This window comes from Sphingobacteriaceae bacterium GW460-11-11-14-LB5 (assembly GCA_002151545.1).
Taxonomy (GTDB): Bacteria; Bacteroidota; Bacteroidia; order Sphingobacteriales; family Sphingobacteriaceae; genus Pedobacter.
The window spans coordinates 1,211,100-1,441,785 of record CP021237.1; the positions used below are offsets into that span (position 1 = coordinate 1,211,100).

The following is a 230,686-nucleotide window of genomic DNA, read 5'->3' on the forward strand; positions in this document are numbered from 1 at the left end:
TTAGGATCAACCGCCGGACCGCTTAACGAAAGGGAAACCGAAGTTGCACCTGCACTGGCATGTAAAACAGCACCGGTTGAATTGCCCACCGCCGTTGGACTGAATTTTACATACACCGTTTGGTTGGTGGCCAAATCTGCCACACTATAACTTAATGTGGTAGAAAAGGTTACGTTATCTTTCGAGATAGCATAAGGTGCCGCTGTGGTTAAGGTAGTGGCATTGGTTAAGTTACCGGCAGATAAGACATAAGTTTTAGCTGCTGAAGTGGTGTTGATGGCCTGATTGCTGAAGGCTAAAGTTTTTGGCGTGACCACCAAATAAGGACCAGACATTGAAGCGGGTTCGGTTACCGAAGTGTTTTGCGGATTTGGAGCCCTCAATACAAAATCCAACGAATTCTCATCGCTATCATATCCATTACCGGCAAACTCTTCTGTACCGCCAATGCCCATAGTGGTGGCATCAGAGGTTGAACTCGCTTTCCTTTCTATTGATGAAGTATTGGTTGTAGCGGGGGCAGGGGCAGTACCCTCAAAACCATTTGCTGTTCCGAAACCAACTTTATCAATAATATTTGCACTAACCGGGTTAGCGCCGGTTTGAGGGGTAACCGAATTGCTTAACAATACTTTTCCTGCTGTACCCGATAAATTAAGTGTACCAATCTTATCAGGCGTTGGTAAATCCAATGTACCACCTGTACCTGCAGACTGTTGGATGAGGTAAAAACCTTTTGGCGCAATAGAACCTGATAAGGTGGTGGCTGTCCAGCTGCCAGTACCTGTAGCACTTGCATATTGCACGCTCCAGCCTGTTAAATCGACAGCACTAAGTGTTGGGTTGTATAATTCGATAAAGTCGTTTTTATAGGTAGCGCCGGTATTACCACCACCGCCATAAACTTCAGAAATGACCACATGGTTGGCACCAGTTGGTTCTTTTACGGTACTGTTTTGAGGATTTGGGGCAGTAACTACAAAATCGTTAAGGTTGTTATCGGTATCGTAACCGTTTCCATTAAACTCTTCTGCACCACCCAGGGCTAAAGTAGCCGCGGTTGAAGTTGCACTGGCTTTACGTTCGATTGAAGTGGTATTGGAAATTACCGGTGTAGGTGCGGTTTCAAAACCTGTGGCCGTTGGACCAAAGCCTACTTTATCGATAACCACAGCCGTGGCCGGGTTAGCGCCGGTTAAAAGCACATTTGAGCTGCTCAAAATTACTTTTCCGGTGGTACCCGAAAGGGCTAAAATTCCGGTGGCATCAGGTGTAGGTAAATTAACCGTTCCGCCTGCTCCAACAGCTTCCTGAACCAGATAGAAACTTTTAGCCGGTATACTGCCGGTTAAATCTGTTTTGGCCCAGGCTCCGGTTCCGGCAGCATTTAAATACTGTACACTCCAGCCGGTTAAATCAACCGCTGTGTTACCCGGGTTATATAATTCGATAAAGTCGTTTTTGTAAGTTGCCCCCGTGTTTCCGCCACCGCCATATACTTCTGATATGACAATATGCGTTGGCGCTGCAGGTGGTGTTGTACCTACACCTGCGGTAGTGATGTTCTGTGTGGCTGCACCAGTGCTCGAGATACTGATATTACCCGATACTGGTGAAGCTGTTGTTGGGCTAAATCGTACCGAAACCGTTTTGCTTGTGGCCAGCTCAGCCGCCGTATACACTAAGGAAATATTATAGGTAACATTATCTTTCGAAAGATAAAAAGGTGCTGTTGTGGTAATATTCACCACATCGGTTAAGCCTGTTGCGGATAGGGTAAAGCTTTGTGCTGTAGAATTGGTGCCTGTATTTTGCGAGCCAAAATCGAAAGCCGTTTGGTTTAGTGTTAAAATGGTTGATAAGCCGTTTCCACTTACCGCAACATTAACAGGGGTAGCGCCAGTGCTGCTATGGGTAACATTACCGCTGGCATTGCCGGCAGCTGTTGGACTGAAACGCACATATACCAATGGTGATGTGGCAACTTCGCCTGTAGTATAGCTGATGGAACTGCTGAAGGTAGTATTGTCTTTTGAAACAAAGAAAGGTGCTGTCGCATTTACTGAAACACCTGCCGTTAAATTGGCTCCACCCAAGGTGTAACTTTGTGCGGTAGAATTTGAATTGATGTTCTGATCGCCAAAAACCAATGTTGTATTTGACGCTGATATCACTGGTGTAGCGCTAACACTGCCTTTTGGCGTGATACTAAAATCGTCGATCGTGTAAATACCATCGCTTCCTAAATCGTCAGTATCTGTCCAGCGGATATAAAGCGTGGCTCCATTTGCCCAGCTAATTGCAGTGATGCTTGCTGAAATAGCGGTTTGATTTGCTGCTAAGTTGCCGTCAATGCCAGCTGCGGCGGTAGTTGTGGTTAACTTTTCGTTAAGGTCCATGCCGCTAAGCGGTAGCCAGGTGGCTGCTGCATCGGCAATACTGGTGGCATTAAAACTGTATTCGAAATTTAGTTTTTCGTTAACGGTGGCGGTTGAACCGGTTCTCCACTGTTCCATCACACCCGATAAATCGATTGAAGTTACGGTTGCACCAGTATTATTCTGGAATCCGGCACCAAATCTTGGTACCAGGGCACCAGAGGCCAGGCTTCCTAAAGAACGGTCGGCCGCTCCAGCTGTTCCTGCGTTGTAGGCAGCGCCAGCATTCGATGAAGTGCTGTAAACGGCTAAGGTTAAGGCCGAACCAACGGCAGCAGCGCTTGTGCCACTGGCTTTAACGGCGCTCCACCCGGCAACTAATGAAGTCCCGGTTGCGGTCATGCCGTCAAAATTCTCTGATTTAGCCGTATTGATTGCCGTTAATGAAACCTGGGCAAATAAATAATTAGAGAAAACCAGAAAAAATAAAATGAGAAGTAAAGGTCTTTTCATATAATAAGTTTTGTTTACAACAAATGTATATGCAAATGCCTAATTATCAGATTAACTTAATGTTAATTCGGTGAAATGTGGAAAAATAAATATAATATAAGGTAATTTTTCGTTTATGCAGACGTTACTGTGCTTTTTTGGGAAAGTTTTTTGCAGAAAAAGGAGTTGATGTGATGAATTTTAGCAACGAGTTCGTCATTGCGAGAAGGCTTTTTCAGCCGACGAAGCAATCTTGTAAATGGCGTTAATGCTTGGTCTAGGTTTAGCCCTAATCTAGGGCTTGCCCCAGGCTCGGGCTTGCCCCAGGCTCGGGCTTGCCTCGGTTACCGATGTAAAATCGGTACAGGTCCACCGCCGCCGAAGGGGCTCTTTCTTTATCCTTGATGATAAAGAAACAAACAATCAAGGCTTGCATCCTTTCTTGAACTAAGCTATCGAAATTCTTATTGCGGCAATATGGAGGCCCCGATGAAGAATCGGGACTGTATATTGCCTTGGGCTGTGGGGTGTTGAGGGGTTTATGCAAGAATTTCAATGCTTATTTCTGCAAAAATCTGCCAGGCCGGATAGCAAGGTGCATATTGCAGGGTGCAGTAATTTGTCTTTTAGTCCTTTCCCTTTCAGGGGAAAGGTGCCGAAGGCGGATAGGGGGATAAGACGCTCGCTATAATACGGTCGTCATTCCCGCGCAGGCGGGAACCTTAAAGCTATGGGTGGGAGCTCCCCTCCTTATTTTCAAGGAGGGGCTGGGGGTGGTTATAAGCTACAGCACGGTCGTCATTCCCGCGCAGGTGAGAACCACAAAGTGCTCAGCGAAGCTAATCTTATGCATTTGCTATTCTTTGCCCCAGGCTCGGGCTTGCCTCGGCTACCGATGAAAAATCGGTACAGGTCCACCGCCGCCGAAGGGGCTCTTTCTTTATCCTTGATGATAAAGAAACAAACAATCAAGGCCGGGATCTGATGTAGGATAAATTCGTCAAAGCTTTATTGGTCGCCAGCACAAGTTCCGACGAAGGGTCGGAAAGGGCGTGCTGCCTCGGGGCAGTAGTATGTTGAAAGGAGGTGCAAAAGCTTTAACGTTTTCTCCTTCCATCATATCCGAGGCCGGATGGCAGGGTGCAGATAGCGTGGAGCATAAACCCGCATGAGTAGAATTTAGGGGCAGTTATAATACCATCGTCATTCCCGCGCAGGCGGCAACCTTAAAGCTATGGGTGGGAGCTCCCCTCCTTATTTTCAAGGAGGGGCTGGGGGTGGTTATAAGCTACAACAACACGGTCGTCATTCCCGCGCAGGTGAGAACCACGAAGTGCTCAGAGAAGCTAATCTTATGCATTTGCTATTCTTTGCCCCAGGCTCGGGCTTGCCTCGGCTCACCGCCGCCGAAGGGGCTCTTACTTTTGGCTTGGCCCAAAAGTAACAAAAGCCCAAGGCTTGCATCCTTTCTTGAACTAAGCTATCAAAATTCTTATTGCGGCAATATGGAGGCCCCGATGAAAAATCGGGACTGTATATTGCCTTGGGCTATGGGGTGTTGAAAGTTTTATGCAGGAATTTCAATGCTTATTTCTGCGAAAATCTGCCAGGCCGGATAGCAGGGTGCAGATAGCGTGGCGTATAGACCAGGCATCAATAGAATTTAGGGGGCAGGGGGTAGTGATAATATGGTCGTCATTCCCTCGTTTGATAAAACACCCTTTGTTACTAAGCCTGATTGAAACGGAAAGCCCGCATCTCGATTTTTATCGGGGAGGACTTGAAGTGTAAAGGAGGGCTGGAGGCCGCCACAGGGAACTGAAACCGTCACTTCCAAAAAAAAATCAATCTAACAATCCTCGTAAAATAGGCGGTCTGGCTTATACGACAAGAGCTTACAAATACTCCTCAATATTCCCCTTACCCTCACGGATTACTTCGAACTCGCCCGTGGTGCAATCAATCACGGTAGAGGCTTCGTTATCGCCGTAACCACCGTCGATTACCAGGTCGACCAGGTCTTCGTATTTTTCATGAATCAACTCGGGATCGGTTGAATATTCAATTACATCATCATCATCCTTTATGGAAGTAGATAGGATAGGATTGCCCAGTTCTTTTACAATACAGCGTGCAATATTGTTGTCGGGCACACGGATACCGACCGTTTTTTTGTTGGAACTGAGTAACTTGGGTACATTATTATTGGCGTTAAAGATAAAGGTAAATGGCCCGGGTAAAGCTTTTTTTAACACCCTGAAGGTGGTATTGTCAATTGGCTTGATATAATCGGAAATGTGCTTTAAATCGTGACAGATGAAAGAAAAGTTGGCCTTTTCGGGTTTGATGCCACGTAAACGGCAGATTTTTTCGATCGCTTTCGGATTGGTGATATCGCAGCCCAAACCGTAAATGGTATCGGTTGGATAGATAATTAAACCACCTTTCTTCAACACTTCAACAACTTGTTCAATGGCTCTTTCGTTCGGGTTCTCTGGATATATCTTAATAAGCATAGCGTAAAAATAACAAATTAATGGTGTCAGTTGTTTAATAATCCTAATCTTTGTACTAACAAAACATACGCTAATCTATTATTATGAGAAAAGCTTTCGTCGCGATTGCCGCATTTTTAATCGCCCTAACCATTATGCTGGGCTTGTATCATCCCTTTTTATGGTGGACATTCATTTTTACTGGTCCTTTTGTTATTCTGGGTATTTACGATTTATACCAGCCCAAGCATAGTATTGTCAGGAACTATCCGGTTTTTGGCCGTTTGAGGTATTTTATGGAAGAACTGCGGCCGAAAGTGTATCAATATTTTGTAGAGAGCGATACCAACGGTACACCTTACAGCAGGTTAAACCGCTCGCTCATTTATCAGCGTGCTAAAAAAGATAACGATACCATTCCATTCGGTACGCAGTTAAATGTTTACGATAATGGTTACGAATGGTTAAGTCATAGCATTGCTGCGATTTCTCACCACGAATTAAATTTAGATCCACGTGTTATTGTTGGCGGACCAGATTGTAAAAAACCTTACTCTGCCAGTATTTATAATATTTCGGCCATGAGCTTTGGCTCATTAAGTCAGAATGCTATTCTGGCTTTAAATGGTGGTGCTAAAATGGGCAACTTTGCACATAACACGGGAGAAGGTGGAATCAGCGATTATCACCGTCAGCCAGGTGGCGATTTAATCTGGCAGATTGGTACCGGTTATTTCGGTTGCCGTAATGCCGATGGCACCTTTAATTACGATGCTTATGCTGAGCGGGCCAAAACCGATCAGGTGAAAATGATCGAGATTAAACTCTCTCAAGGGGCTAAACCAGGTCATGGTGGTATGTTACCCGCTAAAAAGGTTACACCAGAAGTGGCCAGGATCCGTTTAGTGCCCGAAGGTAAAGATGTATTGTCGCCGCCTGCACACTCGGCTTTTAATACCCCTATTGGTTTATTGGAGTTTGTGAAGAAACTCCGCGATTTATCGGATGGTAAACCCGTAGGCTTTAAACTTTGTATCGGTCGTAAAAGTGAATTTTATGCCATTTGTAAAGCCATGGTCGAAACTGGTATTTATCCTGATTTTATTACCGTTGATGGTGGCGAAGGTGGAACAGGTGCGGCACCTCAGGAGTTTTCGAATTCGGTAGGGATGCCGCTGCGCGAAGGTGTAGCTTTTGTATATGATGTTTTAAATGGTTTCGACCTGAAAAAACACATTAAAATTATTGCTTCGGGTAAAGTGGCAACGGGCTTCGATCTGGTAAAAAATATAGCCCTTGGTGCCGATATGTGTAATGCTGCCCGCGGAATGATGTTCGCTTTAGGCTGTATCCAGGCTTTGGAGTGTAATAGCAATACTTGTCCGACTGGAGTGGCTACACAGGATCAGAGTTTAATGAAAGGCCTTGTGGTAGAAGATAAAACCGTTCGGGTAAAAAACTTCCATAACCTAACCGTAGCCAGCGCGGTAGAATTATTAGGTGCTGCGGGTTTAAGGGAAACGCATCAGTTAAGCAGGGCATACATCAACAGGCGCGTAAGTCCGAGTGTAATGCAGAGTTATTTAGAGAGTTTTCCATACATCCCGGCAGGTAGTTTGTTAAAAACCCCTTATCCAACGCGTTACGAATTGGGCATGGCACTCAGTACTTCGGCTAGTTTTGCACCTACAGATTATAAGGTTTCGGCGGTAGATTATGCACATGCTAATCCGTACGGGGATAGTATGCATGATGATGGGCGATAAGGATGAATCCGAAGTGTAAAAGGGGCTAAGCGTAGGCAGAACTTCGGAAGTCTAGCGTATGGCAACCCATTGGTTTTTTGGAAAGGTAGGGCAGTAATGCTTGGGTTTGTTCAGTCCTGCTTTTTGCTTCTGCCGATGAAAAATCGGCATCCGCGTCAATCAGGTTTAGGTGGCCAGAGCAGAAGAAATATTAAGGGTTTAATCACCAAACGTTCCTAACGGAACGAAAACACCAATTGGCAATTGGCGTTTCTACCCATGAGGCGTCCCCATGGGACGATGTAATTAATTTAAATCTAAATAACGATGTTCCTAAACCGTGATTTATGATTTTAAATCATTTCCACTCTCGTCTGGGAACGTTCGGAATAAAAAAAATATAATGTTTTAGATTAATCAGTTAAAATGAAAATTGAGCATTTAAAGCCTTTTAACGGACAACATTGCGAAACCACGGCAACGGGAACCTTATTGCTGCAACTGGGGATTGAACTTTCCGAACCCATGCTTTTTGGACTTGGTGAAGGGCTTGGGTTTATCTATTGGAATATGAAAATAATGGATTTTCCATTTATAGGAGGGAGAATAAAAACCGATCTGCTGACACAAAATATTGCTGAAAATTTAAATCTCGAATTAACTGTTGAGGAAACTTCTTCAAAACAAAAAGCCTGGGATAACGTAAAGCAGCTTCTCGATAATGGGCAGGTTGTAGGACTGAAATTGGATTGCTACCATTTAGAATATTTTTCGAACCCATTTCATTTTGCAGGCCACTATGCTGCAATTTATGGCTATGACCATGAAAATGCTTTTTTAGTAGATACAATACAGCAAGGCGGGGAGGTAAAAACTTCTTTAGAAAGTTTAACCTTGGCGAGGGCTGAAAAAGGACCTATGGCTTCGAAAAACCTGTTTTATACGCTCAAACAGACTAGCAAAAGGAGTAATCCAGATCTAAAAAAGATCATACCGATAGCGATTAAAAATAATGCCATCGAATACCTGAACCCACCCATTACGAATATTGCCTATAAAGGGATTTTGAAAACAAGTGCTGAAATTGTGAAATGGTTTAAAAAGAGTAAAAACATTGAGCATGAATTTAAACTATCTGCCATGATTATGGAAAAAGCAGGAACAGGTGGCGCATTATTCAGGAATTTGTATCGTGATTTCTTAAAAGAAAGTTATGAATTGCTGGAGCTTGATAAGCTAAAAACCGGATGGGAGGCATTTACAGAAATTGCAACACTTTGGACGACTGTGTCACAGCTGTTCGAAAAGGTAAGTGAAACAAAAGAGTTTAAATACATTGAACAAGCATCCAATATCCTGAAAACTATCTCGGAAAAAGAAAAAAAGACAATGGAGGTGTTGGCCACCATATAGTTATGCAGCTAACAACAGATTAAATATGCCAAAAAACAAATCTCAAACTTTAATGCAGAAATTTTTAAGCAAAAAAGAAGTTAAGTTTCATTTAAAAGCTTGACTTCTTTGGTTTTGAGTTATTTTTTGGAAAGGTAGGGCAGTAGTGCTTAGGTTTGTTCAGTCCTGCTTTTTGCTTCTGCCGTTCAAAAATCGACATCCGCGTCAATCAGGTTTAGGTGGACAGAGCTGAAGAAATATTAAAGGGTTTAATCACCAAACGTTCCTAACGAAACGAAAACACCAATTGGCAATTGGTGTTTCTATCCATGAGGCGTCCCCATGGGACGATGTAAAAAAAATCGATTGATGCGTACTCATTGGATCGTCATCCAGAGTTTAGCTCAGGATCTTTATAGCAAGATAGATACTGACCTGTAGCAAAGCGGAAAGCTACGCAGTAAAACAAGTTCAGTATGACGTAAAAAAAGAAGTCAAGTTTTCAAAACTTGACTTCTTTGATAAAAGATTTGTTTTCCCTAAACCCTAAACCCTAAACCCTAAACCTTCCTAAAACTCTGCGTTTTTCGGGAATCTTGGGAAAGCGATTACATCACGAATGTTGGTCATTCCGGTTACGAACAATACTAAACGTTCAAAACCTAAACCAAAACCCGAGTGTGGGGCCGATCCAAAACGGCGGGTATCTAAATACCACCAAAGTTCGTCTTGCGGAATATTTAAATCTTCCATGCGTTTAGTTAAGCGGTCTAAACGTTCTTCACGTTGCGATCCGCCAATCATTTCGCCAATACCCGGGAATAAGATATCCATCGCAGCAACCGTTTGTCTGCCTTCAGCATCCGGCTCATTCTGGCGCATGTAGAACGATTTAATATCAGCAGGATAATCCGTTAAGATTACAGGTTTTTTAAAGTGTTTTTCTACCAGGTAACGTTCGTGCTCACTTTGTAAATCGGCACCCCATTCGTCAATTAGGTATTTAAACTGTTTCTTCTGGTTGGGTTTAGAAGATTTTAAAATCCTGATCGCCTCTGTATAGGTTAAGCGCTCAAATTCGTTGGCTAAACAGAAATCCAATTTCTCTAACAAGCTAAATTCGCTGCGTTCGTTCTGTGGTTTTTGTTTATCTTCTTCCGCTAAACGGGTATTTAAGAATTCTAATTCATCTTTGCAGTGGTCTAAAGCATATTTAATCACATACTTCATCATGTCTTCTGCCAGCTGCATGTTATCTTCTAAATCTGCAAAGGCCACTTCTGGTTCAATCATCCAGAATTCGGCCAGGTGGCGTGTGGTATTCGAGTTTTCTGCCCTAAAGGTAGGACCGAAAGTATAAATTTGTCCGAAAGCCATTGCTGCTAACTCACCTTCCAACTGTCCCGATACGGTTAAGTTGGTTGCGCGGGCGAAGAAATCCTGTGAGAAATCTACTTTACCATCTTCACTGCGTGGGGTATTGTCGAAATCTAAAGTGGTTACTTTAAACATCTCACCGGCACCTTCTGCATCACTTGCGGTAATTACAGGCGTGTGCATGTACACAAAACCACGTTCGTTATAGAATTGGTGAATGGCAAAAGCCAAAGCATGACGCACTTTAAAAACGGCATTAAAGGTATTGGTACGGAAACGCAAATGCGCGATCTCGCGTAAAAACTCCAAACTGTGTTTTTTGGGTTGCAACGGAAACTTTTCCGGATCACTGTCACCTAAAATTTCTACACTTGTGGCTTTAATTTCAACAGATTGACCTTTACCAAGCGATTCGATTAATTTACCAGTTGCAGAAATGGCCGCACCAGTTGTTATTCTTTTTAACAGCTCATCAGGTAAATTATTAAAATCGATCACAACCTGGATATTGCTCATGCAAGACCCGTCATTTAATGCAATAAACTGATTATTACGGAAAGTTCTTACCCATCCCATAACCGTTACTTCTGTGTCAAATGCTGTCGACTTTAATAAATCTTTAATTTGCTGTCTCTTAATCATATTGTTATTTGTAAAAGGCGCAAATTTAGAAAAAAAAACTTTATCAGTTGACAGTTTTCGGCTTTCAGTTGACAGTTTTTTAGCAAAATCATATCAGTAACCAATATTACAAGGGAGAAATGCCAACTGATAATTGATAACTGCCTACTGCCTACTGCCAACTACCAACTACCAACTGCAAATTGAAGGCTGGAAATTGCCTACTGCTGTTGTTGCTGTTGTTGCTGAATGGCTTCCATATATTGTTGATAGCTGTTTTTCGATCTGGCGGTGCTTATCGTTCCTGAAGGTTTGGGGTAGTTTACTTCTTTTGGCTGGAAGTAGGTTTCGTTATCGTTAAAATCTTCATCGTTATAACCTACAGATACGTTAACTTCCATGATATGCTCGAAACCACCTTTGTAAACACCTTTTACCGGCGAACAATCGGTAAAGTTACGGCCTACGGCCAGTCGCACATGGTTTTCGTTGGCAATACAGTTATTGGTCGGATCTAAACCCAGCCAGCCGTACTCGGGTAAATAGGCTTCGGCCCAGGCGTGCGTTGCACCTTCGCCGCGCATACCATCTCGGTTGGGGCAAATGTAACCGCTTACATATCTCGCCGGGATGCCGGTTAAGCGTAACATGGCCGTTAATATATGCGCGAAATCCTGGCAAACTCCTGCTTTAAGGTTTAAAATTTCATCAATAGTGGTATCAACCGCCGTTACGCCTTTAATGTATTCGAAATTATTGAACACATGGGCACAATATTTTATCGCGGTTTGATAGGGGGTGTCTTCGGTATTCCTGATCGTCAAAGCCGTTTCCTTTAACTGGGTAATGCCCTCAAAACTTTCCTGCCTTAAATAATCGATATAGGGCACTTCAAATTTTAAGGCGTTTAAACTGTTCCATTGCTCACTACTAAACATATCATCCTGCGGTAAGGGTTTTGCAAAGGTTTCTACACTTACCTTGGAGAAGATTTTCAATTGTGTATGGGGCTCAGTTTGAGTAAAAGTACCAATCTCATTGCCGTAATAATCGATAAAAATTTCAATTTCAGGACTTCCGGAGATATTCAGGTCGTGTTTAACCACTTTCTGGAAATCATCTTTAATCGGAAATAAAATAATCTGATTCGCACTATCGCGAACCGGCAATTCATATTTGTAGTTGGTGATATGTTTGATTTTGAAAATGGGCATAAGGCTTTTTATATGTTACTGCAGATTTAAAAATTAATTAAAGGATCGTCTCTGTCTTTATCGGTGGTTAAAAAAATACTTTTTATGAATTTGCGAAATAATATTCATTTAACAGGTTTCCAATCCCGAAAAGTTCGGCCCTGATCTCTGTAAGGTAAAGATGTAATTGCTCTTCGTTCATGGTGTTAACCGAACTATAGGTAATCATGCTTTTTAAACGCCCTATTTTAAAAGAGAGGTTGTTGTAATGTTCGATATTACTTTCGCTTTTTAACCGGTTAAAATACCGTTCAATATTATTCATGGCATACAGTGCCGACCTTGGAAAATCATTGTTCAGCATGGCTAGCTCGATGATGTTTTTGGCGTCGAAACCCTGCCGGTAGGTTTTTAAATAGAGCTCATAACCGCCTAAGGATAATAGTAAATGTTTCCAGTAGGATATATCGGTCAGCAAATCTGGATTGCTGCTGATCGAGCTGAATTTAATATCGAGAATATCAACCGATTGTATACTTCTCTCGAGGTGTTTGCCAATATTCATGAAACTTCTGCTTTCTCCGCGTTCCATTACACTGTCGGCGGTTCCGTTATATAACATCACCTGTTTAATCAAAACGTCTAAAGCAGTAACCGGATCATCTTTTTGTACATACCACAGTAATTTTTCGTCCTTAACGGTGTGGTAATATTCGTTTAAACATTGCCATAAATCTTTAGGGATGTGTTCCTGAACGCTCCGTGCATTTTCTCGCGCCAGCGTAACGATGTTTAAAATCGAATTTGGATTTTCACGGTTTAACAAGAGGTATTCGATCACTGCCCGGCTATCGTGCTGGATATTCAGTAATTCATTTTCATCATCTGAAGAAAAAATCCTGATTACAGGCTTCCAGGTGAATTCCTGTATGGTATCTTGTGAGGAAGCGTAATTTATTTTTAACATGCGCAGCATACCGTCGCTGCGCTCAACATATCTGCTTAGCCAATATAAGCTTGATGCAACTCTACTTAACATATTCTGTATTCTAAGAAGTTAAAACCCATGTATCTTTACTGCCACCACCCTGCGAGCTGTTTACGACCAGCGAACCTTCTTTTAAGGCTACCCTGGTTAAACCACCTGGCACAATTGAAATGCCGTCTGGTCCGTTTAAGGCGAATGGGCGAAGATCGATTCTGCGTGGCGCCAGTTTTCCATTAATAAAACACGGGGCAGAAGACAAGCTGATGGTGGGTTGGGCGATAAAGTTGCGTGGATCTTTCAGGATCTCAATTTTGTATGCTTCAGTTTCCTGTTCGCCGGCAGCGTGTCCCATTAACATCCCGTATCCACCACTTCCGTTGGTTTTTTTAATCACCATGGTATTAATGTTTGCAAAAACATAATCGAGCTCATCTTTATTGCTGAGCTGGTAGGTGGGTACATTTTTTAATATAGGTTCTTCATTCAGGTAGTACCTGATCATATCCGGTACATAGGTGTAAACCGCCTTGTCGTCGGCTACGCCATTGCCTACTGCATTAATAATGGCTACATTTCCTTTGCGATAGGCACCCATCAGGCCTGCTACGCCGAGTACGCTGTTTGGGTTAAAAACCAGCGGATCCAGATAGTCGTCGTCTACACGGCGATAAATCACATCCACCTGTTGCAGGCCTGTAGTGGTTTTCATAAATACCTTATGGTCTTTAACCACCAAATCTCGTCCTTCTACCAATTCTACGCCCATTAGACGGGCCAGGGTAGTATGTTCGTAATAGGCAGAGTTATACATGCCCGGGCTTAACAGTACAATGGTTGGATTCGAAACGGCCCTCGGAGAGAGGCTCATTAAATTTTTATATAATATGGCCGGGTATTCGGTTACACTTCTTACACCACATTGGGGAATAAGGTCGGGGAATAGTCTTTTGGTAATTTCCCTGTTTTCGAGCATATAGCTTACGCCTGATGGTGTCCGAAGATTATCTTCCAGTACATAAAATGTTCCGTCGTGATCTCTGATCAGGTCTATGCCGGCGATATGGATATAGATATCGTGTAATACATTTACATTGTGCATCTCTCTTAAAAAATGCGGACAAGAATAAATTACATTTATAGGAACAATCTGGTCTTTTAAAATAAATTGATTGCTGTAAATGTCTTTCAAGAAAAGATTCAGCGCTTTTAGCCGTTGTTTTATCCCTTTTTCTATAAAAGACCACTCTGTTGAAGTGATAATTCTCGGGATAATATCAAAAGGAAAGATTTTTTCGATGCCCTCGCCGCTATCATACACGGTAAAGGTAATACCTTGACTCATAAATAGCGTTTTGGCGAGTTCTTCCTTTTTGTTTAGGTTTTCGAGCGACTCTTTAGAGAAATTGCTGATGAAATTTGCATAGTGATTTCTGTAATTGTCACCATTTAGGAACATTTCATCGTAAGTTTTGGGATGATTAAAGTAATTTTTTATAAAATCTTTTATCATTTTGCTTAAATATTTCCTTAAATTATGATTTTGTAAGTAAAAAACTAATGTTTTTATATAAAAATTTAATTTTAATATGATTTTTATCTATTTGTGATTGTTTTTTTAATCTGAATTTTAGTGTTTTATGTGTTTTTTGTTAAAAATTTTAATTTTTTTAATAAAAATACTTGCTAATACGGATAAAGTTTGTACTTTTGTAATGCTCGTTAATTATTATTATATATTTGGTTTAAAAAAAGCGCTGGTAACGGCGCTTTTTTTATAAAAATTTCAAGACTTATTCATAATCAACATAAACCAAACACCCTAAACCAAGAAAGCTCCGGTAAACCCGGAGCTTTTCTTTTTATAGGCGGTTTAATGCGTTGCATTTTGCTGGCATCGGCAAATTCCAAAGAAGAGTCGTCATTGCTGTGACGACTCCTTGCGGGCTTGAAGTACCGGAAAATGAAAATCAGTGAATAAAAAAAAAGCTACCCAGATTTTAATCAGGATAGCTTTCAATATATGTTTTGTTGTTGTTATTCTTCTGAATAGGTGATTTTATTCACGTGTTTATCAATTTCCCATCTTCCTGTACCTTCTTCGCCAATCACTTCGAATAATTCTAATGCTCTGCGTGCTTTGTATTCTTCTTCGCGTTGCTCTTTCAGGAACCAGTTTAAAAATTCCATGGTTACAAAATCCTGTTCTTTATGGCATTTAGAAGCCAGATTTTTAAAACTTTGGGTAATGGCAATTTCTGCTTCTAAAGCATCTTCGAAAACTTCTCTAAATCCGGCGAAGTCGGTTTTGATGCCTGAAACTTCCGGAGATATTGCGTTTCCACCCATATCCAAAACGTATTTGAACAATTTTAACTGGTGTACTCTTTCTTCTTCAGATTGCTTTAAGAAATAATCTGCTGAAAAATCGAATCCATTTTGGTCACACCATGATGACATTGATAAATATAGTGATGAAGAGTGAGCTTCTTTTTTGATCTGCTGATTTAATAATGTTTCGATATCCTGTGATATTAAACATTTAATGCGCATTAAGTCTTTCATAATTTTCTTTGCTTAACTAATGATACAAAGATAACATCAAATTAAGCAGATTGTGTGATTTATTTGCTATATGAAATTAGTCTAAATTGCTGATAATTAGTTATTTGTAATCAGTTTAAATAAGGCGGGATGATATAATAAGTATGATAGAAAATGGCAGTATAACGCGAAACGGATACTGGCTGAGACTCAGCAGGATAATGCTCAGTTTTCAGGTGACGATTTTCAGTTTGCAGTTACTACATGAATCAGTCTGGCGTTTGGAGTAGGGCGTTTGACAGTAATTAACCGGTTTAACAGTTAACCATTTATTCTGATCATTAAGAAGTTAAACGCATTAAGGTTTGGGAATTGCTATAAATAATATAGCTATAAATATGAAATGTTAAGTAATTAATCGTTTGTTGTCGGTTAACCAATTTGAACAGTTAACCATTAACCCATACCACGATCATTAAGAAGTTAAGGGCATTAAGGTTTGGGAATTGATATAAATAATATGGCTATAACTATGAAATGTTAAATAATTAATCGTTCGTTGTCAGTTAACCGATTTGAACAGTTAACCGATTAACCCCAAATGACCAGTTGCAATTGAGAATGAACTCTTTTTTACCATTAAGGAGTTAAGATCATTAAGGTTTTAGTAGCTTTTAAAACAATCTAGGTGTCACATCTTCCATCTTACATCAAACATTTTCCGTCATTAATAAACCAATCTGTATAGACAGTCGCTAATAATGTGGTTAAGTTTGAACATGGTAAAGGTACCTTGCAGTAAATCTTTTAAAGCAATGATTTCTAAAGCACTTAATAGGTAAATGTGTTCGCAGCCATTAAAGGTAACCAATTCGAAATCGGCTTTGTGGGTATTTAAAAGCAAAGCTTCGATATCGATCTGTTCTACAACCGCTTTTAATTTTTGAAGAGACAGGCAGTTATAGCGCGCAAATTTACCGCCAAAATCTACATAAAAGCAGTTTAATTTATCTGATTGATAAACAGAACCATGGGTATTTGAGAATACGTTAACCAGTTCATTAATATCGATACACGCTTTTTCCATCGGTTACAAAAATTGGCATTATTTAGATTAAATACAAATAAAAACGAAAATAAATTTGAGAAGCGTTTAGTAAGGGAGCGTATGACGTTGTAAAGCTATAGCAGTGAGAGGTAATTATTTGATCTTAAAAACCATATGGTGATACCATCCACCCATAAATTGTTTTTCGTTTTGAATAACGAAGCCCATTTTCTCGTAAAGCTTTAATGCATTGTCGTTATTTTGTTCTACCAATAAAGCAATAGTATGGTGACCGAGTTTTTTAGCCCAATCAATACCAGCCCTGATCAATTGTTTGCCAATTCCTTTTCCCTGTACCTTCGAATTAACGCTGATACTGTCAAGATAAAACTCACCGCTTTCAGTTTCGTTATCCTGGTTGTTGTGATTAACCCGGTGATGTTTGGCCCGGTAGGTTAGAAATGGCTGGCGAAGTTCGAAGAGTTTACTGCCGTCGTAAGCATTTATAGCGCCCAGCACTTTGCCTTCATCTTCAAAAACTAAAGTGTTTTCATAACTGTATTGATTACCCTGCTGCTGAAAGAAGTGTTTAAAAATCTCGTTAATAATTGCTATATCATTGGTATGGGTTAATTTATTCGCCAGCTTACCCATGGCCTGAATAATCAGCGGTACAACTTCTTCCACATCGGTGGGCAGGGCTGGTCTGATCATTTAGATGTCGCTGAGCTTAAAAGTTTCTGCAACGCGTATTCCTTTTTCTGTTCGCTGTAAAGTGCAGCATTCGTTAATTGGATCGTGCTCCAGGTATAATATATAGTTGTTGTTTACGGCTTCTTCCAAAAAGGCCTGTTTTTCTGTCAAGGTTTTTAAGGGGAACATATCATAGGCCATGACGTAGGGTAGGGGAAGATGACCTACTGAAGGTAAAAGATCGGCCATGTACACAATAGTCCTGCCTTTGTAGCTGATTTTAGGCAACATCATGGCATCGGTGTGGCCATAAGCAAAACTGATGTTGATATTTTTCTGCCATTCGATATTTTCTTTTTCTTCTATAAACTTTAGCTGTCCGCTTTCCTGAATCGGAAGGATATTTTCTTTTAAGAAAGAAGCTTTTTCCCTTGCATTGGGTTCTACTGCCCATTGCCAGTGTTTTTCGTTGCTCCAATAGTGTGCGTTTTTAAAAGCAGGAATCAGTTTGTCATTTTCCCTAACGATTGCTCCACCCACGTGGTCGAAATGCAGGTGCGTGAGAAATACATCGGTAATATCAGTTGTGCTGAAACCCAAATGTGCCAGCGATTTCTCCATCGAATCGTTGCCATGCAGGTAATAATGGCTGAAAAACTTTTCATCCTGTTTATTTCCTATCCCGGTATCAACCAAAATCAACTGGTTTCCTTCTTCAATTAAAAGGCAGCGCATCGCCCAGGTACAAAGATTGTTCGCATCGGCCGGGTTGGTTTTTTGCCAGATGGCTTTGGGCACAACGCCAAACATGGCACCGCCATCGAGTTTAAAGAAGCCTGTATTTATGGTGTGGAGTTTCATTTGATGTAAAATGTAAAACGGATGATGTAAATGCTAAAAATAAGAAAACCCTTTAGCATTAACTAAAGGGTTTTTGTAATAATATTGGTTTTACTGATGGGGTTGACCTTTAGCCTTCCACCTTTAAAACTTCTACCTTATAAGTGTATCACTTCTCCGTAGGCATCAGCGGCAGCTTCCATAATAGCTTCGCTCATGGTTGGGTGAGGGTGAACAGATTTGATCATTTCATGACCGGTTGTTTCCAGTTTACGGGCCACTACAATTTCGGCGATCATTTCAGTAACGTTGGCACCGATCATATGTGCGCCTAATAATTCTCCGTATTTAGCATCGAAAATTAATTTTACGAAACCATCTTTAGCACCGGCAGCACTTGCTTTACCTGATGCAGAGAACGGGAATTTACCAATTTTTAATTCGTAACCTGCTGCTTTTGCTGCTTTTTCGGTATAACCTACTGAAGCAATTTCTGGTGTGCAATAAGTACATCCCGGGATATTGTTGTAATCTAATGGCTCAGCATGCTGACCAGCAATTTTTTCTACACAGATAATACCTTCTGCAGAAGCCACGTGTGCTAAAGCCTGACCACCCACAACATCACCAATGGCATAATAACCTTTAACCGAAGTGTTGTAGAATTCGTCAGTAACAATTTTACCTTTTTCAGTTTTGATACCGGTTTCTTCTAAACCAATGTTTTCAATGTTTGCTACGATACCTGCTGCCGAAAGCACGATGTCTGCCTCGATAGTTTGCATACCTGAAGCCGTTTTAACCGAAACTTTACAGCCTGCACCGCTGGTATCAACAGACTCAACGCTTGCTGATGTCATGACATCGATACCTACTTTTTTCAGGCTGCGTAACAATTGTTTAGATACATCTTCGTCTTCTACTGGGACAACGTTATCCATAAATTCTACAATGGTTACTTTTGTGCCCATGGTAGCATAGAAATAAGCGAACTCTACACCAATAGCACCAGAACCCACTACGACCATGCTTTTTGGTAATTCAGGAAGTACCATTGCCTGGCGGTAGCCGATAATTTTTTTGCCATCTTGTTTCAGGTTAGGTAATTCTCTTGAACGTGCACCTGTAGCAATGATGATATTTTTTGCACTTAGTTCTTGTTGAGAACCATCAGCACCTTTAACTTCTAATTTGTTTCCTGGTTTTACTTTACCAGTACCCATGATTACGTCAATTTTATTTTTTTTCATTAAAAACTGAACGCCTTTGCTCATGCCATCGGCAACGCCACGGCTGCGTTTTACTACAGCAGCAAAATCAGCAGTTGCACCTGCAGTAGTAATTCCGTAATCAGCAGCATGATTGATATATTCGAAAACCTGAGCACTTTTTAAAAGTGCTTTAGTAGGGATACAGCCCCAGTTTAAACAAATACCACCTAATGATTCACGCTCAACAATTGCAACTTTTAGTCCCAATTGAGAAGCTCTGATTGCAGCTACGTAACCACCTGGGCCGCTGCCTAAAACAATAACGTCGTAATTCATCTGTTTTTTAATCTATTTTAAAGAGATTTGTTTTAATTGCTTTGTATATCTGTAATCTTCTCCATCGTCCCTTAATATGGGTTGCCTGTATCCGCATTACAAAAAGTTAAAGGATCTTCATCCTGGAACAATCGCTCAAAACTAAAAAAAAAATGTCAATTGACTAGATCAATATTGAGATAACCTTTAAAATTTACACTGATTGAATATTGTTGAGGTAAATTTACGGTGCGATGTTGATCTGGCCTTTAGGATTTTGCTGATGAATGGTAAATATTTAAGCGATAGGTTAAAATATGATGCTGTTTTTACTTAAAAAGTTATTGTTAATAGGTGTTATTGGAAAAATACCAACATTACAGTGTCTTTTCTGCGTAAATTATAATCAACTGTAAGTTTCGTTATTAATAATCTAGTTATACGATCAAAGTGTTGATAAACTGAAAGTTATAAAGGCTTCAATATGTGTTAAATGTTGAAAAGTTTTGCCCGACTTAATAATTATTTAACATTGGATGTTAAAATGTGTTAAATTTTATTGGGTACATTTGCAGCATAATATCCCTATTAGATTTATTATTCAACAACAAAAAACATTTAAAAAACAAAGTATGAAGAAATCTTTACTTTTAAGATTAGTACTGGTTATTGTTGCATTCGTTGGTATTACTTATGGTGCAAATGCACAGGTGACCACATCATCAATAACAGGAACAATTAAGGATGCCAAAGGCGCCCTACCTGGTGCAAGTGTTAAAGCGACACATACACCTTCTGGAAGTGTTTATACAGCATCTACCAACAATGATGGACGTTATACAATTGCGAATGCTCGTGTTGGTGGGCCATACACTATTGAAATTTCTTTTGTTGGTTATAAACCAGAAAAATTGACTGATGTTTATCTGAAGTTAGGTGATGCTACTGTCCTCAACATCGTGCTAAATGACAATTCACAATTGTTGAGCGATGTTGTGGTTAGAGGTACTGCCTCAGCAAGTAAATCAAAAACTGGCATGGCAACAGCGATTTCTAGAAAACAGATTGAGGAATTGCCAGCTATCTCAAGAAGCATAACAGATTTAACGAGATTGACTCCTCAATCGAGTTCTGCTGGAAATGGATTTTCATTTGCTGGTAGAAATGCATTATTCAATTCATTAACACTTGACGGTGCCCAAATGAATAATGTTTTTGGCCTTTCATCTCTACCTGGAGGACAAACAAATGCTCAACCATTTACACTTGATGCATTAGAAGAATTGCAAATAAACTTAGCTCCTTATGATGTTAAGCAAAGCGGCTTTACTGGGGCGGGAGTTAATGCTGTGACTAAATCTGGAACTAATAAATTTTCTGGATCTATTTATTCATACTACAAGAATCAAAACCTTCAAGGATATAAAGTTGGTGATACTCAATTGCCAAAAAGTAGCGGCGATGCTTTTTCTAATAAACAATTAGGATTTAGACTAGGTGGGCCAATAGTGAAAAATAAGTTATTCTTTTTTGTAAATGGTGAAATTAGTAGAAGGACAGCGCCATCTTCAACTCTTCAAGTAAATAGAGGAACAACAGGGGCTAATATTTCAAGAGTAACATATAATGATATGTTAACTGTTAAAGATTTGGTTCAATCTAAGTTTGGGTATGATGCTGGTGATATCGATGGTTATAGCAATTTAACAGAGGCTAATAACCTAACCGCAAGATTAGATTGGAATATCAGTAATTCTCAAAGATTAACGGTTAGGTATAATTACTTAAACTCGTTTGATGATAAGGCTCCAAGTGGGTCAGGATCACGTAATGGTAGAGGGCCAAGTTTGCAATCAATGATCTTTTCAAATCTTAGATATAAACAGTATAATAATTTAAATTCTGTAACAGCTGAATTAAACTCTAGATTTGGTAACAAGTTTGCAAATAATTTACAGTTAATATATTCAAGCTTTAGAGATTATAGAGAACAAAATGGAGGTGCTTTCCCGTTAGTTGATATCGAAGACGGAAATGGAAATAACTATATCTCTTTAGGTTCTGAGCCATTTAGTGGTTTAAATCGGTTAAACCAAGACATTTATACGTTAAATGAGAATTTTAATATTTTCGCAGGAAATCATACGATTACTTTGGGAGGTACTGTTGGGTATCAGAAGTTCGCAAATGCATTTGCTCAATTCTATAGTGGTCAATTCAGATATAAAAGTCTAGCTGATTTTGTTGCTGCAGCAAACGGGAACAATTCAATTGTACCATTGCAATATCAGTTAACTTATTCTGCCGATGCATCAAATCCTCAGCCATACGCAATATTTAGTCAAATGCCTGTTGCTTTTTATGCGCAGGACGAGTGGTATGTAAAACCTAATTTTAAACTATCATATGGTTTAAGATTAGATCTTCCAATTTACACAGCTGATATTCAGTCTAACCCTAAGGTAACTGATGCTTCCTTTAGGAATGGTGAAAAACTGGATGTTGGTCAGCTTCCAAAAACGCAAATACTTTTTTCTCCAAGATTAGGATTTAACTGGGATGTGCTGAAAGATTCTCGATTAATCATTAGGGGAGGTTCTGGTATATTCACAGGAGCATCTACAGGTGTATGGTTAACTAACCAAGCTGGTAATACTGGTCTTATGTTTGGTTCAGATCTTTTAACTAATCCAACAAATCGCCCTTTTAATGCTAATCCATCTGCTTATATTCCTGCTAACGTAAATATTCCGTCTACTTTTGCTATTAATTTAACCTCACCTAACTTCAAATTACCTCAGATTTGGAGATCTAGTTTAGCGTTTGATTACAAGTTACCTGGTGGTATACTAGCTACAATTGAAGGAATGTATACTAAATCTATTAATGAAATTTATCATAGAAATGCTAACTTGGTAAACGCAGCAGGTTCATATTCTGGAACTGGTGATACTAGACCTTATTTTCCAGGTGTTACAGCTACTTCAAATGCAAGTGCTGGTCCAAATAGAGTTAATTCGTTCATTACTAATGCTATTGTGCTTGATAATACTAATCAAGGTTACGCTTGGAATGTTACAGCACAGTTGCAAAAAAGATTTGGTGCCATTGCTGATGTAATGGTAGCTTATACAAGAAGTGATGCTAGAGATATAACCTCTAATCCAGGTTCACAAGCTAACTCTGCCTATTCAGGTAACCCAATTGTAGGTGATCCGAATGTACCAACATTAGCATATAGTAGTTTTGTAGTTAAGAATCGCATTATAGCATCAGTGAACTTTAATTTTAAAATAATTCCTCACTCTACTACATCATTAGGATTTATTTATGAAGGATCACCTTATGGAGATACTTTTGGAAATACAAGATTCTCATACCAAGCAGGTGATATAAATGGTGATGGTAATGCCAATGACTTAATGTACGTTCCTAAAGATGCTAATGATATACAGTTACAAGCGATAACAGGTGCTAATGCTGAGAGTGTTACTTCTCAGTGGACAAGACTTAACCAATATATCGATCAGGATAAATATTTAAGTACCAGAAGAGGTCAGTACTCGGAAAGAAATGGAGCAGAATATCCATGGGCCAACCGTGTAGATGTAAGGATCATGCAAGAAATCCGTACTTTATTTGGTAAGGAAAATGGAAATAGATTTAATCTTAGTTTAGATATTGTTAATTTCGGTAACTTATTAAATAAGAACTGGGGTTTAACAAAAATTCCTAACCTTACTACTCCACTGGTATTTCAAGGAAGAGATGCTGCAACAGGTAAACCTAAATATACTGTTAATCAGAACTTAGGAGCTACAACTTTTAGAGATAACACTGGGTTTGCATCAAGATACCAAATTCAAGTAGGTGCAAGATATAGCTTTAACTAGTAATTTATCATGATTTTTATTAAAAGCCCCGATTATTTGATCGGGGCTTTTTTGTTATAAGCTGAATGGAGGAGAAATTTATGATTTCAAAACATTCGGATTATTATCCTACCTCTTTTTTAACCCTTGCCGGTACGCCAGCCACCATTACATGGGGCGGAACATCTTTTGTCACACAGGCGCCGGCAGCAACATAAGCTCCTTTTCCGATGCTTATACCCGGAATGACGGTTGCACCTGAACCGATAAAAACACCTTCATGAATATGTACATTGCCCGCAATGGTTACACCAGGGGAAATGGTTACATAATTTTCTAAAATACAATCGTGGCTGATGTTGCAGTTTGAATTCACAATGCAATGGTTGCCGATACGCACGTTTGCATTAATTACGCAACCTGGGGCAATGCAGTTTCCTTCGCCAATTTTAATCGAAGAACTGATGTAATTATGGTGGTGGATGATATTGATAAATGGGTAACCTTTGTTTTCTAAAGGCTCAATGATAGATTTTCTTTCATAATTGCCTATTGCCCCAATTAATGCAATATTTAAAGTCGTGGGATGTTTTTCTAAAAAAGAGGGCAGCGAAATAATAGGCTTCGTTAGGTTTGGATGATTTACCGCATCTTCTAAATTGATGATGTATCCGGTTAAAAGATACTCATCCGAACCATTGAAATACTCGCTTAGTTCAGCGGCATGTTTACCTGCACCTAGTAGATATACATTGATCATTGTTTTTATTCCTGTTAGGAGTAATTTGTTAAATCCAATATACACTTATATCAGCAAAAATAAATGTTGTGCCAATAAAATTTAAGAATGTATCGATAAAGATATAAAGGTAAGGGGGTGGCGGTTTTTTAATGAATGTATGACTAGTTATTGTGTTTCATGTAATAAAACAACTACTTGATGTAAAAAAATAACTATATTGATAGTCAGTGGCTATTTTTGTGACAGAAGACAAAAAACAACTTTTATAAAAACGCGCTCTCTGGAAATTATACCTCTTCCTCGTATTAGAATATTAATCTTTTGCCTGTGTAGGCACCTCCCTATGATTTCTAATCAAAATTCATCCCAAATTTATGCGCTTTTATAGCAGATGTGTGTTTGTTTACGCAATAATTAAATAAGAATTAAAATGCTAAAACATCTAACATGAAAAAAATCTATTACATTTTTGCCCTACTCATCATTTTTACGAGTGCGTGTAAAAAAGAAGGCTCAATTAAAGGAGAGCAGCCACAAGCTCCTGGAAAAACCATAACCTATCATTTAAAAAATGGTGGACAAGTAACCGTTGCAATTAACAATAAAGGGGAATATGTTGTTGGTGGTGATGTTATTTTATCAAAAGATCAGATTGCTTATTTGGAATATAATAAGATTGGGAATGGTAAAGAAACTACACCAAGAAGCACTTTTACAGCAGAATATCAAAAGTTATGGCCTGGTGGAATTATTTATTATGTGATTAATGATGCCACTCATAGCTCAGACATTTTAAGTGCGATTAACGCTTGGGAATCTAGCACACCAATTCGTTTTGTACAACGGACTAATCAAGCTAATTATATCAATTTTGCAGGGCTGCCAGAAAATGGAGCTGGAGATTCTAAATTAGGTATGATTGGGGGTGAGCAAGCTATTAGGTTAGCCGCCAGTGCCGATGAGTCTACCGTCATCCACGAAATAGGACATGCTGTGGGGCTGATGCACGAACAAACCAGGGCCGATCGTGATCAATATATTAATATTGATTTTTCAAATATCAATGCTGATTGGACAGATCAATATAAAACTTACGATGTGTTAGGAAGATCTGGTTTTCAAATCGGAACTTTTGATTTTAATTCGATAATGTTATATCGTTCTAATGTTGCCGAAGCCAGGGTAGGTTCAAATACATCACCACAAATGACTAGAAAAGACGGTACTACATGGGGAGACAGCGATCATCTTTCACAAGGTGATATTGATGGGGTGAATTATTTATATAGACCAATCTATGTTAAATTGGTTTCTGTTTATAACGAAGATGGCTCGTATTATAATAGTAGCATTACAAATGAAGATGCTAGGTTTGAATACTTTATATCCTTAGAGTTCTTTAGCGACGCAAATTTTAATACTCCAATTGATTTAGTTAACCCTGTTAGGATAAGGTATATTAATAGTTTCGGTAGTCTTCAAGGTAGTGGCGCAGATATAGGTGAACTAACGGCTCCAGTAGGAAGTCATTCTGTATATTTAGGGACGGCTTTAACCGAATATAGCTCAGAATATGGAAATTATAGATATTATAGTTCATCTTCATTTGCCCTTACATCTGGGATAGGTTATAGATATTAAATCCAACTTTGAAGTAGAGAAAAGTTATAATAAATATATAACTTGAGGATATGAAGCTAGTTTCATATTTGTATCAAATTTGCGATGAAGTATTTTCTAAATAGAGAACTAATTTGAAATTTTTAAATAGCTATAAATTTTATTCTGTGACGAGCGAATTGATGATTTAAGCCAAGAAGAATAAAAAAATCAGAAAATGAAACTCCGAACAAAACCAAAAGGCTGCTGAGATTTAATTCACTAGCCTTTTTGGTTTTGTATCTTATTCCTTATTGATAAACAAAAGTTCCTTTTTCGCTTTCGATGGTTACCTGTTTCTGTTCGCCTTTTTCTACGCGACCAATAATCTGCGCATCGATATTGAAACTTTTTGAAATTTCAATGATATCTTCAGCAATCTCCTGAGGCACATAAAGCTCCATGCGGTGCCCCATGTTAAATACTTTATACATTTCTTTCCAATCGGTACCCGATTGCTCCTGAATCAGTTTAAATAGGGTAGGGATTGGGAATAAGTTATTTTTGATGACATGGATATCATCGTTGATGAAATGCAATACCTTGGTTTGCGCACCACCACTGCAATGTACAATGCCATTAATCTGACTGCGGTAGTTTTCTAAAATCTTTTTAATTACAGGTGCATAAGTGCGGGTTGGCGATAACACCAGTTTTCCTACCGTCGTTTTGCAAAATCCTTCAATATCGATCTCTTCTGTTAATTGTTTCCTTCCAGAGAAAACCAGATCGAATGGAACAGCCGGATCGAAACTTTCAGGGTAATTGTTGGCTACTGCTTTATCAAAAACATCATGACGCGCAGAGGTTAATCCGTTCGAACCCATACCGCCATTGTATTCTGTTTCGTAAGTAGCTTGTCCGGAAGAGGCTAGCGCCACAATTACGTCGCCAGGTTTAATATTATCGTTGCTGATGATGTCTTCGCGCTTTAAGCGGCAAGTTACCGTAGAATCAACGATAATCGTTCTTACCAGGTCGCCAACATCGGCAGTTTCGCCACCGGTTGAATAGATCGAGATACCCTGTTCGCGTAAATCGGCTAAAATTTCTTCTGTTCCGTTAATTACAGCAGCAATTACTTCACCCGGGATGAGGTTTTTATTTCTGCCAATGGTTGATGATAAGAGAATATTATCGGTAGCACCCACGCAGATTAAATCGTCGATATTCATGATGATGGCATCTTGTGCAATCCCTTTCCAAACCGAGATATCTCCGGTTTCTTTCCAGTATACGTAAGCTAAAGAAGATTTGGTACCCGCGCCATCTGCATGCATGATATTACAGTATTCCTCATCGCCACCTAAAATATCGGGGATGATTTTGCAGAATGCTTTTGGGAAAATTCCTTTATCGATGTTTTTGATGGCATTGTGCACATCTTCTTTTGAGGCGGAAACGCCGCGTTGATTGTACCTGTTATCACTCATGTTGGCGCAAAGATAGCGATTAGAGGTAAAAGGTGGAAGGTAAAAGGTAAAAGGTTTTAAATTGTTGTGCTAAAGATAAGTTTGGCGTGTGGCGTTTGGCGTTTTGCGGTGGGCCACCAGCTTTTATCAAATACCGATAATCAATGATTAATAAGGGCTGTTTTAAAGTTTATCTTTCTCCGTGAGTTGTCATTCTGTTAGCAATGAAGTATCTTTTTAAATAGAAATATATGAAATAGATCTCTCCGTTCCGCTACGCTCCAGTCGAGATGACGCCCTGGCTAAGGTGGGAAATATTGGAAATGGATTTCTCCATTGCGTTACACCTCAATCGAAAGGACGACGGTGGTGAGGATGACGGTCTAGGGAGGTGCAAAGGAGGATCTTTTTAGCAGGGAAGACCCTGAAATAAATCCGATAGCTATCGGATAGGTTGACGACACGCTGGAATTACAGTTAACCAATGAACCGGTTAACCATTTGGCGGTACCAATAAACCAAATTAGCAGTTACTAATGAACGAATGGCAAATGAACTACTGAACTAAATAAAAAAAAGGGCGTAAAGTTAAACCTTACGCCCTATACTTAAACCTTACGGCTTAAAATCTATTTCATGAATAATAATTCTCTGAATTTTGGTAAAGGCCAAACGCTATCGTCAACAATTTGCTCTAATTTATCAGCGTGGTAACGGATGGTATCGAAGTAAGATTTAACTTTCTCATCGTAAGCAATCGCTTTCTCGCGGGTATCTTCGATTTTGTTGGTTAATTTACGTTCTTCTAACATCGCATCGATATTGGTTTTCACAATATCTAAGTGCTCTGATAATTTTTTAACGATATCTAATGATGATTTGCTGTCAACACCAAGTTCTTTTAATCCTTTAACATTTTCAATTAAAGAATTTTGGTAAGCAATTGCTGCAGGGATAATAGCCGTGTTTGCTACTTCGCCCATTACACGTGCTTCGATCTGTAGTTTTTTATAGAAGTTTTCTAACATGATTTCATGACGGGCATGAATCTCACGTGCACTATAAATACCAGTTGAAGCAAATAACTCAGCAGATTTTTCAGTTAAATAAGCATCTAGAGCTTTTGGTGTAGTTTTGATGTTTGATAAACCGCGTGTTGCAGCTTCATCTTCCCACTCCTGGCTATAACCATTTCCTTCGAAACGGATATTTTTAGATTCTTTGATGTATTTTTTGATCACAGTTAATAAAGCGATGTCTTTTTTATCACCTTTTTTGATCAGTTTATCAACCTCAACTTTAAATTTAACCAATTGCTCTGCCATAATTGCGTTTAAGATCGTCATTGGAGCAGAAGAGTTTGCTGATGATCCAACAGCTCTCAACTCAAATTTGTTACCTGTAAATGCGAAAGGAGAAGTACGGTTACGGTCGGTATTGTCTAATAAAATCTGAGGGATTTTAGGGATACCTAACCAAAGTGCGTTATCTTCTTTGATTTTTTTGCTGATACGTGAGTGCTCAATCTCGTCTAATACATCGTTCAGTTGAGAACCTAAGAAGATCGAGATAATTGCAGGTGGCGCTTCGTTAGCACCTAAACGGTGATCGTTGCTTACTGATGCAATACTTGCACGTAATAAATCGGCATGCTCGCTAACGGCTTTAATTGTGTTTACAAAGAAAGCAAGGAACATTAAGTTATTTTTAGGTGTTTTACCTGGTGCCAATAAGTTTTTACCAGTATCGGTAATTAACGACCAGTTGTTGTGTTTACCTGATCCGTTGATACCTGCATATGGTTTTTCGTGTAATAATACACGGAAGTGGTGACGACGGGCAACTTTCTCCATCAAATCCATCAATAACTGATTGTGATCGATCGCTAAGTTGATTTCTTCATAAATTGGCGCACACTCAAATTGAGAAGGTGCCACCTCATTGTGACGGGTTTTTAAAGGAATACCTAATTTTAAAGCTTCGTTTTCGAAATCTACCATGTAGCTGAATACGCGCTCAGGGATAGAACCGAAATAGTGATCTTCTAATTGCTGGCCTTTAGCAGACATGTGTCCGAATAAAGCACGGCCGGTTAATAATAAATCTGGACGGGCATTAAACAACGACTCGTCAACTAAGAAATATTCTTGCTCGATACCTAAAGATGCATTTACTTTAGTAATGCTTTTATCGAAATATTGACAAACATCAACAGCCGCTTTATCAAGCGAAGCTAATGCTTTTAATAATGGTGCTTTATAATCCAGGGCCTCACCGGTATAGGATACAAATACGGTAGGGATACAAAGTGTTTTACCTGCTTTGCTTTCCATAATAAATGCTGGAGAAGAAGGATCCCATGCTGTATAACCACGAGCCTCGAATGTGTTACGGATACCGCCGTTAGGGAAACTAGATGCATCTGGTTCTTGTTGAACTAAAGCGCTGCCGGCAAATTTTTCAATTGCACCTTCGCCGCTTGGCTCAAAAAATGAATCATGTTTTTCGGCAGTTGTGCCAGTTAATGGTTGGAACCAGTGTGTGTAGTGTGTTGCACCAGCTGCCATAGCCCAAGATTTCATTGCCGTCGCAATCTGATTAGCGTCTTCTGCGTTGATTAACTCACCCTGGTTGATGGATGATATTAATTTTTCATATACGTCCTTAGATAAGAAATCTCTCATTTTTCTCTTATCAAATACATTAGCGCCAAAAAAGTCAGAAATTTTTGCTGATGGTGATTTAACTTCTGGTGAAATTCTGTTTTGAGCCTCTTTTAATGCGATGGTTCTTAAGCTTTTCATTAATTTGTTATGTTTTTTGTCAAAAATAGTATATTTTATTAATTTTCGTAAAAGAATCGTATTATTTTTATGAATTTTATTGAAAATGAAATAAAAAAATGTTTTTCAGATGAAAAATTTCATTTTTTGTAAAGAAAATAGATTTTTCGAATGTTTTATGGAATTGAAGATTTAGCTGCATCATGCTATAAAAATAAAAGCTATGTTCAACTCTTCAATTAACGTATACAAAACCGAGTGGCTCGATCTTGTATTTGCAAACCGCAACAAAAATTATGGCGCTTATGATTTAAGATCTAAATCTTCGTCGATTATGACGAGGGCGCTTTTTGTATCCGGAAGCTTATTTATCCTCCTGTGTTTCTCTCCTTTAATTTATGCAAAGTTGTTTCCGAAGGAAGAGGTAACTGTAGAAATTGCAAGGCCTGTCGATTTAACAGATGTGATCCATCAGATGAAACCTAAAACCCCTGAACCAGAGAAAAAGATAGAACCTGCAAAAGCAGATCCGGTAAAGGTTAAAACGATAGCGCTTCCATCGCAGGTCGTAGTGGTTAATAAAGTAGATCTGCCTGATCCACCAACGATTAAAGAAATACAGGATGCAGTGATTAGTGATAAAACCCAGGATGGAGTAGTTGCGCCTAATGCAGTTTTAACCGATAATAAGGGGAATGGGGATGGTTCAGGTGTAGCAAAGGATGGTGCAGGAACCGGCGATCCGAATGCAGTTATAGATCTGGGTGGAGTTGATGAGTACCCTGAATTTAATGGTGGCGCCAAGGCCTGGTCTAAATATATGGAACGTAATTTAAGATATCCATATCAGGCCCAGGAAGAAAATGTTCAAGGGAAAGTATTTGTGAGTTTCGTGGTAGAGAAAGATGGTTCTGTTACCGATGTTAAGGTGTTAAGGGGGCTTGGTTTCGGCTGCGATGAAGAAGCCATTAAAGTGATTAAAAAATCGCCGCTATGGAAACCCGGTAAAAATAGAGGTGTACCAGTGCGGGTAAAGTATAATATGGCGATTAACTTTACCATTTCTAATTAAAATCTTCAAAAATGAAAAAGTCCTTTTTAATATTACTGTTTCTTTGCTTTGCAACGCTTCATTTAAATGCTAAAGTGATAAATCATGTAGATACTGCTAAAATATACAGCATTAAACTGGCCAATACCGATTTAAAGAACGGAAAAATTAAATTTCTAATCCGTGGAGGTATTGTATCTACATATGTTAAAGGACAGGAAATATTTGAAAAGAAGTATGGTGTAGATTATTATGATTTTGGGTGTGTAATGCCTTCAGGCCTTTCCATTGAAGATTATAATAAAGTAGTAGCTTCTTTTATGGATCGTAAATATGGAAGGGGGTGGCGCAAAGAGGTGAGGAAAGATGTGCAGGGGATTTGAAATGGAAGAGGGAGGTAAACCCGTCGCCCTGAAATTGTTTCAGTGGCTAACCCGAAGGAAGATGCTGAAACAAGTTCAGCATGACGACTAAATAACTTTTCTATTAATGCTCTTTTAGAAAAAAATGTGAGGTTGGGTAAATTGAAACGGTTTGGGCGAAAGCTCAGGCCGTTTTTGTTGTGTTAGCGGAATGTTACTCTTTCCCCACTTTTAATCAATAGCGGTACGGAAATCTATTTATAAAGCTGCTGCTACGGGTAAATATTTATTTTTTAATTTTGGAAAGCAAAAACAGCACCTTTTTGTCATTACCGTCCCGCGCTTTGTTTCAAATCCTCGCCCTCGTACCTCAGGCTGTGGGTTTTCCACTTCGGTCGGGTTTAGGTAGCAAGACTGGTGGTACGATGAAAGGTTTATTGCAAGCGCAGAAACAGGCCGTATGCTGAAGAGCAGGCTTTTGTTCAACAAACCCGACAGAGCGGTTAGCCCGCAGTGAAGCGCAGCGGAACGAGGACTATAAGCGATGGCGGGTGTACAGCAGCTATGGAAGGCGGAACGCTCATTTCATCATAAAAATTATTTAGAAGAATAGAATTAAACCGTCATTTCGACTGAAGCTTGCAGGTTTCACCGGTAGCGAAATGCCTGCCCGTACAGGCGGGGAGAAATTTATCTCGACAGATCTCTCGACTGCGTTGCATTTCGCTCGAGATGACGGCACGGTGTAGACATTTCGTTTGAGATAGAGGTCTGTAAACTAAAAATGGACGATGGTTTTAATTCCATCATCCATTTTACATCTTCCATCAGTTCCTTATCCTTTATTTTCAATCCACTTGCGTGCATTTACAAAGGCTTCCATCCAGGGCGAAACTTCATCTTTACGGCCTTGCGGGTAATTTGCCCAGTGCCATTGGAACAATGAACGTTCGATGTGCGGCATCATTACCAGGTGGCGACCACTTTCATCGCATAACATTGCGGTGTTGTAATCTGATCCATTCGGACTGGCCGGGTAAGTTTCGTAAGCATATTTCGCTACGATTTTATATTTATCTTCTGCATATGGTAATGAGAATCTGCCTTCACCGTGTGATACCCAAACGCCTAAAGTGCTTCCGGCCAGGGTAGATAACATCACCGAATTATTTTCCTGTAAGGTTAAGGAAGTGAAAATACTTTCGTGTTTACCGCTTTTGTTGTGCAGCATTTTTGGTTTTTCTTCGTGGTCTTTATTAATTAAGCCCAGCTCTACAAACAACTGGCAACCATTACAAACACCAACCGATAAAGTATCAGGACGGGCAAAGAATTTCTCTAAAGCTACCCTTGCTTTTTCGTTGTATAAAAATGCACCTGCCCAACCTTTGGCTGATCCTAAAACATCAGAGTTAGAGAAACCACCTACTGCACCGATAAACTGAATATCTTCTAAAGTTTCTCTTCCGGTAATTAAATCGGTCATGTGAACATCTTTCACATCAAAACCTGCCAGGTACATGGCATTGGCCAGTTCGCGTTCAGAGTTACTTCCTTTTTCGCGGATAATGGCTGCCTTTGGACGCGGTTTAGTTGCGTCAATTACAGGTTTCTTTCCATCAAATTGTAATGGGAAAGTGTAATTTAAAACATGGTTTTTATAATTATCGTAACGTTCTTTTGCCAGGCCATTACCGGTTTGTTTGTTATCTAACAGGTACGAAGTTTTAAACCAAACATCACGTAAGTGATCAATGTCGAAACTATAGTGATCTGCGGCGTTTTTAACGTCCAGTTTAGCTGAAGCATTTACTTCTCCAATTTTGTGGAAAGCAATGCCAGCCTGTGCAAAAGTATCTTCAACCGAAGCATCAGCCTGGAAAACGATACCAATGTTCTCTGCAAAGAATACTTTAATGCTATCAGCCTCTGCTAATGAAGACAAATCGATCGAAGCGCCTAAATCGCGGTCAGCAAAACACATTTCCAGTAAGGTGGTAATTAAACCACCACTGCCAATATCGTGACCGGCCTGGATTTTATCCGCTTTAATTAATTGTTGTAGTGTATTGAAAGCTGTTTTAAATTGATCAGCTTCTTTTACATCAGGGGTTTCCGTACCGATTTTGTTTAAAATCTGCGCGAAAGATGAACCGCCTAATTTATAAGTATCGTTTGATAGGTTAATGTAATAAATCGAACCGCCATTTTTTTGAAGGACAGGCTCAACTACTTTGGTAATATCATCGCAATTTGCTCCTGCAGAAATAATCACCGTTCCAGGTGCAATCACATCACCATCTTTGTATTTCTGTTTCATCGATAACGAATCCTTTCCGGTTGGGATATTGATTCCTAAATCGATGGCAAAATCAGAACAGGCTTTTACTGCTGCATATAAACGGGCATCTTCACCTTCGTTTTTACAAGCCCACATCCAGTTGGCAGAAAGTGAAACACTTTTTAAACCATCTTTTAAAGGAGCCCAAACAATATTCGATAGCGATTCGGCAATGGCATTGCGGCTACCAGCAGCAGGATCAATCAGCGCCGAAAGTGGTGCATGGCCAACTGAAGTGGCAATACCTTCTTTACCCTGAAAATCTAAAGCCATTACACCACAGTTATTTAATGGCAATTGTAACGGACCTGCACATTGCTGTTTGGCTACACGGCCACCCACACAACGATCTACTTTATTGGTTAACCAATCTTTCGATGCCACTGCTTCTAATTGAAGCACTTGCTCTAAATAGGTATTTAATTCAGCTTTATTATATTCAATAGCTTCGTATTTGCGATCGATGGTTTGATCGTCCATTACAATTTTTGGTGAGCTGCCAAACATGGCGGCCAACTCAAAATCCATTGGTTTTACACCTGTTGTTGCAGATTTAAAGGTAAAACGGTGATCGCCGGTTACTTTACCTACGGTATACATTGGTGAACGTTCGCGGTCGGCTATTTTTTGTAAGGTTTCGATATGATCGTTTCCGATTACCAATCCCATTCTTTCCTGCGATTCGTTACCGATAATTTCTTTGGCCGAAAGGGTAGGGTCGCCAACTGGCAGTTTATCTAAGTCGATTAAACCACCGGTTTCTTCAACCAGTTCTGATAAACAGTTTAAGTGTCCGCCTGCACCATGATCGTGGATCGAGATAATCGAATTGTGATCGCTTTCTACCATACCACGTACTGCATTGGCTGCACGTTTTTGCATTTCGGGATTTGATCGCTGAATCGCGTTTAATTCAATTCCGCTTCCGTGCTGACCGGTATCTGCAGACGAAACTGCTGCACCGCCCATCCCGATTCTATAATTTTCGCCACCGAGGATAACGATATTATCGCCTTCTTTTGGTTTAAGTTTTTGTGCCTGGCTGGCTTTACCGTAACCGATACCACCTGCAAGCATAATTACCTTATCGAAACCTAATTTTCTGCTGTCTTCTTCATGTTCGAATGTTAAAACCGAACCGGTAATCAGTGGTTGCCCGAATTTATTTCCAAAATCTGTAGCGCCATTTGATGCTTTGATCAGGATATCCATTGGGGTTTGGTATAACCATTGTCTTTCTTCTACACCTTTTTCCCATGGGCGGTTATCTTCCAAACGCGAAAGCGCAGTCATATAAACGGCAGTTCCGGCTAAAGGCAATGAACCTTGTCCGCCTGCTAAACGGTCTCTGATTTCACCTCCCGAACCTGTTGCTGCACCGTTAAAAGGTTCAACTGTGGTAGGGAAATTATGGGTTTCGGCTTTTAAGGAGATGACTGATTCGAAATCGCTTGTCGTGTAATAATCAGGTTCATCCGCACGTTTAGGTGCAAATTGCTGCACTTTAGGGCCTTTAATAAAAGCTACGTTATCTTTATAGGCCGAAACAATATCGTTAGGGTTTTCTTCTGATGTCTTGCGGATCAGCTTAAATAAAGAAGTAGGCTGTTCTACGCCATCGATTACAAATTTGCCATTAAAAATTTTATGACGGCAGTGTTCCGAATTTACCTGAGAGAAACCAAAAACTTCAGAGTCGGTTAAAGGTCTTTCTAATTTTTGCGCTAAAGTATTTAAATACTCCACTTCTTCATCACTTAAAGAAAGCCCTTCCTGTTTATTGTAAGCTGCAATATCGGTGATTTCTAAAATCGGCTCAGGCTTGATATTGATGGTATATACCTCTTGATCAAGCTTGTTGTATTTTTGAGAAAGCATCGGGTCAAAATCAGCAAAGTTTTCGTCAACCTGCTTAAATTCTTCAATCCTGATGATCCCCTGCATGTCCATGTTCTGGGTAATCTCTACGGCATTGGTACTCCATGGAGTAATCATTGCTGCTCTTGGTCCAACGAAAAAGCCTGTTAAAGCTGTTTCTTGCGAGATTTTGGCACCGCCAAATAACCATTCAAGTTTAGTAATATCAGTGGTAGAAAGCGCTTTGTCTGTTTGTAAAACAAAAATCGCCTGCGATTGACTAAGGAAGAAATGAATCATGCTTTTTTTTTGAAGTTGCAAAAATAGCGTTTAAAATTTAAAAAGCTTATTGAAGCGCACAATATAATTGCGCTTTTATTACTTTTGACGTTAATGTTGCTCGCCGATCGTCATTTCGGGCGGATTGCAAGGCAGTCGAGAAATCTGTCAAGGTAGATCTCTCCACTTCGCGATGCTTCGGTCGAGATGACGACTTTATTTAGATGAAATCTTATGGAATTGAAGCTGCAAATGTATTTCTTATTAAAATCAAATTTATGTTCAATAAAATTCATCATATCGCTATTATCTGTTCAGATTACGAAAAATCAAAAGATTTTTATGTGAATAAATTAGGTTTTACCGTTTTGGCAGAAGTTTACCGGGCTGAAAGAAAGTCGTATAAATTGGATCTTGCAGTAAATGGTGTATATCAGATCGAGCTTTTTTCTTTTGAAAATCCTCCTGCACGCCCCTCACGTCCGGAGGCGCAGGGTTTGCGTCATTTAGCTTTCGAAGTTGAGGATATAGAAAAAGAGATTTTGCGTTTAAATAATCAGGGCATCATTACCGAACCTATTCGTATTGATGAGTTTACCGATAAACGTTTTACCTTTTTTGCCGATCCTGATGGCCTACCTCTAGAACTCTACGAAAATTAGAATTTACATAATTAAAATTAACACTCAAAATGAAAAGAACGCTGTTGTGCTGTACATTAATTTATGTCTCGCTAAATCTTCATGCCCAATCTCAAATTAAGTACACAGGTAAAATCGAAACAGGGTATCACCTTTTTCTTGCAAGGCCGTTAAAGATAGATATTGGTGAAGGCTGGATGGGTTATCAGCTTGGGGGGACACCTAATGGTGTAGATTTAAGTTTGATCAACGGTGTAAGCTATAAAGAAAACCTTCGGTTAGGTTTAGGTATTTCCTATGTCAATTACAGAGGAATTAATGGTTATTCGGTTTTTGGTGACCTGGAGTATGTAACGGTAAAGGCAAGGATTGCTCCGGTATTTAATCTGAAGATAGGAAGTAGTCATATAAATAATCAATATGCTAATGGTTCTACCGGAACAGTTGTTGATTTTAGTGGGGGAGTTGAGCATAAGGTAGGAAAAAAGCTAAGTTTGCAATACAAAGCTGGATTCAGGTTTGTTCATCAATCAATTTTTTTACCAATAAGGATAGGGGTAAGGTTTTAACATTTATATGAGTATTTTCAAATTCAAACAATTTGAAGTCGACCAAAAGGGTTGTGCCATGAGGATTAATACCGATGGTGTTTTAATTGCCGCGATGGCCAATCAGGAAGAACCTAAAAACATCCTGGATATTGGAACAGGTACTGGTGTAATTGCATTGATGCTGGCTCAGCGTTTTCCAGACGCAAATATACATGCTGTAGAAATTGATGAACAGGCTGCAGGAACTGCTAAACGGAATTTCCAGTCGTCAGTTTTCAGTGACCGGTTAAGTATTAGCAACGTAGCTATCGAACAGTTTAGCCATTCAGCGAAATTTGATCTGATCGTTTCTAATCCGCCCTTTTTTGTGAATGATTTAAAAAGTGAAGAATCCAGGAAGGGGATAGCAAGGCATGCTGATGAAGATTTTTTTAGGTTATTAATTGAAAAATCAAACTCCCTTTTAGCTGACGGAGGATTGATCTGGCTTATTCTCCCAATAAAACAGGCAAATGAGGTTATTAGTAGCGCTGCTGACTATGGTTTGTTCCTTGCAGAGCGGATCCATATTCATTCTGATCAAAGCAAACCAACCTTTAGACAGGTAATTTGTTTGAAAAGGGGTGAAATTGTTTCAAAAGAAAGAGACTTTAATATTTATGAATCTTTAAAACAGCATACCATAGTTTATAAAGAATTGCTTAAAGATTTTTTCCTGGCATTCTAACCAGTTTCTAAAAGAAATTTGCTTGTTGAAGCTTGCGTGATGATGGTAATATTGTACAATCATAATTGTATCTTTTTTAGCATTCAGCCGCCGTTTCTTAAGTTTTTTTTAGGCCTTGAAGGATTTATTTTAGTGAAAAGCGATCTAAAGATTTTGCTAATCCTGTAAATTACGGGGCACAATTAAGTATACATAATGAAAAAAATAGGATTAATTTCTGATACCCATGGTTTTTTAGATGATGCGGTTTTTAAACACTTTGATGGTGTAGATGAAATTTGGCATGCCGGGGATTTTGGACCTCATGTGGCCGAGCCCCTGGCGGCGTTTAAGCCACTGCGTGGTGTGTTTGGAAATATTGATGATGCTGCAATTAGAGCGGAATTCCCAGAGCAAAATCGATTTAGCTGTGAGGGGGTTGATGTTTGGATGACCCATATTGGTGGATACCCGGGGAGGTACTCGTCTTCAATTAAGGCAGAAATATACACTAACCCTCCTAAATTATTTATTACCGGGCACTCGCATATTTTAAAAGTAATGTTCGACGAAAAAATAAAATGTTTGCATATAAACCCCGGAGCAGCTGGAAAACACGGTTGGCACAAAGTGAGAACCCTTATTAGATTTTGTATAACTGATGAAAATATTCATACCTTAGAGGTTATAGAGTTATCGGGTAGATAATGTAAAATATACACTAAGTATGGTTTGTGGCGTTAAAACATTAGGACAATTTATTATAGAAAAACAAGCAGATTTCCCATATGCTAAAGGAGAACTTTCGAGGTTGTTAAGGGATATTGGTATTGCCGCTAAAATTGTAAACCGCGAAATTAATAAAGCGGGTTTAGTTGATATTTTGGGCGATATGGGAACCACCAATATTCAGGGTGAGGAACAAAAAAAGTTAGATGTTTATGCAGATGAACAATTTATTGCTGCATTAACCAGTGGTGGCGAATGCTGTATTGTTGCTACCGAAGAAGAAGACGAAATCATCCACATCGAATCGCCGGTTTCGCAAAATGCTAAATATATTGTGTGTATTGATCCTTTAGATGGCTCTTCGAATACAGATGTAAACGTAGCTGTAGGGACTATTTTCTCTATTTATCGCAGAAAATCCGTTGATGGTAGGGCGAGCATAACTGATGTATTGCAAAAAGGCACTGAACAGGTGGCTGCCGGTTACATTATATATGGCTCATCTACCATGTTGGTTTATACCACAGGGAAGGGGGTTAACGGTTTTACATTAGATCCGTCAATTGGTGAGTTCTGTTTATCGCACCCCCAGATGAAAATACCCGAAACAGGTTATCTATACTCGGTAAACGAAGGTAATTATGTTCACTTCCCTGATGGCGTTAAAAAGTACATCAAATACTGCCAGGTAGAGGATGAAGCGACTAAACGCCCATACACTTCGCGTTATATTGGTTCGATGGTTGGCGATATCCACCGGAATTTAATTAAAGGCGGTATTTATATTTACCCAACTACTTCGCGCTCGCCTAACGGCAAGTTAAGGTTGTTATACGAATGTAATCCAATGGCTTTTATTATTGAGCAGGCTGGGGGCAAAGCCAGTACAGGTTTTGACCGTATACTCGAAATTGAGCCAACAGAACTGCATCAAAGGGTTCCGATTTTTATCGGATCAAAACATATGGTAGAAAAGGCCGAAGAAATGATGTTATTGTATACTGCAAAATCAATTTCAATTGAGCCAACAGTAGAAGCCAAACTGGAAAATTTAAATGTAATCGGTGGAATTGATTAACATTAACTAAATTTTGCTTCTTTCTACTTCAAAAAAAGTATCTACAGCCAGGTTTTGCTTGTCTTGCGAGGCAAAAACAGCTAAACGGTCGCAACGTTCATTTTCCGGGTGATCGTTGTGGCCTTTAATCCAGATAAATTTCACTTTGTGAAGTTTATACAGTTCCAGAAACCTTAACCATAGGTCTTTGTTTTTCTTATCCTTGAAATTTTTGGTTACCCAGCCGAAGACCCATTTCTTCTCCACCGCATCTACTACATATTTCGAATCAGAATAAACTGTTACCTGCTGATTTAAGCTTTTTAATGCTTCTAATCCTTTTATTACAGCCAATAGTTCCATGCGGTTATTTGTGGTCATCCTAAAGCCACCACTTAATTCTTTATAGTGTTGTCCTGCCCTTAAAATTGTTCCCCAACCACCTGGTCCCGGGTTTCCGCTAGCTGCTCCGTCTGTGTAAATTTCGATCATAAACGCCGTAAAGTTATGTTTTTAGGTTCAAAATAGCTTGTTTTATCTGCTTTTGAATTTTTTTTTCGATTTCAAATAATTGAATGTTAAGGAATTAAAAATTTGTTGTAAAAACTTTGAAAAAAATATTTGCATGGAATATTAAAAGTCGTACTTTTGTGACATCAAAAAACACGGTGGCTGTAGCTCAGTTGGTTAGAGTATTGGTTTGTGGTGCCGAGGGTCGTGGGTTCGAGCCCCATCAGCCACCCTTCACAGGGCAAAGGATTTTTAAAGATCTTTTGCCCTCTTTTTTTGCCTTCTAATCCCTTGTTTATCAGGTAAATACGATTAAACGTTTCCGTCATTTCAGCGGTTTGATGTTGTACATCCTGAAAAATGAATAATTGGTAGTGTTGAGAAATAAATAAGCCATTAGCAGAAATATAGCTAAGCAACTTGCAGAAATTTTATGCATGCCATTTTAATGTTAGTTTAGAGCTGTGTGTAGTGCTGCGAAATATTGAAGTGAAATTTATCTTCTGCATTGCTAATGCGTATCGCACCTGTCTTCAGATTTTAAATCCCGATTCTTTTTCGTGATATTGAGTGCCAGATATACCTTTCAGATGTGATACGCGGGAAGGTTTTTGCATTTGCCTAAACCTGCCATTGTTTTTGCTTCACAACTCTGTATTCCTAAGATGGTTTACCATTAGCTGAAATTAAAAAATGTACATATTTATGCTTTTAATATTTCCGGATCATTTTAGAACCCTCAAAAAATAACGTTCGAAAGGTTCTCAACCTGTTAAGCCGTTGAGCAATCATTTATCAATCAGTTTCTCAATCTCATCCAGCAACACATTAAGATCGAAAGGTTTGGGGACATAGGCGTCGGCTCCGCAGCTTTCAGCAATATTTTTGCCATCAGTGCTCGCAGAGTACATTAATACCGGAATTAAGGCAATTTTGCTGTTCTGTCTTAATGACCTCAGGATCTGGTCACCTGATATCTTAGGCATCCAAATGTCAAGAAGAATAAGATGCGGCGACTCCCGTTCGATTGTTTTAAGCGCATTAATACTGTTAGGCTCAATTAGCACCTGGTAGCCTTCATCTTCCAAAAACAGTTCCAGCATTTCCAGTATGCCTAAATCATCATCACAAATCAGAATCTTTTTATCTTTCATATTTTGATCGGACTGCTAATACATCGGTAAGGTAAAGTTGAAGGTAGATCCAACGTTTTTCTGGCTTTCGGCCCATATGGTGCCGCCATGGTTGGTAATAATCTGCTGGCAAAGATAAAGTCCAATTCCCATTCCCGGATAATGTTTGTGTACCTCTCCGACGCGGTAGAAGCGGTCAAAAACCTTAGCTAGTTCATCCTCATTAATGCCCATGCCTTCATCAATTACAGATACCTTGATAAAATCGCTAATGGATGAAACCTGGACCTGGATTTCCGTGTGATCAGCAGAATATTTGATCGCATTGCTCAACAAATTTGAAACAACCTGAATGAGATGGGATTCATCCCCGTTAAAATTTCTGCCAATTTTTCCCGTAAGGGAAATTTTTCTTGATGGCGTTGCTGCTCTCATACTCTCAACAGTATCAGCCACCATTTTATCAAAGTCGAAATCCTCACGGTGAAGGGTGATGTTGCCGGTCTGGATCCTGGATACATCCAGAAGTTCGGACAATAGTTGATTTAGGCGCTGGATATACTTTCCTGTTTTTTCTACCACAGCTTTAAACTTATCACTCGCATTATCAGGCATCAGCTTGTTCATAAGCTGCATATATCCAACAATGGTAGTTAGCGGTGTTTTAAGCTCGTGGCTGGCAATGGAAAGAAAATCATCCTTACGCTGCTGTAGTGCCCGCTGATCTGTAATATCCTCAATTGCAAGCAATATCCAATCCTTATATCTGCCTTCAAGCTCAATGCGGTGGGCATTAAGAAGCATCAGTTTTTTGCCGATATGCGGAAATTCATGTTCAACTTCATAGTCCAGTACCGGATTGTTGGTAGGAAGGATTTCTTCCATCATCTTTTTTAGCTCCGGAATATTCCATTGACCATTACCAAGATCGTAAAGCAACTTTCCCTTTGTTTCATTTATAGAAACCTTGAAAGTATTGAGGAAATGCTTGTTGGCGCTTAGCACCCTATAGTGTTTGTCCATCACAACAAGGCTCTCCCGAATGGTTTCAACGATGCTGCTTAAATATTCCTGGCTCTCCCGGTACATTCTGGTTCGTTCTTCAACTTTCCGTTCTGTCTCTTGTTGCACCAGTTCGAGTTCCTGTTGGGACCTCCGCCTGGAAGACACGTCATTCTGTATGCCAATAAAATGTGTGATGTTACCATTTTCTTCTTTAACTGGCGATATATACAGTTCATTATAGAACAATTTGCCCTTTTTGGTGTAATTTCTAATCTCAACCCTGCAACTCTCTCCGCTGGCAAGTGCAGTCGAAATTGCCTGGCGCTCAGGCTGCTGGCGATCCCTGCCCTGGAGGAACCTACAGTTATGGCCAATGATCTCGTTTCTTTTATATCCCGTAATTTCTTCGAAAGCAGGGTTGCAGTAGATTATCGGATTGTCTGGCAACAGATTATCGGTGATAACAATTCCGGTTACTGACGCATCCAAAACCTTGTAAAGAACTTCAAGATCTAAGGGTGCATTTATTTTTTTTGTATTGATGTGATTTTCCTTGCCCAAACTGATAAAATTTATTTTTGATAAACGGCAGAAGGCCCGATTTGGTTTTTAAAGATTTAAAGTTTTTGATAACTAAAGTGGCAGCTAGTTAGGGGGGCAGTTGTTTGATTTTTTTTTAAAAAAACTGCTTTGCCAATAATCTGGTTGAAATTAGCTTCATGACTGATGAATTATTTTTGTCATCGTATCAAGCTTCTAGCCATGTCACTTACTTCATTAACCATATGAAAAACCAGTCTTAATTGTAATACAAATTCATATTAATTTAATAAATGCTATTTTTTTAATACACCCAGAATGAATTATCAAACGTTTGTGCGATATAGATATCCGTTTGCAATTAACTAAACAATAAGGTATAAGGAATCTCTGTCTTTTGGAATCAAAATAGATTAAATAACCGTTCAATATATAATTTTAAAACAAACGTTTGCGCTCATTTAATTTTATAAGCTATAATTACTTGTTTGTAACTTAAGGTAGTTCGCATTTCAGTTAAATAGTGAGCTGAACTTTGGATAGTACAGAAGCAGGAAAAGGGGAGTGTTGAGGATTGTTTTGCAATCGGGTAATTGCCTGCGAACATCAGGTTAAATAGGGCACTAAAATTAATGGCAATATTTTTCAAACCTAAACTCAAAACATCTAATGCAAAAACAACCTACTTTTTGTATGTCTTGTTTCCGCCTGGCAGTGCAGCCATATTAAGTAAACCAGTATTTACCAATTCTCATAGATTATAATATCATGATTTTAACCAAATATTAATATAGCAATTATGAAAACCAATTTTCTTACTATCCTCCTTTGCTGCTTCATCTTAATGAGCTGCAAAAAGGACAACACACCCACCACTGCAAATAGTACTATTGCATTACCTTCCACAATGCTAAAGGCCAGCACCTCCGCGAGCTCAACGCTTAGTTTAAAAGTATTGCAGCTGAATGTGTGGCAGGAGGGGACAAAGGTATCAGGAGGTTTTAATGGTATCATTGATGCCATTGTACAATCCGGCGCAGATTTAATCACCTTAAGTGAAGTGCGCAATTATAATAATACGAATTTCAGCGCCAGGGTTCTAGCGGCATTAAGTGCGAAAAACTTAACCTTTTATTCTTTTAAAGACAATAATGTAGGAATCATATCCAGATATCCTATCGTATCATTTAAAACAGGGATATATGGAAATGCATTTGATAAGGCGGTTATCAATCTTGATCTCAATACCCAGGTTGCTATCTATTCAGCACATTTAGACTATTTAAATTATGCCTGTTACCTACCCAGGGGCTACGATGGCAATAGTTTTCAAAAAATGAGTCAGCCAGTTACCGACGTAAATGCTATTTTGGCCTCAAATCTGCAATCCAGTAGAGATGAAGAAATCGCAGCTTTTGTGAATGATGCAAAACTGGAAAGGGATAGTGGTAGGATTGTAATATTGGGTGGAGATTTTAACGAACCATCTCATCTGGATTGGGTGAACGAACAAAAGAATCTTTTTGACCACCGCGGAACTATTGTTCCCTGGCAGAACAGTGTTACTTTATATGCTAGAGGATTTAAGGACTCTTATAGGGTAAGGAATTCCAACCCGGTCACCGCACCCGGCTTTACCTGGGCCGCATTTAATACCAGTGCCAGCCTCTCCTCACTTGTCTGGGCGCCCGATGCAGATGAAAGGGACCGGATTGATTACATTTATTATGCCGATAATAGTAACAGGGTCAATGTAAGTGAATCTATTGTATTTGGGCCTTCAGGATCAATTGTGCGGGGACAAGGATATGAAGATCCAACCTATACCAATCCTTTCCTGATTCCAACAGGAACATGGCCATCCGATCATAAAGGATTAATTACCACTTTTTCGATTACAAGCATAAAGCCGACAATAAGTTTGAATAAAACAAATTACGCCAATGGCGAAACGATTACAGTAAATTTTGCAAATGGCTCAACTAATGCGAAAGCCTGGGTAGGGATTTATCAAAGTAACAAAGTACCCGGTACCAATTATGCTAATAGCTGGAAGTATACCAATGGAATGTCAAGTGGAAGTGTCGCACTGAGCCTGCCAGCCAATAGTCCTGCAGGAAGCTACTATGTTGCTTATTTTAAAGATGATGGCTATACAGAAATTGCAACAAGGGTTTCTTTTAATTATACTGGTGGCTAGGTAAGTGCCAAAAGTAACTGCATCAATTTATTATTTTCAGAACATATCGATAGAGCCTGATCATTTTTTATTAAATAATCAGGCTCTTTTTTAGCTTTTCCAACCAGTATCCACTCATTACCTTGCCAAAACAAGATTTTATCTTTAATATACCTCTAAAAACTGAAATTAACTTTGTAATTTATTCGGCATGATTTTCAATGGGTTGCAATTTATCGATTGTGATTGTTTTCATCTGCTATTATATTTGCCGGCATAACTTTTAATCGGGATGTAGCGTAGCCAGGTATCGCGCCAGCATGGGGTGCTGGAGGTCGGAAGTTCGAATCTTCTCATCCCGACAAAAAACAAATGTAATTACTCTCCCGGCTAATCTTATTTCACTTAGGATAAGATAATAGCTGTAATTTTTGCATTAGGGTGTAGCATCATAACCCGTTCACTTTTTGTCTGCCAGCCATTTTAATCCCTCTTCAGCATAAGTAAAAAAAACAATCTCAGCCTGTTTATCGTCGTTTTCGACGCTCTTTTTTGCAGAAAGCTGGCTAAAAGCACTTTCTGACAGTATCCATGCGAAAAATTTTAAGCCGGCCAGTTCCATTAGGGGCAACCAGATATTTGCAGCCCAATCTGAGGCTTCTGACCAGGTTCCGGGAACAAGCCTGTTGTCGTTAAACACTTTGCTCCGCTGATTTGCCCTTAAGTATTCGATCATTAAAGTGCCGCCGTGTTTGACAGAATGCATATCCTGGTGTCCTGTCCATTCTACGTGCATCGTATCACTGTCAGCTGGGCAGGATATGGTAATATGTTTATCCTTATAATGGCTCTTAGTGTGTATTTCCGGGCTTACCAGGTAGTTTGAGATCAATGGCAGCTTGAAAGAAAAAACAGATCCTTTACCCAAAGTACTTTCTATCCAGAAACTTCCGCCATGGCGTTTGATAATATCTGCAGAGATATACAGCCCCAGGCCAAGCCCATCAAATCGGGTTGAGGAATTATCTACGCGGTAATACCGTTCAAATAGCTGCTCTAAATCACTCGACTTGATACCAATTCCATAATCAGTTACTGAAACGATAATGTTCCCGTCAGCTATTTTTGCATTGATTTCTACTGTTTTTGAATCCGGGGAGTATTTGACGGCATTGGAAACAAAGTTATGGATTACCTGTTCGAGCCTGAATCGATCTCCATTGAAGGCAGTTTCATCCTGAATCGCTAATTTCAGTTCATGTTTAGGGTACATCTGCCGCATTTCTACTACCACTTCTTTGAGCATGCTGGAAAAATCAAACAGTTCTGAATTCAGAAGCATTTTGCCTGCATTTATTTTGCTCACATCCAGCAGATCGCCTATGAGTTTTTCCAATCTGTTGAGTTGTCCTGATGAACGCTCGAGATAACTTTTTACCTTGCCCTCTTCAGCTATTCTCAAAAGGAGCTGATGAAACCCTTTAATGGTGGTTAATGGGGTTTTGAGTTCATGGCTCGCGATAGAAATAAATTCATCCTTTCTGGCCTCATTCATTTTTTGGGTGTGGATATTGGTATTGGTTCCCACCCAGATATCGGGTTTCCCTTTCTGTTTCACCAGTCTTGCGATAACAAGGTGCCAGTAGTAAAGGCCGTCGGAGAAAAGTAACCTAAATTCGTTTGTATATTCTTTTCCGCTCTCTAGTGATGCCTTCCAGCGCTGAATACTTGAAAGCAGGTCATCCTGATGTACAAAGGAGGTCCAGCCCTGCGCTAAGATTGTTTTTGGACTATGGCCAAAATCCCTGCAAATAACATCGTTTACATAATTGATTTCTCCAGCGCTATTCGCTGTCCATACCTGCTGGGGAATGGCGTTGAGCAGTAATGCAGATGATGGCTCTTCCAGGTCAATATCTTTTTCCTCATTAAGGTCTTTCTCAAAATCATCATTAATACCAAGGCTGCTTTCTGAAATCATGTTCAAATCTATAAAATTGATAAAGAAACTTCGCTCTTAATTTATGCTCAAGTTGTAAACTGATTATATCTTAGCTTTATGCGAATATCAAGTTTCTAAAAACGCTTTTTTTTAAAATATTAAGTATTCAGTTTTAGCCTGCAGTATTAAGAGGAGAAAACCTTCAATAGGTAATGAACAGGAGATGGCCTGAAAGGTTTTCTTGTTTTAAATTTATAGCGTATTGAATTCAACCCTCGAACCAATTGATTTTCAAGTTGAGGATTTCAGCAATCCTCATTCCTACAAAACCAATATTGGATTTTATCCCTTTAAAAGAATTTTTGAAAATCGGCCTAGTTCGATTAATTCATCCACAAATTGATTTTTATTAAGAACTGCGATTGGACCCTTCACAGAGCAAAGGATTTTTAAAGATCTTTTGCCCTTTTTTTTACTCCCTATTTTTTTTGTTTATCAGGTAAATACGATTAAACGTTTCCGTCATTTCAGCGGTTCGATGAAAACTGAATTTTTCCTTGAACAACCATAAATATCCTTTGGCACCGCAATCTGTTGGTTCAGATATTAAAGACAAGTTGCCCAAACTGCTTAAAAACCGTTCAAAGATCGGAAGGTTTGGCGGAGCGGTTATAAATGCGCTGATAAAGGATGCTTCTTTGACACATGAGCAGATAGCTGAGCAATTGATGCTGCCGGTTAATACAGTAATACGGACGCGTGAAAACCTAGGGATATAATACTTTAAAATATCATCATGGTTATATAAATCAACATTAGAGGCTAGAGCTCCGTTAGTTTTCGGTAATTACAAGGCCCAAAATTTCCAGAAAATTAACTGCTCGAGTTTTTTGTGCAACGGCATTTTGTAAATCATCAAGTTTTTGGCTGGTATTTAAGCAACCCAAAAATACATGCGCGGTTCCAACATCAGCTTAAGGAACGTTTATGATAAAGAATTTTAGGACGAAGCCAATGACAGCTTTGCGTTACTTGGAATATACCTATCTCTTAATTTAAGAATCGGGTATTCTATTAACTTACTAATTACAATTCCTCCAATAAATATGCCTGCAAATCGAATGATAACGAACATAAGGCCATAGTTATGGATAAAAGGATACTTTACGCTTAAGAAAAATATATGAAACAAGTAGATGGAGTAGGAGTATTTTCCAATATATGCCATAGGTTTTAACAAACTAAGTATCCAGCTATTTTTCATGGTGATTAGATTGACCAGAATGAAAGCAAAGCAGATAGGATTTGTTGTAAAACATAATGTAGAAACTATTATATCCTCATCTAAGTTCCAAATGAAATTAATAAGCAGAAAAGCTACAGATAACAACAGTAATGCTGAATTTAAAATTCTATTATCAATTACTGCAGCAATTGCATTGGGTTTATAAATATTAAAATATGCTAAAGCTGCACCTGCAAAAAGCCCATGTATTCGCAAATGAGTTGGTATGTAATCCCTATAAAAATCATAGTTTTGAAATTCAATGTAATTAAACATCCGGATGCAGAATCCCAGGAGCAATGTGAAAACATAAATCTTCAGGATAATTTTAGGATGAAAAGCTTTATGCGTTTGGAAGAAATAGGCAAACATGCAAATGATCAGATAAAAATGTTCCTCAACACATATCGACCAAAGAAATAGATTATTTAATGCTGTATAATTAGCGATGAAAGTTGCTTCATAAAGAAGATTTATGGAAGACTGAGGCTTTCCAAGGTAAGCGCTGTAACAAAATTGGAAGACCAGAAAAAAGTAGAATAAAGGATATATTTTTATGCCTCTCCGGATCAAAAATTTTTTAACGTCAAATTTGCCAGATGCTTTATATTCGTTCAGGACCAGTGAGGTAATTAAAAATCCACTTAAAACGAAAAACAAATCTACTCCAATCCATCCTCCACGCGCTATAGTATTGTAAATCTGGTTTATTATATTGGAATTTGTAAAACCACCTGAATGAAGCATGATAACGAGTGTTATGGCCAAAAACCTTAGGAAATCAATTTGAATATTTCGAAGCATCAACATAAAATAAATGTAATGTTAATAAAAAAGCCTCATTTACATAATGCTCATTCGTGATTTATTTAAAAAAGCTCTAAAATATCTAGGGCGAAAATGATTCTCTTAATATGCTAATCCAGCTGATTAATTGGCCTATGGTGCAGAATAATGAAATGAAATAAGGCGCTAAATTTAGTTATTACTAACCAAAATAATAACCTTATGAGAACTTTTAAACCAGTAATTCTGGCGCTTGCCTGCGCCACCGTATTGCAGTATGGCTGCAAAAAACAATCAACAGCCGAAACGCCGGGAGAAAAAATTGGCAAAGCTGAACAGCAGCAAAACACTACATCAGGAGGGGTACAGATCATGTCTGTGCTCTTTAATGGTGATGCCTCCAACGGATCGGCTAACGTATGGAAAGACATTAATATTGAAGGTACAGGAACGGTAACTACCGTAAATGATGAAACGGGTACCCTAACCTGGAAATTTCTGAAGCCAGCATCAAGCCACAGGACAGAGGGCCATGGTGCCAAAAATTACGAAGCCCAGGATGGAGATGAAATATATATAGGATGGACCAGTAAGATTTACATGCCAACTACATTAAAAACAGAGGCCATATTCCAATGGAAATCCTATCCAACTGCCGGGTCACTACAAAATCATCCCCTGATGCTCAGAACCAAATCGGGGAACCTTGAATTACAGCATTTCGACGACAACCATGTAGCCACGGTTCCATGGTCTACCACACTGGCGGTAAACACCTGGCTTAAATTCGTTATCCGGATGAAAGTATCCAGAGATCCTGCAGTGGGCTATATTGAATTCTGGTATAATGGCGTTAAACAGACACTGGCAAATGGTAGTCAGCGCTTGTATTGCAGAACTTTAGATGTCGATTACTGTGATCCGAAGTGGGGCGTATATGGAGGTGATTCTTCACAGGCAACCCATTTTGTTAAAAAAATAAGAATTGGTACATCTTATGCCGATGTAGCACAATAAAATCAACATCAGAAAAGACAAACCGAACAGTTTGTCTTTTCATATTTATTTTATCTCATTCAATCCTGTCAGTTTTTCGGTAATGATTTCTCCTGTAGGTATCTGGCCCGATAGGATTGAAGTATTTCGGATAATCCCTGTCCGTTCATCCTCTAGGGTTAGGAAATAAGTTTTACTTATTGTGTGGCTAAGCCCTGGACTGATGGATATTCCTTCCTTTTGTGGCTCTTCACCTTCTTTATTGATACAGATATTAGTAATGATGGAATCACTAATATTTTCGATTCGGAAATCATATCTTAGCTGATCTCCCTTTTTGAGCTTTCGGCCACTTGGCATGGTAGTAAAACTAGTAACACGGATTAAATTCAGCATTTTAGTCATTATTGATAATCTATTAATGAATAGTGGTTTGGCTTGCGTGGGCTTCTATGAGAAGGTTTAAAAAAAGCAATCGGTTTATAAATGGTTCATACAAATTAATCTTAAATAGAATTCCATTTGTCAATCATATTTGCAGAATACTAAACATAATTGGCCTGCTTTAAGCGTAAGCTTGCTGATTGATGTCAATTTTGTTGACTAAATGGATAATTCGGAAGAGTAAAACCTAATGTATTATTACGTAGTTGCAGATTAAATATAAAAGCGGTTTATTTTAAATTTATAATCAGGATTAACAGACCAGGGTATTCTGTTTAAAATCATGGTTTAGCAGATGCCAGCTTTTGTTAAGCTTCGGCAAAATAAACCTACTATAACCAAATATTTATGATATCTCATATGAAGACTCTTAGTCAGAAAAGAATTGTTTTAATCTTTCAGTTAATCATATGTTTTATAGGTCTTGATACTGCAAAGGTTAATGCTCAAAAAACAACTGCCAGGCCCCTAAAGTTGTGGTACGTTCAGCCTGCCAGGGTTTGGGAGGAGGCACTGCCCTTAGGTAATGGGAAAATGGGTGCCATGGTATTCGGCAACGTGCATCGGGAAAGGTTACAGTTAAATGAAAGCACCTTATGGTCTGGTTATCCAGCCCCGGGGAACAATCCGGAAGGACCAAACCTGCTTCCACAAGTTAGGAAAGCATTGTTTGAAGGAGATTACCTGAAAGGAACAGCGCTCTGGAGTAAAATGCAGGGGCCATATTCGGCAAGGTACCTTCCAATGGGCGATTTATTTCTGGAATTTGACCATAAAAATGCCACTTTTACGAACTACCATCGCGAACTTAATCTTGCTAATGCAGTCTCTCTGCTAAGGTATACCGTAGATGGAATAAAATATACCAGACAAAGCTATATGAGCTACCCCGATCAGGTTTTGGTATTGAAACTAACGGCTAGCAAAGCAAATTCGATCAGTTTCAAGCTTGATTTAACAAGCAAATTAAAATATGTGGTGGCAAGCTCAGGTCAGCAACAACTGATTTTGAATGGTAAAGCACCAAAGTATGTGGCCGCAAGGGAGTATGATCCTCAACAGGTGGTCTACGATGAAAAAGAGGGAATGAATTTTCAGATCAGGGTGAAAGTGGCCAATGTTGGCGGAACCGTAAAAAATACCTCTTCAAATTTAACGGTAAGCAAGGCAACAGAAGTTGTCATCTACTTAACAGCTGCAACAAGTTTCAATGGTTTTAATAAGTCGGCAGGTTTAGCAGGTAAAAATCCTTCGGTACAGACCATGACTTACATGAAAAAGGTCATTAGAAAAGGCAATTCGCAGATCTTTAAGGATCATTTGAGCGATTACCAAAAGCTTTTTAATCGGGTAAATTTTGAACTTGGGGATCAGGATTTTAAATTGGATCAACTGCCAACCAATGAACGGTTGTTGCGTTTTAAGAACAATGAGGTTCCTGATCAAAATCTGATGGCACTCTATTATCAGTATGGAAGATACCTGCTGATATCAAGTTCCAGAAAAGGAGGTCAGGCTACAAATCTTCAAGGACTTTGGAATGATCTGGTGCAGCCACCCTGGGGCAGTAACTATACGACCAATATAAATACACAGATGAATTACTGGCTGGCAGAAAATACCAATCTTACCGAGTGTAATGCGCCATTATTTAACCTGATCAAAAACCTTTCAGTTAACGGGGCAGTAACAGCCAGGGTGAATTATAATATCAATAAAGGATGGGTTGCCCATCACAATTCGGATATCTGGGCCAAAACCTCACCGGTAGGTGCTTTTGATAAGGATGAGCGGGAAATGCCCAGAAAAACCGCCTGGCCAATGGCTGGAGCCTGGCTGAGTACACACCTTTTTGAACATTACCTGTATACCAATGATACCTTGTTTTTGAAGAAAACGGGATACCCCTTAATGAAAGGTGCGGCTGAATTTATGTTGGAATGGCTAATAGAGGATCCTAAAAGCGGTTACCTGGTTACCAATCCCTCCACCTCTCCCGAAAATACAGTCAAAATAAAAGGCAAAGAATATCAATTGAGCATTGCCTCTACGATGGATATGTCAATTATCAGAGAACTTTTCGAACAGTGCATACTGGCGTCGAAAGTTTTGAAGACCGACAGCACATTTACAAAAAGACTCGAACAGGCCAAAGCCAGGCTATATCCTTATCAGATCGGGCAATATGGACAGCTACAGGAATGGTTTCAGGATTGGGATGACCCTAAAGATCAGCATAGGCACATTTCTCAACTCTATGGACTTTACCCTGCAAATCAGATCAATGTTTACGGGAACCCCGAACTTTCATCGGCAGCCAGACAGTCTTTATTTCACCGTGGTGATGTTAGTACAGGTTGGTCTATGGCCTGGAAAACGAACTGGTGGGCGAGGTTGCAGGATGGAAATCATGCGTATCAGGTGTTGCGCTCGGCATTAAATTATATTGACCCACTTTCACCAAAAGGACAGATGAGCGGTGGTGGAGCATATCCAAATCTTTTTGATGCACATCCTCCGTTTCAGATCGATGGTAATTTCGGGGCTACCGCCGGGATGACAGAGATGTTGCTGCAGAGCCATTATGATGAACTGGTTTTGCTCCCTGCACTGCCGGATGCATGGCCGTCGGGTAAAATCGAAGGGATTAAAGCAAGGGGAGGTTATAACATCGGGATACAATGGGCGAATGGGGAGCTTAAATCGGCATCCCTTAAAGCAAATAGAACCGGAAAATGCAGCATCAGGACGTTTACCAAAATTAAGATCAAGCATTTGAATGCAGGCTTACGGATGGGTGATCTTAAACATATGGAGGAAACAAAATACCTTAACCATAGCCAAACAGCGCTGCAGCCGCTTAACTTAAAGCAAACTTATCTTTATGAACTTGGCGTTCGGAAAGGTGAGACTTATCTGATTACGTCTGATGATCATTAAAATTCTTGATTAGGATATTGAATCGGGCTATAGTTTTTTTGTTTTTTAATTTTTAAGCTGATTGCTTATGCTAAGAAATAACATCTGCGCAGAGACCTTATGCCTATAACTGCTGAATTGTATTCTGTCAAATGGTTGATTATTATGCTATTAAATTGCGTAGCATGCTATTATTGATACCGGGTCCGTTTAAAAGCTATTTTGACATCATTATCGTAAACAGATTTTAAATTTTTATTCCCATTCCCAGCTCTATTGCTTTTCTAAACATAGGTGTCGGGTAATAATTATAGGCATTTCGATCAGAAAGCTATTTTCAAAATGTAGAGGAGCTATTGCCAAAATAGTTGATTAGTTCGCCAATTCTTGCATCAACTATTTCTTGTTTTATCCTTTAATTGCATTAACCAAATATAAAACTAAATCGTATGAGTAACAGAAATTACCCAGGGTTTGAGAACCATTGGCGTTACATCAATAACTTGTTGTGCGCCACCCATCGGGCCAATCAGCCCGTCTATCCAGTCGACTTTCTACTAACTTTTAATTCAGGGATATGAAAGGAAGATTTACACGATTTTTTCCCGCTGATCTGACTTTGCTGAAGGTAGCGGTATTTGCATGTATGCTAACTTTGACGAGTATTTTTAATGTTTCTGCTCAGGGGCAAACAAAAGTATCTGGAACTGTTAAAGACCGTAGCGGGGCAGGCCTCCCGGGCGTAACGGTAAGGGTGAAAGACCAGACTGGCGGAGTATCTACTGATAACGACGGTAAATTTACCATTTCAGTAGCCCCAAATGCCATTCTGCAATTTAACATGATCGGTTATAACACTGTTGAAAGGAAAGTTGGCGGCGGAGCAATCAATATTGTACTGGAAGATGCTTCAAATGCGCTAGATGAGGTGGTTGTAATCGGTTTTGGCGGCAAGGTTAAAAGAAGCGACCTTAGTTCAGCAGTTTCTTCTGTTTCCGCCAAAGATATACAGGAGCGCCAACCTGTAGACTTATTGAATGCCTTACAGGGGAAAGCCTCAGGCGTAACTGTAACCACCGATGGTGGTCCTGGAGGCGAAGGAACCGTTCAGATTAGAGGGGTAACTACCTTAAACGGTGGCGCAGGTCCGCTTTATGTGGTTGATGGCGTAATTACAGACAATGGTAGAAACATCAATCCATTGGATATTGCAGGCATTGAAATCCTGAAGGATGCAGCTTCTGCGTCTATTTATGGTGCACAAGCCGCTAATGGTGTGATTTTGATTACGACAAAAAAAGGGATTGAGGGCAAGCCCAGGGTAGATGTACAGTATACACACCTGTTTGGCAAACTGGCACATAAACTCCCGCAGAGTAATTCTGAGGAGGTTAGGGCTTTTAGAAGGTTACAGAACGGAGGATTGATCACGGCAGGCTCGAATACAGATTCATTGAACGTTTCTTTTAATTCAGATAATGATCTTCAGGATTTGTTGCTGGGTAATACCGGTCAGCGAAACCAGGTCAATGCAAGTTTGGCAGGAGCCTCAAAAACTTTTAACTATTATTCGAGCGTAAATTATATCGACGATAAATCTATTGTGATCAACAGTTTTGCGAAATCACTTCAAACCAGATTGAACATCTCTTACCAGGCATTGCCTAAGCTTAAATACACCTCGAATTTTTCGCTTTACTATCAGACCAAAAATGAAATACCCATTGCAAGAACGGTAAATGTTATTTTCGACAGGCCTGCAAACTCGCTGATCTATTATCCGGATGGGGCATTAACGAGTTATATCGCTTCGAAGCGGAATCCTGTGGCCAATGCGATGTATGAGATCAATAAAACCGAAACCTATTCGGCACAGATCAATAACCAATTGGATTTTGATCTCACCAAGCATATCAAATGGACCACACTTTTTAACCTGGCCTATGAGAATCCACAGTATACTTTTTTTGCACCACGGTATGTGAGTCCAAACCGGAATACAAACAATGGTATAAATGAACTGACCAAAAATTTCAGGTATGAAGCGCAGACCTATTTTAACTATAACCAAAAATTTAAAGACCATACCTTAAGCGCAACATTGGGGGCAAATGCCATCCGGAGAACGCAGAGTGTATTTCATTTGGAGTACCTGAATTCAGCAAGTGAGGAAATTATAGTTACCCTTCCTGCTTACCTGACGGGCTCCAAAACTTATACCACTGGTACAGCCAACACCAATCAGGCTATTTTTGCCAGGGTAAACTATGATTATAAAAGCCGGTATTTTGCCAGTGCAGTATACCGCAATGATGGTTCGTCGCGTTTTGGCCCCGAGAACAAACGCGGATCCTTTTATTCGGGATCAATGGCCTGGCGTTTTTCTGCAGAAAAGTTTATGGATTGGTCCAAGTCATTTCTTGATGATGCCAAAATCCGCGCAAGTTATGGAAGGGTTGGTAACGATCAGATCGAGGATTATGGTGCCATTACCAAAGTACAGTTTGAGGGAAATTACAATGGGATAGGTGGGGCAGCCTATAATACCACGATAGGCAACAGCCTGATTAAATGGGAAACCGGCATCCAGAAAAACCTGGGATTGGATCTTACCTTTTTGAAAGGAAGATTGAACTTCACCGGCGAACTTTATGAGAAGGAATCAAAGGACTTGTTATATCAGCGCCAGCTGGTTAAAGAAACAGGTTTTTCAACAGTTATTGTTAACCTTGGTTCTATTGTTAATAAAGGTATTGAATTCACCGTTTCCGGTACGCCAATATCCAAAAAGAATTTTTCATGGAACATAGATGCGAACATTTATTTCGAAAGGGGTACCATTAAGGAACTTGCAGGCGGCGTTCCGTTTATTGCAGGCAACAAATGGTATGTTCAGGAAGGTGGAAAAATTGGAGACTTTTATGGATGGAAAAACTTAGGGGTTTACCAATGGAACGAATCTAATGCCTATAACGATAGCTGGGATAAACTGACGGTGGTATTGGGCGCTGATAACAAACCTTTGTATGTGAACGGAAAACCACAGTACACTTTCAACGGACAGCCTTATAACGGAACCGTTCATAACCTATACGATCCTTCCGGTAAACTTGTTGGAGGAGATACCGAATGGGCAAATATCAAAAGGGATAGCCTGATTGATGATGGTGACCGTCATGTGATCGGCAATGCCCAACCCAAGTTCAATATTGGTTTTGGCAACACATTTAACTATAAGAGATTTTCACTGAATGTATTGTTCAATGCATCTATAGGTGGAGACATTTATAATACCTTGTTGTATAATGCAAACAATCCATCTAATACAGGTCCTGGTAACCCGGATGTGCTGTACAATTCCTGGCAAAAACCTGGAGATATCGCAAAGTACCCTTATTATCCAAACAGACCTTCCAGGGGGAATTTAAAAGCTAATGGCAATAGTGCCTACCTGGAAAGCCGTTCTTTTATCAGGCTTGCCAGTATGAGGTTTGCCTATAGTATGGATCCGGCCCTTGCAAAACGGTTGTATCTCAAAGGAGTAACAGCATTTATATATGGCACGAATTTATTAACGTGGACCAACTATAAGGGTTATGATCCTGAATTTAGCACTTCTAACCCCTTAACCCCCGGCGATGATACAGGGAAATATCCCAAAAGAAGAGAACTTGGATTTGGTTTAAACATCAGTTTATAATAAGCAACATGAAAACAATAAAATATACCTGTATTTTTATGCTATTGCTCACTATGGGCAGTTGCAAAAAGTTTCTTACAGAAGCTCCTGTTTCGCAGGTGTCGAGCGATAAATTCTACAAATCAAAATATGATATTGATGCCGCAATGGCGGGCATGTATTCTGCTTTTCAGCTCACTATGGTGGGCGAATCGCAGTTTAACGACCGCTACCACTATTGGGGCGAATTCAGGTCAGATAATTTCGACCGTTTTCTTTCTTATACCACTACCTACACAACAGAGATTGCACTTAATGCCCTTACCACAGATAATCCCTATGCCGATTGGTCAAGGCTTTATACCGTGATTGCCAGGGCAAACAGCAACATTAAATATATACCAGGGGTGCCAGCTTTAGATAATAATGTTACCCAGGCAATTGTTAATGCAAACCTGGCGCAGTCTTATGCCATTAGGGCAATTTCTTATTTTTACCTGGTGAGGGTTTGGGGCGATGCGCCAGTTTGGTTAGAACCCTACGAGGATAGTCAGGTTGCAGCCGAGCGGGAACGGACTAAGGCAGCGCAGATTTTAGACGAAGTGATCATCAAGGATTTAAAAACAGCATACGATCTCACCGTTAAAAATCAGAATGCATCGGTCTACTATATGAATGAAGGTGCTATTTGTGCAGCCCTGGCAGATGCGTATATGTGGAAAAAAGATTATACCAATGCTATCCTCTGGATCAATAACCTGTTTAAAGCCAGAAACCCTAAAGGCGCACTTTACACGGGTACATCTGATGCCAACCTGGAGCCAACAGCCAGCTGGAAAAGTATATTTACGGCCCCTGCAGCGAGCGTAGAAACCATATGGTCTATCCACTGGGATTTTGCCACAAACAGTTGTGCCTGCATGCAGATATCTTTTTCTCCTAATAACAGACAGATGCAACTTGATCCGCTTTTATACGCAAGTTACTTTTTGCCTCAAACCCAGCCTGTTCATACCAACGATATCAGGCCTAAACAAACATTAGATGTGTATGCAGTTGCAAATCCTAGCCTTAACAACCGTGATCGTTTCCTGAAATTCTATCCAAGTCCTTCAAACCCGGTTGGTGCAATACCCACTACAGAATTAAACCTGTATTACAATCAGAATACAGCTGTTTACCTGCCAATGTACAGGTTATCTGATATTTATCTGCTCTACGCAGAAGCACTTAACGGAAACAATGATCTGCCAAATGCACTTAAATATTTAAATTTTGTGCGGAAAAGGGCCAATGTAGATCAGTATCTGGCAACCGATGTTAAGGTAAATGCTAAAGCTGCAATGGAAAATACAATTTTGGAGGAGCGTCAATATGAGCTCATCGGCGAAGGCAAACGCTGGTTTGATCTGGTAAGAACAAACAAAGTGAAAGAAATTATGGATCCCGTGTTAAAAGACCGTCAGCTTCGAAATGGTAATACTGACATAGTCGGTTTTACAGATGTGCGACGTTCTTACTGGCCATTAAGCAGGGCTGTAATGAATTCCAATAAAAAACTGGTGCAGAACCCTGGTTACGGTGAGTAATGATTAATTTTTTAAAATTACGCCTGACTAACGTTGCAGGCTTTTAATGATATGAAAATGAAAGTTTTTAAAAATAGAATATTGCCATCAATCTTATTGATTTTGATGGCGATTAGCCAAAGCGGCTGCGGAAAAATGTTTGGTTTGGACCGTCAGAAGGATTATGATTACGTGAAGAAAACGCTTGATCCCAACATCGGGGTATCGGCCCGTAAGTTTTTGGAAGACAGGGCAACTGGTACTGGTATGGCAACCGATGCAAATGATACCGTTTTTAAGTATATGAAACTCGGCCTGGAATATGCAGGCATAGACCTTGCAGAATATGAAAAAAGTGATCGTACCTTCCTTTTCTTGCATAACCTTGGGGTAAGGGTATTACCTACAAAAGTAACCAATGGCGTAACAGTAACAACCAGTAACATACCAACAGCAGGTTTATGGTTCGATTTTCCTATTGTTACCGGCATTAATCCTACTACAGGCCTGCCAATAACGAAACCAGCTACCAAATGGAGTGATTACCCCAAAGAAGATGTCAAAAATTATTTCTTATACCTGATTGGACAGGGCAAGTATAATTTCGATAATCTCAATGCCAATAATGTGCCTGTAAAATCAATTCTGCCGGCAAATGCGGTATTATCCAAATCATCCATGTTGGGTTATGCCAACAACGGTAAGGGCTTTGACGAAAACGGGATCTTTTATCTAAAAATATTGAATAACAGCGACCAGGCGCCAATTGTGCATAACAACAGGACTAATGATCGAAGTGCAGGTTATGTAACCACCAATGGTATTGTCCACGTTTTTGGCGCATCGCTGGCCCCCTCATTGTAATTTTATCTAACAAACCGGGTATATATCAACTATGCCGGTTTGTTGTATTTTTACCTTAATCTTTAAAAGAATGTAGCCCCAGTTGAGTTCTAATTATTTGTATTTGCCCACAAAATCCTTATGAAATTATTCAGATTGCCATTTTTTGCCTTGCTTCTTCTTCACCTGCATTTTGGTTTGAAAGCCCAGGAAATAGCTTGGACGCAAATAGAGCCCGGAGTGTGGAAAGGCGTATTTGGTGCTCCGGAAGCTTATGATCTTTTAAAAGTTTCGGGCGCTAAACCCAATCACGAATCATTAAGCAAATTAGGTCAGGCAACATTTCCTTTCTCTGAGCAGGCAATCAAAGCCCAGCTTAATGATGGCAAAACCTATTTAAGAATCCCGCTTGATAAAACTGAGCAGTTATATGGTTTTGGATTGAATTTTCAAACCATACATCAGCGGGGGAAGATTTTGGAACTGCACGTAGATCATTACGGTGGAAAGGATAATGGCAGAACACATGCCCCGGTTCCTTTTTATGTTTCATCTAAGGGGTATGGTGTCTTTATCAATTCGGCAAGGTACCTTAAAGTATGGGCCGGAACAGGTATGAGGAAAGACAGTAAAGATTTTCCGGTACCAAAAGATAGAAATGCTGACAAAAGCTGGTCATCCCGCAACAATGGAGATGAAGTGGAGATTTTAGTTCCAGCGGCAGGCGTAGAAATTTACGTCTTTGCAGGGCCTAAACCGTTGGATGCCGTTAAAAGATACAATTTATTTAACGGCGGTGGTTATTTGCCGCCACGGTGGGGCCTTGGTTTTACACAAAGGGTAATGACACGTTCAACTGCTGCGGATGTAGAAAAAGAAGTCAATAGCTTTGAAGAAAAGGGATATCCATTAGATTTTGTAGGCCTTGAACCTGGCTGGCAAAGTAAAGCTTACCCAGGAACTTTTTCGTGGGATAAAAATAGGTTCGCCGAACCTGCTGGTTTTGTAAAAAACATGCTGGACAAAGGGATCAGGTTAAATCTTTGGATTAACCCTTACGTTTCGCCAGATGCACCGTTTTATAAAGAAATCAGGCCCTTAACCGCTTCACATACCGTTTGGTTGGGTGCTGTGCCAGATTTTAACTTGCCAAAAGCACGACAGCTTTTCTTTGGTCAATTGCAAAAAGACCAGGTAGCGATTGGAGTAAGTGGATATAAAATTGATGAGGTCGACGGATATGATTATTATTTATGGCCAGATGTTGCCACTTTTCCTTCGGGTATCAGTGCTGAGCAAATGCGCCAAACTTACGGGCTGCTAATGCAGCGCTACTCTGCTGATATCTTCAAAAACAGTAACAAACGCACCTATGGTTTGGTTAGGGCATCTAACGGCGGTGGAACTTCTTTTCCTTATGTAATTTATAACGATTATTATAACCATGAAGACTTTGTTACCGCCATTATTAATAGTGGTTATGCCGGCGTACTGTGGACACCGGAGGTGAGGGCTTCTAAAACAGGAGAGGAGTGGTTGAGGAGGTTTCAATCCAATGTTTTCTCGCCTATGGCTATGATCAACGCCTGGGCAAGTGGTACCAAACCCTGGACTTATCCTGATGTAGAAAAACAGGTGAAGGAGTATGCTTTATTAAGGATGAGGATGATGCCTTATTGGTATAGCGAATCTGCAAAATACCATTTTGAAGGTATACCGCCTTTTAGGGGAATGAATTTAGAAGAAGGTTTTACACAGGAAGCAAAAATGGAAAAAAAAGCGAATGTTGATTTAGAAGAAAACCCCTATGCAGAAGCTACTTCCAGGGAGATTAAGGATCAGTACATGGCAGGTGAATATTTACTTGTTGCACCAATGTTTACAGGTCAGACTGAGCGAAAAGTAATTTTACCAAAAGGCAGGTGGTATGATTTTTATACTGGTGTTTTTGTCGGCGATGGACAGGTTATCACCGTAACCCCAGGTTTAGATAAAATACCTGTTTATGTCAAAGATGGTGGAATAATCCCATTGATGCCGGCCTTACTCCACTCACCCAAATTAGGCGCGAAAGTAGATCTCGAAATTCGCCACTACGGCCAAAAAGCCAGTGAATATCATTTATATGATGATGATGGAGAAACTTTTGAATTTGAAAGAGGCGCGTTTACCTGGAGGAAAATTAAGGTAGAGCGACTTAAAAACGGCCAGTTAAAAGGAAGTATCTCTATGGCAGAGAAAGGAAAGCCAAATACCATTGGTAAAGTAAGTTTCACCTTTATGACCAGGTAATATGAAATTGATAATCGAAATTTTCATTGCTTCCGGATCATATTTTAAAAGCGGGTTGATGAAACTCCCGGAAGTTCAATTAATCCCTATAAACCCATGATGATGATCAAAATTAGATACCTTATTCCAGCAATTATTTTATTGTTCCTGCAAACCGCTGCTTTTGCGCAGGATATAAATGTTAAAAAAGCCTTTCAACAGGCTGCTGTCCAAACCCAATTGATGTTGCTGGAAATAAAAAAATCGAACGACCCAACTAAACCGGAACTAATTTCTCCACGAACATTAGATCATGGGGTACTTAAACTCGTTGCCAGCAGAGATTGGACAAGCGGGTTTTTTCCGGGTGTATTATGGTATCTGGATGAATATTATAAAACCGATCAATGGAAAACCCAAGCAAGAGCGTTTACTACACCTATAGAAAACGAAAAGAATAACGCTACTACCCACGATATGGGTTTTAAAGTTTTTTGTAGCGTAGGCAATGCATTCCGTTTAACGGGAAATGCACACGATAAAGAGGTTATTATTGCAGCGGCAAAGACCTTGTCAACCCGATTTAACAATAAAACAGGGGTGATCCTATCCTGGGACCATAGCCGGGATAAATGGGTAAACCCGGTAATTATCGATAACATGATGAACCTGGAACTGTTATTCGAAGCCACTAAATTAACAGGCGATTCATCCTTCCATAAAATTGCAGTAAGCCATGCCAATACTACCATGAAAAATCATTTTCGTGAAGATTTTAGCTCCTATCACGTGGTCGATTATGATCCTAAAACTGGCGGCGTAATTAAGAAAACTACTCATCAGGGCTATCGTAATTCATCTGCCTGGGCCCGCGGGCAGGCATGGGGCTTGTACGGTTATACCTTATGTTACCGGTACACTAAAAATCCCGCTTATCTAAAACAGGCAGAAAATATTGCAAAGTTTATCTTCACTCATCCGAATATGCCAAAAGATCTGGTGCCTTATTGGGATTTTGACGCGCCCCACATTCCAAATGAACCAAGAGACGCATCAGCTGCAGCTGTTATTGCTTCCGGTTTGTATGAATTAAGCAGGTACAGCAAGAACAAAACGGATTATTATCAAAAGGCAAACCAGATTTTGAAAAGTTTAAGTACAACTTATGCTGCGCCAGCAGGAACTGCTAAAGGCTTTATTTTATTGCATAGTACAGGTTCAAAACCATCAGATAGTGAGGTTGATGTACCACTGAGTTATGCCGATTATTATTATTTAGAGGCGCTGCTGCGGTATAAAAACTATAAAAAGCAGTAGGACGCTGATTTACAGCATATAAATAACCAAATATATGAGACTGAATTTTTATTTAACAGGAATCCTGATAGTTTGTTCGATCTATGGATCTGCAAAAGATTATAAAATAAGCGCTGCAGCTGAGTTGACTGCTTTAAACCTGTTGCCAGGAGATAACGTCATTCTTAAAAATGGCGAATGGAAAAATCAACAACTGGTATTTAAAGGTAATGGTACACGCTCAAAGCCCATCACTTTTGTAGCAGAGACGGGCGGAAACGTGGTCTTTACAGGGACAGCTTCACTAAGAATTGAGGGAACCTGGTTAATTGCAGATGGAATGTCGTTTAAGGATGGTTTTACAAAAGGTGAAGATGTGATCACATTTTCCGAAAAATCTGCTAATTGCCGTTTAACAAATTCGTCGGTTATAGGTTATAATCCGCCTGATCAGGCTACGGAATATACATTTACCTCACTCTATGGCGATCACAACAGGGTAGATCATTGTTATTTTGAAGGTAAAACCAATCAGGCGCCCACCTTAGTCGTATGGCTTTCAGACCAGCCTAACTACCATCAGATAGACCATAATTATTTTGGTCCACGACCAGATATCGGCGGAAATGGGGGCGAAACCATCCGGATTGGCACAAGCACCTGGTCTATGTATGATTCATTCACAAAAGTTGATGCGAACATTTTCGCGCACTGCAATGGTGAGACTGAGATTGTTTCTGTTAAATCATGCAGGAATACCATATCTAATAATTTATTTTTCGAAAGCGTGGGTACTTTGACCTTGCGCCATGGCAATTACAATGAAGTGTCCGGGAATATTTTCATCGGAAACAAAATTGAAAATACTGGTGGTATCCGCGTAATCGGCGAACATCACAAAGTATACAATAATTATCTGCAAGGTTTAACCGGTACCGGTTTGCGAGCTGCAATATCGGTAATGGATGGACTGCCGAATCCGATTTTGGTAAGCCATTGGCAGGTGAAATATGCAGATATTACGTCCAATACAATTGTAGACTGCAAAGAGGCTTTTTCACTTGGTGCAGGCAAAAATGCTGACCGGATATTGCCTCCACAGAAAGTGGTGGTTACCAATAATCTGGTAAAAGCAGATACTCATCCGGTAAGCTGGGTTGATAAAAATGCTGATGTGATTTTTAACGGAAATGTGTTGGTTGCCACTTCAACTCCACTAAATCTTGATAAAGGTTTTAGTGTTAGCGATGCAAAATTCGAAAAACAGGAAGGTGTCTGGAACATAAAACAGCAAAAAGCCGGAGCAAGGGTAAATCATGACCAGCTTTCAATACTAAAGGCAAAAAATATTGGCCCTAATTGGTTTAAACCAATACAAACAATGGTAGTTAAATAAACTAAATAATAATCAATTTTGGTGATCGTATGCTTAAAAAACAAAGGGTTATAATTTCAATTTCTTAATAAAATAATATGATGAAGAAACTTAGTTGTCTGCTTTTGATATTTACTTTTTCAGTTGCTATTGTAAAATCTCAACAGCAGGTATCGCAAAACGACAAAATGGAATGGTGGCGGGAAGCCCGTTTTGGTATGTTCATCCATTTTGGGGTATATGCCCAGCTGGCAGGCGAATATAACGGACACCAACAGGCCAGAGGTGGTGCAGAATGGATTATGAACAGGATGAAAGTACCGGTAGCAGAATATAAAGCAATAGCAGAAAAATTTAATCCTGTAAAATTCGATGCCGATTTATGGGTTAAAATGGCCAAAGATGCTGGAATGAAGTATCTGATCATTACGGCCAAACACCACGATGGCTTTGCGCTGTTTGATTCGAAAGCAAGCGATTGGGACATTGTTGATGCCACACCCTACAAAAAGGATTTGTTAAAACCTCTTGCCGCTGCCTGTAAAAAATATGGCATCAGATTAGGTTTTTATTACTCTCAGGCACAAGACTGGGGTAATGCTGGCGGTTCGGTAGCCAGAAAGTTAATGGCCGAAGGCTGGCCGAATCCCGATAGCACTAAAATTAACCGTTATACCCAGGAACATAAAGGACACTGGGATCCGGCGCAGGAAACATCGTCTTTTGCGCAATATATCGATCGGGTTGCTGTGCCTCAGGTAAAAGAGCTGATGACCAATTATGGTGATATTGCGGTATTGTGGTGGGATACCCCAACCAACATGACAGATGAGGCTGCCTTAAAGTTACAGGAGCAGTTAAAATTACAGCCCAACATCATTACAAACGATAGGTTAAAACGACCAAACTTCCCGGGAGATACCAAAACACCTGAACAGAAAATCCCAAATTTAAGCGAGCTGGACGGTAAAGACTGGGAAACCTGTATGACCATGAACGGTACATGGGGATTCAGGAATTCGGATACCAACTGGAAATCATCGGCTACTTTGATTCGTAATTTGGTAGATATTGCTTCAAAAGGCGGGAACTATCTATTAAATGTCGGGCCAAAACCAGATGGGTCTTTCCCAGAGGCAAGTGTAGAACGGTTAAAAGACCTGGGCGCCTGGATGAAGATATACAGTGAGGCAATATATGCTACACAAGCCAGTCCTATCCAGTCGCAAACCTGGGGTAGGGTAACCAGAAAGGATCTGGCTAACGGAAATACCACCTTGTATTTTTCTGTTTTCGAGTGGCCGGCAAACGGAGAACTGATGGTGAAAGGTATATCACGCGAGTTGATATCAGCCCGGTTACTGAACAATGGAGGTAAAGTAACCTGGAAAAAAGAAGCAGATCAGGTAACGCTAAAATTACCACCCGGTGCACCCAATCAGGTAGCCAGTGTGATCAAAGTAGAAGTAAAAGGCAAAATGCAGACCTGGCTTGAAGGATCTGGCAAGGAGAAAATGAAAACAGGAGCCATAGATTAGGCAGGCTTTATAAGTCGTTTAGATTGGTTTACTAATCAAATTGAACATGCATATGAAAAAAAATATTATCGTAATCCTGGGATTATTATTTGCTTTTCCCACCATCAGTTTACCGCAGTCAGCAGATTTAAAAAAATGGCCTAAAGGTGTTTCACCAGAAGAAGTAGGTAGTAGAGTTGCGGTCAGGTTTGTAGCTACTCCGCATACCAATTTTAATAAACCAACCCCACCCAGGGTAATTACTTACGCAGAAAGCTGTGCCTGGTACGGTGCACTAAAATTTGCCAAAGCATCGGCAAACAGTAGCCTGAAAAATGAGCTGATCAAAAGATTTGAACCCATGTTCGCTCAGGAAGCCAGTATGATTCCCCCGGTAACAAATGTAGATTATGCCGTTTTTGGAGCTGTGCCCCTTCAGCTCTTTATACAAACAGGTGATAAAAAATATCAGGAAATGGGGCAAGCTATTGCCGATAAACAATGGGCAGCACCAGATTCAGGTGTGAAGGTTAACCCGGACCAGCTGGCCGCTTTTAAAAGTGGCTATACATGGCATACACGGATGTGGATAGACGATATGTTTATGATAACCGCTTTACAGGCCCAGGCCTATAGGGTGACCAAAGATGACAAATATATCAATAGGGCAGCAAAGGAAATGGTATTGTACCTGGATTCACTTCAGCGGCCAAACGGCCTGTTTTATCATGCACCAGATGTTCCTTTCTTTTGGGCAAGAGGCAATGGATGGATGGCAGCCGGCATGGCCGAAATATTAACCTCCCTGCCCGCTAACAACCCCGATCGATCACGGATTTTGAAAGGTTATCAAATAATGATGGCTTCTTTGTTAAAATACCAGGCACCTTCTGGTTTGTGGCGGCAATTGATAGATGAACCCCTATCCTGGGAGGAAAGTTCATCAACAGGTATGTTTGCCTATGCCATGGTGGTAGGAGTGAAAAAAGGTTGGTTGGCTAAAGAAAAATATGCTCCGGCGGCAAGAAAAGCCTGGATAGGGCTGGTATCTTATCTCGATGAAAATGCCAATGTGAAAGAAGTATGTGAGGGTACTAATAAGAAAAACGATAAACAATATTACCTGGACAGAAAAAGGGTAACCGGTGATCTGCATGGACAGGCACCCATTTTATGGACAGCTGCAGCATTAATAGAACCATAGTTTTTAATTTTAACCATTCAGTTATCGCCAGTGCAAATTGGTCAATTTGTACCTTGTGAAATAAATTCTCGCTGATAGCTTAGTGGGCTTTTTCCTGTAGTAATTTTGAAATATTTATGGAAACTGGCCATGTTGTTAAATCCGCTTTCATAACACAATTGTTTGATATTGAGTTTGTTCTCTATCAATAGCCGGCAGGCATGGCCAACCTTTATTTCGGTTAAAAACCGTGAATATGTTTTGCCCGTTTTAGATTTAAAGTACCTGCAAAATGAATTTGGACTGATGACGGCTACACTTGCAATTTCTTCCAGATGTATTTTCCGCCTGAAATTTTCTAGCGTGAAATTGTATATCGCATTAATTTTTATATTGGAGGTTTCATCATAATCCTGCTTAAAACCGATGGAAGAAAGTTTAACAGTTTGATTGCAGTTGGCAATCAGGTTGAGCGCTTCCATTAATAATATGATGCGGGAAGCCCCGTCTGATTCCAGCATCCTTTCAAGCAGGCCGGCTACTTTTACCTTGATTTTACCATTCACTTGCAAGCCCCTTCTGCTGTTTTCCAATAAAGACTTAATGGCCTTGTTTTCGGGCAGGTTCAGGAATTGATCTCCCCAAAAGTTTTCGCTAAAATGTGCCACCCTAACATCAGCCTGTACGTTAGATTGATCTTTGAAATAACAATCATCAAATCTCCAGTAATGGGCAAGATGAGGGCCAACCAGTACAATATCCCCTGATCTAAAGCTTTTGATATTGTCGCCAATAAATTGTGTACCTACGCCTTTTTTTAGATGGATGAGTTCAATCTCCGGATGATAATGCCATTTGTTGTTCATGTAAGGAACCAGGTCTCTCCTCACGCTAAAAGACTGCGTAGGTGTAGTTGAAACTTTTAGTAATTGCGGTTTCATATCTGATTAGGTCTATATTCGGTCTATTAATATACCACAGAATTAGATATCGTTTTGTGGTTATGCCAATATTGTTGAGTCATTGGGTAATATTTTCCTGTTAGAAGATCTTATTCTTTTCGTTGTAAGAATAAAGGACTCAATCTCATCAGGAAATCACATTTATCCATTATGGCCCATTAAATAATTTTTCGGCCAGATAGGGGCTGAAATCCTTAATTCTGCTCGTTTCCATATCCTGTCGCGGCCATACTTTTATGCCGCTAACCGTTCCCTTTTGTGCCCAAACCAATAGCGGGCAGGCTGCAGATAGTATGTAAAATAATAAACCAATTAGCTGCTTTTTCATAATGGAATGATGTTAAAACACAAACATTTAGGGCAATGCTAATCAAAAAAAGAATAAATAAAATAAGGAAAAATAACACAATCGATTGCGGCATACGGAACAATCGATTGTGCTATTTTTAGGGCCTTCCAGGCCATATTCCGCTTAGCTTTTTACTATTTATTTTATTTAGTTTCGGTCTTTTTGAAATTGAAAACCGAATAATTTTATGCGAAAATTTACCTGTTTACTTTTATTTTTAGTCCCTTTAAATCTTTTGGCGCAGCCGTTTAAGTCGGTACAGGAGCTGATCAAGCGGCGTACACCATGGTTGACAAACCAAGTGGTTTTTAAACAGCTGCAAAGTGGTCAGAAAGATGTGTTTGAGTTGAAGAGTATCGGGAAGAAACTAATGATTAGTGCTTCCGGCGCCAATGCTGCCGCAGTTGGATTGAACTGGTATCTAAAATACTATTGTAATCGCTCCATGTCGCACATGGGTGATAACCTTTCGGCAGTATATCCAATTCCACAGGTACAGAAGAAAGTTCGCGTTGAAGCTCCTGCCAAATACCGTTATGCTTTAAACTATTGTACGTATAACTATACCATGAGCTTTTACGACTGGAAAGATTGGGAGCATGAGCTGGACTGGATGGCTTTAAATGGCGTTAACCTGATGCTCACCGTAAATGGCATGGAAGCCGTATGGCAGAATACACTGAAGCAGATCGGCTATTCTGATCAGGAGATTAACGATTTTTTAGTTGGACCGGCTTATACCGCCTGGTGGCTGATGGGAAACATTCAGGGGTGGGGAGGCCCGATGCCTCAAAGTCAGATCGATGGTCGTAAAGCTTTACAGCAAAAAATGATGGCCAGGATGAAAGAACTGGGCATAGCGCCAGTATTACAAGGGTTTTATGGAATGGTTCCTGCATCTTTGAAAGATAAGGGTAAAGCGCAAATTATTGACCAAAAAACCTGGGGTGCATTTAAACGACCAGATATTTTAGTTCCTGATCGGGCTGACTTCACCAGAATAGCAGGTATATATTATGCTGAACTTCGGAAAGCATATGGAAAAGACATCCGCTTTTTTGCAGGTGATCCTTTTCATGAAGGTGGAATCACCGAGGGCATAGACTTGAAGGCAGCAGGCAAATCTATTCAAATGGAGATGCAAAAGAGTTTTCCCGGATCAATATGGGTTCTTCAAGGCTGGCAGGATAATCCCAAACAGCAAATGCTTGATGGCCTTGATAAGTCACATGTGCTGGTACAGGAGCTGTTTGGCGAATTCACCAACAACTGGGAGAAAAGGAAGGGTTACGACGCTACGCCATTTATTTGGAGTGTGGTAAACAATTTTGGCGAAAGACCAGGGCTGTACGGGAAACTGCAACGCTTTGCAGACGAAGTAGACAGGATCAGAAAAGGCCCGTACAAGGATGTTTTAAGCGGAGTAGGGATTATGCCGGAGGGGCTCAATAATAATCCGCCGGTATACGACCTGATGTTGGAGCTGGGCTGGAGAAATGACCATGTGGAGGTTAAAGACTGGTTGAGCAGTTATACTAAATACCGCTATGGAAACTCAAACCCTCATATTGATAAAGCCTGGCAGGGTTTTCTCGAAACCATTTATCAAAGCATTCCGGGTTATCAGGAAGGGGCTAGTGAATCGGTTTTTTGCATCCGTCCGGCACTTGATACGAAGGCTGTTTCTCATTGGGGCACCCGGGTGAGAACCTATGATCTTATAAAATTTAAAGAGGCGGCGCTGGAATTCGCAAAAGCAGCACCAGAATTTAAAAATTCTGATACTTACCAGATTGATCTGATCAATATTTTAAGACAGGTATTGGCCAATGATGGTGAGCAGGTTTTTCAGGCGATGATTAAGGCTTACCAGGAGAAAAACACGGAGCAGTTTACCAAAGTATCCGCTCAGTTTCTTGACATGATCCGTTTAACCGACGATCTGTTATCTGCACACCCTTATTACCGGTTGAATACTTACAAAACCCAGGCTTTAAGTTTGGGAAAAACAAAGGAAGAGAAAAAGCTGAACCTCCAAAACGCGATGATGCTGATCACTTATTGGGGCGAAAACAACCCGGCAGAAGATAACCTGCATGATTATGCCTATAAGGAATGGGGAGGCTTAATGAAGGATTATTACCTGGTTAGGTGGAAGATGTATATCGAATATTTACAGCAAGAGCTCCAGGGCAAGAACATGCAAGCTCCCAAATTTTTTGATTGGGAGCGTGCATGGGTAACGCAAAATATGGAACTCAAAGCAGAGAGGAAGGTTAAGCCTCTATCTGAGGTAGTTGCTGAAGTTCTAAAATTGAAAACAGTTGCTCAATAACCTGATGAGGCTGATCACTAATGATATTCCTGTTGTCTAAAATAACAACAGGAATATTGTACCTTTTTAACTGTTCAATCTGCTTTAAAGGTGTTCTGGGTTTGCTCAGGGCAATCAGAATACCGTCAACCCTCACATTCATCATGTTTTCGAGGATTTGTCTTTCCTGCTCGGGTTTTTTAAATGACTGACCAAATATCACATTGTAATTTTTGTTATGGGAAAAGCGCTCAATTTTACTCAGGATAGAACAGTAAAAAGGTTCAGCAATATCCGGAAGCACAACACCTACGGTAAAGGTTTTTCCCTGTTTCAGGAATATGGCATTCTGATTAGGATGATAGTTTAACTCCTCGGCAATTTTATTGACCCTCATAGTAGTAACAAGTCCGATGCTTGGATGCCCTCTGAGGGCTCTGGATACTGTTGAAGGATTTATCTTTAGCCTTCTGGCTATATCTTTGATGGTAGGGATCTTTTCCATTTTTTTAATAGGTTAGCGTAAAACTTTGAACTGACGATTTTTAAGGTAGAATTGGCATCCTGACCGCTTGATTTTTTCCAGACCTGGAAATCTGTGATTGGACTACCATTGGTACTGTTCCAGATCCATTGCGATTTTTCCATGCTAAAATAGCGGTTATGGTCAATGAGGTTATCACTTCCGCTTGAGGTATACTTATGCACAAGAACATCTGCAGGTCCTGCATAAACACGGTTGTATTTGATCACATTACTATCGCAGTGTTCTGTCAGTCTGATTTCTCCTTCTATTTCTCCGAATGCACCTAACACGCGGTTGTTCTGAAATAGAGAATTGTTCATTATGCTGCAGTTTTTGGTGCCCGAGATGGTGTAATTTAAATAATCACCCAGATAAATACCGGCACGGTAACAGTTGTAAACCAGGTTGTTCCTTACGGTAGTGGTCCTTGTCGGATAGATATTGCTTTCGCTAACCAGGCCGATTCCTCTATCACTTTCGTAAACAATGTTCCTTTCAATCAGGGTATTGGCGCCTCCGCAAACATAGATGGAGATGGCACCATATCGATCAGCTCCCCATGTTTCAGGGGTTTTAGTCATGCTGTTGTGGTGAAAAATATTGTCGCTGATGACCCCGTTTCGGGCATAATTGGTGGCTATAGCTCCCTTCGGATTGAGGCCGTCGCCACCGGCAACAATAACACCAATGTTCTCGGTATCATACACTTTATTATTCCTGAAAATGAAGCCATCTATATTTCCTGCGAGGGTTACATTTTCGCTGGTTCCGGTTTGCGTATCATGAACGGTGCAACCGGTAATCGACAGGTTTGAAATGGGGGTATCACTGCTCCCAATCACGAGTATGGCATGTCCACTTCTGCCCTGAGCAAGGGTAGTGGTATTTTTAATGTTGTAAATGTTGCAGTTTTTAACAGCAATATGCTGCCCGCTGCCGTAAATGGCAATGCCCTGGGGATCTGTATTAACCATAGCACTATGCAGGTTGCAAATGTCAAAACCATCAATGCTTACCCAGCTCATGTTGCTAAGCGTAACTAACGCCTGCCATCCGGTAACTTCGATTTTGCTGCCATCAATCACAGGTTTTTCTTTCGGGTAATTTTGAAGGCTGATGGTTTTGCCTGGCTTGCCTGATTTGGGGAATTTTACCTGCTGATGGTAAGTTCCACCCCGCACCACTACCTGATCTCCTGGCTCAGCTTTACGTAGTGCTGCATTAATGGTTTGAAATGGCGCGCTGATGCTTCCTACATTCGTATCCGAGCCGTTAACGGATACGTAATATTTGTGCGCGTTATTTTTAATTTGAAATGTAGCCGCAAATGTTTTACCAGCACAGACCAGGGCCTGTGCTAGTAAAAATAGGTCTAAAAAACAGTAAAATTTCATGTATTATTGAAATTAGGACTTGATTAAATTATTCTGAAACGATCTTTCTGATCCTGTTGTTGTTTTTGTCGATTACATAGACCGTCCCGTTTTTGTCTACAGCAACTCCGCCAGGTGCACTGAAGGAAGCCTGTTGTCCAAATCCGTCTGTGGAGCCTGCCACGTTGCTTCCTGCAAATGTGCTCACCTGGTAGGTATTTGCCTGGATTAAGCGGATACTTTGATCAGGATTGCTGGTGCTTCCACCACCGGTTCCGTTACCTGCCACATAAATATTATCGTTGCTATCTATGGCAATGCCCCATGGGTAAGCAAATTGCGCCGATTTGCCATCGCCGTTTAAATAACCTACTTTGTCTTGCTGCCCCGCAACAATGCTTCCCTGCCAGCTACCGGCATTAAATTTTCTAATCACCTGATCGCCATGCGCAGATACGAATAAATTACCTGCATGGTCAAATTTAATTCCGGCAGGATAATTAAGGCCCGAAATGGTTTCCTTGGTGCTACCCTGGGCATCGATCTGATAAACGCTTCCCGGGCTCGAACAGCTCGCATAGTAGACTTTGCCACTGCTTTTGTCAAAAGCAACGCTCCATGGTGCCTGACTGCCAAAACCCCATGTCTTGGCCTGTCCATCAGGGGTGATCATTCTGATGTCCCAGTTGCCAGGGTCTACACAATATAGGTTGCCACTGCCATCAATCGCAAGGTCATAAGGCAAAGAAAAATTTGCAGCAGTGCCTTTACCATCTGCATAACCAGCAACTGCAGGATTACCTGCCAGGGTACTCACGTTTCCTTCGGGATCGATTTTACGGATACAATGGTTACCTGGATCTGCTACATAGATATTGAGTTGATCGTCTACCACAATGCCGGAACTTCTGTACCAATTTTGCCCTGAAAAGTTGAAAGAGGCATCTGTTCCTTTGCCATTGGCAAATCCTGCGTTACCAGAACCTGCAAGGGTTGTAACTGTTCGTGTATATTCATAATTAAAAATGGCCACACTTGAAGTTTCTTTATTTTCTATCTTCACTTTTATCGGACCTGATTTCGATTTTTTCGGCACCACTACCATGATCTGCGTCGCGCTGGCCCCAATTACTTTAAGCGACAGGTCATTTAAAGTCACAGCGATTTTGGAGAGATCAGAAGTGAAGTTAGTTCCGGTAATGAGTACCTCTGTGCCACCGCCACCTTTTTTGGGAATAAAATCTGAAATAGCGATTGGAGAAGACGGATTATAACCGTCGGTTTTATCTTTTTTGCAGCCTGCAATAAGGAGCAGGAAGCAGATCGTATAGCTTAACAAGCGCGAACGCTCTGCCGTTATATTGATGAATCTTTTCATGTAATTCTGATTTAAATACATTATGATGCTTTAATTACCAACCTGGGTTTTGTACCAGCGCCCTGTCACGGTCGAGCTGGTATTGAGAAATAGGGAAGAGGTACATCTTGTTCTCCCAGGCTCTTTTTTGGAATAACGTGCGCTTGTAAAAACCGGTAAAACCAAATCCCAGTCCCCCGTCATCTTCATTCACATTCATGGTATAGATATTTTGATTTTCGGGAGCACCCAATTGTAGTCTTCTGATCAGCGTATAATACCTGTCGCCTTCGAAGCATAATTCTACCTGTCTTTCTTTAAGAATGTACTTTCTCATGAGTTCCTTATTTCCAACAGCATTAGGATATACAGTTTCAATTCCCGGGAGGCCAGCCCTGGTTCTAACCAGGTTTAGCGTTTGCACAATCTCAGGATTCGAAGGATCATACTCATTTAAAGCTTCGGCATAATTGAGCAGAATCTCCGCATAGCGCATAATGATGAAGGGCCTGTAGTTGGTAGCATCCTGCCTGATGTTATCAGCCGGGCTGATGTTTTTTAGAAAATTATAACCCGTGATGTTATTGGTAATTCCGGTGGCTTTGGCGCCAGCTTTACCCGAATAATAAAATTCTACGCGACCGGTACCATCTACATTGCCGGCTGAAGAATAATAATTTTTGTCATCAACAGTAGGCGCAGGCAATACCGGACGGCCATTGTATTGGATATATGCATAAAAACGGGCTTCCCTGTTGGCATACATATTCCACTGTCCTTTTTTATGCCCCCAGCTCTGATCGCTGTTGTTTTCTGCAAAGCCGGTTTCGGTATATTGCGATAAAGGATCATCAATAGCGCGTCCATTGTTCATGTAAAAGGCATCCACTACATTTTGAGTGGCATTGTACAGATTGATTCCCCCCGGATTAGGTGAAGATGCTTTGGTGTATCCCCAATAGTTCCATGAATTTCTGGAGAACAGGATCTCGCTGTTCCAATTGGTGAGGAAAAGATCCCTTACTGAAAAATAAGGATCAAACCTGGTACCACCGTTATCCAGATTGGTGAATAATTTAAAAGCATTGAGGTTTATCACGGCTTTCGCAGCATCTGCGGCAATTTTCCATTTATTTGGATCAAATGATGTGGGAGCAAGTGCCTTTCCATCCTGATTTTTTAGCGAGCTGAATGCCGGGTTTCCGTTCCATAGTGGACTGGCTGCCCAAAGTGCAAGTTGTGATTTTACTGCCAGGCAGGTTCCCTTTGAAGGTCGGCCATAGTTACTGGAAGAAGCCCAGTTTACCGGCAGATCAACGGCTGCTTCATCCATTAATTGATTTACGTAGTCTTTGCATTCATCAAAAGTATTCCTGGGATATTTGTTGAAATCCTCATCAAGGGCAAGGGAACCCGTTAATTTTACCACCGGTCCGTATTGTTTGATCAATTGCCAGTAAAACCAGCCCCTTAAGAATTTTGATTCTGCTTTGTATTGCGTTTTTAAAGCTGAACTCAGCTGCGACTCAGGTACTCTTCCTACATTGGCTTCAAAAATAAAAGTTGACCGGATGCCGGTGTAATAAAGGTCCCAATGGTCATAATAGGCGTTTACAGGGCTCCAGTTCCCGGCAACCATTTGCCTGATATTTGTACCCGGGATAGAAACAGATGCTTCATCGCTAATGCCGATATGTGCAAAGTCGATTTCGAGCACGGCACCATAAATGTTATAGAGGTAGGATTCTGCATTTGCCCGGTTGCTCCAAAGGATATCTGAAGTAAGAAGGTTATCTGGCTTTTCGTCCAGGTGTTTACAGGCCGATAGGATACTTGTTAAAAACAATGTCCCTGCTGCTATCATGATTAAATATTTACTTTTCATCAGAATATTTTTTAATGCTTATAATTGATCAATATGTCTTTTAAAGGGATGCTTTCAGTCCCAGCGCAAATGTTCTCAAAGGCGGATAGCCTGCCGCGTTGGCGCCAAGTTCCGGATCCCATAATTTAAATTTTGAGAAAGTGAGTAGGTTCTGACCCGAGAGATATAGATACACTGACTTGATTGATATCCTGGTTAGAAAAGCATCCGAAAATTTATAACCTAAAGTGGCTTGTTTTAAGCGTACGAAGCTGCCATCTTTAGACCACCAGGTGCTAGGCTGATAATTATTGCTGTTCTGATTCGAAATCCCCAGTCTGGGATAATAGGCATCTTGCCTTGGATTTTCAACAGTCCACCTGTTTTCCAGAATAGCCAGCATACCAGAAGGGTACTGACCCATGCCTGTAAAAGGCACTATACCTGCTCCACTTGCTCCATCACCAGTTACTGCAGCACCATTGGCCATAAATGATACATCAGAAATACCCTGGAAGAAAAGAGAAAGGTCTACACCTTTATAGCCTACAGTAAATCCTGCTCCATAAAGTTTGGTTGGAACGTCTGATTTTCCGGTATACACCCTGTCGAAACTGTTGATCACCCCATCACCGTTCATGTCTTTGTACTTGATGTCTCCTGGTTTTAAATTTGTACCAAACTGGGTCGGACTTGCGGCAATCTGTTCGGCAGAAGTGAATAATCCCTCAGCAATGTACATCAGGTTGTCTCCTAATTTCTGCCCGGTTGCCTGCTGATAGGCATATAGCTGCCTGGGTTCATCCCTTTCGACGATCTTATTGTTGTTATAGGTGAAATTACCATAAAGGCGAAGCGATACCTTTCCAATCTGCTCGTTGTATTCCAAGTTGGCATCTACCCCTTGATTATTCATCTCTCCTAAATTGGCGAATACGGTTCCGGTTACCCCCAGGATTCCCGAGAGTGAGCTGCGGGCAATGAGGATATTTTTTCTTCTTTCTTTATACAGGTCTACTGTGATATTCAGTTTATTGAATAAACCAATTTCTGTACCGATATTGTCTTTGATCGCTTTTTCCCAGGTTAGGTTTTCTACACCGAACACACTTTCTGTAACACCATTTACGATAGCGCCATTAAAACCTAAACCTATAGAGCGACCTGGGCCATATTGACTCAGATAAGGAAACCTCTTCAATCCATTATAAATTCCAATCTGATCATTTCCTACAATTCCATGCGATCCTCTAATTTTTAGCAGGTTCACAGCAGCCGATAGATTTTTGAAAAAGGGTTCTTTTGAAATCACCCAGCCCGCCGAAACAGAAGGGAAAAATCCAAATCTTTTACCGGGTTCAAAGTTTTCCGAACCGGTATAACCTGCGTCAAATTCAAGCAAATAACGGTCTGCATAATCGTAAGTAGCCCTTACCGCCATGCCTTGGTTTTTGTAGGGGATTGAAGAAATCACATCTCCTGCGGAGCTAACCACCCTGGTGCGCATATTGTATAAAAATAAACCACCAAAATGATGATTGCCAAACCTGCGGTCGTAAGTGACATTGGTTTCCAGGTACATCTTTTTCTCCGCACTTGATGATTGTGAATAACCCAAAAACTGTTCTCCAATCCGCGATTGGTTAAGGATCAGGTTACCATCCGCATCTCTTGCACTGGCCAGGAAAAGGTTGTTCCTTCCAGTTCGCCTGTTGTCGTTTTCACTGTAAGAATCAAAGGAGAACCTGGCCATTGCGCTCAAGCCGGGTATAAAACGGTCTAATTTCTGATTGATGGAGAAAATGGATTGTATGGTGGGACGAAACTCTGTTGCGTAACCCGAATTTTGGATTTCATTGAGCGGATTACTGCCTCCATTGTTAAACGGCCCGGCCCATGAGCCGTCCGGGTACTGGATCGGGAAAGCAATAGGCGGGGTTAAATAGGCGTTATACCAGATTCTGCCAGCTGATAAACCTGGGTACCTGCTGCTCACCAGCATGGCGTCCAGATTCATTGACAAAAGCGTTGTCGGGCTGAGGTCGATGTCGAGATTGGTCCTGAAATCATATCTTTTAAAATTTAAATTTGGGTTATAACCATTTTGTTCGGTCACTTTATAACTGCCATCCTGATTATAAAAAGAGGCAGAAACATAGTACCTCACGCTTGGAGAACCACCGCTTACATTTAAATTGGTGTTGAAACCAGGAGCCCAGTCCTTATAGGTTGATTTGATCCAGTTTACATTAGGATAGAGATAAGGATCCAAGCCACTTGCAGTTTTCTGGATAATTTCTTCTGAATATACGGGTTGATTGCCATCGTTAATATTGGCTTCATTATAGAGTCTCATCCACGAAACACCATCCAGCATATTTGGTGTTTTAGTAAGGCCAGACATGGAGGCTTCAGTTTTTATTGAAATGAGCGGTTTACCGGCAGTACCCCGTTTGGTGTTGATGATTAAAACACCATTGGCACCTCTGGCGCCATATACGGCAGTGGCTGACGCATCTTTAAGTAAGGAAATGCTTTGTATGTCTTCCGGGTCGATGTTGTTGTAAGAGCCTCCGAAAGAGCTGTTTACATCATCCCGTTGTACACCGTCAATAATAATCAGTGGTTCTGTATTGCCGGTAAAAGTTCCTATGCCCCTGATGGTAAAGGAGGCATTGTCGTATCCTGGTTCACCACTTCTTTGCATGGAGATAATACCAGCTACTTTACCGGCCAACGAATTTGAAAGAGAACGGTTAGGAGTCTGCATATCCGACATATTGATGGTGCTAACGGCACCGGTAATGGTCACCTTCTTTTGTTTTCCATAACCTACAACGACTACATCCTCAAGGGATTTGTCTTCTTCTGTCAGGTTGATGCTGATTTCAGTCTGTTCGCCCAGAAGTATTTCTTTGGTGATGAAACCCACGATCTGAATCACCAGTGTTTCATTTTTATCTGCCTGGATTTTAAAGTTTCCATAAGCATCTGTAGAAGTTGCTTTTTTAGTGCCTTTGACGGACACCGTTGCCCCCGGAATAGGATTTCCTTTTAAATCGGTTACTTTACCCCGTATTTCCTGACTACTGAACATGCTGCTCAGTTTGTCAACAGCCTTGTCCAGAAGTGAAGTTTCTTTTGCTTTGATCAGAATGGTATTTCCATCAATTACGTAGGTTAAGGGGAGGTTACCCAGAATTTTTTTTACTGCAGTTTCCAATTCTTCATTTTCGATAGAAATGGTAATGGGGGTGATCCCGTTGATGACTTTTCTATCGAACAGAAAATTATATCCACTTTGATTATGGATCTTTTCTAATGCATTTTTTAATGATATCCGACGTTCATTAAGGGTAATGCGTTGCCCGAAGCTTGCCGCACTTACCTGCATTAGCGTTAAAAGAAGTATGATGGTGGTTAGGCGCATAATCATCCATATTTTACGGACATAACGGTTCGTTATACCCGATTTGCTGGCATAAAATCTATACATTTTGTTATATTTGGTTGTGCAGTGGCCGATCAGGTCAATTTGTTGGCAACTGCAGGTTTCGGTTGATAATTTTTATTAACTGGATGCCAGTAATTATCGGGGGTGTTTCCAGCACCCCTGGTGATTTGGCATAGTGGAGAAGTACTTATTTCATCACGGTTACCCTCCTTCCTTCTATTTTGAAACGGACTTCACCAACAGTTTCTATCCATTTCAGTACTTCCGACAACTTACTTTTTCTCGACACTAATCCATCCAGAATAGGTGTTGAATTAGCTTTTACATCAGGTTCATAAACGACATCAATATTGTACCATCTGGCGATTTTCCGCATGGCCGAATTCAAATCCTCTCCATCGAAGATGAAGTTGTCATTTTTCCAGCCTAATGTTTCTGCAGTATTTACCATTCGTAAGCTAATTGCTCCTACAGCATCAATAGAAGCTTGCTGACTAGGTTTTAACAGAATGGGGTTTTTATCCTGAGCATTTTTTAAACTTCGAACTTGCATACTTCCTTCTACCAGTGTAGTCTTGCTGAGTGGTTCATCGGCATAGTTATTAATGTTAAAGGAAGTTCCAAGGTCTTCGGCGAGCTGGCCAGCACTCATTACACGGAACGGCTGCTTCGCATCATGATTTACCTGGAAATAAGCTTCTCCGGTTAATTCTACCCGACGCTCTTTCTGCCCGGCGAAGCTGGAAAGGAATTTTAATGATGAGGCCGCATTTAACCATACTTTGGTTCCATCAGAGAGTGTGATTTGGTACTGGCCGCCCTTAGGGGTAGATAATACCAGTTGCTGTGCTGCTCCTTTGGCTGAGCCGATTTCGCTGATAGCTGTTCCGTCGTTATATTCCAGTCCGGATTTGTCAACCACTACTCCGCCTTCTAAATTCTTTAAATCAAACCTTTGTCCGTTTGCCAGGGTAACCGTTGCTTTATTACCACCAGGTTGAATATCGTGTAGCGCTAAATTATAATCAATGCGCTGGTTATGCAGGTAAAAATAAAGGCCGATGCTCATAATCACCAGCAGTGATGCTGCAATCGCAAGGCTTCGGCTTGATATTTTGAAATGTCTTTCTGCAGGTAGCGTACTGGTCATCTTCTTGATTATGAGCAGGTCTTCAAATAGTTCTTCTTCGGTTAAACCCAGGGGAAGATCTTTATTCCATTGTGCATACCAGCTCTCTAAAAAGGCGATTTCTTCAGGTGTACAGTTACCAGCCTGTTTTTTTTGTAAAAGCTTGCTAATTTCCTCTTTTTGCATGATTCTTATCGAGGGAAGGAGCGTACCTTCCGCATTCAGAAGTTAAAGACGAAGCAAAGTAGCCTTGGGGGTAAAGAAATTTTAAAAAAAATCAGAGCGACAGGAACATCATTGATCCAAGCCTGGTACGTAACACCCTTAATGCATTGTTTATTGTAGTTTTTACAGTTTGTTCGGAAAGGTTAAGCACTTTGGCGATTTCCTGATGACTGAGGAAATTCTTTCTGCTTAGTTCAAATATTTGACGGGTTCGCGTAGGGAGGTTGGCAATTTCCTGATCTATAATGGCTTTTAGCTGGTTTTGTCTGACCAGGTAATCGGTAGTGACGAAACCGGTTTCTGCAAAATCCTGAATGGACTGAGTGTATGATTTTTTTAACTTCTGCTTTGCCAGCAGATCGAATATTTTGTTTCTAACTGAAGTATAAAGATACCCGGAAAGGGTCGTTTTAAAAGTAATTTCCTCACGTTTAATCCATAAGGTGGTAAAGAGTTCATGCACCAGATCCCTGCATTCTTCTCTTAATTGAAGCCGTTTAAATGCGTGAATGTATAAAGCAGCATGATAGCGGTGATAAATTTCAGCGTAGGCCAGCTGGTCGCCTGACTTGAGTAAGTCTGCTAGTTCCTGGTCATTATGGTGTTTATAGGGCATTCTGTTTGGGATGCACTAACATACATAATTAATGCATATAGTCAAAAACTTAATGCTGTCCGTTTTTGCAGAGAAATGAGCTTACACTAGTTCTGCAATTCTTAGCTATCAAATGCTGACCTTTACAACAGGTATGCGTTAGTTATTTTTTGCTATGTTCCTTCCAACATTTATTCTTTTGATGTGTTTTGTTTATTTTTACTTTCAAATCAACCCTAATTATGAAAAAAATCTATCTATCGCTGCTATGCATGATAATTGCGCTCAGCAGTTTTTCGCAGTCCGCTGTTTCACAGCGGGTTGATGTGATCAAAAAGAGTAATGGTGAAGAACTAAAAGGAAAGATTATCAAAGTCACCGATGCTGAGGTTTCTTTTGTTTATTCCGGAGAAACCGCTGAATACATTATTAAAAAATCGGATATCTCCCAGATTACCCACTCCAGTGGCAGAGTAGAGATCATCTCGCAACAGGTATCTCCTTCAGAGACTAGAGGTAAGGATCCGGTTGCGATGACTGCGACTCCGGTTGACCATCACAATAAAATTGCAATCATCCCTTTTACCTTTTTGATGGATAACCAACCTGGTGCTGATGTTATTGGAATGAAGGCCCAGCAGGACGCTTTTGCTTTGCTTAGCCAGCATTCGGCCGGATATACGATATTGGATCCACGCTCAACCAATGCCGCCTTGATCCAGGCAGGTGCTACGCAGGATAAGCTGATCGGGTTTACGATGAAAAACCTATGCGATATCCTGGGCGTTGAATATATTATTCAGGGAACTGTTACCCAGAATAAGGGATATCAGACCAGTTTTAGCTCATCGAGTGATGATACCAAAATAAAACGGGGTGATGGTGACAAGGTAAAAGGGGTATCAAGTTATGGATCTACCAATAGTAATGCAGTACAGCGATATGATGTTAGTGTGAGTCTTCAGATCTACATGGACAATAATGCGAGTATCTATAATGAAAGTCACAAAGCCTTCCTGAGCAATACTGATGGATCCTACAGTGGTCCGCTCGAATATTTGTTAAAAAGATGCCCTTTATACCGTAAATAATTCATTTAAGGTGCATGCTGAAATAAAAAAACCGCAATTTTGCGGTTTTTTTATTGTTACCATCCGGGAGATTGTGCCAGATTTTTATTTAACACCAGTTCCTGAGTAGGGACGGGTTCGTAATAAAATTTATTAAGCCAGCCTGGTGGCGTACCGAAAAATTCGACATATCCAGAAGCTCCACCACCAGAAATACTTAATTTATTACCATAGTCAGCATTATTGACCCAAACACCCAGTTGCTGTTTATTTACGTAAGTTCCCTTTTTCCAGCGTTTCAGGTCGTTAAACCTAAAACCGTCTCCAAAAAGTTCAACACGTCGCTCTCTCCTAATTTCCCACAATAGGGGTGTTACATCAGGATCACGCTTGGGATCGAAAGATGCATTGATATCAGCAACGGTCATTTTTGGCAGACCAGCGCGGGGCCTTAATTTATTTATGGTCTGATCGGCTACTGCCTGCGTAAATAAGCCCAGTTCTGCCATAACTTCTGCATAATTTAACCAGATCTCTTCGATGCGAAAAAGAGGGCAATCGGTTGTGGCATAACTGCTTTTTGCATCAAGAGGCAATCGGTTGTAGCTTTTCCAGTAATAATAGCCTAGCTCACCCACCACTTGAGGTTGCCCAGAATTTGATTTTCTGAAATGTGGCGATTCGCTGATGATGGTTCCCGTTTGCATGGTTTGACTCCATTGGGCAATAGGCAGCGATTTTTTAATTGTATTCTCTGATTGAAATGTGGTAAACAGATCAATGTATTCTGCATCAGCAGCATTAGCATTTTTTTTCCAGGTATAGTTAGGATTGCCGATTACAACCTTATAGGGCGGAACAACCGTATACAGCAATCGTCTATCGCGGTTACGAAATTCGTTGTACATCGTCTTGTCGCCTGCATATACCGCACTGCTTCCAATTGGTCGTCCATCGGTACATAAATAACTTTCTACTGCATCCTTTGCCACATCAATATAACTGTTGGCACTTCCTTGCAACCTTACTCCCGAAAAGTGGGTGGTAAGGTTTGCCGCGTATTGCTTAAAAAGGATAATCCCTGGTTTTTTACTTAAATCTTCCAGGTTATAAAGATCATCATAGTTGGCCATGCAGGTGCTAAAGTTATTCATCAACTTTTCTGAAGCCGTTTTGCTGGCTTGCAAGTACACATCGGCATTGCCTAATGCATGGTATTTGCGCCAGGTTCCTTCAAAAAGGCCAAAACGCGATATTAAGTACCTTACACAATGTATATTGATTGTATTATCTCCATCACCGTCTGCTTTAATGTGTGTTTCAGCGAAGTTAAGATTATCCAGTATGTTTTTGGCCACCACATCGCGAGGGGTCCTTTTGCCAAAAAGTTCTACAGTGGAGGTGTCGCTTAGTTTATGTTCAATCCAGGGCACATCGCCGTAAGCCGCAATTAAATCGTAATACCGTAAAGCCCTGAAGAAGTAGCCTACGCTGCGCCAATGGTCCTTATCGGCCTGTTTCATTGCAGATTTATCGATATTATCAATCATCACATTTACCTGGCGCACATAATCGAAATTCCAACCCGAAGTGCTTAACGATCGGGTGCGACCGCCATCGCCGGGTATTATTTTGGTTTGATAGGCGTACTCTGATTGGCTACCCGCTAATGTTCTGGCCAGGTTATCAGAATTGGCATCACTGCTCAAAAGTGCCGCTGGATAACCATCGCCATTAACTCCGTATCCATCAAAATAATCGTACATTCCCCATGCGTAGGTTTTGAAATTGTCGTAGTTGATAAAAGCTGTTTCCTCGGTGAGTTCAATAACAGGAGTTTTATTTAAAAAGTCCTTTTTGCATGCTGCCAAAAGTAAGGGAGCAACAAAAAATAGGTATTTTATATTTTTCATGATTAAAATCTTTATCTTTTATTAAAATGTAGTATTTATACCGAAAGAGGTTTTTCTTAAAAAAGGATAACCCATGCCAGAACCGAGGTTAGTTAATGAGGGGTCTAAACCCTTGGGTAAATGGTTAAAGTTGAAAGGATTTTCTACACTGCAAAACAACCTGAAAGTATTGATGTGCAATTTGCTCAGTAACGATTTTGGCAGGTTGTAGCCCAATGCTAAATTGGCCATCTGCAAATAAGCGCCATTTAACAGATAACGACTTTGTATGGTGTTTTGATTGTAGCTTTGGTTACCAGTGGCTTTATCGTAAAGTCTGGCGTAATGAGCATTAAGGTTATTGGGCGTCCAATAATCGAGCGTATTGGCCACAACAGTAGAAAAACCACCATAATTTGGTGCGGTAAGCGTAGTGGCCATAAAGTATTGACGTTTGCCCACGCCACGTAGTACGAAGCTGAAATCGAAATTTTTATAGCTTAATCCACCGTTTATGCCAAACTGGTAGCGTAAGGTATTATTGCCAATGATGGTACGGTCACCCGGATCGCTGGTCGTTCTTAAGCCTTCAAAAACTTTACCATCACCATTCAGGTCTTTTAAAAGTACGTCGCCTGGATTTGGCAAGATCCCCTGATAGGTAGGGACACCGGGTTTTAAGGCGCCGCCAGTTAGATCTGCTTTTAAGCTTCCAGGTACAAAATCATCAACGGTGTAAAGCCTGTCGGTTGTATAGCCCCAGATTTCGCCTAATTGCTGGCCAACGTAATAGTAGCTAAGGAAATTATTGTCGTTTCCGCCAAATTTGGTAATCTTCGAGGTAAAATCGTAGAGGTTAGCACCAATGTAATAGCTCAAATCTTTACCGATTTTATCCTGCCATGAAACATTAACTTCATAACCTTTTGAGCGTAGACTTGCGGTATTTTGTAGCGGCGCACCCGTGCCCAGCACAGCAGGTAAAGAAATGGCACCTTCGGCAAGGATATTTTTGGTATCTCTGGTGAACCAGTCAAAACTTCCGCTTAACCTGTTGTTTAAAAAGCCAAAATCTATACCGAGGTTTAGGGTGCGTACAGTTTCCCAGGTAAAATCAGAGCTGATTAAATTAAGTTCGCCTAAGGAGGTTAAATATGACCCTGCTCCATTTAACCAATGAGGCTGAGAGGAGGTAAATGTTGGGATAAATTTATATGCGCCAATATTCTGATTCCCCACCTCACCAAGCGAAGCTCTTAATTTGAAGTTAGACAGCCATTTAGCATGTTGCTTTAAAAAATCTTCTTCAGATACTACCCAACCGATTGAAGCGGAGGGGAAAATACCAAAGCGATGATTTTCTGGAAATTTTGAAGAACCATCATACCGTTGATTTAATTGAAGCAGATATTTGTTTTTGTAATCGTAGTTTAATCTCCAGAAAAGACCTGTTAAGGAGAATGCTGAATAGCTATTTGAGGTATTTATTGGGCCAGTTGCGTTTACCAGCGATGGAAATTCGCTCGAAATCATGCCATTTCTTGATACATCTGTAGCCTGATAAATGCTTTCTTCTTTATTAAAGCCAGCTAGCAGCGAAAAATTGTGATGACCAAATGATTTTGTGTAGTTACCAAAAATATTTAATGCATTATATATGGTTCCTCCATTAAATAACTGATAAGTGCCGTTTCCACTGGTTTGTTCCTGAAAATTATACGGACTCACTGTTTGAAAGGCTTTATTGTAATTGGTCACATTATTGTTCAGCTTATCGTAAGTGTACTCGCCAGTAATCGTAAGTCCGCTGATGGGTTTGAGGATCGCACGGCCAGTAAGTCTGATATCATCACTTTTATTGAGGTTGGGTGAACCATTTAATACAATATATCTGGGTATGCCGTTTATGCCGACTACACCGTTAGAGGCTGGTATGGTTGCATCTGGCGATATTAATGGTAAAGAGATGCCAAAGGGCATATTCGATGGGGTAGAGGTAATCGAATTAAAATATTGCGCATCTAACTGGGTACTTAACCATTTGTTTATATCGGCATTAATGAACGATTTAATATTATAACGTTTATAGTAATCCTGTTTTGCTTCTGGAACCACAACTCCCTTTTCATTTGCACTGCCGTAAGCCAAACGATAAGTAATTTTATCAGTTCCGCCGGTTACTGAAAAATTATGCTGAAATTGGGGTACGTTTTTAGCCAGGTAGCCATCAATTAGGCTTCCCGCCCGAACGGGATAAACTGTTGTACCCACGTTTGCGAGTCCGTTTGGATATTTATCGGGGTTGGCTTTCGCTTCGTTGTAAACCTGTATCCAGGTATCAACGTTTTGTAACGACCAGTAGCCCACGGTTCCCATGTCTTTTAAAGATTGTAAGAACTGCTCTGGCGTAGCCTGATCTGGGAGGTTGGTTGGACTAGCCAAAATAATGTTGTTGCTATAATTAAACTGGGGTTTTTGATTAATTTTCCCCTTTTTTGTGGTCACCAATATTACCCCGAATGCCGAGCGGCCTCCGTAAATGGCAGCAGATCCTGCATCTTTTAATACTGTTACGCTTTCGATGTCCTGAGGATCGAGCTGACTTAAATCGCCATTAAGCGGTACATTGTCTACTAATACCAATGGCCCGGAAAGATTAATGCTGTTTCCGCTCGTATTCAAACTGGTAGCGCCACGCAAATTGATGGAACCAACTGTACCCGGTTTGCCGCTGCCTACACTCACCTGCAGTCCAGGCACTGTTCCCTGCAGCAATTGGGTTGTACTGCTCACCGGCCTGTCGCGTAAAACATCATCCATCTTTACTGTGGCAATAGCACCTGTTACTTTTGCATTACTTTGGGTACCATAACCAACAACAACCACATCATTGAGTGTTGCATTATCTGGTTGCAGGCTAATGTTTAGGTTAGAAATATCACCAACCAACCGGCTAAGGGTTTTATAGCCCACAAATGCGATACTTATGCTATCCTGAGCATTGGCCTGCAGGCTAAATTTTCCTTGTGTATCTGTACTTGTAGCCTTGTTAGTCCCTTTGATTTTGATTACGGCGCCGATTAAGGGTAACTGTTTTTCGTCTAAAACCTGGCCGTTTAAAATCTTTCGCTGTGCATTGGCAAAAAGACTGAGGCACACTAAAAAGATTAAGGTTGTGATGGTTTTACCTGGACTGAAAAAATGATGTCTCAGGTCGTTGATAATAATTATTGGGTATTTTTTTTGCATAATGAGTGGAAAGGGAAATTTTCCCTGATAAAGTTTATCGTTAACTGTACTGGTTATTTATTTAATCAGTATTTGACTAAATGATGTTTACGAGGTGGGAGTAGGAGATCAATCAGCATGAATAATTTAATTTGCTGAGGTAACAAAGGCGTGAAGGAATAATCATCTTTATTAAGTATATAAAATCTATAGAATTAATAGTCGAAAATATGATAAAACATCGGTTTCTCTTGCCAGTGAAGACCAACTTGTTAAAAAGCGGGTCATTTGGATTAAAATATGCTAACTTTTGTTATTTAGATGGGTAAAATATTAGTTTGGAATATACAGGATCTCTTGGTAAGAACGATAGTCGTTTTAAGTTGTAACGTGGGAAATACCGTAGGCCGGACTGGAGATTGGCCGAAGATTTTTGTTTAAAGGAAATGCAGACCATTCGTTACCTTTATGTGATCAGACATAGTGTGTATGCTATTTTTACGCTGGGTGGGAGGAAGGAAAGGTGAGGTTAAATATGATCAGGCGATGAAAGGAAGATAAAAAAAAGGCTACATGGCAACTGTTTTTGCTGGCACACTCCAGGAACAATATCAAAAAATAACTTGAACTATGGACAGAAAAGACTTTATTAAAAATAGTTTTTTAGCCGCGGGGGCAGTTTTACTTCCCAATGCAGTTTGGGCTTTTGACAAGAACTCCGCGGGCAGCGCTGCAGATGCGAATAAATTTGTGTCCATAGCTAATTTAAGAAGATTTAAACGTGCGGAGAATGGGTTAAGGTTTTTCGAAACAGAATTGAATATTTCTAAACCTAAAACCTTCTTAAAGCTACACAGGAAATATTTCATTTCAGAAAACACGGCAGGAATCTGTACGCCTGCTTTGCTGGAGACCTGGAACAAGGAAAATCTGGTTTTTATCCCCGAACTCTATAGAGATAAAAAATACAATGGTTTTATCATAAAGGTCTGTGAAAATGGATTGTGCGAAGAAACCATGATATTTTCACACGAGAATCAGGGTTATTATGCTTTTTGGGGCAAGGAATACCTAGGTGGCCCGACATTGTACCACTATGATATGGAAACATTTCACCTGATGCGTATGCACAGCGAAAATGGGCAATGGATAAATCACAAGGTTATGCCGATGTATCCGGACGAAATTGCCGTACTCTACCGGCAGCAGTTACAGCAGTTAGGGCAGGGACAGCTTTCTCAGCAGTTCGGTCATGATTTTGAAATACGTAAAGATGGTTTTTATCAATTGATGGCCTTAAAACGCAGTTGGGAGCAAAACATCGTCACCAAAGAAAAAGAAGTTTATGAAAAAGAAAATCCGGCACCGATCTATTTAAATTCAATAACTACAGAACCTGAAAATGTTAGATTTGATGGCTATACAAATCCGTTTGCACCAATTTATTGTGAGGGGGATAACCTGAGTTACGCAATCTTAAAGCCAGCAATTATTTACCAGGAGGTGGCAGGTACAAAAATAGAAATAGCCAACATGCCTGCTTACAAAACTCAGGATGATATTGGAGATTGTAAGGCTTTTAGTTTAGCTGCAATATTGCAGCACTACACTTGCCAAAAATGGAAAAGTGATATCCCTGATTGTAAAAATCCTCCTGCTGATATGGCCATATCCTATTTTGGGTTGATGGCTTATACAAATCAGGCCGCAGATGAGGATTATACCTTTCAGCCCAATCAAAAAAGCGGAAGAGGGATGAATGATGTTATCAATGATCTGGGCGTGAAGTACTACAATAGTTTAATATTGGAGAGTTGTAATCCTTTTGAAAACCTGACAAAAGAATTTAGCTTAAATGGTAGGAACGGACTAATCAAAAGAGATGAATTCTTTAATTATCTGAAAAATATTTTTGGGAAGTTAAAAGATGGCGACCTGGTAAAAATAAAAGACTGTAGCGATGAAGTTGAAAAACTTAATGCTTACGTAAATTTGAATTTTAATCAAAAAACGCTTAAAACAGCTCTGACTAAAAAAGATTTTGACCATTTTTTATTTACATTATTTTTTAGCGATTGTAAAAGAGAATTATTTCCACCGGGTTTTAGTGCTGCTGCATTTCCTTTAGATTCAATGAATGTCTCACCCGATGATGTCAAAAAGCAGATCTTAAAAGGATTAAAACTTGGAAAACCAGTCCTTTTCCCATCACTATGTATTTCACAGGATAAAGGCGAAGGATGCAGTATGTCACATTCGCTAGTTGTCTCTGGCTTTAAGCAGGTTAAAAATGGAAATACTAAAAAAGATGTGTTTAAATTACACAATTCCTGGGGGCCAGAGTGGCAACAAAAAAATAATGATGGATGGGTAGATGCAGATATTTTATGCCAAAATACTGTAAGAACGAATTCAGGCAAGGGATATCGCATCGACTCAGGAAGCGTAATTTGGTTAGATCCTTAAAAGGAGTGTAATCAGCTAGTGAACGCTGGATGTTTTTTTGGCATGCCTATAGCGAGTCGCGTCTTTCGCTGTATCTTCCTGCGGGAGGATGTCGCTGCACCCACTCACGCATTTTCGATTGAAGTAATAACAACACAGAGAAACGTGATGTCTTGATCGTTAGTATGCTGTTGTCCCTTGAAGAGTTTCGCAACCCGTGGTATTTTATTTTCCAAAAGCATGTCGCTTCTTTCTCTGAGAGGGAAATATTCCCAGAATTAAGGCCGTCATATTTTTCTCCCTTTTACATTGTTAGGTAATTAATCATGTAGATTCACTTTGGATTTTTTAGTTTTGCGCTGCAAACCTACTGGTCTGCACTTTTATCTAAAATAGCGCTTTCAGGATTGAAGCACTTTTTTTTTGTGAATTGACTTGTATTATGACAAGTGGGATCTAAACCTCCGATTAATTGATTTTTGGCCTTGTCAATGCATTTTCCTTGATGTGTAAAAAGCCCTGCTACAAATTCTTTTTTAGGTGGCTAAATATTGTACCACAAATCGAAAATGCAGTGCAGGCACTGAGCGCCTTGTATGTATTGGAAGGCTCGATCATGGGCGGAAGCATCATTGTAAAAATGCTCGAAAAAGGAGGGGTTACCAAAGGCGTTTCTTTCTTCTCGGGCTATGGTGAAGCCACTGGCATTAGGCACCGTTAATAATTCGGTACCTTTTTAACCAGTTTGATTTTCGATCCCCTTTTTGTAAAAGTCAAATTACGGGTTAAGGTTGTTTATATCTACGCCAGTCCACTTTTTAGGTGCGCCCCAATCTGGCTTATCTAAATCGCAGAAGTCATTTAGTTGTTTCATGGTCAAACTAAGCGCTGCGGTCATTTCAACTACTCTCTGTTTATATCCTGCGTTTTCCGCCAGATTTTGCATTTCTAATGGGTCTGTTTTTAAATTAAAAAGCTGCACCGGATGCTGGCCTTTTACATTGTAAAGAATAAGTTTAAAATTGTTTTTTACATAGGCACGTTGGAGGTTACGATAAGCAAAAAAAGCAAAATCGTGACCCTGAAAACCAGTATCACTAAAGGCTTTAGCCAAAGACTGACCTCCCACAGTTTTAGGGATATCGATATTGGTGAGTTCGCAAAGCGTTGGGTAAATATCATTCAAATACACAATAGCATTTTCTCTTTTGTTTGCTGGAATGCCAGGACCGCTAAATATCAATGGTACCCTTATCGATGATTCATAAGGGTTCTGTTTTCCCAACAATCCCTGTTGACCGACTGATAATCCATTATCCCCGGCCAGTACAATAATGGTGTTTTTATCTTTACCTGCAATTTTCAAGGCATCCATAACACGGCCGATCTGATAATCTACCTCGCTCACCATTGCATAATATTTGGCAATTTCTGTTTTTACAGCTTCTTTAGTCCGGGGAAAGGGCAAAAGTGTTTCATCCCTGATCCGAAGTTCTCCATTATCGAAAGGATGCTCAGGGAGATAATTGGCAGGTAGAGATACATCTTTGGCTGAATAGCTATGTCCATACCAGGTTGGTGGCGTACGTGGGTCGTGGGGAGAGGTAAATGCCAGGTACATTAAAAACGGCTGGGTAGAGGTTTTCTGTTTGTCAATAAAATCAATTGCAGCATCCGCAAAATGGATGGAGGAATAATTATCGCCCCAAAAAGGCTTGTCATATTTGCCGGTCGTATCGTAATGAAATAATTCCGGCCGGTATTGCCCACCATTATCAGGAGGGTTCATGCCGCCTATGTGAATATTTTCGCCTGCGGCAAAAGAACGGTTTAATGATTTTGTATCCTGATGCCATTTACCTGTTTGAAAAGTGAGGTACCCATTTTCTTTAAACAATTGCGGAAAAGTAATGTCCGATTCAGGAATATAAGCGCCGTCTTTTCGGATATGAAAAAGTGTTTTACCGCATAGGATCATGGCCCGGCTCGGTTGGCATACCGCTCCATTAAGTGCACCCATGATGTGTGCGTTGGTAAAGGAAGTTCCATTTTTTACCAATTTATCCATAGTAGGTGTCACAATTTCTTTATTTCCAAGAGCATGGATAGTTTGATAGGTCTGGTCGTCAGTAATAATAACCAATACATTTTTTTTCTGTTGTGCAAGGGAAACTGTAACTGTACAAAGGAATATAATTAAGGAAAAAAACTTTCGTAACATCATTTATTTTGAAATTGTAATTATTGTTTTTATGAATTATTTAATGCCGTAGTTTTTGTTGATCAAATTTCACAGTTAGACCTATGCAAAATATTAAGATTTTATTTTTGATGGGATCCAGATAGTTCCCGTTGTCTAAATTGTATTTGCAGGTCTTTAAAAGCGAATGTTTTAAGGTATGGGCTTTGGCTTTATGTTTTTATCAGATTGTTTCGCTCCTGGTGATCAGAAGGCAATTAATATAACTGAAATGCATCTTTCGGCTTATCATGGCGTAGTTTCACTCCTCGTTACTCCCGATATGTGGCTCCATGAAAGAAGCATTGGTTACATATTGATGTGGCAACGTTTTATTGTTAACTTTTCTTTAGCAAAAATTGATTATAAAAGCCCGATTCTTATTACGAATCGGGCTTTACCTTATTTAATCTTTTTTAAAATGTACTAAATTTGAATTTTTGATTGTTGGCACCACCATAACCCCAAAGGCCAGGCAGGGTTCCGTTTGCGGTTGCACTACCCGGAATATCAATATTTTTGGATGGTACATTGCGTGGAGAAATGATATAATAACCACCCTCAACCGGGAAGATATTAAACTGCTGAGAGGTTGTACCTGTGTTTGTTCTAATTTCAAGTTTAGTACCATTCGCGATACCACCACCCACTACGGTAAGTACCTTTCCTGGTGCATTTAACGGCGATAATATATAATAACCACTGGCATTTTTGGTCACATTCCACCTTCCGTTACTGGTGTTTACATCTGTCCATAAAATGACCTGCGTACCATCTGCCGTGTAATTCCCGGATACGTTCAGCACCTTGGTAATATCCAATGCTGTAGAAATTTCATAATTAGTATTTGCAGGTAAGCCAACATATGTAAAACCGGTATACATGTGGTTGATGCCTGCAATATCTGCAGGGCTCATGTTTGGTGAAGGAAAGCAGGTCTCATAACGAGATCCATCTAATTTCGTTATCTTTTGGGGACTTCCGATTGGATCTGCGGCGTACATCAGAATTGATTCGATATCTAATGGAGTACCAATAGTTGTATAACTTGTTGCCGAAACCTTATTATAGTTGTATGCACCACTTGGATCAATGTTGTCATAATTCACAATGATATAATCATCTCGGTCTGGGCGGCACATTTCATGATTTGCGCCCAATGAATGGAATATTTCGTGGATAATGATGCCGATAGTATTATAATTTACCAAATTCACGGTCTGTGCCCCACCGATCATTCCTATTGGCGAAGTATTACCAGTGGACTTCATGAAATTAATGTAATTGGCCTGAGTAGTTCTTTGCACAAATGTTACCGGAGAAACCCTGCTAATATATGCCATCGCCTTTAGAGAAGCAGCTGTATCGGCACCCAGACCCGATAAGTTATAATAAACTATACCACCTGGCCAGCGCTTAGCTAAAGCATTTATTACCAGTGCCCGCTCTGAGGTAGATACGTTTTTGTTGCTGTTAATTTTTATTAGATTAAACTGTTCTTTACTAAGTGTGATATCATCGGCGAGATAATATACTCCGTTGTCTTCTTTGATCTGAATGTTATTGCCGTCGAAATTAAAGGTATGCATTTTTGCAGATCTGTTTGCATCAACCACTTCGTTAGTCACGGCATTTTGCTTTTTACAGCTTAGGGCTGAAACAGACAAGAGTGCTGCCATAAAAAAGTTTAAATAGTTTTTTTTCATTGCTTTTTTAATTAAGGTTTAGTTTATAGATTAATTTATAATTGCGATAGAATTTTTTTTGCTTAATGATATGCAAGCATCCCAATCCACTTTTCATTTGACAACCTATAGAAGTTTCTTATTGACTAAGGTTGTCTGCTGTTTAAATCCATTTCCCCTTTTTTCACCTTAATGAAAACACAAAATAGCCTCAGCTTTCTATTTTTACTAAACGAAGTTAATAAATACTAAACTTATAACTGGCTGAATATTAACATGTAATTACCACAAATTGACAATTATACAACTTCAATGAGCATTGAAAATGGCTTCTGATGTAATTGGTTTTATTATAGGGTGGATGAAATAGCTAAAACCTATAACCGATAGATGCCGCTACAGAGAGGGCTTCAAACTCTACTTCATTAAGACGGGTTGTACTGCTGGTATTATTGTTGAACAACAATACATCTGTGCCTTTTTTGGCAATACCATAGCGGTAACTTGTTCCAATCCCAATATCCCACTTCTCATTGTAAATGTATTTCATTTCCACATCTGTGTTGAGAATATATCCCTTTGCCTGGTGTAGATAACTTTTTGGTTTTGCCAGGTTTTCCCTGAGGTTCCAGTTGCCATATCCTTTGTTTTTGACGTAATAGCCGGCTAAATTGTAACTAACCTCAAATGCTTTAAAGGGGATTAACTTAAAAGATATTGTTGGCCCGAAGCCATTCCAATTGGTTCTGTAATAGGAGTTCAGGTTTTCTATATATACCGAAGGGTCTGATGTTAGTCCAGTCTCCTTAGCATTCAAAATATAATTTTTCTGGAACTGGCCCAGGTAGCCAGCCTTTGCTGTTATGCTAAAAGTTTCGCCCTTGAAAATTTGATAACCTAAACTTGCGGTGATGTTTCGGTTGAAACCTGCTGTAACGCCATAATAGCTAGAAAATATATCCGTGCGGTTGTCAGATGCATAATCGATATCGGATAAGGTACCTGATTTTATAAAAAGACTATTAAACTGAAAATCAGCGATATTTTTTTTAAAAAATATTGTTTGCAGATTAAATCCATATCCTTTTTGAACTACATTCTGCCATTTTAACTCAGAAAAAACATTAGGGCCACTACCTGCTGGTGTTCCCGCAATCGAAAAATTAAGATCGGATACTTGATAGATACCCTGTACAGACAACTTTGCTTGCGCAAAAACAACATTAGTCGCTAACAAGATTAATATAACAGTTAACCATTTTCTTTTCATCTTAATTTTTTCTACTTAATCATCTGCATTAATGTGTCGTTATTCTCTAATGCCTGTTGGTTTTATTGATTAACATTATTCTGATGATAGAGAAGCGGTAATGACGCTGAGCCAGAAAATCTGGCGATTAACTATTTCTATCATTAAAGGCCTTAGCCATGTTCATTTCCGGATAAAATTGCGCCATTGTAGTCATTATTGATATCTTCCCCTACATATGTTTTAATGGTAAAAGCTGTACTGGTTTCAGCTTTAAACAAAATTAATAGTTGCTAAACAACTGGTTGGCTCGATTTTACCTTATATAAACAGCATATTAACTGTGGCTTACTTAAACACGGCTAAATGCTATATCATTTTTTATCCTGGATTTTCCACTTAACATTTTTTGAATCTGGATCGTAATTTTGATATTTCAATGAAACTGGTCAATCCTTTTTTGGCTATAAATACCGGTAATTAAAAAGTTTCACCAGTGTTCAGATCCCTTAGCGAGATGTCTCTTAATTCTCCAATGCCTCCGAATGTAAAATTCAATCCAGAAACTTTTCCAATTGTGTTTTTATAGGCGGTGGTAAACAGCTGTTTACCATTTAAGAAAAATTTCACTCTTTTGTGTCGGACTAATAATCGTATATCGCCTCCTGATCTCAAATCTCTACCCAATGTGCTCAAGTCATATTTACTTCCTTCTCTGCTGCTTTCAGAGAAAGAGCCGTAAGCCCAGGCCGTGCACCCAGGTCTGAGTATCAATATATCATGTCGTGCCTGGATAGCCTTGGGCTGATAGCCCTTTTAGTGATGGGGTGCTATGGCTTTTCATACATTAGAAAAAAATTATAAACCAGCGGTTGGCATAGGCAACAAAAATTTTAATGAGATATTGATGTTTCGCCTTGATGACTTTCAGCAAATCAGCAATGAATTTATTGCTGATTTGAACTTTTGCTCCGTTGGGCCTTTAATAGATCTTAAAGTACTTTCTGTTTTTAGACTATTTTCAAACCATTGAATAAAAGCGATGGAGACCCGTTTGGGTTTCGAGCTCCATATTGGCACTTAGGATGCAAAAATAGTTTCTTATTAATCTATTTCTTGATTCGATGCTGGTCATCTATATCCTTTAGAAAAGGAAACCCATAATTTCTCATTATTGCAATACTAGGTTCTATTCGGATTGTGATCAGCTATCAAATGCTGACCTTTACAGCAAGTAAATTTGGACCTTATAACAAGCTTTTTGACTTTTTTATCGTTGAACTTTGTCTTATCAAAACTTCAAAAATGGAAAATAAAGAAACAGTTTTAGTTACAGGTGGATCGGGTTTTATAGCTTCTTATTGCATGATTACCTTATTGAAGAATGGTTTCAAGGTAAGAGCAACGCTGCGTTCCCTTCACAAATCAGAGTTGGTCAAACAAATGCTGAAAGAAGGGGGTATCAACTCTTTTGAAAACTTAGCTTTTGTGGAAGCCGATTTGCAAAATGAGCGCAGTTGGAAGAAAGCCGTCGAAGGATGCCAGTATGTTATCCACGTGGCTTCACCCACACCAAATACCGATGCAAAAACAGAAGATGATTTTGTGGTTCCTGCAAAAAATGGTGTGCTGTTTGTACTACGTGCTGCTAAAAAAGCAGGTGTAAAAAGAGTGGTACTTACATCTGCTTTCGGTGCTGTAGGTATGGGAACAACAAAAACAACACCTTACACCGAGGAAGATTGGACGGTCATCAACGAGACTGTTGCACCTTACCAGCGTTCTAAGACCATTTCGGAGCAAGCGGCCTGGGATTTCATCAAAAATGAAGGAGCGGGCATGGAACTTTCCGTGGTCAACCCGACTGGTGTTCTGGGGCCTGTGCTGGCTGATGATTATTCCCATTCCATCCAAACCATTAAACAGATGCTCAATGGCGAAGTAAGCGGATGCCCTAAAATGAGTTTTGGTTATGTAGATGTACGCGATGTAGCTGACTGCATTTTAAGGCAATGACGATGCCACAGGCTCTTGGTCAGCGTTTTATTGCCGTAGCCGGAGAAAGCATTTCAGTATTGGACATCGCTAAAATTCTTAGAAAAAACTTAGGCGATATGGCAAGTAAAGTACCAACCAAAGAATGGCCTAATTGGTTGGTAAAGTTATTGTCGGTTTTCATTCCAAAACTTAAAATGATAGTGCCCCATTTAGGGCTAATAAAAGAAGCCAGCAACGAAAAGGCAAAAACATTGTTGGGATGGAAGCCAAAAAGCAATGAAGAAGCTATATTAGCTACTGCAAATAGTCTCATCGATTTAAAAATTGTAAACGTATGAAAGTAATCATAACAGGTGCCACCGGAATGGTGGGCGAAGGCGTACTTTTCGAATGCTTAGATCATCCTGTGGTAAGCGAAGTGCTTATCATTGGAAGAAAACACTATGATAAAAGCCATCCAAAACTGAAAGAATTGATTTTAAAAGATTTTTCGGAAATCAATAATCATTCGGATTTATTGAAAACTTACGACGGATGTTTCTTTTGCGCGGGCGTAAGTTCTGTTGGCGAGAATGAGGAAAGCTTTACTAAAAAGACCTATGATTTTGTAGTTCCATTTGCCGCAACAATTTCAGATATTAATCCTGGAATGACTTTTATTTATGTATCGGGGAACCGCACTGATAGTACAGAAAAAGGAAAAGTAATGTGGGCAAGGGTAAAAGGAAGGACCGAAAATGCATTGATGAAACTGCCGTTCAAGGGGCAGTATAATTTTCGTCCGGCAATAATGACAGGAAGCAAAGGACAGAAAAATGTAAAGACAATTTATAAAATTTTGGGCCCGCTGATCTCGCCATTTTTTCCGGCAAAAACATTGAAACTTTCTGAAGTAGGGAAAGCGATGATTAATGCGGTGTCAAAAGGTTATCCAACACAAATTTTGGAAGCAGACGATATTTTTAAATTGTCGAAATGAAAATAACCGAAATAAAATCCTGCATCGTAGGTCCGGCACTTTCGGCAGAACAATTCATCGCCGAGCATTTCTTTGTATTTCTGGCAAAAGGAAAGATGAATGGCTATGATGGCAACAAACATTATGTGTTGAAGCCGGGCGAAAGTTGCCTTGTCCGGAAAAATCATTTGGCCAGATACAATAAAGTACGGGACAATAACGAGTTCGAGAAAGTGATCATTTTTTTTGATGAAGTGTTTTTAAAAGCATTTCAAAAAAAACACTCCATTGTATTCAAAAAGTTTATTTCAAAGGATGCATTTGTTAAACTGAAAAAAAATGATTTAATCAATAGCTTCTTGTTGTCGTTAGAACCGTACTATAACAATTCGGGAAATATCAGCCCAACTTTCTCAGCCATTAAAAGAGAAGAATTATTGCTCATTCTATTGCAATTACATCCAGAGTTGGCAGACATTCTTTTTGATTTTGGCGTTCCTGGAAGATTGGACCTGGAAAAATTTATGCAACAAAATTACAAGTTCAATGTGAGTATGGAAAGGTTTGCATTTCTAACGGGACGTAGTTTATCTGCATTTAAAAGAGATTTTAAAACTATATTCGAGGAAACACCCAATCGTTGGCTGTTAAAAAGACGTTTGGAAGAAGCCCGTTTTCTCATTGAAGAAAAAAAGCAAAAACCGACCGACATTTATCTTGATTTAGGCTTTGAAGATATAACCCATTTTTATTTTGTGTTTAAAAAGGAATTTGGCATCACGCCGAGTGAAATTAATGGTCCTAAAAGAGATTAATACATTTCTTATTATTCCTCCAGAATTTTTGAATAACCGCCTAATTCAATCAATTCGTCCGCAAAGTGGTTCGAATTACGCACTATCGCTGATCACTTATGGGCAAGGTACCAGCACCGCAATGTGATGATTGGATAATTCAATCAGCAATCATATCTCCGCCATTCATTTCATCATCCACTAGCTTTTATAAGGCTAGCATTACTCATTTAAATTGAATTTACATTCTTTACAATTCTTTTTACAATATTACTGGTGATGGAATGCGCTGGCCAAATTAGATTTGTCAGACTAATTGTGTTCCTATGAAAACAAAAACTATTTTATTATTTCGGGCGATGATGTTTCCCCTATCGGGTTTTGCCCGGCAAAAGGAAAGTTCGGTAGGCAAGCCTGTTGCCGGGTGGCCTAAAATTGCGCTGATTAACCAGCCCATAAAAAATAAATATGTAGTGGTTTTGGCGATACTGTTCTGCCTGATCAATACAACTATGGCGAGGCAGCAGCCAGCTGGCAAGCCGATTGTTTACAAATTAGATTTGAACATGAGCAAGCTCTTTTGGAAGGCTACTAAGGTTAATGGTGGACATAATGGCTTTCTTTTGTTCAATTCGGGCGTATTATATGCCGATGCAAAAGGGAAATTTCGTAATGGCAATTTTGTGATGAATATGACTTCCATCACTGCGGTGGACAAGTTGCTGCCACGCGAAAACAGGGAATCTGAACAGGTAGTCAAGGCGGGTAATTTCTTTGCAACTACCCAATATCCTACAGCTAACATCAATGTGAAGTCTATTGTAGCAACGGGTAAGGTAAATCAATATCAGGTAACTGGTGACCTGACCATAAAAGGGGTGACCAAACCGCTGGTATTTGTGGCTACAATTAGCCCTAATGGAAGTGGTTTAAAAGCTGAGGCTGAAATGGATATTGACCGAACAAAATGGGGCATTACCTACAAATCAGGTAATTTCTTTTCCGATTTAAAGGATGAACTGATTTCTGACATGATCCATATTTCGTTGAATTTGGTATTTTACAAAGGATAATCGTAATAAAATAAATATCAAAGAATATCCAATTTATCCGCGCTGACAAAAGCAAGGAATTTCACCCTTAATCAGAAAGTGCCTTAGGAAACTCCTATGGCACTTTCTTTTTTTAGCTCACAATCTTTTTTGTTAAACCTTTAGCATTTGGCGGTTAGTGTAGTTTATCGCTAAACCCCTAACGCTCTCCGCTAAATCCTAAAATAAAAAAATCAATCTCCCCATTCCTCACCTCATTCATTTCGGCTTTAAAAATTAAAGTAAGTTAATATAGTGTTTACATAGGTCGAGTAGCTTTGCCAGCATTCTAAGGGACCCAGAATATAAACTAAAACGGTTTAGAACCGATTACTAATTTTTAATTAACATGAAAAAACCTTTACTGCTTAAGCGGAAGTTTTTGCTATGCGTATCATTGGCAAGTCTATTATCCGGTGTAATCTCAGTACCTGCAAACGCTGCGATTTATTGGGATCATGCAGTACATGCTATAAAAAAGCAAGGCACAGGAACCATCAGTGGTAAGATCGTTGATGAAAAGGGCGACCCACTTCCGGGTGCAAGCATACTGATCAAGGAATTAAACAAAGTTGTACAAAGCAAACCTGATGGTAGCTTTAGCATAAATGTTCCGGACGGAACCTACAATATTCAGGTAAGTTTCATCTCTTACACGGCTGTAACCTTAAATAAAGTTGTAGCGAAAAGCAACGAAACAATCACCCTAAATGTAACCCTTAAAGGAGAGACCGGAAGTTTAAACGAGGTGATTGTTGTAGGATATGGCACCCAGAAGAGAGAAAATGCAACCGGGGCGGTTGATCAGATTACCTCTAAGAGCATTGAGAACAGACCGATTACCAACCTTACACAAGGGCTTCAGGGACTTCTTCCAAATCTAAATCTGAAAATGATGGATGGTAAGCCCACCCAGTCACCCAGCTATAATATCAGGGGTACAACTTCCATCGGTCAGGGTGGGAGTGCGCTGATCCTGATCGATGGTTTTGAGGGAGACCCGAGTCTGCTTAATCCCAACGATGTTGAGAGTGTCTCCATCTTAAAGGATGCTGCCTCTGCAGCCATTTATGGTGCACGGGGTGTTTTTGGTGTTGTGCTGATCACCACTAAAAAAGCTGAAAAAGGGCGCACAAGTGTTGCATATTCATCCAATTACTCAATAAAAAGCCCATTGCAGGTTCCAGATTATGTAACTGATGGTTACACCTGGGCAAAAATGTTTGCTGAAGCTTTTGTAAATGGCGATGGTGCTTTTCCTCAAAATGCGAACAAAACCCAGAAATTCTCGCAGGCATATCTTGATGAGTTTAAGAAAAGAGCAGAATCTGGTCAGCCTTACAATCAGATCGAGGTTAATCCAACTACAGGAGAATATACTTATTATGGCAGCACCGATTATTATGCCGAGCTGTATAAAAAGAATACTGCTGCCTTTGAAAATAACCTGTCGGTAAGTGGTGGTGGTGATAAAGCTTCATTTCTGGTTTCAGGACGTTTCTTAAATCAGGGCGGTTTGTTTAGATACAACAGCGATGATTATGATATGAAAAATATCCGTGCAAGAGGTGCTGTTCAGGTTTTTCCATGGCTGAGTATCGAAAACAATGCCGATTACTCCGTGATGAATTATCACAATCCAATTAACGTTGGTGAAGGTGGCGGTATATGGCGGAACATTGCCGACGAAGGAAAGCCAACAATGCCTTTGTTTAATCCTGATGGATCATTAACTTTCGCCTCTGCATATACCGTTGGCGATTTTATCTACGGCAAAAACGGGATTGATACCCGACGTCAGGTTTTTAGGAATATTACAGGCTTACGAAGCAGTTTTTTAAACAATAAATTAAGGGTAAATGCTGATTTTACCTTTCGCAATACCAATAACGATATCGACCAGAAAAGGGTGCAGGTGCCTTATAGCAATGTACGCGGCGTAACGGCCTACGTAGGGACAACCACTAACGATCTGTTGTTTGATAAACGGGAAACGAATTACCTGGCCACTAATATTTATGCCGAGTTCGAAAACCGTTTCGGGGCTGATCATTATTTAAAAGTAATGGCAGGTTACAATTATGAGCAATCTACTTATAACCGCGTTGCCATTCAGCGAAATGGAATTATTTTTGAAGACGCCACAGACCTCAACCTCGCTTTGGGCCAATCAATCAACACAGGTGGAGGATATGAGCAGTGGGCTATTTTGGGTGGTTTCTCCAGGTTAAACTACGCTTTTAAAGATCGTTATCTGGTAGAGGTAAATGCACGTTATGATGGATCATCAAAATTCCCTTCAAATCAGCGTTATGGATTTTTTCCTTCAGTTTCAGCAGGATGGAGGATCAATAAAGAGCCTTTCTGGAAAGTATCTGATAAATTTATTTCCGATTTAAAATTAAGGGCTTCTTACGGATCTCTTGGAAACGGTAATATTGCTTCCTACGCATTTCAGGAGATCTTCAATATCAGCCAATCCAATGTTATTCTGAATGGTGTTAAACCACAAACAACCAAAATTCCGGCAGTATTGCCAGATGGCTTAACCTGGGAAACCTCTACCACGACCAACTTTGGTTTAGATCTGACCATGCTTTCAGGCCGTTTGACATTCACAGGAGATGCTTATGTCCGTAAAACTACTGATATGTTTACTTTCGGGCTTACGCCACCCGCAGTGTTTGGGGCCGATGTTCCCAAAGGGAACTATGCAGACTTAACAACCCGTGGCTGGGAAGTTTCGGTAGGCTGGAATGACCGGATCGGAAGATCGGATAAGCCCTTCAGGTATAATGTGAGGCTAACCCTTTCTGATAACAAAACCAAGATCGATAAATACAATAATCCGGATAAGTTATTGAGCGATTATTACGAAGGACAAACTTTGGGAGAAATTTGGGGCTATGAAACCGAAGGTTTCTTTATTGATGATGCCGATATAGCAGCTCATGCCAAACAGGATCCACAGATGAGGGCATCTCCAACAGGTAAATGGTTCCCTGGCGATATCAAACTTAAAGACCTGAATGGAGATGGTTTTATCAACGTAGGCGAGAATAAAGTGGGCAAATCCGGAGATAGAAAAATCATCGGTAATTCGGCACCAAGATATCTTTATGGTATTAATCTGGGTGCAGACTGGCATAATATCTCATTTTCTGTATTCTTCCAGGGGGTAGGCAAACAACAATGGTACCCAAGCACCGAAACAGAAATGTTCTGGGGGCAGTATAACAGGCCATATAACAATATCCCAACTTTTCATTTGGGCAATATGTGGACACCACAGAACACCGATGCCTACTTCCCAAGAACAATGTCGAGGGCGGCATCGAGTAATACCAACCGTACACTTGGCGTGGCGCAAACAAAATACCTGCAAAATGTGGCTTACCTGAGAATGAAAAACCTTCAGGTGGGATATAACCTGCCAGCCAAATGGATAAACAAGATTGGTGCACGCAGTGCGAAGGTGTTTTTCTCGGGTGAAAACCTATTTACCTACTCGCCGATGTACAAAATTGTAAAACATACCATCGATGTAGAAAATGCCGTGCCTTCAGATCAGGACCTGAATCCAAACAGTACAAATGGTGATGGTTATAACTATCCTTTAATGAAATCTTACTCCTTTGGATTAAACATTGGTTTTTAAGCTGTGGATTACTAAATAATAGAAATGATGAAAAAACAATATATCTGGATTCTTTTGGCCTGCCTGAGTTTGGCCGCCTGCAAAAAGTTAGATCAGCAACCAGAATCAACAGCCTCTAAAAAAGCTGTTTTCGGTACAGAGAACGGACTAAAATTATATACCAACTCCTTTTATGGCATGGATTTTCTTCCCAAGAATTCTACCAGCCAGGATGCAATGTCCGATTATCTGGCCGTGAAGTCCGTTCCTGATTTTATCCGCGAGGGTGGTTTTGCCGCCAATAACAGCTCTGGCTGGACCTGGAGAGATTTAAGGAACATTAATTATTTTATCGAAAACTGTAACGATCCCGCCGTGTCAGCTACAGTTCGCAATAACTACCTGGGTATAGCACGTTATTTCCGTGCTTATTTTTATATGGAAAAGGTAAAGCGTTTTGGCGATGTACCCTGGATTAACAAGCCTTTAGATATTGACGACCCGGCATTAAATGCAGGCAGAAATAAAAGAGAACTGGTTATGGATTCAGTACTGGCCGATATCAATTTTGCCTGCGCCAATATTCTGGCCACCAACGATGCCAGCAGAACCACAATTACCAAATGGGTAGCCTATGCCTACAAATCCCGGATCTGTCTTTTTGAAGGCACGTACAGGAAATATCATACCGAGTTAAGTTTGGGTGCAACGGCAAACAAATGGCTGGAAGATGCTGCCTCAGCTGCCGACGAGATTATCAAAAAGGGTGGTTATTCACTTAATACAGCTGGAGGTGCGGGGGTATCTTATCGTCAGGTATTTACAAGCAATACACCGTTGGCAAATGAAGTGCTTCAGGCAGCTGTTGCTGATGTTAACCTTGGCGTATTAAATGAGGCCAATTGGTGGTGGACCAGTGGTACCTACGGTGCTAAAGCAAGTTTTACCCGCACCTTTATTAATACTTTCCTGAAACTGGATGGTACACCATATACCAACGATCCGGCTTATAGTACAATGCTTTTTAAAGATGAGGTGAAAAATCGTGATTTAAGATTGAAGCAAACCATCCGTTTAGGCGACTATAAAAGAATAAGCAGTGGGCAGCAAGTGCCTGCGCCGCCAGTTTTCTCTTATACCTTTACAGGTTACCAGCCGATCAAATACACACTTGATGATACTTACTTTGATGCAGGTGCCCTGAATACCAATGCAATAGCCTTATTTCGCTATGCAGAAGTATTGCTGAATTATGCTGAGGCAAAAGCCGAACTGGGTACTTTAACTGACGCGGAGTGGGCTTTGACCATCGGTGCACTACGATCGAGGGCTGGAATTACCGGAGGCTTAAGTATCAAGCCAACCTTTGCTGATCCTTATTTAACTACCAATTACTTTCCAGGAATTACTGATGCCACCTTACTGGAGATCAGGAGAGAACGTGGTATTGAGCTGAGCCTGGAAGGACTGCGTTATGCTGATTTATTGAGATGGAAAAGAGGCCCTTTGATGGAGCAAGAATGGAACGGTTTCTACGTGCCAGCTTTAAATACTCCTATGGATTTAAATGAGGATGGTATTCTGGATGTTGCATTTTATCAGGGAACACGCCCAACACCTGGAGTAGCAGGTGTAACTTATGTGGATGTTTCTGCAACCATTGGTGGTGCGGCCAATTCACAATTGTTGAAGAACGGTAGTTCTGGCGAACTTACCTGGATGAAAGAAATTCCACGAAAATGGAATGAGCGAAATTATTATTATCCAATTCCTTTAAGCGATCTTCAACGAAATCCTAACCTGAAACAAAACCCAGGCTGGGAATAATTACTGATTTAACAGATAAATAAAAATGAAAATAAAATTATTGTTGACTGCACTATTATTATCCTTAACTACATTGGTGGTGAAGGCGCAGCAGATTACCATTGGTACCTTTAATATCCGTTATGATAACCCTGCTGATTCAGGTAATTTATGGATAAACAGGGCGCCTGTTGTTGCTAACCTTATCCGCTTTCATAAGTTCGATGTACTTGGAATTCAGGAAGGTTTAAAAAACCAGTTGGATGATATTTCTAATGCCCTGCCAGAATACGCGCGGTATGGCAAGGGAAGAGATGACGGTAAAGATGGAGGGGAACATTCTGCTGTTTTTTATCGTAAAGATCGTTTTAAACTGCTTAAAAGTGGTGACTTCTGGTTATCTGAAAGCCCTGATCAGCCAGGGAAAGGATGGGACGCCACCTGCTGCAATAGAATTTGCTCATGGGTTTTCCTTGAAGATGTGCAAAGCAAAAAGAAGTTTTATGCCTTTAATGTACACTATGATCATCAGGGGGTTGTTGCCCGTAAAGAAAGCAGTAAACTAATCTTAAAAAAGATAGCTGAAATTGCCGGTGATGCACCAGCCTTGTTAACCGGCGATTTAAATGGGGGCAGAGACAGCGAATGGTATCAAAGAATCGCAACTTCAGGTGTTTTATCAGATACACATACAAAAGTTAAGTTTCCGTATGCCAATAATTCATCTTCAAATGGGTTCCGCACGCCACGTGGGCAAACCGTAATTGATCATATCTTTATAAGCAAACAATTTACAGCAACCAGGTGGGGCATTTTGACGGATACCTATTTTGGTAAATTTCCTTCAGATCATTTTCCGGTATTGGCCGAAGTTGAACTGAAATAGTCAAACTTCCTTAAAATTCCGGTACGGACTAATCATAAAAAAGGATCTTTTGAATAATCGTTCAAGAGATCCTTTTTTATGTATTAGATTCTGGCAAAAATTTAACCGCTTTCCTTTATCTTTGCCGCGAATTTAATATTCCCAATCGTGATTAATGTAAATAACATCTCCGTTTCATTTGGCGGAACCACCCTTTTTAGCGACGTAACCTTTTCGATAAATGAAAATGATAAAATCGCCCTAATGGGTAAAAATGGTGCAGGCAAGTCGACCATTCTAAAAATTATTGCTGATGTAGCTAAACCTACTTCTGGCAGTGTAACTGGTCCGAAAGAAGCCGTAATTGCCTATTTGCCACAGCACTTGCTTACGCATGATAACGTTACTGTTTTTGAGGAAACCATGAAAGCTTTTGCAGAGGTGAATCAAATGCAAAAAGAGCTTGATGAGCTGAACGAGCAGCTTACAATTCGTACCGATTACGAAAGCGACGATTATATGAAGCTGATCGAACGGGTATCAGAACTGAGCGAGAAATTTTATTCGATTGAAGAAACCAATTACGATGCAGAGGTAGAGAAAGTATTAAAAGGCCTGGGTTTCGAACGTAAGGACTTTACCCGCCAAACCGCTGAGTTTTCGGGTGGATGGCGCATGCGTATTGAGTTAGCCAAAATTTTATTAAAGAAACCGGATCTGATTTTACTGGATGAGCCGACCAACCACATGGATATCGAAAGTATTCAATGGCTGGAAGATTTCCTGATCAATTCGGCAAAGGCGGTGATGGTCATCTCACACGACCGTACCTTTGTAGATAACATTACCAATCGTACCATCGAGGTAACCATGGGTAGGATATACGATTACAAAGCCAAATACACCCATTACCTGCAATTGCGCGCCGAGCGTCGTGTACACCAATTAAAAGCTTACGAAGAACAGCAACGTTTTATTGCCGATAACCAGGAATTTATCGATCGTTTTAGGGGAACCTATTCTAAAACTTTACAGGTGCAATCGCGTGTAAAAATGCTGGAGAAACTTGAAGTCATTGAAATTGATGAAGTGGATACCTCGGCATTAAGATTGAAGTTTCCTCCCTCACCACGTTCAGGTCAGTATCCGGTAATGGTAGAAGAGCTGACCAAAACTTACGGCGATCATGTAGTTTTCGAAAAAGCATCAATGGTGATCGAGCGGGGAGAAAAAGTGGCTTTTGTGGGTAAAAATGGTGAAGGAAAATCGACCATGATTAAAGCCATTATGAACGAGATTGATTTTGAAGGTGGTTTAAAGGTAGGGCACAATGCTAAAATTGGCTATTTTGCTCAAAATCAGGCGGCTTTACTTGATGAGAACCTAACGGTATTCGAAACCATTGATCAGATTCCGTTAAGCGATGGCTCAATAAAAATCAAAGACCTTTTAGGCGCTTTTATGTTCAGTGGCGATGATACCACCAAAAAGGTGAAGGTACTTTCAGGTGGAGAGAAAACCCGTTTGGCCATGATCAAGCTGTTGTTAGAACCCGTAAATGTATTAATCCTCGATGAGCCAACCAACCATTTGGATATGAAAACCAAAGACATTATTAAAGATGCGTTGAAAGATTTTGATGGTACTTTGATTTTGGTATCACACGACCGCGATTTCTTAGATGGATTGGTACAAAAAGTATTTGAATTTGGCAATAAACGTGTTCGTGAACATTTTGAAGATATCAAAGGTTTCTTAGCCTATAAAAAAATGAATAGCCTGAAGGAAATTGAGCAAAGCTAAATCAGATTTCCAATAAAAATTTTGAAAGCAGTTCTGAAAAGGACTGCTTTTTTGTTTGAAGCGGATTTTTGAGTTTGTCAGTATATACCAGATTACCAGGTCAACTCACCAGCTTTTTCATTATAGTATTGGCAATTCTGTATTTTTTTAGGCCATTCTTTTTGCAAAATCCTTAATGTATCATGCTGATTATTTAATATTTATAATAAATCTACTATATCCATAGATAATATAGATATATTTATATATTTGCACTGTCAATGTTACACATAACGATATGAACCATCTTTACATTAACAAATCTACTCGACCTGATTTTAAGTTGAATGTTGTTTTAAGCCATGCTGAAACCTGTTGTAGAATAGATGCAGATTGTTGTATGTGCAGCTAACAACCAAGCGCTCGTCACAAACATTATTTAGTATATCCTTATTATCCCTTTTATGAATCTCCTTTTCAGGAAACTGGTAATCAGCTCTTTGGTTATTTTTCTGGCATGCCCTTTTTTGAACTTCAGGCAGGCATACCCGGTGGTTAAATCTCATCCGGTGGCTGATGCTGTTTTATCTTGCTGTTCAGCTAAGCTTCCAAACAGGTATGGAGTGAAGTTTACAACATTAAACCAGTCTAAAGAAAATACACCCGGTGTTGCGGTAAAGACCATCAGTGGAATGGTTTGGATAAAGGGCGGAAGTTATTTAATGGGGGGCGACGATAAGCAGGCACAGGCCGATGAATATCCGAAGCACCGGGTAAGTGTTAAAGGTTTTTATATTGATGTGACCGAAGTAACCAATGCCCAGTTTAAAAAGTTCGTCGATGCAACACATTATAAAACTACTGCTGAGCGCACGCCCGACTGGGAGGTGATCAAAAAACAGCTTCCGCCTAATACGCCTAAACCTGACCCCAGTTTACTCGTAAAAGCTTCGCTGGTTTTTAAGCCAAGTGTCAATAAGGTCGATTTAAATGATTATTCTCAATGGTGGGTATGGACCAAAAATGCGGATTGGAAACATCCCCATGGGCCAAAGAGCGATATTAAAAATAAAGATAATTACCCTGTGGTCCACATCTCTTTTGAAGATGCAATAGCTTATTGTAAATGGGCGGGAAAACGTTTACCAACCGAAGCGGAATGGGAGTGGGCAGCGAGGGGTGGACTCGAAAATAAAATCTATCCCTGGGGTAATGAAGCCCTCAACGCAGGCAAAGTGAAAGCAAACACCTGGGAAGGAGAATTTCCTAATCAAAACGCGAAGAAAGATGGCTACTATTATGCCGCACCGGTAAAGTCTTATCAGCCCAATAACTATGGGCTGTACGATATGGCGGGTAATGTATGGGAGTGGTGCTCAGATTATTACGATAGCCGGTATTATGCAAGTGCCAAAGTTTTCGATAACCCCAGAGGTCCGGCTAAATCTTTTGATCCTGACGATACTTTTGCCATAAAAAGATTGATCAGAGGTGGTTCCTTTTTATGTAATGCCAGCTATTGCTCCGGATATCGGGTTGCAAGGCGAATGAAAACATCAGAAGACAGCAGTCTGGAGCACCTTGGCTTCAGATGTGTAAAAGATAAATAACCAGATTCTTAACTATAAACCAAAACAAATGAAAATGAACTGCAGAAAATAAAAAAAGGGAAAAATTTTCATTTCTCCCTCCAAACTAAATAAATCTTCGAACCAGGTTCTCAATTGGCGTTGGCCCTGATTCAAATGGTAACTTAATTCTAAACAAAATTATGCAAAATTTCTATGAAGTACGTGCCCGGCGCACGCTTACTTCAAAATTTCCTACACAATACTTTAGGAAGCTATTCTCTGTTTCTTTCATCGGAAGAAAAAAAATAACCTTCAGCTTCCTGATTTTATTCTTGCTGCTTGTACTTTCAAAAAATGGGCATGCGCAAACCACTCCGCTTATTAATTCAACTTTAACCGGAACGGTTAGAGATGCCAGAACGGGTGAAACCTTACCAGGCGTAAATGTGGGCATAAATGGCACTACCCATACGGCACTAACAGATAATAATGGTATTTTTCGTTTCGTAACTGGACAAAAATTCCCCTATACGCTTACCATTAGTTTTGTAGGCTATAAAACATTGCAGGTAGTAGCCAACGGCTCGCCGCTTGAAGTAAAACTTGAGGAACAGGTAAATACACTGAACAATGTAGTGGTAGTGGGTTACGGAACGCAGAAAAAAAGCGACTTTACAGGTTCACTTTCCTCCGTTCCCACTGAACTGAAAGGCGTTCCGGTGGCCTCACCAGACCGGCTTATCCAGGGTGCAATTTCTGGTGCCCAGGTTACCCAATCCAGCGGACAGCCTGGTGGTGGCGTTTCGATCCGGGTGCGTGGTGGAACATCTATTAATGCGGGGAACGAACCCCTTTATGTAATTGATGGTTTCCCGGTTTACAATGGCGATGCATCAGTTGATGCCGGTATCACCAACGGACCGGCCATCAATCCACTTTCTGCAATTAATCCAGCCGATATCGAATCGATAGATGTACTTAAGGATGCTTCTGCAACTGCAATTTACGGCTCTCGTGGTGCAAATGGTGTAATTCTGATTACCACTAAAAGAGGCAGCAAAAACAGTTTTTCCATTAACTACAGCGGTTATTACGGTACACAAAAAGTGAGTAAGAATATAGGTGTATTGAATGCCAGGGAATGGGGAGCGCTAAAAAACGATGCCCTTACCGATGCGGGTAAAGCGCCCTTTTATACCCAGGCGCAGTTAGACCAGCTTGGAGAAGGAACCGACTGGCAAAGCGAGGCTTTCAGAACAGCACCCGTGCAGAATCACAGCCTTTCGATTTCGTCGGGCAATGAAAAAACACGTTTATTACTTTCTGGAAATTACTTCAAACAAGAAGGGGTAATTTTAAATACAGGTTTTGACCGGTATTCGGCAAAGCTAAATATTGATCATGAAGTAAACGCTAAATTCAAATTGGGGGCTTATCTGAACGGAAGTATAACCCATGCCGATGTGGCACCAAGCGGGATTGTGGCCAATATTCTTTCTATGGTACCCGTTGTTCCGGTAAAAGATGCTAATGGGAATTTTACGGCAAACAGTAGTTTTGGGGCAACGGTTGCAAACCCGATAGCTACTTTAAGCTTGCAGACCAACGAAACAAAAACCACCAGGTTTTTGGCCAACAGTTTTGGAGAATATACCATTATCGATGGATTAACAGCCAGGGTTTCTTTAGGTGCAGATATCATCAATAACAAACAGAACAGATACCTGCCATCTGCACTTTACGAAAGTCTGCCAGGTGGAAATGCATCAATAGGCGCTTTATCAACATTAAACTGGCTAAATGAAAATACAATTAACTACAAAAAAACAGTTAATGGAAAACATAGCTTCGATATCCTTTTAGGTAATACACAACAAAAATCGGTTACCGAGGTTTTTACCGCAGGTACTTCAAATTTTGTTAGCGATGCATTTAAATACAATAATCTGGCTTCCGGAACGGTGCTGGCAACCCCAACATCATTAAAAACAGAGTGGGCACTGCAATCCTTCCTTGCCCGTATCAATTATGCCTACGATAATAAATACCTTTTAACCTTAACGGCCCGCGCCGATGGATCTTCAAGGTTCGGTATCAATAACAAATGGGGAACTTTCCCTTCGGCAGCAATTGCCTGGAATGCCTCGAATGAGGGATTTCTTCAAGGCATAAAAGCCATTAGTTCGTTGAAATTCCGTTTTAGTGCGGGTGTAACCGGTAACCAGGAGATCGATCCATACCGATCACTTTCGCGCTTGTCGAGTTATCAATACACTTTTGCCAATACCCTGGTTAATGGTTTAGCCATAGCCAGTTTTGCAAACCCTGATTTAACATGGGAAAAAACAGCTCAATATAACTTTGGTATCGACCTGGAACTGTTTTCGGGCAGAATCCAGTTAACAACTGATGTGTATTATAAAAGAACTTCAGATTTATTGCTTGAAGTTCCGGTGCCCTATTCTTCAAGTTTGACCAGTGCATTTCAGAATTTAGGTGTAGTCAGGAACAAAGGGGTAGAGTTAGGACTGAAAACCATAAACTTCCAGGGCGATTTTAACTGGACAACCAACCTGATATTTTCTGCAAACAGAAATAAAATTATTACGCTTGGTGGCGCGCCTTATTTCTTTGTTACAGATCCGGCCAGTCCCACCACTTTACCAACCCAGATTATTAAAGTTGGCGAATCGGTCGGTGCATTTTACATGTACGAAACTGATGGTGTAAATCCTGCTACGGGCTTACAAAAGTACAAAGACCTGAATGGTGATGGTGCGATAACGCAGGATGCCGATCGCAAGATTGTGGGTAGTTCTCAACCAAAATTTTTGGCAAGCATAACCAATACTTTTAGGTGCAAAAATTTCGATTTGTCGGTTTTTTTCAATGCCTCGTATGGGAACAAAATCTTCAACTGGACGCGCGCCAACCTGGAGTTAGGAACTGGTTATACCGGTGCTGTAGCGACATTACTTGACCGCTGGACACCGACCAACCGGAATACTGATGTACACAAAGCCATCGAAAACCCGGCAGTAACTATTTCTGACCGCTTTGTGGAGGATGGCGCTTTCATCAGACTTAAAAATGTTTCTATTGGTTATAGCATTCCAGGCCGCTTACTCTCCAAATTGAAATTAAGTGCACTAAGGGTGTATGTCTCAGGTTCTAACCTTTACACGTGGACGAAGTATACTGGCTACGATCCGGAGGTAAGCACCAATGGACAGAACTCGATAAGCACGGGGATGGATAGGGCAGCTTATCCGAATGCAAAATCAATTCAGGGTGGCATCAGCCTAACGCTTTAATTTTTTCAAAATCTAATTTTTATTACGATGAAAATAAAATATTTACTGCTGGCAATTGCTGTTGCCAGTCTTTCAGCCTGCGTAAAACTGGATGAAAACCCAAAATCATTCATCTCGCCAGAGCAATTTTACAAAACAGCTGGCGATGCTGTTTCTGCTGTTAATGCCATATATTATCCAATGGTTGACAATAGCACAGGTGCTCAGCCGATATATAACCGGCTGTTTTATACAGGATTGGATTTCCTGACGGATGATCTGGATGCTGGTCCGGGCTCTCCCAATGCAGAAGTAAGGGCACTGGCCAAGTTAACCCATGCTTCTACAAATTTACGCATCCAACAAATCTGGACGGAACATTACGAGGGCATTAATAAAGCTAATATTGCCCTGGAAAGAATTCCTGCGATAGAAATGGATGGCAAACTTAAAAACCGCTTACTTGGTGAAGCCAAATTTTTGAGGGCCTTTTATTATTTCAATTTAGTCAGGCTTTATGGCGATGTTCCATTGCTGTTAAAAGACCAGACACAGTTGAGCATTGCTGAACTGCAGGTACCACGAACACCGAAAGAACAGGTTTATCTGCAGATTATCAATGATCTGGAAACCGCGGCCTCTTTATTCAAAGCGGGCTCAGGCGGTGAAGCAGGTCGTGCTACCGAAGGTGCTGCGGTGGCCTTGTTATCCAAAGTGTATTTAACCAGAAGAGATTGGGCCAATGCCGTGAAATATGCCGAAGCCGTAATTACAGGCAGTTATGGTTACGCATTATTTGATGATTATGCACAGGTTTTTCTTCCGGCATATAAAAATGGAAAAGAGCACATTTTTTCTGCACAGATAAAAGGAAGTACAATCAGCACCGGTCATTTAATTACCTCAAGTGATATCCGCTCCGGTGTTCCCGGATTAAAAGGATCCTACGGAAATCAATTGGCTTTTTATACCGTTGGAAGCGATAATTTTTTCAGTCTGTACAAACTTTATTCGGGAAAGGATAAAAGAAAGCGTGTATCATTTGTCACTTATTATACCAGTCCGACAGATGGTAAAAAGTATGCCACGATCAATGCACCAGGGGATTCTGTTCCTTTCATCAATAAAAACTGGGACCCTAATTATGCCAGCACCGGAAACTCTGATGCCAATATGAACATCTTACGTTTTGCAGAAGTGATTTTGATAGACGCTGAAGCTGAAAATGAACTTAACGGGCCAACAAGCAAAGCTTATACTTCAATTAACAAAATCAGGAAAAGGGCTGGCCTGGCCGATTTAACAACAGGATTAACCAAAGATCAGTTCAGGGATTCGGTTTATCTGGATCGCCGCCTCGAACTGGTAGGCGAATGCCACAGGTATTTCGATCTGATCCGTCAAACGGGAACCGAAGTTACAGGCGTTGGTCCTGAAGGGAAAGGGATTTTACTTAAAAACCTGAAGCTGGTTGGAAAAACGAATGTAGCTGCGCGACATTATTTATATGCCATCCCACAGGGTGAAATTGATAGAAACCCAAAACTTACCCAAAACCCAGGCTGGTAAGAAACAAATTTTTAGAAAACCATAAACTTTAAATGATACGTATTATGAAAAGGATACATTATAAGATTGCGGGAGCAGCTATTTTAATATCATCGATATTTCAAGCGGCATCTGCACAAACATCAAACCCATTAACATCCGATCAGGGTTTTAAAGGCAAAATTGGCAGAACAGCAGCCGAATCTCAGGAATATTTTCCCGAAAAGAAAAAAGCACCTGCTGGTGCACCAAATGTAATTGTATTTTTAATTGATGATGCCGGTTATGGCACATCGAGTGCTTTTGGAGGTTTAATGCAAACACCGGTGTTGGATAGTTTGGCCAATAATGGGTTACGTTATACTAATTTCCACTCTACAGGAGTTTGTTCCCCAACACGTGCTGCGCTGCTCACTGGCCGTAACCACCATTCGGTACATATGGGTACCTTAAATTACAGTTCGAGTGGTTTCCCGGGTTATGATGCAATTATGCCAGCCGATAAGGGAACAATTGCCGAAGTGCTGCACGAAAATAACTATAGCACCTTTGCTGTAGGAAAATATCATGTTGCGCCGATCAATGAAATTACAGCAATTGGCCCCTACGATAGATGGGCTGTTGGCCGGGGTTTCGATCACTTTTATGGATTTCAGCTGGGGCATACCGATCAGTATCATCCAAATCTTTACGAAGACACTAAAGTTGTTGATCCGGAACCAAATGGGAAACACCTGACCACGCTATTAGCTGACAAAGCGATCAACTATATTTCTAATCAAAAATCCATTGCACATGATAAACCTTTCTTCCTCTATTTTGCAACCGGTGCAATTCATTCTCCGCATCAGGTAGATAAAAAATGGAGCGATTTGTATAAAGGCAAATTTGATAAAGGCTGGGATTGGTACAGAGAAGAAGTTTTTGCCCGTCAGAAAAAACTGGGAGTAATCCCTGCCAATGCGGTGCTGCCCGATCGCGATCCTACGGTTAAAGCCTGGAATAGCTTATCGCCAGAGCAAAAGAAAGTATATGCCCGTTTTATGGAAATTTATGCGGGTTTCTTAACGCATGCGGATTACGAGTTTGGCCGCATTGTTAACTATGTAAAAGAAATCGGACAGGCAGACAATACGGTGATCCTGGTGAGTATTGGCGATAACGGATCAAGTCACAGCCCGGAGCATGGTAGTTTAAATGGTTATATCAGCTCACTGGATGAAGATAAACAAGTTGCAGCGTTATATAAAAACATTGATAAACTGGGTACAGAACACTCTTTTGAAGATGCACCCTCAGGCTGGACCCAGGCAACCAATACACCGTTCAGGTTATGGAAAGCAGACCCGAACAGTGAGGGCGGTACGCACCAGCCGCTTATTGTGTATTATCCGAATGGCCAGTTAAAAAAGGGCGATATCCGCGGTCAATACGGGCATGTAATTGATATTGCACCAACCATATATGAGTTAACAGGAGCAAAGGTTCCTGAAGTTATTAAAGGAAGTGTACAGAAACCGATTGAAGGGACAAGTTTGGTTTATTCATTTAAAGATGCCAATGCCGAAAACAGGCACAAAATTCAGTACTATGAGTTATTTGGAAAGCGGGCCATTGTGAAGGACGGCTGGAAAGCTTCTGTTTTTCATAAATCCGGAAGTGATTTTAATCAAGATGTATGGGAGCTTTATAACCTGAATGACGATTTTAACGAACGTATTAACCTAGCTGCAAAATACCCTGAAAAAGTAAAAGATTTACAGGCACTTTTTGAGCAGGAGGCCATTAAGTATAATGTATTTCCATTAAATGATAATGCACTCGGCCACAGCGTCGGCGGAAGAGCCCGCAGTCCTTTTGGTCTTGATAAAAAGGTGGTGCTTTACCCGGGTATTGAGCAGTTTTTAACCCTTAGCGGACCACAGTTCCAGAACGATGCATTTTCAATTACTGCAGATGTTGATATCAAATCGGCAGGAGCACAAGGAGTTTTATTTGCTACCGGCTCTGAATTTGAAGGTTTAAGTTTATTTATTAAAGATGGCAAATTTGTAGTGGCACATAACACAGGCAGCATTGTTAAGTATCTGGAATCGAATGTTCCGGTTTCAGTTGGCAAATCAAAACTGAAGTTCGAATTTAATTTCACTGCGCCGGCTCACGAAAGTAAAGATAAAAATGCACCTGCAGGTACTGAGGCGATTTATATCAATGATAAAAAGGTAGGCGAGCGCAATGTTGTTGCTGCAGAAGGTAGAATTGCAATATATAAAGATGGGATCGACGTAGGTGCAGACAGAAATTCGACTGTAACCGATCGTTACAAAGCACCCTTTAACTTTACGGGAAAGTTAAACAACATCACTATTGAATATAAATAAGACGATAAATAACAGGCTGCCATCTTTTGGTAGCCTGTTTTGTTTTACTACAATTTCTCAAATCGATATCAAATGAAAATAATACTCAGAATTTTTATGCTCGCTGTTTTGGCAAAAAGCACATGGGCACAAGATAAAGCCGGTGATCCTATTTTTAATGGCAATAAATTGTTCGCCGATGTAAAGCAATACGTTGACTTTGGGATTCACAGAACTGCGACAGATGGCGATAACCAAACATCGGCATGGCTGAAAAATAAACTGGATAAATTAGGGTATAAAACCGAATACCTTTATTTTCCGGTGAAGCAGTATTTTTTGGAAAGCGCTTCACTACAAGTAAAAAATAAAGTATTAAATGTATTTCCGCTTTGGCCTGTTGCCCAGGCCAATGTGTCTTTAAATGCGGTTTTAGTTGATGCAGATAAGAACAAACAGTCAGTTTCGGGAAAAATTGCCATCATCAGATTAAAAAAAGAAGACCGTCAATACATTGACCGTTTAGAAAAACTCGATCGCTTTAATGATTTGATTGCCCGGCATGCCAGTGCTATAATTTTGATTGTGGATAATGAAGCAGGCCAAATAGCTGCTTTAAATACCCAACCAAATGCATCGTGGAAAATTCCTGTGGTCAGATTGCACCAAAAGATACCGCACAGTTAATCAGCGGTGCCACAGCTTCCCTTCAGATTAAAGGCAGTTTAAAAGATGTACAGGCACGTAACGTAATCGCCAAAATTGGATCTGGCAAAAAAGAAGTCATTGTTTCTACTCCAATTAGCGGCTGGTTTACCTGCGGTGGAGAGCGCGGACCTGGAATTGCAATTTTTAATGCCATCGCCGAATGGGTAAGCGTTACCAAACCACCGTATACCTTTGTTTTTATCGCAAATTCATCTCACGAACTGGAAGATCATAGGGGAACTCATGTATTTATTGATAAAAGGGCACCAAAACCAGAAAATGTCAGGCTGTGGGTGCATTTTGGTGCGAGTTTTGCCATAAACGCATATCAAAAAACAACTGACGGAATAAAGAAACTTGATGCTGTTGATCCTAAGAGGAGGGTTTATTATAGCTCAAATATGGAGAATACAATCCATAAAGCCTTTGATAACAGACCGATCGCTCAGCTGAAGGATGTTGCCTTAGGAGAGCTTAGTGTAGCCAAAAAATACGGGTACGCTTCTTATTTCGGTTTTGTTGGGGCCGATTTTAATCCTTATTTTCATACCCCAGTTGATGATGAGACCGCAACATCGCCAAAAATATTAGAAGAAACGGCTTTACTGATCAGGAATGCAATTGAATTAGAATTGGCAAATCACTTGTAATGAAATTTAGATGATTTATGGAAAATAAGATAGATGAAATGCTAACAAAATATAACCTGAATACGGAAGATAGCATTTTATCTATTTTGGAAGATTTTAGAGATGAAAATGAGGTTCGCGAATATTGTATGAGGGTTTTACAGGCCTATCCTGACCTGAAAAAAGAAGACTGGATAATCGGAATGGAAGGGGGGGACTACATTTACAGTTTTGAGGGCAATTTTATTTTTATCACCGATGATATCTGGAGTTTTAATTTAGTGGCCAAAAAGCCTGTATTGGAATTATTGGCAGAGAAAATGAGATTGTTGAGGCAATCAACGCTTTGAAAGAAGAGGAAAGATAAAACAGTTTAATTTTATGGTGTTTTGCCTTACTTTATCTGGTGGTAATTAAGAAATCAAACACTCCATCATTCCATAGGCTAGCATATCCTTTACCAATTCGGTATTAGCAAGCGAAAATTTATATTTGCCGATATGAAGAAGCCCGTTTTTTTAGTTTTCTTATTTATACTCGGCTCAACTTTTTTTAGCCATACAAAAGCGCAATCCGTATTCCAAACCATATTACAAAGGGTTCATCAGGAGCAAATTGATGACGTAAAGGATATAAAAAGCCTGGACAAACGGGTGGAAGATAATCTGGCAGGTTTAAATCTAAAGAGTGGAAAATGGGAATCTATAAATTATGCAGATTATAAACGCATCAAGCCAGGTTGGTTACCTGTATTGGAAAGGATAAGGACCATGACATTAGCTTATTCATTTCCTAAAAGTAGTTATTATAAGAATAAACAGATTTTTGAAGCCATACATAAAAGCCTGAGTTATTTCATTAATCATAAACCTTTGCCTTATTGCGATAATTGGTATCAGCAGGGTATTACGCGTCCACAAACTTTAGCTTTAAGCCTTGTCAATATGAGGTTTGGCGAGTCGCCCCTAGATGGTGAGTTGGAAAAAAATACGCTGGCTGTAATTTGCAAAGATACTTCCGTTACCAGTATCGGACGGAATAACCCTATGCACAGGTTTAATTTTGGAGCCAATAAAGCCCAGATTGCGATGGGCTGGATATTTATAAGTGCTTTGCTAGCGAATGAAAAAATGTTAGAAGTGGGGGTGAAAGAGGCTTACTTGCCCATTCAATACACCACTGGAGAAGGAATTCAATATGATCTTTCTTACGATATGCACTATGGGTATCTGTACAATGGTGGATATGGAGTGGAGTTTATGACAAGTGTGGTTAAATCTGCTGCTTATACTTTTGGAACCAAGTATGCGCTGAAAGGTGAGAAACTGGATCTATTTCGAAAATTTATATTGGAATCAATATTTGGCGTTATCCGTGGGAAGTGGATGGATTGGAATGTGATGGGTAGGGGTATTTCGCGTATTGGTGCAATACAAAAAGACTACTCTTCATATCTCGAAAAGTTGGAGCAGATTGATCCACAGGGAAAGGAACAATATAGTGCTATTAGAAAAAGGATGAAAGGTGAAGAACCTGTTTTCTTCAAAGTGGAACCCTTCCACCGTCATTATTGGAATACTGATTATACGGTGCACACCCGGCCTTCATACTTGATGTCGATACATGCTGTTTCAAACAGAAAGTACTCACAAGAGATTGGCAATCTGGAGAATCAGAAAGGATTTTGGGGTTCAGAAGGAACCATGAACCTTCAATTGAAAGGGAATGAATATTACAATATATTTCCACTATGGAATTGGACCAAACTACCTGGCACTACACTGCCAGATACTTTGCCTACCATTAAAGATAAGGCGCCAGGTGTAGGAGATAGGAGAGGAACACATTCCTTTTCAGGAGGAGTGTCTGATTCAAGCTACGGAGCTACCGCTTATGTAATGGATAATGATCTATATACCTCAGCAAAAAAATCCTGGTTTATGTTTGATGATGAAATTGTATGCTTAGGAGCAGGTATCAAGTCAACCCTGCCTTATCCGGTTGCCACTACTTTAAATCAGGTAATGCTTTCTGGAAATGGACTAACCATATGCGCTGGTAGTCGTGTTACCCGATATCAAAAAGGCATCAACCTAACTTTTAAAAATCAGGTAGAATGGGTATTGCATGATCATGTAGGATATGTGTTTCCTCAAGGGGGCAATGCACATCTATCTGCTGAAAACAGGATTAGTGATTGGGCAGGGGTGAGTATGACTGGTGAAGAAGCTAATAAAAAGATAGAGCAGAAATCTGTTTTTCAGTTAAGCTTACAGCATGGTATTCGTCCTGAAAATGAGAAATACGCCTATATCCTAGTGCCGGCTATCAAAAATTCTATTGAAATGAAACATTACCTTGAAAGGAAAAATGTTACAATCAAGTTCAATAACGAAAAGCTCCAGGCGGTATATCATAATAAATTGAAGATATGGCAGATGGTATTTTATGCGGGAAATATGTCTTTTAAGGATGATGAAATTAATTTATCAACAGATATTCCATCAATTTTAATGCTTAAAAAAATAGAGAAAGGAAAATATCAACTTTATGTTGCAGATCCTTCCCATCTTTATGAAAAAATGAAGGTTAGCCTTAAGATAAGCGGGGGCGATACGCAGACGTTTGACTTAGATCTGCCGCTGAAGCAATATGCTGGTCAGACTGTATCGATTGTTGTAAATTCCGAACATCTTTAATATTTTCTATATCTGAAATAATAATATTAGGTTATCAGATAGCACTACTGGAATCCATTAGGCCTTCCAGTAGTGATCGTCAACTGTTTTCTAAATTAATTAATCCAGTTTTTTTAATCAAGCTAAAGAACCAACGCAGCAATTTCTTCCCCGGTTCCCACCTGGGTGACCTCCGTTTGGACGGCAGCAAAACGATCGATGGTTAAATTTGGTGCTTTACCCATCACGAGTGTATGGCGATTGGTGTTGCCTTTGAGTTTTAAAGTACTATTGTCGAGAATTTCAGTATATAAGCCTTCACTACTGCTGTCGATATCGGCAAAGGCATTTCCCTTAAGAATAATCTGGAGATATTTAGTACTAAGCTTTGCTTCTGTTCTCACTACAGCGTTTTGATCAGCCTCAATGCGGTAGATGTCATTTACATAAATAATAAGTTTACACGTTTCTTTATTGAGGCCGGTAATGCGTAACACTTCGCCCTGCTGCATAACTTTCACACTTCCAGCGTTATCATCTGCAAAGAATATTCCGATGGCGCGCCGCTGCACCAGCATCACTTCTACATTGCCCTTGATCACAATCCTCCTGAAGTTTTGAATCTTATTGAGCACTGTTTCTGTTTTTTCTGTAGCCCTTGAGTGGTTTGGAAAGCTAACTGTTAAGGTAAGTATGGCAGATGCCATGGCGATTAGCGTTTTAATTGAGGTTTTCATGGTGTTTTTTATTTAAATGTTAAAATTTGTTGAGCTTATGATGGCGTGCTAATAAAAATCAGCTTTACCGGCATTTCAGTTTCAGGGTTAACCAAGCGGATGCCAAAAAGAAAATGTCTGCTTAAGCGCGCTATAATGCGTTTTTTTTATTTAATGCTGATTGCGGCATGTTCATTTTCGAACAGTGCTTGTGCGGGAGCGAACAGTTTTGATGTACAGGCACCTGAATGAAGCTGGGATCTTTTTATGGGTATTATTCAATCGTTAAGCACAGCCATATCAGATTATATTCATTATTTTAGTAGAACCTTAGGGTATATTGAATCAGTTGTTTTGAATAAAAATCACGATGTCAGTAAAAATCAATCGCCAGACACAGCAGAAACTTCAACAATTATTCATCATTATCCTGGCCTGGATGATGACTGGGGTTGTAATTGCGGTTTTTGAAGATCTTGTGCTGCATACCCGAAATTCTTTAGGACCCGTTCCAGGTTATACCTTAGTTTCTTCTATTTTACTCAATGCAGTTATTGGCCTTTTTGGCGCGCTGTTAGGAGGGAGTTTGCTTGTGTTTTTTGTAAATGTAAAATATAACGATAAGCCTTACGGTTATACCCTTCTTATTGTAGCCGGATCATTTTTATGCGTGATTTTGATTGTAAACGAGTTACTGAGCCTCTATGAATTGGGCGATTCGAAAAGATTTTTGAAAAACGGATTGGTGTGGGCCATTGTGGTTTCCATTACGCAGTTGCTGCTTCAGATAAACAGTAAATTTGGACAAGGGATTTTCTGGGATATCATCAGGGGAAAGTACAATACACCTAAGGAAGAATCACGGATTTTTATGTTTCTCGACTTAAACTCATCCACCTCCATTGCCGAAAGTCTCGGCGATAAAAAATACCATGAATTACTAAAAGATATCTTCATCGATATTACCAATCCTATTTTAGAAAACAGGGGAGAAATATACCAATATGTAGGCGACGAGGTGGTAATAGCCTGGCGTTATGATGAAGGATTAAGGAACAATAAATGCATCAATTGTTTTTTTGATATTAAAGCGCATCTGTTACTGCTCAGGAATAAATACCATGAAAAATATGGTTTATTGCCAGCTTTTAAAGCCGGTATTCACTGTGGCAAAGTGATAGCGGGAGAAGTTGGAATTATAAAGCGTGATATTACCTATTCGGGCGATGTGCTGAATACCACTTCAAGAATCCAGAATATGTGTAAGGAGTTTAACCAGGAAATGCTCGTATCCATCGCGCTGGCTGAAGAACTCCAGTTAACAGACCATTATACTACCCAGCTATTAGGTGCAATTAAACTCCGTGGAAAGGAAAAAGAAATGCAGTTAGTGGCTGTTCAGCCTGTTTAATATGCCCTGGAGCATAAATATAACCCTTTCAAATAGGTTTCTTGATTATTGTCAAACAGATTATAATTTGCAATGAACGAATTTAACGGGATTGTATTATTTTTGTTGCAGCATGAATTAATTGTCTATCCATTCATGTAGGTAGGATTTGTTTAATTTGTGATGACTTTAAACAAAGGAGAGGGTGAGCATGAAGAATGTTTACCCTTTTTTATTTTAATCCGTAACTAAAACCCTGCTAATTTCAGACGTATCCTTAAGACACAACGTTTTTTCTTTGATTTCCTATGCATTTTGCTAGCTACTTGAATAAACCACAGGTTTTACCGAAGCACGCGGTCAATCCCAAGTGGCAGAAAAATCAAAAAAACAGCTGCAGAATAGAACAAATAGCACCATCAAACCTTAAACGCAGTGGTTTTGTGTTCAATAATCATAATCCTCAGCTTTTCAAAGGTATTGAACACAAAACGAAGTGCCGCTGTTTTTTTGATGAGACTGGGGCAGTGAGAAGCCACCTTGCTGGATTGACAAAGCGCTTTGGGTACTTTGGCGCTCCAAAGTACCATGCCCCGCGGCAAAGAGCGGGAAAAAAAATCAACATTTGTGCGTAACGTAATAATTTCTTTACGGAAGAAGCAGGACAGAGCAGGTCGCTTCTTTTTTTAAATTATTATAGATTGGCTTGATTAACCATTTATAAACCCATATATGTTTTGTTCCCGTTTGGGAATAATGATATAGTTTAAGCCATCCACTATGTTTGTTTTTACCCATCTGATTAAACCTCCAGGATTTAAAATATTATTCCTTGCTACTGCCGTATGCACTGCTGTGCCTGCTTTTGCACAATATGTTGAACATAAAGGTAATGATGTTACCGCGCCGCTACATTTACTGAAACCGGCTTATGTTACACCTTATGGCGAGACAAAAATGGCAGATATTAAAGTATCGCTTGATCGGGTTTATAACTATCTGGATAAAACTACTCCTTTCGAACTGATCGATAAGGTTTCGGGAAAGGTGATTTCGGATTTAAAGAAAGCCGATTCCAGTTCGATATTTAAGCCTGGAGACTACCGTTTAACGAGTTACGAGTGGGGCGTTACCTATACGGGTATGTTAGAGGCTGCTGCCGCCACCGGAGATCGGAAATTTAAGGATTATACGGTTGAGCGCGTCAATTTTTTGGCAGCCGTTGTTTCCGCTTATCAAAAGTATTTAAAAACAAATAAAGGGGCTGTAACGCCCGTTCGTTCGGTAATAGATCCGCATGCATTGGACGATGCAGGTTCTATTGCGGCTGCAATGATCAAAGCGCAACGAACAGGTGAGGTAAATGCGGATCTCCGTCCGGTTATTGATCATTATTTAAATTATATCATGACCAAAGAGTTCCGTTTGAAAGACGGCACACTGGCCAGAAACAGGCCACAACCCAATACCTTATGGCTTGATGATCTCTACATGAGCCTGCCGGCTATTGCCCAGATGGGCGTGTTAACTGGTGAAGCTAAATATTTTGATGAGGCGGTGAAACAATACAGATTGTTTGCAGAACGGATGTTTAACCCCGAAAAAGGATTGTATATGCATGGCTGGGTTCAGGATATGGATCCTCATCCCCAGTTTCACTGGGGGAGGGCCAATGGCTGGGCACTTATGACCAAAATAGAATTGCTGGATGCTTTACCTGCAAACCATCCCGACAGACCTTACCTTTTGAAAATGTTAAAAGCACATGTAAAAGGTTTGGCGGCTTTACAGAATGGAACAGGCTTTTGGCATCAGCTTTTAGATCGTAACGATTCTTATTTGGAAACTTCAGCTACTGCTATTTATAGCTATTGCATTGCCCGTGCGGTAAACAAAGGCTGGCTTGATGTTAAGGCTTATGGCCCCATGGCACTGCTGGCCTGGAATGCGGTGAGTACTAAAATAAATGCAAATGGCCAGGTAGAAGGTACTTGTGTGGGCACGGGCATGGGCTTCGATCCAGCGTTTTATTATTACAGGCCTGTAAATGTTTTTGCTGCGCATAGTTATGGCCCGGTGCTTTTGGCAGGAGCAGAAACTTATCGTTTGCTACAGCAGCACCCTTTTGTCATCAACGATAGTTCAGTACAGATGTATAAATAAGAAAGACCGCTTTTAATCAAAATAACGATGAAATATACCTCCTGTTCCTTTCTCCTAACCGTTTTTACCTGCATGTTTGTATTTAATTACTCCCCTGGTTACGCACAGATGGGTAAACGTTTTCCTTCGGAAAGAAAAGTGCTTAAAGATCCCGTTACAGGTGTTGTACTGACTTTTCTAACCAGTACGCCTGCCGGAGATTCGAAAATTTATCAAACGCATAACCAGTGGACTGCTGACGGGCAATGGCTCATTTTTCGGTCGGGCAGGGTTAAAGGCGAGGCAATGGCTGTAAATGAGCAAACAGGAGACCTGGTTCAGGTGACCGAAGGTGGTTATACCGGAATGTTGAATGTGGCCAGAAAATCGATGAAGCTCTATTTTATGCGGAATGTGGATTCGAATAAACGCGCAGGCGGCGCAGTGAAAATTGTAGAGGTAGATCTGGCGAAGGTATTTGCAGATAGTAAATCTGGCAAAATGAAATCCTTATCCACTTACGAGCGCATTTGTGGAACTACGCCCGAAGAAATTGCTGCAGGTGGCGATATGGCGCTTGATGGCGACGAAAACTGGGCTTATTTCAGGGTGGGTAAAGAAGAAGCGGCTAAACATCTTGTAGCAGGAACTAAACTGGAACCGAACTTCGGACCACGGAAAATGGGCGCTGGTCCTGCGGGTATTGCAGGGATGAATATATATACCGGCGAAATCAAATATGTAGTTTCCGTTCCTTTTCAGGTAGGGCATATACAAACCAATCCCTGGCTTGCCGGCGAAATTGTTTTTTGTTGGGAAACCGGAGGGAAATCGCCGCAACGAACCTGGACGGTAATGGCTGATGGAACGGGATTACGGCCGCTATATCCGGAGGCTGATTATGAATGGGTTACCCACGAGGCCGTAATTTCGCGCGATGAGGTAGCCATGGCCATTATGGGGCACAGGCCTATACCTGGAACGGGTGCTGTATCTGCTCCGCAAACCGGGGTAAATGGCGCTAATCCGGGGCAGGAAAATGGCTGGGGACCATCAGGTACCCGAGAAAAACCCACCGGGCTGGCGATTGTAAATTTAAGGACAAGGGAAATGAGAATTGAAGGGCAAACGCCAACAGGTAGCGGGCTTTGGCATGTTAGCGGTTCGCCAGACGGTAAATGGGCGGTTGGCGACGATTTTTCGAGGAGCATTTATCTCATTAACAGGAAAACGCATGAAATGAAATTGCTCTCGGCAGGACATAAACAAAGCGCTGCAGATCATCCGCATCCTACCATGAGTCCGGATGGTAAAAAAATCGAAATTCAGTCTGCGATGTTGTCGAAAGACAACCGATCGATGAATATCTGTGTGATTGCCATACCAGAAGCATGGATGAATACCAAATAGCTTTAAAACCCAGCAGTATTTCATTAGATAATACTTCACAGCCCATTGGATAATAACCTTGTATTTTGTCTTATTTCTTGTACTCTTCATATTTTTTTTGACCATTAATACTGTTGTTTATTTTTTTTTAAAGGCACTCAGCCTTACTTAAAACGATTTATGTGTAGTGTAGGTGGATATAATCTTTTTATGATAATATTTTATAGTAAAAAGACAGGATAGTACAGGATGGGAGTTTTAATCGACCTTTTTATATTTAAGAAATAATTCACTAACCAAATAACTTTTTAACCAACTATTTAATTAACGAACGTTAATACGATTCTATGCAGTAAAAATCTACTCACCCCTTTAAGTCAGTTTTTGCATTTTTTAATTTCTAATTGATTTAGATCCATAGCTTTTTATTGCCCAGTATTTAATGGCCGTTTATCCAATGAAATTGCTATGAGTAAAATTTTACAAAAATTTTTAATCGTTAATTTGACGATTATATTCATTCTCAGCGCTTGCCGGAAAAAAGAATTTGATGAGTTCTATGGCCGTCCTGAAACATTAGCCGATCCAATTTATCAACAACTCCAGGCCAAAGGAAATTTTACCAGATTTTTAGATTGTATAGATAAATCGGGCTACAAAGAAACCTTGAGTACGGCGGGTTCGTGGACGGTTTTTGCACCAACAGATGCGGCTTTTACCACCTACATGTCTGAAAATAACTTAACCGAAATCAATGCAACACTGGCTTCGGCAATTGTACGTTATTCGATGACTTACGATGGAGAGAAGGTAGAACGTTTAAGCGATAACTTAACATCAAAAGGTTTCGTTAAAAATGTTGGTTTCAGGCGACGTACCGTTTATTACGATTTTGTTTACGATGGCGTAGATAACGATGGTAAAGCGATAAAGGTAATTGCGGGAAACCGTAACGGAACTTATTTATCAACCGATTTCAATAATAAAAACCTGCCCTTTTTTCTAACACCCTTCGTCACTTTTGCAGGCATTAGTGCGCTAGACTATAACTATTTTTATCCCAATACAAGCTTTACCGGAAAAAATGTTGGCCCTGGGAAAATTATCGAACAGGATATTGTGGCCGAAAATGGCGTAATCCATATCGTAGATAAGGTACTTACCCCACCACAAAGCATCGATCAGTATATCGGCACTAAGGCACAATATGGTGCTTTCAAATCCCTTTTAGATAAATACGTAAGCTATAATTTAAATACTGATATTACCCATCGCTACCAGGTGTTAACCGGAAAAAGCGATAACGTTTACGCTAAAAACTATAGCATACTGCTTGGTTTTTCGCCCAACAACGAAAATTATCTGAAAGAAGACGCCAACGATGCACAGATAGGTATGTATACCATTTTTGCACCAACTGATGAGGCGGTAGAAGCTTATGCAAAGGTGCTGTTAAAATATTATGCAAAAAACAGGTTACAACCCGGAAATTATAAAGCACAGCTGAACGAACTGTTTTCTTTACGGTCAGACATCATCAGGGATTTTATCAACTCCCATTTATACAGAACGACCGTATGGCCAAGCAAGTTTAATACGGTTAACAGCTTTTTAGGCGAGGCCACTAAACTTACGCCTGCAAATGTGGTAGACAAACAGTTTTTAAGTAACGGATTGTTTTACGGCGTAAATGCGGCCCAAAATGCCAACGTATTTTCAACCGTTTACGGAAAAGTAAATTTAGATCCTACCTATTACATTATGAAACAGGCGCTTGATGTATTGGGTTATGCCATTCCGATTAAAACAGCTTCTTTAAAATATATTGTTATCCCCATTCCTGATGCCACATTGGTTAGTTTAGGATTCTCATACGATCCCTTTTATCCTTCATCACCCATCAGGGGCGATCTGAATGTTTTAAGGCGATTGTTGCAAACACATATTATCCCGCTGGGCGATCGTGCCGTACCAAATTTTGCCACCACAGCTGGCATTTTAGAAACTTCGGGTGGCGAATACATTAAGTACAATAATGGTTTTTTCTCTTCAGCAGGTACAGAAGATTTGCCAGCGGTTGCCGATAAAAGTATTAAGATCGATTCGGTTGCTACAGCAGTTAACGGCGCTGATGCTTATGCAGCCAAAGTACTGATGTATACCGTACTTCCGGTAAGCAAGCATATCGAAAAATACGGAACTTTAACAACCGATCCTTATTATTCCTTCTTTCAATATCTTAAAAATAACCTAACCCTTTACACTGCGGCAACAGGTGCTATCCAGGGGGTTACAGATGGAACTTCTTACACCGTTTTTATTCCAACAAATGCGGCTATACAAGCTGCGGTAACCGCTGGGTTATTACCGAAATTAGCCAACGGAACGCCAAACTATGCGCCAACAGATGCCGCAGACATTAGCCGGGTAGCCAAATTTATCCAATACCACATTATTAAAGGTACGGTAGCCAGTGATGGACAGAAAACGGGCTCTTTTGAAAGTTTGCTTAAAAACGATTCGGGTGATGCAGCCAAGGTTACGGTATCCACCAATACCACTAATACACTCACACTAAGAGATGTAACCAATACTTCTGTGAATGTTTTGCTCGGTACAACCGATAGAAGCAACGTATTATCTAACAGAACGGTTATCCACCAAATCAATTCTTATTTAAAATATCAATTCTAAACCGAGATGACTAAAAGATATAATTATAGTTTTTTTATTTTACTATGCTGTTTGTTGGTATCATCCCTAAGCTACGCACAACAAATTAACTATGTAAAGGGAAAGGTTATTGATAAAAAAGATAAACAGCCTATTATTGGTGCATCTGTTGTAATTGTTGATAAGGACAAAAGGGTAATTAAAGGTGTTTCGACAGATATTGATGGAAATTACACTTTACCGGTAGCAGATAAGACCTATAGAATTTCGGTTTCTTACATCGGTTATAAGTCTTCGGCACCGGTTAATATCGATAAAGCCGTGATCAATTTTCAGTTGGAAGCATCTGATAATCAAATGGATGAAGTTCAGATTGTTTCGAGGGCTAAAACGAGCAACGGAAGTGGAATGACGATCGATAAACGCGACCAGACTTCGGCTACGGTTACCATCGATGCCAAAGATCTTGAAGACCTCCAGTCGGCATCAATCGATCAGGCTTTGCAAGGTCGTATGGCAGGTGTTGATATTACCGCCAGTACAGGCGATCCGGGCGCACCGATGCAGATCCGCATCCGTGGTACATCTTCCATCAATGGTGCTACCGATCCCTTAATCGTATTGGATGGGATGCCTTACGATATTACCATTCCTTCTGATTTTAACTTTGCCACCTCCGATGAGAACAATTATGGTCAGTTATTAAATATTGCCCCATCTGATATTAAAGAAATTAGTGTGCTAAAAGATGCTGCGGCTACAGCCGTTTGGGGATCGAGGGCAGCAAACGGTGTATTAATCATTACCACAAAAAGAGGTTCGATTGGTCCGCCGGCTATTTCCTATAACTTTAAAGGTTCGTATTCTAAACAGCCAAGTCCCATCCCCATGTTGGATGGTAACCAGTATTCTTCGCTTATTTTGGAAGAATATTATAACGCAGGCCGCCAGTTCTCTACCTCAGAATATGCAAAAGAATTTCAATACGATCCGAATGATCCCTACAATTATTATAACTACAGCAACAATACCGATTGGCTATCGGCCATTACCAGGGTAGGTTACCTGCAGGACCATAACCTTTCTATTTCAGGAGGTGGTGAAAAAGCCCGGTACCGTGCTTCGGTAAATTATTTTAACCAAACGGGTACAACCATTGGCACCGATTTAAACCGTGTTTCGGCAAGGGTAAACTTAGATTATATGGTGTCGAATAAAATCAGGTTTAGTTCGGATATTTCTTATACCCATATCGATCAGAACGGACTTTTTAATACCCGCGTTCGAGATGTTGCTTATACCAAAATGCCTAACCAAAGTATTTATGAGTACGATGAATATGGCAATTTAACTTCAAACTTTTTCAGCCCTGCTGCAACCGCACAAGGTGCTTATGCCGGTACTTTTAATCCATTGGCCATGGCATCGGCAGGTAGTAATCACCAATTGGGCGAGCGTATTACACCAAAATTTAGTTTGCAGTACGAAATTTTGCCAAGTGTGTTACGCCTGAACGGAAGTTTTATGGTGAATATTAACAATACCAAGGTAAAAACCTTCCTGCCTCAAATTGCAACAGGCCGTCCTTATACCGAATCGGTGGTGAATACGGCTTCAGATGCTGATGGCGATTCTTTTACCATGAATACCAGTATGACTTTGGCTTACACGCCCAAACTGAACGATAAACACGACATTATTGGCTTTTTACGTTTTGATAGTGAAGATAGCCGTCGTACAGGCCAGTACCTGTTTGCAACCAATACGGCATCATCTTATTTAACCGATCCTTCGGTTGATAGCCGTACCAATTATACCGGTTCTGCAACCTCATCTTTAGGTCAAACCCGGTCGGTAGGTTTATTGGCTAACGTTCAATACAAATTTTTAGACCGTTATATCATCAATGGGAGTATCAGGGGCGATGGTAATTCCAGGTTCGGTGCGGCTAACCGATATGGTCTTTTCCCTTCAGTTTCTGGTCGCTGGCGGATATCCGGCGAACCTTTTATGAAAAAGGCGAATAAATATGTCGACGATTTTAGTTTAAGGGCCAGTTATGGTAAAAGTGGAAACGTTCCGCGTAACGATTATTCTTACTTTAATATTTATCAGAATTACGGTTTCAGTTACCTGGATAACGCCGGGGTGTATTCTACCAATATGGAATTAACCGATTTAAGGTGGGAAACCGTTACCCAATCCAATCTGGGTATTACCTTAAATCTCTTTAAAAACTTAAATATCGATTTCGATTTATACCGTAAACGCACTACCGATCTGTTTTATCCGGGTTTACAGGTAGCGAGTTATAACGGTTATGGCGGTGTTGATATGAACGTGGGTACCATGGATAACCAGGGCTGGGAAGTAAACCTGAATGCTACGGTGATCAAAAAGAAAAAAATAAGATTAGATCTCTCTTTCAATATTGCACATAACGAAAACGTCATCCGCGAGGTTTCGCCTTTATACCCAAGAGAGAATAAGGCTAAAGTAACCAGTAACAACGTGTACAAGGTATTTGTGCAGGAAAATAATCCTTTCGGTTCGTTTTATGGTTTCAAGTTTAAAGGGGTATATCCTGATAAAAACGCAACAGTTGCATTGGATGAAAATGGAAACCAGATTGTTGGACCGAATGGCGATAAAATTTACATGCGTTTTGCTTATCCATCTATCGATTATGTTTTCCAGCCGGGTGATGCCATGTATGAAGACATTAACCACGACGGGAATATCGATTATAAAGATATTGTGTACCTGGGTAATGGTAACCCGAAACTAACAGGAGGATTTGGATCTAACCTCACCATCAACGGAAACCTTCGTTTAGGTTTTAACTTCACTTTCCGCACCGGTTACGACATTATTAACGGTACTAAAATTAATACCACCAATATGTACGGCTTTAATAACCAAAGTACAGCCGTATTGCGCCGGTGGAAAAAAGAGGGAGATGTTACCGACATGCCAAGGGCCATGTATGCTACGGGTTATAACTTTTTAGGTTCTGACCGGTACATTGAAGATGGCTCATTTTTAAGGTTGAGCTCGGTAGTATTAAGATACGATTTTGCCAAAACCTTTATGAAGAGATTGGGGATGAAATCACTTACCACCAACCTTACCGTGCAGAATATTTTAACATTTACCAAGTATACGGGGCAGGATCCTGAGGTGCCAATTAAGTTAAATGGGTCGAACACGGTGATCGATAATTCTACCACACCGCCAATTAAGACAATCACTTTCGGTTTAACTGCTAACTTTTAATTCAAAACTGATGAAAAATATTATATATAGCACTTGTTTATTATTGATGCTGGTGATGAGCAGCTCCTGTAACAAATGGCTCGATCTTCAACCTAGAGATGGGATTACCAGACAGGAGTTCTGGAAAACGAAAGAAGATGTATTAGCAGCAGTTTCTGGCTGTTATGCCTCTTTGCTGGCGCCGCCTCCGGGTATTTCTGATAAATCTTTATTGGAATACATGTTTATGTATGGTGAGCTTAGAGCAGATATGATTGCGGGCGGGCCCAGCATTACAACCGAAGAAACGGATATTATCAATGTAAATATTACCCAGGATAATACCACTGCAAAATGGGCAGCATTTTACCGTACCATTAATTATTGCAATACTGTACTAGATTTTGCTCCTGGTGTTAAAGGTACCGACCCCACTTTTACCGATGCAGCATTAAACGGTTACGTGGCAGAAGCACTTACCTTAAGAAGCTTAATGTATTTTTACCTGTTGCGTACTTTTAGGGATGTACCATTAAAATTAACCGCTACCGTAAAAGATACCGATTTACAGGATCTGCCAAAAACCAAACAGGCTGATATTTTAAAACAAATTGTTGCCGACTTAAAAAAAGCAGAACAAGGCGCGGTTACCACTTATGGCAGCACAAGGTTAGATAAGGGCAGGGTAACCAAATTTACCGTAAATGCTTTGTTAGCCGATGTGTACCTGTGGATGGAAGATTATCCAAATTGTATTACCGAGTGTAATAAAATCATCAGCTCGCAACGGTTTGCCCTGGTTGGTGCAGCTGGCTGGTACAATAATGTGTTTTTTAAAGGTTCATCCATCGAAACCATATTTGAATTTGATCAGGCGATTGAAAATCCGTTTTATAATTTATTGGTAAATACCCGACGACGTTTTATCGGCTCTCCGTTTTTGAGCACCGAAATCTTTATTGCAGATGATGTTGATCCGGATAATAACTATGATATCAGAGCGGCTTCTTACTACAATTCGGCTTTTACCATCCAAAAATATGGTACCGAAAATCCATCTTATGTAAAATGGCAGGCTTACCGTTATTCGGATATTATGATGATTAAAGCCGAAGCTTTGGCTTTAACCGGGGGTGGTGCAGAAGCTTTGGCGCTGGTTGATGAACTGAGGTTAAGACGGAATGCCGTTAATGCCACAAAGGCTACTGTAGATCCTTCAGAACCTGAAGCTTTGTGCGATTATATTTTGGCCGAACGTGCCAGAGAATTTGCTTTTGAAGGTAAAAGATGGTTCGATCTTTTACGCCATGCCAAACGCAATAACTACAGCCGCATTGATATCCTGTTAGATATTGCTGCAAAAACCGTATCGCCTACGCTTCAGCAATCGGCCATTACCAAATTTAGAGATCCCAATAGCCATTACCTGCCGATTTATCAGAGCGAGTTATTTACCGATCCTAATCTTGTACAAAATCCATTTTACACTAAATAGAATAAGTGATATGAAAGTGAAATTAGACCTCCGCAAAATTACCTATTTGGTTATACTCAGTGCATTTGTAATCTTTGTGATTAATGCCTGTAAAAGAGAAAGTTTAACATTAACCACCACCGATGATGTTAATATTACCGGGTTTCTGGAGAAAAATCCTGATAAATTTTCTTTGTTTACCCAAATCTTAGAAAGATCTGGTACAAAGGGTTATTTGGCGGCATATGGTAAATACACCATGTTTACCCCCGATAATAATGCAGTGAACAATTGGTTAAAAAGTTTGAATAAAACGGCAGTCGATCAATTAACAGCTGCAGAACTGAAAGATGTTGTTCGTTTCCACGTTTTGCCAGATACCGTGGCCACAGGTAAATTTACCGATGGTAAGTTAACGCAGATTACCCTTTATGGTCAGTACCTGCAAACGGGCGTTACTTTTAAAGATGGTATAAGTAGCTTTATTATCAACAAACAGGCCCTGATTACCCAGTCGAACGTTCGGGTTGGGAATGGCATTATCCATGTTATCGATCATGTGTTAATCCCTTCAACTAAAACACTGGCTGCTACCATTGAAGGTAATAACAGATACAGCATTTTTACCCAGGCCTTAAAAGAAACCGGTTTTTACGACTCGTTAAACTATGTACAAGCTGTAATTCCTGATACTACACGCCGTTTTCAGACCGTAATTCTCGAATCCGATTCGGCATTACAAGCCGCAGGTTTTAACAATTATGCCGCTTTAAAAGCCAAACTTTCTAAAACAGGTAATCCGAAAAGCCATGCCGATAGTTTGTGGATGTATGTGGCTTATCATATTTCAACAGGCGCAAGTTATACCCCTGATATTGTTTCGTCGCCTTCATTGGCAACATTGGTGCCGAGTGAAATCATAACCACCAAATTACTGGGAACGAAAGTTTTATTAAATGATGATGAATTTAATGGGGTGATTGAACCAGGAGTAGAAGTTAACAGAACGTTTAGTAATGTGACTACCTCAAATGGGGTTTTACACGAATCGAAAGGTTTTTACAAAATTAAACCAAGGGTACCTACAGGCGTTTTCTTCGATATTGGCGATCAGCCGGAATTAAAATTACTGGCAGCCTGGCGTGCACCCGGACAAACCATCCAGCTCTTGCAAAATGGAAAATTAATTACCGCGGGCATCAGGCTAGATGCTTACCGGTCGGGCACAATCGGCCCTGTTTATGCCGTGTCGTCAACCCCGATAGGTGCATCTGATGGGCGGAGTTATGCCAATAGAGATGTTATTCAATTTAACCCAACCACCAGTAATACGGCACGTTCCATCTGGATGGAAATCAGAACCCCTATGCTGGTAAAAGGCAAATACAAAGTTTGGATCTGTTATACCTACAATGGCTCTGGACCACTTACACAGGTTGGGGTAGATGTGGGTACACCTCAAGAGCAGTTACTACCCAATCTGGTCGATTTCGCACAAACATTAACCAGTTCCGGGGTGCCTACCGCCAATGCGGCTTTGCCTTCTGCAGATGGATTAATGTTAACCAATGGCTTTAAACGCTATATGGCTACAACTGCTGAAGTAAGCAATGGCGTAAATGGTTTACAGCCCATCTCACAAAATAACTTATGGTCGGTTATGGTCGGGAAACTGGCTGGTGTGGTTGATATTAAAACAACTGATAAACACTGGGTAAGGTTTACAACACTGCGCGGTAATGGAAGCGGAATTATGAATATGGATATGATTCACTTTATTCCAATTGATGATGACCAGAACTATCCAAGATTTAGTCCGTCGGGCCTGATTTACAAACGCCCTTAACGAATTGAGCCATAGAACTAAAAATATAAATAATGACTAGAAAATATATCATATACGTTGCCCTGCTCAGCATCACTACAGTTTTATATTCCTGTAAAGATAACCTGGAACTGCATAACAAGCTTACCAATGTAGATAACAGCTTAGATCTTGCGCAAAAGCTTGATGCTCAGGCCAACGTAAGCATTTTTAACGGTTATGTTAAAACAACCGGTTATGATAAAGTGCTTGCCAGTGCGCAAAATTATACGGTTTGGGCCCCAACCAATCAGGCTTTAGCCAATTTAGATGCTGCAATTGTTTCTGATCCCGCAAAATTGAAAGATTTTGTAGCCAACCACATTGCATTATCTACTTATCCGTTAAATAAAATAGGCGATACCACCAGGTTAAAATTACTGAATAATAAGTTTGGTGTTTTTACCAGCACGAAATTTGAAGAAGGTACTGTTGCCGGCGCTGGCCAGTTTGTGAAAAATGGGGTATTGTATACCGTAGATCAGGCAGTTCCGGCCAAACAGAATATTTGGGATTATATGCTCTCTAGCACGGATGGTGCTTTGCAAAAAAATTACATCAATAATCTATCCGTTACCGTTATCGATACCGCAAACGCTACTGTAATTGGTTATAATGTATTGGGTAATCCAATTTTTGCACCAAATCCGCCCATGGTATCTAGAAATACGTACTGGGTCAATGTGGCCGATCTGAGAGACGAAAGTCAGCAGTACACTTATTTCATATTACAGGATGCCGCCTTTACAGCCGAATCAGCAAAACTTTCTAGCTATTATCCAAGTATCAATCCGAATTTAAATGCTTCTTTCTTTCTGGTTAAAGATTTAACCATAAAAGGCGTGTACCCAATTGAAAAATTGCCAGATACGCTTATCTCATTAAAAGGGGTAAAAGTGCCAATCAATAAGGCCAATATTGTCCGTTCTTACCGTGCCAGCAATGGAATCGTGCATGTGGTTAATGCACTGCCTTTCCGTTTGAAGGATAAAGTACAGGAATTTAAAATCGAAGGGGAAAAACCGCTGTCTGTTAGTGCTGCACGAACGATTTTATACCGTACTAAACTCGATAATTTAGGGAAAACCTTTAACGATATTGAGGTTTACGACCATAAGTATGCCGAATTTGGGGTGTTTTATACCAAAGCCAATTTGCCGGTGGTCAAATATAAAGTGTATGCCAGGGCCATTTCTGGTTTACCCGGCGATCCGCAGGTGGCGGCATTTACGCAGCGTTACTTTTTTTATAATCCAACCACCTTAAGTTATACTTTATTTTATACGCATTTGGTAAATCCCTTAACCTATGGCGAAACCTATTTAGGAGAATATACGCCTGCAGACTTTGGTAATTTTCAGGTGAGGTTAACCGCTGCAAACAGTACGAATGTAAATGTAAGTACACTCATACTGGATTATCTCCGCTTCGAACCAGTTTTACCTTAATTATGAATCTTGCTTTCAAAAAAAATACTATGTATAATTTTACAACGATAAAAAAAGTTTGGGGCATGTTACTTTGCTTACTGGTGTTTGGCTTAGCGGCACAGGCACAGGAAGTAGATTCGATGAAAACCGAAACAGATACCACTACCGTAAAAATAAAAGCCCGCGCCGTTAAGGGCGAAAAAATAAGGGGAGTTGTGCTCGATGGAAATACCAATAAACCTTTAGTGGGTATCAATATTACCGTTACTGGTTTTAATGCCGCCATTACTGATGAAAAAGGCAGGTTTACTGTAGTTGTACCCGATTATAAAGCCAGTATTATTATTTCAGGTAATGGTTTCCAAACCAAGGTGCTACCCGTTTACAAAGACAAAGAAATTAGAACCAAACTTTACCCTTTGTCATTTACCTCTGTTTACAACGAGGTGCTAACCCCATTAGGTACGGTTTCTCAGGCAAGGGCAATCCCTGCCATCAGTAATGTGAGTTTGCAAGGCAACTGGGCCAGCAATTCTGAAAGTGTAATGAGTTACATTCAGGGCAGGGCAGCAGGTGTTAAAGTGACCAGGCGTTCAGGAACACCTGGGGTAGGTGCCGATGTGCTCATCAGAGGGTTTAACTCTTTGTACGCCACCAATCAGCCTTTATATGTGGTGGATGGAATGATTTTCGACGCCAATAACTATGGTACTTCGCTAATTAAAGGTCATGTTAATAACCCGCTCCAGTTTATCGATGTTAGGGATATTGAAAACATCAGTATAATTAAAGATGCAGCTTCGGCAGCAACTTATGGGGTGAAAGCGGCAAATGGAGTGGTATTAATAACCACCAACCGTGCTCACGATCTGGCCACGAATATCGATTTCTCCGGATATGCTGGTTTTAATTTCAAACCTAAAAACCTGCCTGTAATGGGGGCTGCTGATTATAGGTTATACCTTTCAGATATCTTAAAAAGTCAGGGATTGAGCAATAGTGCTATCGCCGCAAAACCATATATGAACGATAGCCCGGCGAATACCGATTATTTTAAATACCACAACGAAACCAATTGGCAGAATGAAGTATTAAAAAGCAGTTTCGATCAGAATTATTTTTTAAAGGTTACCGGGGGTGATAATATTGCCAAGTACGCACTTTCTGCTGCTTATGCCAGAGACAGGGGCGTGATTGATAGTACCGATAACTTAAAATACAGCACGCGCTTTAACAGCGATTTAAACCTGACTAAAAAATTGCAGGGAAGCACCAGTTTATCATTTACTTATACCGAGCAGCGTTTAAAAGACCAGGGCATTGCTCCGGTAACCAATCCGCTGTTTTTAGCTTTGGTTAAATCGCCTTTTATGGCCAGAAATGAAGTAAATTCGGCCGGAGCCGTTTCACCTAATTTAGCCGATTACGATACTTTACAAGTGAGTAATCCAAGAGCCTTGATCGAAAAAGGACAAAATTTGAAAAAGGCTTATCGGTTTTATGGTAACATTAATTTCGATTTTACTTTCAACAAAAACTTTAAATTATCTAACCTAAGTGGGGTAACTTACGATAAAACACAGGAAACACTGTTTATTCCAAGAAAAGGGGTAACCAACGATACACTTTCCAATTATGTGGGCGATAGCCGTTTAGGTACACAGGTAGGAAGGTTTTTTAATGTGTTTAACGATCTACGTTTAACTTACGATCAGTCTTTCGGTTTATACAGCAAGTTACATGCAATTGTAGGTACGCGTTACTCACAGAGCGAAAGTGAGCAGGATTATGCTTTAGGTTTTAACTCTGCAACAGACGAATTAATTAGCATTGGGAACAGTAATGCCGCTTTTAGAACATTTGGTGGTGATATTGGGAAATGGCGTACGCTGAACAATTACCTGTCTGCCAATTATAGTTACGCTGATAAATACCTGGTTAACTTTTCGATGGCTGTTGATGGTTCTTCACGTTTTGGCGCAAAGGCCGGTCAGGGTTTCTTAAACTTCGACGATGGTTTTCGGATTAATGGAAGCCGTTATGCTGTTTTGCCCGCCATTGGTGCTGCCTGGGTGATCTCTTCGGAGCAATTTATGCGCAATTTACACCGTGTTGACCTTTTGAAATTAAGAATGAGTTACGGTTTAGTTGGAAATGATGATGTGGGGAATTATACCGCCAGAAAATATTATACTTCTCAGAATGTATTGGGCATTAGGGGGATTGTAACCGGCAATTTCGCCAATCCGAACCTGCAATGGGAAACCGTACGCAAGTTTAATGCGGGTATAGATGGTTCCTTTTTTAGTGAACGCTTAAACATCAGTTTAGATTATTGGCGAAACAGCACCAAAAATATGTTAAGCTATCAATTGCTGAGTGTGGTTACCGGTACAGCTTCGTTTATCAGCAATAATGGCGGCATGCAAACAAATGGTTTAGACTTAGCCCTGAACGGCCGGATTCTGAATGAAAAATTAAAATGGGATGCGGGTTTAACCATTGGTACATCGAGCAATAAAATGACCAGTTTGCCGGATGGAAATTCAGTTATAACCAGTTATGCAGGTGGTGCTTATATCAGTCAGGTTGGTCAGTCGGCCAATCAGTTTTATGGTTACAAAACCAATGGCGTATATGCAACCAATGCAGAGGCTGCGGCCTCGGGTTTATCTAGCCGCAACAGTTCAGGAGCGCTGGTGCCTTTTACCGGTGGCGATGTTAGGTTTGTCGATAGTAATGGCGATAAGATCATTGATGATGCCGACCGCGCCGTTATTGGTAACCCAAATCCAGGTTTGTTCGGAAGTTTGAATAATACCTTCACTTACAAAAACTGGAGTTTAGATGCCTTGATCACTTTTGTTAGTGGTAATGATGTTTATAATTATACCAGGTCACAGTTAGAATCCGGAAGTACTTATTACAACCAGACTCCAAATATCAACAACAGGTGGAAAGGTGATGGACAAATTACAACAATACCCAAAGCGACTTATGGCGATCCGGTTGGGAATGCCCGTTTTTCTGATCGCTGGATAGAAGATGGTTCTTATTTACGTTTGAGAACGGTTAATGTAACCTATAATGTGCCTTTAAAACTGAAAGCCATTAAGTACGCAAAAATTTATGCTACGGCTAATAACTTGTTTACCGTAACCAATTATTTAGGCTATGATCCAGAATTTAGCAACTCCGGAAGTTTATTTAGTCAGGGCGTAGATACCACGCTTGAGCCACAGTTCAGGTCTTTTCAGCTAGGTGTTAGAGTTGGATTATAATTAAGAAAGATATACTCATGAAAATGAACTTAAATAAAAAAATTGCATCCCTTTTGTTATTGGGTATTTTATCGGCAGGTTCCTGGTCTTGCAAAAAAATGCTCGATGTACCAACAGAAGATAAACTGGATAGTGTAAATGCATTTAAAACGGTATCTGATGCAGATGCTGCGGTTATAGGTATTTATGGCCAGTTTTTGGGACTGGAAAAACTCTACATCCTTCAGAACGAGCTCCGGGGTGATTTAATGGATGTTACTTCGAAATCAAGTACCGATCTGCAGGAGCTATCAGCACATACCGAAACAAAAAACAATCAATATGTTGACCCAAGACCATATTATCAGGTAATTGTGAATTGTAACGATGTGCTCAAAAACTTTAAAATGATGGTTGATGATCGTCGGATGAGTGTGGACGATTACAACAAACGTTACTCTGATATTGCTACATTAAGAAGCTGGATTTATCTGCATTTAGGTATCCAGTACGGTAGCATACCTTATATTACCGATGCGATCGAAACGGTAGATGATTTAAAAAACCTGGCCAATTACCCGAAAACACCATTCGACCAGCTATTGGATAAATTAATTGCCTTTAACGAAAGCCTGCCTTATAAGGAAGCTTATGCTTACCCAACAGGAACATCGCTGCTGGTTACCATTGATGCTAACAGTACTCAAAAGTTATTTGCTTCAAAAGCCTTTTTATTAGGTGATCTTTATTTGTGGAAAGGAAATTACATCAAGGCAGCAGAAAATTATGCGAAGCTGATGAATGCCGAAAACAATAACGGGAATGATAACTTTAGGTTTAATTTTTATAAGATCAATAACTCCGGAGATCCGGCTTATGCCAATTTAGCCATCTTATTTAGCAGAAGCGGACAAGATCCGACCAGTTTAATCAATAGTTTAGATGCAGGCTGGAGGGCTATTTTTGGCTTACCAACCACATCAAGTGCGTGGAGTTCAGAATGGTTTTGGTCTATGCCTTACAATACGGCATTTAAACCTGTAAATCCGATGATTGACTTATGTTCGCCGCTTAAAAGCTATCAGATTAAGCCATCACAAGCCATAAAAGACCTTTGGAATAGCCAGATGACCTACGGTGGTGTTCCCTTCGATCCAAGAAGCAAATTATCGTTCAATGCTTCTGCCATGGGTGATGAAATTACCAAACTTACTGATAACGGCGGGAAATGGGGCATTTACAGGGCACCTTTGTTGCATCTTCGTTTTTCGGAGGCGGCCAACAGAGACGGACAAACCAAATTAGGCTGGGCATTGTTAAACACAGGAATCAGAAATACTTATTATGTAGGTACATTTACCGCTGGGGCACAGGCACCTGTTTCGGTAGCGGAGTTAAATACCATGATTACGCCTTATCCGCAAAGCTCGCCTTATTATTTCGATGCCAGAAAAAATAACGATGTTTCAGGTACCTGGTACCGTAACTGTGGCATTAGGGGCAGGGCAGTAGTAACCGCAATTGATGTCAGTTACCAGACGGATATGGTTGGCTTGGAAGGTAAATTAATCGATGAGGCTGCACTGGAACTCGCTTTTGAAGGTAACCGCTGGCCAGATCTGGTTCGGATTGCCCGCAGGCAGAACAACCCGGCTTTTTTAGCAGATCGCATTTATCAAAAACTCTTAAAAGCAGGTAATCCTAATGCCAGCCTTACCAGACAGAAATTAATGGATCCGGCCAATTGGGTACTCCCATTTGACTGGAAATAGAAAATAAATAAGAAGTTGTATCATAATGACGATTTCACCTCAAATGCTGTCATGTTGAGCCTGTCGAAACCCCTCAAAGCGTAATAACAGGTCCTTCGACAGGCTCAGGATGACAAAATTATATTGACGTATACAACTTCTTTTTGCTATTCAACAGCTTCAAGGCCCAAAATCTGTGCCTTGTATGCTGCTGGTAGAATCAGGTTTCTTAAAGGTTTATTTACCTTCAGTTTCCGGCTTATTTTGTATAAAGTAAGCACTGGTGTAATTGCTTTTCCATTTCCGAGCTTAAGTAATTCATTCACTTTTAATGGAACGATCAGTGCTTGTATTTTTCGCATTAATGAATATCTTAGAAAACCAAGGTGTTTTTTATACTGATCATAAAGATCATGCGAAAAGCAACTGTGAATTAAATTCTCCTGTAGCTGTTGCTCATGCATCATTTGCCACGCTGCAAAATTACTCGGAAGTCCGTTTATTTCCATGCGGTGCCCAACTTTATAGAAAGTAGAAAATATTTCTTCTTTTTCTATTAAGGTGAGTTTTCTTTCCAGCACTTCAAAAGCGCTGATGGAATAGCTAATCAGCATAAAAAGAACATCTCTATAGGCCCAATCCGGAATTTTAGCGTTTCTTCCGGCTTCAACATGCTGATGGATTTTGGTAATCTGATCTATTGCAGCAGTTGCTTCGGTTACAGAAGAAAATACGATTTTTTGAGCATAGGCTACTGTCGAAAATAATCTTCCCAACGGATCTTTAGGCAGTTTTCCCGTAAAATACAACCAATCAACAGCTTTATTCAGGCTAAATTCTGCTGCAGCACCGGCGAAAATAAAAAGAATAACATCTGTATTACCCCATATTTTCCTTACGATAGAATGTTTGTCTACAAAGTCCATAATCCGTAATGTTCTGCTAATATTTCAATTTTTTTAATATTAATGCGGCATAATATTAACGGGACAATTCCGAAAATACCAAAAGAACAGTCTATCAATTGCCAAAATAGAGGGATCTGACGGATGTTTCCGGCAATTAATGCCAATGGAATAATCGCGATACAGCAGATCATACCAAAGTCGATTACCCATTTGTTTTTTACAGGATCTTTTAATGGCCCGATAAAAAGTATGGCCAGCATGATATGGGCAAATGCCAGCCAATCGGTGCCATAACTTAAAAAAGGATACTGCAGATTGGTCGCTTTAAGGGCTTGATAAACGGCTCCAAGCCAGGTTTGAAGACTCACCGGTAAAATTTCAATATACTTAACCAGATAAGCCATTTCGGTTTCTAACGGAAATGCAGTTAATCCGCTGATGGCCAGTCCAATAATGATGATGCTGACGTATGTTTTTGAATGTAACCTTAATTTTTGCTGTTCGGTATTCATCATTTCTGATTTATAATGGTGATTTGCAAGTTATGATAAGCCTTATGAATAAATTGCTTCATATTTCTATGTTTTGTAAAGTGCTTTGTATTTCAAAGTAAATACTAAAAATTGAATATTCCAAAAAAAATGATGCGGATTTTTCAGCATGATGAATTTTATCTTGCTGTAAGAAGATTGGAAATGGAAGACCAGCGCTTAAAGATTATTCGATTTGGGAGGTTTTTATCACAGATTTCACCGGATAATGGTAGGATATCTAAAAAGCAAAAGCGCCGGCATCGCGCTGGCGCTCTTGGTATCATTAACTAAACTAAATCAACGCACTGCTTCTCGCAGTTGTTTCATTCGTTAAACAAATATCTGTCGCATTGACAATTAAAACGAAGGTGGCTGGTAAATACGGAAAATGTCCTGTTGAATAACTTTTTGCGGAATTTAATTCTGTTGGTAGTTTTAATTATACTTTTTGCCAAAATTTTGTTCTTTTTTTGTGCTCCGCTTAAGGGTTTAACAGAGAGTATTTATATATTTGGATATTCATTATAAACTAAGCCTAGAAAAGAGATAAATAGACTAACCACTATAATGGAATTATACACCCCTGACCAAACAGACAGAGATATTTTAACACTATTACAAAAAGATGCAAGGCTAACCTATAAGGAACTGGCTGCGATGCTGCATTTGTCAAAATCGCCCATTCAGGAACGTGTAAAACGCTTAGAACGTTTAGGATTCATTTCTTCGGTAGTGGCATTAATCGATCCGAATAAATTTGAGAACTGCATGATATCCTATTTGCAGGTTCAGCTTACCAACCATTCTGTTAATACCTTCAGGTTATTTCAGCAGGAGGTAAGTAAACTCGATGAAGTACTGGAATGTTACCATACTACAGGAGGGTTTGATTTTATGCTAAAGGTTGTGGCAAGAAATATGATCGCTTATAACGATTTTTTAATTAATAAGTTTGGTCGTTTGGATAATATAGGTACACTTAACAGCTCGCTTGTAATTACGCAGGCAAAACGCGAAACCGCTTTACCTGTATAGCAAGAGCATTAAATTTATAAATTAAAAAAGCACCGTGGATTTAAATCCATGGTGCTTTTCTGCTTTATTTTGTAGGTTATATCGCTACATTGATCTGTACATTGATATTGCCACGGGTAGCTTTAGAGTATGGACAGGTTTGGTGCGCAGCTTCAACTACTGTTTTGGCTTCTTCGTAAGTAAGTCCGGGTAAAATTACATTTAATCTTGCCTGAAGGCTAAAGCCGCTGTCGGCCAAAGCCAGATCAACTTCTGCATCAATTGCCGCATCTGCTGGAAGGGCAATTTTAAGTTGAGGTGCATTATGTTTCATTGCGCCAATAAAACATGCAGCCCAGCCTGCAGCAAATAACTGCTCAGGATTTGTTCCTTTTCCTGCACTGCCAGGAGATGACAATGCGGTATCAAGCAAACCATCGCTACTTTTGGCAAAGCCCTCACGGCCACCGCTTACATGAACTTTTCCGGTATAAAGTACTTTGTTGATAACTACATTTAAAGTATTTGTCGATTCAATTGCATTTTGATTTTCCATTTTTTTGAAATTTTATTGTGAATATTTGAATTTTTAAGATGATTAGTTTTTATCAGGCCATCATAGCTGCCTGTATAATGGCGTCTGCGAATGCCTGGGGTGCTTCCTGAGGAAGATTATGTCCAATGCCGCCATCGAGATTGTGGTGTGCATATTTGCCCGTAAACTTAGCTGCATAATTAGCAGGATTACCATGTGGGGCACCATTGGCATCACCTTCGAGCGTAATGGTCGGAACGGTTATAACTGGAAATGTGGCTAGTATTTTTTCGTATTTATCATATTGTGCTTCCCCTTCTGCAAGCCCCAATCTCCACCGGTAATTATGGATGACAATGGCAACATGATCTGGATTATCGAGTTCAACTGCTGATTTTTCGAAAATGGCATCGGTAAATTTCCATTCCGGAGAAGCGCTTTGCCAGATCAGTTTGGCGAAATCTTTTCGGTTAGCTTCATAGCCTAAACGGCCGCGTTCGGTTGCAAAATAGAATTGATACCACCATGATAATTCTGCTTTGGGCGACAATGGTTTTTGGTTTACCTCCTGGCTTCCAATAAGGTATCCGCTTACCGAAACCATTGCTTTACAACGCTCAGGCCATAATGCAGCCATAATATTGGCCGTTCTTGCGCCCCAATCAAAGCCACCAATTATGGCTTTATCTATTTTTAGGGCATCCATGAAGGCAATAATATCTGCTGCAATGGCCGATTGTTGTCCATTTCTTGGCGTTTTAGCCGAAAGAAACTGTGTATTGCCATGGCCGCGAAGGTGTGGAACAATTACCCGGTAGCCTTTAGCAGAAAGCAAAGCTGCTACATCTGCATAACTATGAATGGTATAAGGCCATCCGTGTAACAGTATAACGGGTTCACCATCTGCTGGTCCGCTTTCTGCATAAGCCATGTTTAATACGCCGGCCTGAATCTGCTTTATGGCATCGAAAGATGCATTGCTGTGCGATGTAGGGTTGCCGGATGTCTTCTTTACATTTTCCTGCGCATTTAAAAGGTTTAATCCTCCAAGTTCTGCAACGGCAACAGTTAGTGCGGCTACACTTAAAAAGCGCCTGCGGCTGTAATTATTTTGATTTTCCATCGTGCTAAAATTTGTTGACAATTAAGGTTTTACCTGCTTTGGTATGTCAAAATTAATGCGATTAGCAGGAGGTGATTAGCCGTTTCGGGATGAAATAGACAAATTAGGTTTTGACTTATACATTGTTGAGCCTGAGCAGGACAGGAGTAATCGGCTCAGCTAAGGTTATGAAGTTAAAGGTTAAGTATGGGCGTGAAAACATTGTCCTTCGACAGGCTATCATTGAAAGATTCCAATAAGGCGGTCGTCTTTCCCGCGCATGCTGGAATCTTAAAGCGTATTGTATGATGATTATTGAACACTAAGTGATTCCCAATCGAGTTGGACATAACGATATTCTGAGCGCTATCATCTACTTAAAATCGCTCAGTCAATATTATAAACCAAAAATCAGCTGCATAATTACTTTCTTGCGCGCTAACATTAATGCATTAAAATCCTGAACGGTAATTTGGAACAATTGCTGGTATAATGGGGCCATCATCAATGGATAGGAAAGGAGCGAAAAAAGATTCATTAAAAAATGTGCAGGATCGGTTTTTACGATCGTACCCTTTTCCATTTCCTGCTGTACTTCTTTTAAAAATTGCTTAACCGGATTTGTTTGGATATTGCCCATAAGTTCTTTACCCAAAGTATTAATTTCAGTTACCAAAAATGTTTCCTGATAGGGGAAAGCGATCATGTCTTCTAAAAAAACCGTTATCAGGTGTTCAACTTTCTGCTTAAAAGGTTTTTCAGATTCCATACTTTCGTTAAGGCGTTTGCTTAGTCCCTGCATGGTTTCCTGAAATACAGCTGCAATTAACAGGTCTCGGGAACGAAAATAATAGTGAAGCGCCGTTCTGTTTACACCAGCGGCATCAGCTATTTCCTGCGTGGTCGCATGAAGCTTGCCTTCGGCAAACAAAATCTTTTTAGCAGTGTCTTTTATCAGTTGTTCTGTACCTGTATTTTTAAGTGGCATTTTTTATAGATGAAGGCTGTTTTTAGTGAGACTGATCTGGCTGGTTACGCCAATTTCTTTTATAAAATGCTGATCATGCGAAATAACCAATAACGTACCTGTAAAGTTTTTTACGGCTGAAGTTAAGATCTCCAAACTCTGAACATCGAGGTTGTTAGTGGGTTCATCGAGGATAAGCATATCAGGCGCTTGTTTACTTATTGCCAGGCAACATAAAGCCAGTTTCATTTTTTCACCGCCACTTAATCCTATGCATTTTCTATCAAACATCTCCTGACTAAATTGTGAATAAATAAGCAACGATTTTAGTTCATGTTCCTGTAATCCATCATGATTATATTTTTGCACCTGTTCGTAAAGACTGAGGTCGGGCTTTATCATGGTATAATCCTGATCGAGATAAAGATATGAAAAATCCGGGCTCATGTATTGACCTTCTGTAGGTTCTATGGCTCCTGTAATCATCTTAAGCAAGGTGGTTTTTCCTGCACCATTATCGCCCTCAATATGCAAACGGTCTCCGGATCTTACCTGAAAGCTTAGCGCTTCCCATAAAGTGTTGCCATGATAACCATAGTTAACGTTATTCGCATCAATCAGAATCTTACCATGATGAAGATGAGAAGCCGCTATATTAATGTGCAGTGCCTGGTATTGCTGTATTTGCGATCGGGTTTCCCTGATATGCTCAGCGAGGCCAGATATTTTCTCGTGATGAGCATCCAATACCTTAGCTGTACTTTGCTCTGCTTTACTTTTAAGTCTGCCCGCAACAATACGGGGTAACGAATTGCTTTGTCCCGCACTTTTGCCTTTTGCCTCCTTTTTTTGACGTTGCTCAGCCATATCGCGGGCCTTTTGCTGGCTCTGTTTCAACGTTTTGGTTTGTTCTTCGAGTTTGGCTTGCAGAGCATTAACTTTTTCTTGTCTTTGCTCCAGATAAAAGTCGAAATTGCCACCAAAAACCTCTATTCCTGTTTGGCTAAGGGCGAAAGTTTTGTGAAGGAGATTTAATAGCGTTATGTCATGGCTAACGGTCAAAATTGTTGCCTGATGTTGTGTAACCAAATCATATAACATCTTGCGGCTGTTTGTATCCAGGTGGTTAGTGGGTTCATCAAGAAGAATAATCCTGGGTTGATGAATTTCAATACCGGCAAGAAATACTTTTGTTTTTTGGCCACCGCTTAAACTTCCCATGAATTGATGAGCACTAAAATGTCCAAGGCCCCATTTCGTCAGGGCCATTTCTGCTTTTTCTTCAATTTCCCAGTCATCATCCAGATCAGTAAAGTAAACCGGATCGATACTTCCGTTAAGGATGGCTTGCATTGCATTTAACTTTACATCTATTTTTAAAGCCTCAGCAATAGATAGATGATCGTATTGTCCAAGATGTTGAGGCACGTACCAGCAACTTTCAGAAAGCATAATTTCTCCGGACGTAGGCAAAATGGTGCCTGCCATAAGCTGTAGCAAGGTCGATTTTCCCATGCCATTAAGCCCAACCAGGGCTGCCTTTTCACCTTTGCCAAGCGTTAAATTTAATTCGTGGAAAAGCTTTTCTCCATCAGGATGGGTATAACTAAGCGATCTGATGATTAAACTCATGTCTTTTATTATTGAATGCTAAACAATTCGTTTGCAAATATAAATATTTTAATATTTTTGTTTAACAAAATTGTTAAAATAAAAAAATAGCTTTTCTGTTAATCTAAACCTGATATTGTCTATTTCAATACCGAATCTGTCTGGTTCAGGTTCGAAATGGTTTAACTATAAGATTGGGGTGGTTACTTTAGGTGAAAAATGAAGAGAATGATGTGGCTTAGCTTAAAACGAAGTCGTCATATTCTTTAAATTTAAGTGTAATAAATTATTATTTTTGATTATCCCAACCCACCTTAATTGGCCTGGCTAAAAACGAACATGACTAAAAGCCCTTTAAAGATTTCGCCTGTTATTATCTGGGTAAGTTCCATTTTTCTTGGACTTTTATCTTCTGTTCCTCAAATAGCAGAGCATCATTTTAATGCCGCCGAAGCTGCGGTAAATGCGGGCATTACTTCGGTATTTGCCTTGTTGATGTGGTATTTGAATATTTATATGCTGTCGCGAAAGCGCAGCCGGCCGGGCAAACAAGGCATTTCCTACTCCAGGTTATTTAAAAGTCTTTTAATTGGTATTGGGGTGATGCTTTGCCTGGCATGGATTCAGCAATTGATTCTTTCGCACATTAATTTCGGTCCGGTGATGTTGATGGTGGAGGTAAGGGGGATATTGATCAATTTAATTTTTTATATGTTCCTCCATCTGTTACAGCAAAATTACGAAAATCAGCAGGTGAACATGGAACTGGAGAAAATTAAAAGTGACAGTTTGGGTGCGCAGTATGAATTGCTAAAGCAGCAGGTTAATCCACACTTTCTTTTTAATAGCCTCAATACCCTAAAAGCCATGGTAGAAATTGGCGATGAAGAGGCGGTTGATTTTATCCTCAAACTGTCTAATTTTTATCGCTATACCCTCGAGAGCCGTAAATTAGACCTGATTCACGTGTCGGAAGAAATGGAAATACTGAATGCTTATCTGTTTTTACAAAAAGCACGGTTTGATGGTGGTTTCATCTTTACCTCTACTTTAAATGAAGCAGTATTACAGACCTTAATTCCTCCTTTTACGCTGCAGCTGTTAATCGAAAACTGTATTAAACATAATGTTGTTTCATTGGATAAACCTTTGCAGATCAGTTTGTACGCTATCGATGGGCAAATTGTTTTGGAAAATCCTATCCGTTTAAAAATAGCCGGTAACAACTCATTAGGGGTGGGGCTAAAAAATATCACACTACGCTACCAGCATCTTCTCGAAAAACCAATTGAGATTAGTAATGATGGCCAGATTTTTAAAATTAAACTCCCATTAATTCATGAACATCATCATCATTGAGGATGAGCTGAAAACAGCTAAATCACTCGAAAATATAATCCTGAGCCTGAGGCCCGATGTTAAAATAATAGGGCAGTACCAGAGTATTGAGGGATCGGTAAAAGCATTGACAGAACAGCCGCAACCCGATTTGATATTTATGGATATTCAATTGGCAGATGGATTATGTTTTGAAATATTTAAACAGGTTAAAGTTAATTGTCCCGTTGTGTTCTGTACCGCCTTTGATGAATATTCCCTGGAGGCTTTTAAACGAAACGGCGTAGATTATGTGTTAAAACCATTTTCTAAAACAGATATTCAGGAAGCCTTTCAAAAAGTAGATGGCCTTCAGAATTTTTTTCAGCAGAAGGTAATCCCCGATTTAAGCAATTTATTAACCAAATTGAATAGTCCGGCTGGAAAAGAGAGCTTTTTAGTGTTTAAAAACCAGAAATATACCACTGTTCAAACCGAAAACATTGCTTTCTTTTACATCAGAAATGATGCTTCAACCATTATGTGTTTCGATAAGCAGGAGTTTGCCCTAAGTCAATCGCTTGATCAGATTACAGCACTGATATCTTCTAAACAGTTCTTCCGGGTTAACCGCCAATATCTGGTAAATTTTAAAGCCATTAAAGAAATTGAACATTATTTCTTAAGAAAGTTATTTGTAAAACTGGTGATTGAAACCCCTGATAAATTATTGATTAACAAGGAAAAAACACCTGCTTTTCTTTCGTGGATGGAAGATAGGTGAGGATACCATATCCCTGATACGGTGTTGAAAAGGCTTGAAGCAGGTATCTGTTTTCAAGCCTTTTTAATTTCAGGCTGCTGCGCCTTTGTCTTGTTTATCTGTTCCCTGTCCAGCTCTTCCATTAATTTGTCCGGTTCAGCTATTTCCAGCTCATTTCAGCGATGCTACGCGCTTATTTTTGATAAAAAAAGAATAGAAATTATGAAAACACTAAAAAGAATAGCGATCGTAAATGTGGTTATTGTAGGGATAATAGCGCTCAGTGCATTTATTTGGGTAGGATCAGCCCGTGAAAAAAAAGCGGAACAGCCTGTTAATGGAAAAGGTTTTGCCGTTCTGGAGTTATTTACTTCTGAAGGATGCTCAAGCTGCCCGCCAGCAGAAGATTTACTGGCCCAAATAGAAAAAGAATCGAAAGGAAAAGCGGTGTACGTGCTTGGATATCATGTCGATTATTTTGATAACCTAGGCTGGAAAGACGTTTTTGCTAGTCCTGAAAATACAAAAAGGCAAAAAAAATATAGTGCCTGGTTAAATGCACAGGTTTATACGCCTCAATTGGTGATTAACGGCGCTCAGGAATTTATTGGATCTAATGAAAGTGATGTGAGAAATGCCATTAACAAACAGCTTTTGAATCAACAACATACAGCCAGTTTAGCCTTCGGTACCAGAAGAGATGGGGAAGTATTGAAAATAAATTACGAGGCGAAAGGTACCCAGGCTGGCGACGACCTTGTTTTTGCACTCGTACAAAAAAACGGAAGTACTCACGTACAACGTGGGGAAAATGCAGGACTTAAATTATCTCATGTTCAGATCGTACGGAAAACCTTAACCCTATCGCTAAAGAATACAAAATCAGGAACTGCAGCGCTGAATATTCCTAAGAGTAGCGGTGCCGAACAATGGGAAGTAATTGGTATGGTTCAGCATCAAACAACAGGGCTAATTTCTGCAGTTAATGTATCCGCAATTTTTTAATCACCATATCATGGAAAATCATCAAAATAACACGACCAACAGTTTACTTGTTGGATTGGCAACCTTAATGGCGACACTTTTTATGGTTAGCCCTCCATTCGAAAAAAATCCACAGCAATGTGAAATGGTACAAAGTATCGGAAAGAAAAAACAAAAAGGGCTTGAGCGTGAGTCTGACCCAATGGTATAACATCAGATCTAATTACCATTCATAAACAGAATTATTTTTTGAGGTCGCCATATATTTGGCGACTTTTTTAATTAAAAACAATACGCCCTACGCTTTAGGTATAAACTTAGCTAAAGGGATAAACATTCACCACGTCAAATATTTGTTACGGATAAAATCCTCCTGAATATTTACTTTAGTTCGATATTGGGCATCGTTTACAGTAAAATGGAGCTATATCCGTCATTATTTTTAGCATTGAAATCAAATTAACATCATAAATTAATCAACTATGTCGAATCGAAACAACGCAGCCGATACTACTAGAGCCCTAACCGATGCTGGGATAAGCCCAGACAAGAAAACATTTTTACAAGCGCTTACCGAAGATTGGTGGGCCGTTATATTGGGAACAATTATTATTGCCACTGTACTTTATTTAACCAGCAATGGTACTGTTATCAGTTTGCCTGCATTTAAATGGGCAAACAGTGAGGATCTTTTGGGTAAAATATTATCCGCATCTAACTTATTGTTGATTGTTGAAACGGGTGTCGTTTTTATGGCCTTAGCTTCGATAGCGATAGGTTTATCAGGGGGCAATGTTGCGCGGTTTGCTGGTGGTTTTGCACTCATTTATTTTTTAGCGATCGTTTCCTTTATTATCGGCGGTAATAAAAGTGTATCGTATTTCGGATTAGAATATGTGGTATTTGCATTGCTTATCGGTATTGCATTGGGTAACCTGATTAAGTTGCCGTCCTGGTTAAAAGAAGCTGTACGATCGGAGTTTTATATTAAAACAGGTTTGGTGATATTGGGCACCACTATTTTATCAGCCGATTTGATTAAGGCAGGTTTACCGGGTATAATACAGGCAATTATTGTCGTTACCGTAGTCTGGTTTTTTTCCATGTGGTTAAGCCGTAAATTAAAAGTTGATGATGAATTTGGTGTGATATTGGCTTCAGCAGTGTCTATTTGTGGCGTTTCTGCTGCAATTGTTGCCGCTGGCGCTATTAATGGTGATAAACGTAAGTTGTCTTATGTAACCACGCTGGTATTGATCATGGCGATCCCGATGATGATTATTTTACCCTGGGCAGTAAAGTATTTTCATATTCCTGAGGTAATTGGTGGCGCATGGCTGGGAGGAACCTTAGACACAACGGCAACGGTAACGGCTGCAGGCGATTTGGTTGGACCAATAGCTGTTAAAGCAGGTGTGATTGCCAAGTTTTCGCAAAATGTTTTTATTGGTGTTGCTGCTTTTTTTATTGCAATTTGGTGGGCCTATAAAAAACCTAAGGGTGAAGATGGCGTAGTCATTAAAGCAGAACGCCCGGGATTGAAAATTGTATGGGAACGATTCCCGAAATTTGTATTGGGTTTCGTGGCGGCATCTTTGGTATTTTCTTTTTTGTTATCTCCGGCCACTGCAAAAAGTGTTGCACCAACCTTAAACGGTTTACGCACCGTGTGGTTTGCAATCGCATTTATTTCAATTGGTATGGAAGCTAAATTTTCCTCACTGGTCAAACTTCAAGGTGGTAAGCCCGCATTTACATTCGTTACCGCGCAAATATTCAACATCTTCTGGACCTTGTTATGGTCGTATATTTTATTTGGTGGATATGTATTCCCTGTACCTGATTTTAAATAAAAGGGGGAATTTCTTCCAGCAAAAAAAAGCGACATCACTGTCGCTTTTTTTATGTCTTTTTGTGCGGTTATTTCGCCAGGGCAACCGTTTGCAAGGTGTTTGTATCCGGGTTACTCATTTCCGTTGTTAGAGCAGCAAATCTATCCAGGTTTAGTTTTGGTGTTTTACCCATCACCAAAGTATGTTTATCAGTAGCACCACTCAATTTTAGATCGGCATTGTTTTCGATTACGGTATATAAACTTTCTGTATCTGAATTGATTTCGGCAACTGCATTTCCTTTTAAAAATACCTGAAGATATTTAACATCCAGTTTGCCTTGGGTTTTTACCACCGCGTGGTCAGATGCCTTAACCCTATAAATATTATTCACATAAAGCGTAATCTTCGCCACTTCTTTATCTTCTGAACTGATTTTTAATGCGTAGCCATCTTGTGTTACTTTCACTTTGCCTGTATTGTCATCATTGTAGCTAATGCCTTCTTTCTCTCTTTGAATTAAGGTAACTTCTACATTTCCGCTTACAATTACTTGATTGACGTTTTTAGGCGCAGAAACTTTACTTGGTTGTTTCTCATCGGCCATTACGCTTGTAGAGAAAATAGAAGAACTTAAAACGATAGCTGCTAAAAGCGATTTTGTCAGGGTTTTGATTGAGGTTTTCATAATGCTGTTGTTTATATTTTTAAATAATATTTTGTGATTGTTTTGTAGATAAGACGCCTGTACCCCAAAAACGTTGCAGCAGAAATGCCGCTATTATACCAACACAGCTTAATTGTCGACGAACTGGATTTAAAAACTGCCGAATGGCTGAGGTCATTATTGTATTCGATCAATAGGGGCCTTCTGTTTATTCGGTTTTCCTCAAAATTTCTATTTCTGTTCATGTAAAATCTAATAACCAGATTTTATATTATCTTTAAACCTATAGGAGCGGGGAATTTTAAGATTTCATTTTTTTAACCAAATGATTTGAAGAATAATATGAGAAATACGAAAACTACTTATTTAGCTTTTTTTACCTGCCTGATCTGCATCGGTTTTTGTGGTTTTATTTCCGATAAACAGTCCTACCCGCGTTTAGGTATTGTATCTGGTTTAACACAGGATAGTTTAGCTTACGTTTCGGGTTTTAAAATGATTGGCGAATCGGTTCCAAAGATGCTTTCGCCTGTTTTAACAGATGATCAGTTTCGTGACAATTTGAAAAAGATTAAAGCTGCAAAATGTAAAGTGTTAACCTGCAATCTTTTTTACCCGGCGAGTATAAAAATAGCTGGGCCAGATGAAGATGAAGCAAAGGTTTTAGCATATACCGAAACGGTTCTTTCCAGAGCGCAGCAAGCGGGAATCAAGTTTATTGTTTTGGGTAGCTCGGGTGCAAGGAGTATTCCGGCAGATTATAATATCGTTAAGGCAAAATCAGATTTTATTCGTTTGGGCAAAAAACTGGGGCAAATTGCCGGAAAATATAAGGTGACCATTGCGTTAGAGAATCTCGAAACCACCGAAACCAACTTCATCACCTCGTTAAAGTCTGCAGCAGAAATTGTAAGGGAGATTGATCATCCAAATTTCAGGCTAAATGCGGATATATTTCACATGATGCGTGAAGGGGAATCGCCAGATGAAATTATTGCAGCTGGCGCATTGGTTGCATTTTGTGAGGTGGCCGAAAAACAAAACAGATCATTGCCTGGTGTGATGGGTGACGATTTTAAACCCTATTTAAGAGCCCTGCACAAAATAAATTACAAAGGGTTCATCTTTATAGAAGGAAGCATCAAAAATGCAGCTACCGAAATGCCAGTTGCTTTTAAATATCTTTCTGCCCAGATTGCCGAAGTGTATGCGGAAAAGAAGACAGATTAATTATTGTCCTGTACCAACTGAAATAAGAAATATTATGCCTTTATTTTGATAAGGATACCAGCGTTTGCATACTTGATTTTTCTGCGGCCTGATCAATATTTGGTAAGCGCATTTTTGCAATGTTGGTCTCAACCGTTAAAGATGGATTTTCATTTTTTGCAAGTGCAGCAATGTCCCTCACCGTGCTCGATAACATTTTAAGCGTAATTAAAAACTGACGGTCGATATTCCTGATCTTTTGAAAATCAATGTTTGGATTAAAATGCTCCGTATTCGACCGCTCACTGTAATTAAACTGGATGCTGTCTAAAAGCACCAGTTTGTCTGTAATTTGGTTTAATACTTCGTCCGAAAGAGTTAGTCCTTGTATGCCTATTACCCTATTGTTTTTTACGAAATAATCTAAGCCGTTAAAGCTGATGAGGGTTAGGTTGGTCCTATTAATGATATATTCAGCCTTTGGAAGGCTATTTTTCGAACGGTTTTTGTTAAATGCACTGCGTTGGGCAGCTAATCGCTCAATCATATCGTTGCCATTCAGATGGGCTGTGTTCTCGAAAATATCAGCTTCTTTGGTTTGTTTGTTTTGAGCAAGAACACCAACAGATAAACAAGAAAATGAAGTAATTAAAAGGAACAATAGCGTGGTTGATTTGGCACTTTTCATGCAGCAAAGATATTTTAATAATTGCTAATATTAAACTTTTTGTATGTTTAATATTACGGTTTTAACATGTTTTTGGAATTTTTTTGATGACAAAAATCAATTTTTTATTTAACAGTTATTTAATGCTTAAGGAACACATCAAATTGTTCGGTTCAATAATTTAAAATTGAGGAATAGAAATACTAATTAAACCTTTCATCGCTATGTTTTTTGCGCTTTACAAATAGTTCAATACTTTTGATTTAGTATTATCCGGTATCACCTCATAATTGATGATCGAACTCGACTTTTTCTTTAATCTGCCTAATGGCGATGTTATGCATTTTCAGCTTATCCAGCTTTCGAGAGCTGAGCCATGGACTGTGCTTGATCATGATCAGCTATTGGGAAGGATGACAAAAGAGAGTGGGGAATGGAAACCATTGTTAGGCAGTTCCTTATCTGAAGCACTTATCCAAAATATAGGACTGTTTATTGATCAGCAGGAATATCAGAAATTACCGAATGAGATTAAATTGCGATGGCCAAAGCTTGTTGAGGAAATTATAGTGAAGTCAGATTCTGAATATATGGTCATTTGCAAACCATTTGTCAATTTCAGATCATTTGAAAAACTGTTTGAAAAATTTGTACCTCCAATGATAAAGGATGAATGGGAAATCAGCTTTAAAGTTTATAACCACGATTTTGGTGAGGATTTTACAAAGAAACTTAGCCGGAAGGAAGATAAAACCGGTTATCAACCTATTGAGAAATGGTAATCTTGAATGAGGATTTTAAATCATGTTAAATATCCGGTATTTAAAATATCACAGATAAATTCCTGATCACCCTGTTTGCTACATTTTAGGACGTTAATTCTACCGTACTCAGTAAATGTATTTTTGTTGCAGCAAGTCCCCGTGCGGTAAGCTCGATTTCAAAAGAAATCTCATCATTGATCCTGATTTCTTCCTGAAGTTCCATTAGAAAGAATTGAATTTTCTGCTCATTTTCATCTTTAATAATACCATGTCCACTATTTTGATTTACATAGCATATCGTACCCTTTCTCATTTTTTAATCTGTTTGGTTAAGATTTATACTTAATTCATTAACGAAGAATTATCTAAATATCAAAACGTCAATTAAGATGGTTTAATATAGTAATAATTCTGTTACATTAAATAAAAGAAAGCGATAATATTTTTCGTCGGAGTTGAAGATGTGTTTAAGGGAAGTTTTTCTTATTTCAGCTAAATTTAAATGTTAAACATGGATCGTTTGTTCGGTTTTTTTATCTTCAGATTCTATTGTTAACGCATTTAATGAAATACTGATGCTTAAAGTATAAAAACCTTCTTCGTCAATGCCAGCGGTCATTTCGGCATTTTGATGGTAAGCATATTTTAGCCGGTTACGGATATTATCCATTCCAGAGCCAAAGCCTACCTTACTTTTTACTAAGCGGGGTAAATTGCGGCTTTCGATATGTAGTTTGCCATCAAAGGTATAAACATCTATTGTGGCCTTATTTTCTATATCATTAAGGTTTCCATGTTTAAACATATTTTCCAAAATCGTAAGCAAAACAAGTGGAATTAATTTGATTTCACCAAGATCAGGTCCGCTGGCCAGTTCAATATAAATGGCACCCTGGGTAATGCGGTGCAAACCAATCAGGTTTTCACATTGCGAAATTTCCTCACTAAGATATACGAAGCCCTCATTATGCTGAGTGTTGGCGGCAAAACGCATCATATCAGAAAGATAAAGCATCACTTTGGCATCTTCAGGCGAGTAGGTGCTTAGTTTCTGGTGTACAAACTCAAATGTATTAAAAAGCAGATGGGGATTAATCTGTGCTTTCATAAAAGCATTCTTAGACATGGCCAGCTCCTTATCCATTTTTTCCTTATCAATAAGCATTTGAAAACGCTGTTTTTCAATACGGGATTTCTCTGCTTTTTCTTTAATGAACCGCTTTAAGAAATAATAACCTGTAGAAAAAAGAAGAAAGAACGAACCTCTGTAAAGTACCTTGGTTACCCTGATCTTAAGACTTGGTAATTTTCCAGGTAAAATGTTAGTATAAGTATTTAGCAGAATATCAACACCGGTAACTATACCCAAATAAGTCAGGATGGTGAGCATAACCACTAAGGGGACTTTCCATACTGCTTCATTAGGAAATGTTGTTGCTTTTTCCATCAGTAAAGCATAGGTGTAAAATAAGGTAATATTAATGGTATAATGAATAGCATAGTTTCCAAATGTGCCTAACATACCAATAAAATAAACAACCATAACGGTTTCCCAGATGATAAATACCGACCATGCAATTATGTGTATCCGGTATGTATACAACCAGTTTTGCAACATACTGTTGCTCCATTTTAACCTATTCATAAAGACTTATTTACTATTTGTGTAACAGTTAAAGTTATAAGGTGTTGTCGCCGCTAGTTTTCGAAAAAAAACGATTATGAAAACTCAAAAATTAGCCAAAAGAACACTTTTTGTATTTAAAAAAAAATATAGTGGAAAGTTAGGTGAAACCACCACCACCTCCGAACCTACCACTACGACATTTGTTACAAATACAGGTATCATTTAAAATTGTTGAATGTTTCATCAGTAGCCGTTATTTTTTACGGCTACTGATGATTAGCTTTTCAGCAATAAAATTTTTAAATTCATTATAATAAATATCGCCTACGGTAAAGCTAATGTGGTTATTCAGGGTAATCCGGTTGCCATCTACATACAAAATCTTATCAATGGCAACAATATAACCGCGGTGTAATTGTATAAAATCTTTTTTAATACTCAGCTGCTCCCGAACATCTTTTAAGCTTAAGTAAGCAATAATTACTTTTTCTACGGTATGTATTTTAATGTAATTATGAAAACTCTCAAAAGCAATAATATCTTCATATTTAACCATCACCGCACGGTGTTCCTCTTCTTTGTTTTTAACCAGAAAATAATCTTCGTTGGCTCCACCTGTCATTTCCTGTCCAAAAAGCCGGGTAATGGTGGTGGCAAATTTGGCATAGCTATAGGGTTTAAGCAAATAAGCATCTCCTGCAGCTTCAAAAGCATCAAAAGCGTATTCCTGGTGCGAAGTAGTAAAAATGAGCTTTCTGGTTCTAAACCGGATGGCCTTGGCCAGTTCCAGGCCAGAAATCTGGGGCATTTCCACATCCATAAAAATTACATCAACCGTTTCTGAGTTGGCCAGCTCTCTTAAAGCCGTAATTGGATCAGTATACTGCTGGACGAGCCGCATGTTTGGAGTATCCTCAATATATTTTTGTAGCCCCGCTAAGGAACTAAACTGGTCGTCTATGGCTATGCACTTAATCATCTTCAAAAAATCTGTTTCTCTTATAACGAAATTACGCCTTTTCGTACCGAAAAGGGAACTATCTGTACGGATTAATTTTAAGTCTTTTTCTTATTTACTAATTTAACGCAAAAATGTGTCAATTAAGTTTACAAGATGCAGGCAATAGCTACAATCCATAAAAATATTCTGGAATACCTATAAAATACACGTCACCATTAATGGTTTGGCTTACCGAATTATAAGTTTAATTAAGCTAAGAGCGCAGGTTCGTTCTTTTTGTTACAAGAATATACATACTCCTACAACTGTGTAGTCCCGACCATCTAATTAGCGCTCTCATTCTTTAGAATCTTCAATGGTTATCATCAGTGTATTGATTAGTGTTGGTTAAACGTCATATATATCCAGATAAACATGACTTGGTTTTATTAAAGATATTTTTGCAGCATAGATTTTTATCCCTTTAATTTATGGCTGATCACTTATTAAAAAACGTACCTTATTCCGTTCTCGATCTTGCAACCGTTTTAGACGGTTTTACTGCAGCAGATACCTTTAAAACAAGCCTCGATTTAGCCAGGCAGTCTGAAGATTTGGGTTATACACGTTACTGGTTTGCCGAACACCATAACATGGCTGGTGTTGCCAGCTCGGCAACGGCGGTGCTTATTGGTTATGTTGCCGGTGGTACAAACCGTATTCGTGTAGGTTCGGGGGGTATTATGCTGCCCAATCATGCGCCATTAATTGTGGCCGAACAATTTGGAACATTGGCATCTCTTTACCCCAATCGAATCGATTTGGGTTTAGGCAGGGCACCTGGAACCGATCAGGTTACGGCGGTGGCCATCCGTGGTGAAAATTTTAGTGCTGTTCATAGTTTCCCCAGAGATATAGATAAATTACAGCAATTGTTTTCTTCAGATAATAATCGTGCGAGTGTAAGGGCCATTCCTGGTGAAGGATTGGATATTCCGATCTGGGTGCTGGGCTCGAGTACCGATAGTGCACGCTTGGCAGCAGAAAAAGGACTTCCGTATGCTTTTGCCAGTCATTTTGCCCCGGCCTATTTCGAACAGGCCATTTCCATTTATCGAAATAACTTTAAGCCATCTGTATTTTTACAGGAACCCTATGTAATGGCCTGTGTAAATGTGGTCGCTGCCGATACTGATGAAGAAGCAGAACGTTTATCAAGCTCTGTAAAACGTATGTTTTTAGGTGTTATTACAGGTAAAAGAGAATTGTTGAAACCTGCAGTCGATGATATTAATGTGTATTGGGACCAGTTGGAAAAAGAAGCGGTAGAACAAATGTTGTATTATTCATTTATCGGCAGTGCTAAAACGATCACCGAAAATTTAGAAGCTTTTGTATCGAAATACGGTGTAAACGAGATCATGAGTACCTCACATATTTACGATCATCAGGCAAAATTACATTCGAATAAAATTTTTGCAGGCTTGTTCAGTTAAATCAAACCCATTTAGCCGGCTTCACACTACATTCGATGTGCAGAAATCTCGAACTGCACATCGATTATTGTTATTGTCTTAACACAGGCTTCATCTCAATATGCTTGCTTTGTTTATTAAATTTTTCTAAATCAATGAAGAAAGCGTTACTGAACCTGATGGTATAGGTGCCTAAATGTTATGTTATCATATAAAATGCCTTATTGATATGCCCGACCGTACCGTACTTTTACCCTTTTTGTACCTAAAGTATAGGAATTGAGGCTTACATTGATAACATTTGTACAGCCTATATTAATTTACCTATGTACTACAGTGGTGTAACTGTTGATGATGAGCAGCAACCATTTATGTACGCCATGATGATATTAACGGTAGATTCTTGCTTTAAATGTTATTTCGGTAAACCGATCTCCATAAAACGTTTGACTGGTAACATTGATACAGGGATTATGACTTAATAATCTGCCGATAAAAAATGAAATAGCTTATGATCGAACTTACATACCTTTTTAAACATGAATTTTTAGAAGACGTATCCTATCAGTTAATGCGGGCCGGCATGGAAGATCCATGGTTGGTGCTGTCTGGATGTAAAGTGTTGGGTATTATTGATGAAGTTGAAGGCAGCTGGATCCAGATTGTAGGAGGAGATATTCCTCCAGCAGCAATTGAAGGAATGGGGAAACTGATTAGTATGCAGCAGTTTAGCTGGTTGCCGAATCTGATTAAAAAACAGTGGCCCAATTATGTACTGGATGTGATTGTGGAAGATATAGACCGTTATGAAATAATTTGCCCTAAAGAAGTTTGTCTAAAACGGTTTCAACAACGTTTTACACTAGGTATCCACGCATTGGCCCAAAGAGAATCAGCTCTTGTTTTTAATGTGCGGAGCTTTCAGCAATCAGATAGTTATGAGGTGGTTAAAGCGCCCGCAATTGACCGGTATGTTTAATTCCTCTTTTTGTATTGGCGCTTAATATTTTTTAAGGGTAAACCAATTTGCTAAGGTCATCAGGATAGGCTACGTAATATTTGTATAATTCTTGTTTGTTTAAGTGTCAATGTCAATCTAATATTTAAATTTGGCCCGACAAAAAACCTTCTTCAACATGACCTTTGTAGAAAAATTGCAGGCCTTACGCCAATTAATGGCTGTACAAAAAGTAGATGCTTATATCATTACCGCGGCAGATCCTCATATTAGTGAATATTTACCCGCGCATTATAAGGCTATTCCTTTTGCCTGCGGATTTACAGGGTCAGCCGGAACGCTGGTCATTACTCAGTATTTTGCAGGGCTGTGGACTGACTCGCGATATTTTACACAGGCTGAAACGCAACTGAGCGGTACCGGTTACGAACTGGTAAAGTTGAAAGTGCCTCATACACCCGAGTACATCGATTGGTTGCTCCAGGTTTTACCAAAGGGTGCAAAAGTAGGTTTTAACCATCAACTCATTACGGTTGGCTTAGCCCTCGAGATGCAGAATAGTTTGGCCCAGCGTGCAATTGAGATTACTGACGTTGATTTTATCAGCACGATTTGGCTCGATAGGGTAGGGTTACCCGTAGAAAAGGCCTTTTTAATTGGCGAAGAAGCTGCGGGGCTTAGCATTTCGGCTAAAATAAACGAGGTAAGGGCTGCTTTAAAAATAAATGGGGCAGATTATCATTTCATTTCATCGCTTGACGACATTGCCTGGCTTTTTAACCTCAGGGGAAAAGATGTAGATTATAATCCGGTAACTTTAAGTTTTGCACTTATTGCACCTGCTGAGGTGAAACTCTTTATCGACAAGCAGAAATTATCACAAACAGATATCGATACTTTAAATCAACAAGGTATAACTTTGCACCCTTACCATGTGGTGGCTGATGCATTAAAAAACCTCCCAAAAAATGCACAGATTTTTATCGATCCAAAACGTACCTGTTTCGGCTTGTATCAGTGCTTGCCAGGTGGTTCTAAAATCATTTCAGGCATTAACCCAAGTACACATTTAAAAAGCCTAAAAAATAATACAGAAGTTAGTCATATTCGTAAAGCGATGTTAAACGATGGCATAGCGCTAACGAAATTCTTTAAATGGATGGAAGATCATTTGGGGAAAGAAAAGATTACAGAATGGTCTGCAGCAGATAAACTGGCCACGTTTAGGGCCGAGCAGACATCTTTCGTTGGTTTAAGTTTCAATACGATTGCTGGCTATAATGCCAATGGTGCATTGCCGCATTATAGTGTAACAGCAGAAAGCAATCAGGAAATTTTAGCTGATGGTTTGTTTCTTGTCGATTCCGGGGGCCAGTATTTGTATGGTACAACCGATATCACCAGGGTAATGCCCATTGGTAATTGTTCACCAACCCAGGCCGATGATTATACTTTGGTGTTAAAAGGCCTGATAGAAGGTTCAAAACTGATTTTTCCGGAAGGTACCAAGGGTTATCAAATCGATGCTATTTGTAGGAAACCATTGTGGGAGCACGCCATAAATTTTGGTCATGGGACTGGTCACGGTATTGGTTTTTTTCTGAATGTACACGAAGGACCTCAGAATATTAGCCCGGCTAATGTAGATGTTGCCTTTAAGCCAGGTATGGTAACCTCCATCGAACCGGGGATTTATCGTCCTGGAAAACATGGTGTGCGTATCGAAAACCTGGTTTTATGTATCCCTCAGGGCAATAGTGAATTTGGTGACTTTCTCACTTTCGAAACCTTAACCTTATGTTTTATCGATACCACAATCATCAATAAAACACTTTTGGCGCCAGATCAGATCGCCTGGTTAAATCAGTATAATCAAATGGTACTTGATCAGCTACAGCCACTTCTTTCAACAGAAGAGGTAGCATGGTTAAAAGAGAAATGTAAAGCAGTTTAATAATCCGCATCGGGATGCTGAGCTTGTTGAAGATCTTATGCTATAATGCCTTAAATGCCCTTATACTTTTTAATTGGTAATCATTTGATAGAGGAAAGCAATTCATGCATTTCAATTAATGTCAGCCACGCTTTCCGCTATAGTCCTCATTTCATTCGAAGCTGCCGCTGCAATCGCTTTTAGGTAGCCGATATAGCGATTAATAATCTGCGTGTTTTGCGCAATCTGCGGGAAGTTAAATGCTCCGGGTATTTCAATATAATCGTTGTGCCTTAAATGCCCTTATACTTCTTAAATGTTAATCATTTGATATAGGAAAGCCATTCCTGCACTTCAATCAATGTCAGCCGCGCTTTCCGCTATAGTCCTCATTTCATTCGGAGCTGCTGCTGCAACCACTTTTAGGTATATGGGGCTGTGCTGATGGGGTTGGCTTCCTCTCAGGGATTAATCATCTGCGTGTTTTGCGTAATCTGCGGGAAGTTAAATCTGAGTCAACCTATTTTGTTCATCTTGCTCGCTGCTATGCACTATCGCGCCTATCCGCTCCGCCTCAGGCCCAACTCCCCATAAATACACCAATTCTTTACCGATTTTGCGCTATTTTTAAGTTCGATGCCAGCTTTATCTTTTAAATTTTATTTTTGATTAAACCACATCCCTAAATCCACTTGGTCATCATGAATCGCAAACCACAAAAGAAGAGATCTTTATCTATAATAACTTTTAAAGCAATATTTTGCTGTATTTTACCTTTTCTAAATATTGAGGTAATTATGGCCCAGTCGCCATGGATTGCTTTAGGCAAAAAGCCATCTACTTTGGGCCTCGAAAATGGGTTCTCGACTTACCATACCGGAGCATTTACCCTAAAGCTCGTTAAGTCGTCCCAAACAGTGGCAAGTCTTCAGCCCAAAATGGTTAAGGATTTCGATTTTGTGCCCAGCGACAGTTTAAAAGTGCGGAGTTCAGATGGTTTATACCATTTGGGTGATATCAATTTAAAGTTACGCTACATGGGCGAAGAAAGCTGGAGAAGTTTCAGCACGGCCGCAAAACGAAGTCCCGTAAAAAATATTCCCATGGGTAAAAACATACTCGCTGCTGCAGATCTGGCTGCAACGCTTCCTGCTGATATTCCGTTACAGGTTAAACGGATCTGGGAAATGTTAAATGGAAAACTGGTGCTCCGCTTCGAACTCAAAAACAAGACCGATAAAAACATAGAAATTGGTGCGTTGGGTATCCCGATGATTTTCGATAATATTTTAGAAGGCCGCACATTGGAGCAAACCCATGCTAAAAATGTTTTTTACGATCCCTACATCGGAAAAGATGCGGGTTATTTGCAGGTTACCCGCTTAAGTGGTCATGCACCATCTTTGCTTGTTACGCCTTTAGGACATACGCCATTTGAAGCTTACAATCCGCTTAATGACGACCGGACACCCCGTGGAATTGCTTTTGAAGGCTTTTACGAATGGATGGTATACAGTAAAGCCTATGCCGAAAATGAATGGAAAAACGCTGAGCAATGGAACACCGCAACTTCCACCTTTTTAAAGCCTGGCGAAAGCCGAAGTTATGCCCTTCAGTTTATCCTTTCAGGAACAGCAAAAGATATAGAAAGTAAACTGATTGAAAATAAAAGACCGGTAGCGATAGCTGTTCCAGGTTATGTGCTGCCTAAAGATGTGGAAGGGAAATTATTTATCAGCTACCCTAAAAAAATTAAATCTATTCAGGTTCTGCCCGAAAACGCCTTGAAAGTAAGTGTTTTAGCCTCTACCAAAAATGGATGGAAAACTTATTCCGTAAAGGGAAATGCCTGGGGAAGAGCAAGGCTGTCCATTACCTATGAAGATGGCCTGGAGCAAACGATAAATTATAAAGTAATTGAAGCCGAAAGTGATGTGATTGCTAGTTATGGTAATTTTTTAACAACCAAACAATGGTTTAACCAGGCCGATCCTGTTTTTAAAAGAAGCCCTTCAGTGATTACTTATGATAATGAAAAACAACAACAGGTAACGCAGGATAACCGGGCCTGGATTGCTGGCTTAAGCGACGAGGGCGGGGCCGGATCATGGCTGGGTGCAATAATGAAACAACTGGTACAACCCAAAAAAGAAGAAGTTGATCAGCTGAAACAATTTGTAGATAGTGTAATGTTTGGCAGAATACAGCTTAAAAACGGCCCTCAGAAATATGGCGTAAAAAAGAGCTTGTTTTATTATGCGCCAGATTCACTCCCTAAAGATACTTATGCTGCAAATATCAATTTTAAAACATGGTCTGCATGGCCAAAAAAAGAAGCTGATAACCTGGGCAGGTCTTACAACTATCCGCATGTTGCGGCTGCCCATTGGGTAATGTACCGGTTGGCCCGAAATTATAGCGGCCTGGTAGCAGAGCAGAGCTGGAAACAACACCTGATTGATGCGGCTGAAACGGGTATGGCTATGGTTAACATTGCCCCTTATTATGCACAGTTTGGCCAAATGGAAGGTACAGTTTTCTACCTCATCCTAAACGACCTTAAAAATGAAGGATTAACAGATGAAGCAACCAGGTTAGAAAATGAAATGAAAAAGCGGGCTAATCACTGGCGCTCTTTACAATATCCCTTTGGTAGTGAAATGCCTTGGGACTCTACAGGTCAAGAAGAGGTTTATGTATGGTCGAGCTATTTTGGCTATCAGGACAAAGCAAATGTAACACTTGATGCCATCTTAGCCTATATGCCTGTAGTGCCGCATTGGGCCTACAATGGTAATGCCCGCCGGTATTGGGATTTTCTTTACGGAGGTAAGCTTTCGCGTATCGAGCGGATGATCCATCATTATGGTTCGGCACTCAATGCCATTCCTGTATTGATGGATTATCGTAAAAATCCCGGCGATTTCTATCTTTTGCGAGCAGGTTATGGTGGACTGCTGGGAGCGATCTCCAATATCACTCAGGATGGGTTTGCGCCTGCAGCATTTCATGCTTACCCTTCAACCTTAAAAAATGACGGCATTACCGGCGATTACGGATCTGGTTTTTTTGGCTACGCTGTTAATACTTCATCGTATGTATTAAACCATCCTGAATTTGGTTGGCTGGCTTTCGGTGGCAACCTGAACAAAACAGGTAATAACATCAAGGTTAAATTAACTACAGCAGCAAAATCTGCGGTTTACATCGCACCTGCAGGACTTTGGATTAGCCTTGACGCCGGAACCATTGATGAGTTAGATTACAATACGATAAATGGCGAAATTCGCCTAAAACTGAGCAAGGCAAATGCATATACACCTAATGCCATGATGAGGTTGCAGCAACCGGCAAAAGTTAATGGTATGGGTTCTTATACTGTAAAAAGCAATAACATGAAGAAGAGGGGAGGATATGAATTTCCACTTAACAAAGCGCACACCACTGACATCATTCTTCAAAAGTAATATCAATTAATCTACTCTCTCAGCCTCGTGAAATAAAATTTACGGGGCTTTTTTATGGTATCTTTATTTTGATATTCAGTAGGATATGAGCTTTATTTATATGTTGTATTAAAATATTTGAATATAATTAATTGTAATTAAGTTTGTTAAGTTGTGAAATATTGTTTTTTGAGCTTGTTGATAAGAATTTATATCATCAAAATGAGGCTATTTATAGTTATACTTTTACTTTAAATAATTCATTTTAATTTTTGTTAACCAAACTATTATATTTTATTAAAGTAATATTGTCCATTTAAATTTTAATCCATCATTCTCATTTGTAACGAGAATGAACGAGAAGGGCGATTTTATCGCCCTATCAACAACTCTTATCGCCACATTACAAATGTGGATTTCAATAATCTTCGCTACAAACGAGGACTATATCTTTCCGTGTCTTTTTGCTTCCCTGACTAAAAATTAATTGTGCTATTTACAATCGTCCTCGTTTATAACGAGGATGGACGAGAAGGGCGATTTTATCGCCCTATGAACAACTCTTATTACCACATTACAAATGTGGATTTCAATAATCCTCATTACAAACGAGGACTATATATCTTGCCTTCTTCCGTGGCTAAAAATCATTCGTGTTATTTACAAACTTTCCTTAATTATTCTTACGCTATAAATAGGACCTGCACTATTTTTTGCTTTAGGGAATAGTTTTACGGTTACTTTATTTTTGCCTTTGGTTATTTCAACAGGGATTTTATAAGAAATATCATAAAAGCGGCTTTCTTTATATTTGTTCAGATCTTCAGTGGCAATGTTTACACCATCAACCAGCACATCGAAATTCCGGCCACGGTTATCCATGCCCCAATAAGAAGCGATTATGGTATTTTGCATAGTGGGATCTACCTTCACTTCAAATTGTAAGAAACCGTTTTCACCTGCAACGCGCCATTTACTGCCATGATCTTCGCCCATATATTCTTTAGCTGCACTAAAGTTGTGGTCGCGTTCTGGCTGCATTTCGCCAAACCTGAATACGTCAGTCGTTTTATCTTCTAATTCTTTCTGTTTACGTTTTTGCTCATCGTATATTTTTTGTTGTACCGTCCATTTTTCTGGGGTAAATACATCCCAGTAAACGCTGTAGTATTGGTTTTTGGTTTGATAAAACGGAACTAAGGTAACATCTTGTGGTTGCGCAATATTTTTTGTTTTAAATTGAAGTTCTTGTTTATTTACTACGCTCAACCAATCTTTAGGATCATTATTGGCACTCACAAATACCGGAACCCCCTTTACCGGATCTGGTTCTGTTGTTCCCAGCACACCAGCCAAAAGCACTGGCCCATAAAAAACAGCTCTTCGATCGGCATTATCTGGCATCGCTTCTGTGTACAACTTTTCCGGTGTGGTGTAGGTGATTTTGTCGTTGTTTTTCCAAATGCGGGTAATTACATAATAACCCGTTTCATCCGGAGTAATTTTTTGCAGCTGCCCATTCACAGCAATTGTGGTTTGGCTAGACCATTTTGGCTTTCTCACCCGGATAGAAAATTTTGAACCTTTGACTAAGCTTAGGGTTAAATTTGTTTGGTCGCCTTGTGGTAAAGCCGTTTGTTGTGTAATTTTTATTCCTTTTTCTTTCCAGTCTAAAACCGACGGAATAAAAAGATTCACATATAAACTGCCGTCGCTTCCCCTTGAATAAATGCTTTCATTGTATTTAACATGGTTTTCCATGCCGGTACCCACACAACAGGTAAAGGTGTTAAATTTATCGCTGTATTCTTTTTTTCCACCCATACGCAGTGGTACAAAATAGCAGGTCATACCGTCATCATGGTTCTGAGAAGCCAGGATGTGGTTATAAAGTGCTTTTTCGTAATAATCAAACAGTTCGGCGGATGGATTTTCTGCAAACAGATGCCCGGTAAGTTTGAGCATGTTGTAGGTATTGCAGGTTTCGGTGGTATTTTCTGTGAGTTTATCATTCAGTTTATCCGGCTCGCTCAGGTATTCGTAATTACTGTTTCCGCCGGTTACATAAGAGTGGTGATAAACAATCGTTTTCCAAAAGAAATCGGCAATGGTTTTATCCCGTTGGTCGCCGGTAATTTCATGTCGCCTTGCGCTGGCAATAATTTTAGGGATCTGCGTATTCGAATGTTTTCCGGGTAGAATGTCTGTTTGCTGCGCCAGCGGGTCGAGTATGCGTTTGTCGTAGAATTTGTATGATAAATCGAGGTATTTCTTTTCTCCGGTAATCGCATAGAGGTTAACCAGGGTTTCGGCCATTCCGCCATACTCACAGAACAGCATTTTTTGTAAAAGCTCATCGTTTAAGCCTCCAATGGTAGTGCCTGTCCAATCGGCCAATGCCACGCATGCACTCAATGCTTTTTTATTGTTCGTATACAGGTAGGCATCGAGCAAACCGGCCATAATTTTATGCACGGTGTACCAGGGTGCCCAACCGCCATTCAGGTCGAAACCTCCGGTTTTAACATTGCCTTTTGCCAGCTCGCCCCAAATTTTATCTTCATTGTTGAAAGCACCTAAATAGCCGTTTTTTCTGGCTTTCTGGCACTCTACCAGTTCATCTACGATATAATTTGCTTTTTGCAAAAAAGCAGGATTTCTGCTCGAAGCATACTGCATCGCTATAGCCGAAAGGTAATGCCCAAGCGAATGCCCGGCCAAACCATCACTTTCCCATCCTCCATAAATTTTGGCTTTCGGTGTTAAACCTGCGTTTTTTCTAAAGCCTGATAGTAAACGGTCGGCATCAATAACCGATAGGTACGCCTCATCAGCTTTCATCGCCTTTTTGAAGGTGCTTTCCAGAAGATTTACCTGCGAGAGGTCGAAAGCATAAGCTTTAATTGGTGTGGTGTTTTTAACCTTTATGCGGTTATCGTTAAAATGAGGGACATAGTTTTGGGCATTAGTACTTAATGCAAAAAAGAGCGCACAGCTGAGCAAGCTTTTACCAAGGTGGTGATTCATAGTTGTTAGGGTGTTTAGGGATATTTTTTACTGTTTAAAATTATGAATTTGCCAGGAGGATAAAAGCCCTATAATTTGCCGGTAATGTGCAGATTTTACCTTTCTTTTTCGCTATGATGAAATTTATTGTGATTTTTATACCAGATTACTAGCTTATAATTTGCAGATACCGCCCATATTTTAGCCATAACATTTAATTGTTATTGAATAAAATTAGCTTTTGGGATATTTGCCTAACACTTAAAAATATGTTTGAAAAGAAAGTTTACCTCCAACGAAGAGCAGCGTTAAAATCAAAGATAAATTCGGGAATATTACTCTTTTTGGGTAATGAAGAAAGTCCGATGAATTATAAGGACAATACCTACCATTTTAGGCAGGATAGTACCTTTTTATATTATTTTGGGATTAGTGATCCGTCATTGGGCGCCATTATCGACCTTGATGAAGACCAGGTCATCCTTTTCGGTGATGAAATGGGAATTGATGATATCGTGTGGATGGGCAGAAAGAAAACACTTGAAGAAAAAAGTTTGGATGCCGGCTTGACAAAAGTGCTGCCTTTAGCACAGCTGGATACTTATCTTCAGCAATATCAGGAGAAAAAGCGTCAGGTTCATTTCTTACCGCCTTACCGTTCAGAAAATAAAATTAAACTGGCCAATTGGCTTAATCTCCCTATTGATCAGCTTAAAGAAAAAGCATCACTTAGTTTTATTAAAGCGGTAGTGGCACAGCGATCGATCAAATCGGTGGAAGAAATTGAAGAGTTAGACCGTGCTGCAGCAATATCAGCCGATATTCATTTAATGGTGATGCAGCAGGCAAAACCGGGCATGTACGAACGCGAACTTGCCGCCAAAATTCAAGGAGCGGCATTGGCTTCAGGTGGTCATCTGGCCTATCCGGTTATCCTGACCGTTCAGGGTGAAATTCTCCACAACCATTATCACGGTAATCAGCTAAAGGAAGGTCAGCTGGTTTTAAACGACTCGGGCGTAGAAACAGCTCTAGGTTATGCAGGCGATCTTACGCGTACCTTTCCGGTAGGCAAAAAATTCAGTGCTGAGCAAAAAGATGTGTATGATATTGTATTGAATGCTTATACCCATGGCAAAAACATGTTGGCGCCCGGTGTAAGATATTTAGATGTGCATCTGGCTTCGTGTAAAATACTGGCGCAGGGCTTGAAAGATATAGGCCTGATGAAAGGTAATATTGATGATGCTGTGCAGGCTGGTGCGCATGCGATGTTTTTTCAATGTGGAACAGGCCACATGATGGGCTTAGATGTACACGATATGGAAGATTTAGGCGAGCAACATGTAGGTTATACAGATGAACTGACTAAAAATACCACACAGTTCGGATTAAAATCGTTAAGGCTGGGTAAAGCACTCGAAGCTGGTTATGTGTTAACGGTAGAGCCCGGTGTTTATATTATTCCCGAACTAATAGACCGTTGGAAAGCAGCCAGCCAGTTTACCGAATTCATTAATTACGATAAACTGGAGCAGTTCAGAAACTTTAGCGGCATTAGGGTTGAAGACGATTTTTTGGTTACCGAAAACGGAAGCCGGATGTTGGGTAAACACTTGGCTTTAACCACAGATGAAGTTGAATCGATTAGAAGCGGGGCCTACTAGCAAATAGTATTTAAATTTTAGAATAAGAACGTTTTTTGTTTTGGAGCGCAGGGCTTTTCGCTTTTTTTAAGGGATAGTCCTGCCATCCGCTTTATTCCGATGAACTATCGGAATGCCCGCTGCTGTCAGGGCTAGAAATTTAGGCTTGGAGCACAGAATGAGAAAATGGAATTTAATATTGAGTAGAACCAAGGTTAAATAAACCCCTGCCTGCAACGGGCAGGTGATAGAATGGATCCCGATTTTTCATCGGAGCAGAAGGGATAGCAGGACTGCCATAACCAATGAAAAACTGCAGTTGCTTTTCAAATGAATATTTAGCTAATACAAACATTATAAATCGGCAAAAGGCCATTAAAGAAAAGATGAAAAAACTACCCTTCCTAAGCCTACTCTTCTTAGCGTTTAGCACCATGCTTTTTGCACAGTCGCCAAAAAAGGTTTACACTTTGGCCGATACGTTAAGGGGAAGCTTAAATGCCGAGCGTACCTGGTGGGATGTACAGCGTTACGAACTTTCTGTTAAACCCGATTATAATGATAAAAGTATAACAGGATCGAATAAAATCGTATACAAAGTAATGCGCAGCCACAATGGTCGTACGCGCATGCAGATCGATTTGCAGGAGCCATTGCTTATTGATAGTGTTGTATACAACGAAAAGGCGAGGTTGAAATTCGAACATGTGGGCAGTGTTTGGTATGTACATGTTCCGGCGCAAAAGTTATCCGCACTAAATAATGTCCATATTTTTTACCACGGAAAGGTACACCAGGCAAAAAGAGCCCCTTGGGATGGTGGTTTTATCTTCACCACCGATTCGCTTTCGCGTCCGTGGATGACTGTGGCCTGCCAGGGGTTAGGAGCTTCAGTGTGGTATCCAAATAAAGACCATCAAAGCGACGAACCTAATCTGGGCGCATCATTAACCATGACGGTTCCCGATACATTAGTAGCGGTAGGGAATGGGCGACTGGTATTCAAGAAAAACAACCACGATGGTACGGTAACTTACCAGTACAATGTTAAAAATCCGATCAGTAATTATTGCATTATCCCTTACATAGGCAAGTATGTTAATTTTAAGGAGAAATATGCAGGCGAAAAGGGTGCACTCGATGTGAATTATTGGGTACTTGATTACAATTATCCAAAAGCAAAAAACTATATGCCCGATCAGGTTCATAAAATGATGAAGAGTATGGAGCATTGGTTTGGCCCTTATCCTTTTTATGAAGATGGTTATCAGCTCATCGATGCCTCGCATACGGGAATGGAGCATCAATCGGCAGTTTCATATGGCAATTCTTATAAATTTGGTTACAGGGGCAGAGATATGTCTGGCAACGGTTGGGGCTTGAAATGGGATTTTATCATTATTCACGAAAGTGGTCACGAATGGTTTGGCAATAACATTACCACCAAAGATCTGGCCGATATGTGGGTGCACGAAAGTTTTACCAATTATAGCGAAACCCTTTTTGTTGATTATATTTTTGGAAATAAAGCCGGAAACGAATACAATTTCGGCATCAGGAGAGATATCAGAAACGACAGTCCGGTTATCCCTCCTTATGGTGTAAATGCGCAGGGCAGTGGCGATATGTATCCAAAAGGAGGAAATATGTTACATGCCATCAGGCACAGTTTAAATAACGACGAGCTTTTTAGGTCTATTTTGCGTGGACTCAACCAAACCTTTTACCATCAAACGGTAACAACTGCCCAGATCGAAAATTATATTTCTAAAAAAGCAGGTTACAATTTTTCAAAGGTTTTTGATCAGTACCTGCGTACAGTGCAGGTTCCTGCATTCGAATACTACCTGAAAGATGGTAAAGCTTTTTACCGTTACAGCAATTGTGTTAAAGGTTTCAACCTGCCCTTAAGCCTGAAAAAAGAGGGGGTAAAAACACTGAAAATTATTCCTTCACAAAACTGGCAACAGGTGGTATTGGCTAAAGATCAGGATGTTTTATTTGCAAAAGCCGATATCGAATTGATGTATTACCTGCTGGTGAAAAACATAAAATAATTCATTGGAAAATAGCGTCATGCAGGAGAGTTTTGTTACCTGATTGATTTTGGTAATCAGGTGGTATCATGTTTATAATTCCATTTGAATTTGTCACGTTTAGCTTTGCGATGAATCCTATCGTAGGGACACATCTTTTTCAAGAATGGTTTGGGCATCATGCTAGCTGGCTTTAGTAAACCACAGTCTTTGCCGAAGCACGCCGTCAATCCCAAGTGGCGGAAGAATCAAAAAAATAGGTGCACAATGGCCCAAATAGCATTACCAAACCTGAAACGTAGTGGTTTTGTGTTCATTAACACTGAATTCAAAGTTTAATATAAATTGAACACAAAACGAAGTGCCACTGTTTTTTTGATGAGTGTTGGCGGTGAGAAGCCACCTTGCTGGATTGACAAAGCGCTTTGGGTACTTTGGCGCTCCAAAGTACCATGCCCCGCGGCATAGAGCGGAAAAAAAACATTTATCTCCGAATTATAGTTTTTAAGATATCAAAGCTTGTTATCAGCATAACGATCGCCTTAGGAATATGCAGCTAATAGAAGTGGGCCCACACGATAGGATGAATCTGGACAAGTAGCTAAAACGTCTTGAGTGATATTGATACAGGTCCTTCAACAGGCTCAGAATAACAATCTATATTTATGCTGCGGCATTATTTTTTTTGTGCCGTAGCAAATTTCGGGCAAATCTAATTTTCCCTTCCTTCCTGTCTTGTTCATTGGCGTATTTATGGCCAATATCGGTTAAAATCCAACAATATTATGGTTTAGCAATCACCTAACTTTGAATATCGTTTAATTGATTTATCGCCGATAATTTTAATGAAATGATGATGGACAATAGCCTGTTTTGGGCTCAATGGCCAGATTAATTTTTTGAATCATAATTATTAAAAACATAACATTACAATGAGTATCAAATGGACTGGGGTTTTCCCTGCTGTGACTACAAAATTTACAGCAAACGATGAGTTAGATTTTCCGGCTTTCGATTTAAATATCGAAGCGCAATTAGAGGCAGGAGCAGAAGGTATTATCCTGGGCGGTACCTTAGGTGAGGCAAGTGTTTTAAGTGATGACGAGAAAATCGAAATTTTAAAGCATACTTTAGAAATTGTAAATGGTCGTGTTCCTGTTTTGTTAAACATTGCAGAGCCTACAACCAAAAAAGCTATTGCTGCTGCTCAAAAAGCCGAAGAAGCGGGTGCACAAGGTTTAATGTTATTACCTCCAATGCGTTATTTAGCTGATTCTGATGAAACGCTTGACTATTTAACAGAAGTGGCCAAAAGCACCAAATTACCAATCATGATTTATAACAACCCTGTTGATTATAAAATCGAGGTAACTTTAGATATGTTCGAAGAGTTGGCTAAATATCCTAACATACAGGCAATTAAAGAAAGCACAAGAGATATTTCAAATGTAACCCGTTTGATTAACCGTTTTGGCGATCGCTTTGCCATTTTCACTGGTGTTGATCCAATTGCGATGGAAAGTATTGTAATGGGCTGCGTGGGTTGGGTTGCCGGTTTAGTTTGTGCTTTCCCGAAAGAAACTGTAGCCATTTTCCGCCTGGTAAAAGAAAACAGAACTGCCGAAGCTTTAAAAATCCACCGTTGGTTTTTGCCGATTTTAGAATTAGATACACACCCTAAACTGGTTCAGTATATTAAATTAGCTGAAGTAGGTACTGGTATCGGAACAGAAAGAACCAGAGCGCCACGTTTGGCTTTAAAAGGTGCAGAACGCGAAAGGGTGTTGAAAATAATTAACGATGGTTTAGCCACCAGACCAGAATTGCCAGCAGGTAGTTGGGGGATATAGTTTAAAAACCAAATATGAACGGACAAAATATTGTAGCCAGTACCTATATAGAAGTTAATGAAAGAAGCCTTAAAGCTGTTAATCCCGCAACGGGATTAACGCTTGATGGTGATTTTTTTAAAGCAAGCGAGCGCCTTGTTGATGATGCCTTAACATCAGCAACATTGGCTTTCCAAAGCTATAGAAACCTAAACAAAGACCTTAAAGCTGCTTTTTTAAATGCCATTGCCGATGAAATTGCCAACCTTGGTGAAGAACTGGTAAACAGGGCTTCAGCAGAAAGTGGTTTGCCATTAGGCCGTTTACAAGGAGAGTTGGGCAGGACTACTGGTCAGTTAAGGTTATTTGCCAATCTGGTTGCCGAAGGCTCCTGGGTTGATGCAATTATTGACACTGCACTGCCTGAAAGACAGCCTTTGCCACGACCTGATATTAGGCGAATGTTAATCCCAATCGGGCCGGTAGTGGTTTTTGGTGCGAGTAATTTTCCGCTTGCTTTTTCAGTGGCAGGTGGCGATACCGCATCGGCACTAGCTTCAGGTTGCCCGGTGGTTGTTAAAGCACACCCTGCACATTATGGAACCAGTGCTTTGGTCGGTGGTGCCATTATTAAAGCTGCCGAAAAAACGGGAATGCCTAAAGGGGTTTTCTCTTTATTGTATGATGATGGTTATACAATCGGTGCGGGTTTGGTTCAGCATCCCTTAACTAAAGCGGTAACTTTTACAGGTTCGTTTAAAGGAGGAATGGCCTTAATTAATCTGGCGCAACAGCGTGAGCAACCTATTCCGGTTTTTGCCGAAATGGGAAGCATTAATCCGGTAATTTTTCTTCCAAAAGCCATCGAAAATCAGGCAGAAGAGCTGGCTAAAAAATATGCTGCATCAATTACTTTGGGCGCTGGTCAGTTTTGTACCAACCCGGGTTTACTGTTAGCGGTTCAATCACCGGCATTGGAAAGTTTTAAAGCCGCTTTAAAAGAAGCTATTTCCACTATTCCATCGGCAACCATGCTTACCGAAGGTATTGCCAGCAATTATGGTAAACTTTCTGCTGAGGTGGTAAATGAAGGTGGCGTTGCGCTTTTATCGGCATCGACAGTGAAAAATACTGAACTTCAAAACCAATCAGAGGCGAAAATTGCCCAGGTGAGTGCAGCCGATTTTATCAAAAATCCAAAACTTCGTGAGGAAATTTTCGGTCCATATTCACTGCTCGTTGTCGCTCAGGATATTGCTGAACTTGAAAAAGCCATTGATGTGTTGGAAGGACAGCTTACGGTAACCCTAATGGCCGAAAAACAGGAGCTTCAGGGCTACCAAACTTTAGTGAATAAGCTGACTGATAAAACAGGAAGAATTATCCTAAATGGGGTGCCTACAGGTGTAGAAGTTTGTGCGGCTATGCAACATGGCGGACCATTTCCTGCAACTAACGATAGCCGTTTTACATCGGTTGGTTCTACTGCAATCAATCGTTTTGCAAGACCATTGGCTTATCAGGATTGGGAACAGGAATTATTGCCAGATGAATTGAAAGATGGAAATCCATTGGGTATTTTCAGAACGATAAATCAAAAATTAACGAAATCTCATGAGTAAAACCTTTTTTTGTGTAGATGCACATACCTGCGGGAACCCGGTTAGGCTGGTTGCAGGTGGCGGCCCTGAGCTTATTGGCTCAAACATGAGCGAAAAACGCCAGCATTTTTTGAAAGAATTCGACTGGATTAGGACAGGTTTAATGTTCGAGCCACGCGGCCATGACATGATGTCGGGCAGTATTCTTTATCCACCCCACGATCCCGCAAATGATGTCGCTGTACTTTTCATCGAAACCAGTGGCTGCCTGCCGATGTGCGGTCACGGTACCATTGGCACCATTACCATCGCTATAGAAGAAGGATTGATTCAACCCAAAATACCCGGAGTAATCAGAATGGAAGCTCCGGCCGGATTGGTCTTAATTGAATATAAGCAGGAAGGTAAAAAGGTTAAATCGGTTAAGCTGAAAAACGTAGCATCCTATCTGGCCGCCGAAAATTTATCGGTAGAATGCCCTGATTTGGGTACGCTTACTTTTGACGTAGCCTATGGCGGTAACTTTTACGCCATTGTAGACCCGCAGGAAAATTTTCCGGGACTGGAAAATTATACCGCTTCGCAACTGATTACCTGGAGTCAAACGATTAGAAAACGCATTAATGAACAATATACTTTTGTACATCCTTTAGATCCGACGATAAATGGCTGTAGCCATGTATTGTGGACAGGAAAAACAATCGACCCTACATCAACCGCCAGGAATGCTGTTTTTTATGGCGATAAAGCCATCGATCGGTCGCCATGTGGAACGGGTACTTCAGCCCGTTTGGCGCAATGGTACGCAAAAGGAAAATTAAAACAGGGAGAGGATTTTATCCACGAAAGTTTTATTGGCAGCAAGTTTATCGGAAGAGTGGAAGAAGTTGTAGACCTGAACGGAATAAAAGCCATTATACCAAGTGTAGAAGGTTGGGCAAAAATTTATGGTTACAATACCATTAAAATAGATGCCGAAGATGATCCATATGCACATGGATTCCAGGTGATTTAGTGAGTTTTTAAAATGAATATCAGCAGTATAAATTAAAAGAATGTCGAAAGTATTAATTATAGGTGGTGGAATAGTAGGTTTAACTTCAGCGTATTATCTGCAGAAAAAAGGCTACGAAGTAACAGTTCTGGATAAGGGAGATATTACCGACAATTGTTCTTTTGGTAATGCTGGGATGATTGTACCGAGTCATTTTGTACCCCTGGCTGCACCAGGCATGATCAAACAAGGCATCCGCTGGATGTTTGACAGCAAAAGTCCGTTTTATGTTCGGCCATCCTTAAATGGAAACCTCATTAACTGGGGCCTGAAATTTATGAAACATGCCACGGCAAAACATGTTAGCCAATCGGCAGTGCCGCTACGAGATTTATCGCTCCTGAGCAAAAAACTATATGAAGGGCTGGCAAAAGAACCTGAATTCAATTTCGAATTAACCAACAATGGTATTCTGGCATTTTATAAAACAGAAAAAGCAGGAGAAGAAGAAGCACATTTGGCTGCAAGGGCAATTGAACTGGGTTTAGATATGGCTGTACTAACTGCTGACGAATGCCGCGCTTTACAGCCTGATTTAAAGTTAGATGTTTTGGGTGCGGTACATTATCGCTGTGATGCCCATCTTTACCCAACAAAGTTGATGAATGCTTTGCTTCAGTATTTATTAAATAATGGGGTTAAGATAGAACGTGGCAGAGAGGTTGATAAAATTGAAACGGTTGGCAATCGCATCATGAAGGTTTTCACAGGTAATACTGCCTGGGAAGCCGATCAGTATATTTTAGCAACTGGTTCGTGGTCGCCAGCTGTGGCTAAAATGGCCGATGTCAAAATATCGATAATGCCAGGTAAAGGTTATTCTTTTATGGAGCCAGAACCTCAGCAGCGGCTAACTATTCCGGCATTGTTATGCGAAGCCAGAGTAGCCATCACGCCAATGAACGGACAGATCAGATACGGTGGTACAATGGAGTTAGATAAAATTAATACCCGTATTAACATGCAAAGGGTTAAAGGTATTGTAGAATCCGTTCCAGCTTATTTCCCGGATTTAAAACCCGCGCTTCCGGCAGAAAAAGATATCTGGTATGGCTTCCGTCCATCATCACCTGATGGCTTGCCTTATATTGGCAGAAGTCAAAAAAGAGAAAATTTAATCATTGCAACCGGCCACGGGATGATGGGTTTAAGTTTAGGCCCCGCAACAGGTTTATTGGTGAGTCAGATTGCTTCAGGCATGGCTACCGATCTAAAAATGGAACCATTTGCAGTAGTCAGGTAATATATTAAAGGAAGTCAAGTTTTTCTAAGGATGTAGCCATTGTGAAGCCGATTTGATTCGGATTTGTAAAAGCCGCAATCTTTAAAACAGCGTGGGGCCTCATCGAATACCATGCCCGAACAAGCGCACATACACGAATGAGCAAACCCCACGCATAACGTGGCGGTATTCTACTCGTGTACGTAAGACTTGGGAATTTTTGGTCGGTTCGGCAGTCAGTACGAGTTCGCAGTTCAAGAAATTATTATCTAACGTACGAACAAAACCGGATATCCTTGAAAAGTGATCTTAAATATTATTCTACATGCCCCAATTGAGGATGCTTCAAAACAATCAAATGGAGGAAAGCCCTTTTATTTGTTTTGAAGGATTTTAAACTTTTATTATTCTTCAATTTTCTATTGCTTCAGGAGTCAAAAAAAATTCGTGTAAAATTTCTCTAGGGTTTGATGTAAAGAAAATTAGAGTTGGTGTAAAAAAAATATTAATGTAACATTTTTGATGCTATCTTGGATGACTAATCATTGAAATTATAATGTCTAACTTATTAGCTCTCAAAAGTTCTCTTCTATTATTTAAGAGTTTTTCCCATCTCGGAAAATTTAAAGTTTATAATGCTGGCATTGAAAACCTAAATTTCAAATAGTGCAAAGTGAAACTTTTAAACTATTAAATAATAACATGAACAAAACAAAATTTAAATTAATCGGGAGGTATGTTCTCCTGACTGCTCTTACAGGATTAACAATTTTAGGATGTAAAAAGGGAAATTCAGAAAATTTACCGGATGAAATCGCAAATACTTCAAATGAGAGATTAAGCCTGACCAAAAAAGCTTTTAACGGGCTGTACTCAGAATTGAAAAAAACAAATGGCAAAGAATTGCCTGCTAATTTTTTAAGCCGCTTTCCAGAATTTGTTTCACTACTACATCACGACTCAAAACTAGCAAGTAAAACAGCGTTGTCTATTAAGCCAAATTCACCTCTTATGGTGGCGAGAAAAGCGGCCTTAAAAGCTTCATTAGGACCAGTAGCTAAAACTAGTGTAATGCAGAATTCTGCTTATGAAGAAACTGCTCCAACCTATGATGAAGTGATGACGGAATTAGTTGATGATCAGGCATTCAAATCCCTTCTTAATGTAGAGGGGGAAATTCAGGTGGACGATATTGTCTATAAAGTTACTCCTTACGGCACATTTTTTACAACTGCGAGTAATTATAATTCGCTTAATAGTGTATTTGCAGATATTGCATTACAGAACGACTACACATTACGATTGGAAGATCAAGCTGCGCCGATTTTGATGAATTCGGTACAGGTTCAAAGTACGCAATACAATGATGTGAGGTTACTTAATAGCAATGTTTTTTTTGTTGATTCGTTTATCGAAGAAGACGTGCCACAACCGGAAGTAACTGTTTTTCCATCTGACGAGACTCTAGCTCCTCTTGTGTATCCAAATATTAATGACGGTGGAAACAATAATGGCAATAATATAACTCCCCCACCACCTTCAGATGAGCTTCCAATCCCAAACCGCCAAAGTTATATACTGAATACACAAATGGCTGCAAATACCTCAAATTATGATCCTGCATATAGTAACACTATTGATTACCCAATAGAATTTAGAACTGGATTTGGCAGTATACTTCAGACATTTTTTGATAACTCCACTAGATATAACAATTTTACTAATAAGTATCGTATGAGTGCATTATTCTATAACAGAAACTATGGAATTATCAAAACTCTTGGTATAAAAGTAAAATGCCAAAAAAAGGGATGGTTATGGTGGAACAAGACTGAAGCTCAAGAAATCAGGGCTGGATGGGATTATATTTCTTACAAGTCGGATCGTAGCGTAGACAAAATTGGGCTTCCAAGCAATAAATTCGCTCCATCAATTGGAGAACCTTATTTGATCAATCCAACTGAAGATCCATTTTACGGTGTTCCAATGTGGTCAAGCACTGATACTTATGCTAAACGTTATAATCTTTATGGTTGGTATATGAAACGCGGGAACAACGAGATTTTCACCATTACAATACCTGGTGGGATTTTACCAATTAATAATTTAGAAGATGTCGATTTGCCATCAAGTGTCTTCAAAGGTATAGTACAAAGTGGCTGGAACAAATTAAAAGGTGTTCTTGAAAAATCAGCTCCTTCAGCGGGGCCGTCATTATATAATCCAAATGCTAGTAATTATAAATTCCCCGTTTACCCATTAAATGGTTATGGCGAAGTAAAATATCTTTCAATTAATGATATGGAGAATATGCCTAAATCATTTATGAAAGGAATTAGTAAAACACAGTTTTTAAATGGTGACTATAAAGTATATTCAATTGTTTCGCCGCAAGAAATTAGAGAATATAATACGGATATGATTGATATTCCTTTAGAGTTCTCAACAGTCGATATAAACCTATCGACAAATGTTAATAATCTAGCACTTGATATCGGACAAGCCGCAAGGTCTTTAGTGTCTGATCAATTGGGTAAGCACTATGAAGTAGATAAAGGAACAATCATTGGTGCGGTGAAATGGGATAATCAATGGAGATCGATAAGATTAAATTTTAAAATGAAAGACTAACAATAAACTATGAAAACAAACCTATTTTTATTGGGACTTGCAATCTGTACAGCAACCATCGTAAAAGCTCAAACAATTACTAAACAAGAAAAAGGATATTTCAATCTTACGGAGATTGGCTACACAATTGGAAATCATACTTATGAGATTCAAGTAAATCCAACTAAATATGATGGCGGTACTTCTGGTGCTTACGCCCTTAGTTTAAGAAATATCAATGGGGTATTTTTAACCAATAAAATATCAGTTGGTGTAGGTGTGGGATTGGAAAATTATACTGATAACGACAGCTATTCCACCAATAATAATCTGTTTCACCTATTCTTGGATGCAAGATATTATTTTAAGAATCAGAGTAATACCCTATTTGCTTACGGAGATGTAGGAACAGGTTTAAAAATAGATGATAATTTTAGAAAAGGCCAAATGTTTAATTTAGGGCTTGGATACAAATTTAAAGTTGCTTCTAAAGTAGGTATGACCGGAAGTTTGGGTTATAGCGATCAAACAATTAAGGCCGATCCACAGATTACAAAAAACCGTTATTATGGCCTCGCTATTAAGGCCGGACTACTTTTCTAATTAATAATTATCAATAAAAGATAGACCAGAGCAGATCGTTCTGGTCTATCTTCTTTTAGGTCTTGATAGATACTTCATATCAATCTAGGTATATTCCTACATTTACATGAGGTCATTAATAAATTTATCAAATATTGCCGAAATTGAACTTACATATAAACGCCATTCTAATACAACAAACTGCCCTAAAATCTCAACTTCGCAAGATGCCTATAACATTCTTATCAACAACTGGAATGAAAACAAAATCTATTTTCTGGAAGAAGTAAAGATTATCCTGTTAAGCAGCAGTAATCGGGTTTTGGGTATCAGTAATATATCATCGGAATGCGTTGCATGTACCATTGTTGATCCGCGCCTTGTATTGGTTACAGCCTTAAAGGCAAATGCATCTGCCATTGTTCTGGCACACAATCATCCGTCCGGAGGCGTTAATCAAGTAACACAGACAGGATAATGACTAACCGCCTGATCAATGCAAGCGAAATGCTGGGAATTTCTATGTTTGATCACCTGATTGTTGCCAATGAAGGCTATTATTCATTTACTGACAATATTGTTTATCTCAAACGCCATCCCAGAAATTACATCGCTTTTGAAGCGAGCCACCTTTTTAAAAAGGCCATGAAAAGAAAAAGAAACAATAATTTCTTACTGCCCCTTTATCTAAATTAACGCTCTCATTATCTAATGATAGGTTATTCGTTCGTGTTTTAAAATTTGAATAATATTTTCGGACTGATAAAAAATAAAGGCTAAATCCTGAATAGAATTTTAAAGAGAAGTGTAACCCGTAGATATGCCCCGGATTAACTTCGAGGAACTAGGCCACATTGCACCGTATCAATTTAAAACTCCTAGGTTTTTAAAACTTGACTTCCTTAAGATAGTCGGGATTTGTAATCCCGTCTCCAGAAATCCACAGTACAAAGCTTCTGATTGCAAATCCAGACCAACGTTTTGCCAACATATTGCCTGGCACCGATTTAAATTAATCGTTTTAGATGTTGCTTTACAGATGATTAACTAATTGTGTAGTGCTTCAATCACTGTCAGATTCGTCGTTAAATCCGTCATATATTATCAAATTGTAGCAGGATTTTAACCTTATTTAAGTTTTATTGGTTTATTTGAGTTAATATTTATACATTCAATTCATAATCAAACTCAGCTAACTCAACCAAAACTATGAAAGTATTACCATTTACCATGCTTGTTCCTGATGATAAGAGTGTGATATCGGAACATATTGAACTTCCATATTTTTACCAATATCTGCACCGACATGATGAATGGCAGATTACTTACATAGAAAAAGGAGAGGGAACGTTAATTGCAGGGAATGATATGCATGCCTTCCGACCAGGCGATATTTTTGTAATTGGGGCAAAACTCCCACATCTTTTTAAAAGCAACCCTGAATATTTTGCTGCTGACAGCCATAAAACGATCAAAGCATGTTCTATTTACTTTAATCCTAATGGTATTTTAGCTGCTTTGTTCAATCTTCCCGAAATGAAGATGGCCAGCGGTTTTTTAGCTAAACACAAACATGGTTTCAAAATTCCTGCTGCTTTTACTAAAAACATGGCGACCAAAATGTTCAATGTTCACCAGGCATCAGGCGTTGATGTGTTGTTTAACTTTCTGAAATTGGTTAACAGCCTTCAGGATTTAAATGAAAATGTAGAATCGTTGTGCTCAGATATGTATTCTTCGAACGTAACCGAAAATGAAGGTATGCGGTTGAGTAAGATCATTAACTTCATCACCGAAAATTACAATAATCAAATTTCCTTAGAGGATGTGGCCAATGCGGCGTTTATGACTCCTCAAGCCTTCTGCAGGTATTTTAAGAAACATACAGGACATACTTTCGTATCGTTTTTAAATGAAGTGAGAATTAACGATGCCTGCAAAAGCCTTATTTCGGGAGAAAAAGCCGATTGCATTTCAGGCGTAGCCTATAAAGCTGGTTTCAATAGCATTACCAATTTTAACCGGGTATTTAAAAGTATTATTGGTCAATCGCCAAGAGCATATATCGATACTTATAACAGTGTAAGCAGGGTAAGCTACGTAGGCGCCTAAGCAAAAACATTCTTAATTTATAAAAAAAAACTAGCCATTTTTTCAAATGGAGGCAAATGCTATTTGCCTGATTTAACCAAACCCAAATGCAAAACAAATTGACGTTTTTTGCCCTTTTGTTAATGGTAAACCTGTTACCAGGCACTTTTGTATTCGCTCAAACCGCTAATGAAAGTTTGTACGAACAGACCAGCGAAATGGGCACGCTGATTATAGGCTACCAAAGGGATGTAGATGCGATTAATGATTTCTACTATCCTTATTCATCAGGAGGTACTTATGCCTATCCGATGGCTACTTTTAAAAGTCCGGAGCAAAGAAAACGCCTGCAGGATATCAACAACGATTATTTAAGCAAGTTAAAATCAGCCAAATTTGAAGGATTTAGCATTTACGGCAAAGTAGATTATATCCTCCTTAAAAAACAGATCGAATCTTCTGTCTGGCTGCTCGGCAAAGAAGAAACAGATTACAATGCCCTGTCGAAGTATTTTACCTTTGCCGATCCTATTTATGCGCTCGAAAAATTAAGAAGAAGAGGTACCTATAAAGAAGGATCGCTAATGGCTGCCCAGATGGACGACATTGCGAAGCAGATTGATGTGCTAAATCTGAATTTTAAGCAGGGAATACTTAAACCCGATCAGCTTAAAATGGCAACAGCCATAACCTTGAGTTTAAAACACCGTTTAAAGGGTTTTTACCAGTTTTATATGGATTATGAACCTGGTTTTACCTGGTGGGCACCTAAACCTTACGAAAAGTTAGACCTCGCCTTAACCCAGTACGCTAAACTTTTTAACGATAAAGAAGCGCCTACTCCGGCTTCAAAATCAAATAAACCAGAAATTAAGGGAAATCCAATTGGGAGGGAAGAGCTGATCAGGCAATTAAATGCAGAGCTTATTCCTTATACACCAGAGGAACTCATCAAGCTTGCCGAAAAAGAATTTAAGTTTTGCGATGAAGAGCTTTTGAAAGCATCAGCTGCAATGGGTTTCGGAAATGACTGGAAAAAAGCGCAGGAAAAAATCAAGAATAGTTACGTGCCATTAGGTAAACAACCAGAGTTAATTGTAAAACTACAGGATGATGCCTTAAACTTTATCAAAGCCAACGACCTGATCAGCATTCCCGCATTGGCGGAAGAAACCTGGGGTATGGTGATGATGTCGGCCGAACGCCAGTTGGTGAATCCATTTTTTACCGGTGGGCGCGAAATCAGTATTTCCTACCCAACAAATTCGATGGAGGAAGATGATAAGTTAATGAGTATGCGTGGTAATAATCCCTATTTCTCAAGGGGAACGGTACAGCACGAACTTTTGCCGGGTCATCACTATCAATATTTTATCAATAATCGTTATAAAAGCTATCGCGATCCGTTTAAAACGCCTTTTAGTGTAGAAGGCTGGCCATTATACTGGGAACTTTTATTGTATGATAAAGGTTTCGCCAAAACGCCCGAAGAAAAAATGGGAATGCTTTTCTGGCGCATGCACCGTTGTGCCAGGATTCTTTTTTCACTGAACTTTCATCTTGGCAAATGGACGCCTCAGCAGTGTGTCGATTTCCTGGTTGATCGTGTAGGGCACGAACGCGCCAATGCAGAAGGTGAGGTGCGCAGATCTTTCAAAGGCGATTATAGTCCCTTGTACCAGGTAGCTTACCTTACCGGTGGCCTCCAGCTTTTTGCCCTTAAAAAAGAACTGGTTGATCGTGGAAAAATGAGCTTTAAAGCCTTCCACAATGCCGTGATCAAAGAAAACTTAATTCCTGTAGAAATGATCAGGGCTACTTTAACCAACCAGCCGTTAACACGCGATTTTACAACCTCGTGGCATTTTTACGATCAGCTTAAATAAATCAACTCACCAAACCCTTTGAACCACCAAACAACAGAACGCATGATTGAAAAAGAAACCACACAGTTTAAACCTTCACTTAAATTGATGGATGCAACCATGCTTGTAGCCGGAAGTATGATCGGCTCAGGTATTTTTATTGTAAGTGCAGATATTACCCGAAATGTTGGCAGTTCTGGCTGGCTGTTAGTGGTTTGGTTAATTACAGGTTTTATGACGCTTACTGCTGCATTGAGTTATGGCGAATTAAGTGCCATGTTCCCAAAAGCGGGCGGACAGTATATTTATTTAAAAGAAGCCTATAACCCGTTGATCAGTTTTTTATATGGCTGGAGTTTTTTTACGGTTATCCAAACCGCAACTATTGCTGCTGTAGGCGTGGCATTTGCCAAGTTTACGGCTTATCTCGTACCCGCGCTCAGTGAAGATTTAGTAGCCATCGATTTGGGTTTCTTTACCATCTCTCCGGCACAACTATTGGCCATTGGGGTAATTATATTACTTACCTATATTAACAACAGGGGAGTAAACGGGGGGAAAGTGATTCAAACTACCTTTACAGTGGCTAAATTGTTAAGTCTGTTTGGCCTGATTGCTTTTGGACTTTTCTTTTTAGATAAAGGTATCTGGAAAAGCAACTGGGAAAATATGTGGGTTTTAGGTCCACTCTCTGCCGAAGGAAATATTGGTTCTTATACTACGCTGGCCGCATTCGGTGCCATTGCTGCCGCGATGGTGGGCTCGATATTTAGCAGCGATTCCTGGCACAACGTTACCTTTATTGCCGGCGAAATTAAAAACCCTGCACGTAATATTGGTTTGAGTTTAGCCTTGGGAACGATTATCGTAACGGTGCTCTACATCCTTACCAATGTGATGTATACAGGTGTACTTTCATTACATGATATTGCCTACGCTGATAAAGACCGGGTAGCAGTTTCTGCTGCCAACCATATTTTCGGTACCGCGGGCACCATCATTATCGCGTTAATGATTATGGTTTCGACTTTCGGTTGTAACAACGGTCTAATTATGGCTGGTGCCAGGGTGTATTACTCCATGGCCAAAGACGGACTTTTCTTTAAAAAAGTTGGTACGCTGAATAAAAATGCAGTACCTGGATTTGGACTATGGATTCAATGTATTTTTGCTTGTTTATGGTGCATTAGCGGAAAGTATGGCGATCTGTTGGATATGATCTCATTTGTGGTGGTGATGTTTTATATGCTCACCATTTTCGGGATATTTATCCTTCGTAAAAAACGACCTGATGCAGAACGTCCGTACAAAGCTTTTGGTTACCCCGTTCTGCCCATCATTTATATGGTAATGGGACTGGCCTTTTGTATATTACTGATTATTTTTAAACCCAAATTTACCTGGCCGGGATTAATCATTACTTTAATTGGTATACCGGTTTACTACCTGATAAAAGGAAGTATTGCCCGTCAGGATTCGAAAACAAAAGATACGCCTGATAGCAGCGGTTAAAATATTGATGTTATCCATTAAAATCTGAAGGGAATCTGCAAAACGCGAGTACTATATTTACCACAAAAAACCTGTAATGACGATTTACATCATGGCTAAAAAATCAATAGCCTTCATCTTATTAAGTTTTGTTTCTTTTCAGGTACTGGCGCAGCAAGCGGGTTTACAACCTTACGCACCAAGTGCTGCCGAAGTGGCAAATGCTTACCGGTTATCTGTTAAACTAGATACGGCACTACGCAATATTCCTACCAACAATGATCTTATTCCTTTTTGGAAAAAAGATGGAAGCGCATTTTGGTATAAAAAGAATCTTCAGAACAGAACCTGGGAATATTATGATGTAGATGCGGCAACTGGCAAACGTAAACTTGCATTTGATCATGATAAACTTGCGGAGCACATCGAAAAGATCACCGGTAAAAAACAGAACCCGCTAAAACTTCAGTTAACGGAGCTTTATTTCGCCGATCAGGGCAATACGGCAAAATTAAAAATACAACAGAAATGGTATCAGTTAAACCTGAGCGACTATAGTTTAACCCATACAAACGATAGCAGTATTTATCGTTACAATGCCAAAAGACCATTACAGCAGCGGAGATCACGCTGGCAACGAAACCGCGAATCGAGAAAATCGCCAGATGGCAAAAACGAAATCCTGATCCGTGGAGGCAACTTGTTTGTAATTGATTTAGCAACCAAAGCAGAAACCCAGCTCAGTACCGATGGTAACGCCGAAAAACCTTATGGTGAATTTGCATGGTCGCCGGATGGAAAAAATATCGTCGCCTACAAAATCGATCCGAAAGAAATTAAAAAAGTACATTATGTATTAAGTTCGGTTCCCGGTACTACGCGTGGCGAACTAAAATCAAGAGAATATGCGCAACCCGGTGATGACTTTACAGCTTATCAACCCTATGTTTTTAATGTAGCGGCTAAAACGGCGATTAAGGTAGATGCCGATCCGGTAGATTTCTTTGGTGCACCAGAACTGCATTGGCGCGATAATAACAGCCGCTATTATACCTATGAGAAAGTAGACCGCGGCCATCAACGTTTCAGGGTAATTGAAGTGGATGTTTTAACCGGAAAAACTAAAAATATTATCGACGAGAAAACCAAAACCTTCATTTATGAAAATCGCATCTATACAAGGTACTTGCCTAAAACAAATGAAATATTATGGACAAGCGAACAGGATGGGTGGCAACATCTTTATCTGGTAAATGCCTTAACCGGAAAGCAAAGCTTAATTACCAAAGGAAATTATGTAGTTAAGGATATTGATAGTGTAGATATCGTAAAACGCCAGGTTTGGTTCAGGGCAAATGGAATGCATGCCGGCGAGGATCCTTATTTTATCCATTACTACAGAATCGGATTTGATGGAAAAGGACTAATCAACCTCACGCCCGAAAAAGGTAACCATAACCTCAGCTTTTCACCTGATCGTAAATATTACATCGATACCTATTCACAGGTAAATGTACCACCGGTTAGCGAGTTAAGGTTAACGGCAAATACTAAAAAAATAAGCGAAATAGAACATGGGCAAAAAGATGCTTATTTGGCTACCGGAGTTAAACTGCCTGAAGTGTTTGTGGCCAAAGGAAGAGATGGTGTAACCGATATTTGGGGCATTGTTTGCTTTCCTTCAAAAATGGATCCGAACAAAACTTATCCTGTAATCGAGAATATTTATGCAGGTCCGCATGATAGTTTTGTGCCTAAAAGTTTCCTGCCAGCCAGTGAAATGCAAAGCATTGCCGAATTAGGCTTTATTGTGGTCCAAATTGATGGAATGGGAACGGCCAACAGGTCTAAAGCTTTTCATGATGTATGCTGGAAAAATATAGCCGATGCTGGTTTCCCCGACAGGATATTGTGGATGAAAGCGATGGCAGTTAAATATCCAAATGCCGATATTACCAGAGTGGGCATTTACGGTACTTCGGCAGGCGGACAAAGCTCAACTGGTGCATTGTTATTTCATCCCGAATTTTACAAGGCCGCGGTTTCTGCTTGTGGCTGTCACGATAACCGCATCGACAAACAATGGTGGAACGAACAATGGATGGGCTATCCGGTAGGACCGCACTATGGCGAACAATCTAACATCACAAATGCCGCTAAATTACAGGGTAACCTGTTTTTAATTGTTGGCGAAGCGGATGAAAATGTACCACCTGAATCTACCTATCGACTGGCTGATGCACTGATCAAAGCCAATAAAGATTTCGATATTTTAAGCATTCCGGGTATGGGGCATAGTGATGGCGGTATTTACGGACGCAGGCGTAAACGCGATTTCTTTGTAAAACATTTACTTAATGCCGAACCACCAAATCCGAATCTTTCAAAATAAGTTGGTTTATTGGTCATTAGTTTATTGGTCATTGGTCATTGGTCATTAGTTTATTGGTCATTAGTTTTATTGGTCATTGGTTATTAGTTCAATAGTCATTGGTCATTAGTTTATTGGTCATTGATTATTGGTACTTGGTCCTTAGTTTATTGTTCATTCAATAACGCTGTCATTCTGTTAAAATAAATTGTTACTTTGGTACATTGCATTAAATCATCCTTTTCATGTTACCAAAAATTAAAATATCCTGTCTGTTTTTACTCGTGCTATTATTTAGCGCATTTACTGTTCATGCATCGAAGATAGATTACTATCAGATCAAAATTTATCATTTGAAAACCGATGCTCAGGAAAAAACAGTAGATGATTATTTGCAGAAAGCCTATTTACCGGCACTGCACCGCTGTGGAATTGCAAAAGTGGGCGTATTTAAACCCATTTTGAATGATCAGGCTGCGGTTACAGAAAAACTTATTTATGTGTTTATCCCTTTAAAATCATTCAATGGCATGTTGGAGCTGGATAAAGAATTAGCAAAAGACGAACAATATGCCGCTGACGGTAAAAGCTACCTGGAAGCGAATTATACCGAAGCACCTTACGAACGGTTAGAATCTATTGTATTAAAGGCTTTTGAAGATGCCCCGCATTTTATGCTGCCTAATTTAAAATCACCGATGAAAGAGCGGGTTTATGAATTGAGAAGTTATGAGTCGCCTACCGAGCAGTATTTTAAGAATAAAGTTCAGATGTTTAATAAAGGCGACGAAATTGGGTTATTTAAAAGGCTGAATTTTAATGCCGTATTTTATGGAGAAGTAATTGCCGGTAGCCATATGCCTAACCTCATGTATTTAACCACTTTCGAAAATAAAGCAGATAGAGATGCTCACTGGAAGGCATTCTCTGCAGATGATTATTGGAAGAAACTTTCGGCAATGCCAGAATATCAGCATAATGTTTCTAAAAACGACACTAAGTTTGTGTACCCCACAGACTATTCTGATTTTTAAGAAAGATAATAATCCCGGCCATAAAGATTCTGAAATAAATTCAGAATGACGTATTTCTTTTGACTTATACTTAAAAAACTTAATGTCCTTAACTCCTTAATGGTGAAAAGTTAGCGGTGAAAGAAGCTAGAAGCAAAAAACTAATCTAAACGCTCTGGAAATCTATGTTTTCATAGTGAAAAATAATCCCGGCCATAAAGATTCTGAAATGAATTCAGAATGACGTATTTCTTTTGACTTATATTTAAAAAACTTAATGTCCTTAACTCCTTAATGGTGAAAAGTTAGCGATTGAAAAACTAAAGCTCAAAGAAAAAAAGCAAATTAAAATCCGTGTTTCTATGGCAAAAAATAATCCCGGCCAGGAAGATTCTGAAATGAATTCAGAATGAGGTATTTCTTTTGACTTATACTTAAAAAACTTAATGTCCTTAATTGCTTAATGGTGAAAAGTTAACGGTTGAAAAACTAAAGCTCAGCGTAAAAAGACAAATGAAAATCTGTGTTTCTGTGGCAAAAAATAATCCCGGTCATAAAGATTCTGAAATGAATTCAGAATGACGTATTTCTTTTGACTTATACTTAAAAAACTTAATGTCCTTAACTCCTTAATGGTGAAAAGGAGCGAGTATCCCTCATTTAGCTATTCACGAAAGCATTTCTTTGTTTTTATCTTCAGTCTGGATCAGCTGATTCACGGTATCTTCAAATTTTTTAAAATCGAGGGGTTTAAGCAAAAAATAGTTGCCTTTATCGAAGGCGTCAATGGCCTTATTGCCATGGGCACTTACAAAAACGACAAATTTCACGCTGTTTCGAAGCATTCTGGCTACGTCAATTCCCGATATTTCCATTTGGATATCCAAAAAAAGGAAATCAATTTTTCCGTAAGTCCAAAAGGCGGCCATAGCCTCTACTGGATCCATAAAACTTCCTTTAAGTTGGAGTTTGTCTATTTTGGAAACAAAATGCTCAAGTACTTTTACACTCATTTGGCTGTCATCTATAATTACACAGCTATAGGATTGGGATGTTGGGGAATTCATTATTCTGGGATTTTATAAACACTTACAAAATGCTTGCCATTCGATTTTTTTTAAAAGTTTATAATACAAAGATGCTGCATTAAAATCTAATTAATCAATGTTTTACATTCAAATAGTGTTAAAAAACAGGCTCTTTATGTGTTTTGTATTTTTTTTGATAATATACGTCATAACCATTCTTCAGTCGTGTTTATAGCGGTTTGTTGAAGTTTTTTATAAATGCTCGTTTATGATTTTCGCCATACTAAACTCCTAACAAAAAACTTTTTTGGTGCTTTTAATTTATTTAAATATTATACCCTATAGCGCAGGACAGTTAATCTGATAAGCCAATTATCTTTGTAAAGCAATAATTGCTGGACCTATAATTATTTCGCTAACCAAATAAAATTTCTGATCATGATGGTATCGATACTTATCCATAAAATAAGCAAAATTTTGCTGTTATTTCTGCTTGTTTTTCTATCATTTAGCGTTGCAGCAACGACCACAAATCAGTTTAACCTTTTAGCTGCTCCAGGTACCTTATCAGAAAATACCGTGGCCTTATTGTGGGATAAACAATATGGTTCAACGCCTATTATTTATCAGATCTCTTTAAATGGTAAAATACATGGTGATACACGAAAAACCAATTATAGCTTAGAAAATTTGATGCCGGATACCTGGTATACGGTAAGTGTAAGTATAAAAGGAAATAAAGCGACTGGCTTAAATAGTATCCGTTTTAAAACAAGGGCGAAGGGGAAAATATACAATGTTTTAGCTTTCGGAGCGAAAGGAGACGGCATAACCATTAATACAAAAGCCATTCAAACAGCGATTGATGCCTGTAGCACTGGCGGCACGGTTTATATCCCCAAAGGAACTTTCGTTTCGGGTGCTTTATATTTAAAAAGTAATATGACCCTACAAATAGAAGAGGGTGGTGTGTTAAAAGGATCAACTGTAGTAGAAGATTATTTACCCATGATTTTAAACCGTTTTGAAGGCTGGGAGCTGAAAACATATGCAAGTTTACTCAACGCAGGTACGCTTAACCGTAACGGAACTTATAATGTAAAGAATGTAAGAATTACTGGTAAAGGCACCATTAGTGGCGGAGGGAAAAAACTTGGCGATGCGATGATCAAAGCCAGTGGAATAAGAAGTAGGGGACGTTTAATCTGCTTAATGAACTGTCAGGACGTAAGTTTGTCTGATTTAACCATTACTGAACCTCCATGCTGGACCATTCATTATATTTATAGTAACAATATAACCTGTCAAAATTTAAATATCATAACGGTAAACATCCGCAATGGAGATGGTATCGATCCTGATTCTTCTACCGATGCTTATATTTTTAATTGTACTTTCGATACTGGCGACGATTGCATTGCCATTAAATCGGGTAAAAATCCAGAAGGCTTTTTTGTAGCCAAACCAACCAAAAATGTACGGATAACAGATTGTGACTTTAAACGCGGTCATGGTATTTCAATTGGCAGCGAAATGTCTGGCGGAGTTAGCGACGTTTTGGTGCAAGATTGCAAAGCCGGGAAACTATTGCATGGTATGCAGATAAAAGGAACAAAAGATAGGGGTGGTTATGTGAAAAATGTAACGGTAACCGATTGCCAACTGCTGCAAATTACCATATTTTCTGCCGTTAATTACAACAACGACGGCGAGGCCGCACCACAAATACCAACTTTCGAAAATTTTGTATTCAAGAATATCGATATGTCTATGGCATCAAATGCCGATGCAGCCATTAATATCAATGGCTTTAAAGATCCAGCTCACCGCTTAAAAAATGTAACCTTTACAAACATTACACTGCCAGAGCAGTCGAAGATTATAATAAACGATGCTGAGAAGATAAAATTTACTACTGTACAATCATTAACAGGTACCAAGCCGCAGTATATGGTAAACAATAGTTCGGAAGTATTACATTAGTTAATGGTTATTCTATTAATCTGTTCTGCCGTAAAGTGTAGCAATACCTTCTTCCGTTATCGCGAGTTTTAAGAGTTCCTTTTGAAAAACATCTATAGCGTGTGGTTCTACTATGATTTCTAACTTTAATTTATCTTTTTCATCATCCCTATACTCTGTAGCAACATTTTCTTCTAAATTGATAAGTACACTGATATGACCTGAATGATTAATCGGCGATAATTTCATTCCAAAATACGCGTAACCATCTTTTTTACCAGCTTCGTAGATCAAATCTTTTTCTGCTTTATAATTTAACAATAACCTTGCAAAATTGGCAAGGTTATCACTTGTTTCATAAACATCGGTCGTTCCTAAATATCGTCCATTAGTTGCTTGTACATTTATCTCAAACATGTGGTCATCTTTCCAAATAACCTTTATTGCTAAATACGATGGTGTAATTTGTAAGTGCATTCTATTAATTTATAAAAATAAAATCTAAGCTAATGCAATTTCATTTAAATACATATAAAGGCACACTGATCATATTTGATTGGGTATTATAGCTTAATGTCCTTAACTCCTTAATGATAGAAACTAATTCTTTATGTTATCGTATTTTCTGTCGTAAAAAATTAGATAGGCAAACGATTGCGCGGTTTTTGTCCTCAAAAACACGCTATTTCCTTTAATGTGTTTGTTAACTTTATCCCTCAGCAACTAAGTCTATTTAGCTTGTTCAACATATAAACACATAACCAAATCAAACTTTTAATGACCCCGCATTATTTTTTCAAAAATTTTAAAATAACCAGTTCCAAAAACCAACCCAAAGGCGTGGTTTTGGCATTTGCGTTTTTTTTAATTGCCGCTCCGTTTTTTGTGACTGCTCAACCGGCTGCTCAGAAAACCAATCAGGTAGCACAAAATACCACCAAAGTGCTTAGCGCAAAAAAGATCAATACCACAACTATAGAATTATTGCTTTCTGATAAGCAGACCTTAACCTTAGATTTTTATGGCGATAATATTTTTCGCCTTTTCGAAGATCCTACAGGAGGTTTTATACGCGATCCGGAAGCCAAACCTGAAGCTAAAATTTTAGTGGAAAACCCACGCAGAGCTGTTTCAAAACTGGACATAAAAGATGAGAATAATCAACTATTCATCTCTACAGCTAAGATTACGGTGCTGATTGATAAAAATACTTCGCTGATCAAAATTATCAACCTTGCTACCCAGGCTGTAGCTGTTGAAGAATTAGCGCCGATTCAATTCGAGAAAGGAAAAGTAACCCTGAGCCTAAAAGAAAATCCACAGGAATATTTTTATGGCGGTGGCGTCCAGAACGGCCGTTTCTCACACAAGGGGAAAAACATTGCTATCGAAAACCAAAACTCCTGGACGGATGGAGGGGTAGCTTCGCCAACACCTTATTATTGGTCTACCAATGGTTATGCTGTCATGTGGCATACCTTCAGCAAAGGAAGTTACAATTTTGGTGCTAAAGAAAAAGGCTTGGTAAAATTGGCACACGAAACCGATTACCTGGATGCCTTTTTTATGATTAACAATGGAGCAGTGCCTTTATTGAATGATTTTTACCAGCTGACCGGAAATCCGATTTTATTGCCAAAATTTGGTTTCTATCAGGGACATTTAAATGCTTATAACCGCGATTTCTGGAAAGAAGACGAAAAGGGAACTTTATTTGAAGATGGCAAACGTTACAAAGAAAGTCAGAAAGATAATGGCGGTATAAAAGAATCGCTTAACGGCGAAAAAAACAATTATCAATTTTCTGCACGTGCGGTAATTGATCGTTATAAAAAACACGATATGCCTTTGGGCTGGGTGCTGCCTAACGATGGTTATGGTGCAGGTTACGGCCAAACCGAAACCTTAGATGGCAATATTCAAAACCTCAAAAGTTTTGGCGATTATGCCCGTAAAAATGGTGTAGAAATTGGCTTGTGGACACAATCAGATCTTCACCCAAAACCAGAAGTAAGTCCCTTGTTGCAGCGCGACATTATTAAAGAAGCCAGAGATGCTGGTGTTCGGGTATTAAAAACCGATGTGGCATGGGTTGGTGCCGGTTACTCGTTCGGTTTGAATGGTGTAGCTGATGTAGCACAGATTATGCCTTATTATGGCAATAGCAGTCGTCCGTTTATCATCTCCTTAGATGGTTGGGCAGGTACACAACGTTATGCCGGTATTTGGTCGGGTGACCAAACGGGTGGCGTTTGGGAATATATCCGTTTCCACATTCCTACTTATTTAGGTTCTGGTTTATCAGGTCAGCCGAATATTACTTCCGATATGGATGGTATTTTTGGGGGTAAAAACCTGACCATCAATACCCGCGATTTCCAATGGAAAACCTTTACGCCAATGGAATTAAACATGGATGGTTGGGGCGCCAACGAAAAATATCCACATGCATTGGGCGAACCTGTAGCTTCGATTAACCGCAATTATTTAAAACTGAAATCAGAGCTGATTCCATATACTTATAGTGTGGCAAGAGAAGCGGTTACCGGATTGCCAATCATCAGGGCGATGTTTCTGGAGTATCCAAATGCTTATACCAAAGGTACTTCAACACAATATCAATATCTATACGGACCATCTTTCTTAGTCGCGCCAATTTATCAGGCAACTAAATCAGACGAAAAGGGTAACGATATCCGCAATGGTATTTACCTGCCGGAAGGAACATGGATTGATTATTTCACCGGAGAAAAATATACCGGAAACAGCATCCTCAACAATTTTGATGCACCGTTATGGAAGTTGCCTGTTTTTGTGAAAAATGGTGCTATTATTCCGATGACAAATCCGAATAATAATGTTTCTGAAATCAGTAAAGTAAACCGCATCTATGAATTGTATCCTTTTGGAAAAAGTTCATTTACCGAATACGATGATGACGGTGCAACAGAAGCCTATAAATTAGGAAAAGGTGCTTCTACTTTAATCGAATCAGAACTGGATCAAAAAAATAATGCATTGGTTACCATCCATCCGGCAAAAGGCGATTTTGATGGTTTTGTGAAAGAAAAAACAACTGAATTTGTGGTTAACGTTACCGAAAAACCGAAAAGGTTAACCTCAAAAGTTGGAAATAACAAAATCAGACTAAGTGAAGTAAATTCGAAATACGAGTTTTTAAAACAGTCTAACGTTTATTTCTACGATGCTACACCAAACTTAAACCGCTTTGCTACAAAAGGAAGCGATTTTGAAAAAGTGGCCATGGTTAAAAACCCGCAGTTGCTGGTTAAACTTCAATCTACCGATATTACCATCAATCCGGTAACACTTAGTATTGATGGATTTAAATTTGAACCTGCAGATAAACAACGTTTGTCAACAGGGAAATTATCGGCTCCTCTTAATGCAAAAGTAAGCGATAAAAACAGAGAAGCTTATACGCTTACCCCAAGCTGGACCAAAGTGAGCAATGCAGATTTTTATGAGATCGATTTTAATGATATGCATTATACCACAATCCGCGATACTGCTCTGTTGTTTGATGGATTATTGGCCGAAACAGCTTACACGTTTAAGTTACGTGCCGTAAACAAAGATGGCGTCTCAGATTGGACCGAGATCAAAGCCACTACCAAAACCAATCCTTTAGAATTTGCTATTCAGGGTATTGTAGCCGAAACTACGGTAGAAAATCAAGGCGGTTCTGGCATCAATAAATTGTTCGATTATGATGAGGGTAATACCTGGCATACCAAATGGGGCGTTAAGGCAGTTCCTTTTGATATGATTATTGATTTAAAATCGATCAATCAGCTGGATAAATTCCATTACCTGCCGCGTACAGGAAAAGGAAACGGAATTCTGTTAAAAGGTAAAGTATTTTATAGCAACAATAAAGAAAGCTGGACGGAAGCTGGTGCATTTGAATGGGCCAATACCGACGAAATTAAAATATTCAATTTTACTTCACATCCTGCTGCCCGTTACATCAAAATTGCTGTTGCTGATGGAGTAGGTGGTTTTGGTTCAGGAAGAGAGTTGTATGTATTTAAGGTTCCAGGTACCGAAAGTTATCTGCCGGGTGATATTAATAACGACCGTTTAATTGATCGGAACGATTTAACCTCTTACATCAACTATACCGGTTTAAGAAAAGGTGATGCTGATTTTGAAGGTTATATCAGCAATGGTGATATCAACAAAAACAACCTGATTGATGCGTACGATGTTTCAGTTGTGGCTACACAGCTCGAAGGAGGAGTGAAAAATGCTAAAACTGATAAAGTTGCAGGTAAACTCGAAATCAGTACCGCTAAACAAGCTTATAACAAAGACGAAATCGTCGAAATTAAAGTAAAGGGAATAAACCTGAAATCAGTAAATGCTTTAAGTTTTGCGCTACCATACAATGCACAGGATTATGATTTTGTAAGCGTTCAGCCTTTAAACACCAAACAAATGGATAACCTGACCAACGATCGCCTGCACACCAATGGCGCTAAGGTTTTGTATCCAACCTTTGTAAACATAGGCAACAAAGATGCTTTAAACGAAACTTCCGATCTGTTTATCCTGAAATTAAGGGCAAAACGCAAACTGCAGTTCGGACTTAAGCTTAGTGAAGGCATTTTAGTAGATAAGAATCTCAATTCAGTTAAATTTTAGTTAGTTAGTTAGTTAGTTAGTTAGTTAGTTAGTTAGTTAGTTAGTTAGTGATTAGTGCGAAGAGGTCGGTTTTTAATCGGCCTCTTTTTTTTGTCGCAAATTTGGATACAAGAAAAGATTAGGTAATAAGTTAGCAAATTGTATATTTACAAGTCATCCATTTCCAAAGAGGCAAGGGTCTAGCTAAGGCACGCTCCATCAAATTTTGTTGTTTAACTATGAGGTTAATTCGTCTGACTTGTTTTATTTTGCATTTTTTTTTGCTCTTTACCCATGTTAAAGCGCAAGAGTTGCGTACAAACAATCAACCTGTACTAACCGGCCACTATGTTATCAAAACATATGGTATAAATGAAGGGCTTCCATCAAAAAGTACAACGGCTGCTTTAAAAGATAAAAGAGGATTTATATGGGTAGGAACCGAAAACGGCCTGTGTAAATTTGATGGTTACGCTTTTAAAATCTACGTCAATATTACCGGCGATACCACTTCACTAACCAATAACTATATCAATGCGGTGGTAGAAGATAAAAATGGTGTTTTTTGGGTTGGTACGATGAATGGTTTAAATAAATTTGATCCTGTAACCGAAAAATTTGAACGTTTTTATCATAAAGAAAACAACAGAACATCACTAAGCAATAATAAAATATGGTCGTTACTCATCGACAGAACAAATAAGCTCTGGGTAGGTACCGATGATGGCTTTAACCTTTTTAACAAAAATTCAAACGCTTTCACCGTTTATCAGCCGGATTTTAAGGATCCGGATGCCATTAAAGGGAAGTCGGTTAATGCCATTGCAGAAGACAAAGCGGGTAACCTATGGTTAGGCAATTGGAGCAAAGGATTAAATAAATTCGATAAAAAAACCAAAAGCTTTAAAAATTACACACAGAAGGAAGTAGCAGGCGAAAAAAATCCAAACGATATCTGGACACTCTGTTTGGATGCGGATGGTATGATATGGATTGGTAGCTATTGGAAAGGCGATCTGTTTCGATTTGATCCAAAAAGTGAATCCTTTACTACCTATGCCAGTAAAGGAACAGGTAATGCATCAATATTTAGTGTTTTAAATTTAGGTACCGAAAAGTTACTGGTAGGTGGAAGCGCAGGTGTATTCTGGGTGAATACCAAACTAAATAAATGGGAGAAAATAGAAGAACTGGAGTTTTTTGCCAATGGCGGTTTATATCGTGATAAATCAGGAATGATATGGATTTGTGGTAAAAACGGCTTCAGCAAAATAGACTTTAACCAATATAAATTTAATTTCATTTCCCTTCCTTTTGGACAGGCAGAAATCAAATCCATCATTAGTTATGGAAAGGATTTTTGGGTAGGCACAAATAAAGGCTTATTTAAATATAATCCCGATAATCATGCTGTAAGTAAACTGCAGCATACCGGTAATCCGAATAGTTTATCCAGCTCTGAAATTATTAACCTGTCAACCGATTTAAAAAACAGGCTTTGGGTAATGGGCGAGAATGGTTTCGATCGTTACGACGAGAAAGCGAATAAATTTATCCACCATCATCACCGTTCGGCATTGGGTAGTTTTTTTAATGAAGATGTTTTTAGGGATTTAATTGAGGTAAATGCAGACGAATATTATTTGGCTACCGATGCCGGTCTGAAAGTCTATAACGATAAAACCAACAGCTATACACATTACTTTAACGACCCTAAAAACCAGGCTTCATTGAGTAATAACCATTTGTACTGCCTTTTAAAAGATGCGCAGGGAAATGTCTGGATAGGAACATACGGAAGTGGGCTCAGCCGCTTTAACCCTAAAACCAGAAAGTTTAGCAATTACATGATCAATAATTCAAAAAGGGGTGGTATTAGCAATAACATTGTAAACAGCCTCTATCTGGATTCGCATCAGAATGTTTGGGTTTGCACCCGCGATGGTCTGAATAAATATATAGCCAAAACAAACACTTTCGAAATATATTCAAAGCAGAATGGTTTTGCCAGCAATGTTTTTACCGATCTGGTGGAAGATAATAATGGCAGATTATGGGTCACAACCGAACAGGGGATTTCACTCTTTGATCCGGTAAGCAAAATGGTGAAAAATTACGACGAGAAAGACGGTGTTTATGCCAATGCCGCTATCTGTAAAAATGCAAAAGGAGAAATTTACCTGGCCGGAAGTAAAGGCATCGTTTATTTTAATCCGCAACTGCTTAAATATAATAAAACGGCGCCGGCTGTTTATTTTTCCGATTTTTCTATTTTCAATAAATTAATTCTGCCTGGTGATGATTCTCCATTAAAATTACCGGTGTATATGACCAGGGAGATTACTTTGCCCTACAGTCAGAGTGTGCTTTCTTTTGGTTTTGTTGCACTCAATTACACGCTTTCGGAAAAAAACAAGTATGCTTATTTTCTCGAAGGTTTCGATAAGAAATGGAATTATAGTGGCAGTGAACATAAAGTTACCTACACCAATTTAAATCCAGGTAAATATGTATTAAAGGTAAGGGCATCAAATAATGATGGGATCTGGAATATGGAGGGCAATTCGATCGGGATTACCATTACGCCCCCATGGTATCGTACCTGGTGGGCTTTTTGTATTTATGGACTTACCTTTTTTGGGATGATTTATGCCTACCTTAAATACCGGGAACATCGGGCAAACCTCGAATTTCAGGTCAAACTGGCCCATGTTGAAAGTGAAAAAGAGAAAGAACTAAGCGAGAAGAAACTTTCTTTTTTCACCAATGTATCGCACGAGTTCCGAACACCACTTACGCTAATTATCAATCCGGTTAAAGAACTTTTATACAAGAACGATAAGAATGTTGATACCACTGATTTAAATATCGTTTACAGGAATGCAAAACGACTTTTAAGCTTAGTAGATCAATTGTTATTGTTCAGGAAAGCAGATACTTATGGTGAAAAATTAAAAGTAGCGCCGGTAAACCTGGTGAGTTTGTGTAAGGAGGTTTTTTTATGCTTTGTGCACCAGGCCCGATCTAAGAATATCGTGCTGGATTTTATAGGTACCGATGAAGTAATTCCTTTTTATGCCGATAGGGAAAAAATAGAAATCGTGTTTTTTAACCTGCTTTCAAATGCGATCAAATTTACACCTGAAGGTGGTACGGTTAAAATGATTGTAGGCAACCGCGGGGAAGATATACAGGTAGGTATTGAAGATACTGGTTGTGGCATTACCACCGTTGCTGGAGAAAAACTCTATGAAAAATTTTACCAGGATCCTGGAAATAAATCAGCAAAAGGAGGTTTCGGTATCGGTTTGTACCTGGCGAAGAATTTTATCGAAATGCATGGCGGAACCATAAACTATACCAGCACTGAAAATAAAGGCACCATTTTTAATATCAGTTTACGCAGGGGGATAAGCCATTTTAAAGATGCCGTTATTTTGCAGGAGGCACTGGTAGATACCGATTCGTCCTTATTTAAAGAGCTGATAGAAGATGAAATAACCGCAAATAAAATTGTAGAAGCTGCAGAAGAACCATTGATAGACAGTCAGCTGGCCCTGGATTTGAAAACACTGTTGATTATTGATGACAATATCGAAATCAGAGAGTACTTAAAACAGGTTTTCAGAATGGATTATCACCTTTACGAAGCTGGCAATGGAGAGGATGGATACGATATGGTAAAAGAACTGTTGCCCGATATTGTCATCTGCGATGTTATGATGGATGGGATAACCGGGATAGAACTTTGTAGTAAAATAAAAGAAGATGTAGCCGTTTCGCACATTCCTATTATATTGTTAACGGCTATTTCTGCTCCAGAAGTTAAACTGAAAGGGATAGAAGGCGGGGCCGACGATTACATCAGTAAACCTTTTGATAAAGATTTCTTAAAAGCAAGGGTAGCCAGCATCTTAAAAAGCAAAAACGCCCTGCAAAGATATTTTTATAACGAAATTACCCTCAATTCGAACAACACCAAAATCTCTGCTGAATACAAAGAGTTTTTAGATCACTGTATTCGTATTGTAGAAGAACACCTCATCGATCCCGATTTTAATATCGATACATTGACGGCAACCATTGGTATGTCGAGATCTAATCTTTACCGTAAAATAAAATCCATTTCTGGTCAGTCGGCCAATGGCTTTATCCGTTTCATCAGATTGAGAAAAGCCGCCGAAATTTTTATCAATACCGATAAAACCATTCAGGAAACTTCCTACATGGTGGGCATTAACGATCCCAAATATTTTAGAGAGCAATTTTACAGGCTCTTTAATATGAACCCATCCCAGTACATCAAAAAATTCCGAAAGCCATTTTCCAATAATATAAATACCACAGTTAAAAAAGGTAAATAGAAAATAGATATTGCTTCTGTTTTAATAATCGGCCTCAAAATGTCGTTTTGGGTTGATTTCGGTTTGTTTACCTCTCTAATTTGGATTGTTTGTACCCCTTTTAAGTTATTTGTTGACGCTAATTTAGCCTTCCACAGTACAGCGCTATAATCGCCATACCGATAGAGAATTTCTGTCGGGTGGATGATAAAACTGAGCTGTTAACCAAATATTAAACTTGCAAACTAAAATGAGAAAAAAAGTTCAGAAGGGATTTTTGCCAAAATCCTTTACCATTAAAACACTGGCATTTCTATTTGTCTTATCCATCAGTTTCCCCGCATTGGCATCTTTAGTTTCTGTTAAAACAGGAATAAAAAACCAGCTTAAAGAAATTGTGGTAACGGGAACAGTAACAAATGAAACGGGTGCTACATTTCCTGGTGTAGCCGTTAAAATCAAGGGCACAGAGAAGGCGGTACAAACCGATGCGAAGGGTAACTATAGTATTGCTGTTGCGACTACAACAGATGTACTCGTTTTTTCTTATGTTGGCTACACGAGTCAGGAACAAACTGTAGGAAACAGAACTTCCATTAATGTTCAGCTTGGTTCAGAATCTAAAACATTAAGCGAACTCGTAGTGGTTGGTTACGGTACGCAGAAAAAGGCAACCTTAACAGGCTCAATATCGCAGGTAAAAGGAAGTGAACTGATGAAAAGCCCACAGCCAAACCTGTCGAACTCGCTGGCAGGCCGGTTTTCGGGTGTAATTGTAAACAACCGCAGTGGCGAACCCGGTGTTGATGGCTCCAGCATTACCGTAAGGGGACTGGCCACCACCGGGAGCAATAATGTGCTCATTGTTGTTGATGGTGTTCCTGGCCAGATTGGTGGCCTGGAGCGTTTAGATCCAAACGACATCGAAAGTGTATCGGTATTAAAAGATGCTTCTGCGGCTATTTATGGTAACCGGGCTGCAAATGGGGTAATATTGGTGACCACCAAAAAAGGAAAAACGGGTAAACCATCTATAAGTTACAGTTTTAACCAGGGTTTTGGTTCGCCTACCAGGTTGCCTAAAATGGCCGATGCTGCTACTTATGCACAAATTATGAACGAAATTAGTTTCGATTCAAACCCTGCAGGAGGCCTTAATCAATCTTATACCGCAGATCAGATTGAGAAATTCCGCAATGGTTCTGATCCGCTCTTGTATCCTAATACCGATTGGATTAACGAAACACTGAAAAAGACTGCGCTTCAAAGTCAGCATAGCCTTTCGGTTAATGGCGGTAGTGAAGATGTAAAATATTACGTTTCATTAGGCACGATCGCTCAGGATGGTTTATACAAAAATGGTGCAACTAAATACAATCAGTATAATTTCCGTAGTAACGTTGATGCCAATATTTCTAAATATATTAAAGTTGGTTTATCCGTATCGGGCAGGCAAGAGAACCGCGTATTTCCGCAAGTTGGGGCAGGTGATATTTTTAGATCTATCTATCGGGCAAAACCAATTGCAGCCGCATATTACCCTAATGGTTTGCCAACAACCGGAATAGAAAATGCAAACCCTGCAATGCAGGTAACCGATATCGGGGGTACCAATAAAAATCCTACACAGGTTTTAAATGGAATTTTAAGGGCTACCTTTATTATACCAGGGGTAGAGGGACTTTCTGTAGATGGCTTTTTCTCGGCAGATAAATCAAATGTATTTAGTAAAAGTTTTAACAAACCTTACCTGTTATACCAGTATGATCAAGGTACAAAAAACTTTAACAGCGTAATTGTTGGCGGTAACAACCAAAAAGCAACTTTAACCGAAAGCCATAGAAATGAGTCGCTGCTGACTTCCAATATTAAACTAAACTATGCCCGTAAATTTAACCTGCACGATATTAATGCCTTTGTAGGTTACGAGCAGAGTGAAAATCACTTAGAGTATTTTGATGCACAACGCTTTAATTTTTTATCTACCTCTTTACCCGAACTTTCTCAGGGTGGTACAGCGGCTACCGATTTCCTGAACTCTGGTTATAGTTCTAATTATAACAGACGAAGTGTAATTAGCCGTTTAGCTTATAGTTACGATGAAAAATATCTCTTCGAAGGGCAACTCCGTGTTGACGGTTCATCTATTTTTCCGCAAGGAAAACAGTATGGTGTTTTTCCATCTGCTTCTGCAGGTTGGGTAATCTCAAAAGAAAAATGGTTTAACGAAAATGTTAAATTCATTGATAACTTAAAAATCCGCGCATCGTATGGTTCTTTGGGTAATGATAATGTAAATGGTTTCCAATATTTTGATAATTATGTACTGGTTGGTAATGGATTTGTAGCCAGAGACGCCAGCAATGCGCTAACTATTCAGCCTGGTGTAAACCTGGTTAAATTGGCAAACCCGAACATTACCTGGGAGGTAGCGAAAAAACTCGATATCGGTTTTAATGCTACGGTATTTAAAAACTTTAGTATCGAAGCCATTTATTTCCAGCAAAAACGTTCTGATATCTTAACCACCCGTAATGCTTCATTGCCAGGCTCTTCAGGTATTGTAAATCCTTACGGATCTGATCCGCTGGTTCCATCAGAAAATATAGGGAAAGTAAACAGCAACGGCTTCGAAGCCACTTTAGGCTATAACCATAATGGTGAAAATTTTAAGTGGAATTTATCGGGTAACATTACCTACGCTAAAAATAAGGTAGTTTTTATTGATGAGGCCAGCGGTACCTTAGATTATCAGCGCCAAACCGGAAGAACACTAAATTCTTACCTCTTGTACAATAGCATCGGTATATTTAGAACACAACAGGAATTGGATGCTTATCCACACGTAAGTGGTGCTAAAATAGGCGACCTTAAATACTTAGATTATAATGGCGATGGCAAAATTACCGCCGATGATCAAACCAGATCAGACTATAGCAATACCCCTCAGATTACCTATGGTGTAAACTTCGGGGCCTCCTACAAGAATTTCGATGTATCATTCGTATTGTCGGGTCAGGGGCAGGTAAGCCAATATGTGTTGCCTGAAGCAGGAAGTGTAGGTAACTTTTACAGTAGCTGGGCCGATAACCGGTTTAGTGCATCAAACCCGAACGGCACTTATCCAAGAGTTACAGACCGTGCATCAAATGCCATCAGTGGCGGGCAGTTTACCAACACGTTTTGGTTAAACGATGCTTCTTTTTTAAGACTTAAAAACGTAGAAATTGCCTATAATTTAAAGGCGGCGTTTTTACAGAAAATAAATGTTTCAGGCTTAAGATTTTATGCCAGTGCATTTAACCTGCTCACCTTTTCAAAAGTTAAAGATTATGATCCCGAAGGAAACAGCGGCAGTGGCCAGTTTTATCCACAACAACGCATTATTAATCTGGGCGCTAATATTAAATTCTAAACATCATGAATACTAAATCAATACATAAAATATTATTAGGCCTGTCGTTCATCTCCTTAAGCATGGTGGGCTGTAAAAAAGATTTTTTAAATGTAGAACCCACAGATAGGATTTCTACCGCTACGATAGAAAGCGATACGTCGGTTCTGGAGGCTTATGTAACCAACCGCTATATTGCTACCCGCTTGCAGGATAAAGAAGGTGATGGTTCTGCACCAGGCTTTGGCAGGGGCTTCGAATACAGCATGTGGAGCTCTTACACTGACGAATCTGTTTACAATAACGACGATTTTACCTGGTTGATTCAAAGAGGACAGCTGGCTCCGGAAAATTTAGGTAGTGCGGGCGTATATTGGGGCAGGAGCTACAAAAGTATCAGAGAATGTAATTATGCGCTTAGTGTGCTTGCTAACATTGCAATGAGTCCATCGCATAAAAAACAATTGATCGCAGAACTCAAATTTGTAAGGGCTTTCCGTTACCAGGATTTAATCCGAAATTATGGTGGCGTAGTGTTAATGGGGGATAAAGTAACCAGCCTGACTGATAACCTACAAGACCCGGCTTTGTTTCAACGTGCAACAATAAAACAGAGTATTGATTATGCTGTGGCGCAACTGGATCAGGCTGCAGCAGATCTACCACTCGATAACAGCAATAGCTGGATGGCTGGCCGGGCTACTAAAGGTGCTGCATTAGCACTTAAATCCCGCTTGCTTTTATATGCCGCCAGTCCCTTGTACAACGCAGGTACATGGGAGGCAGCAGCAGCAGCGGCACAAGCTGTTATTGGCTTAAATAAATACAGTATTTATACCGGAGGTTATGAAAATCTGTTCCTGAATGATCAGAATAACGAAATCATCTTCGCCAGATTGTTTACCAAAAATGCCAATCATACTCACCTGGAAATTGCAAACGGGCCAAATGGTTATGGTGGCTGGGGAGGAAATCTTCCTATGCAGAACCTGGTAGATGATTACCAGATGGCCAACGGAAAACCCATTACCGACCCCACTTCTGGTTACGATGTAAACAATCCATATCAAGGCCGCGATCCACGTTTTGCAGCAACCATTTTGTACAACGGAGCAGCTTACCGCGAACGTAATGTAGAAACTTTTATTCCGGGCGGGAAAGACAGTAAAGATGGAATTGATAACTGGAATACAACTAAAACAGGTTATTACCTTAAAAAATTCATGAACAATGCTTATCCTCTACAAAATCCATGGGGAAATGCAGGTTTTCAGCCATGGATCTATTTTAGATATGCAGAAATATTGCTTAATTATGCAGAAGCAGCAAACGAAGCTTATGGACCAGAGGCTGTTCCTGCCGGAGCTACAATGTCGGCCAGACAAGCCATAAATATGGTACGTGCAAGACCTGGTGTAAATATGCCGGCATTAGCCGTCGGAATTACACAATCGCAAATGCGTGATGCCGTACGTTATGAGCGGAGAGTGGAACTCGCCTTTGAAGAACACCGTTTTTATGATGTAAGGAGATGGAAAATTGCAGATATAACCGAAAATAAACCTGCCGGCGGAATCATTATTACAAAAGTTGGTACAGGATTTACCTATACTTCTAAAATTGCCCTGGATGGACGTAAATTTGAAACCAAACATTATTGGTTGCCAATACCAAGGGCAGAAATTTTGGCCTCTGGAGGTAAATTACAGCAAAACCCAGGATATTAATCAGATAATTAACATCACATGATAAAGTATTATAAACAAATCAGTTCTTTTCTTACCTGTATTTCCTTGTTTTGCTATGGTAATGTTTTGGCACAAAAAACTGTAAAAATTGAAATTGATCCATCGGTTCAGTTTCAAACAATAGAAGGTTTCGGGGCATCTGATGCCTGGTCTTGTCAATTCGCCGGATTATGGCCTGATGAGAAAAGGGATAGAATGGCCGATTTGCTTTTTAGTACACAAGTAACCAAAACAGGCCAGCCCCTTGGTATTGGTTTAAACATGTGGCGTTTTAGCATTGGTGCAGGGAGCGCATCACAAGGTAAGGCAAGCGATATTGGCGACGAATGGCGTCGTCAGTACGCTTTTCTTCAACAGGATGGCAGTTACAACTGGAATGCCATGCCGGGGCAAACCTGGTTTCTGAAGGCGGCTAAAAAACGTGGCGTAAATCAATTTATTGGCTTTGTAAACAGTCCGCATGTGTTATTTACCAAAAACGGAAAAGCCTACTCAACTGATGGTAACTGTAACCTGGATTTTAATAAACTACCTGAGTTTTCAGCCGATCTTGTGGCAACAATAAAAGGATTAAAGAAAACAACAGGTATAACATTGGATTATGTGAGTCCTGCAAATGAACCGCAATGGAAATGGAATGAGCATAAACAGGAAGGTTGCCCGTACAATAATACCGAACTGGCCAAACTGTTTAAAGGCATTAATGAGGCTTTTGTGAAAAACCAGCTCAAAACAAAAATACAGATAGGTGAGGCTGGTCAGTTAGATTATTTATATGACAATGGTAATGAAGCAAAAGGAAATCAGGTTTTTCAGTTCTTTAATGCTGCATCACCCAATTATGTTGGTAATCTTTCCAATATTGACAATTCCATCTCAGGACATAGCTATTTTACAACCAGCCCGGAACAAAAATTCATTGATGTACGTAAAAAAACAGGCAATGCAGTAGCCAGTATAAAAGGTTTAAGGTATTGGATGTCTGAATATTGTGTGCTAGGTGATGATGTTCTAAAAGGCGAAAAACGAGACTTAGGCATGGTAACGGCTTTGTTTATTGCAAGGTTAATTCATCACGATCTGGTTCTGTCCAATGCTACATCATGGCAATGGTGGCTGGCAGTATCAACAGGCGATTATAAGGACGGACTGGTTTATATCGATCGAAATAAAACCGACGGCCAGGTGTATGATAGTAAAATGTTGTGGGCCTTAGGCAATTATAGCCGTTTTATAAAAGAGGGGAGTAAACGCCTTCAGGTTAAAATGGTAGATGAAAAAGCGGCCCCAATTTACGTGTCATCCTACCGGCAGGATAAAAAGATCGTAACCGTGGTGGTTAATACTACTGATAATGATGTGGATCTTGATCTGGAGGTTAAAGGACAGGTACAAAGCGTTGCTCAAACTTATGTTACTTCAGCTGAATATAGTCTGGCCCCCTATAAACAATATACAAACACCAAAAAAATTAATATTCTGCCTAAATCGATTACCACTGTAATTAGCGATTAATTTCTAACATCCTCATTAAATCCCATTTGATTTTAAGGCCGAAAGGCACTATTTAGATCGATATGGCCATGCTTTGTCTTAATTTTTACCTTAAAGATAACACACTATGAAACCTATTCTTAAAAATTTAATGCTTACAGTAATCCTGATTACTTGTTTCGCGGGCCTTAAAAGCCATGCCCAGTCTAAGCATACGTTTAAACTTGCAGACTCTGTTTTCCTGCTTGATAATAAACCTTTCCAGATTATTTCCGGTGAAATGCACTATCCCCGGATACCCAGGGAAGCCTGGAGAGATAGGATGAAAATGGCTAAAGCAATGGGGTTAAATACCATTGGTACCTATGTTTTCTGGAATGTACATGAGCCACAGAAAGATAAATATGATTTTTCAGGAAATAACGATATCGCAGAATTTGTGCGTATTGCCAAAGAAGAAGGTTTATGGGTGGTGCTCAGGCCAAGTCCATATGTATGTGCCGAATGGGAATTTGGGGGGTATCCGTTTTGGTTGCAAAACATTAAAGGTTTACAGGTTAGGAGTAAAGAGGCACAATACCTAAAAGAATATAAAGAATACCTTACCGAGGTGGGTAAACGCCTTGCACCATTGCAAATAAACCATGGTGGCAACATATTAATGGTTCAGGTAGAAAATGAATATGGTTCTTATGGGAACGATAAAGAATACCTGCAGATGAATACCCGGTTTTTTAAAGAAGCGGGTTTTGATGGGGTACTTTCTACTTGCGATCCGGTTCCGGCCTTAGAAGGCGGACATTTGGCCGGATTGCTTCCTGGCGTAAATGGTATCGATAATCCTGCTCAAATCAGAACACTCATCAAGAGATATAATAACGGTGTTGGGCCATATTTTGTACCGGAGTGGTACCCGGCCTGGTTCGATTGGTGGGGTACAAAACACCATCAGGTAGACCCTAAAACTTATGCCGATAAATTAGATACCGTACTTAAAGGAGGCATCTCCATCAATATGTACATGTTTCATGGCGGTACCACCCGGGGTTTTATGAATGGGGCAAACTATAACGATTCTACCGCTTACGAACCACAGATTAGTAGTTATGATTATGATGCACCCTTAGATGAAGCCGGGAATGCAACCCCTAAATTTATGCTTTTTCGCGAAACCATAAAAAAGAATCTGCCGGCTAACCAAACGCTGCCCGATGTTCCCAAACCTAAGCCTGCAATTACATTACCTTCAATAACCCTTACCAAAACGATAGATATATTTAGTTTGATCGGAAAACCGCAACTAAGCGAAAATCCATTAACCTTCGAAGCCCTGAACCAGCCATATGGCTTCGTGCTGTACAGCAGTACGATAAAGGGTGGACGTAAAGGCGTAATCAAAATCAACGAATTGCGCGATTATGGTTTGGTATTTATCAATAAAAAAAGGGTAGGTGTTTTAGACAGAAGGCTTAATCAGGATAGTGTAGTGGTCGATCTTCCTGCAGGGATGGTACAATTAGATATTCTTGTCGAAAATATGGGCAGGGTTAATTTTGGACCTTATTTATTGAAAAATAATAAGGGCATCACCAAAAATGTAACTTTTAATAACACGGTGATTAAATCATGGAAAATGTACAGGCTGCCATTTGATCAGGTAGATGTCCAAAAGAAACCAGCTGGAGTGGCCAGGCCAACGGGACCTGTGCTTAAGTCCGCCTCATTTAATTTAACGAAAGTTGCCGATACCTACTTAGATATGCGCCAATGGGGTAAAGGATTGGTTTGGGTAAATGGACATAATCTGGGTAAATATTGGGCAATTGGTCCACAACAAACACTTTATCTGCCCGCAGAATGGCTGAAAAAGGGGAAAAACGAAGTGGTTGTTTTCGAATTACTAAAAGCAAATCAAAATAAATTAATCAGTTTACCTAAACCTATTTTAAATGAATTAAAAAACTAAAGAAACAACCTCAACCATTTTCTGATTAACGCCTCACTAACCAAATATTAAATTAAAAAACCTATGAAAACTAAAAAGTCAATCGTAATGTTAGCCTTTATGTTAAGCGCATGCTTAATGGCCTGTAAAAAAAAGGAATCAATTACCGAAACTCAACCCGAAATTGAAAAAACAGCAGCCTCAAATGCTCAACAGGCAAGTGTAGAATCTGTTGGAGCTGCAGGGATTTCGGGGGTAAACTGGGCCGATGGCCGCGACAATTTTGTGGACGGATGGGTAATACCATCAGGGTTAACCGCCAGTGATAATTATACCACGGTATCGGCAAAGGCAAACTCCATACTGACGGCTTTCCAAACCAATATGCCCGGAGTGAACACGGTTCGTTTACCAATTAACCCCTCTAGTGTGGCAGATGCATGGTGGGGCGCTTATACCGGAGCTATAGACCGCGCAATAAGTAAAAACATGAAAGTAATTTTAGCTTATTGGGAGGGTGCATCTTCACGCAACGGCACTATTGATAATACCACCCAGTTTTGGGCCATGTGGCAAACTGTGGTTAATAAATATGGAAGTAACGCCAATGTATATTTCGAACCTATGAATGAGCCACATGGTTATACATTGGCTCAATTAACCACGATTTATGCTGAATGGCTTTCCCGTTACCCTAATGTAAGTAGAGGACGGATTCTTTTGGGCGGTACCGGTTATTCTGAAAATGTAACCGCTATCGGAGCCGATAGCCGTTTTTCGAGCTGCTTGTTATCCCTGCATAATTATGCATTTTGGGCGACCAGAACACAGGCGGGCTGGGAAACCGATTGGCGAAGCCGTTTTGGTAATTATGCAAGCCGCACTGTTGTGACCGAATATGGTGCTGCGATGACCACGGGTAAAAATTACACCGGTTCAGTTGGTAGCGATAATGAGATTGCTTACATTGTTGGCTCTACTAATGTATTTAGAAATAGTAAAGTGGCAAGTGTCTATTGGCCAGGGCTTAGAGACAACGATAGCTATAGTATTCAGACCCGTGGTGGAAGCGGAACAAATATTACTTTAACAACCACCAATCAATCTGGTTTAACCCGTATCAGGTATGGATGGGGTTTATAATCATATTTAAGGAAAAGAGTTGTGTCATAAATATAGATTTGTCACCCTGAGTTTCCCGATTCTTCGGGAAGTTCAACATGACAGCATCTGAGGTGAATTCACCTTTATGACACATCTCTTTTGCTTGATCACGATAAACATACCTAGTTACCAGAAATCTCATCTGGAAATGGTACTGTTTTTCCGGTCGTTTTTTCTACAGGCATTTGTGCGCCACGTTCTTTTAAGGTTTTACCTAAAAGCATGGCCAGTTTTTTGGTTTCAGCAGGATGGCTTGCTGAAAGATTATGTTGCTCACCAATATCTTTGCTTAAATCGTAGAGTTCTAATTTTTGTGTACGCATCTGGTAAATCAATTTCCAGTTGCCATAGCGAATGGCGCTGTAATAATTTATTCCAAGCAGCGCTTCATCTTTAACTGTTGTCCATTTGTTCGGGGAATGAAAAATTAAGGACCTGTCCTGAAGTTTTACTTCTGGATTTTTGAGTATAGGAAACAGGCTTAATCCATCTAGTTTTTGGATAATTTTTAGGGTTTTAATTCCTGCTATTTCTAATATGGTTGGAAAAAAGTCATCAATAATTACCGGATTTCGATTAATGGAGTGGGCCGGAACCACACCTGGCCATTTTACAATCATCGGCTCGCGTACACCACCTTCATAAACTGAACCTTTTCCCGATTTAAACGGATAATTGTGTGTGTTTGCAGGGCCTCCTCTTAAATGAGCATCTAAACCGCCATTATCGCTCATGAAAATAATCATGGTATTTTTATCTGCACCTTTAGCCTTCAGGAAATCCATAATATCGCCCAAACTTTTATCCATTCCTTCTACCAAACTGGCATATTTGGCTTCCGTACTGTCTAAACCTGCATCGTAATATTTTTGCACAAATCTTTTATCGGCCATAATCGGCGTATGAACGGCATAATGGGCCATATTGAGATAAAAAGGTTCTTTTCTGGCGATTGGAATGGCGAGCGCTTTTTTTGCCTCAAGTGTTAGCGCTTCTGTTAAAAAGGTTTCAGAATGATAATACTGTTCTAAATCAGGCACTGCCTGCGCCTGCGCTTTGCCAGGCATGTTGCCATAACGTTGCTCAGGAAGATAACTTTGTGGATGGCCTGCTGCGTGCCCGGCAATGTTAACCATAAAACCCAGATTATAAGGATTGGCGCCAGGTGTTCCCATCGAGCCCCAATGTGCTTTTCCCACATGTATGGTATAATAACCAGCATCCCTCAGCAATTTTGGAAAAGGCGTAGCTTTTACTGATTTTTCTATATCCGAATCCGGACTAAAACCATTAATATTCCAATTTAGTGGTGAGAATTGTTCATCTTTTTCTTCAGAGTTAGTGTTTTTTTGAGGCGAAGTCCAGTTGGTAACATGGGTACGGGTGGCATTCATACCCGTCATTAAGCTTACCCTGGTAGGTGTACAGACGGGTTGGGCATAAGCATTAACAAATTTCATCCCTTCTTTTGCCATTCGCTCCATATTGGGTGTATGGTAACGTTTGTTTAATGGCATAATACTGTCGCAAAAGGGTAACGAAGTATCCATGATTCCCATATCATCCAACAAAAAAACTATAATATTTGGACGTGCCTGTATCGTTTTTTTTTGAGCGAAGGTAAAAAGGCTAAAATTTAATAAGGTAATGATGAATGCAAATTTTTTCATGGATGATGTATTTAGCTGGATCTACTATAAAAATAATTGTTTTTAGTCGATTAACATTTCAAATTGTTTGCGCAAACGTTTGCTGCAGGTAGTCGTTTATAGCAGTCTGAAATAATAATTGGATCTTAATGAAGAACAGGACTTAACTTATTTGTCGTTTTTCCCGAAAAAGGAGATGAGAGGAAAGAAAAAAGATATTTTTTTTATGATGCTTAACCTGATGAATCCTAAATATTTAACTGTTATTTGTTTAGTAAATGTTAAGTTTTTATTAAATAGATTGATTTTGTTCTTTGCAGGAATGAATTTAATTTCTAACTTCGCAGCCTCGAAAGGGACAAAATGATTCCGTAGCTCAGCTGGTAGAGCATTACACTTTTAATGTAGTGGTCCTGGGTTCGAATCCCAGCGGGATCACAGAAAGCCTCACAGAAATGTGGGGCTTTTTTGTTTTATTCCCGCTGGGATTCGAACAGAAGTGCCGGCCTGGGTTCGATTTATAAAAGGCTCAAGGCCGAGTTCGGGATTTGCAGGGCTGAGCCAATCCCGGCGGGATCGCGAAAAGCTTCACTGAAATGTGAGTTTTTTTTGTTGGCACATATTTTAAGAATGTAAGCTGATTAAAGCCCAAATAATAAAGGCATTTGAATGTACGAGCTTAGCGTAATCTTTTTTGATTTCGTAGGGTATTTATGCTTCGGAATAAAAGTCTTCCAGGTAATTTATATGGTAGTTTGAAGTTGTCTTGAAAATCTTGATCTTTTTTTTTGACTATGAATATTTATGCTAAATTTGTAAGGTATGAAATTTTATTAATCAATTAACTCTCTCAACAATGTTTTTTCTACACTGAACCCATCCCACACTTATTCGGCTTTCTGCCTTTCAGTGTTATAATCTATTTACATTTATTTAGGTAGTTATTTCGTATTCATTATCGCAAATGAATATAGATTGCTGCATATGAATATTTATGCTAAATTTGTAAGGTATGAAATTTTATTAATCAATTAACTCTCTCAACAATGTTTTTTCTACACTGAACCCATCCCACACTTATTCGGCTTTCTGCCTTTCAGTGTTATAATCTATTTACATTTATTTAGGTAGTTATTTCGTATTCATTATCGCAAATGAATATAGATTGCTGCATCTTAACCAAACAAAAACGCCCTTTATGTGTCTAAATAAACGCCTAATATTCAATTTAAAACTGTTGGAAATAGCAATTAGAAATCAATTGCTTTCCATTTGGGAAAACTTTGGCTTATTTAAAATTTCTCTGCTATTTTTTTTGTTGGTAATATCGTTTGGATCATACGCACAAAAACCAAATATTAGTTATACAAGCCCGCAAACGGTTTTTCTTGAAAAAGAAATAACGCCCATTAGTGTTACAAATACTGGTGGAGCTGTTCCTGCCAGAATATACCCTCAAGTTCATCAACTTTTTGCATCAAACCCAACGTTTATTAGTCATTTTATAAAAGCATCGTCAGGGGATCTTTACGGCATTCAGTATGCTTCAATAGTCCGTGTAAAACCAGATGGGACTTCTTCAGTATTAGCCGGAACAACAACTTACGGTTATGCCGATGGAGTAGGTACATCAGCACTCTTTGGTACGATGCGCGATATTATAAAAGATAATGCTGGAAATTTGTATGTAGCTGAAAATAATAGCCGGGATGAAACAAATGGGAGGATAAGAAAAATAACGCCAGATGGTGTAGTTTCGACTTATGCGCAAGGGCTGATTAGTCCAAATGCACTTGCTATGGATGCGAATGGTGTAATCTATGTTGCAGAAGCAACGGGTAGGATAATGAAAGTTGCTACGGATGGTACGGTGTCATTTCTTGCAGGCCAGTCTAGAGTTACAGGAAAGGCTAATGGTACAGGAGCTGCGGCATCATTTTATAATGTGGTTGCTATAGCGGTAGCCAGTGACGGTAATATATATGCATTAGAATCGGGCAATAGTTTGATTAGAAAAATTACACAGGCCGGTGTTGTAACAACCTTTGCAGGCTCGAACTTTGGTAGTGTGGATGGTAACGGGGCGTCTGCTTCTTTTTGGGCTCCACTAATGATGCAAATGGATTCGAAAGGTAATTTGATTGTTGCCGATGGAAATTCTATGTTTCGCCGTGTAAGCCCTTCTGCAGATGTGGTTACTATTGGAGGGCCGGTATATTATGATCCAACTGGACAACCGAAAAGTCAGACTTATTATAATAACTTCATATTAGATGAGGATGATAATATCGTGTATCTGGCAGCAGGTCTTTACAAGGTCTTAACAACGGGCTTTACCATTAGCCCCGCGCTACCAATCGGGCTCTCATTGGGCACCAATGGTGCTATAACTGGTACACCAAAGGCACTTTCTGCTGCCACTAACTACAAAATTTCTGCATCAAACGAACTCGGAATAAGTACTTATAATTTAAATCTGACAGTAGCGGTTTCTACAGAACCACCCATAATTGCTTCGTTTTCACCCACATCTGCCTACACAGGGCAAGGTATAACCATTACTGGAAGTTATTTTACAGGCACAACTGCTGTAACCATAGGTGGAAAACCTGCCTCAAGTTTTTCTTTAGCATCGCCAACCAGCCTTTATGCAAATGTTGCTGCTGGTAGCTCAATATCTGGAGATGTTACTGTAACTAATCCGTACGGAACAGCGAGTTTATCAGGGTTTACCTTTATACCTCCGCCTACTATTACAGCTATTTCTTCCTCCAGTGGGGCTGCCGGTAGCGTTATAACGATTACTGGTGCAAATTTTAGCGGAGTATCTCAGGTTAATTTTGGTGGATATTATGCTTCGTTTACAATCGTTTCGCCAACCCAGATAAACGCAGTAGTTGGTAGTAGTGGGGGCACCGGGTCTGTGTCTGTTTACGCACCTGGTGGAACAGCGAGTTTTCCTGGCTTTACCTATATTCCGGCCCCAAATATTAATTCCATATCTCCCTATACTGGCGGCACCGGGGATAATATAACTATAACAGGTAGTAATTTTAGTAACGCAACAAATGTAAGTTTTGGAAACATTGCTGCAAGTTCGTTTACAGTGGTTTCACCAACAATCATCAAAGCTGTAATTGCTGCTGGATCAGGTAATGGCATTACTATAACTACACCAGGAGGAAAAACAACCTATAGTAATTTTACTTATATTTTGCCTCCAGCTATTACTCAGGTATACCCGCTTAAAGGTGGATTAAATAGCACAATTACAATTATTGGATCTAATTTAAGTAATTCACAAGTAAGTATAGGCGGGGTACCTGCCCGCATAGGTTATAGTAGCAGTAGCCAGATTTTTGCTTACGTTGGTAGTGGCGCATCATCAGGGGATATAACCGTTACAAACACCTATGGAACGACATCCATGCCTGGATTTATCTGGGTACCGGCCCCAACAGTTACCACTTTTACACCAATAACTGCCGCTAGTGGAGATGTTATTACAATTAACGGTACAGATTTAACAGAAGTAGCTGCAGTTACAATTGGTGGTGTAAATTCGCTATTTACCGTTTTATCACCTACTTCGATACAAGCAACTGTTGGTGCTGGGGCAAGTGGTTCTATTGGTGTTAGTTCACCGGGTGGTTCTGCATTTTTACCTGGCTTTAGTTATTTAGGGCCAGCTATTACTTCGTTTACACCAGCAAACACGGGTACTGGCCAAACTGTTGTTATTACCGGGAATAACTTTACAAATGTTTCCGATATTTATTTTGGTGGTGTTCCAGCTGCTTCGTTTGTGGTCAATTCGTCAACTCAAATTACTGCTGTTGTTGGTTTGGGAAAATCAGGAAGTGTGACGGTTGTAACGCCTTTGGGACGGATTTCTGCACCTGGCTTTACCCATCCAGGTCCATCCATCTTTTCTTTTAACCCACAGTATGCAGGTACATTATCATCATCACAGGTAATTATTACTGGTGCAAATTTTACAAATGCTACCGCTGTGAGCTTTGGAGGAGTACCAGCCACATCATTTACGGTATTATCGCCAACTTCGATAAGTGCTATGCCTGCTGCATCTTCATCGGGCGATGTTGTGGTTGTAACGCCACTCGGTCAGGATTCTCGGTCAGGCTTTGTGTGGGCTCAGCCACCAACAATTACAACATTTTCCCCTGCAGCACAAAAAAGCGGTGGGCAGGTAACCATTACCGGAACGAATTTTATTGGTGTCACCGGAGTTAAAGTTGGGGGTGTTTCAGTTTTATATTCTACAGTTTCGCCTACTTCCATTGTCGTTTACATTAATAATACCGTTGTAAGCGGTAGTATCAGTGTGAGTACGGTTGGCGGTAGCGCTTCAATAGATGGATTTATTTATAATTCGCCAGTTATTCAGAACATTAGCCCCCTGGTAGCTGCTGCAGGGCAAACAGTTACCATTACTGGTAATAATTTTGAGGGCATACAATCAGTTAGCTTTGGAGGCGTTAGCGCAGCATCTTTTACTATAGTTTCGCCTACTACTATAACTGCTACAGTTGGTACCGGTAACAGTGGCAATGTAAATATTAATGGAACTGATGGATCTTCAAGTATAGCTGGTTTTATCTTCCTACCCCCTCCGGCAATATATTCATTTACCCCTACTTCAGGCGGTTCCGGAACGTCTGTGTCTATCAATGGCGCAAACCTTCTTACGGCATCTGCAGTAACAATAGGTGGTACTGCAGCAACAATTGTCAGTGTAAGCAATAATGTGGTGTTGGTAACCATAAATTCTGGTGCAAGTGGCAAAATTTCTGTAACAACCAATGCAGGTACCACACAAGTTGATGGTTTTAGCTGGTATGCTCGGCCAAACATTACCAGCGTAAGCCCGTTAACTGCCAATGGACAAACTCCAGTTACTATAAACGGGAGTGATTTTATGGGAATAACGCAGGTTAAATTTGGTTCATCTGCTGTTACATTTACAGTGGTGTCGCCAACTCAAATTAAAGTATTGCCTACAAATGCCTCAAGTGGTACCATTACAGTAACAAACCCGGGGGGAACAGCTTCTTTTGATGGTTTCGTTTTTTTACCTGCTCCTGTAATCACTTCATTTACAAAAACTGGTGAAGGCGCTACAGCAGAAGTTAAAATCATCGGGGCTAATTTTACCAATGTTACCAGTGTAAAATTTGGCAGTGTGGAAGCAAGTTCATTTATCGTAAATTCGTCAACCAGTATCCAAGCTGTACCAGGTTTGGGTGAAACCGGATCAATTACCGTTACGGGTGATGGTGGATCCGGAGCAATAGCCGGATTTTTATACAGTAGTCCGCCAGTGGTACTTTCATTTTCACAAGCATCTGGACCAGTTGGAACGACATTAGGTATAACGGGAGATAACTTTAATACCGTACCTGAAAAAAACGTGGTTTATTTTGGCCCGGTTAGAGCTCAGGTTACCCATGCAAGCAAAACAAAGTTAGATGTAGTGGTACCTGCCGGAGCAACTAATTTAGTTACAGTAACCAATATAGACAAGGGACTAACCGGATATTCAAACTTGCCATTTTTAGTTACCACTACAGCAACCTTTTCAGGCTATTCGAACAAGCAGGATATAAATTTCGACTCAGCAGTTTCTTCAATAGCTATCAAAGATTTTGATGGAGATGGTACTCCTGATTTTTTGGTCGCCAAAAACGACTCGCTGTATGTTCTTTTACATGGTAATGATAAAGTATTATCCAGATCATCCTTCACGCAAAAAGTTAATTTAATAAGTGGCAAACAAGTGATAAATATGGTGGTAGATGATGTAGACGGAGATGGAAAACCTGATATTTTATTTGGTACAGGGCTGAGTATTGTCTTTCTACGTAATACATCAACTGGGGCTAATGTATCTTTTAGCACAACGGCATTTGAGTCATTAAATAGTTCATACTCAGGGATGTCTCTTAGAGATATTGATATGGATGGCAGACCAGATTTATTTTTAGGTGAAGATGGAACTTATTATCTTAATACTTCAAAAGGATCCACGGTATCTTTTGGAACAGCAGGTTACTTTCAAAATATCCCCTCAAGTAGCAATGTTTCATTTACCTTAACCGACATTGATGGTGATAATAGGCCCGATCCTATATATGGAAGTTCTTATGATGGATTTACAATATTTAAAAATAATACAGTGCCAGGAAGTTTAAATCCTCAGCTGTATCCAACTACATATATCCGGCACTCGAGTTATTATTCTTCAACTTTAATGTCTGCCGATTTTGATGGAGATAGTAAGGTAGATGTGTTTGAAAATGATTACGGCTATAACAGCGGCAGTGTATTTCTGGTTTCAAGAAATAAGGGAACAAAAGGTACAATTAATACCGAATCACTCGAAACACCTGCCGTATTTTCGAATACGGGTCTATCATTTCGAAATAGTTTGGCCGATATTGATGGAGACGGCAAGTTAGACGTAATTGGGCTGGTAAGTCGTGTTATTAGCTATTCGCGTAATTTATCAGGTGCTGGTAATATTTTGTTTGCATCGCCTGCTCAGTTGATTACGAGTACTAACGATAATGTTAATAATTATAGCATATGTGATATGGATGGCGATGGAAGGAATGATATTATAGTTTTAGACCCTTTAAATACCAAAATAACAATTTATAATAATGGCACTATACCTACACCGCAAATAACCTCCGTATCTCCTCTTATTGCAGCAAAAGACTCAACTGTTTACATTGGAGGTAAATATTTTGACCAAACATCGGTTGTGAAATTTGGTGCTAAGACTGCAAAATCATTTAGGATAGTTTCTCCTCAAACTATTATAGCAATTGTTGGTGAGGGTGAGAGTGGTAGCATTACTGTTCAAACTCCGAATGGTCAGGATTCGTTTCCTGGTTTCATTTTTGTAAGCCCTCCGATTATTACATCTGTAGTAGCTGCAATAGATGGTACAGGCCAATTATTAATATCCGGTAGTAACTTTACCAAAACCACAAATGTTTCTATAGCAGGTGTGCCTGCATTGTCGTTTATGATTAAGTCTGATACACAGATTACTGCAACCTTTTTAGGAATAAGTGGAACGTTATCGGTAACTAATATAGCAGGTACTTCAACCTTTACTGATCAGGTTACCGTTGTGCCCAAACCAACCATCACAGCTTCAGGGCCACTTACATTTTATCCGGGAGGTAATGTATTGTTAACGGCCAATTCGGAAGCCGGCTATACGTACCAGTGGTTGAAGGATGGGGTTAACATTGTAGGGGCAAATTCAGGTACTTATACAGCTAGTCAAAGCGGGGAATACAGCGTTATTGTAAGCCTGAATGGAGTAAGTAGGGCATCAGCTGCTACTGTAATTACCTCAATATTTGCATTGCCTGCTTCTAACTTTACGTTAACGACTAATAGTGCTACTTGTCACGGATCGGCAAACGGTATCATTACGATTAACGCTGCGCAGCGTTTGAATTATACTGCAACAATAACCGGAGGAGGTTTAAATGCTGCCTATCCGTTTACCAGCACAACCAGTATTGACAACCTGGCATCGGGCACTTATAATGTTTGCTTTACCATTGCCGGCCAAAGCAATTATCAGCAGTGTTTTAATGTTGTAATCACCGAACCTAAAAGTTTGGCTGTATATGCCGCTGTTAATAATGCTGCTCAAAGCTTAAACCTTACCCTGGATGGTAGTAGTACCTATTATGTTACTCTGAATGGGGTAACCACTACAACTACAGCAGGTAATATCACACTTAGCCTGAGAAATGGTGTAAACGATGTAACCGTTGCTACAGATAAATCTTGCCAGGGCATTTATCAAAAACGTTTCGACCTGTCAACCGGGATTCTGGCCTATCCCAATCCATTTACCTCAACATTAAACGTAAATCTGGGCAGCACAGAAATTCCTTTCGTAACCATTGAATTATTTAAAATTACTGGTGGAAAGGTTTATAGCAAACAATTTACCAATACTTCTGGCACGGTGCCGATCGAAGCTCAGCATCTTACTCCTGGTGTTTATCTGCTTAAAGTGAAGACCGGCCCAAGTGAAAAAACGCTTAAAGTTGTGAAATTATGAGAAAGTACATCGCCATCATATTAATAACAGTTGCCTTATTTACAAGTTGCAGCAAAAAAGACAATGCTGAGATTACACCTGATCCTCAACCTGCAGTACTTACCTATCCTGCGCAAAATTCAGTATGTACATCTGGAACTATTATATCAAATACACAGAGTACCATAACGTTCACCTGGAACAGCGCAAATAATACTGATAATTATGAGATCAGCATTAAAAATCTGCTGACAAATGCTATTATTACATTAAATGCTTCTTCCAATCACTTATCGGTAAACCTTGATCGGGATATGCCTTATTCCTGGTATGTTTTGTCAAAATCTATTTCATCATCAACAACGGCTAAGAGTGAAGTGTGGAAGTTTTACAATGCAGGTACAGGTACTATATCTCACCCTCCCTTTCCTGCCGACAAGCTTTCTAACGTTTTCGGGCAAGGCACTGCATCCGGTACGGTTAACCTAAGCTGGACAGCAAGCGATCCGGATAATGATATTTCGGGCTACGATGTTTATTTTGGTACAAGCAGTACAGCCCCATCCTACAAAACGGATATCACAGATAAATTTCTGAACGGTATAGCGATAACTTCAGGTACAACTTACTATTGGAAGGTCGTCACTAAAGATGTGGCAGGCAATACCTCAGATTCTGGAATTTTCCAGTTTAAGGCAAATTAATATACATTGCACAAATAAATACTTCTGTAATGACTTTAAAGTCTGCACCAAATGGTTAGATGTTTATAATAATATATGAGCCTATGTGTGATAAACATCCTGTAATTGCAGCACCACGAAAAGTCTCTTAGAAATCTGAGGCTTTTTTATTTTAAAACATTTCTGCTTATTTAATAATAACCTGCCATATCTGTTCTTTTCATCATTATATTTCAATCTGGCCTTAAATTATTCGTAACTTTCTAAAACTGAAAAATTAGAGGCTTACCGATTATGGAGCAATATCCAAAAGTTTACTTATATCGACGGATTGTTCAGGCAAAACTTTTCATCGATAAAAATTATGCTGAAAAAATAGACCTGAGTTACATTTCTGATGAAGCCTGTTTTTCTAAATTTCATTTTACGCGTCTTTTTAAATCCATCTACGCTAAAACACCACATCAATACTTAACCTGGGTAAGAATTGAAAAAGCACAGCTGTTATTGCGCGAAGACAAAAGTGTTTCCGAAACCTGTTTTTTAGTGGGATTTGATAGCTTAACCTCTTTTAGCGGACTTTTCAAACGCAATGTCGGCATGTCGCCTTCAAGTTATCAGTTACAAATGCAGCAATTAAAGTTAGCCATCAAAAAATCGCCTGTTTCTTTCGTGCCAGGTTGTTTTGCCTTACAGCATGGCTGGCTGGAAAAATAGCAATTATGGAGAAGTGAATGTTTAAATCATTACTGAAATTTGGTTCAACATTGATCACATAAAACGAAGAACCATGATTACCAAAATGACCATCACCAACATTCACGTCCTGAATCAGGATAGTGCTTATGATTTTTACGTAAACAAACTGGGTTTTAAACTGGTAGATGATATCCCGATGGGGCCCGAAAGCCGCTGGTTAACGGTGTCGCCACCAGAGCAGCCCGATCTGCAGCTGGTATTGTTTCCTGTTACCGTGAGTAAAATGTTTCCAAAGGATGTAGCAGAAACCCTGATAGGACTGATCAAAAAAGGGATTTTCGGTTGCGGTGTGCTTACCTGCAACGATATTTTTGCAACCTACGAAGAGTTAAAAGCCAAAGGAGTTGAATTCATAAAAGCACCAACCAAAGAGTTTTATGGAACTGAAGCTTTGTTTAAAGATGATTCGGGAAACTATTTTTCATTACAACCATTAAACAATTTTGGTAATGAAAACAGTATTTGAGGCATCAACTAGAAGTGAATTAATCGATAGGGTTAATTCACTAACCGAAAAGAGCAACCGGCTTTGGGGTAAAATGGACGTTTGTCAAATGGCAAAACATTGTACCATCTGGTTCGAATGGGTGTTAGGTAAAGATAAACCCGTTTATAAAGTCGATTTTTTAGGTAAAATATTCGGCCGGATGGCACTTAAAAGCAATATCAAAGATGATAAACCGATAGGTAAAAATATGCCTGCAGGGAAATTTGCGGTTAAAGAAAAGGGTGGAAATTTAAAAATGCAGCAAACGATTCTGATCAAACGTATCGAAGAATTTGAAAACTATGATAACCCCGATTTTGTCCACGATTTTTTCGGTCAAATGACTAAAGAACAAATCGGTGTTTTTTCTTATAAACATGCCGATCATCATTTAAGGCAGTTTGGTGTTTAATCTTAAATCCTGACATTTTAAACAAAGTAAGATTGGCGTTTTGAACAAAGCCAGGCCTGTTATTGTCCATTATTTTTGTTGTGAAATAAAACAATAGAAAAAATGGAAAGTAACCATAATTACAACGGGGCATTACAGCAGCCAATAGGCTCAGGGTTTAATGCAACATCTACCAATACTGATGTGATCGCTGGCGTTAACCTTAAAGGGAAAACAGCCATCATCACTGGCGGTTATGCTGGCATAGGTTTAGAAACGACAAAAACATTTGTACAGGCCGGAGCTAAGGTAATAGTACCTGCACGCGACATTGAAAAAGCGAAGCGGAATCTAAATGGTTTAGCGAATGTAGAAGTAGAGGGTATGGATTTAATGGATTTTCATTCCATTAATGCCTTTGCCGAAAAATTTTTATCGAGCGGACAGCCGCTCGATTTTTTGATTAATAACGCGGGTATTATGTGGGTGCCACTGCGTAGAGATGCAAGAGGTTACGAATCGCAACTGGCTACCAACCATTTGGGGCATTTTCAACTTACAGCCAAATTATGGCCGGCATTAAAAAAAGCCGATAGGGCCAGAGTGGTAAATGTTTCTTCATATGGTCACCAGATTGCGCCTTTCGACTTTGAGGATCCTAACTTTGAACATCGGCCATATGAAACTTTACTGGGTTACGGGCAATCGAAAACCGCCAATAATCTTTTTGCTGTTGAACTCGATGCACGAGGGGCCAAATCGGGCATCAGGGCTTATGCTGTACATCCCGGCTCGGTTAACCATACCGATTTAGGTAGAGAAGCACCTATGGAACTTTACCAACAGATGGGTACACACGATGCTGATGGCAATATTTTTCCGGAGGTAGAAAAGAAACTGAAACAACTAGCACAAGGTGCGGCCACAACGGTTTGGTGCGCCACAAGCCCGTTACTTAATGAAATTGGAGGTGTATATTGCGAAGATGCCGACGTAGCCGAAGTTGATTTAGGTAATATTGAGCACCTGATGTCTGAACCATCAACCTTGCATGGCGTAAGGCCTTATGCCGTTAATGAAATAAATGCAAAAAGGTTATGGGATTTAAGTGAGCAAATGCTTGGTATAACATTCCGTGCCGATTAATTAAAATCAATTATTTGTATTTTAGCCATAATGGAGTTTCAAACAAAATATATCACTTCAGAGATTAAACTCTCTTGTTATGAAGACAAGCTGTTTAAAACTGAAGTGGTTTTCGATAACCATATGCTGATCTGGTTTATCTCTGGAGAGACTAAAATTATCGAGGCCAATAAGGAACATGTATTTAATGCAGGAGATATTTTTTTGATCCCCAGAAATCAATTGGCTACCATCATCAATTATCCTAAAGACGGGCAGCCGCATAAAACGGTGGTGATGCATTTATCGGCGAAACGGTTAAGAGAATTTTACGCAAATATTGAGGTGAAGCATAAAGTACAGGTGTCGCAGCAAATACTGAGTTTTAGCCATCATCCCTTATTAAAAAGCTGCATGGCATCCTTAATTCCTTATTTTGATCTTCAGGAGAACTTTCCGGAACATATCGCTGCATTAAAAATAAATGAAGCCATTAATATTCTGCGTTTTATTGATCCTGAAATCGATAATGTGCTTTCTGATTTTCGGGAGCCCGGAAAAATTGATCTGGTCGATTTTATGGAAAAAAACTACATGTTCAATATGCCGCTTGAGAAATTTGGATACCTTATGGGCCGCAGTTTATCTACTTTTAACCGCGATTTTAGAAAAGCATTTAACCGCGCCCCACAAAAATGGCTTACCCAAAAAAGACTGGAGCTGGCCCATTATCAACTTGCAGAAAAGCATAAAAAACCTGTAGAAGTATACCTCGAATCGGGTTTTGAAGATTTGTCGCATTTCTCTTTCGCCTTTAAAAAAGAATTTGGATATGCGCCTTCTACATTAATAAAATAAAATCATCAGGTAGCAGGAAAGTGTTGCCTGATGGTTTTATATGATCATTTCCTTATTGTACCGGTTTCTATATTCCAGCGGAGATATGCCTGTAATTTTCCGAAATACCTCTCTAAAAGCCTTTACATCTGTATAACCAACCTCATACATCACTTCGTTAACCGTTTTTCTGCTTGTTTCCAGTGCTTTTTTAGCTGATTCTATTTTAGCGCGTTGTAAATATTCTATGGGCGTATTTCCGGTTGCTTTGATGAATCTTCTGTCAAAATTTCTCCTGCCTACCGCAAATTTTGTCGATAAATCCTCTATAGATATTTTTTGCTGCAGGTGGTTTTCGATATAACATTGTGCTTCTTTTACCATTTCATCGCCATGCAACTTTTGTCCCTTAAAAATAATAAAGGTAGATTGACTTTGCCTGTCCATTTCAATTTGAAAAACCTTTGAACAAAAAATGGCCGTTTGCCGGTCGAAGTATTTTTCTACCAGGTATAAGATTAGATTTAAAAAAGAATAGGCACCCCCGTTGGTGTAAATGCCATTTTCATCGGTAATCAGTTTATCGGTCTGTAAATTTATCTTAGGGAACATTTTGCTGAAATGATCAGCCACAATCCAGTGTGTAGAACAGGTTTTGCCATCTAGTAAACCAGTTGATGCCAATAAGTACGCGCCAGTGCAAACACTCGCTATTTCGGCACCGTTTTTATACTGCGCGGCAATCCACCCAATCAGTTCCTGGTTCCCTTCCATTGCCTGTTGGTAGTTGTGGTTTAAAGAGGGAATAATCACCAGGTCGGTTTTGGTGATAGATGAAATATGCCTGTGTGGTTTCACCGAAAACAAACCATCATAAAAATCGACTTCTTTTGAAATACCTGCCAGCTCAATTTTGAATAACTGAGTTTTGCCGCTTTCCTGCCAATAGGCATTAGCCCTGCTCAGTATTTTGTACGAACCAACAATACTGCTTAAGTTGTTTGGCCCGTCGGGTACAAGAATGGTAATGTGTTTCATCTTAATGGTTTTACATGATCTAGGTTTAGCATTGTCTTGCTAATTTGCTGTAGTAAAGATAAAGTTTAAAGTTGTCCAAATCAACCCGCTACAATGTCTATTTTGCACCCTGCTCGCAACACCAATTGCTGCTAACTTTGTTTTATTCTAATCAATCTTAAATTAAACAACAGCAGAACCATGGAAAATCAAGATTTTACAGCCACCATTTTGGTCGATCAAAGTCCGAATGAAGTTTTTAACGCAATCACCAACATTAAAGGATGGTGGTCGGAAGCCATTGAAGGAGATACCCATATCATTAACGCCGAATCTGTTTATCATTACAGGGATATTCACTATTGTAAAATGAAGCTGGTAGAACTGGTTCCAGATCAAAAAGTAGTTTGGTTGATATTGGACAACTATTTTAAGTTTACGGCCGATAAAAGCGAGTGGATTGGTACAAAACTGGTTTTTGATATTACTAAAAAGGGAGAACAAACCCTTTTAACTTTTACACACGAGGGATTGGTACCTCAGTACGAATGTTATGAAATTTGCAGGGAGGCCTGGACTAACTATATTAAAGAAAGTTTGTATAAACTAATTACCACCGGAAAGGGGCAGCCAAACCCTAAAGAAGATGATGGTTTTAATACCGAGCTGGCAAAAAAATGGAAAATTGAAGCCTGATCCTCACTGCAGCCTGCTCAGTTGTAATGACCAGGCTGCAGTTCATATTGAAGCTCATGCTTAATTAATTAGGGTTTCTTTTTAGACTCAAAGCCGTACAAGCCGTTTTGGTAGAGGTATGATGCCATTTGGTAATTAGCGATGGCCTCATGAGTCAATTTCTCATCTGCAGGTATAGCCACCGCACCTCCCGTAGTGAAATCGGGCTTGTATGTAGTTGCTTTTTTATTTGGATTGAGAATAACCAGTTTATTGTTTTTAAGGTAACCCAAACTCTGGTAGGTGCTAATAAAAGCCCTTTCATCGCCGGCTTTCATCTTAAATACATCCTGACCGAAAAACTTACTGTCGTAACTGAAATTCAAATAACCCAAAATGCTTGGACCGATATCAATCTGTGCAGTTAGTTTATCGAATTTACCTGGTTTAATGTGCCCCGGACTGTAAAAAATCATGGGGATATGGTATTTATCTACCGGTAACTCTACTTTACCCGCACTTGATGCACAATGATCGGCTACAATTACAAATAAAGTATTCGAAAACCAGGGTTTTTGCTTTGCTTCGCGTATAAATTTGCCAATGGCGTAATCGGTGTATTTAACTGCGCCTTCTCTACCGCTGTGCGATGGAATATCAATCCGCCCTTCAGGATAAGTATAGGGACGGTGGTTAGAAACTGTCATAATCTGTGCAAAGAAGGGTTTCTTGTTTTTATAATCTTTATCCAGTTCGCGTAACGAAAGCATAAATAAATCTTCATCGGCAACACCCCAGATATTCGAATAATGGATTTCTGAGTCCTGTAATGCACTTCTGTCGGTAACCTCATAACCATTATTCGAAAAGAATTCGTTCATATTATCAAAATACCCATAACCACCATAAATAAATCTGGCGTTATAACCTTTTGAACGGAAGATGCTGCCTAAGGTGAAGAGATTTTGATTATCTGGGCGTTTTACGATCGATTGGCCAGGGGTAGGCGGGATGCAGAGCGATAATGCTTCCAAACCACGCACTGTACGTGTTCCCGAAGCATATAAATTGCTGAATGACAAACCTTCTTTTGCCAGCGAATCAAGCTGTGGCGTGATGTGTTGTGTATTGCCAAAAGTACCCAGAAACTCAGCACTTAAACTTTCTACACTGATCAGTACCACATTCATCTTATTTTCGGTACCCGGATTATTAATAGTTCTGGAGGTATATTTAAATTCCCCCTTTGCAGCAGAATCTTGTTGCAGTAAACGACTCAGAATGGTTTCTGCATTTTTGATCGGGAGTGTTTTGTAAAAAGTATTATAATCCAGTTGATTGTTCCAGAAGGCAAATCCAAAATCATACATGCCATTGCCCGAAAGCTCGTTTACATATTGATTTTTGCTGTGGTATTTCCATTTATGGCTTACACCAAAATAAGTAAGCACAGGCAGGCATAAAAGTACCAGGGCAATTTTGGTGCGCTTGCCAAAGCTGGTTTTATTGATAGTAGATGCGGTGATGAACTTTCTTAAGAAGTAAAGAATTAATATGGTGATGATAACCAGACCTACCATAATAATATTGATCGGGTACGATTGGCGGATATTTCCAATAACCTCTGTAGTATATACCAGGTAATCGACTGCTATAAAGTTATAGCGGACTGAAAATTCTTCCCAGAAAAACCATTCTGAAATGGCATTGAAAA

Annotated in this window: 152 protein-coding genes, 3 tRNA genes and 3 pseudogenes (2 of these 158 only partly in view); 105 read left to right on the top strand and 53 right to left on the bottom strand. The window is 39.7% G+C overall.

The genetic code is table 11. The annotated features are described in order from the left end of the window. Positions 1-2,891, bottom strand: partial view of a hypothetical protein gene (locus CA265_05085; protein ARS39081.1) — the 5' portion only. 3,424 nt of this gene lie to the left of the window's left edge; the window shows 2,891 of its 6,315 coding nt (coding positions 1-2,891); it begins with the start codon at positions 2,889-2,891; its stop codon lies beyond the left edge, outside the window. A gap of 709 nt (positions 2,892-3,600) precedes the next feature. On the opposite strand from CA265_05085, the gene CA265_05090 reads away from it, so the two are divergent. Then, a complete protein-coding gene (locus CA265_05090; GenBank protein ID ARS39082.1) occupies positions 3,601-3,855 on the top strand; it encodes a hypothetical protein in 255 nt (84 codons plus the stop codon). Between the two features lie 249 nt (positions 3,856-4,104). After that, positions 4,105-4,314, top strand: coding sequence for a hypothetical protein (locus tag CA265_05095; GenBank protein ARS39083.1), 210 nt, complete (start codon positions 4,105-4,107; stop codon positions 4,312-4,314). Between the two features lie 451 nt (positions 4,315-4,765). Here the strand turns inward: CA265_05095 and CA265_05100 are convergent, their stop codons facing one another. Next, positions 4,766-5,386, bottom strand: coding sequence for a threonylcarbamoyl-AMP synthase (locus CA265_05100; GenBank protein ID ARS39084.1), 621 nt, complete (start codon positions 5,384-5,386; stop codon positions 4,766-4,768). Positions 5,387-5,469: 83 nt separating this feature from the next. Here CA265_05100 and CA265_05105 point away from each other — a divergent pair, with 83 nt between their 5' ends. Beyond that, complete coding sequence (locus tag CA265_05105; GenBank protein ID ARS39085.1) at positions 5,470-7,131, top strand: FMN-binding glutamate synthase family protein; 1,662 nt, start codon at positions 5,470-5,472, stop codon at positions 7,129-7,131. A 405-nt stretch (positions 7,132-7,536) separates the two neighbouring features. Then, on the top strand, positions 7,537-8,523 hold the full coding sequence (locus tag CA265_05110; protein ID ARS39086.1) for a lantibiotic ABC transporter: 987 nt from the start codon (positions 7,537-7,539) through the stop codon (positions 8,521-8,523). Positions 8,524-9,072: 549 nt separating this feature from the next. Here CA265_05110 and CA265_05115 read toward each other — a convergent pair. From CA265_05115 to CA265_05155, 9 genes are all read right to left on the bottom strand, one after another. Beyond that, positions 9,073-10,521 (bottom strand): asparagine--tRNA ligase, encoded by a 1,449-nt coding sequence (locus tag CA265_05115; GenBank protein ID ARS39087.1) that lies wholly within the window; start codon positions 10,519-10,521, stop codon positions 9,073-9,075. Between the two features lie 200 nt (positions 10,522-10,721). Next, positions 10,722-11,714 carry a transglutaminase gene (locus CA265_05120; GenBank protein ARS39088.1) on the bottom strand — a complete coding sequence of 331 codons (993 nt, stop codon included), beginning with the start codon at positions 11,712-11,714 and terminating at the stop codon, positions 10,722-10,724. Positions 11,715-11,796: 82 nt separating this feature from the next. Beyond that, a complete protein-coding gene (locus tag CA265_05125) occupies positions 11,797-12,732 on the bottom strand; it encodes a hypothetical protein (protein ID ARS39089.1) in 936 nt (311 codons plus the stop codon). A 10-nt stretch (positions 12,733-12,742) separates the two neighbouring features. Then, complete coding sequence (locus tag CA265_05130; protein ID ARS39090.1) at positions 12,743-14,191, bottom strand: hypothetical protein; 1,449 nt, start codon at positions 14,189-14,191, stop codon at positions 12,743-12,745. A gap of 524 nt (positions 14,192-14,715) precedes the next feature. After that, positions 14,716-15,243: a ferritin gene (locus CA265_05135; GenBank protein ID ARS39091.1), complete on the bottom strand. Its 528-nt coding sequence runs from the start codon at positions 15,241-15,243 to the stop codon at positions 14,716-14,718. Positions 15,244-15,949: 706 nt separating this feature from the next. Next, positions 15,950-16,309 carry a hypothetical protein gene (locus CA265_05140; GenBank protein ID ARS39092.1) on the bottom strand — a complete coding sequence of 120 codons (360 nt, stop codon included), beginning with the start codon at positions 16,307-16,309 and terminating at the stop codon, positions 15,950-15,952. A 114-nt stretch (positions 16,310-16,423) separates the two neighbouring features. After that, entirely contained in the window at positions 16,424-16,984 is a 561-nt protein-coding gene (locus CA265_05145; GenBank protein ARS39093.1) for a hypothetical protein, read from the bottom strand. Beyond that, positions 16,985-17,824: an MBL fold metallo-hydrolase gene (locus CA265_05150; protein ID ARS39094.1), complete on the bottom strand. Its 840-nt coding sequence runs from the start codon at positions 17,822-17,824 to the stop codon at positions 16,985-16,987. Positions 17,825-17,961: 137 nt separating this feature from the next. Continuing rightward, the gene (locus CA265_05155; GenBank protein ARS39095.1) at positions 17,962-19,350 is read right to left on the bottom strand and encodes a dihydrolipoyl dehydrogenase; all 1,389 of its coding nucleotides are present in this window, start codon (positions 19,348-19,350) and stop codon (positions 17,962-17,964) included. Between the two features lie 515 nt (positions 19,351-19,865). On the opposite strand from CA265_05155, the gene CA265_05160 reads away from it, so the two are divergent. Next, positions 19,866-23,222 carry a hypothetical protein gene (locus tag CA265_05160; GenBank protein ARS39096.1) on the top strand — a complete coding sequence of 1,119 codons (3,357 nt, stop codon included), beginning with the start codon at positions 19,866-19,868 and terminating at the stop codon, positions 23,220-23,222. A gap of 103 nt (positions 23,223-23,325) precedes the next feature. On the opposite strand, the gene CA265_05165 is transcribed toward CA265_05160, so the two are convergent. Beyond that, positions 23,326-23,961, bottom strand: a complete 636-nt coding sequence (locus CA265_05165; protein ID ARS39097.1) for a hypothetical protein — start codon at positions 23,959-23,961, stop codon at positions 23,326-23,328. A gap of 429 nt (positions 23,962-24,390) precedes the next feature. Between CA265_05165 and CA265_05170 the strand changes: the two genes are divergently transcribed. Further along, positions 24,391-25,584 carry a hypothetical protein gene (locus tag CA265_05170; GenBank protein ID ARS39098.1) on the top strand — a complete coding sequence of 398 codons (1,194 nt, stop codon included), beginning with the start codon at positions 24,391-24,393 and terminating at the stop codon, positions 25,582-25,584. A 269-nt stretch (positions 25,585-25,853) separates the two neighbouring features. On the opposite strand, the gene CA265_05175 is transcribed toward CA265_05170, so the two are convergent. Both CA265_05175 and CA265_05180 read right to left on the bottom strand, forming a co-directional pair. Beyond that, positions 25,854-27,035, bottom strand: a complete 1,182-nt coding sequence (locus CA265_05175) for a phosphoribosylformylglycinamidine cyclo-ligase (protein ID ARS39099.1) — start codon at positions 27,033-27,035, stop codon at positions 25,854-25,856. Positions 27,036-27,643: 608 nt separating this feature from the next. Further along, entirely contained in the window at positions 27,644-29,818 is a 2,175-nt protein-coding gene (locus tag CA265_05180; GenBank protein ARS39100.1) for a glutamine synthetase type III, read from the bottom strand. 202 nt (positions 29,819-30,020) lie between these two features. Here CA265_05180 and CA265_05185 point away from each other — a divergent pair, with 202 nt between their 5' ends. After that, the gene (locus CA265_05185; GenBank protein ID ARS39101.1) at positions 30,021-30,869 is read left to right on the top strand and encodes a hypothetical protein; all 849 of its coding nucleotides are present in this window, start codon (positions 30,021-30,023) and stop codon (positions 30,867-30,869) included. Between the two features lie 11 nt (positions 30,870-30,880). Next, complete coding sequence (locus CA265_05190; GenBank protein ID ARS39102.1) at positions 30,881-31,231, top strand: hypothetical protein; 351 nt, start codon at positions 30,881-30,883, stop codon at positions 31,229-31,231. A gap of 814 nt (positions 31,232-32,045) precedes the next feature. Here the strand turns inward: CA265_05190 and CA265_05195 are convergent. Next, positions 32,046-35,708 carry a phosphoribosylformylglycinamidine synthase gene (locus tag CA265_05195; protein ID ARS39103.1) on the bottom strand — a complete coding sequence of 1,221 codons (3,663 nt, stop codon included), beginning with the start codon at positions 35,706-35,708 and terminating at the stop codon, positions 32,046-32,048. A 257-nt stretch (positions 35,709-35,965) separates the two neighbouring features. Between CA265_05195 and CA265_05200 the strand changes: the two genes are divergently transcribed. The 5 genes from CA265_05200 to CA265_05220 all read left to right on the top strand — a co-directional run bounded on the left by CA265_05200 (position 35,966) and on the right by CA265_05220 (position 39,392). Beyond that, the gene (locus CA265_05200; GenBank protein ID ARS42892.1) at positions 35,966-36,349 is read left to right on the top strand and encodes a hypothetical protein; all 384 of its coding nucleotides are present in this window, start codon (positions 35,966-35,968) and stop codon (positions 36,347-36,349) included. A gap of 29 nt (positions 36,350-36,378) precedes the next feature. Further along, positions 36,379-36,897, top strand: a complete 519-nt coding sequence (locus CA265_05205; protein ID ARS39104.1) for a hypothetical protein — start codon at positions 36,379-36,381, stop codon at positions 36,895-36,897. A 7-nt stretch (positions 36,898-36,904) separates the two neighbouring features. Continuing rightward, positions 36,905-37,606 (top strand): tRNA methyltransferase, encoded by a 702-nt coding sequence (locus CA265_05210; protein ID ARS39105.1) that lies wholly within the window; start codon positions 36,905-36,907, stop codon positions 37,604-37,606. 195 nt (positions 37,607-37,801) lie between these two features. After that, a complete protein-coding gene (locus CA265_05215) occupies positions 37,802-38,293 on the top strand; it encodes a YfcE family phosphodiesterase (GenBank protein ARS39106.1) in 492 nt (163 codons plus the stop codon). A 19-nt stretch (positions 38,294-38,312) separates the two neighbouring features. Further along, the gene (locus tag CA265_05220; GenBank protein ID ARS39107.1) at positions 38,313-39,392 is read left to right on the top strand and encodes a fructose-bisphosphatase class I; all 1,080 of its coding nucleotides are present in this window, start codon (positions 38,313-38,315) and stop codon (positions 39,390-39,392) included. Positions 39,393-39,398: 6 nt separating this feature from the next. Here CA265_05220 and CA265_05225 read toward each other — a convergent pair whose 3' ends face one another. Beyond that, a complete protein-coding gene (locus tag CA265_05225) occupies positions 39,399-39,863 on the bottom strand; it encodes a ribonuclease HI (GenBank protein ID ARS39108.1) in 465 nt (154 codons plus the stop codon). 176 nt (positions 39,864-40,039) lie between these two features. Between CA265_05225 and CA265_05230 the strand changes: the two genes are divergently transcribed. Continuing rightward, positions 40,040-40,113: transfer RNA gene (locus tag CA265_05230), tRNA-His, on the top strand. Between the two features lie 556 nt (positions 40,114-40,669). Here the strand turns inward: CA265_05230 and CA265_05235 are convergent. After that, entirely contained in the window at positions 40,670-41,035 is a 366-nt protein-coding gene (locus CA265_05235) for a response regulator (protein ID ARS39109.1), read from the bottom strand. A gap of 15 nt (positions 41,036-41,050) precedes the next feature. Further along, on the bottom strand, positions 41,051-42,562 hold the full coding sequence (locus CA265_05240; GenBank protein ARS42893.1) for a PAS domain-containing sensor histidine kinase: 1,512 nt from the start codon (positions 42,560-42,562) through the stop codon (positions 41,051-41,053). A gap of 796 nt (positions 42,563-43,358) precedes the next feature. Between CA265_05240 and CA265_05245 the strand changes: the two genes are divergently transcribed. Together CA265_05245 and CA265_05250 are read left to right on the top strand one after the other, a co-directional pair. After that, positions 43,359-44,759: a hypothetical protein gene (locus CA265_05245; GenBank protein ID ARS39110.1), complete on the top strand. Its 1,401-nt coding sequence runs from the start codon at positions 43,359-43,361 to the stop codon at positions 44,757-44,759. Positions 44,760-45,026: 267 nt separating this feature from the next. Then, positions 45,027-45,103, top strand: a tRNA-Pro gene (locus CA265_05250). Between the two features lie 95 nt (positions 45,104-45,198). Here CA265_05250 and CA265_05255 read toward each other — a convergent pair. Then, complete coding sequence (locus tag CA265_05255; GenBank protein ID ARS39111.1) at positions 45,199-46,719, bottom strand: hypothetical protein; 1,521 nt, start codon at positions 46,717-46,719, stop codon at positions 45,199-45,201. A 518-nt stretch (positions 46,720-47,237) separates the two neighbouring features. On the opposite strand from CA265_05255, the gene CA265_05260 reads away from it, so the two are divergent. After that, on the top strand, positions 47,238-47,459 hold the full coding sequence (locus CA265_05260; GenBank protein ID ARS39112.1) for a hypothetical protein: 222 nt from the start codon (positions 47,238-47,240) through the stop codon (positions 47,457-47,459). Between the two features lie 221 nt (positions 47,460-47,680). On the opposite strand, the gene CA265_05265 is transcribed toward CA265_05260, so the two are convergent. Beyond that, positions 47,681-48,775, bottom strand: a complete 1,095-nt coding sequence (locus tag CA265_05265; GenBank protein ID ARS39113.1) for a hypothetical protein — start codon at positions 48,773-48,775, stop codon at positions 47,681-47,683. Positions 48,776-48,973: 198 nt separating this feature from the next. Here CA265_05265 and CA265_05270 point away from each other — a divergent pair, with 198 nt between their 5' ends. Next, positions 48,974-49,768 (top strand): hypothetical protein, encoded by a 795-nt coding sequence (locus tag CA265_05270; protein ARS39114.1) that lies wholly within the window; start codon positions 48,974-48,976, stop codon positions 49,766-49,768. 45 nt (positions 49,769-49,813) lie between these two features. On the opposite strand, the gene CA265_05275 is transcribed toward CA265_05270, so the two are convergent. Continuing rightward, positions 49,814-50,107 carry a hypothetical protein gene (locus CA265_05275; protein ID ARS39115.1) on the bottom strand — a complete coding sequence of 98 codons (294 nt, stop codon included), beginning with the start codon at positions 50,105-50,107 and terminating at the stop codon, positions 49,814-49,816. A gap of 444 nt (positions 50,108-50,551) precedes the next feature. Here CA265_05275 and CA265_05280 point away from each other — a divergent pair, with 444 nt between their 5' ends. The 9 genes from CA265_05280 to CA265_05320 all read left to right on the top strand — a co-directional run bounded on the left by CA265_05280 (position 50,552) and on the right by CA265_05320 (position 66,863). After that, positions 50,552-53,131, top strand: coding sequence for an alpha-L-fucosidase (locus CA265_05280; protein ID ARS39116.1), 2,580 nt, complete (start codon positions 50,552-50,554; stop codon positions 53,129-53,131). Positions 53,132-53,687: 556 nt separating this feature from the next. Beyond that, complete coding sequence (locus CA265_05285; GenBank protein ARS39117.1) at positions 53,688-56,810, top strand: SusC/RagA family TonB-linked outer membrane protein; 3,123 nt, start codon at positions 53,688-53,690, stop codon at positions 56,808-56,810. 8 nt (positions 56,811-56,818) lie between these two features. Continuing rightward, positions 56,819-58,378 (top strand): RagB/SusD family nutrient uptake outer membrane protein, encoded by a 1,560-nt coding sequence (locus CA265_05290; protein ID ARS39118.1) that lies wholly within the window; start codon positions 56,819-56,821, stop codon positions 58,376-58,378. A 33-nt stretch (positions 58,379-58,411) separates the two neighbouring features. Further along, positions 58,412-59,221: a hypothetical protein gene (locus CA265_05295; protein ID ARS39119.1), complete on the top strand. Its 810-nt coding sequence runs from the start codon at positions 58,412-58,414 to the stop codon at positions 59,219-59,221. Positions 59,222-59,341: 120 nt separating this feature from the next. Beyond that, entirely contained in the window at positions 59,342-61,492 is a 2,151-nt protein-coding gene (locus tag CA265_05300; GenBank protein ARS39120.1) for an ABC transporter substrate-binding protein, read from the top strand. A gap of 102 nt (positions 61,493-61,594) precedes the next feature. Then, on the top strand, positions 61,595-62,788 hold the full coding sequence (locus tag CA265_05305; protein ID ARS42894.1) for a glucuronyl hydrolase: 1,194 nt from the start codon (positions 61,595-61,597) through the stop codon (positions 62,786-62,788). Positions 62,789-62,822: 34 nt separating this feature from the next. Further along, complete coding sequence (locus CA265_05310; GenBank protein ARS39121.1) at positions 62,823-64,163, top strand: hypothetical protein; 1,341 nt, start codon at positions 62,823-62,825, stop codon at positions 64,161-64,163. A gap of 80 nt (positions 64,164-64,243) precedes the next feature. Continuing rightward, positions 64,244-65,680: an alpha-L-fucosidase gene (locus CA265_05315; GenBank protein ARS39122.1), complete on the top strand. Its 1,437-nt coding sequence runs from the start codon at positions 64,244-64,246 to the stop codon at positions 65,678-65,680. A gap of 46 nt (positions 65,681-65,726) precedes the next feature. Then, a complete protein-coding gene (locus CA265_05320; GenBank protein ID ARS39123.1) occupies positions 65,727-66,863 on the top strand; it encodes a glycosyl hydrolase in 1,137 nt (378 codons plus the stop codon). A 41-nt stretch (positions 66,864-66,904) separates the two neighbouring features. On the opposite strand, the gene CA265_05325 is transcribed toward CA265_05320, so the two are convergent. After that, on the bottom strand, positions 66,905-67,783 hold the full coding sequence (locus tag CA265_05325) for an AraC family transcriptional regulator (GenBank protein ID ARS39124.1): 879 nt from the start codon (positions 67,781-67,783) through the stop codon (positions 66,905-66,907). A gap of 169 nt (positions 67,784-67,952) precedes the next feature. Next, a complete protein-coding gene (locus CA265_05330) occupies positions 67,953-68,132 on the bottom strand; it encodes a hypothetical protein (protein ID ARS39125.1) in 180 nt (59 codons plus the stop codon). 208 nt (positions 68,133-68,340) lie between these two features. On the opposite strand from CA265_05330, the gene CA265_05335 reads away from it, so the two are divergent. After that, positions 68,341-70,488, top strand: a complete 2,148-nt coding sequence (locus CA265_05335; protein ID ARS39126.1) for an alpha-N-acetylglucosaminidase — start codon at positions 68,341-68,343, stop codon at positions 70,486-70,488. Here CA265_05335 and CA265_05340 read toward each other — a convergent pair. The 7 genes from CA265_05340 to CA265_05370 form a co-directional block, all read right to left on the bottom strand. Continuing rightward, entirely contained in the window at positions 70,430-70,972 is a 543-nt protein-coding gene (locus CA265_05340) for a hypothetical protein (protein ARS39127.1), read from the bottom strand. The genes CA265_05335 and CA265_05340 overlap by 59 nt on opposite strands. Continuing rightward, positions 70,942-72,387, bottom strand: a complete 1,446-nt coding sequence (locus CA265_05345; GenBank protein ID ARS39128.1) for a hypothetical protein — start codon at positions 72,385-72,387, stop codon at positions 70,942-70,944. Before CA265_05345 ends, CA265_05340 begins: the two co-directional genes overlap by 31 nt. Positions 72,388-72,415: 28 nt before the next feature. Next, positions 72,416-73,744, bottom strand: a complete 1,329-nt coding sequence (locus CA265_05350) for a hypothetical protein (GenBank protein ARS39129.1) — start codon at positions 73,742-73,744, stop codon at positions 72,416-72,418. 34 nt (positions 73,745-73,778) lie between these two features. Continuing rightward, positions 73,779-75,608 (bottom strand): RagB/SusD family nutrient uptake outer membrane protein, encoded by a 1,830-nt coding sequence (locus tag CA265_05355; protein ARS39130.1) that lies wholly within the window; start codon positions 75,606-75,608, stop codon positions 73,779-73,781. Between the two features lie 40 nt (positions 75,609-75,648). Next, entirely contained in the window at positions 75,649-79,083 is a 3,435-nt protein-coding gene (locus tag CA265_05360; GenBank protein ARS39131.1) for a SusC/RagA family TonB-linked outer membrane protein, read from the bottom strand. Between the two features lie 145 nt (positions 79,084-79,228). Continuing rightward, complete coding sequence (locus CA265_05365) at positions 79,229-80,356, bottom strand: hypothetical protein (GenBank protein ID ARS39132.1); 1,128 nt, start codon at positions 80,354-80,356, stop codon at positions 79,229-79,231. A 91-nt stretch (positions 80,357-80,447) separates the two neighbouring features. Continuing rightward, positions 80,448-81,011 (bottom strand): RNA polymerase subunit sigma-70, encoded by a 564-nt coding sequence (locus tag CA265_05370; GenBank protein ID ARS39133.1) that lies wholly within the window; start codon positions 81,009-81,011, stop codon positions 80,448-80,450. Positions 81,012-81,232: 221 nt separating this feature from the next. Between CA265_05370 and CA265_05375 the strand changes: the two genes are divergently transcribed. Further along, positions 81,233-82,081, top strand: a complete 849-nt coding sequence (locus tag CA265_05375; GenBank protein ARS39134.1) for a hypothetical protein — start codon at positions 81,233-81,235, stop codon at positions 82,079-82,081. 56 nt (positions 82,082-82,137) lie between these two features. Here the strand turns inward: CA265_05375 and CA265_05380 are convergent, their stop codons facing one another. Both CA265_05380 and CA265_05385 read right to left on the bottom strand, forming a co-directional pair. Next, positions 82,138-83,973 (bottom strand): RagB/SusD family nutrient uptake outer membrane protein, encoded by a 1,836-nt coding sequence (locus CA265_05380; protein ID ARS39135.1) that lies wholly within the window; start codon positions 83,971-83,973, stop codon positions 82,138-82,140. A 21-nt stretch (positions 83,974-83,994) separates the two neighbouring features. Next, entirely contained in the window at positions 83,995-87,201 is a 3,207-nt protein-coding gene (locus tag CA265_05385; protein ID ARS39136.1) for a hypothetical protein, read from the bottom strand. 609 nt (positions 87,202-87,810) lie between these two features. Here CA265_05385 and CA265_05390 point away from each other — a divergent pair. Continuing rightward, positions 87,811-89,646, top strand: a complete 1,836-nt coding sequence (locus tag CA265_05390; protein ID ARS39137.1) for a hypothetical protein — start codon at positions 87,811-87,813, stop codon at positions 89,644-89,646. A gap of 532 nt (positions 89,647-90,178) precedes the next feature. Next, positions 90,179-90,328 (top strand): annotated as a pseudogene (locus CA265_05395) (heme oxygenase). Between the two features lie 75 nt (positions 90,329-90,403). On the opposite strand, the gene CA265_05400 reads toward CA265_05395, so the two are convergent. Continuing rightward, on the bottom strand, positions 90,404-91,849 hold the full coding sequence (locus CA265_05400; protein ID ARS39138.1) for a hypothetical protein: 1,446 nt from the start codon (positions 91,847-91,849) through the stop codon (positions 90,404-90,406). Positions 91,850-92,024: 175 nt separating this feature from the next. Between CA265_05400 and CA265_05405 the strand changes: the two genes are divergently transcribed. Continuing rightward, positions 92,025-92,294 carry a hypothetical protein gene (locus CA265_05405; protein ID ARS39139.1) on the top strand — a complete coding sequence of 90 codons (270 nt, stop codon included), beginning with the start codon at positions 92,025-92,027 and terminating at the stop codon, positions 92,292-92,294. Here the strand turns inward: CA265_05405 and CA265_05410 are convergent. Together CA265_05410 and CA265_05415 are read right to left on the bottom strand one after the other, a co-directional pair. Further along, entirely contained in the window at positions 92,281-93,570 is a 1,290-nt protein-coding gene (locus CA265_05410; GenBank protein ARS39140.1) for a hypothetical protein, read from the bottom strand. The two genes, CA265_05405 and CA265_05410, sit on opposite strands and share 14 nt — an antisense overlap. A 349-nt stretch (positions 93,571-93,919) precedes the next feature. Further along, positions 93,920-94,819: a hypothetical protein gene (locus CA265_05415; GenBank protein ARS39141.1), complete on the bottom strand. Its 900-nt coding sequence runs from the start codon at positions 94,817-94,819 to the stop codon at positions 93,920-93,922. An 811-nt stretch (positions 94,820-95,630) separates the two neighbouring features. Here CA265_05415 and CA265_05420 point away from each other — a divergent pair. From CA265_05420 to CA265_05500, 17 genes and pseudogenes are all read left to right on the top strand, one after another. Further along, positions 95,631-95,831 (top strand): hypothetical protein, encoded by a 201-nt coding sequence (locus CA265_05420; GenBank protein ARS39142.1) that lies wholly within the window; start codon positions 95,631-95,633, stop codon positions 95,829-95,831. Between the two features lie 272 nt (positions 95,832-96,103). Next, positions 96,104-97,134 (top strand): annotated as a pseudogene (locus CA265_05425) (epimerase). Then, positions 97,131-97,775: a nucleoside-diphosphate sugar epimerase gene (locus CA265_05430; protein ARS39143.1), complete on the top strand. Its 645-nt coding sequence runs from the start codon at positions 97,131-97,133 to the stop codon at positions 97,773-97,775. The pseudogene CA265_05425 and the gene CA265_05430 overlap by 4 nt, the downstream one beginning before the upstream one ends. Further along, entirely contained in the window at positions 97,772-98,569 is a 798-nt protein-coding gene (locus CA265_05435) for an AraC family transcriptional regulator (GenBank protein ARS39144.1), read from the top strand. Before CA265_05430 ends, CA265_05435 begins: the two co-directional genes overlap by 4 nt. 305 nt (positions 98,570-98,874) lie before the next feature. Next, positions 98,875-99,621: a hypothetical protein gene (locus CA265_05440; GenBank protein ID ARS39145.1), complete on the top strand. Its 747-nt coding sequence runs from the start codon at positions 98,875-98,877 to the stop codon at positions 99,619-99,621. A gap of 367 nt (positions 99,622-99,988) precedes the next feature. After that, positions 99,989-103,297, top strand: a complete 3,309-nt coding sequence (locus CA265_05445) for a SusC/RagA family protein (GenBank protein ARS39146.1) — start codon at positions 99,989-99,991, stop codon at positions 103,295-103,297. 27 nt (positions 103,298-103,324) lie between these two features. Continuing rightward, positions 103,325-105,103 carry a RagB/SusD family nutrient uptake outer membrane protein gene (locus tag CA265_05450; protein ID ARS39147.1) on the top strand — a complete coding sequence of 593 codons (1,779 nt, stop codon included), beginning with the start codon at positions 103,325-103,327 and terminating at the stop codon, positions 105,101-105,103. Positions 105,104-105,134: 31 nt separating this feature from the next. Next, on the top strand, positions 105,135-105,968 hold the full coding sequence (locus tag CA265_05455) for an endonuclease (GenBank protein ARS42895.1): 834 nt from the start codon (positions 105,135-105,137) through the stop codon (positions 105,966-105,968). 147 nt (positions 105,969-106,115) lie between these two features. Then, positions 106,116-107,750 carry a glycosyl transferase family 2 gene (locus CA265_05460; GenBank protein ARS39148.1) on the top strand — a complete coding sequence of 545 codons (1,635 nt, stop codon included), beginning with the start codon at positions 106,116-106,118 and terminating at the stop codon, positions 107,748-107,750. 443 nt (positions 107,751-108,193) lie between these two features. Further along, complete coding sequence (locus CA265_05465; GenBank protein ID ARS39149.1) at positions 108,194-109,339, top strand: sulfatase; 1,146 nt, start codon at positions 108,194-108,196, stop codon at positions 109,337-109,339. A 161-nt stretch (positions 109,340-109,500) separates the two neighbouring features. Beyond that, the gene (locus CA265_05470; GenBank protein ID ARS39150.1) at positions 109,501-112,614 is read left to right on the top strand and encodes a SusC/RagA family protein; all 3,114 of its coding nucleotides are present in this window, start codon (positions 109,501-109,503) and stop codon (positions 112,612-112,614) included. Positions 112,615-112,641: 27 nt separating this feature from the next. Next, positions 112,642-114,162, top strand: a complete 1,521-nt coding sequence (locus tag CA265_05475; protein ARS39151.1) for a hypothetical protein — start codon at positions 112,642-112,644, stop codon at positions 114,160-114,162. Positions 114,163-114,206: 44 nt separating this feature from the next. Continuing rightward, complete coding sequence (locus CA265_05480) at positions 114,207-116,522, top strand: sulfatase (GenBank protein ID ARS39152.1); 2,316 nt, start codon at positions 114,207-114,209, stop codon at positions 116,520-116,522. Positions 116,523-116,594: 72 nt separating this feature from the next. After that, positions 116,595-117,188, top strand: a complete 594-nt coding sequence (locus CA265_05485; protein ID ARS39153.1) for a hypothetical protein — start codon at positions 116,595-116,597, stop codon at positions 117,186-117,188. Then, positions 117,140-117,859: a hypothetical protein gene (locus CA265_05490; protein ARS39154.1), complete on the top strand. Its 720-nt coding sequence runs from the start codon at positions 117,140-117,142 to the stop codon at positions 117,857-117,859. The genes CA265_05485 and CA265_05490 overlap by 49 nt, the downstream gene beginning before the upstream one ends. A gap of 17 nt (positions 117,860-117,876) precedes the next feature. After that, the gene (locus tag CA265_05495; protein ID ARS39155.1) at positions 117,877-118,188 is read left to right on the top strand and encodes a hypothetical protein; all 312 of its coding nucleotides are present in this window, start codon (positions 117,877-117,879) and stop codon (positions 118,186-118,188) included. 150 nt (positions 118,189-118,338) lie between these two features. After that, complete coding sequence (locus tag CA265_05500; protein ARS39156.1) at positions 118,339-120,537, top strand: chondroitin lyase; 2,199 nt, start codon at positions 118,339-118,341, stop codon at positions 120,535-120,537. Between the two features lie 122 nt (positions 120,538-120,659). On the opposite strand, the gene CA265_05505 is transcribed toward CA265_05500, so the two are convergent. After that, complete coding sequence (locus CA265_05505; protein ID ARS39157.1) at positions 120,660-121,253, bottom strand: hypothetical protein; 594 nt, start codon at positions 121,251-121,253, stop codon at positions 120,660-120,662. A 361-nt stretch (positions 121,254-121,614) separates the two neighbouring features. Here CA265_05505 and CA265_05510 point away from each other — a divergent pair, with 361 nt between their 5' ends. The 11 genes from CA265_05510 (at position 121,615) to CA265_05560 (ending at position 141,881) form a co-directional block, all read left to right on the top strand. Then, complete coding sequence (locus CA265_05510) at positions 121,615-122,643, top strand: guanylate cyclase (protein ID ARS42896.1); 1,029 nt, start codon at positions 121,615-121,617, stop codon at positions 122,641-122,643. Between the two features lie 287 nt (positions 122,644-122,930). Beyond that, the gene (locus tag CA265_05515) at positions 122,931-123,257 is read left to right on the top strand and encodes a hypothetical protein (GenBank protein ID ARS39158.1); all 327 of its coding nucleotides are present in this window, start codon (positions 122,931-122,933) and stop codon (positions 123,255-123,257) included. 145 nt (positions 123,258-123,402) lie between these two features. Beyond that, positions 123,403-124,785 (top strand): family 88 glycosyl hydrolase, encoded by a 1,383-nt coding sequence (locus tag CA265_05520; GenBank protein ID ARS39159.1) that lies wholly within the window; start codon positions 123,403-123,405, stop codon positions 124,783-124,785. Positions 124,786-124,857: 72 nt separating this feature from the next. After that, complete coding sequence (locus CA265_05525; GenBank protein ARS39160.1) at positions 124,858-126,174, top strand: hypothetical protein; 1,317 nt, start codon at positions 124,858-124,860, stop codon at positions 126,172-126,174. A gap of 447 nt (positions 126,175-126,621) precedes the next feature. Next, positions 126,622-128,847: a hypothetical protein gene (locus CA265_05530; GenBank protein ID ARS39161.1), complete on the top strand. Its 2,226-nt coding sequence runs from the start codon at positions 126,622-126,624 to the stop codon at positions 128,845-128,847. Positions 128,848-128,853: 6 nt separating this feature from the next. Beyond that, entirely contained in the window at positions 128,854-132,102 is a 3,249-nt protein-coding gene (locus tag CA265_05535; GenBank protein ID ARS39162.1) for a SusC/RagA family TonB-linked outer membrane protein, read from the top strand. A gap of 10 nt (positions 132,103-132,112) precedes the next feature. Continuing rightward, complete coding sequence (locus tag CA265_05540; GenBank protein ID ARS39163.1) at positions 132,113-133,576, top strand: hypothetical protein; 1,464 nt, start codon at positions 132,113-132,115, stop codon at positions 133,574-133,576. Between the two features lie 10 nt (positions 133,577-133,586). Further along, positions 133,587-135,401 (top strand): hypothetical protein, encoded by a 1,815-nt coding sequence (locus CA265_05545; GenBank protein ID ARS39164.1) that lies wholly within the window; start codon positions 133,587-133,589, stop codon positions 135,399-135,401. A gap of 32 nt (positions 135,402-135,433) precedes the next feature. Beyond that, positions 135,434-136,867: a hypothetical protein gene (locus CA265_05550; GenBank protein ID ARS39165.1), complete on the top strand. Its 1,434-nt coding sequence runs from the start codon at positions 135,434-135,436 to the stop codon at positions 136,865-136,867. Between the two features lie 29 nt (positions 136,868-136,896). After that, entirely contained in the window at positions 136,897-140,130 is a 3,234-nt protein-coding gene (locus CA265_05555; GenBank protein ARS42897.1) for a SusC/RagA family TonB-linked outer membrane protein, read from the top strand. A gap of 23 nt (positions 140,131-140,153) precedes the next feature. Continuing rightward, positions 140,154-141,881 carry a hypothetical protein gene (locus CA265_05560; GenBank protein ARS39166.1) on the top strand — a complete coding sequence of 576 codons (1,728 nt, stop codon included), beginning with the start codon at positions 140,154-140,156 and terminating at the stop codon, positions 141,879-141,881. A gap of 146 nt (positions 141,882-142,027) precedes the next feature. On the opposite strand, the gene CA265_05565 is transcribed toward CA265_05560, so the two are convergent. Together CA265_05565 and CA265_05570 are read right to left on the bottom strand one after the other, a co-directional pair. Further along, positions 142,028-142,786, bottom strand: coding sequence for a hypothetical protein (locus CA265_05565; protein ARS39167.1), 759 nt, complete (start codon positions 142,784-142,786; stop codon positions 142,028-142,030). Beyond that, a complete protein-coding gene (locus tag CA265_05570) occupies positions 142,774-143,283 on the bottom strand; it encodes a hypothetical protein (protein ARS39168.1) in 510 nt (169 codons plus the stop codon). Before CA265_05570 ends, CA265_05565 begins: the two co-directional genes overlap by 13 nt. A 108-nt stretch (positions 143,284-143,391) precedes the next feature. On the opposite strand from CA265_05570, the gene CA265_05575 reads away from it, so the two are divergent. Further along, positions 143,392-143,592 (top strand): hypothetical protein, encoded by a 201-nt coding sequence (locus CA265_05575; GenBank protein ID ARS39169.1) that lies wholly within the window; start codon positions 143,392-143,394, stop codon positions 143,590-143,592. Positions 143,593-143,868: 276 nt separating this feature from the next. Beyond that, positions 143,869-144,336, top strand: coding sequence for a hypothetical protein (locus tag CA265_05580; GenBank protein ID ARS39170.1), 468 nt, complete (start codon positions 143,869-143,871; stop codon positions 144,334-144,336). Between the two features lie 76 nt (positions 144,337-144,412). Here CA265_05580 and CA265_05585 read toward each other — a convergent pair whose 3' ends face one another. From CA265_05585 to CA265_05600, 4 genes are all read right to left on the bottom strand, one after another. Continuing rightward, complete coding sequence (locus CA265_05585) at positions 144,413-144,871, bottom strand: peroxiredoxin (protein ARS39171.1); 459 nt, start codon at positions 144,869-144,871, stop codon at positions 144,413-144,415. A 52-nt stretch (positions 144,872-144,923) separates the two neighbouring features. Continuing rightward, on the bottom strand, positions 144,924-145,973 hold the full coding sequence (locus CA265_05590) for an alpha/beta hydrolase (GenBank protein ID ARS39172.1): 1,050 nt from the start codon (positions 145,971-145,973) through the stop codon (positions 144,924-144,926). A gap of 376 nt (positions 145,974-146,349) precedes the next feature. Beyond that, the gene (locus CA265_05595; GenBank protein ARS39173.1) at positions 146,350-146,940 is read right to left on the bottom strand and encodes a TetR family transcriptional regulator; all 591 of its coding nucleotides are present in this window, start codon (positions 146,938-146,940) and stop codon (positions 146,350-146,352) included. A gap of 3 nt (positions 146,941-146,943) precedes the next feature. Then, a complete protein-coding gene (locus tag CA265_05600; protein ARS39174.1) occupies positions 146,944-148,551 on the bottom strand; it encodes an ABC transporter ATP-binding protein in 1,608 nt (535 codons plus the stop codon). 318 nt (positions 148,552-148,869) lie between these two features. On the opposite strand from CA265_05600, the gene CA265_05605 reads away from it, so the two are divergent. The 5 genes from CA265_05605 (at position 148,870) to CA265_05625 (ending at position 153,447) form a co-directional block, all read left to right on the top strand. Further along, positions 148,870-149,889: a histidine kinase gene (locus CA265_05605; GenBank protein ARS42898.1), complete on the top strand. Its 1,020-nt coding sequence runs from the start codon at positions 148,870-148,872 to the stop codon at positions 149,887-149,889. Further along, positions 149,870-150,631 (top strand): DNA-binding response regulator, encoded by a 762-nt coding sequence (locus CA265_05610; GenBank protein ID ARS39175.1) that lies wholly within the window; start codon positions 149,870-149,872, stop codon positions 150,629-150,631. Before CA265_05605 ends, CA265_05610 begins: the two co-directional genes overlap by 20 nt. A gap of 201 nt (positions 150,632-150,832) precedes the next feature. Further along, entirely contained in the window at positions 150,833-151,615 is a 783-nt protein-coding gene (locus CA265_05615) for a hypothetical protein (GenBank protein ID ARS39176.1), read from the top strand. A gap of 10 nt (positions 151,616-151,625) precedes the next feature. Next, positions 151,626-151,805, top strand: a complete 180-nt coding sequence (locus CA265_05620; protein ARS39177.1) for a hypothetical protein — start codon at positions 151,626-151,628, stop codon at positions 151,803-151,805. Between the two features lie 271 nt (positions 151,806-152,076). Further along, positions 152,077-153,447 (top strand): sulfate transporter, encoded by a 1,371-nt coding sequence (locus CA265_05625; GenBank protein ARS39178.1) that lies wholly within the window; start codon positions 152,077-152,079, stop codon positions 153,445-153,447. A gap of 67 nt (positions 153,448-153,514) precedes the next feature. Here CA265_05625 and CA265_05630 read toward each other — a convergent pair whose 3' ends face one another. Next, positions 153,515-154,114: a hypothetical protein gene (locus tag CA265_05630; GenBank protein ID ARS39179.1), complete on the bottom strand. Its 600-nt coding sequence runs from the start codon at positions 154,112-154,114 to the stop codon at positions 153,515-153,517. Between the two features lie 321 nt (positions 154,115-154,435). Here CA265_05630 and CA265_05635 point away from each other — a divergent pair, with 321 nt between their 5' ends. Beyond that, complete coding sequence (locus CA265_05635; GenBank protein ARS39180.1) at positions 154,436-155,323, top strand: hypothetical protein; 888 nt, start codon at positions 154,436-154,438, stop codon at positions 155,321-155,323. Positions 155,324-155,363: 40 nt separating this feature from the next. On the opposite strand, the gene CA265_05640 is transcribed toward CA265_05635, so the two are convergent. After that, entirely contained in the window at positions 155,364-155,990 is a 627-nt protein-coding gene (locus CA265_05640) for a hypothetical protein (protein ID ARS39181.1), read from the bottom strand. A 272-nt stretch (positions 155,991-156,262) separates the two neighbouring features. Between CA265_05640 and CA265_05645 the strand changes: the two genes are divergently transcribed. Further along, positions 156,263-156,751 (top strand): hypothetical protein, encoded by a 489-nt coding sequence (locus CA265_05645; protein ID ARS39182.1) that lies wholly within the window; start codon positions 156,263-156,265, stop codon positions 156,749-156,751. Positions 156,752-156,836: 85 nt separating this feature from the next. On the opposite strand, the gene CA265_05650 is transcribed toward CA265_05645, so the two are convergent. The 3 genes from CA265_05650 to CA265_05660 all read right to left on the bottom strand — a co-directional run bounded on the left by CA265_05650 (position 156,837) and on the right by CA265_05660 (position 159,339). Continuing rightward, complete coding sequence (locus CA265_05650) at positions 156,837-157,046, bottom strand: hypothetical protein (protein ARS39183.1); 210 nt, start codon at positions 157,044-157,046, stop codon at positions 156,837-156,839. A gap of 192 nt (positions 157,047-157,238) precedes the next feature. Then, positions 157,239-158,378, bottom strand: coding sequence for a hypothetical protein (locus tag CA265_05655; GenBank protein ARS39184.1), 1,140 nt, complete (start codon positions 158,376-158,378; stop codon positions 157,239-157,241). A gap of 235 nt (positions 158,379-158,613) precedes the next feature. Continuing rightward, entirely contained in the window at positions 158,614-159,339 is a 726-nt protein-coding gene (locus CA265_05660; protein ID ARS39185.1) for a DNA-binding response regulator, read from the bottom strand. 452 nt (positions 159,340-159,791) lie between these two features. Between CA265_05660 and CA265_05665 the strand changes: the two genes are divergently transcribed. From CA265_05665 to CA265_05680, 4 genes are all read left to right on the top strand, one after another. Continuing rightward, entirely contained in the window at positions 159,792-160,796 is a 1,005-nt protein-coding gene (locus CA265_05665; GenBank protein ARS39186.1) for an LLM class flavin-dependent oxidoreductase, read from the top strand. Between the two features lie 490 nt (positions 160,797-161,286). Beyond that, positions 161,287-161,754 carry a hypothetical protein gene (locus CA265_05670; protein ARS39187.1) on the top strand — a complete coding sequence of 156 codons (468 nt, stop codon included), beginning with the start codon at positions 161,287-161,289 and terminating at the stop codon, positions 161,752-161,754. 157 nt (positions 161,755-161,911) lie between these two features. Further along, positions 161,912-163,687, top strand: coding sequence for a Xaa-Pro aminopeptidase (locus tag CA265_05675; GenBank protein ARS39188.1), 1,776 nt, complete (start codon positions 161,912-161,914; stop codon positions 163,685-163,687). A 776-nt stretch (positions 163,688-164,463) separates the two neighbouring features. Next, entirely contained in the window at positions 164,464-167,133 is a 2,670-nt protein-coding gene (locus CA265_05680) for a hypothetical protein (protein ID ARS39189.1), read from the top strand. 639 nt (positions 167,134-167,772) lie between these two features. Here CA265_05680 and CA265_05685 read toward each other — a convergent pair. Beyond that, positions 167,773-170,139 carry a hypothetical protein gene (locus CA265_05685; GenBank protein ID ARS39190.1) on the bottom strand — a complete coding sequence of 789 codons (2,367 nt, stop codon included), beginning with the start codon at positions 170,137-170,139 and terminating at the stop codon, positions 167,773-167,775. A gap of 248 nt (positions 170,140-170,387) precedes the next feature. On the opposite strand from CA265_05685, the gene CA265_05690 reads away from it, so the two are divergent. From CA265_05690 to CA265_05760, 15 genes are all read left to right on the top strand, one after another. Next, entirely contained in the window at positions 170,388-171,785 is a 1,398-nt protein-coding gene (locus tag CA265_05690) for a Xaa-Pro aminopeptidase (GenBank protein ARS39191.1), read from the top strand. A gap of 365 nt (positions 171,786-172,150) precedes the next feature. Next, complete coding sequence (locus tag CA265_05695) at positions 172,151-173,821, top strand: peptidase M1 (protein ID ARS39192.1); 1,671 nt, start codon at positions 172,151-172,153, stop codon at positions 173,819-173,821. Positions 173,822-174,732: 911 nt separating this feature from the next. Then, positions 174,733-175,650: a dihydrodipicolinate synthase family protein gene (locus CA265_05700; GenBank protein ID ARS39193.1), complete on the top strand. Its 918-nt coding sequence runs from the start codon at positions 174,733-174,735 to the stop codon at positions 175,648-175,650. A 14-nt stretch (positions 175,651-175,664) separates the two neighbouring features. Continuing rightward, the gene (locus CA265_05705; GenBank protein ID ARS39194.1) at positions 175,665-177,251 is read left to right on the top strand and encodes an aldehyde dehydrogenase (NADP(+)); all 1,587 of its coding nucleotides are present in this window, start codon (positions 175,665-175,667) and stop codon (positions 177,249-177,251) included. Beyond that, positions 177,244-178,245 carry a hydroxyproline-2-epimerase gene (locus tag CA265_05710; protein ID ARS39195.1) on the top strand — a complete coding sequence of 334 codons (1,002 nt, stop codon included), beginning with the start codon at positions 177,244-177,246 and terminating at the stop codon, positions 178,243-178,245. The genes CA265_05705 and CA265_05710 overlap by 8 nt, the downstream gene beginning before the upstream one ends. Positions 178,246-178,285: 40 nt before the next feature. Next, positions 178,286-179,527 (top strand): amino acid dehydrogenase, encoded by a 1,242-nt coding sequence (locus CA265_05715; protein ID ARS39196.1) that lies wholly within the window; start codon positions 178,286-178,288, stop codon positions 179,525-179,527. Between the two features lie 681 nt (positions 179,528-180,208). Beyond that, entirely contained in the window at positions 180,209-182,137 is a 1,929-nt protein-coding gene (locus CA265_05720) for a hypothetical protein (GenBank protein ARS39197.1), read from the top strand. 9 nt (positions 182,138-182,146) lie between these two features. Beyond that, on the top strand, positions 182,147-182,719 hold the full coding sequence (locus CA265_05725) for a hypothetical protein (protein ARS39198.1): 573 nt from the start codon (positions 182,147-182,149) through the stop codon (positions 182,717-182,719). 106 nt (positions 182,720-182,825) lie between these two features. Next, complete coding sequence (locus CA265_05730) at positions 182,826-183,176, top strand: hypothetical protein (GenBank protein ID ARS39199.1); 351 nt, start codon at positions 182,826-182,828, stop codon at positions 183,174-183,176. Beyond that, positions 183,176-183,394, top strand: a complete 219-nt coding sequence (locus CA265_05735; GenBank protein ARS39200.1) for a hypothetical protein — start codon at positions 183,176-183,178, stop codon at positions 183,392-183,394. Before CA265_05730 ends, CA265_05735 begins: the two co-directional genes overlap by 1 nt. A gap of 513 nt (positions 183,395-183,907) precedes the next feature. Further along, positions 183,908-184,810, top strand: coding sequence for an AraC family transcriptional regulator (locus tag CA265_05740; protein ID ARS39201.1), 903 nt, complete (start codon positions 183,908-183,910; stop codon positions 184,808-184,810). 86 nt (positions 184,811-184,896) lie between these two features. After that, on the top strand, positions 184,897-186,675 hold the full coding sequence (locus CA265_05745) for a DUF885 domain-containing protein (GenBank protein ARS39202.1): 1,779 nt from the start codon (positions 184,897-184,899) through the stop codon (positions 186,673-186,675). Between the two features lie 42 nt (positions 186,676-186,717). After that, positions 186,718-188,166, top strand: a complete 1,449-nt coding sequence (locus CA265_05750) for an amino acid transporter (GenBank protein ARS39203.1) — start codon at positions 186,718-186,720, stop codon at positions 188,164-188,166. Between the two features lie 91 nt (positions 188,167-188,257). Then, the gene (locus CA265_05755) at positions 188,258-190,537 is read left to right on the top strand and encodes a peptidase S9 (GenBank protein ARS42899.1); all 2,280 of its coding nucleotides are present in this window, start codon (positions 188,258-188,260) and stop codon (positions 190,535-190,537) included. Positions 190,538-190,761: 224 nt separating this feature from the next. Next, positions 190,762-191,550 carry an NIPSNAP family containing protein gene (locus tag CA265_05760; GenBank protein ID ARS39204.1) on the top strand — a complete coding sequence of 263 codons (789 nt, stop codon included), beginning with the start codon at positions 190,762-190,764 and terminating at the stop codon, positions 191,548-191,550. Between the two features lie 647 nt (positions 191,551-192,197). On the opposite strand, the gene CA265_05765 is transcribed toward CA265_05760, so the two are convergent. Continuing rightward, complete coding sequence (locus CA265_05765; protein ARS39205.1) at positions 192,198-192,596, bottom strand: hypothetical protein; 399 nt, start codon at positions 192,594-192,596, stop codon at positions 192,198-192,200. A 399-nt stretch (positions 192,597-192,995) separates the two neighbouring features. Here CA265_05765 and CA265_05770 point away from each other — a divergent pair, with 399 nt between their 5' ends. Continuing rightward, positions 192,996-194,540: a hypothetical protein gene (locus CA265_05770; protein ARS39206.1), complete on the top strand. Its 1,545-nt coding sequence runs from the start codon at positions 192,996-192,998 to the stop codon at positions 194,538-194,540. A gap of 15 nt (positions 194,541-194,555) precedes the next feature. On the opposite strand, the gene CA265_05775 is transcribed toward CA265_05770, so the two are convergent. Continuing rightward, positions 194,556-194,996 carry a hypothetical protein gene (locus CA265_05775; GenBank protein ARS39207.1) on the bottom strand — a complete coding sequence of 147 codons (441 nt, stop codon included), beginning with the start codon at positions 194,994-194,996 and terminating at the stop codon, positions 194,556-194,558. Positions 194,997-195,296: 300 nt separating this feature from the next. Between CA265_05775 and CA265_05780 the strand changes: the two genes are divergently transcribed. The 7 genes from CA265_05780 (at position 195,297) to CA265_05810 (ending at position 213,233) form a co-directional block, all read left to right on the top strand. Then, positions 195,297-199,187 carry an alpha-xylosidase gene (locus CA265_05780; GenBank protein ARS39208.1) on the top strand — a complete coding sequence of 1,297 codons (3,891 nt, stop codon included), beginning with the start codon at positions 195,297-195,299 and terminating at the stop codon, positions 199,185-199,187. 218 nt (positions 199,188-199,405) lie between these two features. Further along, a complete protein-coding gene (locus CA265_05785) occupies positions 199,406-203,530 on the top strand; it encodes a hypothetical protein (GenBank protein ID ARS39209.1) in 4,125 nt (1,374 codons plus the stop codon). Between the two features lie 229 nt (positions 203,531-203,759). After that, positions 203,760-206,924 (top strand): SusC/RagA family TonB-linked outer membrane protein, encoded by a 3,165-nt coding sequence (locus CA265_05790; protein ID ARS39210.1) that lies wholly within the window; start codon positions 203,760-203,762, stop codon positions 206,922-206,924. 5 nt (positions 206,925-206,929) lie between these two features. Beyond that, on the top strand, positions 206,930-208,630 hold the full coding sequence (locus tag CA265_05795; GenBank protein ARS39211.1) for a RagB/SusD family nutrient uptake outer membrane protein: 1,701 nt from the start codon (positions 206,930-206,932) through the stop codon (positions 208,628-208,630). An 18-nt stretch (positions 208,631-208,648) separates the two neighbouring features. Continuing rightward, entirely contained in the window at positions 208,649-210,166 is a 1,518-nt protein-coding gene (locus CA265_05800) for a hypothetical protein (GenBank protein ID ARS39212.1), read from the top strand. A gap of 130 nt (positions 210,167-210,296) precedes the next feature. Continuing rightward, positions 210,297-212,111, top strand: coding sequence for a beta-galactosidase (locus tag CA265_05805; GenBank protein ARS42900.1), 1,815 nt, complete (start codon positions 210,297-210,299; stop codon positions 212,109-212,111). Positions 212,112-212,174: 63 nt separating this feature from the next. Then, positions 212,175-213,233, top strand: a complete 1,059-nt coding sequence (locus CA265_05810; GenBank protein ARS39213.1) for a cellulase — start codon at positions 212,175-212,177, stop codon at positions 213,231-213,233. Between the two features lie 143 nt (positions 213,234-213,376). Here CA265_05810 and CA265_05815 read toward each other — a convergent pair whose 3' ends face one another. Then, positions 213,377-214,924, bottom strand: coding sequence for a sulfatase (locus CA265_05815; GenBank protein ID ARS39214.1), 1,548 nt, complete (start codon positions 214,922-214,924; stop codon positions 213,377-213,379). A 344-nt stretch (positions 214,925-215,268) separates the two neighbouring features. On the opposite strand from CA265_05815, the gene CA265_05820 reads away from it, so the two are divergent. The 8 genes and pseudogenes from CA265_05820 to CA265_05855 all read left to right on the top strand — a co-directional run bounded on the left by CA265_05820 (position 215,269) and on the right by CA265_05855 (position 227,301). Further along, a tRNA-Lys gene (locus CA265_05820) sits at positions 215,269-215,341 on the top strand. A gap of 760 nt (positions 215,342-216,101) precedes the next feature. Then, on the top strand, positions 216,102-223,019 hold the full coding sequence (locus CA265_05825; GenBank protein ID ARS39215.1) for a hypothetical protein: 6,918 nt from the start codon (positions 216,102-216,104) through the stop codon (positions 223,017-223,019). After that, a complete protein-coding gene (locus CA265_05830) occupies positions 223,016-223,702 on the top strand; it encodes a hypothetical protein (GenBank protein ID ARS39216.1) in 687 nt (228 codons plus the stop codon). Before CA265_05825 ends, CA265_05830 begins: the two co-directional genes overlap by 4 nt. 273 nt (positions 223,703-223,975) lie before the next feature. Then, positions 223,976-224,423 (top strand): annotated as a pseudogene (locus tag CA265_05835) (AraC family transcriptional regulator). Between the two features lie 48 nt (positions 224,424-224,471). Continuing rightward, entirely contained in the window at positions 224,472-224,906 is a 435-nt protein-coding gene (locus tag CA265_05840) for a glyoxalase (protein ARS39217.1), read from the top strand. Then, positions 224,890-225,339: a hypothetical protein gene (locus tag CA265_05845; protein ARS39218.1), complete on the top strand. Its 450-nt coding sequence runs from the start codon at positions 224,890-224,892 to the stop codon at positions 225,337-225,339. Before CA265_05840 ends, CA265_05845 begins: the two co-directional genes overlap by 17 nt. Positions 225,340-225,441: 102 nt before the next feature. Beyond that, positions 225,442-226,464: an oxidoreductase gene (locus tag CA265_05850; GenBank protein ARS39219.1), complete on the top strand. Its 1,023-nt coding sequence runs from the start codon at positions 225,442-225,444 to the stop codon at positions 226,462-226,464. A 30-nt stretch (positions 226,465-226,494) separates the two neighbouring features. Beyond that, positions 226,495-227,301: an AraC family transcriptional regulator gene (locus tag CA265_05855; protein ARS39220.1), complete on the top strand. Its 807-nt coding sequence runs from the start codon at positions 226,495-226,497 to the stop codon at positions 227,299-227,301. Positions 227,302-227,337: 36 nt separating this feature from the next. Here the strand turns inward: CA265_05855 and CA265_05860 are convergent, their stop codons facing one another. Then, on the bottom strand, positions 227,338-228,318 hold the full coding sequence (locus CA265_05860; protein ID ARS39221.1) for an AraC family transcriptional regulator: 981 nt from the start codon (positions 228,316-228,318) through the stop codon (positions 227,338-227,340). 180 nt (positions 228,319-228,498) lie between these two features. On the opposite strand from CA265_05860, the gene CA265_05865 reads away from it, so the two are divergent. Beyond that, positions 228,499-228,993, top strand: coding sequence for an ATPase (locus CA265_05865; GenBank protein ID ARS39222.1), 495 nt, complete (start codon positions 228,499-228,501; stop codon positions 228,991-228,993). Between the two features lie 68 nt (positions 228,994-229,061). Here CA265_05865 and CA265_05870 read toward each other — a convergent pair whose 3' ends face one another. Continuing rightward, positions 229,062-230,686, bottom strand: partial view of a sulfatase gene (locus CA265_05870; protein ID ARS39223.1) — the 3' portion only. It continues 316 nt past the right edge of the window; the window shows 1,625 of its 1,941 coding nt (coding positions 317-1,941); the start codon falls outside the window, past its right edge; the stop codon is at positions 229,062-229,064.

Excerpts from the sequence above, each read along its gene's own strand:
- CA265_05635 (ARS39180.1), top strand. The coding sequence starts at position 154,436 with ATGAGAAATACGAAAACTACTTATTTAGCTTTTTTTACCTGCCTGATC.
- CA265_05370 (ARS39133.1), bottom strand. The coding sequence starts at position 81,011 with ATGCCCTATAAACACCATAATGACCAGGAACTAGCAGACTTACTCAAG.
- CA265_05360 (ARS39131.1), bottom strand. The coding sequence starts at position 79,083 with ATGTATAGATTTTATGCCAGCAAATCGGGTATAACGAACCGTTATGTC.
- CA265_05135 (ARS39091.1), bottom strand. The coding sequence starts at position 15,243 with ATGAAAGACTTAATGCGCATTAAATGTTTAATATCACAGGATATCGAA.
- CA265_05110 (ARS39086.1), top strand. The coding sequence starts at position 7,537 with ATGAAAATTGAGCATTTAAAGCCTTTTAACGGACAACATTGCGAAACC.
- CA265_05770 (ARS39206.1), top strand. The coding sequence starts at position 192,996 with ATGATGGTATCGATACTTATCCATAAAATAAGCAAAATTTTGCTGTTA.
- CA265_05310 (ARS39121.1), top strand. The coding sequence starts at position 62,823 with ATGAGACTGAATTTTTATTTAACAGGAATCCTGATAGTTTGTTCGATC.
- CA265_05745 (ARS39202.1), top strand. The coding sequence starts at position 184,897 with ATGCAAAACAAATTGACGTTTTTTGCCCTTTTGTTAATGGTAAACCTG.
- CA265_05760 (ARS39204.1), top strand. The coding sequence starts at position 190,762 with ATGTTACCAAAAATTAAAATATCCTGTCTGTTTTTACTCGTGCTATTA.
- CA265_05545 (ARS39164.1), top strand. The coding sequence starts at position 133,587 with ATGAAAGTGAAATTAGACCTCCGCAAAATTACCTATTTGGTTATACTC.
- CA265_05215 (ARS39106.1), top strand. The coding sequence starts at position 37,802 with ATGAAAAAAATAGGATTAATTTCTGATACCCATGGTTTTTTAGATGAT.
- CA265_05560 (ARS39166.1), top strand. The coding sequence starts at position 140,154 with ATGAACTTAAATAAAAAAATTGCATCCCTTTTGTTATTGGGTATTTTA.
- CA265_05505 (ARS39157.1), bottom strand. The coding sequence starts at position 121,253 with ATGAAAACCTCAATTAAAACGCTAATCGCCATGGCATCTGCCATACTT.
- CA265_05405 (ARS39139.1), top strand. The coding sequence starts at position 92,025 with ATGGGCTTTGGCTTTATGTTTTTATCAGATTGTTTCGCTCCTGGTGAT.
- CA265_05475 (ARS39151.1), top strand. The coding sequence starts at position 112,642 with ATGAAAATAAAATATTTACTGCTGGCAATTGCTGTTGCCAGTCTTTCA.
- CA265_05655 (ARS39184.1), bottom strand. The coding sequence starts at position 158,378 with ATGAATAGGTTAAAATGGAGCAACAGTATGTTGCAAAACTGGTTGTAT.
- CA265_05565 (ARS39167.1), bottom strand. The coding sequence starts at position 142,786 with ATGGACTTTGTAGACAAACATTCTATCGTAAGGAAAATATGGGGTAAT.
- CA265_05300 (ARS39120.1), top strand. The coding sequence starts at position 59,342 with ATGAAATTATTCAGATTGCCATTTTTTGCCTTGCTTCTTCTTCACCTG.
- CA265_05825 (ARS39215.1), top strand. The coding sequence starts at position 216,102 with ATGTGTCTAAATAAACGCCTAATATTCAATTTAAAACTGTTGGAAATA.
- CA265_05245 (ARS39110.1), top strand. The coding sequence starts at position 43,359 with ATGAAAACCAATTTTCTTACTATCCTCCTTTGCTGCTTCATCTTAATG.
- CA265_05515 (ARS39158.1), top strand. The coding sequence starts at position 122,931 with ATGCATTTTGCTAGCTACTTGAATAAACCACAGGTTTTACCGAAGCAC.
- CA265_05840 (ARS39217.1), top strand. The coding sequence starts at position 224,472 with ATGATTACCAAAATGACCATCACCAACATTCACGTCCTGAATCAGGAT.
- CA265_05815 (ARS39214.1), bottom strand. The coding sequence starts at position 214,924 with ATGAAAAAATTTGCATTCATCATTACCTTATTAAATTTTAGCCTTTTT.
- CA265_05690 (ARS39191.1), top strand. The coding sequence starts at position 170,388 with ATGTTTGAAAAGAAAGTTTACCTCCAACGAAGAGCAGCGTTAAAATCA.
- CA265_05440 (ARS39145.1), top strand. The coding sequence starts at position 98,875 with ATGAAAACAAAAACTATTTTATTATTTCGGGCGATGATGTTTCCCCTA.
- CA265_05400 (ARS39138.1), bottom strand. The coding sequence starts at position 91,849 with ATGATGTTACGAAAGTTTTTTTCCTTAATTATATTCCTTTGTACAGTT.
- CA265_05390 (ARS39137.1), top strand. The coding sequence starts at position 87,811 with ATGGACAGAAAAGACTTTATTAAAAATAGTTTTTTAGCCGCGGGGGCA.
- CA265_05640 (ARS39181.1), bottom strand. The coding sequence starts at position 155,990 with ATGAAAAGTGCCAAATCAACCACGCTATTGTTCCTTTTAATTACTTCA.
- CA265_05660 (ARS39185.1), bottom strand. The coding sequence starts at position 159,339 with ATGATTAAGTGCATAGCCATAGACGACCAGTTTAGTTCCTTAGCGGGG.
- CA265_05645 (ARS39182.1), top strand. The coding sequence starts at position 156,263 with ATGATCGAACTCGACTTTTTCTTTAATCTGCCTAATGGCGATGTTATG.
- CA265_05520 (ARS39159.1), top strand. The coding sequence starts at position 123,403 with ATGTTTGTTTTTACCCATCTGATTAAACCTCCAGGATTTAAAATATTA.
- CA265_05130 (ARS39090.1), bottom strand. The coding sequence starts at position 14,191 with ATGATAAAAGATTTTATAAAAAATTACTTTAATCATCCCAAAACTTAC.
- CA265_05185 (ARS39101.1), top strand. The coding sequence starts at position 30,021 with ATGTTCAACTCTTCAATTAACGTATACAAAACCGAGTGGCTCGATCTT.
- CA265_05270 (ARS39114.1), top strand. The coding sequence starts at position 48,974 with ATGAGAACTTTTAAACCAGTAATTCTGGCGCTTGCCTGCGCCACCGTA.
- CA265_05340 (ARS39127.1), bottom strand. The coding sequence starts at position 70,972 with ATGGAAAAGATCCCTACCATCAAAGATATAGCCAGAAGGCTAAAGATA.
- CA265_05120 (ARS39088.1), bottom strand. The coding sequence starts at position 11,714 with ATGCCCATTTTCAAAATCAAACATATCACCAACTACAAATATGAATTG.
- CA265_05775 (ARS39207.1), bottom strand. The coding sequence starts at position 194,996 with ATGCACTTACAAATTACACCATCGTATTTAGCAATAAAGGTTATTTGG.
- CA265_05165 (ARS39097.1), bottom strand. The coding sequence starts at position 23,961 with ATGATCAATGTATATCTACTAGGTGCAGGTAAACATGCCGCTGAACTA.
- CA265_05495 (ARS39155.1), top strand. The coding sequence starts at position 117,877 with ATGGAAAATAAGATAGATGAAATGCTAACAAAATATAACCTGAATACG.
- CA265_05780 (ARS39208.1), top strand. The coding sequence starts at position 195,297 with ATGACCCCGCATTATTTTTTCAAAAATTTTAAAATAACCAGTTCCAAA.
- CA265_05115 (ARS39087.1), bottom strand. The coding sequence starts at position 10,521 with ATGATTAAGAGACAGCAAATTAAAGATTTATTAAAGTCGACAGCATTT.
- CA265_05180 (ARS39100.1), bottom strand. The coding sequence starts at position 29,818 with ATGAAAAGCTTAAGAACCATCGCATTAAAAGAGGCTCAAAACAGAATT.
- CA265_05350 (ARS39129.1), bottom strand. The coding sequence starts at position 73,744 with ATGAAAAGATTCATCAATATAACGGCAGAGCGTTCGCGCTTGTTAAGC.
- CA265_05700 (ARS39193.1), top strand. The coding sequence starts at position 174,733 with ATGAGTATCAAATGGACTGGGGTTTTCCCTGCTGTGACTACAAAATTT.
- CA265_05255 (ARS39111.1), bottom strand. The coding sequence starts at position 46,719 with ATGATTTCAGAAAGCAGCCTTGGTATTAATGATGATTTTGAGAAAGAC.
- CA265_05555 (ARS42897.1), top strand. The coding sequence starts at position 136,897 with ATGTATAATTTTACAACGATAAAAAAAGTTTGGGGCATGTTACTTTGC.
- CA265_05605 (ARS42898.1), top strand. The coding sequence starts at position 148,870 with ATGACTAAAAGCCCTTTAAAGATTTCGCCTGTTATTATCTGGGTAAGT.
- CA265_05435 (ARS39144.1), top strand. The coding sequence starts at position 97,772 with ATGAAAATAACCGAAATAAAATCCTGCATCGTAGGTCCGGCACTTTCG.
- CA265_05320 (ARS39123.1), top strand. The coding sequence starts at position 65,727 with ATGCATATGAAAAAAAATATTATCGTAATCCTGGGATTATTATTTGCT.
- CA265_05805 (ARS42900.1), top strand. The coding sequence starts at position 210,297 with ATGCTTACAGTAATCCTGATTACTTGTTTCGCGGGCCTTAAAAGCCAT.
- CA265_05810 (ARS39213.1), top strand. The coding sequence starts at position 212,175 with ATGAAAACTAAAAAGTCAATCGTAATGTTAGCCTTTATGTTAAGCGCA.
- CA265_05345 (ARS39128.1), bottom strand. The coding sequence starts at position 72,387 with ATGAAATTTTACTGTTTTTTAGACCTATTTTTACTAGCACAGGCCCTG.
- CA265_05695 (ARS39192.1), top strand. The coding sequence starts at position 172,151 with ATGAAAAAACTACCCTTCCTAAGCCTACTCTTCTTAGCGTTTAGCACC.
- CA265_05535 (ARS39162.1), top strand. The coding sequence starts at position 128,854 with ATGACTAAAAGATATAATTATAGTTTTTTTATTTTACTATGCTGTTTG.
- CA265_05200 (ARS42892.1), top strand. The coding sequence starts at position 35,966 with ATGTTCAATAAAATTCATCATATCGCTATTATCTGTTCAGATTACGAA.
- CA265_05595 (ARS39173.1), bottom strand. The coding sequence starts at position 146,940 with ATGCCACTTAAAAATACAGGTACAGAACAACTGATAAAAGACACTGCT.
- CA265_05195 (ARS39103.1), bottom strand. The coding sequence starts at position 35,708 with ATGATTCATTTCTTCCTTAGTCAATCGCAGGCGATTTTTGTTTTACAA.
- CA265_05355 (ARS39130.1), bottom strand. The coding sequence starts at position 75,608 with ATGAAAAGTAAATATTTAATCATGATAGCAGCAGGGACATTGTTTTTA.
- CA265_05100 (ARS39084.1), bottom strand. The coding sequence starts at position 5,386 with ATGCTTATTAAGATATATCCAGAGAACCCGAACGAAAGAGCCATTGAA.
- CA265_05330 (ARS39125.1), bottom strand. The coding sequence starts at position 68,132 with ATGAAAAAGCAGCTAATTGGTTTATTATTTTACATACTATCTGCAGCC.
- CA265_05570 (ARS39168.1), bottom strand. The coding sequence starts at position 143,283 with ATGATGAATACCGAACAGCAAAAATTAAGGTTACATTCAAAAACATAC.
- CA265_05125 (ARS39089.1), bottom strand. The coding sequence starts at position 12,732 with ATGTTAAGTAGAGTTGCATCAAGCTTATATTGGCTAAGCAGATATGTT.
- CA265_05715 (ARS39196.1), top strand. The coding sequence starts at position 178,286 with ATGTCGAAAGTATTAATTATAGGTGGTGGAATAGTAGGTTTAACTTCA.
- CA265_05145 (ARS39093.1), bottom strand. The coding sequence starts at position 16,984 with ATGATCAGACCAGCCCTGCCCACCGATGTGGAAGAAGTTGTACCGCTG.
- CA265_05525 (ARS39160.1), top strand. The coding sequence starts at position 124,858 with ATGTTTGTATTTAATTACTCCCCTGGTTACGCACAGATGGGTAAACGT.
- CA265_05855 (ARS39220.1), top strand. The coding sequence starts at position 226,495 with ATGGAGTTTCAAACAAAATATATCACTTCAGAGATTAAACTCTCTTGT.
- CA265_05680 (ARS39189.1), top strand. The coding sequence starts at position 164,464 with ATGGCCCAGTCGCCATGGATTGCTTTAGGCAAAAAGCCATCTACTTTG.
- CA265_05710 (ARS39195.1), top strand. The coding sequence starts at position 177,244 with ATGAGTAAAACCTTTTTTTGTGTAGATGCACATACCTGCGGGAACCCG.
- CA265_05450 (ARS39147.1), top strand. The coding sequence starts at position 103,325 with ATGAAAAAACAATATATCTGGATTCTTTTGGCCTGCCTGAGTTTGGCC.
- CA265_05610 (ARS39175.1), top strand. The coding sequence starts at position 149,870 with ATGAACATCATCATCATTGAGGATGAGCTGAAAACAGCTAAATCACTC.
- CA265_05220 (ARS39107.1), top strand. The coding sequence starts at position 38,313 with ATGGTTTGTGGCGTTAAAACATTAGGACAATTTATTATAGAAAAACAA.
- CA265_05540 (ARS39163.1), top strand. The coding sequence starts at position 132,113 with ATGAAAAATATTATATATAGCACTTGTTTATTATTGATGCTGGTGATG.
- CA265_05375 (ARS39134.1), top strand. The coding sequence starts at position 81,233 with ATGAAAAAAATCTATCTATCGCTGCTATGCATGATAATTGCGCTCAGC.
- CA265_05380 (ARS39135.1), bottom strand. The coding sequence starts at position 83,973 with ATGAAAAATATAAAATACCTATTTTTTGTTGCTCCCTTACTTTTGGCA.
- CA265_05415 (ARS39141.1), bottom strand. The coding sequence starts at position 94,819 with ATGAAAAGAAAATGGTTAACTGTTATATTAATCTTGTTAGCGACTAAT.
- CA265_05225 (ARS39108.1), bottom strand. The coding sequence starts at position 39,863 with ATGATCGAAATTTACACAGACGGAGCAGCTAGCGGAAACCCGGGACCA.
- CA265_05685 (ARS39190.1), bottom strand. The coding sequence starts at position 170,139 with ATGAATCACCACCTTGGTAAAAGCTTGCTCAGCTGTGCGCTCTTTTTT.
- CA265_05275 (ARS39115.1), bottom strand. The coding sequence starts at position 50,107 with ATGCCAAGTGGCCGAAAGCTCAAAAAGGGAGATCAGCTAAGATATGAT.
- CA265_05580 (ARS39170.1), top strand. The coding sequence starts at position 143,869 with ATGGAATTATACACCCCTGACCAAACAGACAGAGATATTTTAACACTA.
- CA265_05430 (ARS39143.1), top strand. The coding sequence starts at position 97,131 with ATGAAAGTAATCATAACAGGTGCCACCGGAATGGTGGGCGAAGGCGTA.
- CA265_05210 (ARS39105.1), top strand. The coding sequence starts at position 36,905 with ATGAGTATTTTCAAATTCAAACAATTTGAAGTCGACCAAAAGGGTTGT.
- CA265_05590 (ARS39172.1), bottom strand. The coding sequence starts at position 145,973 with ATGGAAAATCAAAATAATTACAGCCGCAGGCGCTTTTTAAGTGTAGCC.
- CA265_05170 (ARS39098.1), top strand. The coding sequence starts at position 24,391 with ATGAAAAAAATCTATTACATTTTTGCCCTACTCATCATTTTTACGAGT.
- CA265_05630 (ARS39179.1), bottom strand. The coding sequence starts at position 154,114 with ATGAAAACCTCAATCAAAACCCTGACAAAATCGCTTTTAGCAGCTATC.
- CA265_05530 (ARS39161.1), top strand. The coding sequence starts at position 126,622 with ATGAGTAAAATTTTACAAAAATTTTTAATCGTTAATTTGACGATTATA.
- CA265_05830 (ARS39216.1), top strand. The coding sequence starts at position 223,016 with ATGAGAAAGTACATCGCCATCATATTAATAACAGTTGCCTTATTTACA.
- CA265_05705 (ARS39194.1), top strand. The coding sequence starts at position 175,665 with ATGAACGGACAAAATATTGTAGCCAGTACCTATATAGAAGTTAATGAA.
- CA265_05665 (ARS39186.1), top strand. The coding sequence starts at position 159,792 with ATGGCTGATCACTTATTAAAAAACGTACCTTATTCCGTTCTCGATCTT.
- CA265_05160 (ARS39096.1), top strand. The coding sequence starts at position 19,866 with ATGTTAAAATGTGTTAAATTTTATTGGGTACATTTGCAGCATAATATC.
- CA265_05090 (ARS39082.1), top strand. The coding sequence starts at position 3,601 with ATGGGTGGGAGCTCCCCTCCTTATTTTCAAGGAGGGGCTGGGGGTGGT.
- CA265_05790 (ARS39210.1), top strand. The coding sequence starts at position 203,760 with ATGAGAAAAAAAGTTCAGAAGGGATTTTTGCCAAAATCCTTTACCATT.
- CA265_05850 (ARS39219.1), top strand. The coding sequence starts at position 225,442 with ATGGAAAGTAACCATAATTACAACGGGGCATTACAGCAGCCAATAGGC.
- CA265_05865 (ARS39222.1), top strand. The coding sequence starts at position 228,499 with ATGGAAAATCAAGATTTTACAGCCACCATTTTGGTCGATCAAAGTCCG.
- CA265_05155 (ARS39095.1), bottom strand. The coding sequence starts at position 19,350 with ATGAATTACGACGTTATTGTTTTAGGCAGCGGCCCAGGTGGTTACGTA.
- CA265_05500 (ARS39156.1), top strand. The coding sequence starts at position 118,339 with ATGAAGAAGCCCGTTTTTTTAGTTTTCTTATTTATACTCGGCTCAACT.
- CA265_05860 (ARS39221.1), bottom strand. The coding sequence starts at position 228,318 with ATGAAACACATTACCATTCTTGTACCCGACGGGCCAAACAACTTAAGC.
- CA265_05720 (ARS39197.1), top strand. The coding sequence starts at position 180,209 with ATGAACAAAACAAAATTTAAATTAATCGGGAGGTATGTTCTCCTGACT.
- CA265_05365 (ARS39132.1), bottom strand. The coding sequence starts at position 80,356 with ATGCAAAAAGAGGAAATTAGCAAGCTTTTACAAAAAAAACAGGCTGGT.
- CA265_05750 (ARS39203.1), top strand. The coding sequence starts at position 186,718 with ATGATTGAAAAAGAAACCACACAGTTTAAACCTTCACTTAAATTGATG.
- CA265_05675 (ARS39188.1), top strand. The coding sequence starts at position 161,912 with ATGACCTTTGTAGAAAAATTGCAGGCCTTACGCCAATTAATGGCTGTA.
- CA265_05410 (ARS39140.1), bottom strand. The coding sequence starts at position 93,570 with ATGAAAAAAAACTATTTAAACTTTTTTATGGCAGCACTCTTGTCTGTT.
- CA265_05175 (ARS39099.1), bottom strand. The coding sequence starts at position 27,035 with ATGAGTGATAACAGGTACAATCAACGCGGCGTTTCCGCCTCAAAAGAA.
- CA265_05620 (ARS39177.1), top strand. The coding sequence starts at position 151,626 with ATGGAAAATCATCAAAATAACACGACCAACAGTTTACTTGTTGGATTG.
- CA265_05105 (ARS39085.1), top strand. The coding sequence starts at position 5,470 with ATGAGAAAAGCTTTCGTCGCGATTGCCGCATTTTTAATCGCCCTAACC.
- CA265_05335 (ARS39126.1), top strand. The coding sequence starts at position 68,341 with ATGCGAAAATTTACCTGTTTACTTTTATTTTTAGTCCCTTTAAATCTT.
- CA265_05315 (ARS39122.1), top strand. The coding sequence starts at position 64,244 with ATGAAGAAACTTAGTTGTCTGCTTTTGATATTTACTTTTTCAGTTGCT.
- CA265_05265 (ARS39113.1), bottom strand. The coding sequence starts at position 48,775 with ATGTTGATGCTTCGAAATATTCAAATTGATTTCCTAAGGTTTTTGGCC.
- CA265_05290 (ARS39118.1), top strand. The coding sequence starts at position 56,819 with ATGAAAACAATAAAATATACCTGTATTTTTATGCTATTGCTCACTATG.
- CA265_05735 (ARS39200.1), top strand. The coding sequence starts at position 183,176 with ATGACTAACCGCCTGATCAATGCAAGCGAAATGCTGGGAATTTCTATG.
- CA265_05285 (ARS39117.1), top strand. The coding sequence starts at position 53,688 with ATGAAAGGAAGATTTACACGATTTTTTCCCGCTGATCTGACTTTGCTG.
- CA265_05235 (ARS39109.1), bottom strand. The coding sequence starts at position 41,035 with ATGAAAGATAAAAAGATTCTGATTTGTGATGATGATTTAGGCATACTG.
- CA265_05585 (ARS39171.1), bottom strand. The coding sequence starts at position 144,871 with ATGGAAAATCAAAATGCAATTGAATCGACAAATACTTTAAATGTAGTT.
- CA265_05190 (ARS39102.1), top strand. The coding sequence starts at position 30,881 with ATGAAAAAGTCCTTTTTAATATTACTGTTTCTTTGCTTTGCAACGCTT.
- CA265_05650 (ARS39183.1), bottom strand. The coding sequence starts at position 157,046 with ATGAGAAAGGGTACGATATGCTATGTAAATCAAAATAGTGGACATGGT.
- CA265_05550 (ARS39165.1), top strand. The coding sequence starts at position 135,434 with ATGACTAGAAAATATATCATATACGTTGCCCTGCTCAGCATCACTACA.
- CA265_05140 (ARS39092.1), bottom strand. The coding sequence starts at position 16,309 with ATGGAAAAAGCGTGTATCGATATTAATGAACTGGTTAACGTATTCTCA.
- CA265_05800 (ARS39212.1), top strand. The coding sequence starts at position 208,649 with ATGATAAAGTATTATAAACAAATCAGTTCTTTTCTTACCTGTATTTCC.
- CA265_05615 (ARS39176.1), top strand. The coding sequence starts at position 150,833 with ATGAAAACACTAAAAAGAATAGCGATCGTAAATGTGGTTATTGTAGGG.
- CA265_05150 (ARS39094.1), bottom strand. The coding sequence starts at position 17,824 with ATGAAACTCCACACCATAAATACAGGCTTCTTTAAACTCGATGGCGGT.
- CA265_05765 (ARS39205.1), bottom strand. The coding sequence starts at position 192,596 with ATGAATTCCCCAACATCCCAATCCTATAGCTGTGTAATTATAGATGAC.
- CA265_05095 (ARS39083.1), top strand. The coding sequence starts at position 4,105 with ATGGGTGGGAGCTCCCCTCCTTATTTTCAAGGAGGGGCTGGGGGTGGT.
- CA265_05480 (ARS39152.1), top strand. The coding sequence starts at position 114,207 with ATGAAAAGGATACATTATAAGATTGCGGGAGCAGCTATTTTAATATCA.
- CA265_05625 (ARS39178.1), top strand. The coding sequence starts at position 152,077 with ATGTCGAATCGAAACAACGCAGCCGATACTACTAGAGCCCTAACCGAT.
- CA265_05600 (ARS39174.1), bottom strand. The coding sequence starts at position 148,551 with ATGAGTTTAATCATCAGATCGCTTAGTTATACCCATCCTGATGGAGAA.
- CA265_05205 (ARS39104.1), top strand. The coding sequence starts at position 36,379 with ATGAAAAGAACGCTGTTGTGCTGTACATTAATTTATGTCTCGCTAAAT.
- CA265_05755 (ARS42899.1), top strand. The coding sequence starts at position 188,258 with ATGGCTAAAAAATCAATAGCCTTCATCTTATTAAGTTTTGTTTCTTTT.
- CA265_05785 (ARS39209.1), top strand. The coding sequence starts at position 199,406 with ATGAGGTTAATTCGTCTGACTTGTTTTATTTTGCATTTTTTTTTGCTC.
- CA265_05280 (ARS39116.1), top strand. The coding sequence starts at position 50,552 with ATGAAGACTCTTAGTCAGAAAAGAATTGTTTTAATCTTTCAGTTAATC.
- CA265_05795 (ARS39211.1), top strand. The coding sequence starts at position 206,930 with ATGAATACTAAATCAATACATAAAATATTATTAGGCCTGTCGTTCATC.
- CA265_05670 (ARS39187.1), top strand. The coding sequence starts at position 161,287 with ATGATCGAACTTACATACCTTTTTAAACATGAATTTTTAGAAGACGTA.
- CA265_05485 (ARS39153.1), top strand. The coding sequence starts at position 116,595 with ATGAAAATAATACTCAGAATTTTTATGCTCGCTGTTTTGGCAAAAAGC.
- CA265_05740 (ARS39201.1), top strand. The coding sequence starts at position 183,908 with ATGAAAGTATTACCATTTACCATGCTTGTTCCTGATGATAAGAGTGTG.
- CA265_05725 (ARS39198.1), top strand. The coding sequence starts at position 182,147 with ATGAAAACAAACCTATTTTTATTGGGACTTGCAATCTGTACAGCAACC.
- CA265_05325 (ARS39124.1), bottom strand. The coding sequence starts at position 67,783 with ATGAAACCGCAATTACTAAAAGTTTCAACTACACCTACGCAGTCTTTT.
- CA265_05730 (ARS39199.1), top strand. The coding sequence starts at position 182,826 with ATGAGGTCATTAATAAATTTATCAAATATTGCCGAAATTGAACTTACA.
- CA265_05420 (ARS39142.1), top strand. The coding sequence starts at position 95,631 with ATGGCTTTTCATACATTAGAAAAAAATTATAAACCAGCGGTTGGCATA.
- CA265_05465 (ARS39149.1), top strand. The coding sequence starts at position 108,194 with ATGAATCTCCTTTTCAGGAAACTGGTAATCAGCTCTTTGGTTATTTTT.
- CA265_05385 (ARS39136.1), bottom strand. The coding sequence starts at position 87,201 with ATGCAAAAAAAATACCCAATAATTATTATCAACGACCTGAGACATCAT.
- CA265_05445 (ARS39146.1), top strand. The coding sequence starts at position 99,989 with ATGAAAAAACCTTTACTGCTTAAGCGGAAGTTTTTGCTATGCGTATCA.
- CA265_05470 (ARS39150.1), top strand. The coding sequence starts at position 109,501 with ATGCAAAATTTCTATGAAGTACGTGCCCGGCGCACGCTTACTTCAAAA.
- CA265_05305 (ARS42894.1), top strand. The coding sequence starts at position 61,595 with ATGATCAAAATTAGATACCTTATTCCAGCAATTATTTTATTGTTCCTG.
- CA265_05845 (ARS39218.1), top strand. The coding sequence starts at position 224,890 with ATGAAAACAGTATTTGAGGCATCAACTAGAAGTGAATTAATCGATAGG.